Source organism: Streptomyces sp. NPDC087440 (genome assembly GCF_044744005.1).
In the GTDB taxonomy this organism is placed as follows: Bacteria; Actinomycetota; Actinomycetes; order Streptomycetales; family Streptomycetaceae; genus Streptomyces.
On the sequence record NZ_JBIUXN010000023.1, the window covers coordinates 1 to 162,389 of the forward strand.

Sequence of the window (162,389 nt, forward strand, 5' to 3'; positions counted from 1 at the left end):
GCGGCACCCGGGCGGGCCGGGAGCGGGAGGGGCCGCCCCCTTGCCCGCCCGTCCCGCCCCCGGGGGGCGGCCCCGCCGCCCAAGGCGGCTAGGGAGAGGGACGGGGCGGCCCGCCGCCCAAGGGGGCTCAAGGGAAGAGGAGAAGGGCGGCCACGGACCAAAGAGGCTGCGGGGAATGGGCACACCCCCGCAGCCCCAGCCCCACCCCCCGCCCCCGCGAGGGTTCAGGACTCGACGTAGTCGCGGAGGTGGCGGGCCGTCAGGGTGGTGCCGGAGGAGACCAGGTCCGCCGGTGTCCCCTCGAAGACGATGCGCCCACCCTCGTGCCCGCCCCCGGGCCCCAGGTCCACGACCCAGTCCGCGTGGGCCATCACCGCCTGGTGGTGCTCGATGACGATGACCGTGTTCCCCGCGTCGACCAACCGGTCGAGGAGGGCGAGGAGTTGGTCCACGTCCGCCATGTGGAGCCCGGTCGTGGGCTCGTCCAGGACGTAGGTCGCCGCCTTCTCCGCCATGTGGATGGCCAGCTTCAGACGCTGCCGCTCGCCGCCCGAGAGCGTGTTGAGGGGCTGGCCGAGCCGCAGGTACCCCAGTCCGACGTCGGCCAGCCGACCGAGCAGGGCCCGGGCCTGCTTGCCGGCCGCTCCCCCGACCGCACTGTCGTCCGCGAAGAAGTCGTGGGCCTCGGCGACCGACATCCCGAGCACCTCGTGGATGTTCTTGCCGTTGAGCGTGTACGCCAGGACCTCCGCCGTGAAGCGCTTGCCGCCGCACACCTCGCACACCGACGAGACCTGGGCCATCACCCCGAGGTCCGTGTAGACCAGGCCTATCCCGCTACAAGTACCGCACGCGCCCTCGGAGTTGGCGCTGAAGAGGGCCGCCTTGACCCCGTTGGCCTTGGCGAAGGCGTTGCGGATCGGGGTCAGCAGCCCGGTGTACGTCGCCGGGTTGGACCTGCGCGACCCCCTGATCGGCGACTGGTCCGCGACCACGACGCCCTCCCGGCCCGGCAGGTTCCCGTGGATGAGGGAGCTCTTGCCGGAGCCCGCGACCCCGGTCACCACGGTCAGTACACCGGTCGGCAGGTCGACGCTGACGTCCTGGAGGTTGTGCTGGTTCGCCCCGACGATCGGCAGGGCACCCGTCGGCCTGCGCACCTGCGCCTTCAGCTCCGCCTTGTGCGAGAGGTGCCGCCCGGTCAGCGTCCCGGACGCCTCCAGCCCCGCCACGTCGCCGCTGAAGCACAGTTCGCCACCGGCCGTGCCGGCCCCCGGCCCCAGGTCCACCACGTGGTCGGCGATCCGGATGACCTCCGGCTTGTGCTCGACGACCAGCACCGTGTTGCCCTTGTCGCGCAGCCGCAGCAGCAGGTCGTTCATGCGGCGGATGTCGTGCGGGTGCAGTCCGGTCGTCGGTTCGTCGAAGATGTACGTGACGTCGGTCAGCGGCGATCCGAGGTGGCGCACCATCTTCACGCGCTGGGCCTCGCCACCGGACAGCGTCCCGGCCGGGCGGTCCAGGCTCAGGTAGCCGAGCCCGATCTCGACCAGCGAGTCCAGCAGCTCCCGCAGGTTCGTCAGGAGCGGGGCGACCTCCGGGGCGGCGATCCCGCCGACGAACTTCGCCAGGTCGCTGATCTGCATCGCGGAGCACTCCGCGATGTTCACCCCGTCGATCTTCGAGGCGAGGGCCGCCCGGGTCAGCCTGCTGCCGCCGCACTCGGGACAGTCGGCGAAGACCACGGCCCGGTCCACGAAGGCCCGGATGTGGGTCTGCATCGACTCCCGGTCCTTGACCAGGATGGTCCGCTGCACACGCGCCGCGAGTCCCTCGTACGTGAAGTTGTTCTTGCCCACCTTCACCTTCGTCGGCGGCATGTGCAGCAGGTCGGCCCACTCCTGCTCGGTGTAGTCCCGCACCTTCTTGTCGGCGTCGAAGAAGCCGGAGTTGACCGTGATCTGCCACGGCCAGGAGTCCACCGGGGAGCCGGGCACGATGATCGCGCCCTCGTTGAGGGACTTCTCCCGGTCGACCAGCTGGTCAACGTCGATGTCGGAGACCTGCCCCATGCCCTCGCACTTCGGGCACATGCCCTCGGGCACGTTGAAGCTGAACGCGCCCGCGCTCGGCAGGTTCGGTGTGCCGAGGCGGCTGAAGACGATGCGCAGCATGGCGTACGCGTCGGTGGCGGTGCCCACGGTGGAACGGGAGTTGGCGCCCATCCGCTCCTGGTCGACGACTATCGCGGCGCTGAGGTTGTGCAGGGCGTCCACGTCGGGGCGGCTCTGGCTCGGCATGAAGCCCTGGACGAAGGCGCTGTACGTCTCGTTGATCAGCCGTTGCGACTCGGCGGCGACCGTGCCGAAGACCAGCGAGGACTTGCCGGAGCCGGAGACTCCGGTGAAGACGGTGAGACGGCGCTTGGGCAGGTCCACGGAGACGTTCCGCAGGTTGTTCTCCCGGGCGCCGCGGACCTGGATCAGGCCGTGCCCGTCCGCCGGGTGCGACGCGGCGACCGGGCTCGCCCCAAGAGGGCCCGGCTCAAGGGAACTTGACCCGATCGGGCTCGGCTCGGCGGGGCCGGACCCCGTGAGGTGCGACTGCGGGTGCGAGGACGCCGTGCGGGCGTTTTCCGAAGGCATGGCACGACCCTACGTGCCACCACTGACAACTGGCGGTTTCCCATCGATCGCTGACTTTCCACCCCCTGTTGGCCGCCCGCACGGCACGGCAGGATCATCGTCATGGACATCACGCAGCGCACCGCCCTGGTCGTCGTCGACGTGCAGCAGGGCTTCGAGAACCCCTTCTGGGGCACCCGCAACAACCCGTCCGCCGACGACAACATCGCCGCGCTCATCGAGGCGTGGCAGTCCGCGGGCCGCCCGGTCGTCTTCGTACGCCACGACTCCACCGAACCGCAGTCGCCGCTGCTCCCCGGGACACCCGGCAACGACTTCAAGCCGTACGTCGAGGACCGCCGCGGCAAGGGTTCCGGCCCCGAACTGCTCGTCTCCAAGGTGGTCAACTCCGCCTTCTACGGCACGCCCGACCTGGACGAATGGCTCAAGGAGGCGGGCGTCGACCAGTTCGTGGTGGCGGGCATCCAGACCAACATGTGCGTGGAGACCACGGCCCGCATGGGCGGCAACCTCGGCTACGGCGTCGTGCTCCCGCTGGACGCCACCTACACCTTCGGCCTCCAGGGCCCCTTCGGCTGGGAGCAGAGCGCCGACGAGCTGTCCCGTTCCACCGCCGTCTCGCTGCACGGCGGCCGCTTCGCGCGGGTCACCTCCACCGAGGAGGTGCTGCGCGCCGCGGCCGACGCCTGAACATCCCGTACTACTCCCCGAACGTGAAGCCCTCCGCCGTCTTCGACGTCGTCGCGGCCTGGACGACCTTCAGGCCGCCCGGCGTGTTCGCGTCGGGCTGCATGATGACCGACTGGCGGGTGGAGGGGAGCTTCGGGTCGGTGAAGTCGTGGGTCATGCCGAAGCCGTTGTCGAAGGCGTTCATCGAGCGGACGGCCTTGGCCATGCCCTCGCGGGTGAGGTTCTTGTCCTTGCAGGCCCGGTTGAGGACTTCCTCGAAGATCTTGCCCGCCGAGTAGCCCGCGGCGACGCCGTTGTCGAGGGCGTCCTTCGGGTACTCCGCCTTGTACGCCTTCGAGAGGCCGGCGGGGCCAGGTTCCGGGGAGCCGATGGGCAGGGTCGAGGAGGCCACCCAGTAGTTCTTCTGGAGGGCGGGCCCCGCCGGGGTGGCCAGGAGCTGCGGGGAGAACGCGGAGTTGTTGCCGATGATCGGGACGGCGAAGCGGCCGGCCGCGGCGACGCCGACCAGGGAGGCCGCCTGGCGCGGGCCCGCACTGATCATGATCGCCTTCACACCCGCCTGCTTCAGGGCGGTGACCTGGGCCGTCATGTCGTTGTCGGTCGGCTTGATCTTCTGCTCGACGATCGTCAACCCGGCTTTCTCCGCAGCGTACGTGGAGCCCCGGAGGGCGTTCTCGCCGTAGTCGCCCTCGAAGTAGACATGGCCGACCTTGTCGCCCTTGGCGATCTTCTTCTGGGTGAGCAGGAAGTCCAGCGCGTTGATGGTCTCGATGTCGTACGTGGCCCCCACGACCCGGACGTACGGGCTGCCCAGCAGCGAGGCGGACCAGGCCTGCGGGAGGATCAGCCCCTTGTCCTGCGTCTCGACGCGCTGCTTGACCGCCGCGACGAAGGGCGAGCCGATGAACTGGACGTACCCGGCGACCTTCGGCTCCAGTTCGGTGTACGCGGAAACTGCCTTCTGCGGGTCGTAGCCGTGGTCGCGGACGGTGAGTTCGATCTTCCGGCCGCAGATGCCGCCCTTGGCGTTGAGCTCCTTGGCCCACAGTTGCTGGGCCTGGGTGAGGCTCTTGCCGAGGGAGGCGTACACACCGGTCAGGTCGGTGAGGACGCCGAGCGGGATCACCGTGTCGGTGATGCCGTCGCCGGTCTTCACGCCCTTCGCGTCCTCCTTGCCCTGGCTGCCGGTGCCCGCCTTGCTGCTGCATCCGGTGGCGGCGAGGGTCAGGGCGAGGAGGGTGGCCGCCGCAGCGGTGGTGGTGAACCAACGTTTCGTCATGTGCTTCCCCTTCGGACACTGCTTCGGAGACGGAGGCGGGAGAGACCGCCGGGCAGGAACAGGACCACGACGACGACCGCCGCGCCGTACAGATAGCGGGACGCCTCCCCCGGTGCGATGCCGCCGCCGGTGCCGGGGGCGGAGACCAGGGGCAGCGATTCGCTGTAGCGGGTGAGGAGTTGGGGCAGGAGCGAGACGAAGACGGCGCCGATCACCGCGCCGCGCACGGAGCCGAGACCGCCGATGACAATCATGGCGAGGAACTCCAGGGAGAGGGTCATCCCGAAGTACTCGGGCACGGTCCGCTGGAAGACGAGCGCGAGCAGCACGCCCGCGAGACCTGCGTACATGGACGACAGCACGAACACCGACGCCCGGTAGCGGGCCACCGGCACGCCCATCACGCCGGCCGCGATGCGGTGGTCGCGGATGGCGTTCATGGCCCGTCCGGGGCGGTCCCGCAGGACGCCGCGGGCGAAGAGCGCGCACAGCAGCAGGGCGAGCAGGGCCGCGTACCAGAGTTTCTCGGCGGACTCGAAGGGGACGCCCGCGATGATGGTCTGCGTGTCGTCGAAGGTGACGCCGAAGAGCGAAAGGGGCGGCACGGTACGGCCGTTGAATCCCCCCGTGAGATCCCGGGCGTTGAACAGGACGTGCTGCCCGATGAAGATCAGCGCGAGGGTGGCGATGCCGAGGTACGCACCGCGCAGCCGCCCGGCGATCGGGCTGAAGAGCCCGCCCGCGAGCCCCGCGACACCCACCGCGAGGACGGCGGCGAACCACCCCGGCAGCCCGAGACCGGTCAGCCGGTGCCCGTTCTCGACGCTCGGCCCGGCGGCGAGCACGCAGTAGCTGTACGCGCCGACGGCGAGGAAGAAGGCGTGCCCCATGGAGAGTTGGCCGGTCGCGCCGGTGAGGAGGTTGAGCCCGATGGCGGCGATGGCGGCGGCCATGGCGAACAGCCCGGCCTGGAGCCAGAACCGGTCGAGGTAGAAGGGCAGGGCGAGGAGGAGGACCGCGAGTCCGGCCCAGAGGTACGCCCGGGGACGCCTGAGGGCACCTACGATCCCGGTCCTCCCCGAGCCCGCACCCGACCCGGCGCCCGCCCCCGGGCCCGTGCCCGCCCCCGCCCCACTGCCCGCCCTCGGGCCCGTGCCGGTGCTGGTGCTGGTGCCGGTGCCGGTGCCTGCACCGGTGCCCGCCCCGTCACCGGACCCACCGCCCGAACCCTCACTGGCGCCGGGCCCGCCACCCGAACGGTCACCGGTCCCGGCCCCGCCGCCGGAGCCCGCTGCGGGGCCGCCCGCGCCGCCCGCCACCTCGACGGTGCCCGCGCGGCTGCGGCCCGGGGCGGCCGGGTCTGCCGGAGCACCGGCCCTGTCCGGGGCGTCCGCCCTGGGCCCGGCCCCGTCGCTGCGGGCGGGGGGCCGCTCCCGGGAGGAGGGGTTCGTACGATCGCCCCCTCCGGAAGCGGAAGGAACCCCGCTCCGGAGCGGCCCGGCAGCCTCATCCCCGGTACGGGCAGCCGACCCTCCGGTACGGGGAACGGCCGCACCCGAACCCCGCCCCGCCTGGTCGTGGGCTCCCGGCGCCGGAGGTCCGGCGGGCGCGTCGCCCGGTGCCGCAGCGCCCGGGACCGTACCGGAGAAGGCGTCCGAGCCGGACGAGGCGGACGGAGCGGAAGGGACGGACGGGGCTCCCGGGTCGCGCGGGGTGGACGAGGCGCCGGGGCCCGGCAGGACCGGCGGCGTGGGTGATTCCGTGTTCGGGGTGGGGCGGTCGCGGTCAGACACGGGCGGGCTCCTTCGTGCCGAAGAGACCCGCCGGGCGGATCAGCAGGACCGCGACCATCACCAGGTAGGGCGCGAGATCGCCGATGCCCCGGCCCAGGAAGGACAGGTCGCCCTGGTAGCCGGTGGCCAGGGATTCGACGACGCCCACGATCAGGCCGCCCGCGAGCGCGCCCGTCGTGGAGTCGAGGCCGCCCAGGATGGCGGCGGGGAAGGCCTTCATGGCGGCGAGGGAGGTGGCGCGTTCGAGGCCGGGGGTCGGGAAGACGGTGAGGAAGAGTGCGGCGACGGCGGCCAGCCCGCCCGCCACCGCCCAGGCGGAGAGCGAGACCCGGCCCAGCCGGACGCCCATCAGGGCCGCCGTCTGCGGGTTCTCGGCGGCGGCGCGCATCGCCACGCCCCAGGAGGTGTGGCGGAAGGCGAGCAGGAAGGCGGTGATGAGGAGCGCCGCCGCGAGGAGGGCGGCGATGCGGGTGTGGGCGAGGGAGATCGAGCCGAAGGTGGCGACCCGGTCGCCCCACGGGTCGCCCGGGGACAGGACGCGGGTGCCGATGCGGCGGGTGAGTTCTGTGACCAGGAGGATGTCGACGCCGATGGTGACGATGGCGAGGACGCTGTGGTCGCTGCCCCGGTAGCGGCGCATCACGAAGAACTCGACGGCCGCGCCGACGACCGCCGCGCCCGCGACGCCGACGGCGAGCGCGAGCCAGAAGCCGAGGTCGTCGTGGAGGACGGCGGTGAGGTAGCCGCCCGCCAACAGCAGGGACGCGTGGGCGAAGTTGACCACTTCGGTGGCCTTGAAGATGACGACGAAGCCGAGGGCGATGAGCGCGTAGACGGCGCCCATCGACAGCCCGCCGAGGAGGAGTTCGACGAAGGTCGTCATGGTGTGGGAGCCCCCAAGTAGGCCTGGACGACGGCGGGATCGCTCTGCACCTCGGCGGGGGTGCCGCCCGCGATGCGTTTGCCGAAGTCGAGTACGGTCACGGCGTCGGCGAGCCGCATCACCACCCCCATGTCGTGCTCGACCAGCACGATCGAGATGCCGAGGCCGTCCCGTACGCCCGCGATCACGGCGGCGGTGGCGCGCCGTTCGTCGGCGGTCATGCCCGCGACGGGTTCGTCCAGGAGGAGCACACGGGGCTCCATGCACAGGGCGCGGGCCAGTTCGACGAGCTTCTGTTTTCCGTACGGGAGGACTCCCGCGGGTTTCTCCAGGTCGTCCGCGAGGCCGACGAACTCGGCTATCTCGTCGACGCGTCGGAGGTGGTGGCGGGCCTCGCGGGCGGCGGACGGCAGGCGCAGTCCGGCGGCGAGGAACCCGGTGCGGGTGAGCCGGTGGCGGCCCAGGAGGAGGCTGTCGGCGACGGTGGCGCGGGGCGGCAGCGCGAGGTTCTGGAAGGTGCGGGCGACGCCGAGGGCGGCGATGCGGTGCGGGGCGAGGCCGGTGAGTTCGGCGTCGCCGAGGCGGACGCTGCCGGAGGTGGCGCGGTAGACGCCGGACAGGACGTTGAAGCAGGTTGATTTTCCTGCCCCGTTGGGGCCGATGACGGCGTGCACGCTGCCGGGTTCGACGGTGAAGGAGACGGAGTCGAGGGCGGTGAGGCCCGCGAACTTGACCGTCACGTCTGCCACGTGGAGGGTGTCGCCCGCGCTCATGCCGTCCACCTGCTCAGCGTCGAGGCCGTCGCCTGTGCCCGGCCCGCGTCCTCGGCCGCCGTCTCGTCGACCACGCCCAGGTAGCGGCGGCGCACCTCGTCGGAGGCCGCCAGTTCGGCCGCCGGGCCGTGCAGGGCGACCTCGCCGACGTCGAGGACGTACGCGGTGGTGGCGAGCCGCAGGGCGAGGGCGGCGTTCTGCTCCACGAGGAGGACCGAGGTGCCTTCGGTGTTGATCACCTGGACGGTCTCGGCGATGCGGGCGGCCATCAGCGGGGCGAGACCGAGGGAGGGTTCGTCCAGGAGCAGGAGCCGCGGCCCGGACATCAACGCCCTTCCCAGGGCGAGCATTTGCTGCTCGCCGCCGGAGAGCAGGCCCGCGCGCTGGTGGGCGCGGTCGGCGAGGACGGGGAAGAGTGCGTGGACGCGGGCCTGCGCGCGTCTCGCGGCGGCCCGCCCGCCGCTCGCCCCGAGGGCTCCGGCACGGAGGTTGTCGGCCACGGTCATCCGGGCGAAAACCTGTCGCCCTTCCGGGACTTGGACGAGACCGGCGGCCACCACACGGGCGGCGCCGGTGCCGCGCAGATCATGGCCGTCGTACGCGACCGACCCCCCGGCGACCGCTCCCCCGTGGTGGCGCAGGGTGCGCGAAATCGCCCGCAGGAGGGTCGACTTGCCCGCCCCGTTGCCGCCGAGGACGGCGACCACGGACCCGGCCGGGACGTCCAGCGTCACCCCGCGCAGGGCACGCACCGGGCCGTACCCGACGGACAGCCCGCGCACCTCCAGGGCGCCGGGCGGAGAACCTGAGGAGGAACGGGGAGACCCCACGGGAACGGCTCCTTCCATGGCGGCGGTCCGCCGGCGGACCGTCGCTGGGGCCGCCGTGGGGGCACACACCAACACCCGACACGTGTAACCGTCCAGCGGGTACGTCCGAATCGCTGCCGATGACCAGTACGGGACCGGGGGCGTTGTGCACGGGCACAGCGGGTCTGTCCACCTCGCCCCGGCGGTGGCATCCTCACCGGGCATGGATGGCCGCAGAGCACGCACGGACCACGAGCGGACGGTGCTGGCAGCCGCGTCCGAGGTGCTGATCGAACGCGTCGGGCACCTGACCGACCTGCTGATCGGCGAACTCCGCACGCACTCCCCGCAGTACGACGTCGCGGTACCGGCGGACGAACACTGGCAGCAGATCAACGAGGCGCTGCGGTACGGGATCGAGGCCATCACGGCATCCCGGTCGGCGCCCCGCCGGGACCTGGAGTTCGCGCACCAGCTGGGCCGGCGGCGGGCGGAGCAGGGCCTCGCGCTGGACCTGCTGCTGCACGCCTACCGCAAGGCCGGGTACCTGGTGTGGGACGAGCTCCTCGACATCGTCTCGGCGAAGGACCCCGAGGCGCTGCCGGTGCTCGTGCACACCGCGGCCCTGGTGTGGGCGGCCGTCGACCGGCAGGCCGCCACGGTCGCCGACGCGTACCGCAGTACCGAGGAGGACATGCGGCGGCGCAGCGACGAGCACGTGCAGGCGCTGCTGGACGCCCTGCTGGAGGGGCGGACCTCGGCGGGGGTGGTGGCCAACGCGGCGGCCGGACTCGACCTGCCGGAGCAGGGCCGGTACGCGGTGGCGGTGCTGCGGGCGGACCGGCGGGAGCGGTTCCACCGGGTGACGGCGACGGGCGGGCTGCGGTTCTTCTGGCGGATGCGGACCGACTGCGAGATCGCGGTGGTGGCACTGGGGCCCGGGGCGGGGCTCGGGGAGCTGGCGGCGGAGCTGGAGCGGCGGTGCGCGGGTCCCGGCGGGCTGAGCCCGGTGGTGGACGGGCTCGCCGAACTGGGCCTGGCCCGGCGGCTGGCGGAGACGGCGCTGCTCACCTGCGGGGCGACGCAGCCGCCGGGCGGCTCCGGAATCGTACGGCTGGACGAGCGGCTGCCCACCGCGCTGGTGGTGGGGCAGCCGGAGCTGGCGGCGCGGCTGGTGACGGAGGTGTTCGGGCCGCTGCTGGCGCTGGACCCGGGCGACCGGGCGGTGCTCCTGGAGACGCTGGACGCGTGGCTGGGGGCGGAGGGGTCGGCGGGGCGGGCGGCGACGCGGCTGTACTGCCACCGGAACACGGTGTTCAACCGGCTGAAGCGGCTGGAGCAGTTGACCTCGCGGTCGCTGTCGCGGCCGAGGGACCTGACGGAGATGACGTTGGCGCTGGATGCGTTCCGGCTGTCGGCGGGGTGAGGCGGGGTGGGGGTGGCGGCCGGGTGTGTGGCGGGCGGCCGTACACTCCGCGATCATGACCAACGATGCGCACGTGCCTGCGCTCTTCGACACGATGTCCACCATGCGCGCGATGCGCCGCCTCAAGTCCGAGCCTGTGGCGGACGAGTTGCTGGAGCAGCTCGTGCAGGCGGCGGTGTGGGGGCCGAGCGGCGGGAACATGCAGGCGTTCCAGTACGTGGTGGTGACGGATCGTCATGTGATGGCGGAGCTGGCGCCGTTGTGGGAGCGGTGCGTCGACGCCTATCTCGCGACGACGGGGAAGTTCGCACCGGAGGGGATGGACGAGGAGGCGTACGGGCGGATGGTGGCGGCGATCCGCTACCAGCGGGACCACTTCGCGGACACGCCTGCGGTGATCATTCCCTGTTACCAGTTCCCGGAGCCCAGGGTGGACGAGGAGGGGCTGGCCGCATCGGCGGCGGCGCTGGGGCCCGAGGGGCTCGCGCACATGGCGAGCACGCAGGAGCGGTTCCTGACGCTGGCGGAGGGGTCGTGCGTGTACCCCGGGGTGCAGAACCTGCTGCTGGCGGCGCGGGGGCTGGGGCTCGCGGCGAACGTGACGATCTGGCATTTGATGCTGGAGCGGGAGTGGAAGGGGGCTTTGGGTATCCCCGAGGCGATGAATACGTTCGCGGTGATTCCGGTGGGGTGGCCGAAGGGGAAGTTCGGGCCGGTGCGCAGGAAGCCTGTGGCGGAGGTGCTCCACCGCGACCGGTGGTAGGTCGGCCGGGGGCTTGGTCCGCTCGGTGGGCGGGGTGGGGCGGGCGGGGTGTCACTGGGCCGCTGCGGCGGGCGCTCCGTGTGCCGTGCCCGGCACCCCCTTGCCTGCGGCGCTCGCCCCAGCCCCGCCCCTTCACCTAAACCCGCGGGGCTGAGTGGTGGCCGTGCGGGGGTGGGGGTGGTCTCGGTTCCGTGCGGGTGCGTCGTGGTCTCTGGTCCGTGCGGGTGCGTCGTGGCTGGTCGCGCAGTTCCCCGCGCCCCTGGATGGATGCCCTCCGGGCACCATCCCCCTCCCGGGGCACCGCCCCGCCCCCTTGGGCGACGGGGCCGCCCCAAGGGGGCGGGACGGGCGGGCAAGGGGGCGGCCCGCCCGACACCGGCCCCGCCCGGTTCCGGCCCTGGTCCGGCCCCGACACCGGGGACGGCCCCCTGTCACGCCCAGCCGCGCCGCGCCCCCCTACGCCAGGAAGTCCCGGCCGATGGACTCCGCCACCCGCTCCAGCAGCTCCCCCGCCTGCGCCATGCTCTTCGCCGCATCCGGCTCCAGCGCGCTCAGCGCGTACGCCCGGCGGATGCCCGCTTCCGTCAGCGCCGACTCCGGCAGGGCCAGACGGCCGCAGACCGCCACGACCTCCACCCCCGCCGCCCGTGCCGCGGCAGCGACCCCGGCCGGGGCCTTGCCGTGCAGGGTCTGCTCGTCCAGGGAGCCTTCGCCGGTGATGACCAGGGTGGCCCGGTCGAGCGCCGGGGCGAAGCCCAGGACGTCGAGCATGACCTCGATGCCGGGGCGGAAGCGGGCACCGAGCGCCGTCAGGGCCCCGTAGCCGATGCCGCCCGCGGCCCCCGCACCCGGCGAGTCCGCCACGTCCGGGCCGCCCGCCGCCGGGCCCAGCACCGACGCGAAGTGCGCCAGCGCCGCGTCCAGGGTGGCCACGTCCTCCGGCGACGCGCCCTTCTGCGGGCCGTAGACCGCCGGGGCGCCCTTGGGGCCCGTCAGAGGGTTGTCCACGTCGCTGGCCAGGATCAGGTCCACGCCCCCGGCCGAGCCGAAGCGCGGGTCGAGCCCGGAGAGGTCCGCCGTCGCCACGTCCGCCAGCGGCCCGCCGCCCGGGGCGACCGGGTTGCCGGCCGCGTCCAGGAAACGTGCGCCCAGCGCGGCCAGCATCCCGGCCCCGCCGTCCGTCGTCGCGCTGCCGCCCACGCCGAACACGATCGTCTTCGCGCCCGCGTCCAGCGCCGCCCGCAGCAGCTCGCCCGAGCCGTAGGTGGTGGCGGTGAGGGCGGCGAAGACACCGGCCGGGAGATGCTGGAGGCCCGAGGCCTCCGCCATCTCCACCACCGCCGTACCGTCCGCCTCCCGGTACGCGTACGCCGCGGTCAGCCCCTCGCCGCGCGGGCCCGTGACCCGTACCTCACGACGTTCGAAGCCCGCGGCGACCGCCGCCGCCACCGTGCCGTCGCCGCCGTCGGCGACCGGCAGGGACTCGACCTCGACCCCGGGGACCGCCCTGCGCAGTCCGGCCGTGACCCGCTCCGCGACCTGTACGGCCGTCAGCGAGCCCTTGAACTTGTCGGCGGCGATCAGCACCCGTGCCTTCGCACCGGTCTCCTCGCTCGCCGCACTCTTTGCTGCTCCGTCCGCCACCTTGCATCCCTTGCTTTCGAACAGGCAGTCGCGCCGCCCCGACCATAACCGCCCTGTCCACCCCCTGCCCATGGCCAATTTCGCCTGCTGGAACCCACCGCACCCCCACCGCACCCCTTCTGACGGCGCGCCAACCCTCAATATCACGACATTGCGCACCATAAGGTGTGCGGCATGAGTACGGAATCCCTCGATCCACCGCAGCCGCCCCCCGAGTCGCCGGACGGAAGCGGGCCGTCCGCCGGGGGCGCGGGCGCCCACCCCGTCACCGACGGCAGGCCCGACCACACGGTGATCGTCATCGGCGTACTCGCCGTGGCCGCCGTCGTCGCCTGGGCCTTCCTCGGCAAGAGCTCCTTCGAGAGCGCCTCCTCGTCCGCCCTCGCCTGGGTCCTGGACAACTTCGCCTGGCTCTTCGTCATCGCCGCCGACGTGTTCCTGCTGATGTGCCTGTGCATCGCGTTCAGCCGGTTCGGCCGGATCAGGCTCGGCAGGGACGACTCCGAGCCCGAGTTCACGAACCTGGCCTGGATCGCGATGATGTTCAGCGCCGGCATGGGCATCGGCCTGATGTTCTACGGTGTCGGAGAACCGCTTCAGCACTACCTCACCCCGCCTCCCGGCAGCGGCGCCAAGCCCGGCACCGGTGACGCGGCCCGCGCGGCCCTGGAGTACTCCTTCTTCCACTGGACGCTGGGTCCGTGGGCGATCTACGGCGTCGCCGGTCTCGCCCTCGCGTACGCCACCTTCCGCAAGGGCCGCGGCAACCGGATGAGTTCGGCCTTCGTGCCGCTGCTCGGCGAGAAGCGCACCAACGGCTGGCAGGGCAAGGTCATCGACCTGCTCGCCGTGTTCGCGACCGTCTTCGGCACCGCCACCAGCCTGGGCCTCGGCGCCCTCCAGGTCTCCAAGGGCCTCAACATCGTCACCGGCATCGAGGACACCAAGACCGTCGAGCTGATCATCATCGGCTCGCTGTCGGCGGCGTTCGTGCTGTCCGCCTTCTCCGGCCTGCACAAGGGCGTGAAGTGGCTCAGCACGATCAACATCGTGCTGGCCGCCCTGCTGATGCTGTTCGTGTTCGTCCTCGGGCCGACGGTGTTCATCCTGGACGCGATCCCCGCCTCGATCGGCGGCTATCTGAACAACCTGCTGCCGATGGCGACCCGCACCGGCGCGTTCGGCGACAGCGAGTGGCTGGGCACCTGGACGATCTTCTACTGGGCGTGGTGGCTGTCCTGGGCCCCGTTCGTCGGCACGTTCATCGCCCGGATCTCCAAGGGCCGCAGCATCCGCGAGTTCCTGATCGGCGTGCTGCTGGTGCCCAGCGGTGCGACGGTGGTGTGGTTCTGCGTGATGGGCGGCTCCGCGATGCGCCTGGATGACACGGGCGTGGCGGACATGGCGGGCTCGATCAAGGACGGTGCGGAGGCCTCGCTGTTCGCGCTGCTGGACGCGCTGCCGCTCGGCACGGTCACCTCGGTGATCGCGATGCTGCTGGTCATGACGTACTTCATCACCAGCGCCGACTCGGCGTCCCTGGTGATGGGTTCGCTGACCAGTCGGGGTTCGCTGCATCCGCCGACCTGGCTGGTGGTGCTGTGGGGCGTGCTGATGGCGGCGGTCGCGGCCGGTCTGCTGGTCGCGGGCGGCCTCAACTCCCTCCAGACGGCGACGATCCTGGTCGCGCTGCCGTTCGTCCTCGTCATGCTCGGGCTGTGCTGGTCGCTGGTGAAGGAGTTGCGCGAGGACCCGGGCGCGGGCCCGGCCCGCCACCACGCGCTGCACGGACTGCGCGACGCGGTGCGCGCGATGGTCGGCGACGCGATCACCGAGCAGGGCCCCGACCGGCGGCACCCGCGCCTGCGCCGGGCGGCCAAGTCCCGTATCGACGACTGAGGTTCGGTACGCACGAGAAGGGGCGCGGCAGCAACTGCCGCGCCCCTTCGGCATGTTCAGCTCTCCAGGTGCACCATCTGGTCGTCCCCCAGGTAGTAGAACCACAGCGTCTCGGCGTTCATGTGCGGATACGCCTCCGGGTCGACCGTGCCGAGCACGTCGAGGAACGTCTCGACCAGCACGGAGTGTTCGCCGCCGAGGCGGCCCTGGGCGGACAGGCTGCGGACGCGGGAGATCATCCAGACGGTGAAGTTGTACGAGGAGATGTCGGCGTTCCCCGGGCACTCTTCGCCGTCCTCCATGAACCGGGCGTACACGCGGCCCGTGGGCCCGTCGAGCAGCAGGGCTCCGTCCTCGTTGATCACGCCCAGCCGGATCACCTCCTCGGCCCTTTCGGGGCGTGGGTAGCACTCCTCGTCGTAGGGGAAGTCCGTGAGGAAGACGGCGCTCGGGTCCTCCTCCCGGGCGTAGAGCTCGGCGACCGTCGGCAGCGCCGGACTGTCCATGTCGACCATGACGGTGTCGACGTCCGCGAGCCCCTCCGTCAGAAGGAACCTGCGGGTGGCAGGATGCGTGAGCGTGGCCGGAAGGCCGGATTCCGACAGGACGAACAAGGCCCCGAAGCCCTCGTCCAGGTCCGCCTCGATCAGTTCGACCCGCAGGTCGAACAGGAGCCCGTCCGGGCCGGGTCCCGCGATCCACGCGAGCGGCCGCAGCAGCATCTGGAACCGCCAGAACCCCGAGATCCCGACGTCGTCCTGGAGCATCCGGGGATCGCACTCCCGGACCACCCCGACCATCTCCTCCTGGAGCGCCTCGACCACCTGCGCACCGCAGGCGACCCGGTCCCGGGCGTACGGGCCGGTGTCGGGCCGCATCCTGGCCACGGCCTCCAGCAGGTAGGACAGCGTGGACACGTCGGAGGCGAGCAGCTGCAGGTCCTGGGCCCGCCATTCCTTGCGGTGGTAGAAGTCGGTGGTGAGGACCCGCCCGGTGTCGCCCTCCAGCAGCACCGGCTGATCGCTGCGGCCGTACGTGAACGAGCCCAGCCGGTAGTACGCCCCCTGCTCGGCCTTCTCCAGCCCCAGGTCGAACCGCAGCATCGGCGCCTCGCGCGGCAGCCCCACCTCGGTGAGGAAGGCGCGGGTGGGCGCGTGCCGCAGTCCGGGCGGCAGGGCGGAGGCGGTGACCAGGCCTTCGGCGCCGTACACGGATTCCGCGCGCGGCCGGTCGTACGGAATGCGCAGCGCCCCGTCCTCGTCCGTGCTCCGTGCGGAGATCGCCTCCATGACGACGTCGTCGACGAGGCCGGGCCAGATGTTCTCGCCGATCGGCGGCTCGGCGGGGGCGTGCGCGCCGAACGGGTCGACGGAGGCGAGGAGTTCGGTGAAGGTCGCGGCGGCCATGGGGTGGTCGGCGCCGGTGAGGTGGTGGACGGAGTCGAGCGCGCGGATCTGCGGCAGCGCCCACTGGGTGAAGGCGAGCGCGGAGACGTCTCCGTTGAGCGGGATCAGGACGTCGTCCGCGTGCCAGCCGTACAGGCGCCCGGTGTCGCCCTCCAGGAGGAGTTCGGTGTCCTCCGTGATGCCGCCGAGGCTGACCATGCGGTCCGCGCGGGGCGGGGTGCCGTATCCCTCACCGCTGTCCGTCCACGGTTCGGCGGGCTCGTTCAGCCACACCGCCTCGGCCTCTGCGGGGAGCCCGTGGGTCTCCAGGAAGCGGCGGGTGGGGCCGTGCCGGAGGAGCGCGGGCAGCTCGCCGTCGCCGTACCGCCGGATCGCGTAGGCGGGGAACGTGTCCTCCATGAACCCCCCGGCCAGATCGAAGGCGAGCCCGCTCTCCTCCCTCTCCCCCTCCCCTTCGTCCGGCCCGGCGATCCAGGCGAGGGGCCGGATCACCATCTGCGCCCGCCAGAACGGCGAGATGTCCCCCGCGACGTCCAGGAGCACCGGGTCGGTCTCGCCGACGAGTTCGAGCATCGCGCGCTGCATCCCGGTGACCGTCGCCTCCCCGCAGTCGACGGCGCGCCGGTCGTAGCGGCCGCTGCCGGGGTCCAGCAGGGCGACGAGTTCGGCGAGGTGGACGAGGGAGGAGAGGTCGGAGGCGAGGAGGGAGCGGTGTCCCTGGGTCTCGGCGTACACCCGGCCGCTGGGTCCCTCCAGCACGATGCGGTGCGTGGCCGGCAGGAAGGTGAACACCCCGATCTCGCGGCAGCCTCCGCGCGGCGGGAGGGGGCCGTCGAGGTCGAACCGCATCAGTGGGGCCTCGCGCGGCAGCCCGACCCGCAGCAGGAAGTCACGGGCCTCCGGCATCTGGGGCCAGCCCTCCGGCAGGGTCTCCTCCGTCGCGTGTGTGACGCCGCCCTGCGCGAGAATCCCGCCCAGCGGCTCCTGTCCGAAATCCACCAGCATGTACGTCCCCCTCCTCGCCCTTTCGGGCGCCCCCGGTGCGATCGCGAGCGAGCGTACAAGGCGGATTTGTAGGGTGGGCGGGTGACCCAGGGAACCCAGCACATCCAGGACTACGCCACGTACATCGCCTCGCTGCCCCGCGTCCTCGCCGGGGCCGCCGTGCTCTTCCGGGACGAGGAGGGCCGGGTGCTGATGGTCGAGCCGAACTACCGGGAGGGGTGGGCGCTGCCGGGCGGCACGGTCGAGTCGGACACCGGTGAGTCGCCCCGCGAGGGGGCCCGGCGCGAGACCCTGGAGGAGATCGGCCTGGACGTCGAACCGGGCCGACTCCTCGCCGTGGACTGGGTGGTGGGGCCGGGACGGCCGCCGATCGTGGCGTACCTGTACGACGGCGGGGTGCTGGACGCCGGGCAGCTGGCGGCCATCCGCCTCCAGGAGGAGGAGCTGGTCTCCTGGCGGCTGGTCCCGGTCGACGAGATCCCCACCCACGCCCTGAACCACCTCTGCGGCCGCATCCTCGCCGCCCTGGCCGCCGCCGCGGACGGCACGGGCGCCGTAGAACTGGAGAACGGCCGCAGGGTGGGATAGGAGCCTGCGCGACGGGCCGACATGCCGCCCGAAGGGCAGGCATGCAGGGGCGCGGGGAACTATGCGACCAGCCACCCACGCACCCGCACGGACCCGTTCACGGCCCCGCAGGGTTACGGGAAGGGGCGGGGAGGGGAGAAACCCACCCCGCTCCCGGCCCCGGATCCAACGAGGCCCGCCTCAAACACGCCCCTCTGCCCGAGCAGGCACCACCCCGCCCCCCGCGGCAGCCCCCCGCTCCAACACCACCGTGACCACCACGGATACCCCCGCCATCACCCCCATCGCCACCCCCACGGACACCACCTGCGCCAAAGCCCCCGCCAGCGCCGCCCCCACCCCCTGCATCGCCAGCATCCCCGACCCGTGCAGCCCCAGCGCGTGCCCGCTCAACTCGTCCGGTGTCAGCGTCAACAGCCGCTCCTGGAGCAGCAAGGTCGCCGCGAAGCCGATCGAGGCGACAAAGACCACCCCCACCGCAACCCCCAGCGGCGGCCGCAGGAAGAAGACCAGATACGGCGCCGCGAGCAGCAGCCGCAGCGCGGGCCCGCCCCTCGCCCGCCACCGGGCCGGGACGAACCGTCCCACCAGCGTGTCCCCCACCAGCATCCCCCCGGCCGCGCTCGCGAACAGCAGCCCCGCGTAAGCCGGTTCGTACGGGACGTACAGCGACTCGCACCCCACGATCAGCCCGTTCGGCACGCACAGCATCAGGTACACGGAGCGGCGCGGCTTCGACGACCACAGGACCCCGTTGGTGCGCCACGTCGCGGAGATCGACGCCCGTCCCTGGGCCCGCGCGGGCCTGCGGCTCAGTCCGCAGCGTGCGACGGCCGCCGCCACGAGGTACATCCCGGCCCCCACCAGCAGCGTGACGCGCGGCGACAGGAGGGTGACCAGCAGGCCGCCGGTGGCGAAGCCGAGGATCTGGGTGGCCCCGTTGGACATGTTGATCACCGAGCGGCCGATCAGGAAGCCGCCCTTCGGCAGGATCTCCTGGAGGAGCCCGTACGTCACTCCCCCGCCGAGCGAGGCGAACATGCCCAGCACCAGCAGGACCGCGAAGGAGACGCCCACCGGCAGCCCCGGTATCGCCTGCACCGCCGCTGCCGCCGCGAACAGCAGCCAGAGGCCGGTGATCGCGGCGCGCGGCGGGATGCGGTCGGCGGCGCTCAACAGGGTGGAGGCGCCGACGAGTTGGGCGAGGGACGGGCCGAACATGGCGAGCGAGGACAGGAGCGGGGAGCCCGTGTCGGCGTAGATGAGGACGCCGAGGGCCAGACCCGTCACGGTCTGTGCCGCCGACCTCACGGAGGCGACCAGGAACAGTGGAGTGAATTCCGGCTGGCGGAACAGTTCGCGGTAAGTGCGCATGGGGGGAGTCTGGGAGGGCCCGTGCGGTCGGCGTAATGTTTCGCGGAGACGCGAAAGGTCGCGGACTGGGGCGGTCGACGGGGGTGCGCATGGGCTGGTGGCAGGTGGACGCGGACACGCTCGCGCGCGGGCGGTTCGTGGTGTCCCCGCTCAGCGAGACCATTTCGAGCCTGAAGCTGCTCCAGCGGCACGCCCCCGCCGCCCACCCCGGCGAGCGGGCCTGGCTGGCCGAGCACCTGCCCGCCTTCCAGGGGATGGTCCGGGCCGATCCGCTCACCCCGCTCCTCCTGGAGGCCGCGTTCCGCCCGCTGTGGAACGCGGACTTCATCACCCCGACGCCTTCCGCCGAGGGCGGGCAGACCTTCGAGGAGGAGCTGGCGGTCATGCGGGCGACGACGCCCGCCCAGGTGCACGACGACCTCACGGTCGCGCTGGGCGGCCCGCCGCCGCCCGCCCTGTGCCGCCCGGACCTCGCGGACCGTGCCGCCGACCTCGTCGCGTGGGTGTGGCAGCGGACCGTACTTCCCCAATGGCCGGTGCGCAGGCGGGTGTTGGAGGCGGACATCGTGGCGCGGACGGCGCAGTTGAGCCGGGGCGGCTGGGCGGCGGCGCTGGAGGACATGCGGCCGGGGATGCGCTGGCTGGGCGGCGACCGGTTGCAGATCAACACGCATGAGCACGCGCCGCGCCAGACCTCGGGGGCGCGGCTGCTGTTCGTCCCGGTCAGCTTCGACACGAGTTGGGTGTCGTGGGCGGGCGGGCACCGGTACGCGGTGGTCTACCCGTGCGCGGGCGCGCTCGCCGAGCCGGGGCTCCCCCCGGCCCCGGAGGCGCTGGCGGCCCTGCTGGGGCGGGGCCGCGCCTCCGTGCTCGTACTCCTGGACGCACCGCGCAGCACCACGCACCTGGTGGCGTTGACGGGGTTGCCGCTGGGGTCGGTGGGACGGCATCTGAAGGTGCTGCTGGACGCGCGGCTGGTGCGGCGTCGGCGGGCGGGGCGTTCCGTGCTGTACTACCGGACGGGGGCGGGGGACGTCCTGGTGAACTCGCAGAGCGGGGAGGCCGTGTGAGGGGTCGTCAGGTGTGGCGCGGGGGCGTCGTCCTCGGATACGTCGTCGGCTTGTCCATCGGTACGATCACCCACCTCACGGACCTGTTCGTGCACGGTCTGCGGCCGCACGAGGTGTTCGCCCCGTACTGGCTGGACCTGTACTGGACCTCGCTGACCCTGTTCGACCCGCTGGCCCTGGCGCTGGTCGTCCGGGGGGCGGTGCGCGGGCGGAGCGCGGCCGGGGTGTGGCTGACGTGTGCGGTGATGGCGACGGACCTCGTGGCGAACGCGTACGCCGTGTACGGGCCGCTGCACAGCCGGGTGCAGGACGCGCCCGGGCTGCAACGGCTGCTGCTGTTCGGGCTGTTCGTGGCGGTGACCGCGCCGTGGCTGGCGCGGGAGTCGCGGCGGCACAATTGCGGTGGCGTCGGGCGGGAGCCCGCGCATAGCCTCCGGCCATGACTCTTGTGGCGATCTTCAGCGGGGCCGGTATTTCCACGGATTCCGGCATCCCCGACTACCGGGGCCCCAACGGCCTGTGGCGGCGCGATCCGGACGCCGAGAAGCTCGTCACGTACAGCCACTACATGACCGACCCCGAGATCCGCCGCAGGTCGTGGCTGATGCGGCGGGAGCAGGCGACGTGGAACCCGGCGCCGAACGCGGCGCACCGGGCGGTCGCCGAGCTGGACGGGCGCGACGGGTTCGCGGTGCGGGTGCTCACGCAGAACGTGGACGGGCTGCACCAGCTCGGCGGCATGCCGGACCGCAAGGTGCTCGAACTGCACGGCACCGCACGGGCGGTGGTGTGCACCGGGTGCGGTGCGCGGTCCTCGATGGACGAGGCCCTGGAGCGGGTGGACGCGGGCGAGACGGACCCGGCGTGCCGGGCGTGCGCGGGCATCCTGAAGGCGGCGACCGTGATGTTCGGGCAGGTGCTGGACCAGGAGGTGCTGGGTTACGCGATGTCGGTGGCGAAGGCGTGCGAGGTGTTCGTCGCGGTCGGCTCCACGCTCCAGGTGCAGCCCGCGGCGTCGCTCGCCGGGATGGCGGCGGAGCACGGGGCGCGGCTGATCGTGGTGAACGCGGAGCCGACGCCGTACGACCCGCTCGCCGACGACGTGATCCGGGAGCCGATCGGGACGGCGCTGCCGAAGCTGCTGGCCGGGCTCTAGCAGGAGGCGGCCGGCCGGGCTCTGGAACCTCTAGAACAGGGCGGCTTCGGCCGGGGCGCCGCTCTCGAGGGCGAGGAGGCGCTGCTTGCGGTCGAGGCCGCCGCCGTAGCCGGTGAGGTTGCCGGTGGAGCCGATGACGCGGTGGCAGGGGACGATGATGCCGACCGGGTTCTTGCCGTTGGCGAGCCCGACAGCACGGGAGGCTCCCATGTTGCCCATCTGCTGGGCGAGTTGACCGTACGTCCGGGTCTCGCCGTACGGGATCTGCTGGAGCTGCTCCCACACGGCGCGCTGGAATGCGGTGCCGTGCAGGGCCAGCGGGACGGTGAACTCGGTCAACTCGCCCTGGAAGTAGGCGTCGAGCTGGGCGACGACCTCCGGGAAGGGTTCGGGGTCCCGGTCGCCGAAGGTCTCTTCGGCGGGGCGGTGGCGCTGGCCGACCATGTAGAGGCCGGACAGGACGCCGTCGGTGGCGACGAGGGTGAGCGGACCGTACGGGCTGTCGACGACGGTGTGCTGCTGGTGCGGCATCGCTGATCAACTCTCTTGCTTCGGGAGGTGGTTGATGGGGTGCGCGTCGGTCGCCCACAGGTACTGGACGGCGTACGCGCGCCAGGGGCGCCAGGCGGCGGCGCGGGCGGTGAGGGCGGCCGGGGTGTGCGGGAGGCCGAGGCTCTGGGCGGACTTCTTGACGCCGAGGTCGGAGGGGAGGAAGGCGTCCGGGTCGCCGAGCGCGCGCATCGCGATGACCTCGGTGGTCCAGGGGCCGAAGCCGGGCAGGGCCAGGAGCTGGGCGCGGGCGGCGTCCCAGTCGGTGTCGACGCCCAGCTTGATCGTGCCGTCGGCGAGGGCGGCGACCAGGGTGGTGAGGGTGGCACGGCGGCTGCGCGGCAGGGCGAGCGTCTCCGGGTCGAGCCCGGCGAGCGCGGCGGGGCTCGGGAAGAGGTGGGTGAGCCCGCCCTCGGGGTCCTCGATCGGGGTGCCGTGCGCGGCAACCAGACGGGCGGCGTGGGTGCGGGCGGCGGCCGTCGACACCTGCTGGCCGAGGACGGCTCGTACCGCGAACTCGTCCGCGTCGGTGGTACGGGGCACCCGTCGCCCGGGGGCCCGGTCCACCAGGGGGGCGAGCAGCGGGTCGGCGCTCAGCCGCCCGTCGACGGCGACCGGGTCGGCGTCGAGGTCGAGCAGCCAGCGGCAGCGGCTGATGGCGTGGGTGAGGTCGCGCAGGTCGGTGAGGGAGAGTCGGCAGTCGATGTGGTCGGGGCGCGGGGAGAGTGCCACGATGCCGTGCCCGTACGGGAGGTGGAGGGTGCGGCGGTAGGCGCCGTCGCGCCACTCCTCGACGCCGGGGACGGCGGTGGCGGCGAGGTGGCCGAAGAGGTTGTCGGGGTTGAGGGGAGCCCGGAAGGGGAGCCGGAGGGCTATCACGCCGGGGGTCTGCGGGCCGCCCCGGCCCTTCTTGCGGCGTTCGCGCAGCTCGCTCGGGGCGAGGCCGAAGACCTCGCGGACGGTGTCGTTGAAGGTGCGCACCGAGGAGAACCCGGCGGCGAAGGCGATGTCCGCCATGGGCAGCGGGGTCGTCTCGATGAGGAGCCGGGCGGTCTGGGCGCGCTGGGCGCGGGCCAGGGCGAGGGGGCCCGCGCCCAGCTCTGCGCGGAGCTGGCGCTCGACCTGCCGGGTGGAGTAGCCGAGCCGGGCGGCGAGCCCCGGCACGCCCTCGCGGTCGACGACGCCGTCGCGGATGAGCCGCATGGCGCGGGCGACGGCGTCGGCGCGGGCGTTCCACTCGGGGGAGCCGGGGCTGGTGTCGGGGCGGCACCGCTTGCAGGCCCGGAACCCGGCCTGCTGGCAGGCGGCCGCGCTCGGGTAGAACGTCATGTTCTGCGGCTTGGGCGGGACGACCGGGCAGCTGGGGCGGCAGTAGATGCGGGTGGTGGTGACGGCCGTGAACACCCAGCCGTCGAAGCGCGCGTCCTTGGACTGCACGGCGCGGACACAGCGGTCGGTGTCGGTGTGCATGGCACGGATACCGGTGTGCGGCGCGGCGTCGGTGGGTGGCGTGGGCGTCATGGATCCAGCATCGGGCACCGGGGGTGCGGCGGCTGGCGGAAAAGCGACATCACGGTGCGGCGACCAGGGCCTGCTCGAAGTGCGCGAACGCGGCGTCGTCGAACAGGACGAACCGGATGTCGAGCAGGGGCTCGCGCGCGGCCTCGCGGACGGTGCGCACGGCGAGCCGGGCGCCGTCGGAGAGCGGCCAGCGGTAGACGCCGGTGGAGATCGCCGGGAAGGCGATGCTGTGCGCGCCCAGCTCGCCCGCCAGGCGCAGGGACTCCCGGTAGCAGGAGGCGAGCAGCTCGGACTGGGCGCGGTCGGCGTCGCCGGTGAGCTGGGGCTGGTGGACGGGGCCGACGGTGTGCACGACGTACTGGGCGTGCAGGTTCCCGGCGGTGGTGACCACGGCCCGCCCGGTGGGCAGTCCACGGCCGTAGTGGGACGCGCGGAGCTTGCGGCAGTCGGCGAGGATGGCGGGCCCGCCGCGGCGGTGAATGGCACCGTCGACGCCTCCGCCGCCGAGGAGGGTGGAGTTGGCGGCATTGACGATGACGTCGGCGTGCTGGTCGGTGATGTCACCGCGGACGAGGGTGATGTTCGGCGCAGGATTTGCCATGCGCGTATTCTCCCCCCGGTGGTGACGGCTGCCCCTGACGGGGCTACGCCCCTCACCCCCGGCCCGGGCCGCGCCCGCGCGCCCGCGCGTCCTCGCCGGACGGGCCGAGATGCCTGGTGCGCCGCTGATGTGCCGCCCGAAGGGCAGGCATTCAGGGGCGCGGGGAACTGCGCGACCAGCCACGACGCACCCGCACGGAACCGTGCAACAGCCCCGCACCCCGCACCGGGCACCCCGCCAGACCCCCTACTCCCCCGCCAAAAGCCCCCGCACCCGCTCCACCACCCCCACATCCCTCCCCACCGCGAACGGCAGCGCGTTGCCTCCCCCGATCCTGTACCGCTCCCCCGCCCGCGTCCGGTCCGTACCCCCCGCCTCCTCCACCAGCAGCAGCCCCGCCGCATGGTCCCAGGCCAGCTCCCACGAGAAGGCGACCGCGTCCAACTCGCCCCGGGCGACGGCCAGATACTCCAGCCCCGCCGACCCGCACGCCCGTGTCTCCACCCCCGGCACCGCCAGGCGCAGCAGCGCGTGCTTCTCCTGCGGGGTCGTGTAGTCGGGGTTCGAGATCGCGACCCGCAGCGGAGCCCCCGCCTGCGGCGAGCCCGCGTGCAGGGGGCGGCCGTTCAGGGTCGCGCCCCGGCCCCGTACCGCGACCGCCATCTCCTCCCGCGCCGGGGCGAACGTCCACGACGCCAGGAGTTCGCCGCCGCGCGCCAGCGCCACCAGCGTGCAGAAGCCCGCATCCCCGTCCACGAACTGCCGTGTCCCGTCCACCGGGTCGACGATCCAGACGGGTGCGTCGCCCCGTATCGCCTCGTAGGCCGCCGGGTCGGCGTGGACGGCTTCCTCGCCGACCACCACCGAGCCGGGCAGCAGCCGGGTCAGGGCTGCCGTGAGGTGTTCCTCCGCGCCCCGGTCCGCGACCGTCACCAGGTCGTACGGACCCTTCTTCTCCACCACCTCGTGCGTGGCGAGGCGACGGAAGTGCGGCATGATCTCGGCTGCGGCCGCCGCACGGACGGCCGCCTCCACGGCGGCGACGAACTGATCGTCGATCCGGTCTTCGAGCTGGTCATCGATCATGCCGTCCAGCAAAGCACGCCCCACTGACAGTCCGGCAGGCGCAGGTGCGACGAGGGCGGGCGCAACCGGGTGTGCTGCGGATGTGTCCGATGCTGGAGGGCCCGGGGCCCCGTTTTCCGCCCCGTTTCCAGACGACGACCTGGAATGGGAGGAATGTCCGGGCGCGGGATAGCGTTGTCGCAGGCCGGACGGCTGGACGGCCGGGTGGTCGGGTGGAGCAATGGAGGCGGAAGACAGTGCACGGTGAGTACAAGGTCCCCGGCGGCAAGCTGGTCGTCGTCGACCTCGACACGGAGGCGGACGGACGCGGCGGCGAGGTACTGCGCAACGTGCGGGTCGCCGGTGACTTCTTCCTGGAGCCCGACGAGGCCATCGTCGCCATCAACGGTGCGCTGGAGGGCGCTCCGGCCGACACGGACGCCGCCGGGCTGGCCGCCCGTGTCGAGGCGTCGCTGCCCGAGGGGACGGTGATGTTCGGCCTCAGCTCCGAGGGGATCGCCGTCGCCGTGCGCCGCGCCCTCGCGCACGCCACGGACTGGACCGACTACGACTGGCAGCTCATCCACGAGGCCCCGCAGTCGCCCGCCCTGCACATGGCGCTCGACGAGGTCATCACCGCCGAGGTCGCCGCCGGGCGACGGCCGCCGACGCTGCGGGTGTGGGAGTGGGGTGCGCCCGCCGTCGTCATCGGCAGTTTCCAGTCGCTGCGCAACGAGGTCGACCCGGAGGGGGCCGAGCGGCACGGGATTCAGGTGGTGCGGCGGATCAGCGGTGGCGGGGCGATGTTCATCGAGCCGGGCAACACCATCACGTACTCGCTGTCCGTGCCCAATGCCCTCGTGCAGGGGCTCTCCTTCGCGGACAGTTACGCGTACTTGGACGACTGGGTGCTGGGCGCGCTCGCCGACATGGGCGTCAAGGCCTGGTACCAGCCGCTGAACGACATCGCCACGGACGCCGGGAAGATCGCGGGCGCGGCGCAGAAGCGGATGGTCGCCGATGAGGGCGCGGTGCTGCACCACGTGACGATGGCGTACGACATCGACGCGGACAAGATGATGGAGGTGCTGCGGATCGGCAAGGAGAAGCTGTCCGACAAGGGCACCAAGAGCGCGAAGAAGCGGGTGGATCCGCTGCGGCGGCAGACGGGGCTGGCGCGGGAGGCGGTCATTGAGCGGATGATCGCGTCGTTCCGGGGGCGGTACGGGTTGGAGCGGGGGGTGGTGTCTGCGGCGGAGATGGCCCGGGCGCGGGCCCTCGCGGAATCCAAGTTCGCCGCCCCCGAGTGGACGGCCCGCGTTCCCTAACCCTCCCGGCCCGGCACCCCTCCGGGGCCAAGCTCCGTCCCCCTTTCGCGTAGCCCCCTTGGGCGGCGAGACCTCCCTCCCCCTCCCCCTCCCCCTCCTCCCCTAGCCCCCTTGGGCGGCGGGGCCGCCCAAGGGGGCGGAACGGGCGGGCAAGGGGGCGGCCCCTCCCGCTCCCGGCCCAGCCCGGTGCCGCCCGTGCCCAAGCCCTCGTGCCGGGTGCACGTCACCGCCAGGGCCCCGGCCCGCCTCCCGGTGCCGGGCATGCGCAGCCTTGCCCCGCCGGGGCAAGGGGTCCCCAGCCCCGCCCCTTCACCTAAACCCGCGGGGGCATGCACGGTCCCCGTGCGGGTGAGTGGGTGGCTGGTCGCGCAGTTCCCCGCGCCCCTGACGGGGCACGGCTTGGCGGCGGCGAGCCGGCTGGTCGCGCCCGCGCGGCGGAGCCGCACATCGATACAGCCCCGCGCCCCTGACGGGGCACGGCTCGGCGGCGGCGAGCCGTCGGGTCGCGCCCGCGCGGCGGAGCCGCAGATCGGGTACAGCCCCGCGCGGCTAACGGGCGCCCAGCCCGGCCCGCACCTCGCCCACCAAGACCCCCGCCGCCTCGACCGCCCCCTCGTCGAGGCTCCGCAGGCACTGCGCCACCCGTTCCTCGAAGTCATCCGGCGCGGAGGGGAGTTGGGCCGCCGTGCGCAGCGCGCCCTTCTCGTTGACGCACCACACGCCCGCATCCCCCAGCATCGCCTGCGCCAGCACGCCGAACGCCTTCGACAGGCACAGCGACACGTGCAGCGTGTCCCCGCCCCGCGCCGACTTCCGCGCGTTCGCCACCGAGAAGTCCGCCTCCCAGGCCGCCCCGGTCAGCGCCGTGCGCAGCGCCTGCGGGTACTGACCCGTCGTGGCCCGCAGCGCCCCCAGCTCGCCCGCGGGGTCCGCCAGCACCGTGCACAGCGCCACCTCCCCCGCGTACGTCGGCGACCAGAAGCCCAGCGGGTGGCCCGCCTGCATGCCCACCTCGTAGCGGCCCTCCCGGCAGTCCTGCCAGACCCGCTCGACCCGGTCCAGGTCCCGCAGCACCCAGTCGACGGACGTGCCGTCCACCGTGAGCCAGGCGCCGCCGTTGACCCACGGCCCCCAGCCGCCGGGCCCGGCCACCTCCACGGGTTCGCCGGTGTACTCGGCGGCGAGCGCGGCCAGGCCCGGTACGTCCAGCGAGCCGCGGTAGTACACGCCCAGGTCCCAGTCCGAGTCCGGGCGGTGGGCGCCCCGGGCCCGGCTGCCGCCGAGTGCCACGGCCTGCACTCCGGGGATGCCTGCGAGCCGTTCCGCCATGTCTGCAACGATCTTGTCCACGGAGCGGGACCCTACCCCCGCCGGGGTTGTCGGTGCGCGGGAATACTCTGGGGGCCCGGAGCACAGTGGCGTGAGGAGTCCGAGGTGTCGTCGATGCTTGACGCAGTCGTCGTGGGGGCGGGCCCCAATGGACTGACCGCCGCCGTGGAGCTGGCCCGTCGCGGCTTCTCGGTGGAGGTGTTCGAGGCCAAGGACACCGTCGGCGGCGGCGCCCGCACCGAGGAACTGACCCTGCCGGGCTTCCGCCACGACCCGTGCTCCGCCGTGCACCCGCTGGGCATCGGCTCACCGGCGTTCAACGCCATGCCGCTGGAGCGGTACGGGCTGGAGTGGCTGCACCCCGAGCTGCCGATGGCGCATCCCTGGGACGACGGCACGGCGGCCGTGCTGTCCCGGTCCGTCGCGGAGACGGCCGCCTCGTTCGGCCCCCGGGACGCGGGTGCGTACCGGCGCATGGTCGCCCCGTACCTCGGGAAGTGGGACAGCCTCGCCCGCGACTTCATGTCGCTGCCGCTCACCGCCCTGCCGCGCCACCCCGTCCGGCTGGCCCACTTCGGGCTCGACGGACTCCCGCCGTCCACCTGGCTGATGCGGCGCTTCCGCGACGAGAAGGCGAAGGCCCTGATCGCGGGGCTGGTGGCGCACGTCATCGCCCCGTTGAGCGGGTTCGCGACGAGCGCGATCGGGCTGCTCTTCGCCCTGGCGGCGCACGAGAACGGCTGGCCCGCCCCGCGCGGCGGCTCGCAGGCCATCCCGGACGCCCTCACCGCGTACCTGCGCGATCTCGGCGGCGTCGTGCACACCGGGTACGAGGTCAAGCGCCTCGACGACCTGCCCCCCGCCCGCGCGTACGTCTTCGACACCTCGCCGACCGCGCTGGCCCGGATCGCCCGCCTGGGCAACGCCTACCAGGGCTACCGCTACGGCGCCAGCGTCTTCAAGATCGACTACGCGCTCGAAGGACCGGTCCCGTGGACCGCCGAGGAGGCCCGCCGGGCCGGGACGGTGCAGGTCGGCCCCACCAAGGGCGAGATCGGCAAGGCTCTGAAGCAGGCGGCGGGCGGGACCGCCCCCGAGACCCCGTTCCTGATCACGGCCCAGCCGAGCGTCACCGACCCGACCCGCGCCCCCGAGGGCAAGCACGTCTTCTGGGCGTACGGTCACGTCCCGCACGCCTGGGAGGGCGACCTGACGGACGCCGTGGAGCGGCAGATCGAGCGTTTCGCCCCCGGCTTCCGCGACCTGGTCCTGGCCCGTGCCACGGCCGGCCCCCCGGAGCTGGTCGCGCACAACGCGAACTACGTGGGCGGCGACATCGCCTGCGGCGCGTTCGCGGGCCTCCAGGTGCTGATGCGGCCCAAGATGTCCCTCTTCCCGTACGCCACGAAGCACCCCGCGGTGTTCCTGTGCTCCTCGGCGACCCCGCCCGGCCCCGGCGTCCACGGCATGTCCGGCCACAACGCGGCGAAGGCCGTGTGGCGCCACCTGCGCGCGGTGGACCGGGGCTGAGGCCCGAAGCGCGCGGGATGTGCTCGGCGTGCACGCCCCCTCGGCCGCGCCGAGAATGGCGGTCATGGACTCCACCGGCCTCGACCGCACCGTCGCCTTCGACTGCATCGTGTACGTCAGGGCCTCCCCCGACCAGGTCTGGCAGGCCCTGACCGACCCCGCGCAGACCATCCGGTTCTGGGGCCTGACCCTGGCTTCGGACTGGCGGCCCGGCGCGCCCGTCGTCTGGCAGGGCATGGGCCTGGGCGACGCCGACCCGGACCAGGTGGTCCTCGCCGCCGAGCCCGGCCGCCGCCTCGCCTTCACCTGGCACACCTTCACGCCCGCCTTCGCCGAGGCCGTCGGCATGGACGAGGGCCTGCGCGCCCGCATCGCCGCCGAGCCGCGCTCGAAGGTGTCGTACGAGATCGAGCCCGCCGGACCGGAGGTGACCCGGCTGCGTCTGGTCCACGACGGCTTCGCACCCGGCAGCACCGTCCTCGCCATGATCCGCGAGGGCTGGCCCAGCGTGCTCTCCAGCCTCAAGTCCCTCCTGGAGACGGGCGAGCCGCTGCCCGAGCTCGAATAGCGCCTCTTGCGGGCCACGCCCTTCAGCCGCCGGGCCGCACCAGGCCCGACTCGTAGGCGTAGACGACCAGTTGGGCGCGGTCGCGGGCGCCCAGTTTCACCATGGCGCGGCTCACGTGGGTTTTGGCCGTGAGGGGGCTGATCACCATGTGGGCGGCGATCTCCTCGTTGCTGAGCCCGCGCGCGACCAGCGCCGTGACCTCGGCCTCCCGGCGGGTGAGGCCTTCGAAGCCGGGCGGGGTGTGGCGGTCCGGCGGGCGGGCGACGAACGCGGTGATCAGGCGCCGGGTCACCGAGGGCGAGAGCAGGGCGTCGCCCCGGCACGCGATGCGGATCGCCTGGAGGAGCTCGGCGGGTTCGGTGTCCTTGAGGAGGAAGCCGGCCGCCCCGGCGCGCAGGGCCTCGAAGACGTACTCGTCGAGGCCGTAGTTGGTGAGGATGACGACGTGCGTCGCCGCCAGGTCCGGGTCGGCGGCGATCTCGCGGGTCGCCTCGATGCCGGTCATGACGGGCATCTGCACGTCGACGAGGGCGACGTCCGGCCGGTGCCGCCGGGCCAGCTCGACACCTTCGCGGCCGTCGCACGCCTCCCCCACCACCTCGATGTCGTCCTCGGCCGCGAGCAGCGCCCGGAATCCGGCCCGCATGAGCGCCTGGTCGTCGACGATCAGTATGCGGATCACTCGGACTCCTTTGGGGGACAGGGGAGTTGGGCTCGTACGGCGAAGCCGCCCTCGGGGCGGGGGCCGGCCCGCAGCGTGCCGCCCAGCGCCGCCACCCGCTCCCGCATTCCGGTCAGGCCACGACCCTCGACCGGCGGCACCGGCACGTCCGCCTCCCCTTCGTTCTCCACGAGCACCTCCAACTCCGCTGCCCCGTATGTGAGTCGTACGGTCGTCCTGGCGCGGCCCGCGTGGCGCGCGACGTTCGTCAGGGCCTCCTGCACGATGCGGTACGCGGCCCGGTCGACGGCGTCGGGCAGGGGGCGCTCCTGCCCGCCGACGCTCACCGACGTGGCGAGACCGGCGGCGTCGGCGCGCTCCACCAGCTCGGGCAGACGGTCGAGTCCTGTGCCCGGCGGTACGACGTCGGTGCGCAGGACCTCCAGCGTGGCGCGGAGTTCGCGCATGGCCTCGCCGCTCGCCTCCTGGATGGCGAGCAGCGCCTCCGGCACCTCTTCGCCGCGCTTGTTCGCCAGGTGGACGGCGACGCCCGCCTGGAGCTTGACGATGGAGATGCTGTGGGTGAGGGAGTCGTGCAACTCCCGTGCGATGCGCAGCCGTTCCTCGCCCGCGCGGCGCAGGGCGGCTTCCTCGCGGGTGCGTTCGGCCTCGGCGGCGCGCTCCTCGGTCTGCCGGAGGTAGGCCTGCCAGTTCTTGTCGATGAGGCCGGTCACCCCTGCGCAGAGGAACCAGCCGTGCAGGAGGAGGGTCCGCTCCAGGCCGCTCTCGGACGGGCTCGCCGCGAAGAACCCGACGAGGAAGACCACGCCGAGTCCGCCGGCCGCCGCCCGATGGCCCTGGCGGGTCACCGCGTGCACTCCGGCGACGACGGGGAAGGCGGCGGAGGTGCCGGGCTGGGAGTGGACGACGTATCCGAGCATGCAGGCGGCGGTGAGGGCGAGAACGAGGACGGGTGCTCTGCGGTGGGCCGCGAGGGCGAGGGAGCCGGTGAGGACGAGGGCCAGGTCGAGGGCGTCGGGGCCGGGGGCCGGGCGGGCGAGCGCGGCGGCAAGGACGGCGACGCAGACGATGCAGGCGAGGACGGCGTCCCGGGCGGGGGCGGGCCAGTGGGCCGGGGCGGACCAGCGGGCGGGGGCGGGCCACCGGGCGGAGGCGGACCACCGGGCGGGGTGGTCCCATCTGCTGGTCATGACGCTGACTCCCTGCCCCTGCCGGTGCCGGTATCTCTACCGCTGCCACTGCTCGAACCCTGCCGCGCCGCCGGGGCCGGGCGGGCCCTCCGGGAGTCCCCCCGGCCCAAGCGGCTGCTCGCTTGCGCGCCCCTCCCCGAGGCAACCTAGACCGATCATGCCGGGTGCCGCCTCCTCCCCTCGTACCGGAGTTGCACTACTCCACCCGAAGTAGGCGGTCGCCCGGCCGAGTTGGCGGGAGCAGCCGGAAGAGCCTTCGGCCGTACGACGACCCCGGCCCCCTCCCCGACGAGCATCGAGGGCATGACGAACACACCTTTCCGCTTCACCTCGCCCGCAGCCCCCTCCTCTGCCACCGGCACGACCGCCGCCGTCTACCGGCAGGTGCTGGACGACTTCGGCGTCCCGTACCCGCCCACCTTCGTCGTCCTCTCCCCCTCCCCCGAACTGCTCACCTCCTTCTGGGCGTTGATGCGCGAAGCACTGCTCGCCGGGGAGGCCGGGCACACCGAGAAGGAGCTGGTCGCCACCGGTGTCTCCCTCGCCAACGGCTGCGGCTTCTGCACCAACGCCCACCTCTTCCTCCTCCACGCGAACGGCGAGCACGCCCTCGCCCGCCGCATCGACGAGGGCCGCACCCCCGACGACCCCGCGCACGCCCAACTCCTCGGCTGGGGAAGGGACATCGGCAGCAAGCCGCCCTTTCCCGCCGACCACCCCCACGCCGAGGAGTTCATCGGCAGCGCGCTCGCCTTCCACTTCATGAACCGCGTCGCGGACACCCTCCTGGCTCCCCAGGAGCGCGACTCCGACGCCCGCCGGCTCCGCCTGCTGGACTCCGACGCAGGACGGCACATCAGCGCGGTCGCCCGCCGCACCCTGACGCCCGCCGCGAGCCTGCCCCTGCTGCGCAGCTCGGGCGAGGCCCCGCCGTGGGCGGCGCCCGGTTCGCCGGTCGCCGTCGCGTACGGGGCGCTGCGAGCCGCGGGCGAGCTGGGTGCGGGGCTGCTGGCCGAGGACGACGCCGCGTACGTCCGCAAGGCGGTGGCCGACTGGGACGGCCGCGCCCACCTCTCCCCCACGGACCCCGCGCTGCCCTCCCGCGAGGACCGGCCCGGCGCCCGGATCGCCCTGCTCGCGGCGCTCGCCCCGCACCACCTGACCGCCGAGGACGTACGGGCCTGGCTGGCGCCGCCGTTCAGCGAGCACTGCCTGCTGCACCTGGTGGCGTTCGGCGCGATGGCCGCCACCGAACGCCAGGCGGAGCGCGCGGCAGCGGCACTGCACTGACGCAGACGCAGACGCAGACGCAGACGAGGCGTCAGCTCTCGCCGTGCCACGACCCCCAGAGTGCCGCGTACGCCCCGCCCCCGGCCACGAGGTCCTCGTGGGAGCCGAGTTCGGTGATGCGGCCGCCGTCCATCACGGCGATCCGGTCGGCGTCGTGCGCGGTGTGCAGCCGGTGCGCGATGGCGATCACGGTGCGTCCTTCCAGCACGGCGGCGAGGGCGCGTTCCGTGTGCCGCGCGGTCCCGGGGTCGAGCAGCGCGGTGGCCTCGTCCAGGATCAGAGTGTGCGGGTCGGCCAACACCACGCGGGACAGGGCGAGTTGTTGCGCCTGGGAGCCGTCGAGGTGGTGGCCGCCCGCGCCCAGTTCGGTGTCCAGGCCGTCCGGCAGTTCGTCGGCCCAGTCGGCGCCGACGGCCGCCAGGGCGGCGTGGAGTTCGGTGTCGGTGGCCGTCCCGGCCGCGATCAGCAGGTTGTCGCGGACCGTGCCGAGGAAGACGTGGTGCTCCTGGGTGATCAGGACCACCTGGCGGCGCAGCACGTCGGGGCCGAGGTCGCGGATCGGGACCCCGCCGACGGTGACGGTCCCCCGGCGGGGCGCGTCGATGCCCGCGAGCAGTCTGCCCAGGGTGGACTTGCCCGCGCCGGACGGCCCGACGACCGCGAGCCGTTCGCCCGCGCGCACGGTCAGGTCGATGCCGTGCAGCACGTCGGCCCCGCCGTCGTACGCGTGGCGCACGCCCGTGACCTCGATGCGGTCGTCGGCGGGGGTACGGGTGGTGCCCTCGGGCGCCGGGGGCAGCTGCCCGAGTCCCTCGACCCGGGCGAAGGAGGCGCTGCTGCTCTGGAGCTGTTCCAGGCGCTGGAGGATGGTGTCCAGCGGGGCGGACAGCTGCCGCAGGTACGCCGCGCAGGCGACCACCGCGCCCAGGCTCACCGCGTCGTGGGCGAGCAGCACGCCGCCGATGGCCAGCACGCCGACGACGGGGACGACGTACGACACGTCCACGGACGGCAGCAGCACGGTCCGCAGGTACAGGGTGCGCATGCGGGTGCGCCCGCACTCCTCGATCGCCTTCCCGCAGGCGTCGACGCGGCGCTGCTGGAGTCCGTACGCCTCGACCGTGCGCGCGGCGGACGCGGTGGCGGCCAGGAGCTCCGCGAGCGCGGAGTTGGCGGCGCCCTCGGCGAGGTAGGCGCTGCGGGCCCGGCGCAGGTACCAACGGCTGGGGAGGTAGATGCCGCTCAGGCCGACCACCGCGCACAGGCCCAGCAGCGGGTCGACGAGGAAGACCGCGCCGAGGACCAGCAGGGCGTGCACGGTGGCGATCAGGACGTCGGGGCCGATGTCGCGCAGGGTGACGGCGACGGACGCGACGTCGTTGCTGCCCCGGTTGGTCACGTCGCCGGTTCCGGCGCGCTCCACGACGGAGGACGGCAGCGCGAGGACCCGGTCGACGAACCGTTCCCGTACGCGGGCCGAGGTCCGCTCGCCGAAGCGGTCGCCCGCGAGCCGGGCGTACCGGGTGAGCAGGAGCTGTGCGAGCGCGCACCCGCCCATGGCGAGCGCGAGCCCGTCGACTGCGGAGGCACCGGCGCCCGCGTCGATGACGTCCACGATCCGGCCGAGCAGCCAGGGCCCGGCGAGCCCGGCGACGACGGCCAGCGCGTTGAGGCCGACGAGCGTGAGGAAGGCCCGCAGGTCGAGCCGGATCAGCTCGCGCGCCGCTCGGCGCAGGTGGGCGGCATCGGCGACGGGCAGCTGCCCGCTCGTTTCGTACGAGGACGGGTCGTGCGGGGTTGGGGCGTGCGGGGCCGGATCCTGCGGGGCCGAGTCCTGCGTCGGGTCGTGCAGGGCCGAGTCCCGCGGGGCCGAGTCCTGCGTCGGGTCGTGCGAGGTGGAACCGTGCAGGGTCGGCCCCTGCGAGGACGGGCCCAGCGAGGACGGACCCTGCGAGGCCCGGTCGTGCGCGGTCGGGCCGTGCGGAGCCGAGCCGTGCGGGGCCGGACCGTGCGGAGCCGAGCCGTGCGGGGTGGAACCGTGCAGGGTCGGCCCCTGCGAGGACGGGCCCAGCGAGGACGGACCCTGCGGGGCCGGGTCGTGCGCGGTCGGACTGTGCGGGGCCGAGCCGCGCGGGGCCGGGCCGTGCGGGGCCGGGCCATGCGGAGCCGAGCCGTGCGGAGCCGAGCCGTGCGGAGCCGGGTCGTGCGCAGTCGGACCGTGCGGGGTCGAGCCGTGCGGGGTCGGAGTGCTCATCGGGTTGTCTCCTGGGCGGTGCGGTCGCCGGAGTGGGCCGTCGGTTCTGGCACGGCCGGTGTGTCGTCTTCGCCGCGCGCGACCAGTCGCCGGTAGTCGGGGCTGGTGTCCAGGAGTTCCCGGTGGGTTCCGGTCGCGGCCACCCGTCCCGCGACGAGGTGGTGGACGGTGTCGGCCCGGTCCAGCACGACCGGCGACGTGGTGGTGACGACGGTGGTACGGCCCGTACGGGCGGCCCGCAGCCCTGCCGCGACGGCCGCCTCGGTGTGCGCGTCGAGCGCCGAGGTCGGCTCGACCGCCAGCAGCACCTCGGGGTCGGCAAGCAGTGCCCGCACCAGGCGGACGCGCTGCCGCTGGCCGCCGGAGAGGCTGCGGCCCTGCGCGTCGACGGGTGTGTCGAGCCCGTCGCGCAGGCCGCGCACGATGTCGTCGGCGACGGCTGCCCGGAAGGCGCGGACGAGGTCCGCCTCGCTCCGGTCGTGGCGTCCCGCGACCACCTCGCGCAGGGTTCCGGCGAAGAGGTCGGCCTCGTTGTCGGCGAGCAGGAGGCGGGCGCGGACCTGTTCCAGGGCGATCGCGTCGAGCCGGGTGCCGCCCCAGGTCGCATCGGACGCGGTGAACCGGCCGAGGCGCTCGACCACGTCGGCGGTCTCCGCGGCCCGGGCGCCGACCAGCGCGGTCAGTTCGCCGGGGCGCACCGAGACGCCCGACGCCGGGTCGTGCAGGTCCGAAGGACCCTGCGGCGCGGGCGCGCCCGCCGAGGGGTCGGCCCGGTCGGGCTCCAGGTCGAGGAAGCGCAGCAGCCGCCGTGCGCCGACCAGTCCGCGGCTGAGGTCGGAGCCGCCCTCGATGAAGAACGACACCGGGATCGCCAGCACCGCCACATACCCGTACACGGCGACCAACTCGCCCACTGTGAGCGTGCCCTCGGCGGCCATCCGGGCGGCGAGCCAGGTGACCACCGCGAGGAACAGCACGGGCAGCCCGGCCCCGAGGGCGCTGATCCAACTGGTGACGGAAGCCACCGCGTAACCCTGTTCCTTCAGCGTCCGCGAGTCGCGACGGTAGCGCTCGGCGTAGACCTCCTTGCCGCCGAGCCCGGCCAGGACCCGCAGCCCTCCGACGATGTCGCCGAACCGGGCGGCGAGCGCGCCCTGTTGCTCGCGGTAGGGGGCCTGGACCCCTTGGAGGCGGCCCAGCAGCGGGCCGAGCACCAGCGCGATCAGCGGTACGCCGACGAGGACGACGACGGCGAGCTGCCAGGCGACGGAGAACAGGTATCCGGCCACGACCACGCAGGCGACCGCCGCCCCGACGCCGGGGCCGGTGATGGTCAGGACGTTCGCCATCGCGGCGGCGTCGCCGAACCCGATGGTGACCACCTCGCCCGCCCCCACCCGGCGGGGCAGCGCGGCCCCGAGCCGGGTGGTGTGGGCGACCACGATGCGTGCCGTGCGGAAGACGGCGTCGAGCCGGACCCGGGTCATGGTGCGGTGGCGCATGATGGCCAGGTAGGCGTTGAGCATCCCGACGCCGAGCAGCACCGCGCACCACAGGGCGAGTTGTCCGCCGTCCCCCGGTGCCAGGCCGTCGTCGACGGCGCGGGCGAGCGCGTAGGGCGGCAGCGTCAGGCCGACCATCCAGGCACTGCCCCAGGCCGCTCCGGCGGCGCACCGGCCGCGCTGCCGCACGACCAGCCACCACAGGTACCGCCCTGGTCCGCGCCGGTCCGGAGTGCCCCCGGACATGGATACGGCGCCCCCGCCGGTGGATGCATGGTTCATCCACCGACCCTATCGGGCAGCTCAGGGGGCAACTTCACCCGGCGTACAGGCGGCGCAGCCAGCGGGCGCGGCCGGGCGGGGCCGGGGTGAAGCCGACCCTTCGGTGCAGGGTGCGGTAGTTGTCGAAGGCGAGGAAGTCTCCGGCGCCGAGGACCAGGCTCTCGTACGGGGCGTCGGCGAGGAGTTCGGTGAAGCGGGCCAGCGGGGTGACACCGGCGGGGCCGGTGGCGGTGGTGTGGCCCCGGTCGAAGCGCACCCGGCCGGCCGCGTCGAGCAGCGGGACGCCGGTCCGGGCCTCTCCGGCGCGGTTGGAGTCCGGGGCGGTGACGTCGTAGAGGGGTTCGGCCAGGGCGGCCCGCAGGTCGGGGTCGAGGGTCTGCTCCAGGTAGGGCAACGGCATGACGTCGGTGGGGACGGCCTCCTCGTTGCGGATGCCGGTGAAGGTCAGGTAGCGGGGGACGTAGGGGCGCGGGTCGGAGCCGGGCTCGCCGAAGTCGAGGTGCGGGTTGTCGGTGTGCCAGAAGAACTCGGTGTCGGCGCCCCAGGAGCTGGTGGTGCCGGTGGCCGTGGGGGTCGGCACGACGTTGCGCATCAGGTGGCCGGCGTTCTCGTACTCGACGGCGTACGGTGCCAGGCCCATCAGCTGGACGATGCCCATGTGCAGCGCGTTCAGCAGGGACAGTTCCCGTTCCGCGCACCAGCCGGCGGTCGGAGAGGACGGCCAGTGCGCCTGGCGGGGCAGGTTGCGCAGGACGACGACGGGGGCGCCCGAGCGGGGGAAGCCGCGGAGTTCGCCGATCAGCGCGCCGGAGACCGAAGAGGCCAGCGCCTCGGCGCCGATCCGGGCGAGGATGCCCGGCTCGCGGTCCGGGTCCAGACCGTCGGGCGGCAGCGCGGCGGCGATCCGCTCACCGGCCCGGGCCGACTCGGTGTCGGCGAGCTCCAGTTCGACGACCGGTCTCAAGGCGGTCGCGCTCAGGGCTGAGGACATGTGGGTTTTCTCCCTGTTGATCGGATCGAAGGGTGTCGGTCGACGTGCCGGTGGGGCTGTTGGGGGGTGTGGGATGACGTAGCTGTTGGGGGGGGTGTCAGATGACGTACCGGAGGGCCAGCGAGACGAACAGGACGGACATGGAGGCGACGAGCGTCCTGCGGACGACCTTCGCGCCGCCCTTCAGCGCGGTCTTGCTGCCGATCCAGTTGCCCGCGATGTTCGCGAGGAGCATGGGGATGCCGATCAGCCACAGGATGTGACCGGAGATCACGAAGGCGACCAGTGCGCCCACGTTCGAGGCCAGGTTGAAGACCTTGGAGGTGGCCGAGGACTCCAACAGGCCCATGCGCAGGACGAGATGGAAGCCGAGGATCAGCATCGAGCCGGTGCCGGGGCCGAAGAAGCCGTCGTAGAAGCCGATGCCGAAGCAGAGCAGCGGCGCCCACAACCACAGCGTCAGGCCGTGCAGTTCCTGGAGGCTCTCGGCGTGCCGGTTGCGCTTGGGCAGCAGGGTGAGCAGCAGGCCGAACGGGATGAGGAAGGTGACGATCTTCCCGATCGTCTGGGCGTCGAAGGCGAGGATCACCTTGGCGCCGATGAAGGCTCCGGCGAGCGCGAACACGACGCCCGCGCCGACCAGCTTCCAGACGACCTTCTTGCTGCGGGCGAAGTTCCACAGTGCGGCGAGCGTGCCCACCGTGGAGACGTACTTCTCGGTGCCGAGGGCGAGTTGCGGCGAGTACCCGGCGAACAGCACGGCGGGTACGAGGATCAGTGCGCCGCCGCCGGCGATGCTGTCGATGAACCCGGCGACGAAGGCCGCGAGGGTGAGCAGCCCTATTTCCATGGGGTGTCCTGACGTGGATGGGGGAGGTGGGTCACGACTGTCTGTGGACCTTGTGCTGGGCGGCCTGGGCGCGCGGGCGGACCACGAGCAGGTCGATGTTCACGTGCGGCGGGCGGGTCACGGACCAGCCGATGGTGTCCGCGACGTCGTCGGCGGTGAGCGGGCCGGGGACTCCCGCGTAGACGGCGGCCGCCTTGTCGGCGTCGCCGCGGAAGCGGTTCACGGCGAATTCGTCGGTACGGACCATGCCGGGGGCTATCTCCAGGACCCGCACCGGGGTGCCGCACAGCTCCAGGCGCAGGGTGGCGGCGAGGGCGTGCGTGCCGTGCTTGGCGGCGACGTAACCGCCGCCGCCCTCGTACGCGGCGAACGCCGCCGTCGACGACAGCAGGACGACCGTGCCTTCGGCGGCGGTCAGCGCGGGCAGCAGCGCCTGGGTGACCTGGAGCGCGCCGAGGACGTTGACCTCGAACATGGTCCGCCAGTCGGCCGGGTCGGCGTCGGCGACGGGCTCCGCGCCGACGGCCCCGCCCGCGTTGTTCACCACGACGTCGACCCGGTCCAGGGTGGCGGCAAACTGCCGGACGGCGTCCCGGTCGGTGACGTCGAGGGGGTGGACGGTGGCACTGCCGCCGGCCGCCCCGATCTCCTTGGCGACGTGTTCCAGACGGTCGGCGCGGCGGCCGGTGAGGACCACGTGGTGGCCTTCGGCGGCCAGGCGGCGCGCGGTGGCGGCACCGATGCCGCTACCGGCACCGGTGACCACGGCGACGGGGGTGGTGCTGGACATGAGGGGCTCCTGAGCAGGCGGAAGGGCGGTCGGTTCGCCGGACGGACCGGACGGAGGGGCGGGCGGTCCGCCGAGCGGAGAGGCGGTCGGTTCGCCGACCGGAGGGGCGGTCAGGTCGCCGAGTCGACGACGAACACCTTGCGAAGGGTCTCGGTGACCTCCCAGACCGTCCGGTCACCCGTGCGGAAGGCGGCGACGGTGCCGGGCGAGAGGTCCAGTTCCGGGCCGTCCCCGACGCGGACGCGGGCGTGGCCGCGCAGCACGACGAGGGTCTCGTTGCGGGGGAAGTTCCAGGTGAAGCGTCCCGGCTCGCACTCCCAGACGCCGCGTACGACGGCCCGGTCCGCGGCGGCCCACAGCACGGCGGTGCTCATCCGCGGGTCGCCGTCCAGGACGTCTCCGGGGAAGCCGCCGGAGTCGGGGGTGAGGTCGACGTCCTCGACGGGGACGGCGAAGGGAACAGTGGTCATGTCAGGTGCTCCTGAGGGGCGTTGGGCTTGTACGGCCGGAGGCCGGGCGGGCAGGTCGAGGGGGGCGGTTCACAACGCGTGCGGTACCGGCGCGGTTCTCAACGCGTGCGGTACCGGCGCGGTTCTCAACACGTGCGGTACCGGCGCGGTTCTCAACGCGTGCGGTACCGGCGCGGTTCACGCCGCGAGCGGTACCCGCAGCGGCGGGGACACCGCCGCCACCGATTCCTCCAGGAGGGTCAGCCCCTCCTCCAGTTCGGCGTCCGACACGGTCAGCGGCGGCAGGAGCTTGACCACCTCGCCCCGGGCGCCGGACGTCTCCACCAGCAGGCCGCGCTCGAAGGCCGCCCGGCTGACCCGGCCCGCCGTCGCCGGGTCGTCGAACTCCACGCCCCACACCAGGCCCCGGCCGCGGACCCGGGCGCCGGGCAGTTCCCGCAGCCGGTCCGCGATCTGCTCGGCGCGCCGCAGGGTGCGCTGCTCCAGGAGGTCGTTCTGCCAGAACTCGCGCAGGGCCGCGGCCGCGGTGACGAAGGCCAGGTTGTGGCCGCGGAAGGTGCCGTTGTGCTCGCCGGGTGCCCACACGTCCAGTTCGGGGCGGAACAGGGTGAGGGCGAGCGGAAGACCGTAACCGCTGAGTGCCTTGGACAGGCAGACGATGTCCGGTACCACTCCCGAGGCCTCGAAGCTGAAGAAGCCGCCGGTGCGCCCGCAGCCCATCTGTACGTCGTCGACGATGAGCAGCATGTCGTGGCGGCGGCAGACCCGGGCCAGTGCGCGCAGCCACTGGTCGGACGCCACCTGGACGCCGCCCTCGCCCTGCACCGTTTCGACGATCACCGCGGCGGGCCGGTCCAGGCCGCTGTTCTTGCTGGTCAGCATAGCGTCAAGGAGCGCCGGCCCGTTGACCGTACCGCCCGCGAACCCGTCGTAGGGCAGCCGGTGGACCTGGCCGAGCGCCACCCCGGCACCGGCGCGCTTGGCCTCGTTGCCGGTGACCGCGAGGGAGCCCAGCGACATGCCGTGGAAGGCACCGGTGAACGCCACCACGGTCTGCCGTCCGGTGACCTTGCGGGCCAGCTTCAGCGCCGCCTCCACGGCGTTGGTGCCGGTCGGTCCGGGGAACTGCACCCGGTAGTCCAGGCCGCGCGGCGCGAGGACGCAGCTCTGCAGGGCGCGCAGGAAGTCGGTGCGGGCGGCGGTGAACAGGTCGAGGCTGTGGGTGATCCCGTCGTCCTCCAGGTAGGCGAGGAGCGCCTTCTTCAACGGGGCCGGGTTGTGGCCGTAGTTGAGGGTGCCCGCCCCCGCGAAGAAGTCCAGGTAGGAGCGTCCGTGCGCGTCGGTCGTCCGCGAGCCGCGGGCGTGGGTGAACAGCGTGGGCCAGTCGCGGCTGTAACTGCGTACTTCCGATTCCGGCGCGACGTCCGGGTCCTGCGGGTGCATGGTCTCTCCAGGGAGCTTCGGTTCAGGCCGCGAGCGGGAGCGGGGAGCCGGTGGCGGCCGGGGCGGCGGGCTCGCGCAGGGCACCGGCGAGGGTGGCGGCGCGCAGCGACAGCAGGCTGAAGGAGCCCGCGTCGCCGATGCCGTGCGTGGACTCGCACAGGCCGTTGAGGAACAGCGGCGGGGTGACGGTGGCGTCCACCGGCTCGGCCAGGTAGTCGGCGCGGACCCGCAGATGGCCGTCGGCGTCGTAGGCGAACCGGTCGGCGAGAGCGGCCACCGCACGCGGGAAGCGGTCCTGCCGTTCGCCGGGGCCCAGGTCGCGGAACCCGGTGGCCAGGACGACCAGGTCGGCGTGGTCCTCCTCCGTCTCGCCGGTCACCGTCTCCCGGGCGGCGAGGCGCACCCCGTCGGGGCCGGGCTGCACGTCGGTGAGCTGCCGGTTGCCGCGGATGCGGATGCGCGGGTCGCCGTCGAGGCGCTGCTCGTACATCTTCACGTACAGCTCGCGCAGTACGTCGCCGTCGGCCGCCGCGTAGTTCGTCGGGCGCATGTAGGCGTCGAGGGTGCGCTTGGCGTCGCGCGAGGCCCGGTGGTAGTACGCGGTGAACTGCGGGAAGTAACCCTCCTCGCTGAACGGGCTGGTGTCCTTCTCGCGCAGCGCGTACGACCGCGCCCACACGGTGATCTGCGCGTCGGGGAAGCGGTGCGAGAGGTCCAGGGTCAGCTCGACCGCGCTCTGGCTGCCGCCGACGACCGCGATCCGGCGCGGCGTCCCGGGCAGGGCGTCCAGAGTGGGCAGGAAGCGGGTGAGGTGGCAGACGCGCGGGTCGTCCACCGTGTCGAAGGGGGCCGGGATGTAGGGGGTGCGGCCGGTGCCGACGACGAGGGTCCGGGCGTACCGCTGCCGTCCGCGCGCGTCGGTGACCCGGTGGAGGGGGCCGTCCGCGCCCGGCACGACCTCCACCTCGGTGACCCGGGTGCCGTATTCCACCCGGTCGGCGAAATGTCCGGCGACCCAGTCGATGTACTGGGCGTATTCCTTGCGCAGAGGGAATTCCGTCGGCAGATTGAGATGGTCGAGGAGCCGGCCGTTCTCGAAGAGGAAATTGATGAAGCTGTAGCGGCTGCGCGGATTGCGCAGGGAGACGAGATCGCGCACCGGGTGGTTCTGAATGTCGGAGCCCGGCAGCATCATTCCGCTCTGCCACGGGGTGTGCGCCGCGGAGGATTCCAGGAACAGCGCGTCGAGGCCCGTGTTCTCCTCTTCCAGCGCAATGGCCAGTGCCAGGTTCGCGGGTCCGAATCCGATGCCGATGACGTCGTGAATGCGGTGGTCGCTCAGGGGGTCGAGCGGGGTGCTGCTCGGGTCGTGCAGGGCGTTGCTGCTCATATCGATTCCTCGGTGGGGGCGGGAGATGCGGGGGTGGTGCCGGACGGCAGGAAGGTCCATGCCGTCTCGCGCTCCGGTACGGCGGGCAGGCCCAGCCAGCGCTGCACCCGCTCGGCGAGGCCCGGCAGCACCGGCCAGGCGAGCGCGGCGAACACCTTCGCGGCCAGGTACTCCAGGGCGAGGCTGGTGCGGATCTCCTCGGCCTGCGAGCGGAGGTGGCGCAGTGGCTCCTCGGTGGCTCGGAACTCCTCGGCGCGCGCCACCAGTGCGTCGAGCAGCCGGACGTAACCGCGCGCGGAGAACGCGGCGGGCAGCAGCAGGCCGTCGAGTTGCTGCGTCACGGACTGCAGGGAGCGGTAGAACTCGCGCTGCGCGTCCGTCCACGCGCCGGTGCCGGGCACCTGCGGCCCGTGCCGCTCGGCCAGCGCGGCGAATCCGCCCAGCCAGGCGTGGGCCGCCCGGTACAGCGGGTCGTCGCCGCAGGCTTCGGCGGTGGCCCGGGACACGGTGGTCTCGCGGCCCTCGGGCGCGGTCCGCAGCAGGGCCAGCCGGACGGCGTCCGGGTCGGCTCCGGCGAGTGCGTCGTCGGCCCACACCGCGTGGCCGCGGCTGGTGGAGAACTTGGCGCCGTCCAGGTGCAGGAACCTGTTGGTCACGTACGACGTCGGCAGGTACTCCTCGGTGCTGGTGGCGAAGGCCAGCGCGGGCAGCAGCACGGCGTAGTAGAAGCCGTTGTCCAGGCCGAGGAAGAGCGCGGTGTCGGCCGGTCCGTGCTCCTGGGTCTCGGTGCGGTTCGCGTCCAGGAAGGTCAGCGCCAGGTCCGCCCACGCGTCCAGGCGCTGCGCCGGGTCGTCCCCGACGGGCACGCCCCAGGTGGTGGTGCGGGTGAGCCGGTAGGGCGGCAGGCCGAGCGGGTCGTCGAGCAGGCGCTCCACGACGTCCCGCAGGTCGGGCGAGAGGGTGGTGCGGGTCAGGAAGGCGCGCAGTTGTCCGGTGTACTGCCCGAGGTCCAGCCACAGGCCGGTCTCCTCGCGTTCGACGGCCGCGCCGCCGCAGATCCGGCAGCGTACGTCCACCAGCTCCCGGGCCTGGTTGGGGCGGGCGCAGGCCTCGCAGATCTCGCCGTCGCTGCTCGCGTGGCAGCTGGGGCAGGTGCCTCGGGCGAAGGCCTGGAACAGGCTGAGGTCGCAGTCGGCGCAGTACGCGGTGGGCTCGGTGCGCACCCGGACCGCCGGGGAGGCGGCCAGCCGGTCGAACCAGTCCCGGATGCGGTGTGCGTGCTGCGGGTCGGTGCCGGGCCGCACGGTGCGGGCCAGGTCGACCCCGGCCGCGCGCAGGGTGCGTACGATCCGGTCGCCCTGCTCGCCCGACACGGCGGCGGGGGTGCTGCCGGTGAGGCGGGCCGCTGCGGCGACGTAGGACTGGTGGTCGTCGGTGCCGGTGACGTACCGCGCGGGACGTCCCGCCGAGCGCAGGGCACGGGCGAACAGGTCCGCGCGGACGTACGGTCCGGCCAGGTGGCCCAGGTGCAGTCCGCCGTTGGGGGTGGGCGGCGGGCAGAACACCCGCACGGACTGGGGCAGTTGACCGCGCGGGTGAAGCTCGTCCAGGGCCGTGGCGGCGGCCTGCGGGTTGTCCCAGTAGACCGAGATCAGGTCGAAGGGCTCGTCGGATTCGTTGCGGATCTCGTGGAAGGTGAACGGCGTCAGATAAACGGCCTCTCCCTTTCCCAGAGTGCGTTCCTCGTCGCCGATTCTCACCACGGCCTCGCCCTCCAGGACGAAGAAGACTTCTCCGTCCTGGTGGGAATGCCGCTTCGAGGTACTGCGGGCCGGAACACTGCCGAAGACCGAACCGAAGGGAAGACCGGGAATGTCTTCGCCGCTCAGCAGGGATTGCAGATTCATCTCGTAGGACCAGGTCATCAGGTCCCGGTCGAACCGTCGCGTCATCACTCGCCGAGCATGACCGCACGACGGTCCTGCGGAGAAGGCGAACGGGGCGGCCAAATGCTGCCGTGACCACTGGCGGACAGCTCGCGGGCCGTGCGGCCCAATGGCCGACTGGCATCGTGAGGGCGGTTCTTCACCGTACGAAAGGGGCCCCATGAGCGACCGTCACAGGACTGACCCGCGTTCGGGTGAACGGAAGTTGAGTGACCGTCAGGTGAGTGATGCGCAGTCGGGGGCGCCGATCCGCCGCCTGACCCCGGACGACATACCGGGATGCGTCGCCCTGGCCGTCGACCGGGGCTGGCCCGCCGAGCCGCGCCGCTGGGCGCTGCTGCTGGACATCGCGGAGGGCTGGGGCATCACCGCCCCCGACGGCTCGTTGATCGCGGCGGTGGTCCTCACCCGGCACGGCCGGGTCGGCGCCGTCGGCATGATGCTCGTGTCCTCTGCCCACGAGCGGCGCGGCCTCGGCCGTCGCCTGATGGAGCATCTGCTGTGCGCGGCACGGGAGTTGGACAGCGTGTTCCTGTACGCGACACCCGCCGGGCGCCCGCTGTACGAGCGGCTGGGCTTCCGGGCGGTGCATGAAGTGGCCACCCACAGAGGCCGGTTCTCCCCCGGGCCACAGGCCCACGGTGTCGAGACCGTGCCGCTGCCGCCCGACGCCGTGGGCGAACTGCGCGCCGTGGATCTCCCGGTCCTCGGCTTCGACCGGGCCCGGCTGCTCATGGCGCTCCCGGACTTCGCCGAGAGCGTGCGTGTCGTCCGGGACCCCCGCCACGGTCATGTCGTCGCGTACGCCGCCGCCTGGGCCAACGCGGGCCGTCTGGCCATCGGCCCGGTCCTCGCCCCCGACCTGCCCACCGCGCGGGCACTGGTCACCGATCTGGCCGCGGGCGAGTCCCGGCCGATCCGGCTGGAGTGCCCCCTGGGCACCGGGACGACACTCCGGGACTGGGCCGTGGCACGCGGCCTCGTGGAGGCCGACCGCTGCACGGTGATGGTGCGGGGCCGTGACCTGCCGACCGACACCGCGCGCATGGTCGCGCCGTTCATGCAGACGGTGGGGTGAACCGCCGATGACCTGCCACATCGCCGTGATCGGCACCGGGCCGCGCGGCCTGGCCGTGCTCGAACGCCTCGCGGTCCGGCTGGCCGAACGGCCCGCCGCAACCCCCCGTACCGAGATCCGCGCCTACGACGACCACGTTCCCGGCCCCGGCCGGATCTGGCGGCCCGACCAGTCCCCGCTGCTGCTGATGAACACCCCGGCGGGCGACGTCACCCTGTTCTCCGGTCCGGCCGACGGCGGCCCCGCCCGCCCCGGCGCCGGACCGACCCTCGCCGAGTGGTGGCAGGCCGAGGAACCCGGCGTCGGCGGGCCCGCTGCGTACGCGCCGCGCGCCCTGTACGGGCGGTACCTGGAGTTCGTACGGGACGCGGTCCACCGGCACCTGCCCGACGGCGTCGAGCTGCACGCGGTACGTGCCCGGGTCGAGCGTCTGCGTCGGGCCCCCGGCGGCGGCTGGACGCTGCGCCTGGCCGACGGCGGCCGGTACACCGCGGACCAGGTGCTGCTGAGCACCGGGCACAGCCGTCCCCGCCCCGGCCGCACCGCGCGCGAGCATGCCGCCTTCGCGGCCGCGCACGGGCTGGCGTACGTCCCGGCCGACTCGGCCGCCGACATGGCGCTGGACACGGTCGCGGCAGGTGCGCCGGTCGGCGTGATCGGGCTGGGGATGGCCTTCTACGACGTGATGACGCTGCTCACCGAGGGCCGCGGCGGACGTTTCGTCCCGGACGGGGGCGGGTCTCTGCGCTATGTGCCCGGCGGGCACGAGCCGTTGCTGGTCGCCGGGTCCCGCAGCGGGGTGCCGATGCCCGCGCGCGGCGTGCACCAGAAGCGGCCCGACTACGTCTACCGGCCGAGGCTGTTCACCCTCGACCGGGTGACCGCGCTGCGGGCGCACGGCCAAGTCGACTTCGACCGCGATCTGCTGCCCTGGCTGCGGGCCGAACTGGGACTGGTGCACCACGCCACCGCCCTCGGCGGTGACGCCCGCTTCACCGAGGCCGCGGTGCGCGCCGCACTCGCGGCCCCCGGTGCGCCCGATCTCGCCGTCGCCCACGAAGCCGTACGACACGGGCTCGACGGTGCCGAGCCCGTCGACCTCACCGCCTGGGCGCGCCCCTTCGCCGACGCCCGGTTCGCCGACCGGCACGCCTACGGGCAGGCGCTCAGCGCCCATCTGGCGCAGGACCTGGCACGGTCGGCGCGCGGAAACGTCGAGGACCCGGTGAAGGCGGCCGTCGAGCTGCTGAGGGTGGTGCGCGGGGTGCTGCGCGCCGCCGTGGACGGCTCCGGGCTGACCCCGCGCTCCCACCAGGAGGACTTCCTGGGCCGCTTCGCCCCCGTGTGCGCCCAACTGTCCAGCGGGCCGCCGGTGTTCCGGGTCCAGCAGGTGCAAGCGCTGCTGCGGGCCGGGGTGTTGTGCGTCCCGGGGCCCGGCACCCGGTTCGGCACCGACCCGGACGCCCGTTGCTTCACCGCCTGGTCGCCCCGGGTCGACGAGGCGCCGGTGCGGCTGGCCGGACTGATCGACGCCCGGGTGCCCGCCCCCGACGTCCGGCGGGACGCCTCGCCGCTCGTCCGGGACCTGTACGCGCGCTCCGTGCTCACCAGTTACACCAACGGCGGCTTCGACACCGGAGGGGTGGCCGTCGTCGGTGCGGACTGCCGCCCGGTCGACGCGCACGGCGCGACCGTACCCGGCCTGTACGTGGCCGGCATCCCGCTGGAGGGTCCGCGCTGGTTCACCCAGGTCGGCAGCGGCCGGGCGGGCGCGGTGTGGAGCGACTTCACCCGGGACGCCGACGCGGTGGCCCGGTCGCTCGCCGAGGCCGTTTCCGCCCGGTCCGCCCGGTCCGCCCCGGTGGCCGCGTAGGCAGCGTGCGGTCAGGGCCGTTTGCGGTCACCCCACCGCGTGGACAGGCCCCGCCCACCGTCCGCAGGATCAAGAACACCCCCGAATCACCCCGATCGGCAACGTCAGGATGGAGCAGGAGAGTTGAGCAACACGGAGTTCGACCAGCACGTGGCGGAGCAGCCCGATGTCGTCGAGGGGCTCCTCGGCCTCACCGGCCTGCCCCGGCTCGACCCCGACCGCCCCCTCGTCCTGGCGGGCATCGGCACCTCGCTGCACGCCTGCCGGATCGCCGCGACCTGGACCCGGCGGCTGACCGGCGGCCGGGTCAGGCCGGTCGCCCTGGACGCCCACGACCTCGCCCTCACCGAGTCGGTGACCTCTCGCGACCAGGTCGTGGTGGTCAGCCACCGGGGCACCAAGCGCTACCCGAACGAGGTGCTGCGCCAGGCCCGGGCGGCGGGCGCCCACACCGTCTGCGTGACCGGGCAGGGCTCCGTCGAGCCGGCGGCGGACGTGGTGCTGCGCACCAGCCACCAGGAGCGGGCCAGCACCCACAGCGTCTCCTACACCGCTTCCCTCACCGTCCTCGGACAGCTGGTCTGCGAGCTGCTCGGCGACGGGGCGAAGGAGCTGGCGCAGGCCCTGCACGCCGCCCCGGAGGCGATGCGCCGCACCCTCGCGCTGCCTCTCGCGCCGGGCGCGGTGGACCGGCTGGCCCAGTCCGCACCGCACCCGGTGCTGATCGCCGGTACCGGACTGGACGCGGTCACCGCGGACGAGGCGGCGCTGAAGGTCAAGGAGGGCACGTACCGCTGGACCGAAGGGCTGCACACCGAGTTCGCCCTGCACGGGACGCCCGCCGTGTTCTCCTCCAGCACCGTCGCGTACCTGATCCGCCCGGCCGCCCCCGACGGTGGCCGCACCGACGACCTGGCGAACTACCTGCGCGCGCTCGGCGCGCCCGTGCTGGTGAGCGGCACCGGCCCCGACGCCGACCTGCCGTTCGCGGACGTGCCGGAACTGGCCCGCCCGCTGGTGGGCATCCTGCCCTTCCACCGGCTCGTCTCGGCCGCCTCGGCCCGTCTCGGCGCGAGCCCCGACCTGACCCACCTGGAGTCGGAGCCGTGGGCCTCGGCGGCGAAGCAGGTCCGGCTGTGACCTCGACGACCACGGCCGCCGACCCGCACGCCGACCTCGCAACCGCCTCGCGCACCGACGTCGTCACCGACGCCTACCTGCGCACCCCCGCGCTGGCGGACGCCGTCCGTGCCGCCCCCTACCCGCCCGTCTTCCGGGACTGCTGGGGTGCGCGGACGCTGGACCGGCCACTGTTCGTGCCGGAGACCGAACTGCACGGCTTCGCCCAGGACTTGGGCGACGTCATCAGCCTCCTGGAGAGCATCCCGGACCTTCTCTTCGGCGGCGACGTCGGCCGGTACTGCGACGCCGTCGGCATCGACCCGGTCCGTGCCGCCGTGCTGCGCCGCTTCCACCTGGGCTCCCTGGTCCGCTACGGGCGCGCCGACGCCTACCACGACGGCACCGGCTTCCGTCTCCTTGAGATCAACATGGCCAGCAACCTCGGCGGCACCGACCGCTCCGAGATGCAGCGCGCGCTGCTGGAGGTCCCGGCCTTCCGGGACTTCGCCGACGAGCACGGCCTCGGCCACGTCCACACCGGCGAGCGCATCAGGGACACCCTGCTCGCCCGCACCCGCCCCGGCGCCCACCGGTACGCCGTCGTCTGCGGCCGGGCCGGATTGGAGAAGTACGGCCATCTGCTGCACGGCTTCACGGAGATGATGGCCCGCCTCGGCCTCGACTTCCGGCTCGGCGAACTCGACCAGGTCACCGAGCGCGGCGACCGGGTCCTGCTCGACGGCACCGAGATCGACGTCGTCCTGCGGTTCTTCAACGTCGACGACGTGTGCTGGGACCCCGCCGCCACCGCCCGGGCCGACATCCTCTTCCGCGCCCACGAGGAGGGACGGCTGTTCCTGTGGTCGCCGATCAACGGCTCCCTGTTCTCCAACAAGGGAGCCCTGGCCCTGCTCTCCGACCCGGCGTCCCGGCCCGCCCTCAGCGCCGGGGAGGCGGCCGTCGTCGACCGGGTGCTGCCCGAGACGTTCCTGCTCACGCCGGACGCCGTCGACCGCTGCCGGGCCGAGCGCGCCGAGCTGATCCTCAAGCCGCTCCGGGACTTCGGCGGGCGGGGCATCGTCGCGGGCTGGCGGCTCGACGACCGTGAGTGGCACGCCGTACTCGACGCGAGTGTGCGTCAGCAGTACGTCGTCCAGCGCAGGGTCGTGCCGTGCGCGGAGCCGGTGGCTGCCCAGGACACCGGCGAGGTGCGGGACTGGCACGCCGTGTGGGGGGTGTTCTTCACTCCGGACGGCTATGCGGGCACCGATGTCCGTGCTGCGCCCGTCGGCCGTAGCACGGTCATCAACTACGGCTCCAATCCGAGCGTCCGGACAAGCTGCGCGTTCACCTACGCCTCGTAGGGCGCGCCCGCGCACCCGACGTGGCGCACGCTCGCGCACCCGTTCCGCCCGAAGGCGGTCCGGCCGGTCCCGGACGTGGCCCCACCAGGACAGCGAAGCCCGTGGACCCCGGCCCGCGGCCGCGGAAAGGATGAGATCCATGAGCCTGCACGAGCACTCCCGCGCGGCCGACCTCCCGCGCGCGCAGTGGGCGGCGTTGTTGCGCCCCGAAGACCTGTTCCTCGCCGAGCGGTGGCTGGAGGTCGCCGAGCGCACCGCCGGCTGCCCCATGCGCTACCTGCTCCTGGAGCAGGACGGGCGGGTCGCCGCGGGGCTTGCCACCGCGCTGGCCGACCACACCGCTCCCTGGGTGTTCGGACGCCCGGACACCATGCTGGAGACGGCCGCGAAGGACGGCCGGGACGGTGCCGCCGAGGTCCTGGCGGCACTGCCGGGACCGGCCGCCGAGGCTCTGTTGCCCACGCTGGTGTGCGGTGGCCGGCACATGGGCCGCAGCCGGGTGCCGCGCCGTGCGGGCACCGGCCGCGCCGAGGTCGAGGCGCTGGTCGCGCGGGCCGAGGAACTGGCCGCCGCCGAGGGCGCCCGGTCGGTCGCGTTCCCGTTCGTGGAGGACGGCGACACCGTACTGAGAGAGGTGCTGGGCGAGCGTGGCTACCTGGTGCACGAGGCGGGGCGCTTCAGCTCCCTCACCGTGGACGCGGGCGGCTTTGACACCTATCTGGAGCGTCTGTCGTCCGGCAAGCGCCGCCGCCGGGTGCTCGCCGAACGACGCCGGATCGCCGCCGCGGGCGTCGAGCTGCGTCTCGCCCCGCTGTCCCCGGAGCTGATCCCGGCGCTCGCCTCCCTGGAGGAGCAGCTGATGGGCAAGTACGGGGCCACCTGGACCGCCGCCCAGACCGAACAGGTGCTGCGGGAGATGCTGACCGGTTACGGCGCCGACGCCCAGGTGGTGCTGGCCGAGGCCGACGGGAAGATCCGCGGCTTCGCCACCCTGCTGCACCACCAAGGGCACTGGTACGCCCGCCAGACCGGCTTCGACTACGACTACCAGCAGCGGCACAACCTGGCCCTCTACTTCGAGACCGTCTACTACTTCCCGGTCGAGGCCGCCGCCCGGCTCGGCATCGGAGCCATCCACTACGGCCTGGGCAGCGAAGCGGCCAAGGCGTCCCGGGGCTGCACCGCCGAGACCCAGCACGCCCACCTGCTGCCGCTCCCGCGCTGAGCACCCCGCCCTCCCCCGGGGCCCCTCCCCGCCCCCCTCCTGACGCAAGGACGACACCGACCCATGTCCGCCGGAAACATCATCGCCGTCGTCGAGACCGGCCGCGGCGAGTACGGCCTCCAGCCCCTGCTGCGCGCCCGTGACCTGGGCCTGCGCCCGGTCCTGGTCACCGACGACCTCAGCCGCTACGCCGTGGACGACGCCTCCCGTGCCCTCATCGACGCCACGGTCCACGCGGTCCTGCCCGCCGACACCCGCGACAGCGGCGCGGTCGCCGAAGCTCTGCGTCCGCTGCGGGACAGCGGGGAGCTGTGCGGCGTCCTCGCCGTCATCGACTACTACGTACCGGTCGTCGCCGAGGTCGCACGAACCCTGGGCCTGCCCGGGCTGGCACCCGAGGCCGCCCACGCGGCCCGCAACAAGCTGCGCACCCGGGAGATCTGCGCCGAAGTGGGCGTCCCCGCCCCGAAGTTCGTCCGCGCCACCTCGCGCGAAGAGGCGCGGCAGGCCGCCGCCACGGTCGGGCTGCCCTGTGTGGTCAAGCCGCTCACCGAGGCCGCGAGCATCGGCGTACGGCTGTGCAGGACCGCCGCCGAGGTGGTGGAGCACTACGCCGAACTCACCGCCACCGACACCGACATGCGCGGTATGCGCAAGCCGGGCGGCGTCCTCGTCGAGGAGTACCTGACCGGATTCGAGGTGAGCGTCGAGACGTTCACCACCGGGCAGGGCCCCCAGGTCGTCGGCGTGACCGACAAGTCCCTGGCTCCGCACCCGTACTTCGTGGAGGTGGGCGAGACCTTCCCCACCCAACTGCCCGCCACCGTGCGCGACGGGGCCGTACAGGTCGCCCTCGACGCCCTCAAGGCCATCGGGCACGACTTCGGCGCCGCACACGTCGAGATCAAGGTGACGGCGGACGGTCCCCGCCTGGTCGAGATCAACGCCCGGATGGGCGGCGCCCAGATCGGCCGGGTCGTACGGGAGGCCACCGGGCTGGACCTCCTCGCCGAGGTCGTCAAGGTGCACGCCGGGCAGCGGCCCGACCTCGCCGCCACCCGCTCCGGCGCCGCCGCGTCCCGCTACCTGACGGCGGCCGACGACGGCACCCTCAACGGTTTCCGCGGCCAGGACCTGGTGGGGCGCCTGCCGGGAGTGGTCACGGTCGACCTGTACGCCCGGCCCGGCACGGCGGTGCGCCGGGCCCGGAGCAACGCCGACGTCCTCGGACATCTCGTGGTACGCGCGGACAGCCCGGCCGAGGCGGCCCGCTGGGCGGACACCGCCGCCCTCATGCTCACCGCCGACGTGGACCTGCTCACCGTCGATGCGGGCCGGCTCACCGCCGACGCGGACCTGCCCACCGCCAACGCGGGCCAGCTCACCACCGACGCGGACCTGCCCACCGCCAACGCGGGCCAGCTCACCACCGACGCGGACCTGCCCACCGCCGACGCCGGCCAGCTCACCGCCGATGCGGGCCTGCCGTGCTGAGCGGCCTCAAGGCGTCCCTGCCGACCGGCCGGGGCGCTCCCTGGTTCGCCGCCGCGACCTTCGCCAACGCGGTCGGCATGGGCGTCTACTACCCCTTCTCGCTCCTCTACTTCGACGCGGTGCTGGACTCCTCCCTCACCGCCGTCGGCACTGCCCTGACCGTCGCCGCGCTGATCGCGCTGCCGTTGCTGCCCGCGATCGGCCGCCTCATCGACCGCTGGGGTCCGCAGCGGGTGCTGTGCGCCAGTACGGCGGTCAGGGCGGCCGCGTTCGCCGCGTACCCCCTGGTCGACTCGCTGCTCGCGTTCGTCGCGCTCAGCGTGCCGGTCGCGCTCGCCATGCGCACCGAGCAGGCGGCGACGCCCGTGCTGGCCGCCCGTCTCGCCGAGCGGGGCGACGCCGCGCCGGGGCGCTGGCTGGCGCTGTCGCGGGCCATGTTCAACGCCGGGTTCGGGCTGGGCGCGGTCGTGGCCGGTCTGGTGGTGGCGGCGGACCAGGACGTGCTGGTCAAGGTCGGCACGGCCAACGCGGTGTGCGTCGCGGTCGCCGCCGCGCTGTACCTCGCGCTGCCGGGCGGCCGGGCGACGTCCACCACGAAGCCGGTGCCCGACGCGCAGCTGACGCCCCCGGCCGACGTCCGGTCCACACGGCCCTGGCAGAACCGGCCGTTCCGTATCGTCGTGGCGGCCGGTGCCGGGCTGTGGATCATCGCGGTCGGACTGGAGACGGCGCTGCCCGTGCACCTGGTGCGTGCGGGCGCGACTCCCGCCTGGACCGTGAGCGTCCTGTTCGCCCTGAACACCGTGCTGCTCGCGCTGTTCCAGGTCCCCGTCGCGCACCGCGTGGAGAAGGTTCGCCCCGCCACGCTGGTCGCGGTGGGTGCCGCCCTGCACGTCGCGCTGCCCGCCGCGCTGGTCGTCGCGGACGCGCTGCCGCAAGCGGTGGCGGTCGCGGTGCTGGTGGCGGCCATGGTGGTGTACACGCTCGGCGAACTCATCGCCTCCCAGGCGGTACTGACCCTTCTCACCGGCATCGCCCCGGGGGAACGCCGCGGCGCCTTCCTCGCCTTCCACCAGATGTTCGTGGGCCTCGCGAACGCGCTGACCCCGCTGCTGGTGACCGTGTCACTGGACCGTTCGGCCAACGGCCTGTGGGCGCTCTTCACGGTGTGCTCGGTGGGCATCGCGGTGCTGATGGCGGTCTCGGGCCGCACCCTGGTGCCCCCGCGGACGCGGCAGCCGGCCGAGACGGTGCGGGCGGCCTGAGCGCATCCCCCCTCCGGCACCGGCCTCGACCCGACACCGACACCGGCGGCCCCGCGATATCCATCGCGGGGCCGCCGGTGTCATCGCTGTCTTCGGTATCAGAGCCAGCCGCCGCCGTCGGTGTCAGAGCCAGCCGCGTCGGCCGGCCAGCACTCCCGCCTGGAAGCGGCTGCCTGCCCCCAGCCGGTCGGTCAGCTCGGCGATCCTGCGGCGTACGGTGCGCTGGGAAACGCCGAGCTGGCGCCCCGCGGCCTCGTCGGTCAGCCCCTTGGCGAGCAGCCGCAGCAACTCCTGGTCAGCGGAGGCGAGTTCGCCGTCCTCGTCCTGCGGGCGGCCCCCGAAGGGCGTGCCGGAGTCCCAGAACTGCTCGAAGAGAGCGAGCAGCGCAGTCAGAATGCCGGTGCCCGTCACCACCAGTGCACCGGCGCCCCGCTGCTCGGGGTCGACCGGCAGCAGGGCGGTCTCCCGGTCGAAGATCAGCAGGGTGAGCGGGAGCACCGGGGTGGTGCGGATCTCGGTGCCGTTGTCGGTGAGCCAGCGCACGTGATCGCGGGTCGGCGGGTGGTTGCGGATGCTCTCCAGGTACAGGCCGCGCATGATCACCCCTCGGTCGAGCGCCGCACGGTCGGTGGCGCGCCCGGCCTCCAGGGCCTCGGCCTGGTAGGAGCCCGCGTTGAACGAAATGATCTCCACGGAACTCCTGCAGACCAGTTCCTCGATCCGGGTGCGGATGGCGTCGATGCCCTCCAGCCGCTGGACGCCGTTCTCGCCGGGGACATGGCCCACGGTGGTGTACTCCGAGACCAGGCGGGCCATGGAGGAACGGCTGCGCTCCAGCTCCTGCTGCTGCTGCAGCAGGCGTTCCTCCTGACCGGCGAGGAGCGCCCCCACGGCGACCTCCGGGCTGATGGGCAGCAGCAGGTCGTCGTTCTCCCAGGAGCGCCGGATCAGCGAGAGTTCGGTGAGCCGGGAAATGGCGTCCCGGACGGCCGTCTCGTCCGCCTCCAGTTCGGTGACGAGTTCGAGCACCCGCCCCCCGGCCGTACGAAGAATTCGCCGATAGACCGACTCTTCAAGTTCGCCTAGCCCCAGCACCCGTCCCCCAGGTAAGTGTGATCATTACGCACGGATCGGGTGGCACTATATTCGCAGCTTGGCATATGCATGCAAGGTTGTCTCGGGTACTGGATCGGGGGCGCCCGGTAACCGGACGCCCCCGACACATCATCAAGGTTCCTGCGGAATTACGTACCTTCTTCGGCCCGTTCTCAGGCGGCCCGCAGCAGGTCTCCCCCGCCGTCGGCCCGTACGGAGCCGTCGGGCCGCGCAGAGTCCTCGGCCACATCCGAACGCTCCCCGAGAGCCACCGCCGACCGCTCTCCGCGAGCCGCCGCCGACCGTTCCCCGAGCCCGCGGACGATCTGCCGGATCGCCGACTCCTGCCCCTGCGGGCCCTTCATGAACAGCCCGCCCATCCGCGCGTCCCACGCCGCGTACTCGGGGTCCTGCAGGCGCAGTTGGTGCACCTTGCGGATGTTCCAGTACGGGGTGCGGGTGTCGAGGTGGTGGTCCAGGTGGAAGTTCTCGCGGTGCATCGCCGTGAGGAACCGCTCCAGACCGCGGCTCTTGCGGTTGCGCGTCATATAGAGGTTGACGCTGTTGTCCCGCACCAGCGGGGTGTGCTCGGCCAGTTCGATGTACCAGCTGACGATCTGGAACGTGGTCAGGTACGGCACCACCCAGAACAGCACGAACTCCACGAGCAGCCCGCCCCAGGCGAGACCGCCGAGCGCGACCGCCCAGAACACGGCGAACGCGATGGTGTCGCGCCGGGCCTTGACCTTGTGGTCGGCGCGCGACTCCTCCTCCGTCGCACTCCCGCCACCGCCGAACCTGTTGACGACCAGGTACTTCAGTACCGACAGCGTGCGCGAACCCAGCGCGGGCAGCACCACCAGTCGCATCCAGCGGGCGCGGGCGGTCAGCCCCTCCTCGTAGACGCCCTGCTCGATGAAGAAGACCAGATCCGGGTCCGCATCGGGGCGCCCCAGCTTGGGGTGATGGGTGGCCACGTGCGACTTCTTGTACGAGTAGTGCGTCTGGAAGATCGGGTACGCCGACAGGACGGTGCCCAGAACGAGGTTGAGCGTCCGGTTGGCCGCGAGGATGCCGTGCGCACTCTCGTGCAGCAGGGTCGCCAGGGCCCGCATCCGGGAACCCACCACGACCAGGGTCAGCGGGTAGAACCAGAAGGAGACCCCGGCGCTCAGCCAGACGGCGGCCGTGATCCAGAAGGCGTCGGACAGGAACCCGAGAATCCCGTGCCAGTTGTCGAGCCGGTTGAGCTCCCGGGCGCGTTCCCGTATCTCCCGGCTGAAGCGGTAGGGCGTGTAGCGCCCCTCCGCGACGGCCCAGTCGGTGGTGGTCTTCGCTCGCGTCACCACTCGGTGATCAGCTCCGAACCACCGGTCGCGCCGCCGTTCTCCGCGGCACAGGCGGTACCCGCACCGAACGCGACGACGGCCAGTGTGGTCACCAGGGCGAGAACCCAACGACGGGCGAAACGCATGGTTTTCCTTCTCTCAGGAGAGGCGAGCGAATTACTCGCGATCCGGCGGGCGTGCTGTTCCCGCCCGAGAAGATCTTGTCGTTGCGCAGCATCCGAAGAAAGGGATTCCGGCGTCCGCAAACGTCATTGGCAGGCTTAGGACGCACATCTGTGAAATCGCTGGCCGCAAACGGACAAAGGGCCGTGTCCTCATGCGGACACGGCCCGGAAAGAAGTGTGGAACAGGGAACTCGTACGTAACTCATTTCCCCCGCGGAACCTGAAAGTACAGGGGCAGCCCGGTGGGCAGCGGCCCGCCGGGGAGCAGCAGCCGTCCCCCGATACCGGGACACGGCGGCCAGTGCGCGTCCGCCCCCAGCCCGAGGTGCCGGCCGACGAACGCCGACCAGCCCGGCATCATCGGCCGGGCCGTCATCGAGAGGCCGGCCAGCAGATCCAGATGGGCGGCGAGCCAGCCGCCGCGCACCGAGGGCCGCAGCAACGGCGCCGAGTTGAGCCGCCGCAGATCCTGCCGGGCGGACGTCGCGGTCTCGGTGAGCACCGATGCGGCGAGGTCGGGCCGGAACCGCTCGGGCGAGAGGTGGCGCCCCAGTTCGGGAACGGCCGTGCACAGCAGCCGTCCGGCGACCCCGCCCGGCCCGTTCGCGGGCGGCGGTACGGTGGCCGAACCGGCGCCCGGACCGGCGAGACTGCCCAGCAGGCGGTCGGCCCAGGTCTCCAGCTGGTCGATGAGGATCAGCTGGACGGTGTCGGCCAGTTCCCGGTCGTCGACCGCCGCCGGCCGCCCGTCGGCCCACAGCAGGCAGGCATGGAAGCGCAGGGCGTCCCGCGCCGCGTCCGTTCTCATCGGTCCTGCCATGCGCCCATCCTGCGGGGCGGGCCGGACTCCACGGCCTCCCCCGGGCTGTCAGGAAGCGGAAATGGCCGATTCCGGCCGTGCGTCCCCTCGCTATTGCCGCACCTCCCGTACGGGATCGCCGCCCGTCCGGTACGGGCCATTTCCGCTTTCGGCCGACACGAAAGCCTGGCCCGTCCCCTTCCTTCCGGTGAAGCTTCTCGCGGCACCGCAGACAATGCGAACGACCGACGAGGAAGAGTAGGCGAAATGCAGCGCACCAGAATGCGGTCGGGAACCGCCGGGCCCGCGGCGCTGGCCGTTCTGGCCATGACCAGCGTCCAATTGGGGGCGGGTGTCTCCACCTGGATGTTCGACCGGTCGGGCCCCGTCGGGACCGCGTTCCTGCGGCTGGCCTGGGCCGCCGTGTTCCTGTGGATGTGGGCCCGGCCCCGGCTGCGCGGCCGCCCGCGCAAGGACCTGCTGGTCGCCGCCGCTCTCGGTGCGATGAGCGCCGCGATGACGATGTTCTACTTCCTCGCCATCGACCGCATCCCGCTCGGTGTCGCGAGCGCCCTGGAGTTCCTGGGGCCGCTCGCGGTGGCCGTCTGGGGCCTGCGCGGCCGGAGGGTGGACCTGCTGTGGCCCGCGCTCGCCGCGCTGGGCGTCCTGGCGCTGACCCGCCCCTGGGAGGGGAACGCGGAACTCCTCGGCCTGCTGTTCGGCTGCCTGGCCGGTGCCTGCCTGGGTGGCTACGTGGTCTTCACCCAGAAGGTCGGGGACCGCTTCTCGGGCGTCGACGGGCTGGCCGTCTCCCTGACCGTGGCCGCCTTGTGCGCCGCGCCCTTCGGCCTGCCCCAGGCGGCCGGCCACCTGCTGGACCCGTGGGTGCTGCTGGGCTCGGCGGGCGCCGCGCTGCTGCTGCCGGTACTGCCGTACGTTCTGGAACTCATCACCCTGCGCAGGCTGTCCACGGCCGCGTTCGGCACCCTGATGAGCTTCGAGCCCGCCATCGCGGTCGTGATCGGCCTGGTGCTGCTGTCCCAGCCCGGGGACGTCCTGCAGTACGTGGGAACGGCCTTGGTCATCGTCGCCAGCCTGGGCGCGGTACGCCGGGGTTCCCGCACGGCACAACCGGAGGCGCCCGCACCCAAGCCGCAGGAGGCGGCCGCCCTCCCGTAGCCCCCACCCCGTACGGGACACTCAATGCCCCGTACGGGAAAGGGACGTTCAGGACCGGAGCGCGGGGATGACGGACTTCCCGTAGGCGTCGATCGTGCGCTCGCGGGCGTCGTGCATGTTGTAGACGGCGAACTGGTCGACGCCCAGTCCGCGCAGCGCGCGCAGCTTCTCGATGTGCGCCTCGACCGGGCCCAGCAGGCAGAACCGGTCGACGATGTCGTCGGGCACGAAGTCTGTGTCGGGGTTCCCGGCCCGCCCGTGGTGCGCGTAGTCGTAGCCCTGCCGGGCCTCGATGTACGCGGTGAGCGCCTCCGGTACGAGACCGGAGTCCGCCCCGTACTTGGCCACCAGGTCGGCGACGTGGTTGCCGACCATGCCGCCGAACCAGCGGCACTGGTCGCGCGCGTGAGCAAGGTCGTCGCCGACGTAGGCGGGGGCGGCGACGCAGATCTTCACCTCGGCGGGGTCGCGTCCGGCGTCGGAGGCCGCGTCGCGCACGGCGCGGATCATCCACTCGGTGAGGAAGGGATCGGCGAGCTGGAGGATGAACCCGTCGGCCTTCGCCCCGGCGAGGGCGAGCGCCTTGGGCCCGTACGCGGCCATCCACACGGGCAGCTTCCCGTCCCGCACCCAGGGAATCCGTACCGCCTGCCCGTCCACCTTGGCCTCGCGGCCCTCGGCGAGGTCACGGATGACGTCCATGGCCTCGCCCAGCCGGGCCAGGGTGTTGGGTTTGCGGCCCGCGACGCGCAGGGCGGAGTCGCCCCGGCCGATGCCGCAGACGGTGCGGTTGCCGTACATGTCGTTGAGGGTGGCGAAGGTGGAGGCGGTGACCTCCCAGGTGCGGGTGGAGGGGTTGGTCACCATGGGGCCGACGACGAGCCGCTGGGTGTGTTCCAGGATGCGGCTGTAGATGACGAACGGCTCCTGCCACAGGACCGCGGAGTCGAAGGTCCATCCGTGGGTGAATCCGTTGCGTTCGGCGCGGCGCATCAGGCCGACGACCTCGGATGCGGGGGGATCGGTCTGCAGGACGAGTCCGAAGTCCATCGGCATGTGGGGCGTACCTCCTGGCTCAGGTACTGACGGTATGTCTGCTGGAACGAACTACCGCGCGCGCACGGCGATTTCAGCCGCTGCGGGGCCGCGTCGCCGGGGCTGCGAAGGGGTCAATCGTGGACCCCGCCGGGGACCTTGGCAAGAGGGACACCACGCGCGTCCACGTGCGGCGTCGCCGGTTTCGCCCGTACGGGGGAAGATCCGTGGCGGCCCCTCCCCCGTACGGCAGCGACCGCCCGGCAGCGCCCCGCCCGGTCGCGGTCAGCAGGGTGGCCGGTAACCACCCTCCCGCAGGGCGCGCGGCCCGCCGGCCGTGACGGTCGCGGCCACGGACGGCGGCAGCGGGGTGCCGTCCTCGCGCACCGGCACCGGCGGGTCGACGACCTCGCCGACGCCGGGCCCGCGCAGGGCGGCGTTCTTGACCTTCACCCGGTCCAGCGGCGACGGCGTCAGCACCTTCCGCTCGCGCACGAAGGCGACGAAGCTCTCGAAGTCCCGCTGGTGCCGGTAGGCCTCGCGGTAGGTGGTGAGCGCCGGGTAGCCGTCCATGCCGAGCAGGGTGTACGAGGAGGTGGCGAGCCGGTAGTCGCGGTCGAGCCGCAGCGGGGCGCCGTCGATCGTGACGTCGGCGGGGTCGACCCGGTCGCCGACGGCACCGGACGCGTCGAAGGCGTACCGGACGTTCCCGGAGACGGCCAGCGGCGCGAAGCGCAGCGCGCCGTCCGGCCCCTGCGACCACTGCTGCTCCAGGGCGTCGTGAAGCTGCCGCCCGCCGACCTTCACGCACACGACGGGGCTGCCGTACCCGACCGCCCGCCAGGCCTGCCCGAAGGCGACCGCGCCCTCCGGCCCCGGCGTCAGGTCGCCGCGTACGAGCGACTGCCCGACGGTCGGCGCGAGCGGAATCAGCGCGAGCTGGGCGGGAACGTACCGGTGGATGTTGGAGTCGTCGTACGCCGGTACGGGCCTGCGTGCGGCCCACAGCGCCCAGTCGGCGGCGAGGTCGCCCATGGTGGACTGCCCGGCGGTGTTGCGGGTGCGGGTGAAGGGGGCGCGCTGGGTGCCGATGCGGCTGCGCTCGCGGGCGGCGGCCTGCCCGGCCCAGTAGTCCGCGACGGCCTTGAGTTCGGGGTGCGGGGTGACGTCGCGGGTGTTGGGGTGGCTGGTGGCGACGGTGAGCTCGCGGACGACCTTGCCGGTGCGCGGGTCGATCCGCAGGTTGATCTCGTTGATGACCTGGCCGTGGAATCCGGCCTCGACGAAGGGCCGGGGGACGCCGTCCGGGTCGGGCACCATCATGGTGAAGCGGGTGTGCCAGTGCCCGCAGACGATGGCGTCGATGTCGGGCGAGACCTTGAGCGCGAGGTCGTAGGCGGGCCCGGAAGGATTGCTGCCGCTGTTGAAGTCGCCTCCGGCCACCGCGCCGTCGTGCATGCTGAGCACGATCGTGTGCACACCGCGCCGCTTGAGCTCGCGGGCGCACCGGTCGGCGGTGGTGATCTGGTCCAGGGTTCTGAGCCCCGGGTGGAACGAGTTCGGGAACAACTCGCTCCCGAACACGGTGAGATGGATGAACCCGATCGGAATGCGCCGCCCGCGCGGGCCCCGTACGTACTCGACGTGGTACGGCGGCAGCACGGTCCGTCCCGAGCCCGCGCGCACCACATTGGCGCTGTAGTAACGGAAGTCGGCCCCTCTGAAGCGCTTCCCTGTCGAGTCGCGGAAGCCGGTGTCGCGCCCCACGACCGGGTAGGCACGCCCGCCCACCATGTGCTCCACGAGATTCGCGGTCGCCTTGTCGAACTCGTGGTTCCCGGCGGTCGCGAAGTCGAGCCCGAGCCTGTTCAACGCCTCGATGGTCGGCTCGTCGGAGAAGGCGGCGGCGTCGAACTCCCACCCGGAGAAGAGGTCCCCGGGCGCGAAGAAGATCGAGTTCGCCCGCCCGTCGCGCAGCCGCTCCAGGTGCGCCCCCATGGCGGCGACGCCCCCGACGGTGTACGTCCGGCCGCCGTTGCCCCGTACGACGGCGTCGCTGCCGGTCGGCCCCTGCAAGTACCCGTGCAGGTCACAGATGTTGAGGAGCTGTACGTCGACGTACTCGTCGGCGGTGGCGGCGTCCCGGGCCGCGTCGGACGCGTAGGCGGGGACGCCGAGAGCGGTGGTGGTGGCGAGGGCGCCGAGGGCGGTGAGAAAGGTGCGCCGCCCACTGACGTACGAACCCGCCTTCCCCGCAAGAGAGTTGACAGAGATACCTCTAGGATTCCGAGTCACCCAGCGATGGTGCGAATACGGAAGTGACACCCCCGCAAAGGCGGGGCGTCAGACGCATGGCGGGGCCACGGCAGCACCGTGAACCGCTCGGTTGCCGCCGTGGCACACGCGCCGGGTGCTACTTCTTCGGCTTGTCGCGCCGCTCCTCGTTCGTCATCCGTACGATGACGCCCTGGGCGGCGTTGGCCCTGGTCACGGCGTGCGGGCCCGAGACCGGGTGGCGCGGCAGGCGGTAGCCCGCCGGGGCGGCCGTCTCGCGCACGTAGTACGCACCGAGCCGCAGCCCGTCGAAGTCGCAGCGCCCCCGCTCGTCGGTGGCGCAGCCGCTGCCGATCCGGGTGTCGGCGCGTCCGGCGGTCTGGAGGCCGGGCACGCCGTTGGTCTCACGCCACAGCTCGACGACGGCACGCGGCAGGCCGCGTCCGGTGCGGGAGTCGACCTTGCGGACGTGCAGGCTGCCCTTGACGTCGGGAACGACGGGGGTCTTCTTGTTCCGTACGGTCACGGAGACGCCCTGCAGACGCACGGCCTCGGGCAGCGCCACCGGGCCCACGACATTGTCCTTGGGCAGGTCGTACCCGGCCGGTGCCTTGACCTCCTGCCAGTAGAAGGAGTATCCGGCCAGGACCGTCGCCCGGCACACGCCCTGCGCGTCCGTGGTGCACGGCTGGCCGCGACGCCGGTCGGGGCGCATGCCGGTGGTCTGGAGCCCGGGAACCCCGTTGGCCTCCCGCCACAGCTGGAAGACCGCGCCGGGCAGCGGCGCGCCGCTCGCGTCGTCGACCTTCACGACCTTGATCTCCCCTTCCTTCGGCAGCGGCTTGCCGCAGGAGGGCAGGTCGCCGTTGAAGGGGTAGGCGTGGAACTCCTGGCCGCCACCGCCGCTGGGGGCGCTCTGGTGGGTGAGGGACCCGGTGGTGAAGAAGCGGCCGTTGACGCCGGGCAGGGTCACGTCGGCCTCGGAGGCCTGGTTGCCGATGAGGACACTGCCCTGGAACTGGCCGGTGCCCTTGAGGTCGACGGTGGTGGCGTCGGGGAAGTTCCACAGGAGGCGGCTGCGGAGCTTGTTGAAGGGGTCGTTGTCGTCGAAGGACCCGCTGTACGTGTTGATGGTGCGCTTCGTGCCGAGGACATTGACCAGAACGGTCGCCCCGGCCGGAACACCGCGGAACTCGATCCCCTGCTGCCCGCCGCCGGGCGAGGCGAGGTCGAAGTCGGCGTTGAAGACCTGGAGGGCGGAGGAGCCGTCCCCGGTGAAGACGGTCTGGCCGCCCTCGTTCACGGAGGTGCCGGTGGCGGGACGCAGCCCGGTGTCGCCGTCGGCGTAACACTGGCTGGCGTCCGAGAGCTGCTTGCGCAGCCCCAGATACGGGGTGGCCGCACCCGCGTCCTGCGTACTGGTCCCGACGATGGTGCCGGTCGCCGGTCCGGCGTGACGCACCACCCCGTCCTCGGCGAGCAGCCGCTGACCTGCTCCGATGGTGACGGATCCACCGGTGGCGAGGTAGTCGGAACCGACGGGCGGCGCAACCCGGGACCCTACCCCGGCAACCCCTACGTTATAAATCTGACTGCCCTCGGGCGACTTGTCCATGTCGAACGCCCCGAGCACGACGACCCGCCCCTCGGCCTCCGCCGCCTTGCCCCGGACCCGGAAGTCGCCGCCCACGAAGACGTTGATGCCGTTGTCGTACCCGGCGATGTCCCCATTGTTGATCGGCGGAAAGGGATCAGGACACTGACCGGGAACACAGGGCCCGAGCCCCCCGGGCAGGGGGTCGGCCTGGGCCACACCCTTCGCTACCGCAAGCCCCGCCTGCCCCACCGCAGGCCCCGTTCCCGCCTGCGCCACCGCGGGCAGCAGGACGACTCCGGCCGCCACCCAGGCGACCCCTGCCGCCCGAACCATCCGTACACCACGCCCACCAGGTACTCTCCGCACGTCTTCACTGCCCCTCGGTCACGCCCCTGCTCCGTGCAGGGGATCTCGGGATCGCCCGCACGAGGAGCGGGCGCCCGGAGATCTTTTCAGCGTTCGCATCCAGCAATTTGCTGACGCGCCGTCATTTCCCGACGGCCATGCGAGTGGCCCCACAAGGGGAGAGGCCCACGACGGAGGACAGCCCTCCCCACCATCAGCCGCGCCCACGCCGCCCGAACGCGAAATACAGCCCCAGCAACACGGCCCCCACCACGGCCACGACGCTTGTGACCGCACCACTGGCCAGCGAGGCGACCACGATGACGATCAAGGCATAGAGCACGGGCAGAATCACGTTCAGGTTGGTCGCCGCTGACTTCGGTCTCTGGCTCTGGCTCAAGGCGGGTCCTCTGCTCATAGGTCGGCACGCGGCACACACGGCGTGGGAGGCACGGAAACTCGGGTGATCATGCCACCGCCCCCCACGACGTCACACCCGACTTTGCCAACACCTTGCCCCTGCCTCCACACGCACCCCACCCCAAAGGGCCCCGTCTCCACGCCAGTTGGGACCCTCACAGCCCCCGGATCCGCCGCCACCGCGCACGGGTCCGACCGGCCAGGACGTACCAATACGTACCGCCGCTGCCCCTGCCGCAGTGCACGGGCCAGTTGGTCCGCTCGTACTCGCGATGAACGACCCAACTCAACTTCGAGAACGCGGCCCGCAACTCCCCCCGGGCCAGCCCGAGGCTCGCCTCCACCTCACCGTGCTCGTACGGCCCGCCCTCCCGAGCCCCCAAGTAGTCAAGAAGCCGAACGGTACGGTCGCCTATCGTCTTCCGGCTGTCCCCCACCAGGAGCTCCAAGTCCCCCTCCACCCACGGCACTTCACACAACTCCCCCGCCCCGGAGAAGGTGCGGTCACTGAACTCCCCCGTGATGCCCCGCGCCTTCCACACCCCGTAGTCCGCACGCAGACAGGTGTGACAGGGCCGGTACCCGGCAGCAATGGCGGTCGCCCGATCCGCGAAGAACACCCGGTCACGCACATACCCACCCCGGTCAATCGCCCGCCGCGCACTCGCACAGTCGAGCCGCCCGTACAACCGCTGGGACCGATGCCCACCCACCGCACCGGGGGAATCGGAGGGATACTCCTGCCGGTCCACTCCGAGAAGGGTGTACGTACGCGAAGGCCGCTCATTCGTCATACGCACATCGTCGACCAAGGCCCCACCACCACGCCCACGGGTCCCCAAGCAACCGAACACACGCCTCACTCCCCCTCACCCGGCCTGCGCTTCGCTGCTGCGGTGCCGCGTGGAGGGGCGGCAGGTGGTCAGACCCGTGTGGTGGTGAACGGCCTGACATCGGCCCATTCCCAGAAGGCGCGCGCTGCGTCGACTTCCGGCTGCAGCAGGGCGAACAGCCCGCTCGTGTCGGCGCGGGGAGGTACATCGACGGCAACGAAGCGCTCTCCGTTCCATTCGCTGAGCAGTCCGGATTCCTTGATCGACTGCTTGATGCTGCGGCAGAGCTGTTCGGTGTGCTCGTTCGGCACGAGGAGCGCGCGCAGGACGCGGCGTCCGCTCGGCTCGACGAGTCCGGCGACACGTGTGACAACCCCACCCGAACGCGATCCGCCCGCGTCCGGACCTCCAGGGCGGGACTCCCTAGCCGAGGTACTGAGTAGTAGCTCGGGCGAGGTACGCGCCATGTCCGGCCCGTCCCTTGAACTCGCCCTGATCGATGACCACTTCGCCCCGCGACAGCACAGTCTCCACCCGCCCCGTGATGCGCCGCCCCTCGTACGCCGAGTAGTCGACGTTCATGTGGTGCGTGGCCGCCGAGATGGTCTGTTCGGCCACCGGGTCGTAGATGACGACGTCGGCGTCCGCACCCGGTGCGATCGTGCCCTTCGTGCCGTAGAGGCCGAACATCCGGGCCGGGGTCGCACACGCGATCTCGATCCAGCGGCGGCGGGTGATGTGGCCGTCGACCACGGCCTGGTGGAGGAGGTCCATGCGGTTCTCCACGCCCGGCAGCCCGTTGGGGATCTTGGAGAAGTCGCCTCGGCCCAGCTCCTTCTGGCCGGTGAAGCAGAAGGGGCAGTGGTCGGTGGAGACCACCTGAAGGTCGTTCGTCCGCAGCCCGCGCCACAGCGCGGCCTGATGCTCCTTGGGACGCAAGGGAGTTGAGCAGACGTACTTCGCACCCTCGAAATCGGGCTCGGCGAGATTGTCGGTGGAGAGGAAGAGGTACTGGGGGCACGTCTCGCCGAAGACGGGGAGGCCCTTGTGCCGGGCCGTCGCGATCTCGTGGAGGGCCTCCTCCGCCGAGACGTGGACGACGTACACGGGGGCCCCGGCCACCTGCGCCAGCTTGATGACCCGGTGCGTGGCCTCCGCCTCCAGCAGGGCCTTGCGGACCTCGCCGTGGTAGCGGGGGTCGGTCTCGCCGCGGGCGAGGGCCTGTTCGACGAGGACGTCGATGGCGAGCCCGTTCTCGGCGTGCATCATGATCAGGCCCCCGTTGGAGGCGGCCCGTTGCATCGCGCGCAGGATGTTGCCGTCGTCGCTGAAGAAGACGCCGGGGTAGGCGGTGAAGAGCTTGAAGGAGGAGATTCCTTCGGAGACCAGGCCGTCCATCTCCTTCAAGGACGACTCGTTCACGTCCGACATGATCATGTGGAAGCCGTAGTCGATCGCGCACTTGCCGTCGGCCTTCGCGTGCCACGCGTCCAGGCCCGCGCGCAGGCTCTGGCCCGGGGACTGGATCGCGAAGTCGATGATCGTGGTGGTGCCGCCCCAGGCCGCGGCCCGGGTGCCGGACTCGAAGGAGTCGGCGGCGAAGGTGCCGCCGAAGGGCATCTCCATGTGCGTGTGCGCGTCCACGCCGCCCGGGATCACGTACTTGCCCGTTGCGTCGAGCGTGCGGTCGGCCGTCCAGCCGTGGCCGTTGGGGGCCGCGACGCCCACCACGCGTCCGCCCTCGATCAGTACGTCGGCGTGGACTTCGTCGTTGGCGGTGATGACGAGACCGCCCGTGATCAGGGTGCGAGTCACAGCTTCGGCTCCATTCGCGATCGTACGGAGAGGGCGTGGGGAGGGGGCGTACGGAGAAGGGGTGCGGGGCCCGCCCCTGGGAGCGGGCCCCGCACAACGGGGTCAACTACACGGCGTGCAGCGCGCGTTCAAGGATGGACGCGCCTTCCTCCGCCTCCGCCACCGTCAGCGAGAGCGGCGGTGCGATGCGCAGGACGCTCGTGTTGTGGCCGCCGCCCTTGCCGAGCAGGAGGCCGCCCTCGCGGGCCGCTTCCTGGACCCGGCCCGCCGCTTCCGGCCAGGCCTGGTCGGTGCCGGGGCGGACGATCTCGATGCCCGCCATCAGGCCCCGGCCGCGGACCTCGCGGACGCAGGCAGTGGTCGCGCCGATCGCGCGCAGGCGCTCCAGGAGGAGGCCGCCGACGCGGCGGGAGTTGCCCTGGAGGTCGTGTTCCAGGAGGTACGAGAGGTTGGCGAGGCCGGCGGCCATGGTGACCGGGGAGCCGCCGAAGGTGGAGATGGAGCCGGAGTCGACGCAGTTCATGACCTCGGCGCGGGCGACGACACCGCCGATGGACATGCCGTTGCCGATGCCCTTGGCGAAGGTCATGATGTCCGGCGGGCCGTTCTCGGCGTGTGCCTGCCAGCCCCAGAAGTGGTCGCCGGTGCGGCCCCAACCGGTCTGCACCTCGTCGGCGATCCACAGGATGCCGTGGCGGGACAGGACCTCGCGGAAGGCCGCGTACAGGCCGTCGGGCGGGGAGGTGAAGCCGCCGACGCCCTGGATGGGCTCGGCGATGAGGGCGGCGACCTGGCCGCGGGTCTGGCCGAGCACGTCTTCGAGGTCGGCGACGCACGCCTCGATGAACTGGGCGTCGGAGAGGTGCGCGAAGGGACCCCGGTACCGGACGCCCCCGTGGACGTACAGCGTCTGGAGCGGGGAGAGGCTGGTCGGGGACCAGTTGCGGTTGCCGGTGAGGCCCACGGTGGAGAAGGAGCGGCCGTGGTAGCTGTTGCGCATCGCCAGGAGCTGGTTGGAGCGGCGGTACGTCGTGGCCAGGAGCAGGGCCGTGTCGTTGGCCTCGGTGCCCGAGGTGGTGAAGAAGACCCGGGCGTCGGGGATGCCGGAGAGGTGGGCGACCCGTTCCGCCAGGTCGATCATGGGGCGGTTGAGGTACAGGGTGGAGGAGTGGATCATGCGGGCGGCCTGCTCGGAGACCGCCTTGGTGACCTCGGGGAGGGCGTGCGCGGTCATCGTGGTCAGGATGCCGCCGAAGAAGTCGAGGTACTTGTTGCCCTCGGCGTCCCAGACGTGGCGGCCCTCGCCGTGGGTCAGCTCAATGGGGTTCTGGTAGTAGAGGGCGAGCCACTCGGGCAGGACGGCCTGGTGGCGGGAGTGCAGGTCGGTCACGGCTGAACCCGTCCTTCGTGTCCTTCGTGCGCGTGCGCGTTCATGGCAGTCACGGCTTGACCAGTCCTTCGTACGCGTCGGGGCGGCGATCGCGGTAGAACGCCCACTGGTGGCGCACTTCCTCGATGAGGTCGAAGTCGAGGTCGCGGATCACCAGTTCCTCGCTCTTGTCGGACGCCGTCTCGCCGACGAACTGGCCGCGCGGGTCCACGAAGTAGCTGGTGCCGTAGAAGTCGTTGTCGCCGTACTCCTCCTGGCCGACGCGGTTGATCGCGGCGACGAAGTACTCGTTGGCGACGGCGGCGGCGGGCTGCTCCAGCTGCCAGAGGTGGGAGGAGAGGCCGCGCGAGGTGGCGGAGGGGTTGTAGACGAGCTGGGCGCCTTCGAGGCCCAACTGCCGCCAGCCCTCCGGGAAGTGGCGGTCGTAACAGATGTAGACGCCGATGCGGCCGACGGCGGTGTCGAAGACCGGCCAGCCCAGGTTTCCGGGTTTGAAGTAGTACTTCTCCCAGAAGCCCTTGACCTGGGGGATGTGGTGCTTGCGGTACTTGCCGAGGTAGCTGCCGTCGGCGTCGATGACGGCGGCGGTGTTGTAGTAGAAGCCGGAGGACTCGCGCTCGAAGACCGGGACGACGATCACCATGCCGGTCTCGCGGGCCAGGTCCTGCATGCGGCGGGTGGTCGGGCCCTCCGGGACGGCCTCGGCCCAGCGGTAGTGCTCCGGCTCCTGGACCTGGCAGAAGTAGGGGGCGTTGAACACCTCCTGGAAGCCGATGACCTTCGCTCCCTGCCGGGCGGCCTCCCGGGCGTGTTCCTCGTGCTTGGCGATCATGGATTCGGTGTCGCCCGTCCAGGTGGCCTGGACCAGAGCGGCGCGTACGACGTGGGCCATGACTCGACTCCGTTCAACCCGTGCGACCTGACGCCCCAGACATCCGACGTGACGTCAGAGACCCTCTACGCCCGTAGAGTTGGGACGTGGATGCTTGAACGTAAGCCGCGGCGCGGAGCGGGGCAAGACCATCGCCGTGAACCCGCAGAGTCGATCTTGTTTCACACCCGCAGGGGTGAAGGACGACGTTCCCCGCCTTGACCTGCGGGCTCGCGAGCGATTCACCGGACCCGCCGGGCGGAACGACTCAAACGGCTCAAACAACTCAAACGACTCACCGGAAGCCCGCCGGACCGGGTGACTCCCCGGGAACCCGCCGGGCGAGGGCCCGGCCGCCCGGGCCCCGAGACCCGGGCCCCGAGGTCCGGGGGGGCCGCCCGCTCAGACCGAGAGCTCGATCCTGATGCCGACGTGGGGGCGCTTGCCCCGCCGCACCAGCCGTGCGGGCGCGTCCGTCAGCCAGTACTGCCAGGTGTACTTGCGCGCGATCATCCCGCGCACCTTCCGCAGCCCCTCCTCGTCGAGCACGGTCGCCCGCCCCTCGACGGTCGGCGCACCGGGCTTGAGCCTGCCGCGCACGTCGCAGGCGGTGACCGTGACCCGGCCGTCCCGCCGGATGCGCTTCACCTTCCAGGACTCCGCGTTGGTCCACACGTACAGCGCGTCGGCGTCACCCGCGACCCACACGGGGGTGGCGACGGGGGTGCCGTCCTTGCGGAAGGTGGTGAGGCTGACGTACCGGGTGCGGGAGAAGGCGCTCTGAAGATCCATGACGCCGACCCTACGGCCCTCCCCGCACGCCGCCCCCGAACCTGGCCCGCTAACCCGTGGCCACGACCGGCATCAGCTCGCACTGCACCAGCAGCCCGTCCAGGGACAGCCCCAGCGTGCCCGCGAGCGCGGCCACGGTGAAGAAGGCCGGAGTCGGGGCGCGCCCGGTCTCGATCTTCCGCAGGGTCTCGGCGGAGAGCCCGGCGGCGGCGGCGACCTCCACGATCGTCCGGCCGTTCTCGGTACGGGCTTCACGGAGCAGGCGGCCGAGGCGTTCGCCGCGCTCGTGCTCTTCGGGGGTGAGGGGGGTGCGAACCATGGCGTTATTCTAATACCCCTCCGACCGGTATAGTAATTGGCATGGTGGAGATCAAAACAGACGCATCCGTGAACGCGATGCGCGAAGCGGGCCGTGTGGTGGCCCAAGCCCTGACCGCGGCCGAGAAGGCGGCGGCGGTGGGGGTGACCCTGCGGGAACTGGACGAGGTGGCCCGGGAGGTCCTGCGGGACGCGGGGGCGGGCTCGCCGTTCCTCGACTATCACCCGGACTGGGCGCCGGTGCCCTTCCCCGCCGTCATCTGCGCGTCCGTGAACGACGCGATCGTGCACGGCATCCCGACGGACTACCGGCTGCGGGACGGCGACCTGGTCAGCATCGACTGCGGGGCGAGCCTGAACGGCTGGGTCGGCGACTCGGCGATCAGCTTCACGGTGGGGCAGCCGCGGGAGGCCGACCTGCGCCTGATCGAAACGGCCCGGGCCGCCCTGGAGGCGGGGATCGCGGCCGCGGTCGTCGGCAACCGTACGGGCGACATCGCCCACGCGGTCGGCACGGTGTGCCGGGCGGCGGGCTACGGCATCCCGCAGGGCTTCGGCGGCCACGGGGTGGGCCGCACGATGCACGAGGGCCCGGAGGTCCCGAACGAGGGCCGCCCCGGGCGGGGCATGAAGCTCCGCCACGGGATGACGATCGCGATCGAGCCGATGCTGATCGGGGGCGGCGGGGACGACTACGGGGCGGCCCCCGACGGCTGGACCCTGTGCACGATGGACGGCAGCAGGGCCGCACACATGGAACACACGGTGGCAGTACGGGACGGGGCCCCGGCCCTCATCCTGACGGCCCTGTAACGCGGCACCCCTGAAGGGCGGCCCCTGAGGGCGCTGCGAAGCAGCCCTTCAGGGGCGCGGGGAACTGCGCGACCAGCCCCCCACCCAGCCGCGCGGCAAGCGCTTTAGGGAAAGGGGCGGGACTGGGGCGATCCCCGGGGGTCCGGGGGCAGCGCCCCCGGCCCGAACAGCAACCCGGCACCGACGTGCAGGCAGGGGGCGGAACCGGGCCGGGCCCGTATCGGGCGGGCCCCCCCTTGCCCGCCCGCCCCGCCCCCGGGGGGGCGGCCCCGCCGCCCAAGGGAGCAGGGGGAAGAGGCGGACCCCAAGGGACACGGGCCATGGGCAGGAGGGCAGAGCCCCCCGCCCACGGGATCCATGGCTGGCCCCTACGGCCGCCCCGCCGGCCGCACCACCATCGCCGCCCCACCCCCCCGCCGTACCTTCTCCGCCGCCGCCAGCCACCTACCGTCACTCAGCCGCTGCACCCCCGTCGCCGCCCCGATCTCCGGGTTCAGCTTGAAGACGTGCCCGAGCCGCTCCAGCTCGCCCCGCACCGCGCTGTCCCACAGCCCCGGCTCCAGCTCGGTCGCCGCCGCGTTCCGCTGGCTGGCCCTCGGCGCGGCGATCGCGTCGACCAGCGGCAGCCCCCGGTCCACATGCCCGATCAGGCTCTGCAGCACCGTGGTGATGATCGTCGCCCCGCCCGGCGACCCGAGCGCCAGCACGGGCCGGTCGTGCTTGTCGAGCACGATCGTCGGCGAGATCGACGACCTCGGCCGCTTGCCCGGCCCGGGCAGGTTCGGGTCGTGCACGGCCGGGTTGGCCGGGGCGAAGGAGAAGTCCGTCAGCTCGTTGTTGAGCAGGAACCCCCTCCCTGGCACGGTGATCCCGCTGCCGCCCGTCGACTCGATGGTCAGCGTGTAGGAGACGACGTTCCCCCACTTGTCCGCCGCCGTGAGGTGCGTCGTGTTCTCGCCCTCGTACGTCGTCGGCGCGACGGCCCCCGAACTCCCGCACGTCCGCGACGGGTTGCGCGGGTCCCCCGGCGGCAGCGGGCTGACCAGCACCTTGTCGTCCTTGATCAGGCACTCCCGCGAGTCCGCGAACTTCTGGGACAGCAGCCCCTTCGTCGGTACGTCCTCGAAGGCCGGGTCCCCGACCCACCGCCCCCGGTCCGCGAACGCGATCCGGCTCGCCTCGATGTACCGGTGCAGGTACTGCGCCTGCGACGCCTTGCGCAGGTCCGTCCGCTCCAGGATGTTGAGCGCCTCACCCACGCTCGTCCCGCCGGAGGACGACGGTGCCATCCCGTACACGTCGAGCCCCCGGTAGGAGACCTTCGTGGGGGCCCGCCGCTCGGTCTCGTACCCGCGCAGGTCGCGTTCCCGCAGGTCCCCGGTGCGCACCTTGCGGGTCGCCTTCGGGTCGACGGGCGGCTTCTGCACCGTACGGACGATGTCGCGCGCGAGGTCGCCCCGGTACAGGGCTCCGACGCCTTCCCTGCCGAGCTTCTCGTACGTCCGGGCCAGCTCAGGATTCTTGAACTTCGCCCCGACAACCGGCAGTTGCCCACCCGGCAGGAACAGCTTCGCCGAGTCGGGGAAGTCCCGGAAGCGCGCCTCGTTGCCCTGTGTCTGGCTGCGGAAGGTCGCGTCGACGGTGAACCCGTCCCGCGCCAGCTTCTCGGCGGGCTTCAGCAGGGTCCGCAGCGACCTGGACCCCCAGGCGTCCAGTGCGGTGTCCCAGGTGGCCGGGGTGCCGGGCGTGCCGACGCTGCGCCCGCTGGTCATGGCCTCGTCGATCGGGATCGGCTTGCCGTCCTCCACGAACAGGTTCTTGTCGGCGCTGCGCGGCGCGGTCTCGCGGCCGTCGATGGTGCGTACCGTACGGGACTTGGCGTCGTAGTAGACGAAGTAGCCACCGCCGCCGATGCCCGCCGAGTACGGCTCGGTGACGCCGAGCGCGGCGGCCGTCGCCACGGCGGCGTCGACCGCGTTGCCGCCGTTGCGCAGCACTTCGATGCCCGCCGCCGACGCGTCGGCGTCCACGCTGGCCACCGCTCCCCCGTACCCGACGGCGACGGGCACCTTCGCGGGCGGCGTCGCGTCCTGCGACGGACTCGCGGCGCCCGGCGGTGCCGCCCCTCCCACCGTGACGACGACCGCTGTCGCGGCCAGCAGGGTCAGCGCCCGGAAGCCGGGCCGGACGGGCCGGGTGGGCCGAGCGGGTCGAGTGGGCCGACGCATGCGTACCTCCAGGCGTGAGACGTCCGCGCAGCGTAGCCCCAGCGCCAGGCCCCCGCCAGGTGCCACGGGGCGCGTCTCGCCCCTCGGGCGGGAACGTCATCCGTACGCAACAAGCCCGCCCGGCAGGCCTGCTGACACCATCCGCCCCACCCGTACCCGTGGGCCGCTACCATGCCCGCCCATGAGTGACGACCTCCGCAACATCGTCCTGGGCGTGATAGCCGCGGGCCTCAGCGCGACCATCGGCTGGTTCGCCCGTACGTACCTCTGGCGCCGCAGACTCCACCGCAAGCAGCGGTTCTTCGGGCTGCCACGGAATTCCGAGTCACTTCTGATCGTCAATCGCGAGGCGGGCGGCGACGGGGCGGTGCACCGCTTCGACGTCTTCGCGCTCCTCGAACTCTCCGCCCTGATCAAGGACTGCGGGGCGCACGCCCAGATCCTCTCCCACGACCTCGCCCAGCAGGGCTTCGGCGAACGCACGGAATTCTGCGTCGGCGGCCCCACGTCAAATCGCCGTATGGCCGCCCACCTTGCCGGACTCCTCCCCGGCATCCGCATCAACGTGGACGTCGACCCCTCCCCCGACCGCGGCGCCTTCCAGATCGGCACGGACCGCTACCGCCTGGAGCACGGGATCGCGGAGTACGTCCTCCTGGCCCGCCTCACGGTCGGCGAGAACGCCCGCCCGGTCTTCCTCTTCTGCGGCCAGCGCGCCATCACCAACCAGGCCGCCACCCGCTATCTCGCCCGCAACCACGAGAAGTTGGCCCGCAAGCACGGCAACCGCTCCTTCTGCCTCCTCCTGAAGGTGGTCAACTCCCAGGCGTACGGCCCGGATGTCGTGGAACTGGTCGCGGACGTGACCCGCGCCGCCCAGACCCCGCTTCCCGTACCACCCCGCAATTCCCACCGCGCCATCTCCTAACCCACCTCCACCTCAAGCGACTTGATCCCATTGATGAAGTGCGAGACGAGCCGCCGGGGCGGCGCCGCCAACCGGTACCGGGGCATCACCCGCAGCGCTTCCTCGTGCAGGACGCGCAGTTGGAGCCGGGCGAAGTGGGCGCCGAGACAGACGTGCGGGCCGTCGCCGAAGGAGACGTGCGGGTTGGGCGAGCGGGTGAGGTCGAGGCGGTGCGGGTCGGCGAAGACGCGTTCGTCGTGGTTGGCGGACGCGTGGAAGACCACGACCTTGTCTCCGGTACGAAGCGTCCTCCCGGCGAGTTCGGTGTCCTCGGCGACGGTACGCCGAAAGCTCAGCACGGGCGGATGCCACCGCAGCAGCTCCTCCACCGCCCCCCTCAACTCGACTTTCCCCATGCCCTCTTGAGCTGCCCCATCCTCCGCGAGCGCCAGGAACCCACCCGGTGCGGCACTGCGCACGGTGTCGTTCCCGGCGACGGTCAGCAGGAAGAAGAACATCTCCAGCTCGGCGTCCGCCAGCCGCGCCCCGTCCCCCGCCGCGTGGGTGAGCGCCGTCATCAGGTCCTCGCCGGGGCGCGCCCGCTTCTCCGCGGCCAACTCGCGCGCGTACGCGAACATCTCCCCCAGCATCGCCGGTGAGCGCGGGTTCACCGGCCGCCCGTCGGGCCCGCGTACGAGCCGGTCGGCCTCTTCGGGGTCCTGGTAGGCGATGACGCGCTCGGTCCAGTCCAGGAGCAGGCCCCGGTCGGCCGCCGGGACGCCGAGCAGGTCGGTGAGGTTGAGCAGCGCGTACTCGTCGGTGACGGCGGCGACAAGGTCGACAACCCCGTCACGGGCGTCCCGCACCGCCGCTTCCAGCAGCGTCCGGGCCCGCTCCCGCACCCGCCCCTCGAACCGGTCGATGCGCCCCGGCGTGAACGCCCGGCTGACCAGCCGTCGCAACACCCCGTGCTGCGGCGGGTCCTGATTGAGCATCATGCGCCGTACGAAGGGCAGGTCGGCGGGATCAGGATCGCGAATCTGGGTGGCCCCGAGACAGGACGAGAAGACCCGGGCGTCCTTCAGCACCCTCACGACGTCGGCATGCCGGGTGACCGCCCAGAATCCTTCTCCCGCCGGCCACCCCAGGACCTCGTACTCGTCCTGCCAGGCGACGGGCTCGTGGTCGCGCAGCCACTGGTAGTCGGCGTGCGGGATGCCCTGGGCGTAGCGACGCGGGTCGTACACGTCAGGCACACCCGGCACTCCTTCCCTCACCCCTCCCCGTCCGCCCGCAGGAAGTCCTCCACCGTGCGAACGAGTTCGAGGGGCGTCTCGTCCATGGCGTAGTGCCCGGCACCGGCGATCTCCACGAGCTCGGCGCGCGCGTAGTGGCGCAGCCAGGTCTCCCGCATCAGCCCCGCACCGAGCGCCGGGTCGAGCGCGCCGACGACGGCGAGCGCGGGCACGCCCACCCCCACGACCTCCTCGTGGAAGTCCTCCCCCGCCCAGGAGTCCAACCACGTCCGGAACGCCTTGGCGTCGCTGCGCCCCACGGACTGCTGGACCATCCGGTCGAGCCAGGCGGCGGGCCGGTTGCCTCCGGTGGTGAGGTCGAGGATGGCCCGCCGGTTCTCGGGCCGGTCGGCGGCCCCGGCGAACAACTCCCAGTGCTCGGGCGGCATCGGCAACCCGCTCGCGGGCACGGGCGACACCCCCACCATGCGCCGCACCCGCTGGGGCACGGCGGCGGCGATCCGCTGCACGACGCTGCCGCCCATGGAGTGCCCGACCACCGAGAACCGCTCCCACCCGAGGTGATCGGCCACGGCCAGCACGTCCCCGGCCCCTTCCCGGGTGGTGAAGTCCCCTGCCGTGTTCAACGCCTCGCCGTACCCCCTCAGATCGACGAAGGCATACCGGAACGTCTCCAGATCGAGATCGGGCATGACCGCCGCATAGGCGGCACGGTCGGCGAACCACCCGTGCACGGCGAGCACGTGGTGGGGCCCTTCACCGACGAGGGTGTGGGGCAGGACGTGAGGGGTCACGGGGGCTCCGATCCGGACGCGGGCTGCGACGAGGGGGCGGTTCGACGTGCGGGTCCACGGTGGCCCGGCGACAGCACGCGGGACAAGACCGCCTCGGAACGGGTTGGTTCCTGGGGAACGCCCGAATCGGGCCTTCTGGACGCTCCCTTTTGCAAGGTTGGTTGCAATCAGAGCTTGCGAACGGAGATTTTCTCCGCAGCCCAGATCAGAACCTGCCCCAGGCATATTCAGGATCAATCCGCTTTGTCTTCGATCCCGACCGTCTCATCCACTTTCGATACACGAAACTTCCGAAGCACTTCGCTAGTTGAACGTAAATTTCCCTGAATCGCACGCCCGCCCGAATCACCAACTGCGTGCATGAGGATTGGGGCGCATTTGCAAGATCGCGAGCTCCGCTCACCCAATTGAAGGAGCCTCCGGAGTCGGTTCGGGAGAGCTATCGTGAGGCTGACGTCGAAGCGATTGGACGCAAGTCGACCTGAGTGAAAGGGAGTTGGCCCCAGAGTGCCTAGCCGCACCCTGGGGCCGTAGGAATCGAACACCACGCCCCGATGAGGAGGACCCGTGTCCCATTCCAAGACCAGAGGGCCGTCTCCGGACACCTCGGCTCCGAGCGAAATTACCACCCCGTCGGCTCCGCTCACCCTGGTCGGTGACGAAAATCGACGGATTCTCATCCAACGCCTCTGGCCGGCGCTGCGTCTCGCCCTTACGGCGTGGAACGCCGCTCACGGCGCCGATCCCGGATTCGTGGAGGCCGTGCTGAAGGTTCTCGAAGCCCTCCCGGCTGGCGTCCTGGCCACCGTCGCCGACCGGCTCAAGTTCCGCAGGACCCGCGAGAGGAGGGACGGCAACTGACCCTCAGGGCGGACGGTCTTCAGGCCGTCCGCCCCTCACCCACTCCCGGACACGCCATCGTCAGCCCCCACGCCCCCAGTTCGCCTGATAGTGGTCTGGCCCAGCACCCCGCCCCTCCCTAGCATGGAGGTTTCCTGCGGCCGTGCCGGGGCGGCCGAGGACCCTGGGGGGACACATGAATAAGCGGAACACTGCCGGCCCGAACGCGATCGACGTCGACACACCCAGCGTCGCCCGCATGTACGACTGGCTGCTCGGCGGCATCGAGAACTACCAGTCCGACCGCGACGCCTGCGCGGAATTGCTCGACATCGCACCGAGCACCAAGGAACTCGCCCTCAACAACCGCAACTTCCTCCGCCGCGTCGTACGCGTTCTCGCCAAGGACTACCAAATCCGGCAGTTCGTCGACCACGGTTCCGGCCTGCCGACCCAGGACAACGTCCACCAGATCGCCCAGCGCGTCGACCCCGCGACCCACGTGGTCTACATCGACAACGACCCGATCGTCCTGGCCCATGGCCGCACAACGCTGGAGGAGAACGAGCAGACCGCCATCATCCAGGCGGACATGCGCGAGCAGAAGAACATCGTCAAGGACGCCGAGTACAAGCGGCTCATCGACCATTCCAAGCCCACAGCCGCCCTCTTCGTCTCGGTCCTGCACTGCATCCCCGACGAGGACGCCCGCACCCTCGTCGACACCGTCCGCGCCCGCCTCAACCCCGGCGACTTCATGGTGATCTGCCAACTGGCCAGCGAGCGGGCCGACGTTCGCGACAAGGTCACCCACCTGATGGACGTCAGCACGGGCGGCCGCTGGGGCAGGGTGCGCAAGCCGGAGGAGGTCGAGGCCTACTTCGAAGGGCTCGAAATCCTCGACCCCGGCGTGGGCGACAGTGCCGGTAAGCACCCTCTGTGCGACGTCACCAACTGGCGCGCGGATTCCCAGGTGGTACCCCGGCAGAAGAGCCAGGAATGGATCGAATGGGGCGGTGTCGGAAGGGTGCTGTAGGCATCGGGGGCGACTGTTGGGGACCGGCGTTCAACTGGTGCCGCCCTGCAGGGCGGTCGCCGCAGCCGACACGAGGGCCGATCCGTCAGGGCCGGTCCTCGTCGGCCACCACGCGCCCTGCCGCCTCCAGCCGTGACCGCTGCCGCGCGATCGCATCGTCCAGCATTCGCGCACTGACCCGACGCGGTGCCGCCGCAAAGCTCAGCTCGTTGAGAACATGCCGGTACAGATCAACCTGCGGTGGCTTGCTCAAATACAGGGCACTGTCCAGCAGTTCAACGTACACAAGCTCGGCCGGACCTCCGTCGTGGAACTTCAGGTGCGTAATCGGATAGCTCGGCGCGATGCTGACGCCGACATCACCTTCCTTGTCCGCGAACCGCACGATCCGGATGTTCATGCCACTGCCGTTCCCCACCCTCTTCAGGTGCAGCAGTTGGTCCAGCATTACTTGCGCCCCGCCGAACTGGCGCCACAGCACGCTCTCGTCCAACAGCACCACCATCGTCGGCGACTGCGTCCCCTGGAGAATGTGCTGCCGGTGGATGCGCAGATCGACCCGTCGCTCGACCTCCAGCAGGGTCGCGCTCGGCACGGCGGCTCTGACGACCGCCCGCGCGTAGTCCCGGGTCTGGAGCAGTCCGGGGATTATGTGGTTCTCGTACATGAAGATGCGCTCCGCCGCGCCCTCAAGGCCGATCAGCCTGCGCAGATAGCCTGGCGTCACATCCGCGTACTGGCTCCACCAGTGGCTTTCCCGGGTGTGCCGCAGGAGGCTCTCAATCTCGAACTCCTCCATGGGGCTCAGCCGGTAGAACTTCATCAGGTCCCGGACGTCCTGCTCCTTCGGCGGGCTCTCACCCCGCTCCAGTCTGCTGACCTTCGAGACCGACCCTCTGATCACCGGAGCGACATCCTTGAGCCCCAGCCGCCGCTCCTTGCGCAGCTGGCGCAAATGCTCACCCAGGACCCGGGCGGCTGCCTCCGACTTCCCCTGCCACGCCCCGTCCCCTCCGGCCCCTCGGTAGGACTGCGCCCCCGGCACGTCGTCTCGGAAGCGTTCGGCAGGCATGCACACTCCAGGGGAAGGCAACACGAAGGGCCAGCTTCCCAGACTGGTGGGGCCGTACCCGCCGGTTCAACCTCTGCCCAAAGCTGTGCGGGGGCCACCGCCCGCGGCCCCCGCACAGCGCCTGTCACCGGGACACAATCACCTGCCGAACCGGTCGAACTCCCCCGCCTTCGCCCCCGCCACGAACGCCTCCAGCTCCGCATCCGTGTAGATCAGCGCCGGCCCCTGCGGATCGCGCGAATTGCGCATCGCCACCGTTCCTCCAGGAAGCGCCGCCACCTCAATGCAATTCCCGGCCGCGCTGGCACTGCTCTTGACCCAACTCGCCCCGGCAATACTGCTCGCGGCAACACCGTTGTAGACCTGCATTCCGCCACCTCTCACATCGAAACGACCACCCTCGTGAAATCCCATATGCAATTGCACGGGGGGAGGGATGTGAGGAGCGTAGACCTGCGTGCACCGCGCACGGAGTCCCCCAAAAGAGTGTGGTTACAAGGGACTTGACCTCGCTGTGCGCAGCAGCGTTCGAGGAATCGTCACTTCTTGGCTGCCTCGCGAGCACCGCAACCCCACGCAGCGAATCAGCGCCGCTGATCCTCCACCTGAAAGTCCGCCGGCGCATGCTCCCGCATCATCCGCAGCACATCATCCAGCGCGAACTCGAAGACGTACGTCTCGAAGCACAACCCCTGCTTCACCCGCGGCGCACTCCCCGTCATCAGCGAGAACCTGCGGTACGCCGCCCTCGGGCGGGAGACGTACGGCAGCGCGCCCGGCGTCGACTCGCGGGCCTCCACGATGAGGAACTGGCCGGCCCGCACCCCCGCGGCCCGCACCGCCAGCACGTCGTCCCAGGGAAGCGTCCGTTCGGCGAGGAGCGGCAGGCGCACCAGTACGCCGGCCGGGCCCGCCCCGAGCGTCAGCGGGCGGACCAGGTAGCCGATGTACGTCACGGCGACGAACAGGAGCAGCAGGCCGAGGACGGACATCAGCGCCGCGGAGAGCGTGGCGTTGTTGCCGCCCTGGACGACCGCGAAGACGGTGTAGCCCCACATCACGGTGACGACCGCCGCCGCGACGGGCATCGCCTTGACCACCCCGCGCAGCGGCAGCTCGATTCTGGTGTCCTCCGGCGGCACCGCGTCCTGCGGTCCCTGCGGGTCCTGTGCATGCGTCATGGTCAGAGCTTCGGCGCTGTACGGCCCCAGCACCAGTACCCGACGGTAATCGGCCCCGTCTCTCCACCCCGGTCGCCCTCAACCCGGTCACCCCGGTCGCGCCGGGTTCAGCCCGCGACCGCCTTCTGCGGCATGCGGGCGGCCAGCTTGCCCCGGTAGTGGTCGACGACGACCGCGACCATGATGACCACGCCGGTGATCATCTGCCGCTGGAAGTCCGAAACACCCATCAGGAGAAGGCCGTTGGTGAGGACGCCCAGCAGACAGGCACCCAGCAGGGTGCCGATCATGGAGCCCTTGCCGCCGGACAGCGAGGCCCCGCCGATGACGACGGCGGCGATCGCCGAGAGTTCGTAGCCGCCGCCGATGCTGGGGCTGGCGATGTTGAGACGGGCCATGTAGGTGACGGCGGCGATCCCCACCGCGAACCCGGCGATGACGAAGGCGGCGACCTTCACGACGCTCGTCCGGTGCCCGGAGAGCCGTACCGCCTCCTCGTTCGCCCCGATCGCGAAGACCAGACGGCCGAAGACGGTCCGGGTGAGCACCAGATGGCCGACGGCCACCATCACCAGCGCGATCCAGAAGAGCGAGGGGATGCCCAGGAGGGTGGAGGTGCCGAAGTGGCTGAAGCCGGGCGGGAAGTCGTACAGCGTCTTGGCGTGGGTGTATTCGAGCGCCGCCCCGCGCGCCACGTTGAGCATGCCGAGCGTGACGATGAAGGACGGCACCCGCCAGCGTTCGGAGACAAAACCGTTGACGAAACCGCAGGCCATGCCGACGAGGGCGGCGACCAGCACCGACAGCAGCACGGCGAGGGGCGTGGACAGGCTGGTCGAGGTCAGCACCTCGCCCGCGACGACGCCCGAGAGCGCCATCACGGACCCGACCGACAGGTCGATGCCGCCGACCAGGATGACGAAGGTCATGCCGACCGCGAGCATCGTGTTGAGGGTGATCTCGGTGGCGATGTTCGTGAGGTTGTCGGAGGTCGCGAACTTGGGCGCGGCGAGCGTGAAGATCAGCACGAGCGCGAGCAGGGCGATGCCGATGCCCGCCTCGCCCATCACCTGCCGGGAGAGCTGGCGTGCGGTGCGCCGCTCACCGGCGGGCGCCGGGGCGGCTTCCTTGGTGGGGGCCGGTGTGGTCATGAGGAGGTCTCACCGTTCTGGGTGGGTACGTCGGTGGATGGGTGCGGGGTGTCGTCCGCGACCGGGCCCCGGGTGACGTACCCGGAGTACGCCAGCGCCAGGATGCGCGAGCTGTCGAAGTCCTCCCGGGCCACCTCCCCCGCGATCCGGCCGCGCGAGAAGACGAGGATGCGGTCGCAGATGCCCATGAGTTCGGGCAGGTCGGAGGAGACGACCAGGAGGGCCTTGCCGGTGCCCGCGAGGTCGGTCAGCTGCTGGTGGATCTCGTAGCGGGCCCCGACGTCGATGCCTCGGGTCGGCTCGTCGACGACGAGGACGTCCGTTCCGGCGAGCAGCCACCGGCCGAGGACCACCTTCTGCTGATTGCCGCCGGACAGGGTGCGGACCGCCGTGCGGATGCCGGGGGTGCGGATGCCGAGGCGCTCGACGGCCTGGTGGGCGTACGTGTCCTCCTCGCCCCGCTTCAGCAGTCCGCCGCGCGAGACCTTGCCGGTGGCGGCCAGCGTCACGTTGGCGGCGACGGGCATGTCGAGGACCAGGCCCTGCCCCTTGCGGTCCTCGGTGAGGAGGCTGATGCCGTGCCGGACGGCGTCCCGGGGCGTGCGGATGCGGACCCGGCGCCCCTTCACGTACACGTGTCCGCCGTCGTGGTGGTCGGCCCCGAACAGGGCCCGTACGGTCTCGGTGCGGCCGGAGCCGACCAGCCCGGCGACGCCGACGACCTCGCCCGCGTGCAGGGCGAAGCTGACGGGGCTGCCGCCGCGCGGGTGCAGGCCTTCGGCGCGCAGCAGTTCGTCGCCGGGGGGCCGGGACACGTACGGCGGGTACTCCTGCGCGAGGTCGCGGCCGACCATGAGGCGGATGACCTCGGCGGTGTCGGTGTCGGCGAGGTCCTTGGTGACCACGTGGCGGCCGTTGCGGAAGACCGTCATGCGGTCGCCGATCTCGAAGACCTCCTCCAGGTGGTGCGAGATGTAGAGGACGGCGGTGCCGCGTGCGGTGAGGCGGCGGATCACCTCGAAGAGGCGCTCGGTCTCGCGGGAGGTGAGGGTGGCGGTCGGTTCGTCCATGACGAGGACCCGGCAGTCCTGCCACAACGTCCGTGCGATCTCCAGGAGTTGCATCTGGGCGATGCCGAGACGCTCCACCTTGACGTGCGGGCGTACGTCGAGCCCGACCTCGTCGAGGAGTTCTTGCGCGCGCCGGTTGAGGGTGCGCCGGTCGACGAGCCCGTACTTCCGGGGCAGGTGCTGGAAGAAGAGGTTCTCCGCGACGGTGAGGTTGGGGAGCAGGTTCAGCTCCTGGTGGACGACCTGCACGCCCGCGCCCATCGCCGCCGCCGCGTCCTTGGGGGCGTACGGCTGTCCGCCGAGGCGCATCGTGCCGGTGTCGGGCGGCTGGATTCCGGCCAGGATGCGGACGAGAGTCGACTTGCCCGCCCCGTTCTCGCCGAGCAGGGCGTGCACCTCCCCCGCCCGCAGTTCCAGCCGTACGTCGTCCAGGGCCTTGACGCCGGGGAACGCCTTGCCGATGCCGGCGGCCTCCAGGACCACCGGCGCGGCTCCGTTCGTCTCGCTCATGTGCCTGCTCATCCCGCGTCCGCGCCGGTGACGACCTTGACGTCGGTCTTGACCCAGGCCTCGGCCTTGCCGCCGTCGATCGTCTTCAGTGCCACGTCGATGCCGTCGGCGGCCTGCTTGGCGGCGAACTGGTCGACGGTGGCGACGACTTGACCGTCCTTCAGGTACGGCTTGATGGCGTCGATGTTGTCGAAGGAGGCCACGGCGACCTTGCCCTTCTTGTTCGCCGCGCCGATCGCCTTGACCGCGCCCAGCGACATGGAGTCGTTGGAGGACATCACGCCCTGGATGTCGGGGTGCGCGGTGAGGAGGTTGGTCAGGACGGTGTACGCCTCGTCGGTCTCCCAGTGCGCGGTCTTGGAGTCCACGACGGTGAGCCCGCCGTCCTTGGCCGCCTTCTCGAAACCGGCCTTGCGCTGCTGGGCGTTGGCGGCGCCGGGGTTGCCCTCCAGGATGACGACCTTGCCGCCCTTGCCGAGCTTCTTGGCCAGCACCTCGCCGGAGAGCCGGGAGCCCTCGGCGTTGTCGGGGCCGACGAAGGGGACGTCGAGCTGGGCGGCCTTGAGGGCGCCGTCGTCCAGCTTGACGTCGATGTTGACCAGCTTGATGCCTGCCTTGGCGGCGCGGCCGAGCGGCGAGACGAGCGCGCGGGAGTCGGCGGGGGCGAGCACGATGGCGTCGGCCTGGTCGGTGATGCAGCGGTTGATGGCGGCGACCTGGCCGTCGATGTCCGTCTCGTTCTGGATGCCGCTGGCCTTCAGCTCCAGGGTGCCGAGCTTCTTGGCGTGCTCCTCGGCGCCCTGCTGCATGGTCTGGAAGAACTCGTTGCCGAGCGACTTCATGATCAGGCAGACGACGGGCTTGCCGTCCTTCTTCTTCTCCTTGCCCCCGGCCGAGGGCGAGCCGCCCTCCTGCCCGCACCCGGTGAGGGCGACGGCCAGGACCAGGGAGGCGGAGGCGGAGACGGCGAGGGAGATGCTGCGGTTCATCGTTGAACTGCCTTCCGAGAGTGCCGGGTTGGAGGATTTCCTGGTGCGGTGGTACGAGGGCGGACGGGCCCCGGGAGGTCTGGGTGGGCGTCGTGCCCGAGGGGTGTCAGAAGGGGACGCCCGCACGGAGGACGACATTGGCGTACGGGGTGGTCTCGCCGGTGCGGACCACCGCCCGGGCGCGCCGGGTGAGCTTCTTGAGCCGGGCGTGCGGCACCCGGTCGAGGGTGACGTCGGCGAACTGCTCGTCGAAGACGACCAGGAGGTCGGGGTCGGTGGCTTCGTGGGCCACGGTGGCGTGCTCCAGGACGAGTTCGTCCAGGACCGCTTCGAGCACGGGCAGGAACGCGGGTTCGCCGCGCCGCCACACCAGGTCGACGACCTCCACCCCGGAAGGCACGGGCAGGCCGGGATCGGCGACGACCAGCAGGTCACCGTGGCCGAGCGAGGTGATGATCTCCAGGAGGCGGGGGTGCCACAGCCCGTCAGCACGCATGGTGCACCTCGCTCTCGCCCTCGTGCCGACGGGTTACGTCGCCGAGCAGCGCCTCCACCTCGTCGGTGGACGGCAGCGAACTCTGGGCGCCCGGCCGGGTGGTGGCCAGCGCCCCCGCCGCACACGCCCGGCGCAGGGCCTCCCCCAGCGGTGTACCGGAGCCGAGGGACAGCGCGAGCTGTGCGCAGAAGGCGTCGCCCGCTCCGACGGTGTCGACGGCGTCGACGCTGAACCCGCTCTCGCGGCACACCCCGTGGGCGTCGGCGGCGACCGCGCCGTCCGCGCCCAGGGTGACGACCACGGTGGCGGGACCGAGGGCGCGCAGCGCCTCGGCGTGCTCGGCCCAGTCGTCGTACGCGTGCGGCAACAGTCCCTGGGCCTCGGTCTCGTTGACCACCAACACGTCCACGGCGCGCAGGAGTTCGGCGAGTTCCGCCCTGCCCGACTCGGGCAGGGGTGCGGCGTTCAGCACGGTCAGCGCGCCTGCCGTCCGGGCCTGGTGGGCTGCGGCGAGCACGGTGGGCAGCGGCACTTCGAGCTGGAGGAGCAGGGTGTCGGCGCTGTGGGCGAGGGTGCCGCCGGTGAGGGTGCCGAGGGCGGGGACGTCGAGGTGGTGGTTGGCGCCGGGCGAGAGGGTGATGGTGTTCTCGCCGTCCTGCTGCACGACGATGAGCGCCAACCCGCTGGACACGCCCGGCAGTTGACGTACCCCCCGGTCGTCGACGCCCTCCACCGCGAGGCGTTCGCGCAGTTCGCTGCCGAGGGCGTCGTCGCCGAGCAGACCGACCATGCGCACCTGGGCGCCGAGCCGGGCGGCGGCGACGGCCTGGTTGGCGCCCTTGCCGCCCGCGCCGCGCACCACGTCGGCGCCGGAGACGGTCTCGCCGGGGCGGGGCAGCCTCGGCACGGTGACCGACAGGTCCATGTTCAGGCTGCCGACCACGACCAGTCGCTCACTACTCACGGGTGTCACCGTTCTCTCCACGAAGTTCGGGGTGTTCGCCGCCCGCCGGGTCGGGGCACCCGCAGGAGCCCCTGGCCAGCAGGGTCACCGGGAGGACGTCCCGGGTGGGGGGCAGGTCGGGTTCACGCATCCGGTCGAGCAGGCGGCGTACCGCCGTGCGGCCGAGGTCGTCGTAGGGCTGGCGCATGGTGGACAGCGCCGGGCAGGTGTACGCGCCGGCCGCGATGCCGTCGAAGGAGACGAGGGCGAGGTCGTCGGGGACCCGGATGCCCAGTTCGGTGGCGGCGCGCAGGACTCCGGCGGCCTGTTCGTCGGAGGTGACGAACAGGGCGTCCACCGACCGGTCCCGGGAGAGCAGTGCGAGCCCGGACCGGTAGCCGTCGAGCCGCCCGAAGGAGCCGTGCAGCAGGGGTGCGGCGTCCGGGCAGGCCTCCCAGCCGGTGCGCCCGCCCGATCCCGTGCCCGCCTTGAGGCCCGCCCGCTCCAGTGCCGTGCGCCAGCCGACGACGCGGTCCACCGTGGGGTGGATGCCGAGCGGCCCGGCGATGCAGCCGACGCGGCGGCGGCCGTGGGCGAGGAGGTGCTCGGTGGCGGTCTGCGCGCCCCGGGCGTTGTCCACGAGGACGTAACTGGTGGCGACCCCGTCCAGCTCCCGGTCGAAGACCAGGCTGGGCACCCCCGACCGGGCGAGTTCGGCGCGCCAGGCCTTCTCCCCCTGGGAGGGGATCAGGACGAGCCCGTCGACCTGGCGGTCCACGAACGTACGGATGTATCCGGCCTCGCGGGCGGGGTCGTCGACGCTGTTGCCGACCAGGAGGGTGTATCCGGCGGCCCAGGCGTGGTCCTCCAGGGAGCGGGCCAGTTCGGCGAAGAAGGGGTTCGCGGCGTCGGGCACCACGAGCCCCAGCGTCATCGTGTGGCTCATCCGCAGCGAGCGGGCGACCGCGTTGGGCCGGTAGCCGAGTTCCTTGACCGCCGCGAGGACCCGTTCGCGGGTGGCGGGGGCGACGGAGCGCGGGCCGTTGTTGAGCACGTAACTCACGACCGAGGGCGAGGTGCCCGCGAGCACCGCCACGTCCTGCCGTGTTGCCATGCCGACCCCCGGTCTTCCCACGTCCCCTGTCGGGCAGGCCGGAGAGGTCCGGCCGCCGCAACACGAGTTGGCAACTCGTGTTGCGGCGGATTATGAGAAGCAACCAGCGCAACCGCAAGGGTTGCGCCACAACGGCTTATTCGGTCCGCAGCAGCCCGGTGTACAGGTCCCAGAACCGCTGGGCGTCGACGTCGAGCACGATGGACGCCTTGCGGGTGCCCTTGGGGTTGTTCGGAGCGTCGAACTCGTCCAGCTTGTAGCCGAGCGAACGCCCGTAATCGGCACCGAAGTTGGCGTCCACGTCGACGTACCGCACATCGGTCTTCTTCGCCACGGCCGGGTCGAGGAAGACGGCCGCGGTGATCGCGTCCCACAGCAGGTGCGTGGTGTTCGGGTCCTTGGCGAACTCGGGTCCCTGGAGGTCACGGAAGATCTTCTTGATCGGGGTCGGCTTCCCCGCCACGATCCGGTCGTACTGCTTCTTGCCGTACACGACGTGCTGGGCGGCGTCGTCGGGGACGATCGTCTGCTTGCGGAAGGGCGTACGGACCGCGATGCGCGCCGACTCGGGGTCGAACCACCAGTTGAACTCGGCGGCGGGGGTGATGTTCCCGGGCTTGTCGAAGGCGCCGCCCATGTAGATCACTTCCTTGATCAGCGGCACGATCTCGGGGTGGGTGCGCACGGCGAGCGCGAGGTTGGTGGCGGGGCCGTCGGCGAAGACGGTGACCTGGTTCGGGTGCCGCTTGACCTGCTCGACGATGAAGTCGGCCGCCGCCGTGTCCTGCTTCGGCTTCGTCTTCGGGTAGCCGCCGTAGGGAGGCTTGGCCAGCTTGTCGTACGCCGGCGGGCGCTTCGAGTCGAAGGCGCCGCCCCAGGGCGCCTTCCCGTACAGCGCGTTCTCGGCGGCGAGCCGCTCCTGACGGCCGGGCATGAGGGGTTCGCCCGCGCCCATGACGACAGGGATGTCGGTGCGGCCGACGAGCTCCAGCTGGCGCAGGGCGTAGGCGGTGCCCTCCTCGACCCAGGTGTTGCCGCTGACGACGGTGACACCGAGGAAGTCGACGTCCCGGGCCTTGGCGAGCATGAACATGGTGACGGCGTCGTCGTTCAGCTCGCCCATGTCGACATCGAGGATGACCTTGCGGCCCTTGTCGGCGGCCGGAGCCGCCCGGACCTCCACCGGGACGGGAAGGGGAGCCGCGGCCGGGGCCGATGCGGCGACCAGCGGGACGAGCAGGGCGGCGGCGAGCAGCGGGCCGAACGTTCTCTTGCGCACGGGTGTCCTCCGAGGGGACTGGGACGCGGGGCCGAAACGACGCACCCCGAGAGAGCGGGCGGGAAGCGGACCGCGCGATTATCAGAAGCAACCCCGGCAACGGCAAGGGACGTGCGGGCCACGGATCGTTCGCAGCCGCAAGGGGTCGCACGACCCGGTGTCCAGGGACTTTCGTCCTCACCTGCTGCGGGAATCGTCACAAAGCCCCTCCCCCGTTTGGCGCAACCGGGACGTTCCGGATTACCTCCTTCTGTAAGGACAGACGAGGACACGAAGCCGATACCCGCTCGACCACGCACCGCCACGGAGGTTTTCCAGTTGACCCGCATACGCCGCCCGCGCACCCGGCTCCGTACGGCCACGCTCACCGGTACGGCCGTGCTCGCCGCAGCAGCCCTCACCGCCTGCAACGGCGGCGGTGGTGGCAGTGAGGGCTCCGGAGCCGCCAAGGAAGCGCCGCAGACCAAGGTGTCGGTGAGCGCCTCGGGGAAGCAGGCCAAGGCGGGCGAGCCGGTCAAGGTGACCCTCACCGAGGGCGACAAGCTGGACTCCGTCACCGTCAAGGACACCAAGGGCGGCACGCTGACCGGCCAGATATCCGCCGACGGCAGGTCCTGGACCTCCGCCCGCACCACCTCCCCCGGCACCAGCTACACCGTCGAGGCGAAGGCGGCCGGGGCCACGGCCACCAAGGCGGACTTCACCACCGAGGCCGCCGACAAGGTCAACAAGCTGACGATGGCCCCCGGCAAGAACACCACCATCGGCATCGCGCACCCGGTGTCGATCGTGTTCGACCACCCGGTGAAGAACAAGGCCGACGTCGAGAAGCACCTCAAGATCACCACCTCGAACGACACCGAGGGCTCCTGGGGCTGGATGACCGACTACTCCGGCAAGGACCGCGTCGACTGGCGCCCCAAGGACTACTGGAAGCCGGGCACCAAGGTCACCCTGAACGCCGACCTGAACGGCGTGAACTCCGGCAAGGGCGGCGGCTGGTTCGTCCGCGACTACCAGACGAACTTCACGATCGGGAAGAACCAGATCGTCAAGGTCGACCTCGACAACCACCGCCTGAAGCTGATCCGCGACGGCGAGACCGTCAAGGACGTCCCGATGTCGGCGGGCACCCCGGGCGGCGACAAGGCGTCCTGGCGCGGCAAGACGGTGCTGATGTCGAAGGAGGGCACCATCAACATGCGCTCCGAGACGGTGGGCCTCGGTGACGCCTACGACAAGATGGTCGACTTCTCGATGCGCCTGACCTGGTCGGGCATGTACGCGCACGCCGCTCCGTGGAACGCGGGCTACTTCGGCTCCGCCAACAAGAGCTCCGGCTGCATCGGCATGAGCGACACCAACGCCCAGTTCGTCTACGACGCCGTGCAGGTCGGCGACCCCTTCGAGGTCACCGGCAGCGACGCCAAGGGCACTCAGGCACTCAACAACGGCTACGGGAACTGGAACGTGTCCTGGGCCGACTGGCAGTCCAAGAGCGCCCTGTAAAGCGTGGTGGGGGGGGGACGAGCACAGCCCGTCCGGCGCGCAGCTGACCTTCTCGTCCTTCGCGGCCGACCCGGGTCTGGGGCCGATTCCGCTGCGGAACAAGTGATCCCCGGCTGCTGCCGGACAGGCTTGCTCTCTCTATCGAGCTACTGCCTGCCCGGCAGCAGCGTCCCCGCCTCGGCCGGACCGATGTCCACGGCCTCCGTCTTGGGATTGCGTCGCTGACGCCTGGCCACCCAGTTGGCGAACCAGGAGAGCAGCATGCACATCCCGATGTAGATCGGTGAGATCACCAGAACCACGGGGATGAAAGGCAAATCGTAGTCGAGATTGGACGCGATGAGCTTTCCGGCATGGAGAAACTCCTCATAAGTGATCAGATATCCGAGGGAGGTGTCCTTCAGCGCGACCACCAACTGGCTGATGATGGTCGGCAGCATGGCCCGGACCGCCTGCGGCACCAGCACATGCGTCATGACCTGCGTCTTGCGCATGCCGAGCGCATAGGCCGCCTCCCGCTGGCCGCGGTCCACGGAGTTGACCCCGGTACGGAACACCTCCGCGAGCACCGAGCCGTTGTAGAGCGTCAGTCCGGCCACCAGCGCGGGCAGCGGCTGGACCTTCAGCGCCACGAAGATGAAGAAGATCATCACCAGTACGGGCATGGCGCGGAAGAACTCCACGCACAGACCGGCGATCCAGCGCAGCGGGCGGTGCTCGGACAGACGCCCCACCGCGAGCAGCGCGCCCAGGGCGAGCGAGAGCACCGCGGCGTACGCGAACGCCTTGAGCGTGTTCGCGAGTCCGTGGAGCAACAGCTCCTGGATGCCCTTGTACTGGAAGGGGGTCCATTTGGCCGCCGTGAACTGGTCGGTGTGGAACAGGAGATACACGACCCAGGCCAGCAGCCCGAGCAGCAGGACCGTCGAGGCGATCCCGTACATGAGGTGCCGTTGCCGGGTCTTGGGCCCCGGGATGTCGTAGAGGGCGGTGGACTCCGTGGACAGGGCGCGGCTCATCGGGCGACTCCCCAGCGCTTCTCCAGCGCGTGGAAGAGCGCGCTGATGGTGAGGGTGATGATCAGGTATCCCAATGCGATCCAGACGAAGGACCAGACGACGCTGTAGCCCAGCTCGTTGAGGGTCTTGTACGTGCCGAGCAGCTCGGTGACGGAGAACGCGCCGGCGATCGCCGAGTTCTTGGCGAGCGCGATGAGCGTGGACCCGACGGGCGGGATCACGGACCGGAACGCCTGCGGCAGCACCACCGTCGACAGCGTCTGCCCGAAGGTCATCCCGAGGCTGCGGGCCGCCTCGCCCTGCCCGAGCGGCACGGTGTTGATGCCCGAGCGCAGCGCCTCGCAGATGAACGCCGAGGTGTAGCAGCCGAGCGCGAGCACCGCGAACAGCTGGAAGGGCAGCACCAGTCCGAACCGCGGCAGCCCGAGCAGCACCGCGAAGAAGAGCAGGGTGAGCGGGGTGTTGCGCAGGATGGTCACCCAGGCTGTGCCGAGCGCCCGGAAGGAGCCGACCGGGGAGACCCGGCAGGAGGCCATGACGAAGCCGAGGACGAGGGCCAACAGGGAGGCGTAGACGGTCAGTTGGACCGTCCCGAGGAATCCCTTGCCGTACAGGGCGAAGTTGTCGGTGAGTACGTTCATACGGGTGCGGCCTCCCTCAGCTCGCCGGATAGCGGTCGATGGGCGGCGCGGGGGTGGCCTTGCGGCCGGAGAGCCCGAGCGTGACGTCGTACGCCTTCTGCCAGTCGCCGTTCTTCTCGCGCGCCGCGAGGGCGTCGTCGATCGCGAACCGCAGCGCGTTGTCCGGGCGCGGGACGCCGATGCCGTACGGCTCCTTGGAGAAGGGCGCGCCGACGACCTTCATCTCCTCGGGGACCTTGGCCGCGTACCCCATCAGGATCGTGTCGTCGGTGGTGACGGCGTCGACCTGGTAGGTGAGCAGGTTGTCGACGCAGACGGAGTAGGTGTCGTACGCGACGAGGTCCGCCTTCGGGTATTCGGCGTCGATGCGCTGGTACGGGGTCGAGCCCGCGGCGGAGCAGACGCGCTTGCCGTCGAGGTCCTTGGGCCCGTTGATGTCCTTCTCGTCGGTGCGCACCAGGAGGGACTGTCCCGCCATGTAGTACGGGCCGGCGAAGCCGACGAGCTTCTTGCGCTTGTCGTTGATGGTGTAGGTGCCGACGTAGTAGTCGATCTGCCCGTTCTGGAGGGCGGTTTCGCGGTTCGCGGAGGCGATCGTACGGAACTCGACGCTCGCCGGGTCGAAGCCGAGGGAGGCCGAGATCATCTTGGCGATCTCGATGTCGAAGCCGGAGTAGCGTCCGCTCGCCGGGTCCTTCTCGCCCATGTAGGGCTGGTCCTCCTTGGCGCCGACGACCACGTGGCCGCGCCGCTCGGCCTTCTCCCAGGTGGGCGAGGCGGGCAGCGAGAAGCCCGACGCGACCTGGTAGTGCGGGAGTTGGTCGGGGCGCGGGCCCTTGACCGGGGGGCTGCCCTCCTTGCCGCAGGCGACGGCGAGGAGGGTGAGGGAGAGGACGGCGAGGAGCTTTCGGGTGCGCGGCCGGACGGGGCGCGACGGGGATGGGGTGCGCGACATGTCTCTCCGCCCCCTCAGTGCTTGAGGATCTTGGAGAGGAAGTCCTTGGCGCGGTCGCTCTCCGGAGCGGTGAAGAAGTCCTCCGGGGTGCGGTCCTCGACGATGCGGCCGTCCGCCATGAACACCACGCGGTTGGCGGCGGAGCGGGCGAAGCCCATCTCGTGGGTGACCACGACCATGGTCATGCCGTCGGCGGCGAGCTGCTGCATGACTTCGAGGACCTCGTTGATCATCTCCGGGTCGAGGGCCGAGGTCGGCTCGTCGAACAGGAGCGCCTTGGGGTCCATGGCGAGCGCCCGGGCGATGGCCACGCGCTGCTGCTGGCCGCCGGACATCTGCGCGGGGAACTTGTCGGCGTGCGCGGCGAGTCCGACGCGCTCCAGGAGTTCCCGGGAGCGCTTGTCGGCCTCTTCCTTCTTCCGGCCGCGCACCTTGGTCTGGGCGAGCGAGACGTTCGCCAGCACGGTCTTGTGCGCGAAGAGGTTGAAGGACTGGAACACCATCCCGACCTCGGCGCGCAGTCTCGCGAGCGCCTTGCCCTCCTCGGGGAGGGGTTTGCCGTCGATGAGGATGTCGCCGGACTCGATCGTCTCCAGCCGGTTCATCGTCCGGCAGAGCGTTGACTTGCCCGAGCCGGACGGGCCGATGACCACCACCACCTCCCCGCGGCCGACGGTGAGGTCGATGTCTTGAAGGACGTGCAACTGTCCGTAGAACTTGTTGACGCCACGCAGCTCGATCAACGGATCGACGGCCATACGCTGCCCTACCCACTCTCAGCTGTGTCGAGGTCAGCGCAAACTATCCATCCCGGAAAGGGACTTCACGCCCGACACGCACAAGCGGGACGAACCGCCAATAGCCGTATTTACGCGGTTGACGCGGGTGCTGACCCGGGCGGCGCCCCGGGTGGTGACGCCGGCCCGCCCCGGGAGGCAACAGACGTCACACGCGTCACAGCTCGGAGGCCTCCGCGTACACCTGCGACAGCTCGGGGGCGCCGGTGGCCGCCCAGTCGAGTCCCGCACCGACGACCTCGATGTCGCGGCCGGAGGCCAGCATCACCACGGGTGTGCCGTTGGGCCACAGGTGCCAGCGTGCGCCGGGGACGGTCCGTACGATCACGGTGCCGAGGTAGAGACCGGCGTCGTTGCCGAACCAGGGCAGCTCCTCCGGGTCGTCGCGCCAGCGCGGCGGGAGCTGGTCGAGGGCCTCCAACGACGCCGGGGTGTCGTCCAGTTCGAGGCCGTCGTGGGCGGCCCGGACACGCAGCAGCTCGCACTCGGCGAACAGTTCGGCGATGCCCTCTTGGTCGGCTTCGTCGGACACGTACGTCGCGGTGCCGCGCGCCATGTCGTGGCGCTTGCGCCAGGTGTCCAGGAAATTCATACCGCTCAGGTTCGCACCCACATGGCTCTGCACACCACAGGCGCGCGGATGTTGACGTGCCCCCGGGACCCCTGCCGCGGGGCCCCGGGGGCGTCCTGCGACGTCAGAGGTTCAGGTCGACCACCACGGGGGCGTGGTCGGAGGCGCCCTTGCCCTTGCGCTCGTCACGGTCGACGTAGGAGTCGGTGACGGCCTCGGTGAACGGCTTGTTGCCGTAGACGAGGTCGATGCGCATGCCCTTGTTCTTGGGGAAACCGAGCTCGCGGTAGTCCCAGAAGGTGAAGGGGTGGTCGTACTTGAGCGGACGCGGCATCACGTCGGCCAGGCCCTCGTCCCGCAGGGCGGCCAGGGCGGCGCGCTCGGCGGGCGTGACGTGCGTGGCGCCCTCGAAGAGGGCCGGGTCCCAGACGTCCGCGTCGGTCGGGGCGACGTTGAAATCACCCAGAACGGCGAACGGCCGTGTCCCCGCCGCGTCTTCGGCGACGGCGGCCTTCAGCGCCTCGAACCAGGCCAGCTTGTACGTGTAGTGGTCGTGGTCGACCTCGCGGCCGTTGGGCACGTACACCGACCACAGGCGCAGCGGGCCGCAGGTCGCGGAGACGGCGCGGGGCTCCTGCACTCCCCCGTACTCCGGGCCGCCGGGCAGGCCGTGGACGACGTCCTCCAGGCCGACCTTGGAGACCAGTGCCACGCCGTTCCACCGGCCGTCGGCGACGACCGCGGACTCGTAGCCGAGTTCGCGCAGCTGCGCGGCGGGGAACTGCTCGGCGGTCGACTTGGTCTCCTGGATGCACAGCACGTCCGTGCCGGTGTTCTCCAGCCAGGCCAGCAGCCGCGGCAGTCGGGCGGTGATCGAGTTGACGTTCCAGGTGGCGATGCGCATGTGTCCAAACCTACTCGTCGGGTCTGACAGTCGGGGTGTGTGCCGGTGTCCGAGCAGGTCAGAGCCGCGTGGAGGCACCCGGCGCGAGGTGGTGGTGGTCGGTGCCGCCGAGGTTGCCGATGTGCTGGCCGTACAGCGGCAGGGCGAGGTCGGTGAGGAGCGCGTCGTGGATGTCGTACGCGCGCTGCGGCTTGACCTCGCGAACGTAGTCGATGACCTCGGAGACCTTGTTCCAGGGGGCCATCACCGGCACCAGGAGGGTCTCGACGGGGTGGCCGGGGACGGTCAGGGCGTCACCCGGGTGGAAGACCGCCCCGTCCAGCAGGAAGCCGATGTTGGTGACGCGGGGCAGGTCCGGGTGGATGACGGCGTGCAGTTCGCCGTGCACCTGGACGTCGAACCCGGCGGCGCCGAAGGTGTCGCCGTGCCCGACGGTGTGCACCCGGCCGGGGAACGCGGCGGAGACCTTCTCGGCGACGCTGCGCAGCGTCCAGATCTCGGCGGCGGGGTTGGCCTCCAGGGCGGCCCGCAGGTGCGGCTCGCTGAAGTGGTCGGCGTGCTCGTGCGTGATGAGGATCGCGTCCGCGCCGAGGGCGGCGTCGGCCTCGCTGAAGGCTCCCGGGTCGAGCACCAGGGTGCGGCCGTCCTTCTCCAGCCGGACGCAGGCGTGGGACTTCTTGGTCAGCTCGATGCTGCTGTTCGTGTCGCTCATGGCTTCCATCCTGCTACGGCTGCGGTGTGGTCTCCTGCCGGACCACTTCCCGGGCGGTTTCGAAGGCGGCGTGGGCGGCGGGGACGCCGCAGTAGACGGCGGTCTGGAGCAGCACCTCGCGGATCTCGGCGGGGGTGAGCCCGTTGCGCAGGGCGGCCCGGACGTGGGTGGCCAGCGACGCCTGGTGGCCGCCCGCGACGAGCGCGGTGAGGGCGACGACGCTGCGGGTGCGCCGGTCCAGGCCGTCCCGGGTCCAGACCTCGCCCCAGGCGTACCGGGTCAGCAGGTCCTGGAAGTCCCCGGTCATCTCGTCCGTGCCGGCCAGTACCCCGTCGACGTAGGCCTCGCCGAGCACCTCCCGGCGCACCTTCATGCCGTCGTCGTACGGGTCGGGCCGCCCGGCGGGCACCGGCTCGGGCTCGCTCACGGGAGCGGGGAGCGCGGCCTCGGGGACCTCTTCGGGGGCGGGCGGCACCGGGGCGAGCAGCGTCGTGCTGCCATCCTCCCAGGGCGAGGAGAAGTGCCGTACGAGAAGGTCGGTGACGGCGGCGGGCTGCTCGACAGGCGTCAGGTGCGAGGCGCCCGGCACCAGCGCGAGGCGGGCGTCGGGGATGCCCGCGACCAGGGTGCGGGCGTCGCCGGGCCCGGTGACCTGGTCCTGCTCGCCGACCACGACCAGGGTCGGCACGGCGATCCGGCCGAGCTCGGGACGTACGTCGAAGGCGGCCAGCGCCTCGCAGGCGGCGATGTAGCACCCGGGATCGGTGGTGCGCACCATCTGCACGGCCCACTCCACTATGGCGGGCTGCGCGGCGGCGAAGGCCTGGGTGAACCAGCGCCCGGGCGCGGCGGCCGCCATCGGCTCCATGCCGTTGGTCCGCACGATGACGCCGCGCTGGCGGAACTCGTCCGCCGTGCCGAACCGGGGCGACGCGGAGACCAGCGCCAGGGACGCCACCCGGTGCGGGTGCCGCAGCGCCAGCTCCGCGCCGACCGCGCCGCCGATCGAGCAGCCCGCGTACCCGAAGCGCTGCACGCCCAGCTCGTCCAGGACCGCCAGCAGCCGCGCGGTCAGCTCCGCCACGGACGCCACGGGCTCGGCGGGGGCGCCGCCGTGCCCGGGCAGGTCGTAGCGGAAGACGCGCCAGGTACGGGACAGCTCGGGTATCTGCCGGTCCCACATGTGCCATGTGGTACCCAGTGAGGGACCCAGCACGACGACAGGGGCATCTTCTGGCCCGTCAAAGCGGTATTGCAGGGTGTTCATCGGTGTCTCACTCATCGCGTGACCCTCTCATCTGTCACGAGATGTCACAGCGCCGGGGTGAACCATGCGGCCCTCGTCTCAAGCGTGCGCTGCCGCCGAGTGCTGGAACGCACTGCACCGAGTGCTGCGGGAGACCCCAGCCTGTGGACCAACAGCTCCACGAGCCGCAAGGCGGGCAGGCCGTGCCATCACCCCTCGCTAGCCCCGTGCAGACCGTCCCAAGTGGCGGCGGCTCCACGCAAGTCCTCCACGTCCGGCTTGACGTACCAACGTTTGGTCGTCTTGACATTCGTATGCCCGGCCCATCGTGCCAGGATGTGGTCTGGTACTCCATTATTGGCCAGATAGGTCAAACACGATGCACGCGCGTCATAGAGCCGGACGCGACGCAGCCCGAGCTGCTCCATCAACTGATACGCGCGCCGACGAAGTTGCTTCATCGTGAAAGCTTCGCCCGCTTCATGCACTAGCACGTAACCGGATTCCGTGTACCCCTCCTCCAGAGCAAGCAGCTCCTCTCTCTGGAGAGCCCGGAATGATTTCAGGGGTCCGAGCACCAGAGGTGGCAGCGGCAGCTCCCGCTCACCCGCAAGCGACTTGGTGTCCTTTTCAACCACGTAGCGGTTACCCATCATCGTGCGCGTATTAGCAATGGTGATGGTGGCACTTTCCAAGTCGACATCTTCCCACCGCAGGCCACAAACCTCAGCCGGACGAAGCCCCATCAAGGAAAGAAGCAGCGCAGCATAGAGACGCTCCCCCCTAATGCCTTGAATGAACTTCTGAACCTCTTGGACGTTCCAGGGCGGCACAACCTCCTTCGTCTTCCGCTCCTCCTTTCTCGCCCGCCGGGGAATCGTCACATGCTCAGCGACATTTACGTATACCAATCGCCGCGTCACGGCTCTTCCTAGCGCTTCCTTCAAGCGAGCGAGGCTCATATCCACGCTCCTTACACTGAGCGCCGTTCCGGCCCTTTTGCCGCGCACGCGACCATGCGCAAGGCACCATTTCATCCACTCCTCAACCTGCTCTTCCGTCAGGTCCTGAAGATGAATCGCACCGAGCCTCCCTCGAACCCGATCCAAAGTGATCTTGTAGTTATATATGGTGGTTTCCTCAAGATCTTCCGCTTTCATGGCCAGCCACTTGTCGAGCCACTCGTTTACGGTGATCTTGCTAGGCGGAACGAGTGTCCCTTCATGCCGACGATTAGATATATTCGCGTACGCGGCCCGAGCCTCCTTCAGCGAGTCGAATGTACGTCTCGCCTGCTTACGCTTACCGGTTTCAGGGTCGATTCCCACGTCAACAACGAATCGGTAGCGGATTTCTCCCTTTGAGTTCGGCGGCAGCTTCTTGATGGGTTCGGGCAACTTCCACTCTCCTCGATCGAAATAGCTGTCCACGTCTACCGGTCGGCGACATGGAAAACTGGCGCAAATACTCACAATGAAACCGCCACCAGGCGCCGGGTTCAGGCACCTCCATGGTCACGGTGATGACCGGTTTGGCCAACCGGCAATCAGCGGCTATATTTCGCCCGCTTCTGCCTGCGCGTTCCGCCAAGGCGCCTTACGGCGCGAGGCGATATGTTGGTGAGGCGTTCGGGTCTTCCCGCTCAGCGACCAGGATGCCGTCATCGCACAGCCGCAAGAGCCTGCCGTGGGCGGCTCGAAGCGAGCCACCCACGCCTGTGGTGATCGAGCGCTCTTCCGCGCCGGGGTGCTTCGCCGCGTACACCAAGATGGCCCGGTCAATGACGTATCCGCGCTGTACCAGGTCCTCTCCGAACAGACCGGTCGCACACACAGGCAGATCCGGACGACAGCGCTCCTAAATCCGAGCCTGCTCGGTCCACGCGTTGAGTGCGCCCAGTGAGAAGAGAATCGGGGCGGTGTACCGAAATGAGCGGATTGCAGGTGCGGACAGAATGACCTCCCAGACGCTTATCCCCCACGAGGGCATAGCGGCCACGTTCTTCCAGGGGTGTTGTACGTTGACATACCCCAAGAGGGAGTTCCAGTCCTGTGCGGATCTTTCCTGTCTGCCGTGAGCGATCTCGAAATTTCACCCTGCTACGGAATCCAAATTCCATGGGTTGGTGCTTTGCAGCGAGGCAAGCAACGAACTCGACACGCGCATACCGTCCCGCGCGGGGGCCGCGATTGCCTCGGCCGGGGCGATGGCAGATTGCAGGACGTACTGAGTAAGCCCGGCCGCACCCATGGCTGCGAGCACGTTCCTGCGGTTCAGCGAAAGCGGTTCAGCTGAGTGAGGTGTGCGTCCGCTACGGCCGCCACCTCGACCACCCTCGTGCCGTCGCCTACTACCAGGCGACGCTCGCGAACGCCGCCGCACAGAACGACGACCGGCACCTGGCCACCCGGCACCTCGCGATGTCGGAATCCGCGATCGGCAAACCGAGCACCGCGTCCGGCGAATCCTGGGCAGCGCACTACTCGCCCGGCCGCTGGGCCCACGAGTCCGGCAAGATCCTCAGCCGACTCGGCGACCTCGACGCAGCGGAGGAACACCTCCACATTGCACTCGATGTCCACGGGCTCGACCGCCGCCGTACCCGGGCCATCGTGCTCGCGGACCTCGGCGGAGTCCAGCTCCACCGAGGCGCCCCAGACGGGGCCCTGTCAACCTGGGAAGCATTCCTCGACTGCGCCGCCGACATCCAGTCAGCCAAGGTCGACGCCGCCCTGAAGGACCTAACCGTCCGCCTACCCCGCTTCGACGCCCTTCCCGCTGCCCAGGAGTTGCGCCACCGCGCTGTGCAGATGGCTTCGGCGCTTCCATCCTGAGCCGGACGCTCTGCGCTCGCGGCCCCGCCCGGCCCTCATCCCACCGGCCGCCATCCCCACGGGCGAGCGCCTTCGTCTCCTCTGAGGCACGCAACGCGCCGCTTAGCCTCCTCCTGGGCAGACGGATCGTGGTCCGCGACCTGCGCAGCGAAGGTCGCGAGCCGCAGCTCGCGGACACTTCGCATCGTCACGTAGCCAGGCCAGTCTCGGACGTCCGCGCCGTACGATGCGCAGAATTCGAGGTAGGCGCCTTCCGCAAGCGATCCGAATGTGTCGACCGAGACAGCGGTTGACACCAAATCCCATTCCGGCCGGCCGATCGCTACACGCTCGAAGTCCAGCAGGTAGGTTCGGCTGGAGGTAACGGCGCAATTGCCACCCCATGCGTCGGCATGCACTACGCAGGGCGACGCGCCTGGTGGCAGATCGGCCCACGCAGCCCGCAGCTCGTCGAGTATGTCAAGGAGGAATTTGCGGTCGCTGCCCCCGAGGCTCACCGCCTCGGCGATTCGTTCGTCCAGGCGCACGAAGGGGTTCAACTCCGGGAGGCCCAGTCCGTGAGGGATCGGAAGGTCGTGTAACTGGCGGAGGAGCGGGGCGAGATCCTTTTCGTCACCATGTCGGTGCGGGGGCAGTTCTTCCCAGAAGGTCGTAGCTCTGCCAGCCGCGAAGACGGGCTGCTCTATGTCGAGTGGACGTACCGCAGCCACGCCTTCGTCGTTCAGCCACCGTGCAACGGCCACCTCGCGAGCCGCTGCCGCTTCCTGTCCCGGCCGAGCAATCCGGGCCACGACTCGATCTGTCGTACGCCAAAGATCGTTTTCGGCGAGTCGAATCGGCTCTGCGCTCTCGGCGTCCAGGCCGGCCGTGCTGAGGGCCTCGTCCAAGACCGCCCTTGAAGCGGCAACTCGCGTAGAGATCATGCCCGCACGGTACGGGCGATCCGCGCATTCAGCTGCGCCACTTCAGGCGTTCGGAGATGAGGGGCAGCCGCGCTCATGAGTGCGCGGAGATCGGCGGAAGCCCTACGAGAGTGGAGCTGCTGCACCCCCACGAGGGAACGGTTGGCGATGGCCACCGCTTCCTGTGGATCTCCGGTCTTCATGATGAGCGTGGCGAGCTTGGCCCCCGAAAATGCACGGGAGCGTACGTAGGAGGGAGCGTGGTTCTCAACAGCCGTCCGCAGGCGCTGCACCGCTCGGACCGGCGACGAGCCGGGGAGCAACGCAATCTCCGCAAGCGCGTGTCCCGTATCTCCGTGGTGCTGAGCGCTGTCGTAGAAGACCATCCACTCCGCAGTGGCGGATCCGCCTCCCTGGGCGTATGCCTCATCAGAGGTGCCTACTGCTGCGTAAGTCTCCTGCCGGCGCCGCATCTTCCCGTAGGCCCTAGCGCGTGCGTTGTGCAACGCAGCCCTTTCGCTTCCCGTGAGCCGGTCGGACCTGACGAGTCCGTTCTCCGCATAGGTAAGACCGACGTCCGGAGATCCAAGCCAAATCGCCTGGCGTGCCAGCCACCCCAGAGCCAAGGCTCGAAGGCTCCAGTTGTCTGTGGACTCCGCGCAGCGTGCCCCGAAGAGCAGAAGTTGCGTCGCATCATCATGTTCATAGGCGTCGAAGGCACCGGCGCCCATCGTGATGGCCAGTCGGCCGATCGCTGTAGCGAGCGGAGCTTTCAGCTGCGCTGGGCAGTTGATCTGTAACAGGTCCTGGGCCCAGGAAAGTTGAGCGAGAGCCGCCTCCCGAGCGACACCACCTCCCCCGCCGTAGCGATTGTCCATGTCAGTGAGGGCCGACGAAGCGTGAAGGATCTTCTGCACATCTTCCGGGCGTACGGACTTGGGCAATGGAGACTTCCCCAGGCGAGGGACCAGTTCCGCCAGGGAGTGCGGAGCCAGCGCAACAACTCCGCTCGCGGTAATGAAGGATCGACGCTCCATGGACGATTCGCTCCCATTCGGTGAGGCTCCCCGGTCAGCAACCAGCATGCCTGGAACGCGGGAAGAAGACGATTCAGCAGCATCGCCCTTGGGTTTCCTGTCCGCATCAACGTGGGCCTTCTCTGCCTCCTTCTCGACCCACTGCCAGAGCCTGCTCAGCGCACCACCTGCGTCCAGCACCTGATCGAATCGGTCCGCCAGCGTGCGGGTGCAGCCCCGCTCGGCCTTCTCGATGCGCTCCACGGATGACCCACTGAGCTGGACCATTCTCCCAAGCCCGGCGGAGGAGAGGCCGCGCTGGTTGCGCCAGTTGCGCAGCTCCACCCCCCACCACGCCTGGGGTGAAGCCTGCCAATCGAGATCCCTCGGCCTCTGCGGCACAGCGCCTCCCTCGACTCCGCGATGCGGACAAGCACGCATAGGTGGCACTGTCCGCATCCGTTGGGATTTTCGGTATCCAACGGAGCGGGCACAGACGGCCCGCCCTTGCACTTAGATACCGCAACCGTGCCTCGATGACCCCGAGTTCGCGAAATCGACGCTCGTTTCAACAGCGTGTAGCGAGCGAACCACTCACGGGCGCACCGAGCACAGACCAGCCCAGCACCGCAGGGGTACTGGGCTGGCGCAGTACGGTCTCGGGGACGCGCCGGAGCGTCAGTCTCGGTGCATCCGTCCTTCCGATACCGCGTCAACGAAACGGCTCCACGCATCATGTGTGATGCGCAGGTTGGGGCCACCGACGATCTTTGAGTCGCCCACTTGAACACCGGGTCCTTCGGTGTAGTTGCACATCAAGCACTCGTCGTTGGGCGAGCCGCTGTATGTGCTCTTGAACCAAGCTGAAGGCTGTGCCACTTGTTTCCTCGCTACGTGTTTCGCCGATGTGTCTCGCGTGCCTCGGCGATCAAGTCCACCGAAGACGCGGCGTCCAGCGCCTCTCGGCACAGGAAGTCAAAGCTCGTGGCGTACGTCTCCCTGGCACTGGCCTCTTCCAAGAGCAGGGAACCAGCGGGGTTCTCGACGTACACCACGTCAAGGTCGGGGTCATGGCCGCCCAGGATCGTGTAGTTGCTGGTGGCTGCGCTATACGCCCCGGCCGCAAACGGGATCACCTGAATAGTCACATGCGGCTGTCGGCTTCGTTCGAGTAGGCGGTCCATCTGGGCAACCATCACCTCTGCACCACCCGCCCGCGAGCGGAGGACCGCCTCGTGGAGGACCACGTGATATCTCGGGGCCGCTGGCCGATCAAGAATCTCCTGTCGCTTCATGCGCATGTTGAAGTAGACGTCCCGCTCGGCTGGCAGCGACGTTCCCGGCGGCGGAGTCTTGATCGCCTCGGCGTACTGCCGCGTTTGCAGGAGGCCCGGCACTATGCCCACCGCGTGCCCGGAGATGGCAGTTGCTTCGTCCTCCAGAGCAAGGAGCATGAGGAGCGGGCTCGACAGCGACCCGGCCAAAGGCATCCACCACGCCTTTGTGATCTTGGAGGCTTTCGCCAGTTCGACCAGGTCCTCGCGTTCATCGTCGGAGGCTTTGTAGACGCGGCAAAGCTGATCGACTTGGTTCCAGCGAACGTTCATGGTGGAACGCTCGTACCTGCTGACGGTGGCCTTGGACATCCCGGCCAGCTCGCCGGCCTGCTGAGCTGAGAGCCCGGCCGCCTCGCGGAGCCCCAGCAGTCGAAACCCCAGCGAGCGTCGCCGCGCGGTCGGACCGCTTGCAACAACGTCAGCCTCAGCGGCTTCCGCGAGCCTCTCTGCCATCACGTTCCTCCCTGTACGCACGCGGTCAGCCGGATGCCCCTGGCACTGCCACAAGAAAGGTACCCGGCGCGATGGGGCAACCCCATACGCCCGAAACTCTGTTGGTCCGCCCATGCGGACAGTTTCATCATGAGCGTTCCATGGAGAGCGATCCCCTGGCCATACTCCTCCTCAGCCGAACCGACGGGCAGTCAGCCGACTACCCAGCGTGAGGCTTCCGCTGTTCGCCTTCCGCTCGCGGCAATCGGAGGACTCGATGAGGAGCACTGCCACCGCCTGGCCCCCGCGGGCCAGCGACCACCCCGGGCTGGTCCGCGCCCACGCCGATCTTCTGGACTGGCGGCTCATCGTGGACGAGGCCGGGGACTCGGCCGAATCCGAGAACGTCGTGATCCGCACCGGCTGCGAGGCGTTCGACGGCGTTACGCTCCCCCGCCCGGCGGGTCACCAGCTGCTGCTCCAGGTGAGCCGCGGGCGCGGACCCGTGCCGAGCCTGATCCCCGAGGCACACACCACGCTCCTGGTGCAGGCGGGCACGGGCCAAGTGCTCGGCGACCCTCCCGACGTGCAGATCCGTTCCGGGCCCCGGGTAAATCTGGTCTTGCCGCCCTCGCCCGGGGTCCGGTGGGACACGCCGCCGTGGTCGCCCGCACGCCCGGAGCCCCTGCCCCTGCCCCTGCTGGACGGCGCGCAGCCGCTCACGGCCTTATGGCATGCGCTTCGGCTGTGCAACCGGCCGTGCCGGGGGGCGCCTCCGCCGCCGGGCGGGGCCCCGGCCGGCCGCACCCCTGGTATCGGGCAGGAGAACGCTCGCGGTGGGTGGGTCGGCCGATGATCGAGGTCCTTACCGAGGCCCTGACCGGGGGCTCCGGCTGGGTGCTGGGCATCGGGATCGCCTTGCTGGTCGTAATGGCCGTGCTCATGACGCGCCCCTCCTCGTCCATCGGGTCCACGACCACGGACGAGCTCGACGCGGAGGATGGGAGGGAGACGCCGTGGCCGGAGCGCTGATCTGGGCGGTGTGCGCCTTATGGTGCCCCCGCCGCCTGGTCGAGGTGCAGTACGTCGGCAGCGTCCAGGATCACGGGTGGGCAGCGTCGCTGTACGTCTGCTCCTCATGCCTGACGCGCCTTCACCGCACCGTGGCCCGCGTCCTCACGGACGGGCCGCCCCGCCGGTGCTGGCTGTGGTGCGGCGAAGAAGCGCCCGCCGTCCCCGGGGCCGCGGTCCTCGCGGTCGGCACGGTGGAACTGCTCGCGGCCCCGTCCCTGCCGCCGGTCGCCACCACGGACCTCTACGCGTGTACCGGCTGCATCCGCCTCATCAGTGCGGAGCTGCAGCGTCTGGCGTACCTCCGCGACGGGTGCCCCGGGCCGTCGCCGCGCCTGGCCTCCCAGGTCTACTCCCCCGGAGGCCACCTCGCCGGCGTCTGACGACCCGGCGCCTTCACCGAAATGCCCTGGCCGCCACGGCGCGCCACCCTCGATCACCCGGCCCGCACGCCTCTCCCTTCCCTCCTTCACATACGAGGACTTGTCCATGTGTCAGCACCAGCCGCCGTGCCCGTCCGCCGAGTCCGCCGACCGGGACGCCGCCCGCCCCCGGGCGTGCCACCCGGAGCAGGGCTGGAGCCTTCTGTGCAACGGCGTCCTCCTCTTCGAGGACACCGGTGAGCTCCTGCCGAACGGGCAGATCATCGCCCCGCACCGGCCGACGGGGGTGGCCGCGTGACCGCAACGCTCTGCCAGACCGCGGTCGGGCGGACCACCGCCACCCTGCGCGCACGCATCGCCTCCGGCGTCTACCCGCCCGCTTCGACCTTGCCGCTGCTGCACTCCCTCGCCGCCGAGCTCGGCGTCGGCATGCACTCGTTGCACGAGGCCCTCGGCAGGCTCGCGGCCGAGGGCCTGATCCAGCGCGGCGGCGGCTCGTCACGCCGTCCCGTTGTGCGGGCCGAGCCTGTCGGGCCGAGCCCGGTCGCGCGCGTCGCCCAGCTCGTGCGGGATCGGGTCAAAAGCGGCGCATACGTCGCGGGCCAGGAGATCTCCCCGCACGTCCTTGCCAGCGAGGGCCGTGTCAGTTGGCCGGTCGCCGACCAGGGCTGCGCCTGGGCGCGGCAGGAGGGCTACCTCCGCGGAGTCGACGGCATGCAGTCCCAGCACGTGCTGTGGGTGTGCGAACCGGACGCCTACGCCCTGCCCGAGCCGATCCCCTAGACCGGGTGGCCCCGCGGTGCGGTGAACACACACCCGCATCGCGGGGCGCCCCTCAACGTCCCGGCCCTCCAGCCCGTACTCCGCCAGGCTCCCCTATTGCCCGGCCGGGGGCGAGCAGAAGGACCGGGCAGCGGGGACCCGGAAGCGGCACACGGTTCCGCCGCGCCCGGGGCGCCCTCCCCGCCGGGCTGCCGCCCCGCACACCCCCTTCCTCGCGAGGCGGCAGCCCACCTCCCTCTGCACCGAGCCAACCCATCTTCCTGTCCCCATAAGCCACTTGAGCTGGAGTCTTGCCGTGACCACCATGTACGCGCCGGACGTGGACTCGTCCTGGATCAGCGGCATACAAAACCACGCCACCGCGCGGGCGGCAAAGGGCCTGTACGACCGCATCCGCACGCGGTGGCAGCCGGGCACCGTCCTGCCCTCCGACCGCGAACTCGCCGTCGAGCTGGGCGTGCCCACACACGCGGTCTTCCGCGGCCGGCAGCACCTGGAGACCCGGGGCTACCTCGTCCGCAGGAAGGTGCTGGCCCCCGGCGCCCTGCATCCGCACGACATTGCGCTGGACGCCTACGTCCGCGACCGGATCAGCACGGGCCACTACGCGCCCGGGAGCGCCCTGCCCACCGGCATCCTCGGCGCCGACTTCACCCTCAGCCCCGGTGAAGTGCGCCGTGCCTGCCGACGGCTGGTCGCCGACGGCGCGCTGCATCTCGCGGACGGACCGTACGGGCGGGGCCTCTATGTCACCACCGACCGCCAGGAGGCGCCGTGCTGATGCGCCCGCTTGTTCCCCTGCCGCTCGCGGACGATCACCTGCGGCTGCTGTCGCTGCGTGCCTCCGGGTACACCATGCCCCGTGCTGCCGCCCGTCTCGGGCTGGCCATCAACACGCTGTACACGTATGCGAGCGAGACCAACAGGCAGCTGGGGGTGACCAGCCCCGAAGCCGCGGTGCACGTCTGCTACCTCGCCCGGTTCCTCCTCCCCCGCCCCGCCACGGCGGGGACCACCCTGGCCTTCTGCTGGGAGGAGCGGACACTGTTGCGGCTGCTGGCCACGGGCGCCACCGTCGCACAGACCGCCGCCGCCCTCGGCCGGTGCACCTCCACCATCAGCTGCCGGATCAAGGGCCTGCTCCGGCGCACCCAGTGCACCAGCAGGCCCCAGCTGATCACCCTGGGGTGGTGCCTGGGTCTCCTGCACGAGGCCCACGTCCAGATGGCCGACGGCGCACGCGTCCTGCTGCCGCCCGCCCACCCCACGGCGAAGACCGCGGCCCCGATCCACCGGGCCCAGGCCCTTACGGGGAGGGCCTCGTGATGGACCTGCCCGACGACGTGGCATCCCTGGTGAGGTCCGAGGCGGGAGCATGTCGGGTCGTAGCGGATCTCACCCGACCCGGCCACCTGCTCAACCGGGTGTGGGAGTTGGAGTACGGCCCCCGGGGGCTCCGGAACCGTCTGGTCGTCAAGCAGCACGCCTCGGTCACCGCGCACCGCCGTGAACTTGCGGCGTACCAAAAGATCGTCCCCGCGCTCGGCGACGGCACGGCACCGCTCCTGGTCGCGGTGAGCGAGCGGACCCGCACCCTCCTTCTCACCCGAATCCCCGGTACACCGGTCTCCACCCTGTCCCTGGATGCCAGCACGGAGGCCGAGGTCTACCGGCAGGCCGGAGCCGTGCTCGCCACCCTGCACGCCCAGCCCGCCCCTGCCCCGGCCCCCGGCAGCATCACCTGGCAGGACAAGCTCGCCCAGGCCCAGGGGGAACTGCTCGCCCTGCCGGCCGATGCGGCGGACATGCTGGCAGATCTGCTCTCCGGCGGGCCGCCGCCCCGGCTGGCGCGGGTCGGCGTGCACGGGGACTGGATGCCCCGCAACTGGCTCTGGGACGGCCGCCGCCTGCGCGTCGTCGACTTCGAGGCGGCCACCGGGGCGTCCGCCGCCAGCACCGATCTCGCCCGGCTCGGGTACCGCGTCCTGCGCGGGCGCCCCGACCTTGATGCCGCCTTCCGCACCGGGTACGGCCGCGCCTTCACGCGCGCCGAGCACCAAACTATGCGTATCTCCGCAGCCCTGGACGCCCTGCAGGCCCTGCGATGGGGCCGCCTCCACCGCGACCAGGACACGCTCAACCAGGCACACACCATGATCCAAAACCTACGGGCCGACCAGGACTCCCCCTGGGCCACCCAGCGTCCGGGGCCCCGTCGGCGCGTCGGCACTCCGCCCTCCACCGCCCGGGCCCCCGGACACCCGGCCGGGGCCGAGGCCAATCCCGACCAACGCAGCGGCCATCCGCAGACCCCAGTGCGCCTGGCGGCCTCCGCGCGGAAGGAATCCCGGCCGTGAGATTCCGCCCCGCTCCCCACGTCCCCCTGGCCAAACGGCACATCCGAGTGCTCAGCCGGTACGCCCAGGGCGACAACGGCAACGAAGCAGCACGCGCGCTCGGCCTGAAGCCGACCCAGGTCTACGACGCCACCAGCGCGTGTTCCCGCCACCTCGGGGTGAGCAGCCGCTGCGCCCTCGTCCACGCCGCCTACCTCCTGGGCGTCGTGCCCCGGCCCGGGCTCGCCCCCACGGCGCTGCCCACCACCGGCCGACGCGCCGTTGACGACGATGCCACGGCGGTCCTGGAACTGCTGGCCATGGGAATGACGCACCAGCAGGGCGCCGAGCACCTGCAACTCGGCCTGACTGCATGGTGGTTGCGCATCACCTCCCTGCAACAGGCCACGGAGGCTGTGAGCACCCACCACTTGATCACCATCGGCTGGCAGCACGGAGTGCTGGGCCCCACGCACGTGCACATGACCGGGAACGTCACCCTCACCCCCGCCGCGCACCTCACCGCCTTCGACGCCGCCCTCCCCGCGCCTCGACCGCAGCTCGCCTCCCCCACCTCACGGGCGGAGGAACGGCGGTGAAGAAGGAGTTCATGGCGCCGCACGGACGGCTGACCGAACGCCACATCCAGGTCCTCGACCGCCTCGCCAAAGGGGACACCGGCCCACAAACCGCGCTGGTCCTCGGCCTCACACCAACACAGGTCGGCACCGCCCGGCTCACCTGCAACAAGCACATCGGCGTGGACGGCCGCAGCGCCCTCGTGCACGCCTCGTACCTGCTGGGCATCCTCGCCCGGCCCGCGCATGCCGGGCCGCTGCCGTCAACGGGGGTTGCAGTCGTCGACACCGACAGCGACCGCGTGCTTGAACTGCTGGCCAGCGGCGCAACGGGCGAACAAGCCGCCCGCCGCCTGCAGCTCAGCGAGAGCGCCTGGTGGTTCCGTGTCGGCCTTCTGAAGGTGGCCACGAAGGCCGTGAGCACGCACCACCTCATCACCCAGGGATGGCGCCATCACGTCCTGGGCCCCGAGCACGTGCACATGACCTCCGGCCCGCCCCTCGTCCCCGCCCCCCGGAGGCCAGGACCTCCGTCCTGGCCTCCGCGCCGGAGCGGAAGGTGAACGCCCGCTGTACCACTCCGGCCCCGCCTCTCCTTGCTCTCCCGCCCCTCACTACCTCGGGAATCTTGATGCGTACGAGCACACCCCCGACGCCGGCCTCGGCACCGATACCCGTCACGACTCCGTTGCCCACGTCGGTGCACCGGCTGCTGGACCTTCTCGCTGAGGGGGTCAGCGCGGCCAGGATCGGCTACGACCACGGGATCCGCCCCGCCCGCCAGCGCCACCTTCTCCAGGAAGCGGCCACCGCACTCCGCTGCGGCACCGCCCAGCCCGGTGAAGTCCTCCGCCGCGCCACCTCGCTTGGTGTACTGCCCCCGCCACCGGGCGGATGCCGGCACCTCTCCGACGACGCGCTGGTTTTCGCGGCCGACCTCGCCCTCGGCAAAACGGTGCACACCATCGCCAGCGAACGCGGCCTCACCGAAGGCGACCTCGACGCCCACGGCAAACGCGTCCTGGCCGAGGTCCCCGCCCGCACCTACCCGCACGCCGTCTACCTCAGCACCCCGACCCTGATCACCGTCCCCGCCGACCGGATCGCTGCGGCACGAAGCCGTCTGGCCGCGCGCACCGGCCAGACCGTGCCTGCACACGCCGCCACCGCTGCGGAGACGCCCGACGCCCGGAGCACCGCATGAACCACTCCCCGCGGCCCCGCCTGCTGGCCGCCGTCGCCCTGGGATCAGCGATCATGGGCGCTGCCCATGTCGCCGCCCACGCCTACCGGGCCCACCGGTACGCGCTCGGCGCCTACGAAGAACAGCACCAACGGCTCCTCGCCGCCATGGCCGAGAACCTCGGTCTCCGAGAGTGCTGGGCACCGTTCGAGAAGGTGGACCCGGCGACGCAGACGCAGCGGACGCACCTGCACGGCTGGGTGTCGCTGTGGATCTTCGGCTACCGCACCAAAGCGGTGTCCCTGGCCGAGATCCGGACACACGCGAAGTCCCTGTTCGCCACCGAAAGCGGCCGGCGGTTCTGGGTGTGGGCCCGCGCCTGCTCCCTTGACCGCGGGCAGAGCGGTGCCGCCCTGCGAGTGCACGAGGCACTCGACGACGCCTACGCCACCGCGACTGGCACCTTCCCGGGGGACCTGTGAGGCCGATGCACACGAACGCCCCGACCATGCCCGCGCTCCTCGCGGAAGACGGCATCCTGGCACCCTCCGTCCAGCGGCTCCTGCACCTCTTCGCCCAGGGCGTCAGCACCGTCAAGGCACACCGGGTGTACGGCATCCGACCGTTGCACGCCGAGAAACTCCTGCGGAAAGCGGCCAGGGTGCTGGAGACCGCCACCGCCGAGCCCGGCGAGATCATGGTCGCCGCCACCGTGCGCGGGGTGCTGCCGCCACCGCCCGCCGGACGCCGCGACCTCAGCGACCAGGCGCTGGTCTTCCTCGCCGACCTCGCCCTCGGTAAGACGATGCGCACCATCGCCGCAGAGTACGGGCTCACGGAAGGAGAGCTGAACACCCGCCGCAAGCACGTGGTCGCCGAGCTCGACGCCCACAGCTACACGCAGGCGGTGTACCTCGCCATCCCCACCCTGCTGGACCTCGGCGAGCACGAACTCCCCTCTGCCCGCGCCCGCCTCGCCGCATCCCGTACCAGCACCCCCGCCCCGGCCGGACCGCCGGCACCCTCCCACCGCCCAGGCGACCACCCGCTCCCGCGGGCGGCACCCCGCGCGGCTCCCCCGCAGATCACCTTCACCGTGGAAAAGAAGCAGCCCTCATGACCACCGAAGCCCCATCGCCGCCGGACGCGACCGTCCGCCGGGAGGCGGCTGACACCGTCGCGGCTCTGAACCGCCAGCTCTCGGCTGCCGGGCTGGGCCTGATCAGCATCGACGTCGCCTTCCTCCGCAACACAACGCCGTACTTCAAGATCGCCCCGTTCGACGACCGGACTGCTGCGAACCTGTCTGCCGTGCTGAAGGAGTTCCTGCGCCCTGCGCACATGGCTGCCGCCCATCTGCAGGAGGCGCTCACCGCCTGCGGGCTGAGCGGCTTCTCCACACCCACAGTACGGGCCGGATCGATCGCCCTCGACTCCGTATCCGTGCCCACCGCCGACCAGTTCGCCACGCTCCTGGGCGCCCCGCCCGCCGAGGACGACCTCCCGGCCGAGGACGTCCTGGAGCTGAGCGAATCCGGCCCCCTGATCGAACGACTCATCAAGGGCGTCAGCAACGCCACCCAAGGCGGAGTCCTTCGTGTCACCTTCCACCCCGACTGCAGTCGCGGCTGCGGGGACCCCCTTGTCGACCTGGGCTCCCTCGACGTACTGGCCACCCAGCACCTGGCCGAGGCACTGCTCCAAGGAGCACACCAATGAGCACCAGCCCCCAGCGCCCCGACCTCGCGGCAGCCCTCATCGAACGCGCCACCAACGACCGCACGTTCCGCACCCAGCTCGTACGCGGGGAACTCGACGACGCCGCGTACGGAGTCGGCGTCCTCCAGCAGCAGGCCAACAGCGCCTTCCTCCAGCAGGTGCTGGACATGCACGGTTGGCCGACCCGCGTCCTCGTCGGCGACCTGGCCGTGGCAGCTGCCTGGCGCATCGCCCTGCACGGCGACCACTCCCCCGACATCCAGCGCTTCGCCCTGAGCCACTTGCGCACGGCCACCGACTCGGACCGCACGCTGCTGCCCCTGTGGGCCCATCTCCACGACCGGTGCAACGTCGTCGCCGGACAGCCGCAGCTCCACGCCACGCAGAGCCGCCTCGTCGACGGGACGCTGAGCGCACTGCCCATCGCCGACCCGAAACACCTCGACGCCCGGCGTACGGCAGCCGGCCTGCCGTCGTACGCCACGGCCCGCGCCCGGCTGCTCCAGCGATACGCCGCTCTTCTGCGCCAGGACGAGGACGACGACCCTTCCGCCGAGCCCCCGCTCGCCGTGCTGCTCGCAACCGCCTGACGAACGCACCTCCCCTACTCGCCCACTTCTCCCAGGGCGGCCCCCACACCGGCCGCCCTCGACTTCGAGGAGCACCATGAGGACCTCCCCGTCTCCCCTCCTGGTCCTGGCCGGGGTGATCGGTGCGGCTGCCGCCGTACGCACGTGCCATCGCGGCCAACACCACCGGCAGGCCCTGGAACAGCAGCAGCGCCGCCACCGCGAGAGGCTCGAACTGGGCCTGTTCCAGGCCCATGTCAACATTCTGCGCACCGCCATGACCCACCCCGAACTCGAACCCGTCTGGGAGAGCGTCCACCCCACGCACGTCGAACCGGGCGAGTCAGGACCGCTGCTGATGCGCCAGGCGTGGCTGGAGCTATGGCGCACCGGGCTGAACCTCGGCATCTACACCCCCAGCTTGCTGAGGATCAACGCCGCGAACTTCATGAAGGACCGATTGGCACTGAAGGCGTGGGGCCTGTCACGTCACGGCCGCGCCTCCCAGGCCCGCAACGACGCCGACCGGCTGCACATCGCGCTCCTTGACGCGGCGTACGAAGAGGCTGGCGGCCCCGTGAAATACCCCGAGCTGGAACGGCTGGCAGCCCACACGACCTGACTCCCCCCACTACGCGCTGCAACTCGACCTGGAACAAGACGAGTTCGATGGATGGAAGGGTCACGAGCTCAATGCAGATCCCCAGAAGCGACGGTCCTCGACGGCTATCTGTCAGGCATCGCCAGGACCGGCCTTCAACCCCTCACAACGCTGGGCCTGGCAATAGTGCTCAGAGACTCGTTCGGCTATCCGTAAGTCCACTTCTGACCGGTGCCGTTGTACTCCTCGACGGGAATCGGGGAGGTGCCCGGGGCCATGCGGGTGCGGTAGAGGTGGCCTTCGAGGTGGTCGACTTCGTGGAGCACCAAGCGGGCCAGGCCGTGCTCGAATCGGGTGAGCCGCGGTTCGCCGCTGGCCTCGGTGTGTTCGACGAGAATACTCAGGGGGCGTACGACCAGTCCTCGGACGTCGAAGAAGGACAGGCAGCCCTCGTACTGGCAGTCGCTCTCCGACGACGATTCGACCACCCGCGGGTTGAGAAGCACGATCGGGACGGCGCCCTCGCCAGGAGGAACGACCACGGCCGCAGCCCGTCCCATGCCGATCTGCGGCGCGGCAAGGCCCATTCCCTTGCCGAAGGGGTGCAGTGCTTTGACGCGGGTGATGGTGTCGTGGAGAGCACGGACGACGCCGTGGGCTTCCTCCGCTTCACCAGGCAGGGCGAAGGGCTGCGCGATGGACGTCAGCAGAGGGTGGCCCTCCTGCACGATGCCGGCGGCGGCCATGACGGTACTGGGTGCAGGGTTGTTCACGGGCTCGCTCTCTTGGGGAAGTTCGGTCGTCCGCCACTCCATGCGGAACCGGGCGTGCAGGGCGGGGTCCATGGTCCCCCAGGTGAAGACGGTGTACTCGCCCTCGGTTGTCTGGGCGACAGGGGTGCGCAGGGCATTGGCGTCTGCGCTCAGCGAGGTTTCCGTGCCCCAGACGGTGGGGTGCAATCGGGTGGGGAACGCGAGGCGGACGCTGAGCTGGCGGGTGGGCAGTCGTACGGCTCGTTGGAACCACGCCCCCCACTTGTCCGCGCTGACCGAATAGTTGTAGGAGATCTCCGCCTCCTGCCCGGGGTAGAGCGGGAAGCGCTGTGGCCCGTGGGAGAACTTCAGCCACACTTCCTTGGTCGCATCGTGATCGTGCTTGACCACGTAGTCCATCGGCTCTCCCCCGCAGTGTGCCCGCAGTTGGAGTTCGTCCCACGTCAAGGGACGGCTGCGGTAGAGCGCGTTGGAACGTTCCGGCTCACCGGGGTAGCGGTCGACGGCGATGCGGACGAGATAGCGGGTGATGGGCTCGGTCCCGGAGTTCCGCAAGCGTCTGCGCATGGCCAGGTGGTAGACGGTGCCGTCGTAGCGGAGTTCTGCTGCGTCTTCCAGCACGACGATGCCCGCGGGCGACGGCGTCTCGGCTCCGTCGGCTCCGGGAAGGTCGCCGCTGCGGTCGTCCTGCCACGCTCTCCAGATCTCGCCGCCGGCATTGAGTTCCTTGTCGAAGCCGCGGGCGATCTCCGCTCCTCCGCGTTCCCGTCCGGCTTCCAGGTGGCTGATGTACGAGGCGGAGATCGACATGCGGCGGGCGAGTTCCACTTTGGTCAGGTTGCGCACCGTGCGAAACCGCGTCAGCACGGCGGCGAAGGACGTCTTCCCCTGGCCTGGCATGTGGGCTCCCCCGGGCGTGAGTTCGCAGGAAGGGTGAGTGAGCGTCACTCACCGATGCCTCATCCTGCCCGGCTGAGGCTAAGTGTGACCAGGCGATGGCGGAGATAGCCCTGCGCCCTTGCCCGGCCGAGGCGTCCATGCCCCGGCACGAGCCCCCAGGTCCACTCCTTCTTCACCCCGGCCGCAGCCGGGGGACCTCGGAAAGGCACATCCATGTCCCAAACTCGCTTACCGCGTCACGCGGTCGTCATCTTCTCCGGTGGCCTCGACAGTACGGTCACGGCCTTCACCCTCCTGGACAAGGGCTCGACGGTGAGCCTGCTGTCCTTCGACTACGGGCAGCGGCACGTCACCGAACTGAGTCACGCCAAGAAGATCGCCGAGCACCTCGGCGTCTCCCACGACGTCCTCGACCTGGCACCACTCGGACGGATCCTCGGCGGCTCGGCCCTGACCGACACGCGGGTGCCGGTACCGCAGGGGCACTACCAGGCGGAGACCATGCGCAGCACCGTGGTTCCGAACCGCAACGCGATCATGCTGGAGATCGCCGCAGGAGCGGCGGTGGCCTCCGGCGCCGACGCGGTGGCGTTCGGCGCGCACTCCGGGGACCACGCGGTGTACCCGGACTGTCGGCCGGAGTTCTTCCGGCGCATCGAGGCGTCCATCCAGGCGGGCAACGAGGGCTACCTGGCGGCCGGCTTCCAGCTCGTGGCGCCCTTCCTGGAAAGCACCAAGGCCGACATCGTGCGTACGGGCTCGGCTCTGGGGGTGCCGTTCGAGGCCACCTGGTCCTGCTATGAGGGCGCGGACGTGCACTGCGGGGCCTGCGGGACGTGCACCGAGCGCCGGGAGGCGTTCGCGGATGCCGGGGTCGAGGACCCCACCCTGTACGCGACGAACGGATTGGGGGCCGTCCGGTGACCCGCTCCGCGCACTCCTACAGGATCGGCAAGAGCTTCCGCTTCGATGCCACCCGTCAGCTTAGCGACGGCCGTTACGACGGGCACGCCTTCACCGCCGAGGCCGTGCTGAGCTCGTCCGCACTCAGTCCGGAAGGTTTCGTGGCGGACTTCGGCGACCTGCGTCTGCTCAGGAAGTACATCGACAACGCCCTGGACCACCAGATCCTCAACGAGGCGGTCAAAGACCCCAGCGACACAGGGCTCGGTGAACACCTCACCAAGTGGGCACAGGACCACCTGCCGACGCACGTCACCGCCGCGTTGGAGGCCGTCTACGTACGCACCGGCAGGGGACAGCGGCACTCCTACAAATCCCACTTCGTGGAGTTCGAGGCGTCCCATCGGCTCTGCGGGCTTCGCGAGGGCCACCCGTGCGGGCGCCTGCACGGCCACTCGTACGTCGTGAGTGCCCCTGCTGCAGGGGCCCGGCGCAACCGCGAAGTTCCCGTGCTGCTGCGCAGCCACCTCCGCACGGCCGTAGACGGGCAGGTGCTGAACACGATCTTCCCGGGATTCAATCCGACGTCCGAGCACCTCGCTCAACACTGCGTGGACTGGCTGGTGGAGCGCGGTATGGGCCAGGAGAGCTGGGGCGGGTTGTGCATCCGGGTCTCGGAGACCGAGACCAGCTGGGCCGAGTACACCCGGAGGACGACATGAATGCCTCGACGACCACGGTGAAGCCGAAGCCGTTGCGGATCTCCGAGACGTTTGCCGGCACCTTCCAGGGCGAAGGGGTCAGCACCGGGGTGCCGGCCTGCTTCATCCGGCTCATGCTGTGCAACCTGGAATGCGGCGACTGCGACACCCCGTACACCTGGGACGCCCGCCGGTTCGACCTGCGCAAGGAGTCGCGGTACGAGAGCGTCGACACCCTGCTGGCCTGGGCGCTGGCGCAGCCGGAGAACCTCGTGGTCCTGACCGGGGGTGAGCCGTTGCTCCAGATGCCGAGCCTGACCGCACTCGTGAAGGGACTGCGTGCGGCGGGCCGGGAGGTGGAGATCGAGACCAACGGCACGATCGCCCCCACCGCTGAACTCGTCGCCGCCGGGCCGCACTTCAACGTGTCGCCCAAACTCTCCGGGTTCGGTGCCACGATGTCCGAGACGCGCCGCCTGCGCCCGGACGTCTTGCGTGCCTTCGCTGCAAGCGGGCTGGCGCGCTTCAAGTTCGTGGTCTCCGCGCCCGCCGAACTGGCCGAGATCGCCGCCCTGGAGGAGGCGTACGGGCTGTCCCACATCACCGTGATGCCGGAGGGCACCACCGCGGAGAAGGTGCTCGCGGGCATGCGTTCCCTGGAGGAGCCGGTGCGTGCCCGGGGCTACCGGCTGGGCACCCGGCTGCACGTCCTGCTGTGGGGCGACGAACGTGGCCGCTGAAGGGCTGGACGTCACCGACGGGCTGGTGATCGTCGGGTGCAGCCAGCGCAAGCGGGTCACCTCCGGCCCGGTTCCCGCGCTCGACCTGTACGAGGGGTGGGTGGTCCCGCTGCTCCGGGAGCGGGTCACCGGGCACCCGGCGGCCCGGCGTCGGGTGCTCGTGCTGTCCGCCCGGTACGGGCTGATGACGGCGGACACGCCCGTGGAGACGTACGACCAGCCCATGACCAGCGAGCGCCAGCGGACCCTGCACCACACGACGCCGGAGCGCGTGCTCCAGCACCTGGGCCGTCTCCCCTCGTCGGAGGCGCTGGTGCTGACGGAGGACGTGTACGCGCAGGTGCTGGGGCCGGTCCCGGTGGCCACGACGCACCTGATCACAAATCCGCAGGACCGTCACGACGACGTCCACGCCGTCCTCAACTCCTGGAACTGGCCATGACCTCTGCCCGCATCTTCCAGAACCGCCGCATCTGGCGCCTGACCCACGACGCCTTCCTCGCCGCCGCCGCTCTGGTCGCGGAGCGGGAGGCGGGCTCCCCACCCGCCGCCGTGATCGGGATCGCCCGGGGCGGGGTTCCCTTCGCCGAGAGCGTCGCCGCCCAGCTCGGCGTACCCGCCTACGCCTTCCGCGCCCGCCACAACCGGAGCGAGGAGATCCAGCAGGCTGCGACCGGCCACGTCGACCTGGAGGTCGAGCTCTCTGCGGCCACCGCGCTCGCACAACTACCGCAGGGGAGCCCGCTGTTGGTCGTGGACGACATCTGCGGCTCCGGGGCCACCCTGCGCGCGGTGGTGGCGGCCCTCGCCGCGTCCCTGGAGACGACGTGCGTCCGCACGGCCGTCCTGTGCCGCAACGCCGGAGCCGACTACCCCCTCGACAGCTGGGGCTGGGACGTCGCCGACTGGGTCCACTTCCCGTGGGAGCCCGCCCCGGACACCGACGGCAGCCAGGACTTCGAGCTCCTCCCCCCGTTGTCCCGCCTGCAGACCGCGCCCCTCCCGGCGCCCCGCGCCTGAACGTTTCGGCACCCCGTTCCCCTTCCACGGACACAAGAGGAGGCAGGCCATGTTCGGCCTGGAACCCGGCGACCGCGTTCTCGTAGTCGCCCCCCACCCCGACGACGAAACTCTGGGCGCTGGAGGCACCATCGCCCGGATGACCGCCGCCGGCATCGACGTGCACGTGCTGGCCGTGGCCTGCCTGACCCAGCACCGCTGGGGACCGGCCACGGACAGCAGCCTGCGGCGCGAGGAGTTCGACGCCGCCTGCGACGTCCTGGGCGTCGACCGGCGGGCCATCGCCTGGAGCGACTCCGGTCCGGCCCTCGACCTCGGCGGCCACCTCGCCGAACTGACCCGGCTCGTCGAGTCCGGTCCCGAGCTGTCCCTCACCGCCCTGAAACCGGCCGCGCTGCTCATTCCGGCGGCCGGCGCCGTCCACCAGGACCACCAGGCCGTCCACCAGGCCGCCTACGCAGCAGCCCGGCCCAGCGGTTCGCTGCGTTCCTGGCCTCGGATGGTCCTGGGGTTCTACGGACCCGAAGACCACGCCTGGAGCCCGACACTCCCCCGCCCCTCGGCCATCGTCGACATCACCAGCACGGCGTCGGTCAAGGACAAGGCCCTGGGCTGCTACAGGCGAGAGCTTCGCCCGGACGACCACCCGAGGTCCCTGGAGCGCATCCGGGCGGGGGACACCGTGGCCGGAGCGGCGATCGGTGCCGCGCGGGCCGAAGCGTTCGTCGCGTACCGGATGGCCTGGTGATGGCCGCCCCGGTGCTGGTCGCCCACCAGCCTGCCTATCTGCCCTGGCCCGGGTTTTTCTCCCGGCTCGTCGACGACGCCGAGGAACTCGTGCTGCTGGACCACGTCCAGGCCGCCGAACGCGGCTGGCAGAACCGCAACTTCATCCGCGGAACCGACCGTTCCGGTGCACCGGTCCGGCTGACCGTGCCGGTGCGCCGCAGCTTCGGCCAGAGCATCCAAGACGTCAGGACCGCGGACGACACCTGGCGTGCCCGGCACTGGCGCGCTCTGACCGAGACCTACCGCCACGCCCCGTACTGGCCGCTCCACCAGGAGGCCCTGGAAGCCGTGTACGGAACGCCGTGGTCACAGCTGGCGCCGCTGAATGAGGCACTGCTGCGGCTGCTGCTCGATGCCTTCGGCCTGCCCGTGCCCCTGGTCCGGTCCAGCCAGCTCGCTCCCGTCGGGCAGCAGACGGACATGCTGATCGACTTGTGCCGCATCCGCGGGGCATCGCGCCTGCGCGTCGGAACAGGGGCGCTCGGCTACCTCGACCACGCCCGGCTCGCCGAGCACGAGATCACCCTCGAAGTCGCCACCTACTGTCCCGCCGCCTACGGCAGCGGGCGCAGCTGGCACAGCTCGCTGAGCGCCCTGGACCTGCTCCTTCACGAGGGTCCCCGCACCCTTGACGTTCTCCGCGCCCAGGCGCGGACCGAGACGAAGGCCCTCACTCGATGACGATCGTGGAGAACGAAGTCCGGCGCCCGGGAGTGGACTTGGCCCAGGTAGCCGCGCTGTACCGCCAGGTACTGATCGCCCTGGGCGAGGACCCGGACAGGGAGGGGCTGACCGGCACCCCCGAGCGGGTCGCCCGCTGGTGGAAGGAGTTCCTCGATCACGATCCCGGCCGCACCGACACCGTCTTCGCCGAGGAACTCCGTTCCGGCACGGACCAGTTGGTCATCGTGCGCGGGATCAGTACGTACAGCCTGTGCGAGCACCACATGCTGCCGATGGAGCTGGACCTCACCATCGGGTACCGGCCGTGCGGCCAGGTGCTGGGACTGTCCAAGTTCGCCCGGATCGTGGCGGCCCACGCACACCGCTTACAGCTCCAGGAGCGGATTGTCGACGGGGTCGCCGCGGACCTCATCAAGGCGACCGGCACGATGGACGTCGGGGTGGCCGCCGACGGCGAGCACCTGTGCATGAGCATGCGGGGCGTTCGCCAGAACAAGGCGCGTACCTTCAGCTACGCCTTCAGCGGGGCGTTCGCGGACGACAGCCCGCTGGGGGCACGGCTGCTGGCGGTGGCCACCCGGTGAGCCGCACCAGACCGCCAGGGCGCCAAGTGCGACGCAAGGCGCCCGGACAGGGTCGTCTTTCGCCGTCGGCAAGCCCGCGTGTGCTGATGAGCGGGCCGTTTCTACCGCCGGGGAACGTACCTTCTGCCCGGGACCTCACCACCATAGCGGCCACCCTCGATCCGGTGGAGTGGATCCGGATACCCGGCGGCCACCTTCCCGCCGGCGAATGGCATCCGGCCCAGGACATTCCGGACCTCTGGTGGGCGGCGACCCCGCTGGCCCGATCCAACCTGCCGTTCGTCGCCCTTCCTCTGCCACACGCCGCCACCCTCGCGCACGCACTGGGCGCCAGGGTCCCGACCTCGGCCGAGTGGCAGTGGATGGCGTCCGGAGGCGTTCGCCGCTTCCCCTGGGGCGATCGGCCGCCGGGCCCCGGGGAGGCCAACCTCCGCGACCTCGGCCCCGGAACGGTCATGGGAGTCCGCAGCTGCCCCACAGGCCGCACACCGGAGGGCCTGTGGGAGGTGGCGGGCAACGTCTGGGAGTGGACCGCCGCGCCCTGGCGCCGAGACCGGGTCGCCCTGCTGCGGGGCGGCTCGTACAACTCCCTTACCCAGTACGCCGAGTGCACCCATGCGAACGACGTCCCTGCGGGCCTGTCGTCGCTGGGCATCGGCATCCGCCCCGTCCGCAACACCCCGCCCGGACCTCCCACGCTCTCCTCGATCGGAGCCGACTCGTGAACATCGCCTTCGTCCTGCTGACGCACAACCCCGACGAGCCCGCCGGCATCGAGCGCAGCGTGGCCGCCCTCGCCGCCGGACTCCGCCACCTCGGCCACCGCGCCCTCGTGATCGCCGCCGGCCCGGCGACCCCCGGCGACGGGCCGGACCTGCTGCGCCTGACGACCCTGACGCTGCCCCGCCCGGTGGTAGAAGCACACGTGATGGCCCTCCTCGACCCTCCCGCGCCCGTCGAAAGCGAAGTCCGCGGTCTCCTCGCCGAGCAGCAGGTGGACCTGGTGTGCTGGGTGGATGCCGTCTGGGGGCTGGGCTTCCTCAGCCCGGCCCCCACCACCACCGCGACCGCACTGATGGTGCACGTACCGCGTGACGACGCCCCGCTGCACCAGAGCCTGGCCCACCGCCCCGGATCGGTGCTGACCGTCAGCGACTTCATGGTCGAGGAAATGGCCCGCTGGGGCGTCGACACAAGTACGTGGTCGGTCGTACCCAACGCCCTGCTGCACACCGCCCCCGTGCCGTCCCCGTCCGAACGGGAGGCGCTGCGCCGGGAAGGCCCGGTGCGGATCGTGGCACGCGCCGAGCCGCATAAGGGGATCGCCGAACTGCTGAAGGCGTACCCGACCGGAGGACTCGGCCGCACCGTGCAGATCGTCCTGGCTGCGGCGGGGTTCGAGTATTGGCCGGGCATGCAGGAGGAGGTCACCTCGGACATCCGCGCCCTTGCCGCGGGACTGCCGGAGGTTGAGATCCTGCCCGCGCTGCCCTGGCAGGAGGTGCCGGTCTTCCTCTCTCAGGGCTGTGCCACCCTCGTCTCCTCCACGAGCCCCGAGACGTTCGGCAACGTGGCCGCCGAGGCTCTGTCCGCCGGCTCCCCCGTGGTCGGCTTCGGTCTCGGCCACCTGCCGCACCTCACCGGTACGGCCGGGTGCATGAGGGCGCTGGACGACGGGCCCGCCTCCTTGTGGGAGGCGCTGACCGGGCTCCTCGAAAATCGCCCCGCCTACCACGCCGCGTCCCAGCAGGGCCCCCGGCAGGTCGCCGCCCACTCCCCGACCGCCGCCGCCCGCGCCTTCCTCGCGGCCACAGGAGCAAACCGCCGATGAACAGCAGGGCAGCCTCCCACTCGGTCATGCGACAGGTCACCAGCGAGCGGGCGCTCAAGCGGGCCGCCCGCCAGTGCATGGGCCGCGCCGGAGCTCCCGGGGCCGACGGCATGACCTGGAAAGAGTTCCGGCAGGACCTGCCCGCACGGATCACCGCCCTGTCCGCCGCCCTGGCGGCGGGCTCTTGGACGCCGGGGCCGCCGCGCGTCAAGGAGTTCGACGCCTGGGGCAAGCAGCACGTCGTCACCATCCCGACCGTCACCGACCGGATTGTCCACCGCGCCGTACGCAACGCGATCGAGCCGGTCCTGGAACGCGACGCCTATCCGTCCTGGATGTTCGGCTGGCACCGGCGGGCCGGACGCCCCCTGGCCATCGCCGCCGCCGACCGGCACATGCGGGAAGGACGCACCTGGGTCGTCGACATCGACATCGCCGCCGCCTCCCACGGCGTGTCCCTCGACGAAGCTCTGACCTCCGTCGCCCGCTTCGTGCACGACGGAACTCTGCTGGCGCTCCTGTGCCGCATCCTGGCCGCCCTGCCCGACCCGCTCGCCCCCGGCAGCGGCTTGAGCCCCATGCTCACCAACCTCCGCATGACCCCTGTCGACCAGCAGCTCACCCACCCCGCCGTGCGGATGACCGACAACTACACCCTGTTCTGCACCTCGCGACGTGAAGCCGAAGCCGCCTGGCACGAGTTGACCGACCTGCTCACCGAGCACGGGATGCGGCCCGCACTGGCCAAGTCGAAGATCTGGCGCCCCCATCCCGAGGACCTGTACGCCGCCGGCTGACCGGGCCGGCGGGGACGACCCGCCGCCCGGTCAACCGGCGCTCCCGAAACCGGAAGGAGCCATCGGTGCCCCCGACCAAGGCACTCCTGTACTGCGCCGTGAACGGCATCGCCAACAACACCAACGGAATCGGCCGACAGACCAAGACGCTCCTGGCCACCCTCGACGAGCACCACGCACAACTCACCGCCGAAGTCGGCGACTTCACCCCCTACCTGGCCGTTCCCGAGCCGGGAACCGCGACCTGGGGGTACGACGAGGACGACCTCCGCTACGCCCAGCGCGTCGTTCAGGCGTGGGGCGGCGCCGTGATCGGACTGCCCCACGACACCCACCGCACCTTGTGGCATCCGGACACGTGGCAGCGCCTGTCCGACGAGGCCGCCCGCGTCGCGTCCCAGCTCGCCCGCCGACACGAGCACGTCCTGGCCATCGGGGTCGACACCCCCTTCGCCGGGCTCGCCCACCACGCCGACGAGAACATGGACGTGGACGTGCTGCTCGCCCTGTTCTCCACCACCCGCATCACCGAGCGTCCGCGCCCCGACCCTGCCCGCCTCGCCTGGGAAGAGCGTGCGATCCACGCCGTCAACCGGCACCCGCGCGCCTGGGTCGCCGACATCGGCGCCTTCCTCACCGGGCACCTGCAGCAGCACTACCAGCTCGACACGGCCCGGCTCCGCCGCTGGCCCTCCGGCCTTCACCTCATGGCCGCCGACCTCACGGCTCCGCCCCGGGACGAGGCCGAGCAGACCGTACGCTCCCTGGGGATTCCTCCCGACCGGCCGCTCGTCGCCGCCGTCGGCCGCACCGACCACACCAAGGGCCTCGACCTCCTCATCGAAGCCCTCGGCCCTCTCCGCGACGAAGTCCACCTCGTCATGATCGCCGTGCCCACCGACGACGAGCGCCGCAAGCTGCTCGATACGTATCGCGACCGCTGCAAGGAGCTTCGGCTCAGCGCCACCATCGTCGGGCACTACGACCGCGCCCTGCCCCGCGCACTCGCCGCCCTGCCAGCGACCCGGGCGATGGCCGTGCCCAGCCGCGGTGAGACGCTGGCCAACGTCGTCTTCGAGACCGGACTGTGGGCCCGGCACAGCGGCGCCGTCGTCGTGGCCCCCTCCATCGACGGCTTCCCCGAACAGATCACCGACGGATACAACGGGCTGCTCTACGACCCCGCCGTCCCCGGCTCGCTGACCGCCGGACTGCGACGAGCCCTGGACCTCACCTCAAACCAGCAGGCCAGCATGCGTGCCAACGCCTGCCGGCGGGTGCTGGAAGAGCGCGACGCCGCCACCCACCTCGCCACGCTGCTCGCGTCCTTCTGGCGGCCGGAAGCACCGCCGCTGGCTACACTCGTCGACCATCCGATCACGGATGCCCGTCCGCCGCGGTCGCAGGCACCCGCCAGCACGCACCACCCCCTGGAGGCCGCCCCATGACCGTGCCCCTGCTCCTCGTCGACGGACACAACCTGCTCCACCGGGCCTGGTTCGGGTTCGCCGCGCGCATCCTCTCCCGGGACAAGACGCTCGACCGTACGGGGGTTTTCGGCTTCGCCGCCCTGCTGCGCAAGGCCCAGACCCAGCACGCGGCCGGCTACGAGGTCTTCGTCGCTTTCGACGCCGAGACCGGCAGCGCGGAACGCAGCGCTCAGGACAGCGCCTACAAGGCCCACCGCCCGGCGCCCGATCCCGGCCTGATGGAATCCCTCGCCCATGTGAAGGCAGGTCTCGACGACAGCGGGGTGCGGTGGATCGAGCACGACGGCTGTGAGGCCGACGACGTCATCGCCACCCTCACCGCCCGCGCCCGCACCACCGGCCGGCGGGTGGACATCATGAGCGCCGACAAGGACTTCGTCCAGCTCCTCGCCGACCCGTACGTCCGCCTGCTGAACACCGGGATGCGCGAGGACCTCCGCTACACCATGGGCGAACACATCGAGCCCCGCTACGGGGTACGCGCCGAGCAGTGGCCCGACTTCCGGGCACTGACCGGCGACCCCTCGGACGGCATCGCCGGAGTGCGCGGTATCGGCCCCAAGACCGCCGCCCGTCTCCTGGCCGGCGGACGACGACTGGAGAACATTCCCGCCGAGGACCTGCGACCGGCCTGGGCCGCACAGTGGGAGCAGGCCCGCCGCTGGCGCGAGATGATCACCCTGACAACGAAGGCGGACGTTCCCGAAAACCTCCTCACCGCACTGCCGACCGCCCCGCTGCCCAGCGCACCGGTACTCCTGGAAACCCTGGACCTGTGGTGAGCGGAACCGTGCTGTGGGACTTCGACGGCACGCTCGGCCACCGGCGGCACGGCACCTGGGCCGAATGCCTCCTCGAAGTCCTCGACACCCAGCAACCGGGCCACCGGTGGACGTATCCCGCGGTGTACGGCGCTCTCGCAACCGGCTTCCCCTGGCACACCGCCGACCTCCCCCACCAGCATTTGTCTCACCCCGACCCGTGGTGGGAGCACATCACCACCGTGGTCACCACCGCGCTCACCGGCCTCGGCATGCCCCCCGGCCCGGGCCGCCGCCGGCGCCACCCGCGTCGCCTACACCGACCCCGCCGCGTGGAGCCTGTACCCCCAGTCTCTGGAGGTCCTCGACCAGCTGGCTGCGGCAGGATGGCAGCACATCCTGCTGTCCAACCACGTCCCCGAACTCCCCGACCTCCTCGACGCACTGCAGGTGCGCTCACGGTTTCGGGCCGTCTTCAACTCCGCCACGACCGGCTTCGAGAAACCGCATCCAGAAGCCTTCCGTCTCGCCCGCGCCGCCGCCAGCCCCGGCCACCGCCTCCTGATGATCGGCGACAACGGACAAGCCGATGCGGCGGGCGCGGTGCGGTGCGGCATCGATGCCATCTGGGTACGCCGCGACCGCCCCGCCGACACACCTGACCTCGTCTCCGCCGCCCGCATCCTCTTGTCCCGTGCCCACACCCCATCCGACCGGTCCCCGACCACACACGAGGTGCCGCCGCTTCCGATATCCGCCCCCGCGACAGTGCCGGTCCGGTAATCTCGCCGTCGTCCGCACTGCGGAAGCCCGGAAGCGCCCCGGCCCATGGCGTCCCCGGAGCTGCTTGTGCACCACCACGCCCCCTCCCCCGCTCAGGCCGAGTGCCTCTCCGCGTTCGGCGCCTTGCGCAAAGGCTGCCACGACGCAGACGCTCTCGAACTCGGCGAAGGCTGCAACCGCTTCCCGCCCTCGCCCGATCTCGCCGGATACCTCTCCGGCCTCCTAGACCGCCTCATCCGCGACGGCACCCTCTCCAGCTACGGCGACCCCCGACGCGGCGGGACACGGCAGGCCATGGCGGAACTCCTCGGCCCCCACCTCGGTCTCGTTCTGGAGCCCCGCGACGTCTTCTTCACCCGCGGAGGCACCGAAGCCATCAGCCTGACGCTCGCCCACCTCGCGCACAGCGGTCACAGCCTCACCCTGCCGCTGCCGTCCTACTACGCCTTCGACCAGTGCGCCGTCCGCTGGGGCGCGAGCGTGACCGGCTACTACCGCCACGACGGCCAGCACCACACCACAGGAGCCCCACCCGGCACCTCCTCGTGTCTGGTCGAGGTGCTGCCCAACGGCGTCACCGGTGCCCGGCACGCCCTCCCCCAGCTGCCCGCCCCGGACTTCACCGTCGTCGACGTCCCCTTCCAGACCGGAGCAGCAGGAGCACAGCCGGCGGACATACTCCGCGAGCGCGTCCGCAGCCTCGACCTGCGCACCTCCGCGCTGATCCTCACCGCATCCAAGGACTTGTCCCTGCCCGGCCTGCGCGCGGCCGTCATCGTCACCAAGAACAAAGCCCTGCTGGGGCACCTGTCCCGAGACCACTTCGAGCGGCTGGCCATGAGCGGCAACCCCGTCGGCGAAATCGCCCTACTCTTCTACGTCTCCGTACTCCTCCTCCTCGACGCACCTGACGACCACCTCGGCAAACTCGTCCAGATCGCCCAGGACTGCGTTCGCCGCGCACACCTGCCCGCCCTTCCCGACGAGGAAATCCACCACCGAGCCCGCGCACACCTGACCGCCATGGGCAACCGCTTCCGCCACAACGCCGAGGCCCTCACCGACCCCGCATCGCCGCTGCGCCAGATCGAGGGCCTGGCCCCGGCCGCCGGCTACTCCGCCTTCGCCGAACTGCACCCGCCCCAAGCGGACTTCCTGCGCTGGGTGAGCGACTGCGGGCAACGGGGACTGCGCCTCAACCCCACCGTGGTCCACGGAGGCACCAACGCCGCCTGGAACACCCTCTACCCCGGCAAACAGCTCCTGCGCATCAACCTCTCCGAGGAACCGGCTGACTTCCGGCACGGGCTGGCGCTGCTGAAACAGCTCGCAGAGCGCCCCGGTCGCTCCCCCGGCATGTCCACCACCCCGCACGGGCCTCCCCGCTGACCGCACAAGCCGCTTGCCAGGAACGCGCCGCGGACGGCTCCGCACCGAAGCACCAGGCCGTTCTCTACGCCGACGACGTGGCCCGTCCGGAGCCCGCCCCCCTATGCCTGCCCGCAATCCCCCACAAGGAGGAACCACACCCACAGGAGTGATCGAACACCGCATCACGGCACTGATACCGCAGCCACACCTGGGACCGGCACCCAGCTCGATATTCCGTTCTAGATTTCGCCCCCGCACACCCGTGACGGCGACAGGAACACCCCCGTTACCCGATCACCTGTCCGCATCGCGCCCGAGGAGCCCACATGCATCGCGTGCACAACCCCGCTCTTGTTCATCCTGCGTTCGAAAATGCGGCTCCCGTCTCGGGCCCGTCCGGGCGCAGGGCCGTCGGCTGCGCCGGGTCCCTCGCCGGGGCATCACGACCGGATACGAGGTGCTGGGCATGACGGAAGCCGCAGCCCTGCCGCAGCCTCTGGCGGCGTGGGTGGAGTCGGTCGTGGGAGCGGTGCGAGCCGTCCGCGACGCCTCGCACGCCCGAGCGGACTCGGCGGTGTGGGAGGTGGCCGGCCGCAGCGGACGGTACTTCGTGAAGGTGGCACCCCGGCCGATCTCCTACACCCGCGAGACACGGGCCTACCGTGAGGCCGTCCCGCGTCTCGGGCGCGGGAACGCGCCTGTCCTGAAGGAAAGTTCCGCCGAGCTGTACGCCATGATCCTGACCGCCGTGGACGGCGACCCGCTCAAGAGCGAGACGTTGCCCAGCAGGCGTCGTACCGCACACGAGCAGGCGGGCCGTCTCCTGCGCCGCCTCCACGACGTATACCCGACCATTAGGGCCCAGGCCGAGGCCGCGCACGCCGTCGAAGCCACAGTGGCAGGGCTGGACAAGCACCTGGGCGCCGCCCGCGACCACCTGTCCGCCGCCGAGGCACAGCTGCTCCGGCGCCTCGTCGACACCCTCCCCGCCCTTGGCCCGCTCCCCGCCGGCTTCCTCCACGGGGACTTCTGGGAACGCAACTTGCTGTGGAATGGGCACTTTTGCGTCCTGATCGACTTCGAGCGCAGTGCGCCGGGGCCGGTCGTCGCGGACTTCGTGAAACTCGCCACCTCGGTCTGGCCGGGCCATCCCGAACTCCGTGCTGCGCTGCTTGCCGGGTACGGGCGCCCTCTGTCCGATGTGGAGGAACGCGCGTTGGTGGCCTTCTCCGCCGCCGATGCGGCCAGTGCGCTGGCCTATGGTCCGCGCCATGGCGATGCCTTCGTGACCGAGCGCGGTCGGCGTACCGTCGAGCGCCTGATGCGGGAGGTCGGGTGATGGACGAGGCGTCCCACCTGCTTGCCGCGAGCGTCGCCCAGGTCCTGTTGCGGGAGAACGGGTCGGCTCTGTGCGTCCGGCAGGCGTCCGATGCGGTGCACGCACCGGGTTCGCTGAGGCTCGTCGGGGGTCCGCTGCGGGCGGGCGAGCCGCTGGACCGCGCCGCTCGGCGGGAAGCAGAAGAGCAGGCAGGTGTCCACATCAGCCCAGAGCAACAGGAGTTCGTCGGGCTTGTCCATCACCGCACGCCCGGAGGGGCGGACCGGGTCACGGTGGTGTTCGTGTCGCAGACCTGGGCCGGTGAACCCCGCAGCGCCGAACTGGACGAGCAGGAAGAGCTCTTCTGGGTCTCGATGGAACATCCGCCGCCGGATTGCCATCCCGACACCGCCACCGTCTTCCGGTTGCTGACCGAGGGGCCTTCGTACCAAGCAGTGAACTGGACGAGCGCAGGAGGTAGTTCGTGAAGCGATTCTTCGGACCGGTCCGCTTGGCCGAGCCCAAGGTGTCCGACGCCGAGCGGGAGTTGTTCGGCGGGCCGCTGCGGTACGACATGGGGTGGTCGACGCACGAGCACGCCGGTCTCGATCTGACCATGCTGTCCGCTCTGCGCTCGATGCCGTCGTTGATCGGTGGGACCTTACGTATCGCGTGGACCGCCGACCGGCGCGCGCTCCTTGCGGTCACGGCCAGCGAGGTCGGGCAGGGCATCGCCGCTGCCGTCGGCCTGCTCGCCGTCAACGCCGTGATGCAGGTGCTGCTGGGCGGCTCCGGTACTGCCGTCGAGCGCCTGCACGCCGTCGTGCCCGCCCTGCTCGCGGTCGCGGCCATCGCGGTCGTGAACTCGGTGCTCGCAGGGTGGTCGACCGCGCGGGCGGGGCGCTTGGAGCCGTTGGTGGAGCGGATCGCGACCACTCAGTACCTCGCCGCTGCCGCCTCGGTCGAGTTGGAAACCATCGACGACCCGGACTTCCGCCGGCTGATCGACATCGCCCAGCACGGGCCGGGCTCCGCACGCCGCATGATCAGCGTCAGCGTCGCCGCCCTGAACAGCACCATCTCGCTGATCGCCACGGCCGGGGTACTGACCGTCCTGGACCCCGTCCTGCTGCCGATGCTGGTACTGATCGCAGCCCCACGGGGCTGGGGAGCGATGCGGGTGGCGCAGGAGCGGTACGTATCGAGGATGAGCTGGATCGAGCACGTACGGGCCAGCCGCCTGATCGGGAACCTGCTCACCGAGCGCACCGCCGCCCAGGAGGTCCGCATCCACGGCGTAGGGGCCTTCCTGCTGGGCCGGTACGAGCACATGGCGCACAGTGCCGAGGCCGAGCAGGAGCGGCTGGCCTCCAGCAAGGCGCTCACCGAGTGGGTGGCTGCCGCCTTGTCCGGGCTGGCGACCGCAGGGACGTACGGGGCGATGTTCTGGCTGATCCTGGAGGGCCGGATGAGCCTGGCCGTCGCGGGCACCGCGGTGATCGCGGTACGCACCGGCTCGGCCAGCCTGGGCGCGCTGGTGATGAACATCAACCAACTGCACGAGGAGTCCCTCTACGTCCGCGACCACGGCCGCTTCATCAGCCAGGCAGCCCAGCACGTGATCCCGGCGGGCGGCGCCGATGTCCCCGACCGCATCGGCGAGGTCGCCCTCGACCAGGTCACCTACCGGTACCCCGATCGCGAGGAAGCCGCGCTGGACGGGGTGTCGCTCACGCTGCCGATGGGATCGGTGACCGCCGTGGTCGGCGAGAACGGAAGCGGCAAATCCACCCTGATGAAAATCCTGTCCGGTCTGCTGCTGCCGCAGCACGGCACCTTGCGGTACGGCGGCCACGACGTCGCCGGCCTCGACCGCGTCCAGGTCTTCGCGCGGGTCTCCCTGCTCACGCAGGACTTCCAGCGCTGGCCCGTGACCGCGGCCATGAACATCCGCCTCGGCCGCCCCGATCGCCCCGCGACGGCAAAGGAACTCCAGCCCTCGATCGACTACGCCGGTGCCGGGCCCGTGATCGCGAAACTCCCCGACGGGCTGCAGAGCCTGCTGGCCCGCATGTTCCGCGGAGCGATCGAGCTCTCCGGCGGGGAGTGGCAGAAGGTGGGCCTGGCTCGAACTCACTGGCGCAGTACGACCTCGCAGGCGGACAGCGTGCTGATCGTCGACGAGCCGACCTCGGCCCTCGATCCGGAAGCCGAGATCGAGGCGTTCGACCGGATCCGCCGCCTCGCCGCCCCGCACCGGGCCGTCGTCCTGGTCACCCACCGGATGTCCGGGGTGCGCCACGCCGACCGCATTCACGTCCTCGACCACGGGCGTCTGGCCGAGTCCGGCACCCACGAGGAACTCATGGCCGCGGGCGGCCGGTACGCCGCCATGTTCACCGCGCAGGCCGACCAGTACGCCCCCACCACCCGCATCCCCCGCCCCAGCTCGCGCACCGTCGTCGACCCCGCGTGACACCACCCCCCTCGGAAGGTCTCCATGTCGGCTCCCCCCGCTGAACAACTCGTCGACCCCGCCGCCCTGCGCGAGCAGCTCGCCGACCGGCTCCTGGCCGACGGCCGCATCCTCAGCCCCACGGTCGAGAAGGCGTTCCGTGCTGTGCCCCGGCACGCCTTCGCCCCGGACGTGGATGTGAAGGTCGCCTACGCGGACGACGTGATCCCGATCCAGTACGCAGCGAACGGACGGACCAGCAGTTCGATCTCCGCACCGTGGCTGCAGGCGACCATGCTCGAAGCCGCCCGCCCGCGGCCCGGCGACCGGGTCCTGGAGATCGGCTCGGGTGGCTACAACGCCGCCCTGATCGCCGAGGCCGTCGGGGCGTCGGGCAGCGTCACCACCGTCGACATCGACCCGCTGGTCACCGCCCGCGCCGCCCGGCACCTCGCCGCGACCGGATACGGCCGGGTGCGCGTCGTCACCGCCGACGCCGAGCACCTGCCCGCCGAGATCGTGCCCGAGGGCGGCTTCGACGCCGTGATCGTCACCGTCAACGCCTGGGACCTGCCCTGGGCCCACCTGCTGGCCGACGGGGGCCGCCTGGTCGCTCCGCTGCGCCTGCACCAGTACACGTGGGCGATCGGCTTCACCCACCGGGACGGTGTGCTGACCAGCGACGGGCCGCTGACCTCGTGCAGCTTCGTGCCCATGCAAGGCGACGGCGCCTGGGACAGCCACCGCAGCACCATTCCCGGGCGCGGCATCCATCTCGCCTTCGAGGACGGCACACCGCTGCCCGTCGACGGCCTCGCCCCGGCGGTCGACACTCCCCCGGCCACCGTCCGGACACACGTCACCGTCCCCGGCCAAGTGCCCTTCGACGCGCTCCTGCTGTACCTGGCCGGGGCACTCGCCGGGTTCTGCCGCCTGTCCGCCGACCCCGACACCACCACCCTCACCCCGCCGCCCCCGCACTGGCCGAGCGCGGCGCTCGTCCGCGGTACCTCACTGGCCCGCCTGGCCAGCGAGAAGATCAGCGAGGGCGAGGACGGGGCGGGGCTGTACGAGTTCGTCGTCCACGGGTACGGGCCCGCCGGCCACTCGGCCGCCGAGGAGATGGCCGAGCAGGTGAGGCACTGGCAACGCAATCACCGCGCGGCCCCCTTCCCACGCCTCACCGTCCGCCCCCGCACAGGTACCCCGGACCCCAGCAGCACGACGGCCCCGCACGTCTTCACCAAGAGGCACACCGTGATCACGGTCGACTGGCCGGTGGTCCCCGGCACCGCAGCGCTGCTGACCGACAACCAGGGCCGCTATCTGCTCCACCTGCGCGATGCGAACAAGCCCATCTGGCGGCCGGGGCAGTGGGCCCTCCTCGGGGGGAACACCGAACCGGGCGAAACCTGCGACGAGGCGATCGTGCGGGAACTCGCCGAGGAGGCCGGCCTGGAGATTCCCGACCTCAACGGCTTCGTCACCCTGGACACTCTCGACGCAGGCGGCGCCTTCAAGGACCGCGTCCGCGTCTACCACGGCACCCTCAACCTCCCCGCGCACGAGATCGACCTGCGCGAGGGCATCCAGTTGCGCTGGACCCGGATGGCCGAGACCGCGCACATGGCCATGGACCCCGGCACCCTCGCCGTGCTCCAGGCCCACCAAAACAACCCGAACCCCGCCCGAAACAAGGCCGGTTCCCTGCCCGTCGTGCAGGTGACCGAGCCCGCCGCACACCGCAGCCGAAGCATCATCGGCGCCCACCTCGTCCTGCTGCGCGACGGGGCCGTCCTGCTCGGAAAACGCCATCCGAACAGCGCCTTCGCCCCATCGACCTGGCACCTCCCGGCCGGACACCGCGAGGCCACGGAGTCGGCACTCTCCTGCATGATCCGGGAGACCCGGGAAGAGACCGGAATCACCGTCAGCGAGCACGATCTGTCCCTCGTGCACACCCTCGACCTCCGCGACCCCGGCAGCACCATCCCGCGCATCCAGCTGTTCTTCACCGCAACCAGGTGGGACGGCGAGCCCACCGTCCTGGAGCCGGACTGCTGTACCGAGTGGGCATGGTGGCCGCTGGCCTCCCTCCCCGAACCGACGGTGCCCTACACCCGCACCGCCCTGGACGCCGTCGCCCGTGGGACGTCCTACACCGCGATGGGCTGGACCTGACGTCCGCCTACCACGTCCCCACCCAGCCCCCAGCCCACTGCCCACCGCCCCAAGGAAGCTTCCCGTGGACGACCACTCGCCCGCCCGGCTCTTCGCCTCCACCGCCCCCTACTACGCCAGGCACCGCGCCGGATACCCACCCGCGCTCATCACTCATCTCGCCACCCAACTCGGCCTGGACGAAACCCAGATCACCCTCGACCTCGGTACAGGCACAGGCGCCATCGCCATCCCCTTGGCCGAGCATGTCCGCAAGGTCATCGCCGTGGACCCCAATCCCGGCATGCTCGACGAGGGCCGAAAGCTCGCCGCCGAACGCGACATCACCAACATCGACTGGCGACTCGGCGACTCCCACCACCTAGACGACCTGAGCCTCGAACCGCTGCAGCTCGTTACCCTCGCCCAATCCTTCCACTGGACCGATCGCGCCACCCTCCTGTCCTCCCTGGACAAACTCGTCACACCCGGCGGAGCCGTCGCCGTGATCGGCGGGCCGGCCCCCGGCACCATCGAACCGCCCACCTGGCTGGACGTCGTCACCGAGGTCCGTACCCGCTACCTCGGACCCGAGCGGCGGGCCGGGTCGGGTACCTACACCCACCCCCAAGAGGGCCACCAAGAAGTGCTCGCCCGTTCCCCGTTCTCTCACATCGAAGTCGCCACCTGGGACCACACCATCACCCGCGACCTGGACTCCGTGATCGGCCTCCAGTTCTCCTACAGCTACAGCAGTCCCGCGCAGCTCGGCGATCAGAAGGACGCTTTCGAGCGCGACCTGCGCCAGGCCCTCACCGACTTCAACTCCGGCGGCACCTTTGACGAGCTCGTACGCACCGAGGCCATCATCGCCACCCGCCCGTAGACCGTATCCCCCAGACCGCCCACCACTCCCGAGGAAGCACACATGACCCAGTCGCCGCGGGACTACTGGGAGCCACTCTGGGCAGACGGCGTGCGCTACCGCCCGCTCCTCCGGGCCGAAACCGCCCTCCTGGCCGCCCGCATCGGCCCCGGCAACGGGCGGCCCGCTCTGGACATCGGCTGCGGCGACGGCACCCTCGCCCGCTACCTCCAGCACGAACTCGGCTACCACACCACCGGGATCGACTGCGCACCCAGCGCCATCGCCCTCGCCGAAGCGAGGGACACCACCACCAGGAGCAGCGGCCCGGCCTGGCGGTGCGGCGACATCGTCACCGACGACCCCAGCCTCTTGCCCGACTCCGCGTACGCCGTGGTGACGTGCCGCCTGGTCTACCGATGGGCCGCGGACAAATCCGCCTTCCTGCACCGGGTCCGTCAACTCCTTGCCCCTGGTGGCCGCTTCTGGGTCGTCACCGAGATCGCCGGCCGCCGCCCTGCGTCCGATCCGCACCAGGACCTCGGCATCACCCCCGGGGAAGCCGAACTCCTCACAACCGGATGGTCCGCCGTCCACACCGACGACCTCGACGTTCTCCGCTGCTACACCCTGCGCCCCTGAACCTCCCACAACCTAGAAGGAGATGGCCCATTGAACGCTCCCCCATCACAGGAACAAAGCTGGACCGTCTATGGCCAGCGGCAACTCGACTGCGGCTACACGCCGCCCGTTCCGTCGCGGCTCAGCTGGGGATTCTGGGCGCACGTCGGTCCAGGTGCCGAAGTCCTCGGCCCGATCCGTGGCAAACGTGTCCTGGACATCGGCTCGGGGGCCGGACACCACGCCGTACACCTTGCCCAGGCCCACAACGCGCTCGTGACCGCGATCGAGTGCGCACCCACCCAGCACCAGCGCGCCATCGATGCGCACGACGGCACCCCAGGAGTCGAGTTCGTTCTCGGCGACGTGGTCGACTACCTCGCCGACGCAGAGCCGTTCGACGCCGCCTACGCCATCGGCACCCTGGCCTACCTCGACCCGCACCGCGTACTGCCGGCCCTACACAAGGGCCTGCGCGACGGTGCTCCGCTGGTCTTCTCCGTCCTGCACACCGACCTGCACGACCGAGGCCCGTCCACGACGCTCGCCCCGCGCGAGCAGCACATCCGTCTGCGCGACACCCCGCCGCTGCCGGTACAGATGTGGGTCCTGAGCACCTCGCTCTGGGAGGACCTCCTGAACGAGTACGGCTTCCGCGTCGAGAACGTGGAACTCCTGCGGGCGCCGGAAAGCGGCAACCCCGTCATCCAGCAGCTCATCACGGCCCGCCGCCGCCCCCGGCACGGCGGGCGAAGGGTGACGAGCCGACCCCGTACGAACCGGCCGCCTACTCCCCGCGCGGCGCTCGGCGTCGGCATCATCGTCACCAACCACCGGGACGAGATCCTGCTCGGCCGCCATCACCGCGGTACTCACGAACTGCCCGGCGGCACCGTGGAGGCGGGCGAAACGCTGGAAGAAGCCGTCATCCGAGAGCTCCACGAGGAATCCGGACTGAGCACCACGCTGGCGGACGTCGCCCTCATGGGCACCCTCGTCGACCACGTCGACGGCGTAGTACGGGTGACCGTCGCCGCCCGCGTGCACCGCTGGTCAGGGACCGCGGCTGACCAGCCCGGCGAGAGCATCGGGTCCTGGCGCTGGACGGCACTCGGCCACCTCCCCGACGGTCTCTTCGAATGCACCGCCCACGTCCTCACCGCCTGGCGGCCCGACCTGCCAATCGACCACCCCCCGGCCTCGCTTACCGCGTACCACCACCCGCCCCTCGCCGCCCCGCAGGAGAACAACGCATGATCGGCACCACCTCCACCGTGAGCCCGGCGTTGCGGGAGCTGATACCCGACGATCTGTGGCACGGGATACACCGCCCGCCGTCCGTCACGGAGTTGCATGTCCTCCTGCGCGACCTGGTCAACCGGAACGCCGATACCTGGGCGATGGCACAGGCGGGACTCTCCCGAGGCGGTGACCCCCTGCACCTCGTCACCGTCCGGGGAGGGCCGCTTCGCGTGCTGGTCGTCGGCGGTCCGCACCCCAACGAGAACATCGGTCTCGCGGTCCTCGCCGCGCTCGGCCGCCTCCTGTCCCTACGGCCCGAGGCAAGCAGTCAGGTCTCCTGGTACCTGATGCCCTGCCTCGACCCCGACGGAGCCCGGCTCAACACCTGGACCCAGCACAACGGTGCACCGATGGAGAGCTACCACCGCCAGTTCTTCCGCCCGTCGCGGGCAGACCAGGCGGAGTGGGCCCTGCCCCAGTCCGGGGCCGCCGCGCGGCTCCCCGAGGCCGCCGCGCTGGCCCGCGTCATCGACACCGTGCGCCCGCACGTGTACCTCTCCCTGCACAACAGCGACAGCGGGGGCACCTTCTTGCTCACCGCCCAGGACGATTCCGCACTCGTACCCCTCCTGCACCAGGCCAGCGCACGCCACGACCTGCCCGTGGAAGCACACCCCTCGGACACACTCGGCTGGCCCTCCCCGGGCCCCGGCGTCCACGTCCTGCCGCCTCCCGCACAGCCCCCGGCCTCGGCGGTCAGCAGCGTGCACTACGCCCACCGCAGAGGCGCCCGGTACGCGCTGATGCCCGAGATGCCGATGTGGTCCACCAGCCCGCACCGCTTCCCGGTCGGCGGCGCCGCCCGGCACCTGGAGCAAGCCGCGGACGCCCTGACCGACATCATCCGCCGCACCGTTCTGCCTCCGGACAGCCCCTTCGCGCCCGCTGTCACGGACACCCTCGCCATCATGCGGGCCATCGCCCGCTCCTACCGTGCCCACCCCCACGCCGGTGACGGCCAGGACCTCGCCCACCTCACCCCGCTCCGCGCCGGCGGAATGCTCCTGCGCGCCCTGGACACCCCCTCCGGCCACCACAACTCGCCCCGCGACGACGCGGCCCGCCGTGCCGCACGGGAGGAAGTCGATGCGCTGTTCGCGCAGTGGCTGCAGGCCGCCGACGATGCGCTGCGGCCCTCGCCGTACCCGCTCGTACGCCCCGGCGGCTTCCAGCTGCACTCGATCCTCGCCGCCGCCGACCTCCTGCTCCACTGACCGCTCACCCCGTCAGCCCCTCGCCCGCAAGGAGCAGGATGACCCTCACTCTGAACCAGCCCCTGCTGATCATCGGCGGCAGTGGCTTCCTCGGCTCCGAACTCGTCCGGCAAGCCAGCGCGGCCGGACACCGTGCCCTCGCGACGTACGCGACCCAGCCGAACAGCAAGGCCACGGCCATCGCGTGGCTCCACCTCGACCTGCGTGACCCTTCGAGCATCCACACCGTGCTGACACAGGTAAAGCCGGGCACAATCATCAACGCATCCAGCGGACGGGCCGACTGGGCGATCACCGCAGAAGGCCCGGTGCACCTCGCGATGGCGGCAGCGCACCACGGTGCTCGCCTGGTGCACGTGTCCTCGGATGCGGTGTTTTCCGGTACCAGCCGCACGTACTACGACGAGTCGTGCCGCCCGGATCCCGTCACCCCGTACGGCGCCGCCAAGGCCGCAGCGGAAACCGGCACCCTCGCGGTCCACCCGCAGGCGGCCGTCGCCCGCACCTCCCTGATCTTCGGTCCCGGCGCCGAGCACGAACGCCTGGTCCATCACCTCGCGAACGGAGCCCGCGACGGCGCTCTGTACGTGGACGACGTGCGGTGCCCCGTGCACGTGAGCGACCTCGCTGCCGCTCTGCTGGAAATCGCCGCGGGCGGGGCCGCGGGCATCCTCCACCTCGCCGGCCCCGACGCCCTTACACGCCACGAACTCGGCGTCCTCATCGCCCGCCGCGACGGCCTCGACCCCGCCCGCCTCCTCACAGCGCGACGGGCCGACAGCCCTCACCCCGGAGCCCTCGACGTACGCCTCGACAGCCGGGCCACCCAGCAGCAGCTCCGCACCACGCTGCGCGGCGCAACGGAATTCCTGAAGCCCTGAGCGCACCACCCCACCCGTATCCCCGACCACGAAGGAGACCGCAGTGCTGATCACCGTCATGAGCCAGAACGTGCAGCTCGACGCACCGTCCGAGGGCCGCTGGACGCACCTCGCGTCCGGAGTCCGGGCCCTGGGGCCCGACCTGCTGCTGTTACAAGAGGTCAACTGGCTGACCACGGAAACGGCCGTCACGGCGGCCGAATCAGAACTCGGCATGCGGCTGGCCGTCGCCCCGAGCCGCAACATCCCCGTCGCGGTGGCCTGGAACCCGGACACGGTGGACGTTCTCGGCGTGGAGACGAAGTACAGCACCACCGACCTCCACCACGGCTACTGCGCGCCGCGCGTCCGCCCCCGGGGCATAGACCTCCCCGTACCGCTCGTCGTGATCAGCACCCACCTGACGCCCTACGCCACCCAGGCCGCCGCCCAGGAAGCACAGCTGCTGTGCGCGCGCGCCTACAAGCACGGCGGCCTCGGACTGATCGGCGGCGACATCAACCACCTGCCTCTCGGTGACCCCGAGCCCGACTGGGAACGCGTCCCTCCGTACAACCGGGCTTCCCGGTGCCTTCGGCGTTCGACCACGTCCGAGCCCTGGCAAGGCGACCGGACGGTGGGCCAGGTCCTGCAGGACGCCGACCTGACCGATGTCGCCGCACACCTCGCCGACCTCCACAACGACCCGGCACTACGACAGATCACCGGCACCGCCGGCCTTCTGCGCACCGACCAGACGCACGTGACGCCCGCGCTCGTGCCCGCGCTGACCTCGTACCGGACTATCGACCCCGGCGGATACAGCGACCACTGGGGCACGCTGTGCACGCTTGACCTCGGCCGCATCAACGCCGGGAGCTTGCGCGAGTACAGCTGACCTGATTCAGGCGAGTGCGAGCGAGGTGCTCGCACTCGCCCGGGCACACCCGCCGCCCTGTTGTCGATGGCCGTCTTCGCACGACCTCGTCCACGGCGCCGGTGCCGACGAGAGCGTCCTCGTCGGGGGCCGCGGGCCCGAAGCGTGAGAAGAAGTCTTCCAGGGTGCCGGCGTCCCGGCGTCATCTCACCGACCCCCGCCAGGCTTCCCGCTGGCTTTCGCAGCAACCGAGCATCTTTGCGGGACACGACGCTGATGCGGCAGATCACCTGCGGCGCACCGCACGGTGCGTCAGACTGGGCCCGTCGTCGGAGGAGGAGATCATGCTGACTGCAGTGCACGAGTACAGCGTCCCGATGCACCACCTGATGCCAAAACTGCCCAGCTGGCACATCTGTTCCCGCACTCACATGCACGAATACACGGTCACCATCGCCTGCAGCGCACCGGATCATCAGTTCACCCCTGAGATATCTGACCTCCTGGCCGTGGCACGCGCGGAGATCGAGAGGAATCTCCGTTACGGGCACATAAACGATCTTGGCGGCTCGTGGCAGCCATCTGCCGATCACGCCACGCTCGCGAAGTGGGTACACGCGACGGTCACAAGCCGCCTGCCCAAGGAGCTCGCTCCGGCCGTAACCGTGCAGGTGACACTGCGCGAGGGCAAGTCTCCGCGGGTCTTCCCCGAGGGCAGGAGCATCCCGAAGTGGCCCTCGACCAGCGACGCTCTCACAGCGTCGTCCAGGGCGACAACGACGCACCAGTAGATGCTCGCTGAACCTCAACGAGGGGAGACGCGCTGAGGCGGGCGAGGATCGTGTCGGTTCCGCGGGCCCACCGGAAGGGTGAGCCGCACCGCCCACGACTCTCCCGGTGTCCGAGGGGCCCGCTCGATGGCCTTCCTGGACAGGTTCACGGCATGGGCGTCGCATCAATCGTGCGACGGCCGCCTGTTCCTCGGCCATCGTGTGTGTTCCACGTCCGAGATCTCCACCCGGTACGGCGCCCATGCCTCCGTCACCACCAGGCCCTCCGGGGGATGAGGCACCTCGGACCACTGTCGCTTCCTCTCCCCGGTGTCTTGTCGCAGCCACCACTGCGCCCAGCCCAACAAGGCCGAGCCGAACACCGCCGTCGGCGCATCGTCCGGGCCCTGCATGGTGACCATGTATCCGCTCGGCTCCCCAGGCGAGGGCGGGTTGCAGTTGACGAGACGGATGCCGACGCGACACCGTCCCGGCTCGTTCAAGAGCACCGTGGCCACTGTTGCAAAGGGGTACTGGGTCATCAGCCCGTCCAGCACCAACTCCGCCGGATATCCGGCCCATTCCATCCCCACGAGGGCGTCAGCTTGCGTGGCCCACTGCTCGTGTTCGCGTACGCTCGCCTCGTACCGCACGCGCGTCCGAACAGTCCAGTCCGGAGGCAGTGCCGCCCGCCACAGCTCGTCCGGCGGGGGCGCCATCGCCAGCCGGTGCGGGCAGAAGCGGTCCGGCATCGCCCGGGGCGGGATCACTTCATGCGCCCCCCGCACCACCGGGCCAACGAGATAGCGGGACAGATCCGGCATCTCGGCCGGATACTGCGTGATGTACACCGTCAGTTGCCCCCCTGCCGGGCGGTCGTCCTGTACGTGCGTATCCACCCGGGACGCGCCGACCCGGGAACCGGGGTAGAGGGCCACCGCAGGGCGGGACTGCCCATCGCCTGGCTCGATCACGACTTGCCCACACTCCATCCCCGCAGGCCGCCATCACAGCGGTCCTCTGCACCACAACGGCATCCGGCCACAGCTACTCGGGAAGCCGGCCGCGCAGCGGAATCTCTGCGACCGGGTCCCACGCCATACGCCATCCGCCGAGCCCGTCGTCGAAAGCCCACGTCACATCGAGGAGATGTACCCGGTCGACGGCCAGAGTCGCGCGCCGCGGCAGGACCGCGTTCCGCAGTTCACCGTTGAGAGGGTCGGACGACGCCCGGGCGTGGGAGTAGCCGAGCGAGATGTGCGGGCGCCCGCCGGAGTGCTGCAGCGCATCCTCGCCCCGGGTCGCACGGATCGCGCCACGGACCCGCTCGATGACGGCACCCACGTCCTCCTCGGGCCAAACGTCCAGGACAGCCCCGGACGCGTTCCCGATTGGGGGGCCGACCTGCGTCATAAAGGGCGGCATGTCCGCCAGCTCCGCGTGCAGGGCTGCCACGATCTCCTCCCGCGCCGCCTCGTCGTAGTCGGCAGAGGGTACGTCGGCGAGCATTTCGCCAGTCAGGTGCAAGAGCCCCGCGTCGCTCGGGCCGCTGCCGTACTGCGGGTCGATCGGATAGCCGGCCAGGATCGGGCGGCACGCCTGCACGAGACGAAGCAGTTCGGCATCTACACCTGGGCGCGGAAGCACGTACACATGCAGGGCCCCCATGCCGCTCTCCCACGGGCGCCCTCGGAATTTCGGCACGAAAGGCTCCATGTGAGCGTTCCTCCCCCGATGTTCCAGGCGCCGAAGCGGCGCCCACCATGAGGACAGTACATACGAGCAAGTCCCCTTCCACGAGGGAATGCAGAATCCGGAACTCCTCCGGACCTCCCCGCAGGCACCACAGGCGTTCGGTCACGAGGTCTGCTGCAGGAACCGGCTTCGGCGCCTTGGACGTTCGGACGGCCGCCGAGCAAGATGTGGTCCACACGCTCGAAGTGGCGGTGGGGGCCGTCTCATCGGCTCCGGTCTCGGGCACTTGGACAAGCAGGGGGCACCACATGGGCAAGGGCAAGCGGCTGCGGAAGCAGGGCTCGAAGGATCGAACGACCCGAGGGCCTCGGGAGCTGGCGCCGGAACCGTCCAAGGCGTCGACTCGGGATGACATCGGCGGCGGTCGGCTGTCCTCGTACGCCCGCCAAGAGCTCGGCAAGCAGGTGTACGCCTGGATGATCTTGCTGTCGTACCTGGAGTGCGCTCTCGACGGGCCGGACGGTCTGCCCGCCGGGCTGCTCGCACCCCAGAAGCCGGACGAGAGCGACGAGGACTACACCGAGCGGATCCGGACCGACCGGCTTGTCGTCGAGACGCAGGCCATGGCCAGCAGCCCGGCGGAGCAGGTCGCCGAGGTCCTCTCCAGCTGGGTGTCACGGTCCATGGTGCACGACGTGGTCGGCCACCTCGCTGGCGAAGGCATGCGCCACCTCGGCACCACAGCCGTGGATCCCGATCAGTGGCAGGCCGGTGCCCGGACCCTCCTGGGCATCATGTGCCCGCCCAGGCACTGGGACGCTGCTCTCGATCAGCTCGAAGCACTCGCCGTCAGTCGCCTTGAAGCCGACACCACCATCACCGCCCGCCTTGCCAGCGAGCCGATCGCCACGGTGCACTCGGCCGCCGCGCTCGTCACCTGGCTGTACCAGCAACCGGGCATCGTCGCCTCCCCTGCCGAAGCCCGCTCCGAACTGGCCGAGCGGGCAAGTAAGTTCGGCCGGTTCGTCTTCTAGGACCGCGTGTCGACCGGCCGTCAGGAGCCAGATCTCAGAGGAGAACGCCGCTGCGCTCCACGAGGCCGCGGAGCTCGGTCGATGTCGGCCCTGAGACAAGGAGGCTGGAGACCAGGGACTCCGCCGCCGAGCGGGCGTTGGTCTCCTCGGTAGCGGACCAAGGGTGAACACGCGTTACTCGTAGGCCAGTTGGGTACGTTCCGACCGGGCGTCTGGGGCTGGCGGCGGAGGCGAATCATGAAGAGTGCGTATACCGGGCTCGCGGCATTCGAGACCAGAGCAGGGCAGGCCGCCCGGACCCTGCTGGCCAATCAGGGCTACGACGGCGGATGGGGCCTGACCCTGACTTCGGTCTCGTCGATCGTCAACACCAGCGAGGTGCTGCCGATTCTGCGAGCGGCAGGCATCGGCGGAGCACCGGTCCGTCGCGCACTCGACTTCCTCACCGGTGCCGTCGCGGACCATTGTCAGCCGCGCCACAAGGGTGGCCGCGGCGAACACACGCGGTTCATTGCCTTCGGCCTGGCCGGACTTCTCTCGCACCCGCGCTTCTTCCAACACGTCGGCGTCGTGGAGACCGCGGCCTGGTGCGTCGGCTGGCTGGAGAACCACCAGGTCGATCACGGCTGGCCCGAGGTTCTCGGGCTCGACGACACGTCGCTGCACCAGACCGCCCTGGCCGTACACGGGCTCGCCGAGCTGCGCGACGCACTGCACGATCTCGGCCCGGGGATGGCCCTGCCGGGCGGGGCCGAGACCAGCGGTCTGCTGGAACGGGTGGTGCCCCTGATCGATCACGGCGTGCACGGCCTGCTGTATCACCGACGTCCAAGCGGCGCCTGGGGATGGCGCACCTACGTGGACACCGGCCCGAGCCCGAGCAAGACCGCGCTGTGTCTGCTCGCGCTGTCGGCCGTTGCCTCCGGCACGGGGCCGGGTGGCGATCCCGCATACCGCGACGACCCGCGGGAGGTGGGCGGCGTGCACGGCCCGGTGCAGTACAAGCGGCTGTCCGAGACAGTCGTCGAGGCCGGCAAGTGGCTGCTGCACAACCACCACCGCTGGGAGACCTTCGTCGAGGACGACAAGGACGTGCAGGGCACCGCCTGGGAGCACATGGCGTACGCGCTGTGCACCCAGGCAGCTATCCGGGCCGGTGGCAACCCGCGCGATCCCCGGCTCGCCAAGGCGTGGACGTTGATGAACGACCTGTGGGATCCGACCGCCCGGCTGTGGAACGAGCCGGGCGCCTCGGGCAAGCGCGCGACCATCCGGGCCGCGTACTACACGGTGTCGGCCTACGAGTCAGCGGTTCGGCGCCTGGCACTGGTGGGCCTGTCCGACAGCGGCGCCGAGGACGTGAGCGAGCCGTCTGTCGAGATGGTCATCGAACAGGTCGAGCTCGGCCCTGGCCGCACGGTCCGCATCACTGCGCGCGGCGGCAGCGGCGCGGCGGTCTGCGAGTTGACGGAGCGTCTGTTCGATCTCGTGCAGGTCATCTTCGACGCCCCTGCGGACGGGCTGGCGACCGAGCGGATCGCGGCGGTGCTCTACGTCGCGCCGTCCTCGGTGCCCAAGTACGTTCAACGGCTGAACCAGGCCATTTCAGCAGGCTTTGGCGGCGCCCCGGCCCGCCTCCTCCTGGCTGCGACCGTCGATGGTCTCGGGGGATATCGCCTCGTGGGACAGCGTCCTGTGAAGGACGCGGGACAGCAGAGGCCACGACCGGAGAACCGAAGCTGATGACGGTGCGGGAGCCTCCCGCACGCTCACCCACGCCGCGCTCGCAACCCCTGCCGTCGACCTCGCCGAGCCGCTCGGGCTCTCTCGGACCTCGGGAGGGAAAGGTACGGCGCTCGACTACGGCCGGGCGCGTTCCTCGGCGACCGGGTAGTTCAGCAGCGCGAACCGGGCCAGCGAGCGCACCTGGTCGAAGGTTTTGAGGTCGTCGAGATCGTCGAGGCCGAACCACTCCGCGCCATGGACCTCGGCGAGGTCGGCTTCGATGACCTGCTGGCGGGTGCCGGGCTTCCGCTGGACATAGAAGAACTGGACCAGCGCCGGAGTGGGGAAACCCTCGCGCTCGATATCCACGTAGAACGGCACCGGCTCGGGGGTGGCGTTGTGGTCGGCGGGGTGGATGGCCGGCTGGCTGGAGATCGCCTCCACCACCAGACCGGTCTCCTCCGTGAACTCGCGCACCGCGGTGCCGGCGAAGGACTCGCCGGGCTCGATGTGCCCTCCAGGTGGAACCCATTTGTCGAAACGGTTGTGGTGCACAAGCAGCACCCTGCCGTCCTCGATGAGGTAACCCGAGCAGCAGTACACCAGACCGACGTCACGGGAGGTCTGGCCGTCATGGATCAGAATCGAGCGAGGCACGCCCGCCACGATAACCCACTGCCACCTGCCCGAACTCATGTGCAGAACATGGGACTTCGGCCTGCTGTCATCGCGGCGCGGATGACATGTCAGCAGCGATGACAACCCAATGTCATCGCGTGCACGTCACGGTCGGACCGATGGTGGTGACACCCCGAGCCGCAGCCCCCTGGCCGCGGTCGAGGTGCCCTTGTCGGCCGTGGAGAGGACTCCGATGCGCTCTCATCCGCCCGCGTGGCGTGCCCGGTACGAGCAGCGGTTCGCGGCTCCGCAGACCGTGGTGGTGCAACCCACGACCTGGTGCAATCTGGACTGCCGGTACTGCTACCTGCCGTTTCGCAAGCTCAAGCATCAGATGCCCGTGGAGGTCTCCGTCGCCCTGGCGACGGCGGTGGCCCAGTTCGAGGAGAGCGGCCAGCCGATCGGGATCGTCTGGCACGGCGGCGAGCCGCTGGCGGTGGGACCCAACAAGTTCGCGGCCCTGCTCGTCCCGTTCGAACCTCTGCGCCGCGCGGGCCGCGTGCAGCACTACGTGCAGACCAACGCGACGCTCATCACCGACACCTGGTGCGACGTGCTGGCCGCGTACGACGTCTGTGTTGGGGTGAGCATCGACGGGCCGGCCGCCGCGAACGCCGAGCGGGTCGACCTGCGCGGCAAGCCCGCTTTTGAGCGAATCCTGCACGGGATCAGCAGGCTGCGTGCACGGGGCATCCCGTACTCGATCATCTCGGTGGTCGGCGCCGCCGGCATCGACGTCCCCGAGGAGCTGCTTGACTTCCTCGCCCCGCTGGGGAGCCACTCGGTGGGCTTCAACCTCGAGGAGATCGAAGGGGCCAACACCGACCGGCAGCCGCCCACCGCAGATCAGGCCGAAGACTTCTGGCGCCGCACCCTGACCTGGATACGCGAGCACCCCGACGCCCCGACCGTCCGGGAGGTCGCACGCCTCGCCGAGTACCTCCAGCTGATCCGCTCCGGCCAGCGAGCCGAATGGGACCGGCGCCGCCTCGACCCGATTCCCACCATCTCCTACAAGGGCGACGTGGTCCTGCTCTCCCCGGAGCTCGCCGACACCACGGCGCCCGCGTACAAGGACTTCGTGGCCGGCAACATCCTCGACCGCTCCCTGACCACCATCCTTCGCCAGGCTCACCGGCTGCGCTACGTGAGGGACTTCCTCACCGGCCTGGACCGCTGCGAAGCTGAGTGCGAGTTCTTCGACTTCTGCCGCGGCGCCCAGGCGGCCAACCGTTACTTCGAGAACGGCAGCCTGACGTCGACCGAGACCAACTACTGCCGGGTATCCCGGCAGGCCCTGGTCACGGCCCTTTCCACACTCGCAACGAAGGAGACAGCTGCATGACGCTGCTGGTCCAACTCGCCGCCTCCGACGCCCCCATCGTGATGGAGTTGACGACCACGCACGACGCTCCCGGCCCCGTGATCGTTGAAGGAGCGTGGGACAACCGCCCCACCTGGGACAACTGGGCAAAGAACCCCGCCCCCTTCGACAATCGCCCCACTTGGGACAACTGGAACAAGCAGAAGTAGAACAAACCGCCTGGTGGCGCACCCGCCGGATGCGCCACCAGCACGACAACCGAGCCACCACGATGAAAGGCCCTTGATGGACACCCGCACGATCCGCCGCACGAGCGTCACCCTGCCCGCCCTGAACGAGCCTGGTCTGTACCTGTCCAACGTGACCTCGCTGGAGGGCGGCCGTGGCCGGGTCACCGAGTTCCAGTACGCCGACGCCGCACTGCGCGACCTGGACCTGTCCGACACCCATCTGATGGACGGGCGGATCACCGGCCTCAAGGCCCAGCGCACCCGCCTCGACAAACTCCGTGTCGACTCCGTGGAGTTCACCGGATGCGACCTCGCCGCGCTGCACTGGACCGACAGCAAGCTCTCCCGCGTCGTCTTCCGTGACTGCAAGCTCATGGGCGCCACGCTCGAAGACGTGACGCTCGACAACGTCCTGTTCGAGAACTGCAGGCTCGACTACAGCACCCTCACCCGCGTCCGGGCCACCGGACCCGTGATCTTCACCAAGACGTCGCTGCGCGAGACAACCTTCGCCTCGGCCGACTTGAGTACCGCCCTGATCGACGACGGCGACCTGCGGCTGACCGAATTTGACGGTGGGAAGTACCGCGGCCTGGACCTCCGGGACAACGACCTCTCCCAGCTCCGCGGTCTCGCCTCGCTCAAGCAGATCGTCATCGACCGCGCCCAGACGTTGCAGCTCGCCGAGGCCCTCGTCGCCGAACTGGACGTCACCTTCGGCGAAGACCTCGACGACAAGTAGCTCGGCACCCGCCCCAGGGAGGCACGGCCATGGGCCCGCGACTCGTGTTCGACTCGTACGACGACCTACGCGACCGGTGCGACACCGCGACGGTCCGGCAGACCAGCAGCGAGCCCGGCCACGACCAAGGCGCCGTCGTCCCAGGCAACGACTGGGCGCCCCTCACCGCCGAGGAGGCCGAGCGCCACCAGGCCGACGACTCGACGCCGGACAGCATCCGTATAGAGCTCGTACGCCGACCACTGCCACCGCTCGACCAGGACGACCTGTCCGGCCGACTCGAAACCGCCGCACGCCTCGACCCCCTCGACGGCCGCTGGCCCACCACCCTCCTGGGCTGCACAGCTAGCCCCGGCAACCGGACCACCACCACAGAAGACTCCGCCACCGGCCGACGCATCGGCCTGCACGTCGACAACTTCGACCGGCTGCCCTATGCCCGGCGCCACCAGGGCCGCCGCCGGCTCTGCCTCAACCTCGGCCCCGGCGCGCGCTATCTCCTCATCGGGGACCGCGACATTCAGCAGATCTGCCGCACCCTCCACACCGCCCCGGACCGGCACCACCCCCACACCGAGGACATCCGCCGCTACGTCACCGCCCGGCACCCGCTGCGTTGCCTGCGTATCTACCTCGCACCAGGCGAGGGATACATCGCCCCTACCGAGTTCCTCCCCCACGACGGCTCCACGGCCGGAATCGACCAGCCGTCCGTCGCCGCCTTCTGGCTCGGCCGACCCGAGGCGTGGTGACGGTGGTCGCAAAGCCGCCACAACAGTGAACACCCTCCGAGCGGCTACCGAGGCGGAGGCGGAGAACCAGCGACGCCAGGGCCCCACCCGTAGTCATGCGGGTCACCGACCCACTCGATCCTCGGGGAGCCACTGTCGACGAGCGCCTCCGGATCATGGTGCCCCGTCCGGCGGAGCAGCTCCACGAGATCCCGGTCGCTGAAGACGGTGCCGATCTTCTGACCGTCGATGGTGACCTCGCTCCCGGCGGACTTCCGTGGGCGACGGATACGTATGCGTGAGCTGGACATACCCCCACCGTGCCGCCCGGCTCGCTCTGCCGCATCTCGGCAGCGCCCCCACCAGGCGCTCGGTGCCATCGAGCCAGCCATATAGCATTTCCGCCCTGCGGAGGAAGGAGATCCCGGTGTCGCGAACGGATGCGAAGGGTAGAGCTGAGCGCGCGGACGGCTCGTTCCCTGCCGTGACCCTCGCCATCGGTGTGCTGGTGGCAGCGCTCAACGCGACGACCATGGTCCTCGTCCGCTCGCAGGTGCTGCACGACGATCCCGCAACGGCACGTGCGGTGATCATCGGTGTGCCCCTGATCGTCTCGGCTGCCACCTTCGCCGTGGCCAAGGTCGCCTTCGCCCGCCGTCCGGTGCGCTGGCAGCAAGCGGCTGTCGCCACCGTCGTACTCGCCGGCCTGACCCTGTCCGCAGGCCCCGTGTCGGAGCACTTCTACCCCGACCCGATGACGCGGTACGCACGTGAACTCAGCGGCCCCGGGGAATGCCTGCATGTCAGCCCGTACGCCAGCGAAGAGGGATTCCCGCGCTCTTCGCGGATCACCGTCGACGACCCCGGCCCCGGGCAGATGACCATCACGCCCGTCGACGAGAAGGCGCCGCCGCTGCGTCTCGATCACGCCGTGCGCGGCGGGACTCGTCCGCTGACGCCCGCTGACGACGGCTCGGCCTCGATCCTGACGTCGTACGGCTGCTGATCCACGGCCGGGAGCGGCGAGCGGTGCCTCCGTGTCAGGCGGCGTCCGCGTACAGGGCGGCTGAGGGACCGGTGGCGAGCTTGTGGTGCCGCGAACAAATGCGGCCCGGAGCCGAGTGTGCGGCGGACGGCCCACTCTTTACCGTGGCCCTCGGCCCGGGCACGCTAGCAGGGGTCCTGGCGGCACCGCGTAAGCCCGGTGGGTCGGCGACCACTCCTGCAGGATCTCCGCACTACGCGGCGACGTTGGAGTGGGGAGCCAGGGCCGCCGTCCGGTCGCTCAGCGTGCATTCGTGTCCCGGACCCTGCTGCGGGCAATCCGCCGCGTGCGCCGCGCACAGAAGGTCGGCCCACAGCCGCAGCACGCGGAACATCGGTGCAGTCGGCAGGTAGATTGCGAGACGCTTCGCGACAAACCCTGTTTCCTCCCACTGGGGAGGAGAAACGAAGTTTGTGACGATACGCGCCGCTGCCTCACTGTTCCGAATGAGGGGCAGTCCCCGGGTGTACGGGAGGGTCTGGAACGCGTCCGCGCGGGTGTTGGTCTCCTGTGCCACGGAGTGAAACACCGCGCCAAGAACGTACACAGCGGTCGCTTCCCCGACCGGCTCCATCGCTCGCATGCTGGCCTCGTCGCAGGCTTGACGCCACCCGGTGTGGACATCGGCGGACCGCGGATCGGTGTGGGTCCACCAGGTGCTCATCAGTGCGGCCTGGGACAGGCATACATCAGGCAGGGTCGGAACCCCAGCGGCAGCGCGGTCACGGGCGGTCTGGTAGGAGCTGCCGGCATGTTCCACGAGGATGCGGGCCGCCGATCGGGACGCGGCTCGGCGTTGTCCCTCGGTCATCCGGCCGGCAGCACCCGCGGGATTACCCGCCTCGGTGATGGTGCGGGCCAGGTGGCAAAACTCTTCCGATGCGAGGTCGGACAGCCCGCTGGTCATGTAGCCCGGAAGGGCCCCATCGTTCAGCAGTACAGCGGTACGCCTCGCGATCTCCACAAGGCGCCCGACCGCTGACGGCTCCGTCAGAGTCGCGAGAATTTCGTCCGCGCACGCCATGCACCCGTCGCCAGCAGCCCCCAGGACCCGGCCGAGCTGTGTCCGGTCGCGGTCGCTTGTCCGGTCCCGGGGGCCGGGAGCAAGGGGGGTCTGCGGGTGCTCGTGGGTCACGATGCGCGCCTCTCGGTCGCTGGTCCAGGAATGCAGGGCTGGTGGGGCTGGCCCGTCGACGTCATCCTCAGTGTCCGTTCCGCTTCATCCGGTGGCCATCCGAACGGCCTCGGCATCGGCGCGGGCCGCAGTGCGGTGCAGGTGCCAGGCGACCGCAAGAAGGGCGTCGTCGTCGTCCGTCGGGCGGCTGAGCCGGCGTTCGGTGTCGGCCAGGTCCACCGTCCGGGCCGGGTGAATGCCCTGCGCGCGGGCGATGATCCCTGCCCTGATCTGGTCGGCGGTGACCGCAGCGAGCAGATCGTCGCCCGTGAGGCCCGCCGCGCGGTGGCGGGCCTCACCGGCCTCCCGGACTTCGGCGTCGAGGAACGGCAGAATCCGGCGGTTACCATCGTGGATCTCGATGGTGCGGCGGTAGAGCCGGAGGGCGATGCGGGTGAAGTACCGGCGGTCGGACCGGTCGACAGGGAACGCCAGCTCGGGGGCGTCGGCGTAGTACGCGAGCCACAGTGGGCGCAGGCCGCGGTAGGCGCGGTGCTGGCGCGTCCAACGGCGCAGGCGCTCGGCGTGGTCGGCGCCCGTGGGGATCAGCCAGCCCACCAGGGTCAGCAGCGCGCCGCCGTCGCCGCAGATCCACGCGAGCGTCTCCCACGACTCAAAGCTGCTGCCGAACTTGCTGGCGGCCACGTTGCCGAGCCGCACCGCGCTGGAGCCGAGCGTGACGAGGGCACCGACGGTGACGAAGCGCAGGCCCACTCGGACCGAGGCACGGGTGCTGCGGCGGGCCAGTCGCCAGCAGGCGTGCGCGAGGGCCAGCTCGCCGAGGGTGTAGGCCGTGCAGTACACGGTGAGGTATACGGCGTGCCCGTTGTCGGGCGAGTAATAGAGAGTGAAGTCCCGCAGCCGCTGGACGGTGGGCGAGAACAGCAGGAACACCAGCCACAGGGTGGTGATCGCGGCCCCGCCGGTGATGAGCCAGCGCCGTGACATCCGCCGGGCGACCTCTGGTGGGGAGCCCCAGTGGGTCAGGACGACCTGCTGGCAGGCCAGCAGGCCGAGCACGCACGCCTGCGACAACGGGACGGACAGATTCGCGGTCCCCAAGAGCCGGTCGAGGTATTTCCCGGTCGAGACGAGCGCGAGGAAGAAGGATCCTGCGGAGAGCAGGAAGACGGAGGCCAGGGCGGTGGAGGCCGGGTCCTTGCGGCGGACGGGAAGGTCGCGCAGCAGGCACAGGAAGCCTGCCGCCGCCACGCACAGGCAGATGATGTGCGCGCTGTTCTTCACCTGCGGGTCTCCCGTCGGCGCAGCAACGTGTGAGCGACCCGGTCCTGCACTTCGTCGCCGGAGGACTCGTCGGTGCGCAGCCGGTACTCGGCGATCCGGCGCTGCAGAAGGTAGGCGAGACGCTCGGCGTCGCGCTCCGCTTCCTCCGCATAGTGGGTCCGGCCGAGCATCAGCTGGGCCGTGGACAGGTCCACGCCCGGAAGGTACTCGGGTCCCAAGGCCGACGCCGGCCGGGACTCGTGGTGCCTGAGCAGCAGGTGCGCGAATTCGTGCGCCAGGGCATGTTCCACGAGCTTTGGATCAGCCCGCGGATCGTAGAAGACCTCGATGACGGCCGTGCGCACGACGACGGCCGCGCACATATCCTGCACTCGCGGCTTCAGAACTACCGGGCGGCCAACGCGACGTGACACCTCGTCACAAAGGTCGCGGATATTAATGACGTCGGGGAGGTTCAGCTCGCGCAGCAAGTCTTTCCGACGCCTACGGGCGGGCCACATTTAACAGCTCTCCTGCTTGATCAATCTTCTCGAACTGCAGCCACTCTTAAGCTACTTGACGGGCGGAAGACCCTCTCGTTTCCGGTAGTGGTCCAGCAGGCCACTGACCGCCGCCTGGCCGTCTTCGGAGACATCCGACAGACGCAGCAAGATGCTCTCGATCCCCGCATCCCGCATCAATACCAATTTCTCCAGGGACTCGTTGGACTGCTCCGCGACCTGGTCGCTGAACCAGTACATCAAGGGAACCCCGAAGAACGTTGCCAGCGCCGCGAGTTCACTGATCCGCGGGTTACCGGTCCTGCCCGTTCGGAGCTTCCAGAAATGCACGTAGCTCATCGACTCCAGCCCGCGCTCCGCCATGAGGGCGACCACTTCTTTGTCGCTGTAGGGACCGCGGCCACGCGGGTGCACCGTGTACTGAAGGTGCGCGAGGCGCGCGCGGAACACATCTGGATCCCACCCCGGCATCCCTTCCGCAAGCTCTTCCATGATCCTTTTCCTGTCCGTCGCTGATTAACGGCAGTTTATGCCATGGATTTCGTTATCTAACACCTGTTGACGCCCTGCCCTGGGTATGGAAAGTTCTCCCTGTCGCCGAAGATCGACACGTGTCATCCCTTCGGCCGCAGGCGCCATCCCTGTATCTACAGGGCAGCCCGCAGCCGACGGAATGGCGTACGCCACACCCGTCATGCGACATGCGTCACCCTGATTTCTCGACTCGACTGAAAGGCGCGGGCGGCGATGAGAAGCCAATCGCTTCATAGCTCCGGCGCCGAGGATTTCACCCCCGGAGACCATTCCGGACACTTTGGCAAACGTCGGCCATTTTGGGCATCCGCGGCAACGGTATGCCCACAGCCGCCCGCCGCCGATTCGTCATCCAGGCGGAGCCCCCGCAATAAAGCGCCGGGGATTCACCGCAGCGACTAGTGCAGGGGTTAAGAGCTAAAGCTGGATCTTGAAGCGGGTGCGTGCGTATGTTCGTCGTCCCCAGGCAGCCCCCTGCCCGGGGACGACGAATGCGAGGAGTGCACCACCCGCGAATCGGACCACGGTCCGGAAACAACGACGGCGCCCGAGAGGTATGAACTCCCAGGCGCCGAACGCTTAACGGCACAACCCGCCCCGGCAAGGGCGGAGATTGCCAACCTTCACCGCGCTGATCCCTAGCACCGGGACACGTCAGCACGGCAACACTGCAAAGGGGATTGTTGCATGCCTCCCGCCCTGCGCAAAAGGCCCGTCCACCGGGCCTGCACGGCACCCGCCCTCCTTCCTTCCCTTCTCCACCGGCAACGAAACGACGTCCACCCCACCCTCCTGACCAGCGGTTTTCACACGCTGGCGGAGGAAAGCCGATGAGCAGCGACGCCCGCGAGTGGGTGTGGGAACACAGCGAGAGCCGCGGTACGGCGCGTCTGGTCCTGCTGTCGATCGCCGACCGGGTGCCCGACGAGCAGTGCGCCGCCTGGGCCTCGCTCTCCAGCCTGATCGAGCGCACCAACGCGAGCCGGACTGCGGTACGCGCTGCCCTGGTCACGCTCGCCGCCGACGGCGATCTGGAGCACCTGGAGGACCTCCAGGGCCCGCAGCGCACCATGGTCTACCGCCTGCCCCGCGCCGCCGCATACCTCGCCAGGGACGTGTCCTCCGAGCGGGAAGACCACGCCTCCGACGCCGCCTCCGCAGCGGAACCGGGGACGGTGCCCGAACTGCGGCCCGAAGACCTTCGGCAGTACGGAATCTGGCCCAAGAAGGGCACGGATTCCGACCCCTCCCGCAGGAATGCGACCGGTACGGATTCCGGCCCCTCCCGTCGGATTCCGACCCCCCGACGTGCCGGATTCCGACCCTTGGGGGGAGCGGATTCCGACCCCCAGAACCGTAGTGAACCGAAGGTGAACCGTAAGGACAGCAGGAGAGCTGCCGTCCTCCCGGCCAGCGAGTGGCAGGTCGACCAGGCCACCCACACCTGGGCCCGCCAGCAAGGTCACCTGGAGCGGCTCGGTGAGGAGGGCCTGCGCTCCGCCGACGCGAAGTGGCGTGCCCACCGGGCTGCCATGCCGCCCCGGACCCCCGGCGCCTGGGCTGCCGACTGGCGGTCCTGGGTCGCCCGCGAACACGTATCGGCTGGCCCGCACCTCTACGCCCTGCCCAGCAGCGGTCCTGGCCCGGCAGCCGGGATGACCCGCGCCGAGGCGCACACCGCCGCCCTCCTCGCCGCTCTCGCCGAGCCGACAGGAACGGAGTAGCAACCCCCATGGACCACCGCGAAATCGCAGCCCTGCTGGCCTACATCGGTCGGCTGGACCCCCGCACCATCCGCACCGACCAGGGCGAGGCCCGCGACCAGATCAACCGCTGGTACGAGCTCCTCGGGGACGTACCGATGGCCACACGGCACGGGTGGGACGCCCGGGTCGCCGCCCGCCAGCACATCCAGGTCTCGCCGTACCAGATCCTCCCGGCCGACATCGCCCGCCCGTGGGTGCACTACCGGCGCGACCGCCTGGCCCGGCACACCGACCCCACCCCGCACGCCGATCCGGACGACCAGGCCGCCTGGCAGGCCGAACTGGTCAACACTCGCCGCGCCGTGGCCTCCGGCAACGCCGCACCCGCCACCCACCGGCAGATCACCGGCGGCTCGCCTCACCCCGACCTCGAAGAGCGGCTGCGCGAGATCGGATCCTGCATACCGCCCGCCGTCCGCGCCGAGCTCGCGCCCTACCGGCCCGCCCGCGCGGCCCGAGAGGCGGCTATCGCCCGAGGCGGTCCCGACGCCCTCGGAGTGCGCTGCGAGTGGTGTCTCGCACAGGCAGGCGAGCCGTGCCGACGCCGACGTATCGGCCCCGACGGAGGCGCACGCGGCACCGCCCCGCGCGCGACGCCGCACCCCGGCCGCGTCGACCTCGCCGCCGCACAGCACACCCAGCAGCACCCCGCGATGGCCTAACCCTCGCCTCCTGGCACCCCGTCCGGTGCCCGCTCCGCACCCATGTCCCGCCCGGCTGCGGCTCCGACCCCGCCCAGCAGCCGGCCCCGACGCCGCGCCCTTCCGCCGCCGCTTCCCCGCCGGCCTCGCGGCAGCACATCGGAGACCCTCTTGCGCACCATCACCACCCACGAAGCCCCGGCCACCGGCCTGCGCGGCATCGGCGACACCAGCTGGCACACCAGGGCGGTGTGCCACGGCATGGACCCCGAAGACGCCGACGAGTGCTTCTTCCCGCCACCCAGGGACCACGAGGCCATCGCCGAGGCAAAGCTCCTGTGCGCACCCTGCCCGGTGAAGCGTGAGTGCCTGAACTTCGCCGTGGAGAACGACCTCAAAGAGGGCACCTGGGGCGGGCTCACCGAAGCCGAACGTCGGCCCTGGCACGACGGGCTGCCCCACCGGCTCGATTACAGCCGCATCCTCGCAGTCTTCGACGGGCGTGACGTGCACCTGACCGTCGCCGAACGCAACGTCGTGGTCAGTCACGCTGCCGCTCGCGGCTGGCGCGCGGGCCGACTTGCCGTCGCCCTGAAGGTCTCCCACAAGCACGCCCGAGACCTGCTGACCCAGGCCGCCCAGGCCATCGAGACCCGCGACCTCCGCCAGGGAGTGCCCCAGCCCCGGAAGAAGAAGCGGAAGAAGCCGAAAGCTCCCGCCAGCAAGCCGCCGCGCGCCGAGGCTGCCACGACGCCGCAGGCGACCCACCCCGTGACGACGATGTCCCCGCATGCCCCTCTCGGAAAGGCCGCATGACCCACCTCGCCCTCGGCGTCATCCCGGACACCACCACTCTCCTCGTGATCGGCATCCCCCTCGCGACTGCGGCACTGGCTCTGACCGGCTGGGCGCTCCGCCGGAGGGGTACCGGGAGGAAGCGTTCCGGCAGCCCGGCGGTCAAGGTCGCCGCCCTCGCCGCGCTCGGCTGCACCGCCTACACCGCGGACACCAGCTGGCGCTTCGCCACCGACTTCCTCGACATGGCCGGCACCGCGGAACGGATCGGCATGTTCGCCGCTGCCGAAATGGGCCTATTCGCAACGGCCCTGATGGCCCGGCAGAACCTCGCCACGCAAGGGGCACCCGGGGTGCCCGGAACGCTGGTCTGGTTCATCACCGGGGTTCAGATCATCCCCGCCTACGCCGAGAGCGGCCCGGTCGGCGGCACGGTCCGCGCCTTCGTCGGCCCGGTCATGGCCGCGATGCTGTGGCATCTCGCCATGGGCATCGAGCTACGCCACCGCACGCCCGGCGCCGCCTCCCACGGGCTGCTCGCCACCCTGGGCCGGGAAGCGCGGGAGCGGCTGCTATCCCGCCTCGGAATCGCTGCACGGGATCGGGACGCCGCGCAGATCACCCGCGACCGAGCCACCACCCGCGCGGTAAATCTCGCAGCCCGCCTGGCCGAGAAGTCCGACAAGCAGCAGACAAGCTGGCGCGGCAAACGGCTCACCCGACGTCTATCGAGGGCAATCGGCAGAGCCTCGGTCGGCACCGACCCCGCACAGCGAGCGGCGCTCCTCAACCAGCTCGCAGCCCGCCGCCACGCACTCGCTCTCGCGACCGCCCCCCTCCCGTCGCCCTGGTCCCCACCCCTCGTCAACGGCGGCCTGGTCCCCGAATCACAGCGGGGGACCGTCCCGCTCGGCGTCTCGGTCCCCGCCGAACGGTCCCGCACACACACCGTGCTTCGTGGGGACCGGTCCCCACGAGAAGCCGAGGGACCGTTGCCTGGAACTGCCCACCCAACGGGCGCTCGGCCGGTCCCCGAAACCGGGGACCACGGCGCGGGGACCAAGGCTTCAGGCGCGGGGACCGAGCAAGCCGAAGCCGGGACCACGGTCCCCGAATCGGGGACCGCAAAGGCGCTCGCCCATCCTCTGGGGACCGGCCTCCAGGGGAACAAAGAGCCTGCTCAGGGCGCAGATCCGGACCGGGGACCGGCCTCCACCTACCCGGGGACCGACACCACCGGGGACCGGGGACCGACCCCCACCAACCCGGGGACCGACACCACCGGGGACCGGGGACCGACCCCCACCAACCCGGGGACCGACACCACGGATCACAAGGTCCCGCTCAGGCGAAAGCCCACCACTAGCACCAACAGAAAGAGCCGGCGGAAACCCACGTCCAGCACCTCCGGCAAGAGCCGACGAAACAGCCAGCCTCGGCGCCAGCCGAAGCCGCCGCCCACACCGGATCTGCAGGACTCGGTCGACGCGCTTGTCAAGGAAGTGCTGCCGCACGTCCCCGCGCTCCTGGAGCGCGACGGCAACGAGGCCGTCAACAGAAAGCAGCTGAGGGAAATCCTCCGCCAGGAAGGGCTCAGCGGCGGCCGAAACGAGCATCTCGGCCTTGTCCTCGACGCCTTGCGCACCAAGGAAACACCCACGATGACCAGGAGTACCCGATGAAGACCTGCCACCGCTTCTCCACGATCCGCGCCGAGTACGAGCGGGACATCACCTTCCTCGCCGCCCATTCAGTCCGGCACACCGGCAGACCCGTAGCGAAGATCAGCGCGAAGAACGCGATATGGACCAAGCAGCAGATGGCCCGCGCCCTCACCCGCCACGTGGACCGCTGCCGAGAATGCGGCTGACACCGCAAAGCAGCAGGTCACAGGCCCTTCTTCAGCCCGGTGGTTCGGCTTCTAGCCGGGCCACCGCCCTTCCCGGAGGCATCACCATCACCCACCGCACCCCCGCGTCGGCCACCACCGAGGAAGCCGAAGCCTGGGCCGACGTCCTGGTCCGCCACGGCCTGCTGCACTCCGCGGTTCTCGTACCGACCGGGCAGTGGCTCGTCCAGTACGAACCCGGCAGCCCGGTCCGCGTGCTCGACGGGGCCAGCGCCGTACTCGAACTGGCAGCCTCCATCCAGCAGCAGCTGCGTACTCCGGGGTCCCGCAGCCGATGACGAAGCCGACTGACGCTGATCCCACCCCAACCCAGCCGTCGACTACCAACCCGGTCCCAGGGCGAGCAAGTTGGGGCGGAAGTAGTACTTCCGCCGAGTCCACCCCCGAGGGGGCGGAAGAGGACCTGCACCGGGGGGCGCAGGTCCTAGGGGCTTCGACCGAGGGCGGATCGAAGCCAGAGGAGGAGCGCAAGCCGACTCGTCGACCTCGTGAGCGTCCTGCTCGCCAGCGTCCACGTAAGCCGCCCGAGAAGAAGCGCCGCCACCTGCGTACGACCCGCTTCAACGACGCCGAAATCGCCCTGCTCGCCTCCGCCGCTGCCCAGTGCAACCTGACCGTCGGCGGCTTCCTCGCCCGCTCCGCGCTCGCAGCCGCCCGAGACCTCGACCGCACCAGTATCGAAATCGCCGACGAACGAGACGTGATCACAGCGCTCTTCGAAAGCAGGCGGCGGCTCGGCTGGGCCGGCAGCAACCTGAACCAAGCAGTCCGGGCGCTCAACTCCGGAACAGAGGCTCCCCACCTCGAAATGACCATCGCCGCCGTACGGAGAGCCGCCGACACCGTGCACGACGCAGCCGCCCGACTGATCGAACGCCAAAGCTCATGATCCCTAGCGTCAACGCGTCCGGATCGGACACCAGAGGGCTCCTCTACTACCTCTACGAGACAGGCAAGTTCGAGGATCACACCGACCCGCATCTCGTCGCCTCCTTCGACGGCATGTCACCCGACCCGGGCCGCGACCCACATGCCACGCTCAAGGACCTCCAGCAGCTCCTGGACCAACCCGTGATGGCTCTCGCCGAGCATGCCCGCCCGGCCAAGCACGTGTGGCACACCTCTGTACGCACCGCCCCCGGCGACCGAACCCTCTCCGACGAGGAATGGGCCGATGTCGCTCGCCGCATCGTCGCGGCCACCGGCATCGACCCCGGCGACGGAAAGCCCGGCTGCCGCTGGGCCGCCGTACGGCACGCCGCCGACCACATCCACATCATCGCCACCCTCGTGACCGAGGACGGCCATCGACCCGACGACTTCCGCTCCGGCGCCCGCGCCCAGGCCGAAGCCCGACTCATCGAGAAGGAGCTCGGCCTCCGCGAGGTCGCGCCCGGGGACGGCACGGCGGCGCAGCGCCCCACCAGCGCTGAGCGTCACAAGGCCAAGCGTCAGGGCCGCACGCAAACCGCGCGTGAGGAACTGCGCGAGACCGTGCGGCAAGCGGTGACGGGCGTCAGGAGCGACGAGGAGTTCTTCACCAGGCTCGCCGCCGCCGGTCTTCTCATCCGGAAGCGCGTCGCTCCCTCCGGGGATCTCCTCGGCTACAAGGTGGCCCTGCCTGATGACCGCAACAAGGACGGCCAGCCCGTGTTCTACCCGGGCGCGCGCCTCGCCCCAGACCTGTCTCTGCCGCGCATACGAGAGCGCTGGTCTGCCGACCTTCCCGAGCAGCTCCCCTCCACAGCCCCTCCTGCCGCCGCAAGGGTCAGTCCGTCGACCGCGCGCAGACGAACCGCTTCAGTTGTCTGGGCGTCGATCACCATCGTCGAGCACGGGACCGACGGCCTTGCCGCCGCGTACATCGCCTCGGCCAGCGAGGTCCTGGACGCGCTCGCGAAAACATCGGCCGCTCACACGCGGAACGAACTTCGCGCTGCCGCCTCCGCGTTCGAGCGCGCAGCCCGATCCCATGTGCACGCCGAACGCGGGCACGATCGAGCTCTGCGCCAGGCCGCCCGTGACCTCGTACACGGCGGTCCCGCCCTCGGCAGGGGCGAGCACGGGGCGACGACCGCGATGGCCATCGACATGCTGTTCTTCTTCATCACCGCTGCCATGCACTGGCACGCGAGGAAAGGCCACGCTCAGCAGGCCGCAGCCGCCCGCCAGGCCGCCGAGCACCTGCGCGCCGCCTACCAGGCAGCCGCGGTGCAACCCCTTGGAGCACTCCAGCAGCGCGGCCGGAGCCTCGACCGGCCCGTCCTCCAGCGGCAGAAGGCGTTGCTGCGCGAGGCGCTGCCGGAGCTGGCCGAGCGAATCCTCGCTGAGCCTGGCTGGTTCGCACTCGCCGCCACCATCTCCGACGCCGCAGCCGCTGGCCACGACCCTGCTGTCCTGCTGTCCACCGCCGTGCAGCGCCGTGAGCTCGACACGGCGGACTCGGTGAGCGACGTGCTGGTGTGGCGCCTGCGGCGTATTGCTGGTCTGCCCGCCGACACTTCCTCGCCCACCGAACTGGCGCGAAGGCGAGTGTCGTTGTCTTCTCGCAGGCCGTCCCCGCAACGCACGTCGCCATCCGGACGTTCCGACGGTCATGGCTCTGGCACCACCCGGTAACTGCCAACTGCTCTCAAGAATTCTTGAGTTGAAGCCGAGCCGGGGCATCGGGCACGATCATGTCGCACGCAGGCAAAACGAGGGAGGACCACCGGTGTTTCACCGAATAAGGCGCCGAGCAAAGCCGACCGAACTGCAGGTACAGCACGCTGTGGCCCATGCCGAGCTGGCCAACGAGATGCCCCCGCACCGTGTACCGACACCCGACCCCTCGCAGGAGCACGCCGAGCCGGAAGCTCTCGTGCCCGACTTCCTTCCTCCCGAGCTGCGCGTGCCGAGCCACGACCAACTCGACGGCCGGATGATGCCCTGGCCGCAGCCAATCATCCTCGACGGCGAGATCGTCGCCTGCGCCGAATGCGCGACGTACCGGGACTGGCTCGTCCTCTCCACCGACGACCAGGTGTGGCTGCGCTGCCGGGCCGGCCACCAGCAGCACGAACCGCGTCTGGACACCGCCTGGTACAACCGGAACGCCGGACCCGCCGACGCGACGCACGCAACGTTCCAGGACTGCCTGCGTCACCTCGGCCACTGACCCCTCCCCTACGACCCCAACGGGCGGCGAGCCCGCACTGTCCGACCTGCCGTCTAGCACCAAGGGGTCACTCCGTGCGCGTTCGCGTCTCCATCGCCGTCGGTCTCACCGCCGTCGCCGTCCTTGCCCTTCCCGCCTGCTCCGCAGCCCCCGCCGCCCCCTCACCCGCGGTCGCGTCGGCCGCCCCGACGAACCGTCGGCCAGCACTGCTGTCCTCAGCAGCACTGGGCGAGCACCTCCTCGACGAGGACGACCTCGGCGACGATTACACCCGCCTGCCCGAGAAGCCCACAGGGCGCCAGGACGTCACGGTCCTGGGCTGCCCCGCCCTGCAGCAGCTCGACAGCGACGCGGCGCTCGCAGGCTCGCTCGCCTTCCCTCGCGCGGCGCACGTGTCCTTTACCATTCGGCGCGGCAGCAATTCGGAGGCAACCGAGGACCTGTACAGCGACACCGCCCGAAACCTCTCGGCCGGTACCCGGAGGATCGTCCAGGCCATGACGAGCTGCCCCGAGTACCAGGTCCTCAACGGCAGCACCGTGATCGACATCTCCACGCAAAAGCTGCCGACGCCCGCCCTCGGCAGCGAGCAATGGAGTCAGCTCCTCACCTTCTCGACCGGGGGGAAGGAGAGCATCGTGAAGCAGACCGCGATCCGGTCCGACACCGTGCTGCTGGTCATCTCTGGAGCACCCGCGCTCGTCGACCGGCTCCTCCCCCGGGCATTCTCCAAGGCGACCGCGGGTCGCTGACGTACCCCGGCACACACCAAAGGCGCCCCCGGCAGCACGTAGCTGCCGGGGGCGCCTTTGGGTTCCAGCGCGCAAGGAAACGCGCCCTCGTCACACGAGCAGCGGCGAATGGCCGAGGCCCGGTCCTCCGTGGTGACACGGAGGACCGGGCCTCGGACCTGTAGGTGCTGGCCGTCAGCTGGCCGGCGCGCGAAGGAGCCGTTCCTTCGTGCTCGTCGGCAGCAGCCGCCGCAACACCGGGGCGGTGGAGCTGACGGAATCGGCGAAGACGGCGACGAGGTCGTCCGGGGTGCTGGCACCGAAGGAAGCTGCCCAGAGGCATGGCGCACCCATGAAGGGCTCCGCCCATGCCTGCCACCCGGCCGGCCCCGCCTCGTACGCCTCAGCCGTCAGGACCCGGAGATCCGCGTCCTGGATGAGAGGCGGCACCTCACCGAAAGCGACGTGAGACGTAAACGTCGGGTCCACCGCGCCATCCGCCGGATGATCGTTGTCACGAAGCCACCCGTGTGCGGTGACCGCGTCGAGCACCACCTCGGGACCGGCGAACGAGACGGCGGGCTGATCCCGGGCGTCGAGCGCGAGGACGAAGTCGGCCAGGGCCTCGCCGGGTACCTCGGGGGTGAAGTAGCCGGACCACTGGGCGAGCGGACTGCTGGTGTCCGTGCGAGCGGAGATCTGCCAGGCGATCGGCAGGTCTCCGAGGTGGAAGGGCTCGTCCGGAAGGACCCACTGGGCCCAGCGGAGAGTATCGGGGCTGATGTGGAGTACGGTGCTGCGCAGCACCTGGCGGTCCTCCGGTGCTTCGTCGGGCTCTTGACGGCCGCGGACGAGCGTGAGGCTGGTCCAGCCGAGGCTGGCGAGGACGTCGGCGACGGTGTCGTAGAGGCGTCCGTCGTCACCGGCGAGGTGCCGGGGGCCGACCCAGTACGCGGACTGGGCGCTGCTCGGGATGGACGGGTCGAATGGCGGGTTGGTGTTCAGGGGCGCCTCCAAGGGCTGTGGGTGGCTCTGTTACGCGCTGGCGATGCGGCGCGGGCGGCGTGGGGCTGCCTGGACGGGACGCTGCCAGGTGAGGGCGACAGCAGCCTCCGGCGGCAAGGGTCCGATTTGGCTATCTGCGTCCGGCCCTTCGGCCAGATAGACGACCGGCCGGCCTGTCTCGTCTACCGATTCGACAAGCTGGGCCAGGCGGTGTGCCATGGGGAAATACGGGTTCATGGCCAACCGCAGGGGCGTGTTCGGGTCGCAGGTCGACAGGAGCGCGACGAGGTCGCCGACGTTCATTTCCGGGGACTCCACGTGAACATCTCCTTTTCGGTGGGGCAGAGTTCACCTGGCCCGCGCAGGCGGTGGTCCGAGTGGTTCGTGCCCGACGAGATTCCCCGAACTCCGAGAGGGCATTCGCTCTCACAATGCCGCTCGGGAGACGTAGCAGTCGCCACCCGGCAAGCCTTGAGCTGAGACCGCGCAGCGTCGTGACCTGATCTTTCGGGGAAGATCGTCTACGTTGACATGCGCCGAACGCGTTGGCCAGTGTTTCTGCTGAATTCCTTGTCTGCCTGCGGCGAACTGTCCAAATCAGGAGCAGCCGTGGGCTCTTCGGAAGGGTTCCCACTCTCTCTCCACGGTGATCCTGAATGTGACTCCTGCCTTCTGCTACGCGTACGCCGATTCCTCGCTCAGTTACGCCAGCGATCTCCCGTGAACGCAAAGAACCCCCGAACTCCAGTGGGAGGTCGGGGGTTTCGGCGGCGGCGTGTGGTGGGTTTAGTTGGCTCCGGGCTGGTCGTCCTGGTAGTCTTCCCTGTTGAATCGACGTGTTGAAGCGGATCGAGCAGGGGTGGTTGTGTGCCGGGGTGGCGTAGGTATTGGGTGCCGAGAGACCGCCGGGT

The 162,389-nt window shown here is 71.0% G+C and carries 162 protein-coding genes; 86 read left to right on the forward strand and 76 right to left on the reverse strand.

All coding sequences use genetic code 11. From position 1 onward, the window contains the following. Window positions 1-224: 224 nt before the first annotated feature. On the reverse strand, window positions 225-2,486 hold the full coding sequence (locus ACIO3O_RS34070; RefSeq protein WP_401752892.1) for an ATP-binding cassette domain-containing protein: 2,262 nt from the start codon (window positions 2,484-2,486) through the stop codon (window positions 225-227). Window positions 2,487-2,747: 261 nt separating this feature from the next. Between ACIO3O_RS34070 and ACIO3O_RS34075 the strand changes: the two genes are divergently transcribed. Continuing rightward, window positions 2,748-3,335: a cysteine hydrolase family protein gene (locus tag ACIO3O_RS34075; protein ID WP_401752683.1), complete on the forward strand. Its 588-nt coding sequence runs from the start codon at window positions 2,748-2,750 to the stop codon at window positions 3,333-3,335. Window positions 3,336-3,345: 10 nt separating this feature from the next. On the opposite strand, the gene ACIO3O_RS34080 is transcribed toward ACIO3O_RS34075, so the two are convergent. From ACIO3O_RS34080 to ACIO3O_RS34100, 5 genes are all read right to left on the reverse strand, one after another. Next, complete coding sequence (locus ACIO3O_RS34080) at window positions 3,346-4,614, reverse strand: ABC transporter substrate-binding protein (protein ID WP_401752685.1); 1,269 nt, start codon at window positions 4,612-4,614, stop codon at window positions 3,346-3,348. Beyond that, the gene (locus ACIO3O_RS34085; RefSeq protein ID WP_401752893.1) at window positions 4,611-5,681 is read right to left on the reverse strand and encodes a branched-chain amino acid ABC transporter permease; all 1,071 of its coding nucleotides are present in this window, start codon (window positions 5,679-5,681) and stop codon (window positions 4,611-4,613) included. Before ACIO3O_RS34085 ends, ACIO3O_RS34080 begins: the two co-directional genes overlap by 4 nt. A gap of 718 nt (window positions 5,682-6,399) precedes the next feature. Beyond that, entirely contained in the window at window positions 6,400-7,290 is an 891-nt protein-coding gene (locus ACIO3O_RS34090) for a branched-chain amino acid ABC transporter permease (RefSeq protein ID WP_401752687.1), read from the reverse strand. Beyond that, on the reverse strand, window positions 7,287-8,063 hold the full coding sequence (locus tag ACIO3O_RS34095; RefSeq protein WP_401752689.1) for an ABC transporter ATP-binding protein: 777 nt from the start codon (window positions 8,061-8,063) through the stop codon (window positions 7,287-7,289). Before ACIO3O_RS34095 ends, ACIO3O_RS34090 begins: the two co-directional genes overlap by 4 nt. After that, window positions 8,060-8,911 carry an ABC transporter ATP-binding protein gene (locus ACIO3O_RS34100; protein ID WP_401752691.1) on the reverse strand — a complete coding sequence of 284 codons (852 nt, stop codon included), beginning with the start codon at window positions 8,909-8,911 and terminating at the stop codon, window positions 8,060-8,062. The genes ACIO3O_RS34095 and ACIO3O_RS34100 overlap by 4 nt, the downstream gene beginning before the upstream one ends. Window positions 8,912-9,095: 184 nt before the next feature. Between ACIO3O_RS34100 and ACIO3O_RS34105 the strand changes: the two genes are divergently transcribed. Then, complete coding sequence (locus ACIO3O_RS34105) at window positions 9,096-10,298, forward strand: PucR family transcriptional regulator (protein WP_401752692.1); 1,203 nt, start codon at window positions 9,096-9,098, stop codon at window positions 10,296-10,298. Between the two features lie 55 nt (window positions 10,299-10,353). After that, entirely contained in the window at window positions 10,354-11,061 is a 708-nt protein-coding gene (locus ACIO3O_RS34110) for a nitroreductase family protein (RefSeq protein WP_401752693.1), read from the forward strand. 456 nt (window positions 11,062-11,517) lie between these two features. Here the strand turns inward: ACIO3O_RS34110 and ACIO3O_RS34115 are convergent, their stop codons facing one another. Next, window positions 11,518-12,777, reverse strand: coding sequence for a glycerate kinase (locus ACIO3O_RS34115; RefSeq protein WP_401752894.1), 1,260 nt, complete (start codon window positions 12,775-12,777; stop codon window positions 11,518-11,520). Between the two features lie 102 nt (window positions 12,778-12,879). Between ACIO3O_RS34115 and ACIO3O_RS34120 the strand changes: the two genes are divergently transcribed. Continuing rightward, window positions 12,880-14,604, forward strand: coding sequence for a BCCT family transporter (locus ACIO3O_RS34120; protein WP_401752695.1), 1,725 nt, complete (start codon window positions 12,880-12,882; stop codon window positions 14,602-14,604). 56 nt (window positions 14,605-14,660) lie between these two features. Here ACIO3O_RS34120 and ACIO3O_RS34125 read toward each other — a convergent pair whose 3' ends face one another. Then, window positions 14,661-17,015 carry an SUKH-4 family immunity protein gene (locus tag ACIO3O_RS34125; protein WP_401752696.1) on the reverse strand — a complete coding sequence of 785 codons (2,355 nt, stop codon included), beginning with the start codon at window positions 17,013-17,015 and terminating at the stop codon, window positions 14,661-14,663. Between the two features lie 81 nt (window positions 17,016-17,096). Here ACIO3O_RS34125 and ACIO3O_RS34130 point away from each other — a divergent pair, with 81 nt between their 5' ends. Then, window positions 17,097-17,603, forward strand: coding sequence for an NUDIX domain-containing protein (locus tag ACIO3O_RS34130; protein WP_401752698.1), 507 nt, complete (start codon window positions 17,097-17,099; stop codon window positions 17,601-17,603). Between the two features lie 180 nt (window positions 17,604-17,783). Here the strand turns inward: ACIO3O_RS34130 and ACIO3O_RS34135 are convergent, their stop codons facing one another. Next, window positions 17,784-18,977 (reverse strand): MFS transporter, encoded by a 1,194-nt coding sequence (locus ACIO3O_RS34135; RefSeq protein WP_401752700.1) that lies wholly within the window; start codon window positions 18,975-18,977, stop codon window positions 17,784-17,786. An 89-nt stretch (window positions 18,978-19,066) separates the two neighbouring features. On the opposite strand from ACIO3O_RS34135, the gene ACIO3O_RS34140 reads away from it, so the two are divergent. From ACIO3O_RS34140 to ACIO3O_RS34150, 3 genes are read left to right on the forward strand one after another with little or no spacing between them, the layout of a single operon-like run. Further along, entirely contained in the window at window positions 19,067-20,047 is a 981-nt protein-coding gene (locus ACIO3O_RS34140; protein ID WP_401752701.1) for a transcriptional regulator, read from the forward strand. Continuing rightward, window positions 20,044-20,490 carry a hypothetical protein gene (locus ACIO3O_RS34145; RefSeq protein WP_401752703.1) on the forward strand — a complete coding sequence of 149 codons (447 nt, stop codon included), beginning with the start codon at window positions 20,044-20,046 and terminating at the stop codon, window positions 20,488-20,490. The genes ACIO3O_RS34140 and ACIO3O_RS34145 overlap by 4 nt, the downstream gene beginning before the upstream one ends. After that, window positions 20,487-21,203 (forward strand): SIR2 family NAD-dependent protein deacylase, encoded by a 717-nt coding sequence (locus tag ACIO3O_RS34150; RefSeq protein WP_401752704.1) that lies wholly within the window; start codon window positions 20,487-20,489, stop codon window positions 21,201-21,203. Before ACIO3O_RS34145 ends, ACIO3O_RS34150 begins: the two co-directional genes overlap by 4 nt. Before the next feature lie 30 nt (window positions 21,204-21,233). On the opposite strand, the gene ACIO3O_RS34155 is transcribed toward ACIO3O_RS34150, so the two are convergent. From ACIO3O_RS34155 to ACIO3O_RS34170, 4 genes are all read right to left on the reverse strand, one after another. After that, window positions 21,234-21,734 (reverse strand): methylated-DNA--[protein]-cysteine S-methyltransferase, encoded by a 501-nt coding sequence (locus tag ACIO3O_RS34155; RefSeq protein ID WP_401752706.1) that lies wholly within the window; start codon window positions 21,732-21,734, stop codon window positions 21,234-21,236. 6 nt (window positions 21,735-21,740) lie between these two features. Further along, window positions 21,741-23,222: an AlkA N-terminal domain-containing protein gene (locus tag ACIO3O_RS34160; protein ID WP_401752895.1), complete on the reverse strand. Its 1,482-nt coding sequence runs from the start codon at window positions 23,220-23,222 to the stop codon at window positions 21,741-21,743. A gap of 100 nt (window positions 23,223-23,322) precedes the next feature. Beyond that, window positions 23,323-23,874 (reverse strand): O-acetyl-ADP-ribose deacetylase, encoded by a 552-nt coding sequence (locus ACIO3O_RS34165; RefSeq protein WP_401752708.1) that lies wholly within the window; start codon window positions 23,872-23,874, stop codon window positions 23,323-23,325. Between the two features lie 246 nt (window positions 23,875-24,120). Beyond that, window positions 24,121-24,960 carry an inositol monophosphatase family protein gene (locus ACIO3O_RS34170; protein WP_401752710.1) on the reverse strand — a complete coding sequence of 280 codons (840 nt, stop codon included), beginning with the start codon at window positions 24,958-24,960 and terminating at the stop codon, window positions 24,121-24,123. A 236-nt stretch (window positions 24,961-25,196) separates the two neighbouring features. On the opposite strand from ACIO3O_RS34170, the gene ACIO3O_RS34175 reads away from it, so the two are divergent. Next, window positions 25,197-26,267, forward strand: a complete 1,071-nt coding sequence (locus ACIO3O_RS34175) for a biotin/lipoate A/B protein ligase family protein (protein WP_401752711.1) — start codon at window positions 25,197-25,199, stop codon at window positions 26,265-26,267. A gap of 549 nt (window positions 26,268-26,816) precedes the next feature. Here ACIO3O_RS34175 and ACIO3O_RS34180 read toward each other — a convergent pair. Then, window positions 26,817-27,596, reverse strand: a complete 780-nt coding sequence (locus ACIO3O_RS34180; RefSeq protein ID WP_401752896.1) for a nucleotidyltransferase domain-containing protein — start codon at window positions 27,594-27,596, stop codon at window positions 26,817-26,819. A 105-nt stretch (window positions 27,597-27,701) separates the two neighbouring features. Here ACIO3O_RS34180 and ACIO3O_RS34185 point away from each other — a divergent pair, with 105 nt between their 5' ends. Together ACIO3O_RS34185 and ACIO3O_RS34190 are read left to right on the forward strand one after the other, a co-directional pair. Then, window positions 27,702-29,126: a phytoene desaturase family protein gene (locus ACIO3O_RS34185; protein WP_401752712.1), complete on the forward strand. Its 1,425-nt coding sequence runs from the start codon at window positions 27,702-27,704 to the stop codon at window positions 29,124-29,126. 64 nt (window positions 29,127-29,190) lie between these two features. Then, a complete protein-coding gene (locus ACIO3O_RS34190; protein ID WP_401752714.1) occupies window positions 29,191-29,694 on the forward strand; it encodes an SRPBCC domain-containing protein in 504 nt (167 codons plus the stop codon). 22 nt (window positions 29,695-29,716) lie between these two features. Here ACIO3O_RS34190 and ACIO3O_RS34195 read toward each other — a convergent pair whose 3' ends face one another. Continuing rightward, window positions 29,717-30,376 carry a response regulator gene (locus ACIO3O_RS34195; RefSeq protein WP_401752716.1) on the reverse strand — a complete coding sequence of 220 codons (660 nt, stop codon included), beginning with the start codon at window positions 30,374-30,376 and terminating at the stop codon, window positions 29,717-29,719. After that, on the reverse strand, window positions 30,373-31,566 hold the full coding sequence (locus tag ACIO3O_RS34200) for a sensor histidine kinase (protein ID WP_401752717.1): 1,194 nt from the start codon (window positions 31,564-31,566) through the stop codon (window positions 30,373-30,375). The genes ACIO3O_RS34195 and ACIO3O_RS34200 overlap by 4 nt, the downstream gene beginning before the upstream one ends. 303 nt (window positions 31,567-31,869) lie before the next feature. Between ACIO3O_RS34200 and ACIO3O_RS34205 the strand changes: the two genes are divergently transcribed. Then, window positions 31,870-32,856: a carboxymuconolactone decarboxylase family protein gene (locus ACIO3O_RS34205; RefSeq protein WP_401752718.1), complete on the forward strand. Its 987-nt coding sequence runs from the start codon at window positions 31,870-31,872 to the stop codon at window positions 32,854-32,856. Window positions 32,857-32,887: 31 nt separating this feature from the next. On the opposite strand, the gene ACIO3O_RS34210 is transcribed toward ACIO3O_RS34205, so the two are convergent. From ACIO3O_RS34210 to ACIO3O_RS34250, 9 genes are all read right to left on the reverse strand, one after another. Next, on the reverse strand, window positions 32,888-34,615 hold the full coding sequence (locus ACIO3O_RS34210) for an ABC transporter ATP-binding protein (protein ID WP_401752897.1): 1,728 nt from the start codon (window positions 34,613-34,615) through the stop codon (window positions 32,888-32,890). 491 nt (window positions 34,616-35,106) lie between these two features. Then, window positions 35,107-36,894, reverse strand: a complete 1,788-nt coding sequence (locus ACIO3O_RS34215) for an ABC transporter transmembrane domain-containing protein (RefSeq protein WP_401752720.1) — start codon at window positions 36,892-36,894, stop codon at window positions 35,107-35,109. A gap of 34 nt (window positions 36,895-36,928) precedes the next feature. Continuing rightward, window positions 36,929-37,885, reverse strand: coding sequence for a clavaminate synthase (locus tag ACIO3O_RS34220; protein ID WP_401752721.1), 957 nt, complete (start codon window positions 37,883-37,885; stop codon window positions 36,929-36,931). A gap of 97 nt (window positions 37,886-37,982) precedes the next feature. Continuing rightward, a complete protein-coding gene (locus ACIO3O_RS34225; RefSeq protein WP_401752723.1) occupies window positions 37,983-38,735 on the reverse strand; it encodes a sulfite exporter TauE/SafE family protein in 753 nt (250 codons plus the stop codon). A 31-nt stretch (window positions 38,736-38,766) separates the two neighbouring features. Beyond that, a complete protein-coding gene (locus ACIO3O_RS34230) occupies window positions 38,767-39,525 on the reverse strand; it encodes an SDR family NAD(P)-dependent oxidoreductase (protein WP_401752725.1) in 759 nt (252 codons plus the stop codon). A 110-nt stretch (window positions 39,526-39,635) separates the two neighbouring features. Beyond that, window positions 39,636-39,995, reverse strand: a complete 360-nt coding sequence (locus ACIO3O_RS34235; protein WP_401752727.1) for a cupin domain-containing protein — start codon at window positions 39,993-39,995, stop codon at window positions 39,636-39,638. A 177-nt stretch (window positions 39,996-40,172) separates the two neighbouring features. Further along, a complete protein-coding gene (gene ectB, locus ACIO3O_RS34240; RefSeq protein WP_401752729.1) occupies window positions 40,173-41,438 on the reverse strand; it encodes a diaminobutyrate--2-oxoglutarate transaminase in 1,266 nt (421 codons plus the stop codon). A 22-nt stretch (window positions 41,439-41,460) separates the two neighbouring features. After that, entirely contained in the window at window positions 41,461-42,828 is a 1,368-nt protein-coding gene (locus tag ACIO3O_RS34245) for a lysine N(6)-hydroxylase/L-ornithine N(5)-oxygenase family protein (protein ID WP_401752731.1), read from the reverse strand. Then, window positions 42,825-44,780, reverse strand: a complete 1,956-nt coding sequence (locus ACIO3O_RS34250; protein WP_401752732.1) for a class I tRNA ligase family protein — start codon at window positions 44,778-44,780, stop codon at window positions 42,825-42,827. The genes ACIO3O_RS34245 and ACIO3O_RS34250 overlap by 4 nt, the downstream gene beginning before the upstream one ends. Before the next feature lie 214 nt (window positions 44,781-44,994). Between ACIO3O_RS34250 and ACIO3O_RS34255 the strand changes: the two genes are divergently transcribed. From ACIO3O_RS34255 to ACIO3O_RS34285, 7 genes are all read left to right on the forward strand, one after another. After that, on the forward strand, window positions 44,995-45,852 hold the full coding sequence (locus ACIO3O_RS34255) for a GNAT family N-acetyltransferase (RefSeq protein ID WP_401752734.1): 858 nt from the start codon (window positions 44,995-44,997) through the stop codon (window positions 45,850-45,852). 7 nt (window positions 45,853-45,859) lie between these two features. Continuing rightward, window positions 45,860-47,725, forward strand: coding sequence for an FAD/NAD(P)-binding protein (locus ACIO3O_RS34260; RefSeq protein ID WP_401752736.1), 1,866 nt, complete (start codon window positions 45,860-45,862; stop codon window positions 47,723-47,725). 123 nt (window positions 47,726-47,848) lie between these two features. Continuing rightward, a complete protein-coding gene (locus tag ACIO3O_RS34265; RefSeq protein ID WP_401752737.1) occupies window positions 47,849-48,865 on the forward strand; it encodes an SIS domain-containing protein in 1,017 nt (338 codons plus the stop codon). Next, window positions 48,862-50,211: a hypothetical protein gene (locus ACIO3O_RS34270; RefSeq protein ID WP_401752739.1), complete on the forward strand. Its 1,350-nt coding sequence runs from the start codon at window positions 48,862-48,864 to the stop codon at window positions 50,209-50,211. Before ACIO3O_RS34265 ends, ACIO3O_RS34270 begins: the two co-directional genes overlap by 4 nt. A 139-nt stretch (window positions 50,212-50,350) precedes the next feature. Next, window positions 50,351-51,436, forward strand: a complete 1,086-nt coding sequence (locus ACIO3O_RS34275; protein WP_401752741.1) for a GNAT family N-acetyltransferase — start codon at window positions 50,351-50,353, stop codon at window positions 51,434-51,436. 63 nt (window positions 51,437-51,499) lie between these two features. Beyond that, entirely contained in the window at window positions 51,500-52,930 is a 1,431-nt protein-coding gene (locus ACIO3O_RS34280; protein WP_401752743.1) for an ATP-grasp domain-containing protein, read from the forward strand. Then, window positions 52,924-54,195: an MFS transporter gene (locus ACIO3O_RS34285; protein WP_401752745.1), complete on the forward strand. Its 1,272-nt coding sequence runs from the start codon at window positions 52,924-52,926 to the stop codon at window positions 54,193-54,195. Before ACIO3O_RS34280 ends, ACIO3O_RS34285 begins: the two co-directional genes overlap by 7 nt. A 123-nt stretch (window positions 54,196-54,318) precedes the next feature. Here the strand turns inward: ACIO3O_RS34285 and ACIO3O_RS34290 are convergent, their stop codons facing one another. From ACIO3O_RS34290 to ACIO3O_RS34305, 4 genes are all read right to left on the reverse strand, one after another. Beyond that, window positions 54,319-55,224, reverse strand: coding sequence for a LuxR C-terminal-related transcriptional regulator (locus tag ACIO3O_RS34290; protein WP_401752747.1), 906 nt, complete (start codon window positions 55,222-55,224; stop codon window positions 54,319-54,321). Window positions 55,225-55,463: 239 nt separating this feature from the next. Further along, complete coding sequence (locus tag ACIO3O_RS34295) at window positions 55,464-56,636, reverse strand: fatty acid desaturase (RefSeq protein ID WP_401752749.1); 1,173 nt, start codon at window positions 56,634-56,636, stop codon at window positions 55,464-55,466. Continuing rightward, window positions 56,633-56,764: a hypothetical protein gene (locus ACIO3O_RS34300; RefSeq protein WP_401752751.1), complete on the reverse strand. Its 132-nt coding sequence runs from the start codon at window positions 56,762-56,764 to the stop codon at window positions 56,633-56,635. Before ACIO3O_RS34300 ends, ACIO3O_RS34295 begins: the two co-directional genes overlap by 4 nt. A gap of 241 nt (window positions 56,765-57,005) precedes the next feature. Further along, window positions 57,006-57,623, reverse strand: coding sequence for a hypothetical protein (locus ACIO3O_RS34305; RefSeq protein ID WP_401752753.1), 618 nt, complete (start codon window positions 57,621-57,623; stop codon window positions 57,006-57,008). Window positions 57,624-57,869: 246 nt separating this feature from the next. Between ACIO3O_RS34305 and ACIO3O_RS34310 the strand changes: the two genes are divergently transcribed. Beyond that, the gene (locus ACIO3O_RS34310) at window positions 57,870-58,781 is read left to right on the forward strand and encodes an EamA family transporter (RefSeq protein WP_401752754.1); all 912 of its coding nucleotides are present in this window, start codon (window positions 57,870-57,872) and stop codon (window positions 58,779-58,781) included. A 48-nt stretch (window positions 58,782-58,829) separates the two neighbouring features. Here the strand turns inward: ACIO3O_RS34310 and ACIO3O_RS34315 are convergent, their stop codons facing one another. The 11 genes from ACIO3O_RS34315 to ACIO3O_RS34365 all read right to left on the reverse strand — a co-directional run bounded on the left by ACIO3O_RS34315 (window position 58,830) and on the right by ACIO3O_RS34365 (window position 70,472). After that, window positions 58,830-59,831: a TIGR03842 family LLM class F420-dependent oxidoreductase gene (locus ACIO3O_RS34315; protein WP_401752898.1), complete on the reverse strand. Its 1,002-nt coding sequence runs from the start codon at window positions 59,829-59,831 to the stop codon at window positions 58,830-58,832. Between the two features lie 270 nt (window positions 59,832-60,101). Continuing rightward, on the reverse strand, window positions 60,102-62,090 hold the full coding sequence (locus ACIO3O_RS34320) for a bifunctional metallophosphatase/5'-nucleotidase (RefSeq protein WP_401752899.1): 1,989 nt from the start codon (window positions 62,088-62,090) through the stop codon (window positions 60,102-60,104). A 139-nt stretch (window positions 62,091-62,229) separates the two neighbouring features. Continuing rightward, window positions 62,230-64,020, reverse strand: a complete 1,791-nt coding sequence (locus tag ACIO3O_RS34325; RefSeq protein ID WP_401752755.1) for a choice-of-anchor A family protein — start codon at window positions 64,018-64,020, stop codon at window positions 62,230-62,232. 226 nt (window positions 64,021-64,246) lie between these two features. After that, window positions 64,247-64,432 (reverse strand): hypothetical protein, encoded by a 186-nt coding sequence (locus ACIO3O_RS34330; RefSeq protein WP_401752757.1) that lies wholly within the window; start codon window positions 64,430-64,432, stop codon window positions 64,247-64,249. A gap of 175 nt (window positions 64,433-64,607) precedes the next feature. Further along, entirely contained in the window at window positions 64,608-65,246 is a 639-nt protein-coding gene (locus ACIO3O_RS34335; RefSeq protein ID WP_401752759.1) for an Ada metal-binding domain-containing protein, read from the reverse strand. Window positions 65,247-65,374: 128 nt separating this feature from the next. Beyond that, a complete protein-coding gene (locus ACIO3O_RS34340; protein ID WP_401752761.1) occupies window positions 65,375-65,752 on the reverse strand; it encodes a DUF4265 domain-containing protein in 378 nt (125 codons plus the stop codon). Further along, complete coding sequence (gene hydA / locus ACIO3O_RS34345) at window positions 65,709-67,100, reverse strand: dihydropyrimidinase (protein ID WP_401752763.1); 1,392 nt, start codon at window positions 67,098-67,100, stop codon at window positions 65,709-65,711. Before hydA ends, ACIO3O_RS34340 begins: the two co-directional genes overlap by 44 nt. Before the next feature lie 106 nt (window positions 67,101-67,206). Beyond that, window positions 67,207-68,490: an aspartate aminotransferase family protein gene (locus tag ACIO3O_RS34350; RefSeq protein ID WP_401752765.1), complete on the reverse strand. Its 1,284-nt coding sequence runs from the start codon at window positions 68,488-68,490 to the stop codon at window positions 67,207-67,209. A gap of 49 nt (window positions 68,491-68,539) precedes the next feature. Further along, window positions 68,540-69,382: a nitrilase-related carbon-nitrogen hydrolase gene (locus ACIO3O_RS34355; protein ID WP_401752767.1), complete on the reverse strand. Its 843-nt coding sequence runs from the start codon at window positions 69,380-69,382 to the stop codon at window positions 68,540-68,542. A gap of 381 nt (window positions 69,383-69,763) precedes the next feature. Beyond that, a complete protein-coding gene (locus tag ACIO3O_RS34360; protein WP_401752769.1) occupies window positions 69,764-70,153 on the reverse strand; it encodes a PPOX class F420-dependent oxidoreductase in 390 nt (129 codons plus the stop codon). A 49-nt stretch (window positions 70,154-70,202) separates the two neighbouring features. After that, window positions 70,203-70,472 carry a helix-turn-helix domain-containing protein gene (locus ACIO3O_RS34365; protein WP_401752771.1) on the reverse strand — a complete coding sequence of 90 codons (270 nt, stop codon included), beginning with the start codon at window positions 70,470-70,472 and terminating at the stop codon, window positions 70,203-70,205. 41 nt (window positions 70,473-70,513) lie between these two features. Between ACIO3O_RS34365 and map the strand changes: the two genes are divergently transcribed. Then, window positions 70,514-71,284 (forward strand): type I methionyl aminopeptidase, encoded by a 771-nt coding sequence (gene map / locus ACIO3O_RS34370; RefSeq protein ID WP_401752773.1) that lies wholly within the window; start codon window positions 70,514-70,516, stop codon window positions 71,282-71,284. A gap of 368 nt (window positions 71,285-71,652) precedes the next feature. On the opposite strand, the gene ggt is transcribed toward map, so the two are convergent. After that, window positions 71,653-73,512 (reverse strand): gamma-glutamyltransferase, encoded by a 1,860-nt coding sequence (gene ggt, locus ACIO3O_RS34375; protein ID WP_401752775.1) that lies wholly within the window; start codon window positions 73,510-73,512, stop codon window positions 71,653-71,655. A 181-nt stretch (window positions 73,513-73,693) separates the two neighbouring features. On the opposite strand from ggt, the gene ACIO3O_RS34380 reads away from it, so the two are divergent. Then, on the forward strand, window positions 73,694-74,440 hold the full coding sequence (locus tag ACIO3O_RS34380) for a hypothetical protein (protein ID WP_401752777.1): 747 nt from the start codon (window positions 73,694-73,696) through the stop codon (window positions 74,438-74,440). Here the strand turns inward: ACIO3O_RS34380 and ACIO3O_RS34385 are convergent. Beyond that, entirely contained in the window at window positions 74,437-75,684 is a 1,248-nt protein-coding gene (locus ACIO3O_RS34385) for a cytochrome P450 (protein WP_401752779.1), read from the reverse strand. The genes ACIO3O_RS34380 and ACIO3O_RS34385 overlap by 4 nt on opposite strands. 8 nt (window positions 75,685-75,692) lie before the next feature. Continuing rightward, window positions 75,693-76,469: an alpha/beta fold hydrolase gene (locus ACIO3O_RS34390; protein WP_401752781.1), complete on the reverse strand. Its 777-nt coding sequence runs from the start codon at window positions 76,467-76,469 to the stop codon at window positions 75,693-75,695. A gap of 567 nt (window positions 76,470-77,036) precedes the next feature. On the opposite strand from ACIO3O_RS34390, the gene ACIO3O_RS34395 reads away from it, so the two are divergent. Continuing rightward, a complete protein-coding gene (locus tag ACIO3O_RS34395; RefSeq protein WP_401752783.1) occupies window positions 77,037-77,330 on the forward strand; it encodes a hypothetical protein in 294 nt (97 codons plus the stop codon). A 175-nt stretch (window positions 77,331-77,505) separates the two neighbouring features. Continuing rightward, window positions 77,506-78,345, forward strand: coding sequence for an SAM-dependent methyltransferase (locus ACIO3O_RS34400; protein WP_401752785.1), 840 nt, complete (start codon window positions 77,506-77,508; stop codon window positions 78,343-78,345). A gap of 85 nt (window positions 78,346-78,430) precedes the next feature. On the opposite strand, the gene ACIO3O_RS34405 is transcribed toward ACIO3O_RS34400, so the two are convergent. The 10 genes from ACIO3O_RS34405 to ACIO3O_RS34450 all read right to left on the reverse strand — a co-directional run bounded on the left by ACIO3O_RS34405 (window position 78,431) and on the right by ACIO3O_RS34450 (window position 88,150). Further along, a complete protein-coding gene (locus ACIO3O_RS34405; protein WP_401752787.1) occupies window positions 78,431-79,417 on the reverse strand; it encodes a helix-turn-helix domain-containing protein in 987 nt (328 codons plus the stop codon). A gap of 138 nt (window positions 79,418-79,555) precedes the next feature. Next, window positions 79,556-79,786, reverse strand: a complete 231-nt coding sequence (locus ACIO3O_RS34410) for a DUF397 domain-containing protein (RefSeq protein WP_401752789.1) — start codon at window positions 79,784-79,786, stop codon at window positions 79,556-79,558. A gap of 215 nt (window positions 79,787-80,001) precedes the next feature. Continuing rightward, window positions 80,002-80,598, reverse strand: coding sequence for a hypothetical protein (locus ACIO3O_RS34415; protein ID WP_401752791.1), 597 nt, complete (start codon window positions 80,596-80,598; stop codon window positions 80,002-80,004). A 107-nt stretch (window positions 80,599-80,705) separates the two neighbouring features. Continuing rightward, window positions 80,706-81,749, reverse strand: coding sequence for an ABC transporter permease (locus ACIO3O_RS34420; protein ID WP_401752793.1), 1,044 nt, complete (start codon window positions 81,747-81,749; stop codon window positions 80,706-80,708). Beyond that, on the reverse strand, window positions 81,746-83,329 hold the full coding sequence (locus ACIO3O_RS34425; protein WP_401752795.1) for a sugar ABC transporter ATP-binding protein: 1,584 nt from the start codon (window positions 83,327-83,329) through the stop codon (window positions 81,746-81,748). The genes ACIO3O_RS34420 and ACIO3O_RS34425 overlap by 4 nt, the downstream gene beginning before the upstream one ends. An 8-nt stretch (window positions 83,330-83,337) precedes the next feature. Further along, window positions 83,338-84,318, reverse strand: a complete 981-nt coding sequence (locus tag ACIO3O_RS34430) for a sugar ABC transporter substrate-binding protein (RefSeq protein ID WP_401752797.1) — start codon at window positions 84,316-84,318, stop codon at window positions 83,338-83,340. 106 nt (window positions 84,319-84,424) lie between these two features. Then, on the reverse strand, window positions 84,425-84,814 hold the full coding sequence (rbsD, locus tag ACIO3O_RS34435; protein WP_401752799.1) for a D-ribose pyranase: 390 nt from the start codon (window positions 84,812-84,814) through the stop codon (window positions 84,425-84,427). Further along, window positions 84,804-85,778 carry a ribokinase gene (locus ACIO3O_RS34440; protein ID WP_401752801.1) on the reverse strand — a complete coding sequence of 325 codons (975 nt, stop codon included), beginning with the start codon at window positions 85,776-85,778 and terminating at the stop codon, window positions 84,804-84,806. Before ACIO3O_RS34440 ends, rbsD begins: the two co-directional genes overlap by 11 nt. Next, a complete protein-coding gene (locus ACIO3O_RS34445) occupies window positions 85,771-86,871 on the reverse strand; it encodes a LacI family DNA-binding transcriptional regulator (protein WP_401752803.1) in 1,101 nt (366 codons plus the stop codon). The genes ACIO3O_RS34440 and ACIO3O_RS34445 overlap by 8 nt, the downstream gene beginning before the upstream one ends. Before the next feature lie 136 nt (window positions 86,872-87,007). Beyond that, window positions 87,008-88,150, reverse strand: a complete 1,143-nt coding sequence (locus ACIO3O_RS34450; protein WP_401752805.1) for a nucleoside hydrolase — start codon at window positions 88,148-88,150, stop codon at window positions 87,008-87,010. 318 nt (window positions 88,151-88,468) lie between these two features. Here ACIO3O_RS34450 and ACIO3O_RS34455 point away from each other — a divergent pair, with 318 nt between their 5' ends. After that, window positions 88,469-89,659, forward strand: coding sequence for an Ig-like domain-containing protein (locus tag ACIO3O_RS34455; protein ID WP_401752807.1), 1,191 nt, complete (start codon window positions 88,469-88,471; stop codon window positions 89,657-89,659). 146 nt (window positions 89,660-89,805) lie between these two features. On the opposite strand, the gene ACIO3O_RS34460 is transcribed toward ACIO3O_RS34455, so the two are convergent. The 9 genes from ACIO3O_RS34460 to ACIO3O_RS34500 all read right to left on the reverse strand — a co-directional run bounded on the left by ACIO3O_RS34460 (window position 89,806) and on the right by ACIO3O_RS34500 (window position 97,934). Continuing rightward, on the reverse strand, window positions 89,806-90,678 hold the full coding sequence (locus tag ACIO3O_RS34460; RefSeq protein ID WP_401752809.1) for an amino acid ABC transporter permease: 873 nt from the start codon (window positions 90,676-90,678) through the stop codon (window positions 89,806-89,808). Continuing rightward, the gene (locus tag ACIO3O_RS34465; protein ID WP_401752811.1) at window positions 90,675-91,319 is read right to left on the reverse strand and encodes an amino acid ABC transporter permease; all 645 of its coding nucleotides are present in this window, start codon (window positions 91,317-91,319) and stop codon (window positions 90,675-90,677) included. Before ACIO3O_RS34465 ends, ACIO3O_RS34460 begins: the two co-directional genes overlap by 4 nt. Window positions 91,320-91,335: 16 nt before the next feature. Continuing rightward, window positions 91,336-92,274 carry a glutamate ABC transporter substrate-binding protein gene (locus tag ACIO3O_RS34470; protein WP_401752812.1) on the reverse strand — a complete coding sequence of 313 codons (939 nt, stop codon included), beginning with the start codon at window positions 92,272-92,274 and terminating at the stop codon, window positions 91,336-91,338. A 14-nt stretch (window positions 92,275-92,288) separates the two neighbouring features. Next, window positions 92,289-93,032: an amino acid ABC transporter ATP-binding protein gene (locus ACIO3O_RS34475; protein WP_401752813.1), complete on the reverse strand. Its 744-nt coding sequence runs from the start codon at window positions 93,030-93,032 to the stop codon at window positions 92,289-92,291. 196 nt (window positions 93,033-93,228) lie between these two features. Then, window positions 93,229-93,663, reverse strand: coding sequence for a DUF6278 family protein (locus ACIO3O_RS34480; RefSeq protein ID WP_401752814.1), 435 nt, complete (start codon window positions 93,661-93,663; stop codon window positions 93,229-93,231). Window positions 93,664-93,766: 103 nt separating this feature from the next. Next, complete coding sequence (locus tag ACIO3O_RS34485; RefSeq protein ID WP_401752816.1) at window positions 93,767-94,546, reverse strand: exodeoxyribonuclease III; 780 nt, start codon at window positions 94,544-94,546, stop codon at window positions 93,767-93,769. A 58-nt stretch (window positions 94,547-94,604) separates the two neighbouring features. Further along, window positions 94,605-95,237, reverse strand: coding sequence for an MBL fold metallo-hydrolase (locus ACIO3O_RS34490; protein ID WP_401752900.1), 633 nt, complete (start codon window positions 95,235-95,237; stop codon window positions 94,605-94,607). 34 nt (window positions 95,238-95,271) lie between these two features. Further along, the gene (locus ACIO3O_RS34495) at window positions 95,272-96,540 is read right to left on the reverse strand and encodes an alpha/beta fold hydrolase (protein WP_401752818.1); all 1,269 of its coding nucleotides are present in this window, start codon (window positions 96,538-96,540) and stop codon (window positions 95,272-95,274) included. A gap of 173 nt (window positions 96,541-96,713) precedes the next feature. Beyond that, on the reverse strand, window positions 96,714-97,934 hold the full coding sequence (locus ACIO3O_RS34500; protein WP_401752819.1) for a tyrosine-type recombinase/integrase: 1,221 nt from the start codon (window positions 97,932-97,934) through the stop codon (window positions 96,714-96,716). Between the two features lie 870 nt (window positions 97,935-98,804). Here ACIO3O_RS34500 and ACIO3O_RS34505 point away from each other — a divergent pair. Beyond that, window positions 98,805-99,338: a hypothetical protein gene (locus ACIO3O_RS34505; protein ID WP_401752821.1), complete on the forward strand. Its 534-nt coding sequence runs from the start codon at window positions 98,805-98,807 to the stop codon at window positions 99,336-99,338. Between the two features lie 35 nt (window positions 99,339-99,373). Here ACIO3O_RS34505 and ACIO3O_RS34510 read toward each other — a convergent pair whose 3' ends face one another. The 4 genes from ACIO3O_RS34510 to ACIO3O_RS34525 all read right to left on the reverse strand — a co-directional run bounded on the left by ACIO3O_RS34510 (window position 99,374) and on the right by ACIO3O_RS34525 (window position 103,046). After that, complete coding sequence (locus ACIO3O_RS34510) at window positions 99,374-100,261, reverse strand: phosphotransferase family protein (RefSeq protein WP_401752822.1); 888 nt, start codon at window positions 100,259-100,261, stop codon at window positions 99,374-99,376. Next, window positions 100,258-101,715 carry a helix-turn-helix domain-containing protein gene (locus tag ACIO3O_RS34515; protein ID WP_401752823.1) on the reverse strand — a complete coding sequence of 486 codons (1,458 nt, stop codon included), beginning with the start codon at window positions 101,713-101,715 and terminating at the stop codon, window positions 100,258-100,260. The genes ACIO3O_RS34510 and ACIO3O_RS34515 overlap by 4 nt, the downstream gene beginning before the upstream one ends. Before the next feature lie 219 nt (window positions 101,716-101,934). After that, entirely contained in the window at window positions 101,935-102,225 is a 291-nt protein-coding gene (locus ACIO3O_RS34520; protein ID WP_401752824.1) for a DUF397 domain-containing protein, read from the reverse strand. Beyond that, window positions 102,147-103,046, reverse strand: a complete 900-nt coding sequence (locus ACIO3O_RS34525) for a helix-turn-helix domain-containing protein (protein ID WP_401752825.1) — start codon at window positions 103,044-103,046, stop codon at window positions 102,147-102,149. Before ACIO3O_RS34525 ends, ACIO3O_RS34520 begins: the two co-directional genes overlap by 79 nt. 256 nt (window positions 103,047-103,302) lie before the next feature. On the opposite strand from ACIO3O_RS34525, the gene ACIO3O_RS34530 reads away from it, so the two are divergent. The 16 genes from ACIO3O_RS34530 to ACIO3O_RS34605 all read left to right on the forward strand — a co-directional run bounded on the left by ACIO3O_RS34530 (window position 103,303) and on the right by ACIO3O_RS34605 (window position 112,269). Beyond that, the gene (locus ACIO3O_RS34530) at window positions 103,303-103,881 is read left to right on the forward strand and encodes a hypothetical protein (protein WP_401752826.1); all 579 of its coding nucleotides are present in this window, start codon (window positions 103,303-103,305) and stop codon (window positions 103,879-103,881) included. Then, window positions 103,878-104,057, forward strand: coding sequence for a hypothetical protein (locus ACIO3O_RS34535; RefSeq protein ID WP_401752827.1), 180 nt, complete (start codon window positions 103,878-103,880; stop codon window positions 104,055-104,057). Before ACIO3O_RS34530 ends, ACIO3O_RS34535 begins: the two co-directional genes overlap by 4 nt. Continuing rightward, window positions 104,042-104,479, forward strand: coding sequence for a hypothetical protein (locus ACIO3O_RS34540; protein WP_401752828.1), 438 nt, complete (start codon window positions 104,042-104,044; stop codon window positions 104,477-104,479). The genes ACIO3O_RS34535 and ACIO3O_RS34540 overlap by 16 nt, the downstream gene beginning before the upstream one ends. Window positions 104,480-104,585: 106 nt before the next feature. Beyond that, the gene (locus tag ACIO3O_RS34545) at window positions 104,586-104,777 is read left to right on the forward strand and encodes a DUF5999 family protein (protein WP_401752829.1); all 192 of its coding nucleotides are present in this window, start codon (window positions 104,586-104,588) and stop codon (window positions 104,775-104,777) included. Then, window positions 104,774-105,262 (forward strand): GntR family transcriptional regulator, encoded by a 489-nt coding sequence (locus tag ACIO3O_RS34550; RefSeq protein ID WP_401752830.1) that lies wholly within the window; start codon window positions 104,774-104,776, stop codon window positions 105,260-105,262. Before ACIO3O_RS34545 ends, ACIO3O_RS34550 begins: the two co-directional genes overlap by 4 nt. A 304-nt stretch (window positions 105,263-105,566) precedes the next feature. After that, entirely contained in the window at window positions 105,567-106,043 is a 477-nt protein-coding gene (locus tag ACIO3O_RS34555) for a GntR family transcriptional regulator (protein WP_401752901.1), read from the forward strand. After that, complete coding sequence (locus ACIO3O_RS34560) at window positions 106,043-106,588, forward strand: helix-turn-helix transcriptional regulator (RefSeq protein ID WP_401752831.1); 546 nt, start codon at window positions 106,043-106,045, stop codon at window positions 106,586-106,588. Before ACIO3O_RS34555 ends, ACIO3O_RS34560 begins: the two co-directional genes overlap by 1 nt. Continuing rightward, window positions 106,588-107,619: an aminoglycoside phosphotransferase family protein gene (locus tag ACIO3O_RS34565; RefSeq protein WP_401752832.1), complete on the forward strand. Its 1,032-nt coding sequence runs from the start codon at window positions 106,588-106,590 to the stop codon at window positions 107,617-107,619. Before ACIO3O_RS34560 ends, ACIO3O_RS34565 begins: the two co-directional genes overlap by 1 nt. Then, window positions 107,616-108,197, forward strand: a complete 582-nt coding sequence (locus tag ACIO3O_RS34570; protein WP_401752833.1) for a hypothetical protein — start codon at window positions 107,616-107,618, stop codon at window positions 108,195-108,197. Before ACIO3O_RS34565 ends, ACIO3O_RS34570 begins: the two co-directional genes overlap by 4 nt. Continuing rightward, a complete protein-coding gene (locus tag ACIO3O_RS34575) occupies window positions 108,194-108,739 on the forward strand; it encodes a hypothetical protein (protein WP_401752834.1) in 546 nt (181 codons plus the stop codon). Before ACIO3O_RS34570 ends, ACIO3O_RS34575 begins: the two co-directional genes overlap by 4 nt. A 68-nt stretch (window positions 108,740-108,807) precedes the next feature. Further along, complete coding sequence (locus tag ACIO3O_RS34580) at window positions 108,808-109,380, forward strand: hypothetical protein (RefSeq protein ID WP_401752835.1); 573 nt, start codon at window positions 108,808-108,810, stop codon at window positions 109,378-109,380. Next, on the forward strand, window positions 109,377-109,841 hold the full coding sequence (locus ACIO3O_RS34585) for a DUF6082 family protein (RefSeq protein ID WP_401752836.1): 465 nt from the start codon (window positions 109,377-109,379) through the stop codon (window positions 109,839-109,841). Before ACIO3O_RS34580 ends, ACIO3O_RS34585 begins: the two co-directional genes overlap by 4 nt. A 5-nt stretch (window positions 109,842-109,846) precedes the next feature. Next, entirely contained in the window at window positions 109,847-110,479 is a 633-nt protein-coding gene (locus ACIO3O_RS34590) for a hypothetical protein (RefSeq protein WP_401752837.1), read from the forward strand. Further along, window positions 110,476-111,078, forward strand: coding sequence for a hypothetical protein (locus ACIO3O_RS34595; RefSeq protein WP_401752838.1), 603 nt, complete (start codon window positions 110,476-110,478; stop codon window positions 111,076-111,078). The genes ACIO3O_RS34590 and ACIO3O_RS34595 overlap by 4 nt, the downstream gene beginning before the upstream one ends. Continuing rightward, window positions 111,075-111,668 carry a DUF6624 domain-containing protein gene (locus ACIO3O_RS34600; RefSeq protein WP_401752839.1) on the forward strand — a complete coding sequence of 198 codons (594 nt, stop codon included), beginning with the start codon at window positions 111,075-111,077 and terminating at the stop codon, window positions 111,666-111,668. Before ACIO3O_RS34595 ends, ACIO3O_RS34600 begins: the two co-directional genes overlap by 4 nt. 76 nt (window positions 111,669-111,744) lie before the next feature. Beyond that, the gene (locus ACIO3O_RS34605; RefSeq protein WP_401752840.1) at window positions 111,745-112,269 is read left to right on the forward strand and encodes a DUF6082 family protein; all 525 of its coding nucleotides are present in this window, start codon (window positions 111,745-111,747) and stop codon (window positions 112,267-112,269) included. Window positions 112,270-112,454: 185 nt separating this feature from the next. Here the strand turns inward: ACIO3O_RS34605 and ACIO3O_RS34610 are convergent, their stop codons facing one another. After that, a complete protein-coding gene (locus ACIO3O_RS34610) occupies window positions 112,455-113,921 on the reverse strand; it encodes a peptide deformylase (RefSeq protein ID WP_401752841.1) in 1,467 nt (488 codons plus the stop codon). Window positions 113,922-114,134: 213 nt separating this feature from the next. Between ACIO3O_RS34610 and queC the strand changes: the two genes are divergently transcribed. The 26 genes from queC (at window position 114,135) to ACIO3O_RS34740 (ending at window position 138,838) form a co-directional block, all read left to right on the forward strand. Then, entirely contained in the window at window positions 114,135-114,845 is a 711-nt protein-coding gene (queC, locus tag ACIO3O_RS34615; RefSeq protein ID WP_401752842.1) for a 7-cyano-7-deazaguanine synthase QueC, read from the forward strand. Further along, on the forward strand, window positions 114,842-115,546 hold the full coding sequence (locus ACIO3O_RS34620) for a 6-pyruvoyl trahydropterin synthase family protein (protein WP_401752843.1): 705 nt from the start codon (window positions 114,842-114,844) through the stop codon (window positions 115,544-115,546). Before queC ends, ACIO3O_RS34620 begins: the two co-directional genes overlap by 4 nt. Further along, complete coding sequence (locus ACIO3O_RS34625; protein WP_401752844.1) at window positions 115,543-116,265, forward strand: 7-carboxy-7-deazaguanine synthase QueE; 723 nt, start codon at window positions 115,543-115,545, stop codon at window positions 116,263-116,265. The genes ACIO3O_RS34620 and ACIO3O_RS34625 overlap by 4 nt, the downstream gene beginning before the upstream one ends. Further along, entirely contained in the window at window positions 116,255-116,707 is a 453-nt protein-coding gene (locus ACIO3O_RS34630) for a DUF6884 domain-containing protein (RefSeq protein ID WP_401752845.1), read from the forward strand. Before ACIO3O_RS34625 ends, ACIO3O_RS34630 begins: the two co-directional genes overlap by 11 nt. Next, on the forward strand, window positions 116,704-117,285 hold the full coding sequence (locus ACIO3O_RS34635; RefSeq protein ID WP_401752846.1) for a phosphoribosyltransferase: 582 nt from the start codon (window positions 116,704-116,706) through the stop codon (window positions 117,283-117,285). The genes ACIO3O_RS34630 and ACIO3O_RS34635 overlap by 4 nt, the downstream gene beginning before the upstream one ends. Before the next feature lie 49 nt (window positions 117,286-117,334). After that, the gene (locus ACIO3O_RS34640; protein ID WP_401752847.1) at window positions 117,335-118,033 is read left to right on the forward strand and encodes a PIG-L deacetylase family protein; all 699 of its coding nucleotides are present in this window, start codon (window positions 117,335-117,337) and stop codon (window positions 118,031-118,033) included. Continuing rightward, the gene (locus ACIO3O_RS34645; protein WP_401752848.1) at window positions 118,033-118,755 is read left to right on the forward strand and encodes a WbqC family protein; all 723 of its coding nucleotides are present in this window, start codon (window positions 118,033-118,035) and stop codon (window positions 118,753-118,755) included. Before ACIO3O_RS34640 ends, ACIO3O_RS34645 begins: the two co-directional genes overlap by 1 nt. A 32-nt stretch (window positions 118,756-118,787) precedes the next feature. Then, window positions 118,788-119,342, forward strand: coding sequence for a GTP cyclohydrolase I (gene folE, locus ACIO3O_RS34650; RefSeq protein WP_401752902.1), 555 nt, complete (start codon window positions 118,788-118,790; stop codon window positions 119,340-119,342). A 164-nt stretch (window positions 119,343-119,506) separates the two neighbouring features. After that, a complete protein-coding gene (locus tag ACIO3O_RS34655; protein ID WP_401752849.1) occupies window positions 119,507-120,067 on the forward strand; it encodes a formylglycine-generating enzyme family protein in 561 nt (186 codons plus the stop codon). Beyond that, on the forward strand, window positions 120,064-121,173 hold the full coding sequence (locus tag ACIO3O_RS34660) for a glycosyltransferase family 4 protein (RefSeq protein ID WP_401752850.1): 1,110 nt from the start codon (window positions 120,064-120,066) through the stop codon (window positions 121,171-121,173). The genes ACIO3O_RS34655 and ACIO3O_RS34660 overlap by 4 nt, the downstream gene beginning before the upstream one ends. After that, a complete protein-coding gene (locus ACIO3O_RS34665; RefSeq protein ID WP_401752851.1) occupies window positions 121,170-121,970 on the forward strand; it encodes a reverse transcriptase domain-containing protein in 801 nt (266 codons plus the stop codon). Before ACIO3O_RS34660 ends, ACIO3O_RS34665 begins: the two co-directional genes overlap by 4 nt. A gap of 65 nt (window positions 121,971-122,035) precedes the next feature. Continuing rightward, window positions 122,036-123,418, forward strand: a complete 1,383-nt coding sequence (locus ACIO3O_RS34670; protein ID WP_401752852.1) for a glycosyltransferase family 4 protein — start codon at window positions 122,036-122,038, stop codon at window positions 123,416-123,418. After that, window positions 123,415-124,242: a 5'-3' exonuclease H3TH domain-containing protein gene (locus tag ACIO3O_RS34675; protein WP_401752853.1), complete on the forward strand. Its 828-nt coding sequence runs from the start codon at window positions 123,415-123,417 to the stop codon at window positions 124,240-124,242. The genes ACIO3O_RS34670 and ACIO3O_RS34675 overlap by 4 nt, the downstream gene beginning before the upstream one ends. Before the next feature lie 318 nt (window positions 124,243-124,560). After that, window positions 124,561-125,004, forward strand: coding sequence for an HAD family hydrolase (locus ACIO3O_RS34680; RefSeq protein WP_401752903.1), 444 nt, complete (start codon window positions 124,561-124,563; stop codon window positions 125,002-125,004). A gap of 45 nt (window positions 125,005-125,049) precedes the next feature. Further along, window positions 125,050-126,393, forward strand: a complete 1,344-nt coding sequence (locus ACIO3O_RS34685; RefSeq protein ID WP_401752854.1) for a hypothetical protein — start codon at window positions 125,050-125,052, stop codon at window positions 126,391-126,393. A 448-nt stretch (window positions 126,394-126,841) separates the two neighbouring features. Then, window positions 126,842-127,714: an aminoglycoside phosphotransferase family protein gene (locus tag ACIO3O_RS34690; RefSeq protein ID WP_401752855.1), complete on the forward strand. Its 873-nt coding sequence runs from the start codon at window positions 126,842-126,844 to the stop codon at window positions 127,712-127,714. Beyond that, entirely contained in the window at window positions 127,714-128,181 is a 468-nt protein-coding gene (locus ACIO3O_RS34695; RefSeq protein ID WP_401752856.1) for an NUDIX domain-containing protein, read from the forward strand. Before ACIO3O_RS34690 ends, ACIO3O_RS34695 begins: the two co-directional genes overlap by 1 nt. Continuing rightward, window positions 128,178-130,169, forward strand: a complete 1,992-nt coding sequence (locus ACIO3O_RS34700; protein WP_401752857.1) for an ABC transporter ATP-binding protein — start codon at window positions 128,178-128,180, stop codon at window positions 130,167-130,169. The genes ACIO3O_RS34695 and ACIO3O_RS34700 overlap by 4 nt, the downstream gene beginning before the upstream one ends. 24 nt (window positions 130,170-130,193) lie before the next feature. Further along, window positions 130,194-132,329, forward strand: a complete 2,136-nt coding sequence (gene fxlM, locus ACIO3O_RS34705; protein WP_401752858.1) for a methyltransferase, FxLD system — start codon at window positions 130,194-130,196, stop codon at window positions 132,327-132,329. Window positions 132,330-132,393: 64 nt separating this feature from the next. Next, window positions 132,394-133,194 carry a class I SAM-dependent methyltransferase gene (locus ACIO3O_RS34710; protein ID WP_401752859.1) on the forward strand — a complete coding sequence of 267 codons (801 nt, stop codon included), beginning with the start codon at window positions 132,394-132,396 and terminating at the stop codon, window positions 133,192-133,194. Between the two features lie 42 nt (window positions 133,195-133,236). Next, entirely contained in the window at window positions 133,237-133,815 is a 579-nt protein-coding gene (locus tag ACIO3O_RS34715; protein WP_401752860.1) for a class I SAM-dependent DNA methyltransferase, read from the forward strand. A gap of 30 nt (window positions 133,816-133,845) precedes the next feature. Continuing rightward, window positions 133,846-135,051, forward strand: a complete 1,206-nt coding sequence (locus ACIO3O_RS34720) for a bifunctional class I SAM-dependent methyltransferase/NUDIX hydrolase (RefSeq protein ID WP_401752861.1) — start codon at window positions 133,846-133,848, stop codon at window positions 135,049-135,051. Next, window positions 135,048-136,310 (forward strand): M14 family zinc carboxypeptidase, encoded by a 1,263-nt coding sequence (locus ACIO3O_RS34725; RefSeq protein ID WP_401752862.1) that lies wholly within the window; start codon window positions 135,048-135,050, stop codon window positions 136,308-136,310. Before ACIO3O_RS34720 ends, ACIO3O_RS34725 begins: the two co-directional genes overlap by 4 nt. A gap of 38 nt (window positions 136,311-136,348) precedes the next feature. After that, complete coding sequence (locus ACIO3O_RS34730) at window positions 136,349-137,191, forward strand: SDR family oxidoreductase (protein ID WP_401752863.1); 843 nt, start codon at window positions 136,349-136,351, stop codon at window positions 137,189-137,191. Between the two features lie 43 nt (window positions 137,192-137,234). Continuing rightward, entirely contained in the window at window positions 137,235-138,068 is an 834-nt protein-coding gene (locus tag ACIO3O_RS34735) for a hypothetical protein (protein ID WP_401752864.1), read from the forward strand. A 323-nt stretch (window positions 138,069-138,391) separates the two neighbouring features. Then, window positions 138,392-138,838 (forward strand): 6-carboxytetrahydropterin synthase, encoded by a 447-nt coding sequence (locus ACIO3O_RS34740; protein ID WP_401752865.1) that lies wholly within the window; start codon window positions 138,392-138,394, stop codon window positions 138,836-138,838. A 164-nt stretch (window positions 138,839-139,002) separates the two neighbouring features. Here the strand turns inward: ACIO3O_RS34740 and ACIO3O_RS34745 are convergent, their stop codons facing one another. Both ACIO3O_RS34745 and ACIO3O_RS34750 read right to left on the reverse strand, forming a co-directional pair. Continuing rightward, window positions 139,003-139,791, reverse strand: coding sequence for a hypothetical protein (locus ACIO3O_RS34745; protein WP_401752866.1), 789 nt, complete (start codon window positions 139,789-139,791; stop codon window positions 139,003-139,005). Between the two features lie 73 nt (window positions 139,792-139,864). Next, entirely contained in the window at window positions 139,865-140,533 is a 669-nt protein-coding gene (locus ACIO3O_RS34750) for a 2'-5' RNA ligase family protein (RefSeq protein ID WP_401752867.1), read from the reverse strand. Window positions 140,534-140,820: 287 nt separating this feature from the next. Here ACIO3O_RS34750 and ACIO3O_RS34755 point away from each other — a divergent pair, with 287 nt between their 5' ends. Further along, window positions 140,821-141,546, forward strand: coding sequence for a hypothetical protein (locus tag ACIO3O_RS34755; protein ID WP_401752868.1), 726 nt, complete (start codon window positions 140,821-140,823; stop codon window positions 141,544-141,546). A gap of 237 nt (window positions 141,547-141,783) precedes the next feature. Next, entirely contained in the window at window positions 141,784-143,289 is a 1,506-nt protein-coding gene (locus tag ACIO3O_RS34760) for a hypothetical protein (RefSeq protein ID WP_401752869.1), read from the forward strand. Window positions 143,290-143,406: 117 nt separating this feature from the next. Here the strand turns inward: ACIO3O_RS34760 and ACIO3O_RS34765 are convergent, their stop codons facing one another. Next, window positions 143,407-143,928 carry an NUDIX domain-containing protein gene (locus ACIO3O_RS34765; protein WP_401752870.1) on the reverse strand — a complete coding sequence of 174 codons (522 nt, stop codon included), beginning with the start codon at window positions 143,926-143,928 and terminating at the stop codon, window positions 143,407-143,409. Window positions 143,929-144,142: 214 nt separating this feature from the next. Between ACIO3O_RS34765 and amcB the strand changes: the two genes are divergently transcribed. From amcB to ACIO3O_RS34790, 5 genes are all read left to right on the forward strand, one after another. Then, window positions 144,143-145,294 (forward strand): cyclophane-forming radical SAM peptide maturase AmcB, encoded by a 1,152-nt coding sequence (gene amcB / locus ACIO3O_RS34770; RefSeq protein ID WP_401752871.1) that lies wholly within the window; start codon window positions 144,143-144,145, stop codon window positions 145,292-145,294. Then, the gene (amcA, locus tag ACIO3O_RS34775) at window positions 145,291-145,482 is read left to right on the forward strand and encodes a multiple cyclophane-containing RiPP AmcA (RefSeq protein WP_401752872.1); all 192 of its coding nucleotides are present in this window, start codon (window positions 145,291-145,293) and stop codon (window positions 145,480-145,482) included. Before amcB ends, amcA begins: the two co-directional genes overlap by 4 nt. Before the next feature lie 76 nt (window positions 145,483-145,558). Next, on the forward strand, window positions 145,559-146,245 hold the full coding sequence (locus ACIO3O_RS34780) for a pentapeptide repeat-containing protein (RefSeq protein ID WP_401752873.1): 687 nt from the start codon (window positions 145,559-145,561) through the stop codon (window positions 146,243-146,245). Window positions 146,246-146,274: 29 nt separating this feature from the next. Continuing rightward, window positions 146,275-146,997 (forward strand): hypothetical protein, encoded by a 723-nt coding sequence (locus tag ACIO3O_RS34785; protein ID WP_401752874.1) that lies wholly within the window; start codon window positions 146,275-146,277, stop codon window positions 146,995-146,997. 463 nt (window positions 146,998-147,460) lie between these two features. Then, window positions 147,461-147,982 (forward strand): hypothetical protein, encoded by a 522-nt coding sequence (locus tag ACIO3O_RS34790; protein WP_401752875.1) that lies wholly within the window; start codon window positions 147,461-147,463, stop codon window positions 147,980-147,982. A 232-nt stretch (window positions 147,983-148,214) separates the two neighbouring features. Here ACIO3O_RS34790 and ACIO3O_RS34795 read toward each other — a convergent pair whose 3' ends face one another. The 3 genes from ACIO3O_RS34795 to ACIO3O_RS34805 all read right to left on the reverse strand — a co-directional run bounded on the left by ACIO3O_RS34795 (window position 148,215) and on the right by ACIO3O_RS34805 (window position 150,634). Beyond that, entirely contained in the window at window positions 148,215-148,928 is a 714-nt protein-coding gene (locus ACIO3O_RS34795; RefSeq protein ID WP_401752876.1) for a hypothetical protein, read from the reverse strand. Window positions 148,929-149,240: 312 nt separating this feature from the next. Then, window positions 149,241-150,440: an MAB_1171c family putative transporter gene (locus ACIO3O_RS34800; protein WP_401752877.1), complete on the reverse strand. Its 1,200-nt coding sequence runs from the start codon at window positions 150,438-150,440 to the stop codon at window positions 149,241-149,243. Next, complete coding sequence (locus ACIO3O_RS34805; RefSeq protein ID WP_401752878.1) at window positions 150,437-150,634, reverse strand: hypothetical protein; 198 nt, start codon at window positions 150,632-150,634, stop codon at window positions 150,437-150,439. The genes ACIO3O_RS34800 and ACIO3O_RS34805 overlap by 4 nt, the downstream gene beginning before the upstream one ends. A 48-nt stretch (window positions 150,635-150,682) precedes the next feature. Between ACIO3O_RS34805 and ACIO3O_RS34810 the strand changes: the two genes are divergently transcribed. After that, a complete protein-coding gene (locus ACIO3O_RS34810; RefSeq protein ID WP_401752879.1) occupies window positions 150,683-150,850 on the forward strand; it encodes a hypothetical protein in 168 nt (55 codons plus the stop codon). 141 nt (window positions 150,851-150,991) lie between these two features. Here ACIO3O_RS34810 and ACIO3O_RS34815 read toward each other — a convergent pair whose 3' ends face one another. Beyond that, window positions 150,992-151,432: an XRE family transcriptional regulator gene (locus tag ACIO3O_RS34815; protein ID WP_401752880.1), complete on the reverse strand. Its 441-nt coding sequence runs from the start codon at window positions 151,430-151,432 to the stop codon at window positions 150,992-150,994. Window positions 151,433-152,304: 872 nt separating this feature from the next. On the opposite strand from ACIO3O_RS34815, the gene ACIO3O_RS34820 reads away from it, so the two are divergent. The 10 genes from ACIO3O_RS34820 (at window position 152,305) to ACIO3O_RS34865 (ending at window position 160,494) form a co-directional block, all read left to right on the forward strand. Further along, entirely contained in the window at window positions 152,305-153,198 is an 894-nt protein-coding gene (locus ACIO3O_RS34820; protein WP_401752881.1) for a helix-turn-helix domain-containing protein, read from the forward strand. Window positions 153,199-153,206: 8 nt separating this feature from the next. After that, window positions 153,207-153,902: a hypothetical protein gene (locus ACIO3O_RS34825; RefSeq protein ID WP_401752882.1), complete on the forward strand. Its 696-nt coding sequence runs from the start codon at window positions 153,207-153,209 to the stop codon at window positions 153,900-153,902. Between the two features lie 150 nt (window positions 153,903-154,052). Then, window positions 154,053-154,697, forward strand: a complete 645-nt coding sequence (locus ACIO3O_RS34830; RefSeq protein WP_401752883.1) for a WhiB family transcriptional regulator — start codon at window positions 154,053-154,055, stop codon at window positions 154,695-154,697. Continuing rightward, window positions 154,694-156,358, forward strand: a complete 1,665-nt coding sequence (locus ACIO3O_RS34835) for a hypothetical protein (RefSeq protein ID WP_401752884.1) — start codon at window positions 154,694-154,696, stop codon at window positions 156,356-156,358. Before ACIO3O_RS34830 ends, ACIO3O_RS34835 begins: the two co-directional genes overlap by 4 nt. Continuing rightward, entirely contained in the window at window positions 156,355-156,546 is a 192-nt protein-coding gene (locus ACIO3O_RS34840; protein ID WP_401752885.1) for a hypothetical protein, read from the forward strand. The genes ACIO3O_RS34835 and ACIO3O_RS34840 overlap by 4 nt, the downstream gene beginning before the upstream one ends. After that, complete coding sequence (locus ACIO3O_RS34845; protein WP_401752886.1) at window positions 156,537-156,863, forward strand: hypothetical protein; 327 nt, start codon at window positions 156,537-156,539, stop codon at window positions 156,861-156,863. The genes ACIO3O_RS34840 and ACIO3O_RS34845 overlap by 10 nt, the downstream gene beginning before the upstream one ends. Further along, complete coding sequence (locus ACIO3O_RS34850) at window positions 156,860-157,474, forward strand: hypothetical protein (RefSeq protein ID WP_401752887.1); 615 nt, start codon at window positions 156,860-156,862, stop codon at window positions 157,472-157,474. The genes ACIO3O_RS34845 and ACIO3O_RS34850 overlap by 4 nt, the downstream gene beginning before the upstream one ends. Beyond that, the gene (locus tag ACIO3O_RS34855; protein ID WP_401752888.1) at window positions 157,471-159,204 is read left to right on the forward strand and encodes a relaxase/mobilization nuclease domain-containing protein; all 1,734 of its coding nucleotides are present in this window, start codon (window positions 157,471-157,473) and stop codon (window positions 159,202-159,204) included. The genes ACIO3O_RS34850 and ACIO3O_RS34855 overlap by 4 nt, the downstream gene beginning before the upstream one ends. A 178-nt stretch (window positions 159,205-159,382) precedes the next feature. Further along, complete coding sequence (locus tag ACIO3O_RS34860) at window positions 159,383-159,742, forward strand: hypothetical protein (protein ID WP_401752904.1); 360 nt, start codon at window positions 159,383-159,385, stop codon at window positions 159,740-159,742. A 74-nt stretch (window positions 159,743-159,816) separates the two neighbouring features. Next, window positions 159,817-160,494, forward strand: a complete 678-nt coding sequence (locus ACIO3O_RS34865) for a hypothetical protein (protein ID WP_401752889.1) — start codon at window positions 159,817-159,819, stop codon at window positions 160,492-160,494. A gap of 174 nt (window positions 160,495-160,668) precedes the next feature. Here ACIO3O_RS34865 and ACIO3O_RS34870 read toward each other — a convergent pair whose 3' ends face one another. Together ACIO3O_RS34870 and ACIO3O_RS34875 are read right to left on the reverse strand one after the other, a co-directional pair. Further along, on the reverse strand, window positions 160,669-161,490 hold the full coding sequence (locus tag ACIO3O_RS34870; protein ID WP_401752890.1) for a DUF317 domain-containing protein: 822 nt from the start codon (window positions 161,488-161,490) through the stop codon (window positions 160,669-160,671). Between the two features lie 18 nt (window positions 161,491-161,508). Further along, complete coding sequence (locus ACIO3O_RS34875) at window positions 161,509-161,796, reverse strand: hypothetical protein (protein ID WP_401752891.1); 288 nt, start codon at window positions 161,794-161,796, stop codon at window positions 161,509-161,511. Window positions 161,797-162,389 lie beyond the last annotated feature (593 nt).

Excerpts from the sequence above, each read along its gene's own strand:
- ACIO3O_RS34075 (WP_401752683.1), top strand. The coding sequence starts at position 2,748 with ATGGACATCACGCAGCGCACCGCCCTGGTCGTCGTCGACGTGCAGCAG.
- ACIO3O_RS34080 (WP_401752685.1), bottom strand. The coding sequence starts at position 4,614 with ATGACGAAACGTTGGTTCACCACCACCGCTGCGGCGGCCACCCTCCTC.
- ACIO3O_RS34090 (WP_401752687.1), bottom strand. The coding sequence starts at position 7,290 with ATGACGACCTTCGTCGAACTCCTCCTCGGCGGGCTGTCGATGGGCGCC.
- ACIO3O_RS34095 (WP_401752689.1), bottom strand. The coding sequence starts at position 8,063 with ATGAGCGCGGGCGACACCCTCCACGTGGCAGACGTGACGGTCAAGTTC.
- ACIO3O_RS34100 (WP_401752691.1), bottom strand. The coding sequence starts at position 8,911 with ATGGAAGGAGCCGTTCCCGTGGGGTCTCCCCGTTCCTCCTCAGGTTCT.
- ACIO3O_RS34105 (WP_401752692.1), top strand. The coding sequence starts at position 9,096 with ATGGATGGCCGCAGAGCACGCACGGACCACGAGCGGACGGTGCTGGCA.
- ACIO3O_RS34110 (WP_401752693.1), top strand. The coding sequence starts at position 10,354 with ATGACCAACGATGCGCACGTGCCTGCGCTCTTCGACACGATGTCCACC.
- ACIO3O_RS34115 (WP_401752894.1), bottom strand. The coding sequence starts at position 12,777 with ATGGGCAGGGGGTGGACAGGGCGGTTATGGTCGGGGCGGCGCGACTGC.
- ACIO3O_RS34120 (WP_401752695.1), top strand. The coding sequence starts at position 12,880 with ATGAGTACGGAATCCCTCGATCCACCGCAGCCGCCCCCCGAGTCGCCG.
- ACIO3O_RS34125 (WP_401752696.1), bottom strand. The coding sequence starts at position 17,015 with ATGCTGGTGGATTTCGGACAGGAGCCGCTGGGCGGGATTCTCGCGCAG.
- ACIO3O_RS34135 (WP_401752700.1), bottom strand. The coding sequence starts at position 18,977 with ATGCGCACTTACCGCGAACTGTTCCGCCAGCCGGAATTCACTCCACTG.
- ACIO3O_RS34140 (WP_401752701.1), top strand. The coding sequence starts at position 19,067 with ATGGGCTGGTGGCAGGTGGACGCGGACACGCTCGCGCGCGGGCGGTTC.
- ACIO3O_RS34150 (WP_401752704.1), top strand. The coding sequence starts at position 20,487 with ATGACTCTTGTGGCGATCTTCAGCGGGGCCGGTATTTCCACGGATTCC.
- ACIO3O_RS34155 (WP_401752706.1), bottom strand. The coding sequence starts at position 21,734 with ATGCCGCACCAGCAGCACACCGTCGTCGACAGCCCGTACGGTCCGCTC.
- ACIO3O_RS34160 (WP_401752895.1), bottom strand. The coding sequence starts at position 23,222 with ATGCACACCGACACCGACCGCTGTGTCCGCGCCGTGCAGTCCAAGGAC.
- ACIO3O_RS34165 (WP_401752708.1), bottom strand. The coding sequence starts at position 23,874 with ATGGCAAATCCTGCGCCGAACATCACCCTCGTCCGCGGTGACATCACC.
- ACIO3O_RS34170 (WP_401752710.1), bottom strand. The coding sequence starts at position 24,960 with ATGATCGATGACCAGCTCGAAGACCGGATCGACGATCAGTTCGTCGCC.
- ACIO3O_RS34180 (WP_401752896.1), bottom strand. The coding sequence starts at position 27,596 with ATGGCGGAACGGCTCGCAGGCATCCCCGGAGTGCAGGCCGTGGCACTC.
- ACIO3O_RS34190 (WP_401752714.1), top strand. The coding sequence starts at position 29,191 with ATGGACTCCACCGGCCTCGACCGCACCGTCGCCTTCGACTGCATCGTG.
- ACIO3O_RS34200 (WP_401752717.1), bottom strand. The coding sequence starts at position 31,566 with ATGACCAGCAGATGGGACCACCCCGCCCGGTGGTCCGCCTCCGCCCGG.
- ACIO3O_RS34205 (WP_401752718.1), top strand. The coding sequence starts at position 31,870 with ATGACGAACACACCTTTCCGCTTCACCTCGCCCGCAGCCCCCTCCTCT.
- ACIO3O_RS34215 (WP_401752720.1), bottom strand. The coding sequence starts at position 36,894 with ATGAACCATGCATCCACCGGCGGGGGCGCCGTATCCATGTCCGGGGGC.
- ACIO3O_RS34220 (WP_401752721.1), bottom strand. The coding sequence starts at position 37,885 with ATGTCCTCAGCCCTGAGCGCGACCGCCTTGAGACCGGTCGTCGAACTG.
- ACIO3O_RS34225 (WP_401752723.1), bottom strand. The coding sequence starts at position 38,735 with ATGGAAATAGGGCTGCTCACCCTCGCGGCCTTCGTCGCCGGGTTCATC.
- ACIO3O_RS34230 (WP_401752725.1), bottom strand. The coding sequence starts at position 39,525 with ATGTCCAGCACCACCCCCGTCGCCGTGGTCACCGGTGCCGGTAGCGGC.
- ACIO3O_RS34235 (WP_401752727.1), bottom strand. The coding sequence starts at position 39,995 with ATGACCACTGTTCCCTTCGCCGTCCCCGTCGAGGACGTCGACCTCACC.
- ectB (WP_401752729.1), bottom strand. The coding sequence starts at position 41,438 with ATGCACCCGCAGGACCCGGACGTCGCGCCGGAATCGGAAGTACGCAGT.
- ACIO3O_RS34245 (WP_401752731.1), bottom strand. The coding sequence starts at position 42,828 with ATGAGCAGCAACGCCCTGCACGACCCGAGCAGCACCCCGCTCGACCCC.
- ACIO3O_RS34250 (WP_401752732.1), bottom strand. The coding sequence starts at position 44,780 with ATGACGCGACGGTTCGACCGGGACCTGATGACCTGGTCCTACGAGATG.
- ACIO3O_RS34260 (WP_401752736.1), top strand. The coding sequence starts at position 45,860 with ATGACCTGCCACATCGCCGTGATCGGCACCGGGCCGCGCGGCCTGGCC.
- ACIO3O_RS34275 (WP_401752741.1), top strand. The coding sequence starts at position 50,351 with ATGAGCCTGCACGAGCACTCCCGCGCGGCCGACCTCCCGCGCGCGCAG.
- ACIO3O_RS34280 (WP_401752743.1), top strand. The coding sequence starts at position 51,500 with ATGTCCGCCGGAAACATCATCGCCGTCGTCGAGACCGGCCGCGGCGAG.
- ACIO3O_RS34300 (WP_401752751.1), bottom strand. The coding sequence starts at position 56,764 with ATGCGTTTCGCCCGTCGTTGGGTTCTCGCCCTGGTGACCACACTGGCC.
- ACIO3O_RS34305 (WP_401752753.1), bottom strand. The coding sequence starts at position 57,623 with ATGGCAGGACCGATGAGAACGGACGCGGCGCGGGACGCCCTGCGCTTC.
- ACIO3O_RS34310 (WP_401752754.1), top strand. The coding sequence starts at position 57,870 with ATGCAGCGCACCAGAATGCGGTCGGGAACCGCCGGGCCCGCGGCGCTG.
- ACIO3O_RS34315 (WP_401752898.1), bottom strand. The coding sequence starts at position 59,831 with ATGGACTTCGGACTCGTCCTGCAGACCGATCCCCCCGCATCCGAGGTC.
- ACIO3O_RS34325 (WP_401752755.1), bottom strand. The coding sequence starts at position 64,020 with ATGGTTCGGGCGGCAGGGGTCGCCTGGGTGGCGGCCGGAGTCGTCCTG.
- ACIO3O_RS34335 (WP_401752759.1), bottom strand. The coding sequence starts at position 65,246 with ATGACGAATGAGCGGCCTTCGCGTACGTACACCCTTCTCGGAGTGGAC.
- ACIO3O_RS34340 (WP_401752761.1), bottom strand. The coding sequence starts at position 65,752 with ATGGCGCGTACCTCGCCCGAGCTACTACTCAGTACCTCGGCTAGGGAG.
- ACIO3O_RS34355 (WP_401752767.1), bottom strand. The coding sequence starts at position 69,382 with ATGGCCCACGTCGTACGCGCCGCTCTGGTCCAGGCCACCTGGACGGGC.
- ACIO3O_RS34360 (WP_401752769.1), bottom strand. The coding sequence starts at position 70,153 with ATGGATCTTCAGAGCGCCTTCTCCCGCACCCGGTACGTCAGCCTCACC.
- ACIO3O_RS34365 (WP_401752771.1), bottom strand. The coding sequence starts at position 70,472 with ATGGTTCGCACCCCCCTCACCCCCGAAGAGCACGAGCGCGGCGAACGC.
- map (WP_401752773.1), top strand. The coding sequence starts at position 70,514 with ATGGTGGAGATCAAAACAGACGCATCCGTGAACGCGATGCGCGAAGCG.
- ggt (WP_401752775.1), bottom strand. The coding sequence starts at position 73,512 with ATGCGTCGGCCCACTCGACCCGCTCGGCCCACCCGGCCCGTCCGGCCC.
- ACIO3O_RS34380 (WP_401752777.1), top strand. The coding sequence starts at position 73,694 with ATGAGTGACGACCTCCGCAACATCGTCCTGGGCGTGATAGCCGCGGGC.
- ACIO3O_RS34400 (WP_401752785.1), top strand. The coding sequence starts at position 77,506 with ATGAATAAGCGGAACACTGCCGGCCCGAACGCGATCGACGTCGACACA.
- ACIO3O_RS34405 (WP_401752787.1), bottom strand. The coding sequence starts at position 79,417 with ATGCCTGCCGAACGCTTCCGAGACGACGTGCCGGGGGCGCAGTCCTAC.
- ACIO3O_RS34410 (WP_401752789.1), bottom strand. The coding sequence starts at position 79,786 with ATGCAGGTCTACAACGGTGTTGCCGCGAGCAGTATTGCCGGGGCGAGT.
- ACIO3O_RS34415 (WP_401752791.1), bottom strand. The coding sequence starts at position 80,598 with ATGACGCATGCACAGGACCCGCAGGGACCGCAGGACGCGGTGCCGCCG.
- ACIO3O_RS34420 (WP_401752793.1), bottom strand. The coding sequence starts at position 81,749 with ATGACCACACCGGCCCCCACCAAGGAAGCCGCCCCGGCGCCCGCCGGT.
- ACIO3O_RS34425 (WP_401752795.1), bottom strand. The coding sequence starts at position 83,329 with ATGAGCGAGACGAACGGAGCCGCGCCGGTGGTCCTGGAGGCCGCCGGC.
- ACIO3O_RS34430 (WP_401752797.1), bottom strand. The coding sequence starts at position 84,318 with ATGAACCGCAGCATCTCCCTCGCCGTCTCCGCCTCCGCCTCCCTGGTC.
- rbsD (WP_401752799.1), bottom strand. The coding sequence starts at position 84,814 with ATGCGTGCTGACGGGCTGTGGCACCCCCGCCTCCTGGAGATCATCACC.
- ACIO3O_RS34445 (WP_401752803.1), bottom strand. The coding sequence starts at position 86,871 with ATGGCAACACGGCAGGACGTGGCGGTGCTCGCGGGCACCTCGCCCTCG.
- ACIO3O_RS34460 (WP_401752809.1), bottom strand. The coding sequence starts at position 90,678 with ATGAGCCGCGCCCTGTCCACGGAGTCCACCGCCCTCTACGACATCCCG.
- ACIO3O_RS34465 (WP_401752811.1), bottom strand. The coding sequence starts at position 91,319 with ATGAACGTACTCACCGACAACTTCGCCCTGTACGGCAAGGGATTCCTC.
- ACIO3O_RS34470 (WP_401752812.1), bottom strand. The coding sequence starts at position 92,274 with ATGTCGCGCACCCCATCCCCGTCGCGCCCCGTCCGGCCGCGCACCCGA.
- ACIO3O_RS34475 (WP_401752813.1), bottom strand. The coding sequence starts at position 93,032 with ATGGCCGTCGATCCGTTGATCGAGCTGCGTGGCGTCAACAAGTTCTAC.
- ACIO3O_RS34480 (WP_401752814.1), bottom strand. The coding sequence starts at position 93,663 with ATGAATTTCCTGGACACCTGGCGCAAGCGCCACGACATGGCGCGCGGC.
- ACIO3O_RS34485 (WP_401752816.1), bottom strand. The coding sequence starts at position 94,546 with ATGCGCATCGCCACCTGGAACGTCAACTCGATCACCGCCCGACTGCCG.
- ACIO3O_RS34495 (WP_401752818.1), bottom strand. The coding sequence starts at position 96,540 with ATGAGTGAGACACCGATGAACACCCTGCAATACCGCTTTGACGGGCCA.
- ACIO3O_RS34510 (WP_401752822.1), bottom strand. The coding sequence starts at position 100,261 with ATGATCTCTACGCGAGTTGCCGCTTCAAGGGCGGTCTTGGACGAGGCC.
- ACIO3O_RS34515 (WP_401752823.1), bottom strand. The coding sequence starts at position 101,715 with ATGCGGACAGTGCCACCTATGCGTGCTTGTCCGCATCGCGGAGTCGAG.
- ACIO3O_RS34525 (WP_401752825.1), bottom strand. The coding sequence starts at position 103,046 with ATGGCAGAGAGGCTCGCGGAAGCCGCTGAGGCTGACGTTGTTGCAAGC.
- ACIO3O_RS34530 (WP_401752826.1), top strand. The coding sequence starts at position 103,303 with ATGAGGAGCACTGCCACCGCCTGGCCCCCGCGGGCCAGCGACCACCCC.
- ACIO3O_RS34535 (WP_401752827.1), top strand. The coding sequence starts at position 103,878 with ATGATCGAGGTCCTTACCGAGGCCCTGACCGGGGGCTCCGGCTGGGTG.
- ACIO3O_RS34545 (WP_401752829.1), top strand. The coding sequence starts at position 104,586 with ATGTGTCAGCACCAGCCGCCGTGCCCGTCCGCCGAGTCCGCCGACCGG.
- ACIO3O_RS34555 (WP_401752901.1), top strand. The coding sequence starts at position 105,567 with ATGTACGCGCCGGACGTGGACTCGTCCTGGATCAGCGGCATACAAAAC.
- ACIO3O_RS34560 (WP_401752831.1), top strand. The coding sequence starts at position 106,043 with ATGCGCCCGCTTGTTCCCCTGCCGCTCGCGGACGATCACCTGCGGCTG.
- ACIO3O_RS34565 (WP_401752832.1), top strand. The coding sequence starts at position 106,588 with ATGGACCTGCCCGACGACGTGGCATCCCTGGTGAGGTCCGAGGCGGGA.
- ACIO3O_RS34580 (WP_401752835.1), top strand. The coding sequence starts at position 108,808 with ATGCGTACGAGCACACCCCCGACGCCGGCCTCGGCACCGATACCCGTC.
- ACIO3O_RS34585 (WP_401752836.1), top strand. The coding sequence starts at position 109,377 with ATGAACCACTCCCCGCGGCCCCGCCTGCTGGCCGCCGTCGCCCTGGGA.
- ACIO3O_RS34590 (WP_401752837.1), top strand. The coding sequence starts at position 109,847 with ATGCACACGAACGCCCCGACCATGCCCGCGCTCCTCGCGGAAGACGGC.
- ACIO3O_RS34595 (WP_401752838.1), top strand. The coding sequence starts at position 110,476 with ATGACCACCGAAGCCCCATCGCCGCCGGACGCGACCGTCCGCCGGGAG.
- ACIO3O_RS34600 (WP_401752839.1), top strand. The coding sequence starts at position 111,075 with ATGAGCACCAGCCCCCAGCGCCCCGACCTCGCGGCAGCCCTCATCGAA.
- ACIO3O_RS34605 (WP_401752840.1), top strand. The coding sequence starts at position 111,745 with ATGAGGACCTCCCCGTCTCCCCTCCTGGTCCTGGCCGGGGTGATCGGT.
- ACIO3O_RS34610 (WP_401752841.1), bottom strand. The coding sequence starts at position 113,921 with ATGCCAGGCCAGGGGAAGACGTCCTTCGCCGCCGTGCTGACGCGGTTT.
- queC (WP_401752842.1), top strand. The coding sequence starts at position 114,135 with ATGTCCCAAACTCGCTTACCGCGTCACGCGGTCGTCATCTTCTCCGGT.
- ACIO3O_RS34625 (WP_401752844.1), top strand. The coding sequence starts at position 115,543 with ATGAATGCCTCGACGACCACGGTGAAGCCGAAGCCGTTGCGGATCTCC.
- ACIO3O_RS34635 (WP_401752846.1), top strand. The coding sequence starts at position 116,704 with ATGACCTCTGCCCGCATCTTCCAGAACCGCCGCATCTGGCGCCTGACC.
- ACIO3O_RS34640 (WP_401752847.1), top strand. The coding sequence starts at position 117,335 with ATGTTCGGCCTGGAACCCGGCGACCGCGTTCTCGTAGTCGCCCCCCAC.
- ACIO3O_RS34645 (WP_401752848.1), top strand. The coding sequence starts at position 118,033 with ATGGCCGCCCCGGTGCTGGTCGCCCACCAGCCTGCCTATCTGCCCTGG.
- ACIO3O_RS34665 (WP_401752851.1), top strand. The coding sequence starts at position 121,170 with ATGAACAGCAGGGCAGCCTCCCACTCGGTCATGCGACAGGTCACCAGC.
- ACIO3O_RS34675 (WP_401752853.1), top strand. The coding sequence starts at position 123,415 with ATGACCGTGCCCCTGCTCCTCGTCGACGGACACAACCTGCTCCACCGG.
- ACIO3O_RS34685 (WP_401752854.1), top strand. The coding sequence starts at position 125,050 with ATGGCGTCCCCGGAGCTGCTTGTGCACCACCACGCCCCCTCCCCCGCT.
- ACIO3O_RS34690 (WP_401752855.1), top strand. The coding sequence starts at position 126,842 with ATGACGGAAGCCGCAGCCCTGCCGCAGCCTCTGGCGGCGTGGGTGGAG.
- ACIO3O_RS34695 (WP_401752856.1), top strand. The coding sequence starts at position 127,714 with ATGGACGAGGCGTCCCACCTGCTTGCCGCGAGCGTCGCCCAGGTCCTG.
- fxlM (WP_401752858.1), top strand. The coding sequence starts at position 130,194 with ATGTCGGCTCCCCCCGCTGAACAACTCGTCGACCCCGCCGCCCTGCGC.
- ACIO3O_RS34715 (WP_401752860.1), top strand. The coding sequence starts at position 133,237 with ATGACCCAGTCGCCGCGGGACTACTGGGAGCCACTCTGGGCAGACGGC.
- ACIO3O_RS34725 (WP_401752862.1), top strand. The coding sequence starts at position 135,048 with ATGATCGGCACCACCTCCACCGTGAGCCCGGCGTTGCGGGAGCTGATA.
- ACIO3O_RS34730 (WP_401752863.1), top strand. The coding sequence starts at position 136,349 with ATGACCCTCACTCTGAACCAGCCCCTGCTGATCATCGGCGGCAGTGGC.
- ACIO3O_RS34740 (WP_401752865.1), top strand. The coding sequence starts at position 138,392 with ATGCTGACTGCAGTGCACGAGTACAGCGTCCCGATGCACCACCTGATG.
- ACIO3O_RS34750 (WP_401752867.1), bottom strand. The coding sequence starts at position 140,533 with ATGGAGCCTTTCGTGCCGAAATTCCGAGGGCGCCCGTGGGAGAGCGGC.
- ACIO3O_RS34755 (WP_401752868.1), top strand. The coding sequence starts at position 140,821 with ATGGGCAAGGGCAAGCGGCTGCGGAAGCAGGGCTCGAAGGATCGAACG.
- ACIO3O_RS34760 (WP_401752869.1), top strand. The coding sequence starts at position 141,784 with ATGAAGAGTGCGTATACCGGGCTCGCGGCATTCGAGACCAGAGCAGGG.
- amcB (WP_401752871.1), top strand. The coding sequence starts at position 144,143 with ATGCGCTCTCATCCGCCCGCGTGGCGTGCCCGGTACGAGCAGCGGTTC.
- amcA (WP_401752872.1), top strand. The coding sequence starts at position 145,291 with ATGACGCTGCTGGTCCAACTCGCCGCCTCCGACGCCCCCATCGTGATG.
- ACIO3O_RS34780 (WP_401752873.1), top strand. The coding sequence starts at position 145,559 with ATGGACACCCGCACGATCCGCCGCACGAGCGTCACCCTGCCCGCCCTG.
- ACIO3O_RS34785 (WP_401752874.1), top strand. The coding sequence starts at position 146,275 with ATGGGCCCGCGACTCGTGTTCGACTCGTACGACGACCTACGCGACCGG.
- ACIO3O_RS34795 (WP_401752876.1), bottom strand. The coding sequence starts at position 148,928 with ATGACCAGCGGGCTGTCCGACCTCGCATCGGAAGAGTTTTGCCACCTG.
- ACIO3O_RS34815 (WP_401752880.1), bottom strand. The coding sequence starts at position 151,432 with ATGGAAGAGCTTGCGGAAGGGATGCCGGGGTGGGATCCAGATGTGTTC.
- ACIO3O_RS34820 (WP_401752881.1), top strand. The coding sequence starts at position 152,305 with ATGAGCAGCGACGCCCGCGAGTGGGTGTGGGAACACAGCGAGAGCCGC.
- ACIO3O_RS34825 (WP_401752882.1), top strand. The coding sequence starts at position 153,207 with ATGGACCACCGCGAAATCGCAGCCCTGCTGGCCTACATCGGTCGGCTG.
- ACIO3O_RS34835 (WP_401752884.1), top strand. The coding sequence starts at position 154,694 with ATGACCCACCTCGCCCTCGGCGTCATCCCGGACACCACCACTCTCCTC.
- ACIO3O_RS34840 (WP_401752885.1), top strand. The coding sequence starts at position 156,355 with ATGAAGACCTGCCACCGCTTCTCCACGATCCGCGCCGAGTACGAGCGG.
- ACIO3O_RS34845 (WP_401752886.1), top strand. The coding sequence starts at position 156,537 with ATGCGGCTGACACCGCAAAGCAGCAGGTCACAGGCCCTTCTTCAGCCC.
- ACIO3O_RS34850 (WP_401752887.1), top strand. The coding sequence starts at position 156,860 with ATGACGAAGCCGACTGACGCTGATCCCACCCCAACCCAGCCGTCGACT.
- ACIO3O_RS34855 (WP_401752888.1), top strand. The coding sequence starts at position 157,471 with ATGATCCCTAGCGTCAACGCGTCCGGATCGGACACCAGAGGGCTCCTC.
- ACIO3O_RS34860 (WP_401752904.1), top strand. The coding sequence starts at position 159,383 with ATGCCCCCGCACCGTGTACCGACACCCGACCCCTCGCAGGAGCACGCC.